The sequence below is a fragment of the Brucella pseudintermedia genome, assembly GCF_008932435.1.
Taxonomy (GTDB): domain Bacteria; phylum Pseudomonadota; class Alphaproteobacteria; order Rhizobiales; family Rhizobiaceae; genus Brucella; species Brucella pseudintermedia.
In genome coordinates this window covers 1-221,188 of sequence record NZ_WBWE01000008.1, presented here as the reverse complement: position 1 = coordinate 221,188, position 221,188 = coordinate 1, and the positions used below count along the sequence as shown (strand labels likewise).

Genomic DNA, 221,188 nt, shown 5'->3' with positions numbered 1-221,188 from the left:
CCAAAACCGGTCAGCGCATGAGCCGGATACACCCTTCTCAATCTGCGTCAAAACTCTGCCGCCCAAAACAGCATACTTCCCAGAACAAAACCCGTCGAAAATATCGATGGGTTTGTCAGCGGTCTGAGGCCGGTTCAACCGGCCTTTTTGCTGCCTCAGAAGACGAGCTTTGCCGCCAGAGCCGCAAGATAAAGCCCAGCTCCGAACCATAAATGCATCACGACACTCCAGCCTCTGGCAACCCATGGCTGCGGCGTCTTTCGCGCGGCGATCCCCGCGCCCATCGCCGGCTGCATGATGAAAAACGGGGCGGCGACGGTCAGCAATCCGAAGGCAAGTGCTGGCAGGAACTGCGGCGACTGCATCCACTCAACCCCACTAACGGCAACCAGAATAGCTGCAAACAGCACACCGATCACATAATGAAGGCCCCAGCCGAGAAGCTTCTCTGCGTGAAGTGGTGCGCTGGCAATGATGCGTTCATGCACGAAGCGCCCCTGCAGCATATGGCCGAACCAGCGCCCCACCAGCCCATAATCCAGGCTCGCAAGACCGAATAGCCGTTCTCTCGTCATTGCCCATATATCGGTTACGAGTGTCGCTCCCACCCCGATGAAAACGATCTGAAAAACAAGCATTTACCTTTCCTTTCCACTTGCGCGGATCATTGAAAAGGCGGACCATACAAGTTAAAGTCGACTTGAGGTCAATATGAAAGACATGGATATTGCAGAGGTTGCGAAAGTCACGGGCATTCCCGCCTCAACCCTGCGCTATTATGAAGAAAGGGGACTGATTGCGTCGCACAGCCGGCGGGGTTTGCGTCGCGTTTTTGATCCCGGCGTCGTAACCAAGCTGTCCCTGATCGCTCTCGGACAGGCGGCTGGTTTTTCGCTCGATGATATTGCGGGCATGTTCGGGCCAGACGGCCAGGTTTCTATAAGCCGTGAAACCCTGTCAGCGAAAGCGGATGATCTCGACCGTACGATAACGCATCTGGCAGCACTGCGAGACGGGTTGCGTCACGCAGCGACCTGTCCCGCTAAAAGCCATATGGAGTGCCCGACCTTCCAGCGTTTGATGAAGGTTGCAGCAAGCCGGAGTCCCCGTCCCCATTCAGCAGGGAAGCGATAAGCTCAAAGCTGCTCGATCCAGCGTACCAACCGCGATGCGGCTTCATCCACCTGCTGTGGATCGCGGCAGAAACAAAGGCGGAAGAAGCCCTCGCCGCCAAGGCCGAATGCGCCGCCCGGCGCCAGGCCCACCTCGGCATTGTCCACCATATCAATAGCTGCCTTGACGGAATCCCCGACCCCATCCACGCCGAAGAAAAGATAAAATGCTCCCTGTGGCGGGGTCAGGCGAACTTTTCCCGTAGACAATAGCGAAGCACACAAGCGATCACGTGTCGAACGCGCGCGTTCGACCTGCATCGAAATAAAGTCGTCCCCTTCATCAAGTGCGGCAACGGCGCCACGCTGCATGAATTGTGCGACGCCCGAATTCGAATATTGGATCAGGTTTTCAATAACCGGCCCCAAAGATGGGTGCACAGTCATCCAGCCGATACGCCATCCGGTCATAGCCCAATTCTTGGAGAAGGAATTGACGAAGATGATGCGGTCATCCGGCTCCATGATGTCCATGAAGGATGGAGCGCGACCGCCGCCATAATAAAAATGGGTATAAATCTCGTCAGCGATGATCCAGAGGCCCTGCTTGCGCGCCAGATCAAGAACGAATTGCAAGGTTTCCCGATCCGCGGTCCAACCGGTGGGGTTGGATGGGGTATTGATGAAAAGTGCTTTCGTGCGCGGCGTGATGGCCGCTGCGATCTTCTCCGGATCAAGCATCCAGCCATTGGCGCCGAATTCCAATTCAACCGGAACCGGCATAACGCCAGCCAGACCAGCCGCGCCAACAAAATTGGGCCAGGCGGGAGAAAGATAAATCGCTTCCTCACCCGGTCCAACGGTTGCTGTAAGCGCCATTTCGATGGCATGCATGCCGGAACCCGTGACATAGAAATTCTCTGGCTTTAAAGGCAGCGGAAAATGCCGCGCATGATAGCGCGCCAGTGCTTCCCGCAACTCCGGTATGCCTGCCTGCCAGGTATAGAAGGTTTCCCCGTCAGAAATCCCTTTTTGCGCCGCTGCGCGAATGAAATCGGGGGTAGAAAGATCGCCCTCACCCACCCAGAGCGGAATAAGTCCCTCCCGTCCGCGCCCGTGATTGGCAACGGCCACAATACCGCTTTCCGGTGAAAGAGCTGCTTCCCGACGAAGACTGGCGATGAGCGTCATGATTTCCCCGCGTTGGACTTTGATTTTGACTTCGTGCTTATCAAGGCCCGGTAGCGAAATCACGCGGCTTTTTGTGATGGTCCGATCAAACGCATTTATGGATCAAAAGAAAACGGGACCGAAAGGCCCCGCTTTTCATCAGTTCTTGATTGGTCAGGCTTTTTGCTTTGCCAGAAGATCGCGGATTTCAGTCAGCAGAACCTCTTCGCGCGGTGCTTCCGGTTCCGGCTTTGCTTCTTCCTTCTTCTTCAGGCGATTCATTCCTTTCACCACAAGGAACAATACCCATGCGATGATGAGGAAGTTGATGAGAAGCGTGATGAAGTTGCCATAGGCGACGGTCGCACCGGCTTCGCGGGCAGCTGCCAGCGTGGTCTTGGGTTCACCTGCCAGCTGTATGAACATGTTCGAAAAGTCCACGCCATTTGTCAAAAGACCGATGATTGGCATGATGATGTCGTTCACGATGGAGTTGACGAGGCCGCCGAACGCCCCGCCGATGATGACACCGATGGCCAGATCGACCATATTGCCCTTCAGGGCGAATTCCTTGAATTCCTTTAACATTGCTGTCTCCCTCACGAACGCGGGCCGCATGGGCCGTCCTGCGGCGGCGCTCGCCAAATCAACCTGGGCACCAGATAAACTGGCAGCGGATGCAAAGCCGTTTTCCAGAAGCGAAACCGAAAAGCGCCTTGTCATTTCAAAAGCGGTCCTGAAAAGGGCCCTGCACTTTCAGGATCACATTGTCAGTGTGTAGACGAAAATTACCAATGAAAAGATAAAGCGGTGAAAGCGCACTGTTTTTGATCAATAACCTTGCACGAGCGCACTGAAAGTGCTTGCGTCATTTCTGTTGAGGAGTGAGGGAACAAGCCGGCTATGCAGGGCTGGGGTATTATTGGCGTCGCCTTTTTGTATCTGCTGCTGCTCTTTGCAGTAGCCAGCATCGGCGACCGGCGCACGTCGCGCTGGAACAGTGCCCCGCGTCCATATATCTACGCGCTCAGCCTGGCGGTTTACTGCACCTCATGGACGTTTTTCGGTTCTGTCGGCTTATCGGCACAGCGCGGCCTCGAGTTCCTCGGAATCTATATCGGGCCGATTCTCGTCTTCACGCTCGGCAACCGTTTGCTGCGGCATATCGTTCGACTGGCGAAATCCGAACACATCACATCAATTGCCGATTTTCTGGCTGCCCGTTACGGTAAGAGCTTTGGCGTCGCATCGCTTGCGACCTGCATCGCAGCCGTCGGTTCGATCCCCTATATCGCGCTGCAACTCAAAGCCGTTTCCGGAAGCGTCGGGCTCGTCATGGAACATTACGGATCGGCCGTCGATCCGTCAGTATTCCTGTTCGGCGATATTTCCTTGCCCGTCGCAGCCGTGCTTGCCGTCTTTGCCATCCTCTTCGGCACGCGCCATACCGACGCCACCGAGCACCAGAACGGCCTCATTCTGGCGGTGGCTCTGGAATCCGTCATCAAGCTCTGCGCCTTCCTGACCGTTGGTTTTGCCTGCACTTTCTTTCTGTTCGGCGCTCCGTCGCAACTCATCAACCAGATATCCCGGTCGCCGGAGGCGCTGGAAGCGTTCCACTATCAAACGTCCATCGGCACATGGATCGTGCAAAGCGCCCTCAGTGCTGCCGCCATCATCATGCTGCCGCGCCAATTCCACGTAACCGTGGTGGAAAGCCGGAGTGAAAAGGAACTGCGAACCGCCTCGTGGCTCTTCCCGGTTTATCTGGTGCTCATCAATATCTTCGTGTTTCCCATCGCGCTGATCGGCGTGATGACACTCGGGGGCAATGTCAGCGGAGACCTGTATGTTCTGGCCCTGCCACTCGCGGCAGGAGCACACTGGCTCGCACTTGTGGCCTTTCTCGGCGGGTTGTCGGCAGCAACCGCAATGGTCATCGTCGCCTGCGTCGCGCTTTCGATCATGATTTCCAATCACCTGGTGCTGCCGCTTTTCATACGGCGGCTGGCGAAACAGCAGGCAGCAGAACAGCGCGACCTCACCAAAATCATTCTCAACACGCGCCGTCTCACCATTGTTGGCATTCTGGCGCTGGCATTCGCCTATTATCGCTTCACCTCCAACAATATCCATCTGGCTTCGATCGGCTTCGTTTCCTTTGCGGCGATCGCCCAATTCGTGCCAGCCTTCATCGGAGGTCTATTCTGGCGCAATGCCAATGGGCGCGGCGCCATGCTGGGTCTTTCGGCAGGGTTTCTGGTCTGGGCCTACACATTGCTGCTACCCACCATGGCGCCGGAAAATGCCGCCATTTTGCGCGAGGGCTTTCTGGGCTTTACCGCATTGCGCCCGGAAGCGCTTTTCGGAACCAATGCTCTTCCCCTCACCAACGGTGTGGTGTGGAGCCTTGCGGCCAATACGCTGTTCTACGTCCTTGGTTCGCTCTCGCGCGCCTCGACGCCGCTGGAGCGTATTCAGGCCAGCATCTTCCTGCCGCGCTATGTGATCGGTACACCGACGCTGAAACGCTTTCGCACGACCGTTACTGTCGCCGAGTTGAAAGCTACCATGGCCCGCTATCTCGGCGCTGAACGCGTGGAGCGCGCTTTTCTTCGCTTTGAAGGACGGGAACAGCGGCGGCTCGATCCCGGCATGACCGTCGATACGCCTTTGATCCGCCATGCCGAGCAATTGCTCGGCACGGCAGTCGGCTCTGCATCCGCGCGGCTTGTTCTGTCACTGCTGTTGCAAAAGGGCGATGCGTCCGGACGCGATGCGCGACAGCTCCTGGACGATGCTTCGACGGCCTTGCAGCAAAACCGTGACCTGCTGCAAACCGCGCTCGACCAGATGGAACAGGGCATCACCGTGTTCGACAAGGACTTGCGGCTCACCTGCTGGAACCGGCAATTCCGCAAGCTTTTCGACCTCCCCGATGAGGTGATGCAAGTTGGGATACCCGTTTCGGAAATCGTGGAACAGCTGCACCGCCGCGGCGATATATCGTTCAACGGCCAGAACAGCGCCATACGCTCGCTCGCGACCGTGCGCCAGCCATGGCGCATCAACATGAAATCGACCGGCAAGGTGCTGGAAATCCAGTCCAATCCCATGCCGGATGGCGGCATCGTCGCAACCTATACCGACATCACGGCTGCGGTCGAAGCGGATGTCACGCGCCAGAAGGCGGCTGAGATGCTGGAGCAGCGCGTGGCGGATCGCACGGCGGAACTGACCCGTGTCAACCAGCAGCTCGCCAAGGCGCAAGCCGCAGCGGAAGAAGCCAATCAGGGGAAGACACGGTTTCTTGCGGCTGCCGGTCACGACATTCTGCAACCGCTCAACGCGGCCAGACTGTACAGTACCGCACTTGCCGAAAGACTGGGGCGTTCCGAAACCAGCGAATTCGCCCGCAATATCGATTCCTCGCTGGAAGCCGTGGAAGCCATTCTCGGCATGGTGCTGGATATTTCACGGCTGGACACCGGATCGCTCAAACCCGAACTCTCGGTGTTTCGCCTCGACAAGCTGATGAGCCAGATTGCAACCGACTTCACGCCGCTTGCCGCCGCCAAGGGGCTGAAACTGCGCGTTGTGCCATCGAGCATTGTCGTCAGGACCGACCGCAACATGCTGCGGCGCCTTATCCAGAACCTCGTTTCCAATTCGATCAAGTATAGCCGCAAGGGCGGCATTTTGCTCGGCGTGCGCCGCCGGGGGGCCTTTGTGGAATTGCAAGTGCTCGATACCGGCATAGGCATCCCTCCGCAAAAGCTCAAACTCGTCTTCCGCGAGTTCACTCGGCTGGATGAGGGAATGCGGGAAGCCGAAGGTCTTGGTCTCGGCCTTTCCATCGTCGACCGCATCGCAAGGCTCCTGTCGCTGCCGCTCGCCCTGGCTTCAACGCCCGGCAAGGGCACAATGTTCACCCTGCGCATTCCTGTCTCGCAGGAAAAGGTGCCCGTTGACGAAGTGAAGAGTCGCCGCGGCTTGCAACGGACTCTGGAGCTGACGGGGCTCGATGTTCTGTGCATCGACAACGACGCGAGCATATTGTCGGGAATGGAAACGCTGCTTCGTGGCTGGGGATGCCGGGTCACGACGCTGCGCAGCGGCGCTGCATTGAAAAGCTATTGTGCGGGCCACTCCGTCCCGCCCGACGTGATTGTCGCCGATTATCACCTCTTGAACGAAAACGGTCTCGATATGATCGGTTTTGCCCGCGAAACGTTTCAGACGGAGATACCGGCCATCCTCCTGACAGCCGATCGCTCCAAGGAAGTGCGCCAGCGCGCCGAGGATGAAAACGTCACGGTCCTGCACAAGCCGCTTCGTCCCGCCGCGCTCCGTTCCCTGTTATCGCATTTTCATCATGCGCGGCAGGACAACGCATCGGCGCAGAACGCTGCCCAGTAGCAGGGCAATGTCTAATCCGTGCTCAGCGCATCATTGCCGATACGCGATAGAAGAATGACCGCCTGTGTGCGGCTGTCGACGCCGAGCTTCTGCAGCACCGCCGAAACATGTGCCTTGACGGTCGCTTCCGACACGCCAAGCTCATAGGCGATCTGCTTGTTCAACAGACCTTCCGCCAACATGGTCAGCACGCGCGTTTGCTGCGGCGTCAACGTGCGCAGCCGCGCAATGAGCGCCTCAATTTCGGGGTCGTGCGGATGATCCAGCTCAATATCGGCTGGCGTCCAGATATCACCAGCAAGAACGCTGCGCACGGCTTCGCCAATGGTTTCCATGCTGGCAGATTTAGAGATGAAGCCGGAAGCGCCAAGCTCAACCGCGTGACGGATCGTTGCCGCATCGTCAGTTGCCGAAACGATAATGATCGGGAGTGCAGGCTGCAAGGCCTTCAACGTCACCAAGCCTGACAGCCCGGTACCGCCCGGCATCGTCAGGTCCAACAACAGAAGATCGATATCCTCTCGCTCACCGACCAGCTTCTTGACGGCGTCGAAATCGCCGACTTCGATAATTTCCACGCTTTGTGACTGTCCTGAGAGAACCTGTCTCAGTGCTCCCCGGAAAAGCGGATGATCGTCAGCGATGATAAAATGCATGTGCCTCGCGCGCCATTGTTTCAGGTTTCCTCCCCTCGCGGTGCAGGCCAATCAGCCAATCATTCCGTTTTATGCCGTTTTTTGGCTCGGGCAACCAAAATTCACGTTGCTAATCCCTTTTCGCATGACTCATTGCCGCCATCTGGCCTCATTGTATGTTAGGTTGTGAGCGGAAAGTAACATAAGAGCGGCCCGACCAGCCAAATGGGAGGGAACCAAAAGGCATTTCATGACGCGCAATACGCTTTATCCCGAAATCCAACCGTTCAAGGAAGAGATGCTGCAGGTCTCTCCGCTGCATCGAATCCACGTGGAGCAATGCGGCAACCCGGACGGAAAGCCGGTCATCATGATCCACGGCGGCCCCGGCGGCGGAATCACGCCGACGATGCGTCGGCTGCATGACCCGGAGCGCTATCGCATCATCCTGTTCGACCAGCGCGGATGCGGCCGTTCGACCCCCCACGCGGAACTGCGCGAAAACACGACCTGGGATCTGGTGGCGGATATGGAGCACATTCGCGCGCATCTCGGCATCGACAAGTGGCAGGTGTTCGGCGGCTCGTGGGGATCGACCCTTGGCCTTGCCTATGCGCAATCGCATCCCGATCGCGTCGCAGAGCTTGTCCTGCGCGGCATCTTCATGGTGCGCCGTTTTGAAGTCGACTGGATGTATTCCAACGGCGCAAGCATTCTCTTTCCCGATCAATTCGAGGCCTATCAGGAGCATATTCCGGAAGCCGAGCGCGGCGACATGATCGCCGCCTATTACAAGCGCCTCACCGATCGTGACCCGCAGGTGCAGCTTGAAGCGGCACGGCGCTGGGCGCGATGGGAAGGCTCGGTCATTTCGCTTCTGCCCGATCCGGCTCGCGTCGATGCTTTCGGTGAAGACCAGTACGCCATCGCTTTTGCGCGTATCGAATGCCATTATTTCCAGAATCGCGGCTTCCTCGATTCCGACGATCAGCTTCTGCGCAATGTGGACCGCATCCGGCATATTCCGGGCGTGATCGTGCATGGCCGCTACGACGTCTGCACGCCGTTTATCAATGCCTGGCAGCTGAAAAAGATGTGGCCCGAAGCCGACCTCAAGATCGTTGAGGATGCGGGGCACGCCGTCACGGAACCCGGCATCACCCACGAACTGATCGAAGCGACAAAACGTTTCGCTCAATAGAGCGGAAAGCACTCACCTTCGTTCGTGCTTCCGCTCCATCTGGCTCGAAAATGCCCCAATGAAAAGGCGCCGCGTGGCGCCTTTTTGCTTGTCGTCACGTCCGACCGCCGGGAGGCGGTTCGTTGTTCGGCTTCTCCGGCTCACTGTCGAAACTTTTCGCTATGTCCATAAAGCGCCGCATGAACCGCTCCATATAACTCATGGATTGCTCAAACTCCTGCTCGGTGGGCAGGCCCGAAGCAGCGCTTCCGCCCTTTCCTTCAAGAGCGGCAACCTTGTCCTCAAGCTTCTTCACACGGTCCTGCAAGCTGGCAATATCGTTCTCATACGCCTCGCGATCTTCGGTCGCCATCTTGCAGACAAGTTGTCCCTGCTGCTCCGCACAGGTAGAGAGCGCGCCCGTTCGCGTGTCCAGCCGGACATAGCCGTTTTCCGTGCCTTCCAGCCGATAGCGCCCGTTTTCCTGCGCAAGCGCATTAACCGGGGCGAGCGCTGAACCAAGAAGGGCAACAGCAGCCAGATTACGAACCATCAGTGTCTTTCTGTTGAACATAACGCCATTCCCTTCAGCTTCTCTTTGAGGTGTCCCCATCATATGGGAGGTTTACGACGAAAATCGAACATGCGGGACTTTGATTTCCGAAGAAATTCGGTCTAGAGAGCAGCCATGACCAACGAGATCATCTATAAGATCGCTCCGCGCGAGCTTTGGGCTCAGGCAGAAGAGGCTGGCAGTTTTACCGGCGCTCCAGTTGATATTGCCGATGGCTATATCCATTTCTCTACTGCAACACAGGTGCGGGAAACGGCGGCCAAGCATTTTGCGGGCCAAGAGGATTTGCTTCTGATCAGCGTCAACGCCGCCGCGCTTGGCGCAGCATTGAAGTTTGAAGTTTCACGCGGCGGAGCCCTGTTTCCCCATCTGTATGGACAGCTGCCGCTTGCGGCTGTTTTGAAGGTTGAAACCCTGCCACTGGGCGATGATGGTCTTCACATTTTTCCGGAGCTGGAAGATTAATGAGCGGGATTTTTGAAACTCTCGGGCGACGCGCCCTTTTTGCCTTCGACGCGGAACAGGCGCATGGCCTTTCCATCGCGGGGCTGAAGACGGGCCTTGTGACCTGCGGCGCGCCAAACGATCCGGCTCTTTCCGTCAAGGTTGCGGGGCTGCAGTTTCCAAATCCGCTCGGTATGGCCGCGGGTTACGACAAGAATGCTGAAGTGCCCGATGCGCTGTTGAAGCTGGGCTTCGGCTTTACCGAAATCGGCACCATCACACCACGCCCGCAGAGCGGCAATCCGCGTCCGCGCATTTTCCGCCTCTTGGATGACAGAGCCGTCATCAATCGCCTCGGCTTCAACAATGAAGGTCATGATGCCGCATTCAAGCGCCTGTCGCAACGCGCAGGCAAAAGCGGCATTGTGGGCGTCAATATAGGCGCCAACAAGGATGCCGAAGATCGCGTCACCGATTATGTCGCCGGTATTCGGCGTTTCTACCAGCTGGCGCGCTATTTCACGGTTAACATCTCTTCGCCCAACACGCCGGGGCTGCGCAACCTTCAGGCTCGCGAAGCCTTGCATGAGTTGTTGAGCCGCGTGCTGGAAGCCCGCAACGAAGAAGGCAAGATGTGCACGCTGAAGCGTCCGGTATTTCTCAAGATCGCGCCCGATCTCGCGGATGAAGAGCTGGACGATATCGCTGCAGAGGCAACGGAACAGAAGCTGGACGGCATTATCGTATCCAATACGACCCTTTCACGCGCAGGACTGAAAAGTGCCGACAACCGCAATGAAGCGGGCGGACTTTCCGGCGCACCGCTTTTCGACCGTTCCACCATTGTCCTCGCCCGGATGCGCGAGCGCGTGGGTCCCGACATGCCGCTGATCGGGGTCGGCGGCGTGGATAGCGCTGAAACAGCGCTGGCAAAGATCAAGGCTGGCGCCGATCTGGTCCAGCTTTATACGGGCCTGATTTATCGCGGGCCGAACCTGCCTGCAGAGATCTTGCGCGGGCTGTCTGCTGCTGTGAAGCGCGAGGGCGTCGCCAACATCGCCGCACTGCGCGACCGGGACACCAGCGACTGGGCGAAGCGCGCACTGCCTGCCTGAGAGCCTGATCAAACAGTGAATTCTGTACGATAACGCCGCGGCAGGATCGCCAGAAGCAAAACTCCGCGAATTGACAGAAACAGGTTGAGAGCCAGCCAAAGCCCGTGATTACCAATTACGGGCTTTGCCGCATAGAGAACTGCCAGAAAGAAGCCGAGCGACAGGAACATCATGTTGCGCATGTCGCGCGACCATGTGGCGCCGATATATACCCCGTCCATATGGAAGGCCAGCAGCCCGGTCATGCCTGTCAGCGCCGCCCAGGGCAGATATTTCAAGGCTTCGGCGTGGACATCTTCCGCCTTGGATAGAAGCCCGATGATCGCATCGCCGAACACCAGCAGGAAAAAGGCGATGATACTCGCCATGACCAGCCCCCAGACGAAAGTGAGCTTGGCGCCGCGCACGAACGCAGGACTGTAGCGCGCCCCGATAGACCGACCCACGATCTGTTCAGCCGCCGCCGCCATACCGTCCAGGAAAAACCCGGCGATGAGGAAGAAGTTCATCAAGACGGCATTGGCCGCAAGTGTGACCGGTCCGAGATCGGACCCAGCTCGCGTGAAGAATGCGAAGGCCGTGAGAAGCAGGAAAGAGCGGATCATGATGTCGCGATTGATCGCGACCATGCGCAAGATTCCTTGCTTCTGGAATATCCGCGCCCGGTCTGGTCGCAGTGACGCATCCTTGCGGAAATGCCGCAGCACAATGAACATGCCGACGAGAGCCGCGACGGTCTCGCCGGTCACGGTCGCCCAAGCAACGCCGGTGACGCCCCAGCCCAATTCGAGCCCAAGGATAATACACAGCACGATATTGATGCCGTTGAGCAGCACCTGAAGGCCGAGGCCGACAATGCCCTGTCCGCGCCCGAGCACCAGCCCAAGGATAGAATAGTTGATGAGCGCAACCGGCGCCGACAGCATGCGGATCGACACATAGGTCGCCATCGCTTCCTGTGTGGCAGAAGTCGGGTGCATGAAGGTGGAAGAGACAGCGATGATAACCGGCAGGCACAGGATCATCAGGCCGCCGGCAACCACCGCGATGATGATTGCGCGCCAGAAAATAGCCTGCTCTTCCACCGCGTCTTCCGCACCCACGGCCTGCGCGACCAGTCCGGTCGTGCCTGAACGCAGGAAATTGAACATCGACAGCAGGAAATCGAAGACGAGCGCGCCAATCGCCAATCCGCCGATCAACTCGGCCTGCCCCATCTGGCCGACAACGCCCATATCGACAAGACCCAGAAGCGGCGTGGTGATGGCGGCAAGCGTCATGGGAATGGCGATCAGCATCACCATCCTGTGTGTGACCTCAAACGGCCTTGTTACGCCACCACGTTGCAGCGACTGATCCATAATGCTTGTCCCGAATATTCCCCTCAGATCAGAACGATCTACTCTGGAATCGATCGGAACGACAGATAATTCGGCCACCCTATTGTCGCAGTTCCTGACAGCCGACTGTCAGGAGAAATCAGGCATCAGAGCCCGAGCATCATGGCCCAATATATATAGGTTGGCTTGTTTTCCGGCGTTGCCCAGGCGAGGCCATAATGCTCGAAAGTCGGGTCGAGCATGTTCTTGCGATGGCCGGGCGATTTCATCCAGGCATCGAACACGGCTTGTGTACTGCGCTGCCCCGACGCCACATTCTCTGCTGCTGGCCCACGGATACCAGCTTGCCGCAACCGCGCGACGAAACCGTTACCCCAGCCGACGCTGTGACCGATCTTGCCATAACTCGCCATGCGCTTTGCCTGATAGAGCGCGGCTTGCTCGAGCTTGGAATCCGTCGCCATCAAAGGCAGTCCGTTTGCCTTGCGAATAGCATTGAAAATCGCGGTGGGATCGTCGTCACCTGCTGCCAACGCCGCCTTCCACGGCATTGCCGTCACCGCCAGCGCTCCTCCGGCAAGGACAAGAAAGCCACGCCGGTTAAGTATAAGTCCTTGTTTTTGCTGCATTGCCTGCCTGAACTATCCAATTATTGAATTGAGTTCATTTCCGGTAGCTGAGGATGCGGAGCAAAATAAAGGCAGGGATGACGACAGCCGCGCCAAGGACCAGATAGTCGACAAAACCTGAGATTGCCGAAAAGCCCATATTCCAGAGGCGGAGGAAGAAATCCCGGATGCCGTACAAGATGTCATAGGGCGTCCAGTGAAACGCGCTCATGACCACGCCAACCACCAGCGAAATCAGCACCAGCTTGATCAGAACGCGGGCCGGGGTATCGCCAAGAAAACGGTTTACACCATCCGACATGCAAATCTCCTGTAAGGTTATCGGCCAAAACGACAGATTCTTCGCGCAAGAAATAGGCTCTCCATGCAGCCCGCGCAAGTTCTGCCCTCGCTCACCGCTGCTTGCGGTACTCGCGCGGGGCTTTCTGCTTTTGCCGCGAGAACGAGCGGTTCATGCTGCGCGTATCGGTAAAGCCGCTGGCAACAGCCACTTCCAGCAGCGACAAGCTTGTCTCCGACAGGAGTTCCTTGGCCTTCTTAACCCGAAGCTCTTCACGAACCTCGAACGCCGTTCTCTCAAGTGCAAGCTTGAAGCCACGCTCCATCTGGCGGACGGAAATTCCCAGTCGCCGCGCGACGTCGATCATCGGCACCGGATCTTCCAGTGTTTCCTCAAAAATGCGGATTGCCTTGCGGATCATCGGCGAGCGCACTCCGTTGAAGCTTAGCGCCGGTTGTTCGGAACGGACAAGCTCATAGGGGATCATGAGGATGGACGCACTCTTGCGCGCCAGTTCCTCCGAAATCTCATTCTGAATGATTGAAAGCGCCAGCGATGCCGTGCCAAGTCCGCCGGCACAGGTAAAATGCCTTCCGCTACGATGAAACAGGCTCGTCGTATCGGCTGTATAACCGTCGAAAAGCTCCAGAAAATCGTCGCGATGGAACCAGCTGACACAGCAATTGCGGTCCGGCAGAAGGCCAGCTTCCGCCAGTAGAAAGGCGGCCGTGCAAAGGCCCACGACCGTCTTGCCGCGCCGGTCGGCACGCTTGATGAGATCCACCAGCGCCTGCTGTCTCGGCCGATATTGCGCCAGCAATCCTCCGACCACCGCCACATAATCGCAATCGTCGAGCTCGCCAATCGGAGCGGTCGGCTCGATCACCATGCCGGAACTGGAGGTAACAGGGTCTCCTGAAAGCGTGCAGATTTTCCACGCACAACGTATCTGGCGGCTCTTGTCGCGATCATCGGCAGCAAGGCGGAAGGGATCAAGGAAAAGACTGAGCGCACTCAGCGTAAAACCGGGCAAGGCAACAATGCCGACCGACAGCCTGCGTTGCGGGGCATCGGTTGCGGCTTGCAGCTTGTTGTCTCGATCGCGTTCAGTTCCGTTCGTCACGTCGATCTTGCTCCTCCACCAGAATTATATTTGCTTGGAGGAGGCTATTATAGTCAACGAAAATGCTTGGAAAGCTTCAACTGCTGCGCCTGATAGTTGGAGCCGAGATCAATCCCATAAAGCGCAGACGGGCGATGCAGCATATGTTCGTAAACCAGACGCCCGACAATTTGCCCGTGTTCCAGAATGAACGGAACCTCGTGGCTACGGACTTCCAGAACCGCGCGACTGCCGGTTCCGCCCGCGGCACTGTGCCCGAAGCCCGGATCGAAGAAGCCTGCGTAATGAACCCGGAACTCACCGACCAGCGGATCGAATGGCGTCATTTCGGCTGCATAAAGCGGTGGCACATGCACAGCCTCGCGCGAAACGAGGATATAGAATTCATCCGGATCGAGCACGAGTTCGCGCGCGCCCCGATCATAGATCGGCTCCCAGAAATCAAGGATGTCGTGCGCCGCACGCTTGTCCACATCCACCACAGCCGTATGGTGCTTTCCGCGATAGCCGATCAGCCGGTCAGGCCCGCCTGAAAGATCGACCGACAGCGCAATGCCACCGCCGGAGATATTCGGCATTTCCGATGCGACCAGCGTTTCAGCCTTATGCAATGCAGCAAGCTCAGCCTCGTCAAGCTGTGCACGGCCCTTGCGGAAACGTATCTGCGACAGGCGGGAACCTGTACGCACGACGATTGGGAACGTACGCGGGCTGACTTCCAGATAGAGCGGACCTTTATATCCGGCAGGCACTTTATCGAATTCCTGTGCTCCGTCGGCAATGACGCGGGTGAAGATGTCCAGACGACCCGTCGAACTCTTCGGATTTGCCGACGCGGAAAGGTCAGGCGACAGCGCCAGGCTTTCGAGAAGCGGAACGATGTAAACGCAGCCCGTTTCCAGAACGGCTCCTGCGGTCAGGTCGATCTCGTGCAATTTCAACCGTTCGAGCTTCTCGATGACCGGCGTCCCCGGCCCCGGCATGAAAGAGGCGCGAACGCGATAGGCTTTCGCGCCAAGCCTCAAATCAAGGCTCGCAGGCTGTATCTGGTCGGGATCAAGAGGGCGCGGCGACGCCAGCAAACCGCTTTCAAACAGCGCGGAGATATCCGCATCCGCCAGAATTCCAGCATCTTTCTGCATCATCAACCCGATACTCCGTAGCCTAAAACATGTCGTACTTTATCAAGCGACATGTTTTATTCTCTTGTTTCACGCACATCTATCCCGAAACCCGCGCCCCGGTTTCGAGAGACGTGCTCTAGGCATTGCTTGACAAAGACCATTGACCGCTCGGGGCCTCGATGCCAACCCTTCCAACCGCTAGAAACCGGGTTTTCCGCAGGAATCAGAGTATTTTCATGGCGCCCGGGATGCGCTTTTCGAGAAATGAGTTGGTTTCGGCATTGACGGCTTCACGCAACAGGCATAATGGAAAACTGTTCCGTGGTGATTTGGCCGGCCGGCTTGCAGCCACGTTAAAGAATTCGCTAAAAAAGGCCGCGGTTCGTTACCGGCCTTTTGCGTTTTCGCAAGGCCGGTTTTTTATTGGCCGCCGAGGCTCGTGCCCCGGCCGACCAGCTTTTCGACAGGTTGGAAAAATGACGACTGAGAATACCCGCAAGTTTCGCCCTGCAACCGAACTCGTGCATGCCGGATCGCTGCGCTCCGGATTCGCCGAAATGTCGGAAGCGATGTTTCTGACGCAGGGCTTCCTTTATCCTAATGCCGAAGCCGCCGAAGCGCGTTTCAAGGGTGAGGACCCGGGTTTCATCTATTCACGTTATGCCAACCCAACCACGGACATGTTTGAAAAACGCATGTGCGCGCTGGAAGGCGCTGAAGAAGCGCGCGCCACCGCATCCGGCATGGCTGCGGTGGCAGCCGCCATTCTTTGTCAGGTACAGGCTGGCGATCACGTGATCTCGGCTCGCGCCGTCTTCGGCTCCTGTCGCTACATCGTCGAGACGCTTCTGCCGAAATATGGCGTCGAAATCTCGATCATCGATGGTTCCGACATCGAAAACTGGAAAGCGGCCGTTCGCCCGAACACCAAGGTTATGTTCCTTGAAAGCCCGTCCAACCCGACGCTCGAAATTATCGATATCGCTGCCGTCGCGCAGGTCGCCAATGAAGCGGGCGCTAAGCTTATCGTCGACAATGTTTTCGCAACCCCGCTTTTCCAGAAGCCGCTGGAGCTCGGTGCGCATATCGTCGTTTATTCTGCGACAAAGCATATTGACGGTCAGGGGCGCTGCCTTGGTGGCGTGGTCCTCTCCGACCGCGAATGGATTGAAAACACCCTGCAGGATTACTTCCGCCACACCGGTCCGGGCCTCAGCCCCTTCAATGCGTGGATCATGCTGAAAGGTCTTGAAACATTGTCCGTGCGCGTGCGCCAGCAAACGCATTCGGCGGCTGCGGTGGCCGATTTCCTCGCGGGCAAGCCCGGCGTGAAGCGCGTGATCTATCCGGGGCGGGCTGACCATCCGCAGGCCGACATTATCGCGAAGCAGATGACCGGCGGCTCGACCCTCATCGCCCTTGAGCTGGAAGGCGGCAAGGAGGCAGCGTTCAGGTTCCAGAATGCCTTGCAGGTCTTCAGCATCTCCAACAATCTGGGTGACGCAAAAAGCCTTATCACCCACCCTGCGACCACGACGCACAAGAACCTTACCGACGAGGCGAAGGCCGAACTTGGTATCTCTGACGGACTGCTACGGATATCGGTCGGCCTTGAAGATACGGATGACCTCGTGGAAGACGTGGAAGCAGCATTGAAGGTCACTCGCTGAACAACTGTCCCGCATATTGTGGCTTTTAGGCTGCAAACCGAGGCCTAAACGATGCAATTGCCGGAGATTCCGGCGATTGCATCGTATTTGCTGCCCCGACATTGTTGACCTCTCCCGCAACTTTGGCGATAGGAGGGGCGAGCAGCGGTGTCCGTAAACCGAACCGGCGAACCGTGAGTAGACAAGCATTATTGCAATCCGGATTGCAGGATGTCAGGGCCGATGTGAATGTGGGGCGGTGCGCATGTATAGAGCGGTAACGCGGGGGATCGAGGTTTCTGTCGAGCCTTTCTATCTGGAAGAACAGTCGGACCCCGACGAAAACCGTTACGTCTGGGGCTACCGTATAACGATCGCCAACAATTCGACGGAAACCGTGCAACTTCGCTCCCGTTACTGGCAGATTACCGACGCAAACGGACACGTGGAGGAAGTGCGCGGCGCGGGCGTGGTCGGCGAACAGCCGACATTGGAGCCCGGCGATTCATTTCAGTATTCCTCGGGCTGCCCTCTAACCACTACCTCCGGGGTCATGGTAGGCAGGTACCAGATGCAGGGCAACGGCGGCAGCATGTTCGAAGTCGATATCCCCGCCTTCTCGCTTGATATGCCGGACCTGCGACGTACATTGAATTGATATTCAACAGGGCGCGCAATCCGGCGCCCGGTGAGAAGATTTTTAAAGGCGTTCGATCAGAAAATAAGTCGTTGGTCCGGGCGGGTTCGGCAGAACAGAAACATTGTTCCAAAGCTCGACATTCAGTCCATCCGATCCGTTACCCGTAATGGCCGGAGGCTGCACCACGCCATCCAGTCCGACCGGGGATATGCGCCAAGCCGTGTTGATCGGCATCTTGAACCAGACATGCCCAACTTTGATCTGCACCGGCAAGGTTCCAAAGCTGCTGACGGTCTTTTCTTCGCTATCGCTGAAGACCATGTCGGTATTGCGTGCATCCGTGGTGAAGATCAGCAATAGCTTACTGCTGTCCGCTACCGACTGGCCATCAAGCGAGGAAACCGCCAGCATACCCGCACCGGATGCCGAACCGACCCAAAGCTGCCCGAGTTGCACCGGCTGGGTGATCGATGAGAATGCCAGTGCTTCCGTATGCTGCGTGACGACCCGCATCTGTTTTGCCGCGCTATCAAGCCTGATCTCTCCGGTATCGCTGACATATATCCCCGACGCCGCATCGCTTGGATTTGTTGCAGCCAGAACTCCATTGCTGCGCAGGAATGTGACAGCATCCGCACGGGTTCCAATCTGGCGAGGAGAGCCGACCGGCACAGCGTCTGACGGGAGCGGGGCATCGCCTTGTGCGAAACGCGACATCAGTGACATGATCGTCACCGCATCCGGTTCCTGCATATCCAGTCCGACAAGATTTCCGACATCCTGTATCTGCGCCACCACCTGATGGAGCGCCTTCGCTACGTCTCCACGCCGGAACAGCAGCGCCGACAAGGTTTCACCGGCACGGGCAACAGGATCTAACGCCGTTCTGTACGGACGGATATACTGTTCGTTAAAATCGCTGCCGCCATAACCAAGGATAAGCGCTCCGTTGCTGTGGCGGCACAGAATATCCCAGTCTTGCAGGGAGGCATAAGCCGGCATTGCAAGCCCCGCCTCATAGCGATGCCTGTTCCAGAAAACATGATCGTATTCTGTCAAGACGAATGGCTTGCCCACCAGACGTGTCGCAGCCGCATCCCGCACATAGGCCACCGCACCGTCAAACGAACTGGTCTGGAATATCGGCCCTGTAATATTATCGTTGGGATCATGATAGGTATTCATCGCCACGGCCTGTTGAGTGCGGCGGGTCAGGATGGTCTGGATACCATATCCGTTGTTATATGGTGCGATGATGCCCTTGAAGCCCATCGCACGAATGCAGTCGCTCATTTTCTTTGCCGTCTCGGTTTCAACCGACACGCAAAGACGTGTAAAGTCGCGTAGCCGTCTGGACGCGACATAGCGGTCGGCAGGTGGCATGACAGCGGCGTTTTCAATTTGCTCGCTCACCAGCAACTCACCGCCCCAAGCAGCCTGCAAGGCAGCTGTGGTACCATATTGCTCCTTCAGCCAAGCATTGAACAGCCGCTTCAATTCCGGCAACGCCTGGAGGTCGCCGTTGGCATAAACCCACGAATTGAACGACAGTCCATTTTCGTTGAACGGCACGACAACCGCCATCGCCGGATCTTCGAAAGGCACAAGCCCGGTGTAGGGATTGACCGTCCCGAATATATCGACTTGAAAGCGCAGCCAGTGCCCGAAAGCCGCATTTTCAACATGCGTCTTGAGTTTCAGCCTGCCTTCCGTTCCCCAGCGGTCCGCTACACCGCCCAACGCACCGGCATTGGATGTGAGACCATCCACGATCCAGTAGATGCCGTTCTGCTTCAATGCAGCCATGTAGTAGCGAAACCGATCAAGAATATCCTGCCGGTAGTCGAAATCCTGAAGCTGCCCCTCCATCAAGGCAATGTCGAGAAAATGAAATCGTACGCAATTATAGCCATGGCGACGCAACTGGACAGCCATCTTGTCCGCTGTCGCATTGTCGGGAATGCTGCTGATGGCTCCGCACAGCAGCCGATATGGAACGGCCGGATTGCTCTGCAAGGCAATGTGACCGTCCGGATTGACGATGAGTCGTCGCTCCTCGGTAATGGCCGGATTTAATAGAAATGTCGAAAAATCGAGCGGACTGCCAGCCGCAATCTCGAGATTTTGCTGAGTAACCGGTAACCAAAGGTCAGGCATATCGTATTCTCCACTGTTGACCAGCGGAGAACTAACCGATAGTCCGCATGTGGGGATAAATTCCTACCAACTTTATATCTTGCGGTTCCGATAAAACGAAGTCACCGGAACCGTTCTATCCATTTGTCTTAAGGCGCATCCTGCTCCGAACACCGCTTCGCGTCAGTTCCCGAACTCCGCCGGATCAAACGCATAGATCTTCGAGCAAAATTCGCATGTTACGGAAATCTTGCCGTTTTCTGCGCTTTCTGCGATTTCCTCAGCGGTGAAGCCCGACAGCACGCCGGAAATTTTCTCTCGCGAGCATGAGCATTCGTCCAGCACGGGCACAGATTCGAACACACGCACACCGCGTTCATGGAACAGCCGGTAAAGAAGCCGCTCCGAACCAACTTGTGGGTCTGTCAGCTCCGAACTCTCAATCGTGCCCACCAGCGAGCGAGCCTCGTCCCATGCGTCATCTTCCGGATGGAACGCGGGCTCGTCGCCGCCCGGCAGGTCGGGGATGCGCGCGCGCAATTCAGATTCAGGCAGGAACTGAATAATCAGACCGCCAGCACGCCACTGTTCGACAGGTTTCCCGTCGGCACCACGTTCGACAAGCTTTGCGACGCTCAACTTGAGGTCGGTTGGAATCTGTTCCGACTGACGGAAATAGGTCGTGGCGATTTCCTCCAGCGTCGAACCATCAAGCGCAACGATGCCTTGATAACGCTGGGTGTAGGCGCCCTGATCGACCGTGAAGGCAAGCGTGCCCCGTCCCAGCAGTTCCTCAGGCTTGGTTCTGTTTGCGGCAATCGCGTCCTTCAGGCGTTCCGCGTCGTAACGCGCATAGGCGCGAACCGAACGCGGCGTGCGGAAATCGACCACCAGCATATCCACAGGACCGTCGGACTGCGTCTGGAAGATAAACTTGCCTTCGAATTTGAGCGAAGTGCCAAGCAATACGGTCAGCACCGTTGCTTCCCCCAGCAAGCGGGCCACTTCTTCGGGATAGTTGTGGCGCTTCAGAATGCCGTCGATGCTCGGGCCAAGCTGAACCGCGCGACCGCGCACGTCGAGCCCTTCCACCTGGAAGGGCACAACGGCGTCATCGCCTGCGAAGTCGAAATCGCCCAGATTGACGCGGATGTTCTCGACTTCGATATGCTCGTTGCTGGTCTTGTCAGCCAAATTATGCTCCTTGCAGGCACCACGCCAGAATGGCTTTCTGAGCATGGAGCCTGTTTTCCGCTTCGTCGAATACGACCGATTGCGGTCCATCGATCACTTCATCCGTCACTTCCTCGCCGCGGTGGGCGGGCAGGCAGTGCATGAAAAGCGCCTCAGGATCAGCTTTTGCCATCAGTCGCGCATTGACCTGATAGGGCATGAAAACGTTGTGGCCGCGGGCATGATCTTCCTGCCCCATCGAAACCCAGGTATCGGTCACGATGCAATCCGCACCGGTCGCCGCCCTATCCGGATCTGTGGTGGACATGATGCTCGCGCCGTTCGCTTTCGCCCAATCGATATATTGCGACTTGGGTTCGCTGCCTTCCGGCGTTGCGATATTGACGTTGAAATCAAAACGCGCCGCGGCTTCGACCAGCGAGTGGAGGACATTGTTGCCATCCCCCATCCAGGCAAAGGTCTTGCCTTTGATCGGGCCGCGATGTTCCTCATATGTAAGAACGTCGGCCATGATTTGACAAGGGTGCGTGTCGTCCGTCAGTGCGTTGATGACCGGAACGGTCGCATATTCGGCAAGTTCCAGCATACGGTCATGGGATGTGGTACGGATCATGATTGCATCGACGTAGCGCGACAAAACCTTTGCCGTGTCGGCAATGGTTTCGCTGCGTCCGAGCTGCATTTCCGAGCCGGTGAGCATGATCGTCTCGCCGCCGAGCTGGCGCATGCCGACATCGAAGGATACGCGCGTACGGGTTGAAGGCTTTTCGAAGATCATCGCAAGCACCTTGCCTGCGAATGGCTTCTCCATTTCTCCGGCCTTCAGGCGCGCCTTGCGCGCCTTGGCATCTTCCATAATCGCACGAAGCTCCGAAGCCGGCACAGCGGAGAGGTCGATAAAGTGTTTGATTCCGTTATCGTTGGCCATGATATCACGCTGTCTTGCTGGTCGGATTTGCAGTTGCGAGCCGTTCGACCGCCGTTTCGATGCGCTTCAATGCTTCGCGCGCTTCTTCAGGCGTCGTGATCAGCGGCGGAAGCAGGCGGACGACACTGTCACCGGCCCCGACGCTCAAGAAATGCTCATCGCGAAGAGCCTGGATGAGACTGGTATTCGGCACAACGCACTTGATACCGATCAGCAGGCCGCGGCCACGGACTTCCGAAACAACGTCGGGGTAACGGTCAATGATGGAGGCGAGGCCCTGTTTCATGACCAGAGCGGTAGCCTGGACATTTTCAAGGAAGCCATCGGCCAGAACAACATCAAGAACCGCATTCCCCACGGCCATGGCCAGCGGATTGCCGCCATAGGTCGTGCCGTGAACACCCGCCGTCATGCCTTTGGCAGCTTCGGCGGTTGCAAGGCAGGCACCCATCGGGAAGCCGCCGCCGATACCCTTGGCGACCGCCATGATGTCCGGTTTGATACCGGCCCATTCATGCGCGAACAGCTTGCCGGTGCGGCCAACGCCGGTCTGCACTTCATCAAGGATCAGCAGAAGGCCCTTTTCATCGCAAAGCTGGCGCAGCATGCGCAGGAATTCTTCCGGGAACCCGCGCAGGCCGCCTTCACCCTGAACGGGTTCAAGCAGGATGCCAGCGGTCTCATCGGTAATGGCGGCGCGCAATGCCGCCTCGTCACCGAACGGCACCTGATCGAAACCATCGACCTTTGGTCCAAAACCTTCGAGATATTTCGCCTGACCGCCAGCGGCAATTGTGGCCAGCGTGCGGCCATGAAAGGCGCCTTCAAATGTCACAATGCGGAAGCGTTCCGGATGGCCATTTACATAATGATAGCGGCGCGCGGTCTTGATCGCGCACTCAAGCGCCTCAGCGCCGGAATTGGTGAAAAAGACCTTATCGGCGAACGTGTTCTCGACAAGACGCCGCCCCAGCTTTTCCTGCGCCGGAATTTCGTAAACGTTGGACAGATGCCAGAGCTTGTCCGCCTGCGTCTTCAGCGTTTCCACCAGATGCGGATGCGAATGACCAAGCGAGTTCACAGCAATGCCAGCCGCGAAATCGAGATAGCGTTCACCGCTTTCGGTAATAAGCCAGATGCCCTCACCTCGCTCGAAGCGCAAAGCCGCACGATTATAGGTGTCGTAAAGCGGTTGCACGGTCGTAGCGTCGGTCATAGCGTCAGGCCTCCAAAGCCTATATTGGCAGCTTGCCCGGCTGCACCGGCAAAGCTGTGTTTTCCCATAAACAGTCCTCAGGCACCCGACACGGTTCCCGCTTTTCGACGAGCGCCCGACACCCATTCCAAACCGTCACGAAACTGCGATGAGACACGAGAGGAACGGGCCTGATGACTCATGCTTCTCGCACGAGCCTTCGACAGAAATAAAAAACCGCCCTCCGGGCGGCATATTTATCTCGCGCGTATATTGGCGTTCACAGAAAAAATGTCAATCAAAGCCAGCGAGGTTTGAAGGCCATCTTTCAGCATGAGTTCATGCATTTTCGCACTCCTGTAACATCCAGACATCGAAGGTGGCTTTACGCGGACAGCGACACTATATAGAGAATGACCTTTCCTCGACTGAGACAGCCAGACGACGTGCTCGTTAGTCCGCGATGTTCCAACCTGAAACAATCCGGGTTTTCAGTTCAGAAGCAATTGCGTGCAAAATTTCGGGCGGATCAAATAAAAACCGTCTTTGGCACCCAAGTTGGGGAAAACCGTAAAAATGGAATCCGCCTGACAAGGCTATCTCTTGTCATGGAGTCGTTGGATATTGTAGTTTCATTTTAGAGATTAAAGCTACATTTCGTGCGGCGGACCTAGTCACCCGGATAGATATGGTGTTTTTGCTCGGAGCGATCCGAGAACACTGCCGGATTCCGGATAACGAAAATGATTGGAGCCCAGGGCGATGAACTGGACAGACGAACGCGTCGAACTACTGAAGAAACTGTGGAGCGAGGGCTTGAGCGCAAGCCAGATCGCCGCGCAGCTTGGCGGCGTCAGCCGTAATGCAGTGATCGGCAAAGTGCACCGTTTGAAGCTTTCGGGTCGTGGCAAGACCACGACCGCTGCCCCGCGCAGCAAGAAAGTCAATACGGTTGCCGCAGCGCCACGTCCTGCAGCACAACATTCAACCGGCGTGCATACGACGACGATGCGCACCGCCACAGTCACCAAGACGGTCGGTGCCACCGCCCTCCAGGTAGACTATGCCGTAGATGTCGTGGCGGAGACCGTGGTCAAGCCCGCTTCGGACGTGGTTGTGCCTATTTCACGCCGTCTTTCGCTATTGCAGTTGAGCGAACGCACCTGCAAATGGCCGATCGGCGATCCGTTGAACGAAGACTTCCATTTCTGCGGTCATGAATCCGGTGAATCGAGCCCATATTGCAGCTACCATTCGCGGCTGGCCTTCCAGCCGACGGCAGAGCGTCGCCGGGCACGCTGATCTAAGGGAATAGGTGAATAAGGGAGTATGTCGAACATGTTCGGCAGCTCCCTTTTTATTTTCGCATTTCCTCAGGGCCTGAACCCAGAAGCGGCACACGACACAGCGGGACTTTTGGAACAAGCGCTTCTGCCCATATTCCCTTACTCCCCTACTCCCCTACTCCCTTCCTCATAGACCATCAGCGTGCGGTCTGCGATCCCGCTCCAGCTATAATCCCGTGCGATCCAGTCGATCAATTGCTGCGACTGCTCGCTGGTTAGAGGCTTATCGACTTTTTGCCGCAAGGCATCCTTCAATGCATCCACATCGCCAAGTGAAAAGTAGCTGTCCTTCGAAAGCCCGACTTCCACATTTGCAGTGATATCGCTTGCAAGCACATTCAAGCCGTATCCCATCGCTTCGAGAAGCGCGATCGGCATGCCCTCATGGCTGGAAGGCAACACGAATAATGCCGCCTGACTGAACAAGGCCGAGAGTTCGTCCCCCTGAAGCGCGCCCGTCAGCACGACACCGGGTACAGCCAAAGCCCTCTTACGGACGGCTGCGGCATATTCAGCGGTATATTCCGCCGAACCGATCAGGGCCAGCTTGAGAGAAGGATCGGAAAGCTTCGCGAAGGCCTCGATGAGGTCAAGCTGACGTTTTTCCGGCACGATCCGCGCCACAAGCGCGATGTAGCGTTTCGGAGCAAGGCCGTGCTTTTCCAACCACGTCGTATCTGTGCAGGCCGGGCGAAGCGTGACGCCATTGGGGATAAAGGTGATCGGCACGTGATAATGCTGCTGCATGGTTTTAGCGATATCGTTGGACACCGCGATGCGCGCATTTGCAAAGCGCATGCCGCACCATTCGCCAAGCTTCAGCATTGCGCGCGCAAGCCGTCCCCACTTCTGGCGATTATAATCAAAACCGTGATGCGTCACGACCGTACGCAGTCCGAAAAGGCGTGCCAGCGGAACGGCAAGAGCCGGACCGATTGCGTGAATGTGCAAGATATCAGGACGGCTGAAACCGGCTCTCAGCACGCCCAACACCGTGTGCACAATTGCCTCGAACTTCATGGAGGTCGGCGCCCAGCTTGGCGTCACCTGGACACCCTCCCAGACATAAGGCTGCTTCTTTTCAAGATAAGGACGGCGTCCGACGACCTCGACATCCCAGCCTTTCGTCACATACAGCCGGGCGAGCTCTTCGACATGCTTTTCCACGCCTCCCTGCACATTCGGAACGCCGCGAAGTCCCAGCATCATGACGCGAGGCCGCTTGTCGTTTCGAACCATCAAAGTGCTCCCAACTGGGAATAGAGTTCCAGCGTGCGGTTTCTGTATGCCTGTGGCGAGAATTCATTACCCGCCCAGAGGCGGCCTGCCTCTCCCATCTTGCGCCGTGCCTGTGCGGTCAATCGCGCAAAAGCGCCCAAAACGCGGGCGAGATCGTCAATATCGCCCGTACGCGAAACCATCCCGGTCTCGCCTTCGATAATCATTTCGGGAATTCCGCCAATGTCCGCGCCGATCACCGGTACCCCAAGTGCATAAGCCTCCAGAATACTGATGGGGGCGTTCTCATACCATTCAGACGGCAGAACAAGCGCTTTCGCCTCACCGATCAGCCGATGCAGTCTTTCGCCCGAGACATAACCTGCAAAGGTGACATCGCCACCCGTCTCGGTCGCAAGCGCCTTCAGTGATTGTTCCTCCGGTCCCGTGCCAGCAATGACCAGTTTCTGTCCGGCAAGAGCCGCGGCGCGAATGAGCGTACCGATCCCCTTTTCCGGCGCCAGCCGTCCGACATAAGCGAAATAATCGCCCTCATCCGCATAGGGTTTCAGATTGTCCGTGTGGGCGAAGTTGGGAATATAGACCAGCTTTTCTTCCGGCCAGCCCCATACGGCGAGCTTTGCGATATAAAAGCGGCTCGGCACGACGATACGGTCGAGCGTGTTGCGGTAGAGGCCCAGCATGCGATGAATTGCCGTCTCAACGAGCACCAGACCGCTCAACGCCGTGGAATCCTTGATGCATTTGTGGAGGGCCACATTATAGATGCGCCCGCCCTTGCAGCGCTCGCAGATCTGGTTGTGTGAGAGCATCTTATAGGCCGGACACGCCAGTTTCAGGTCGTGGGCCGTCATGACTGTCGGAATACCAGCGGCTTTCAGAACGGGAAAAATCGATGGCGACAGATGATGATAGATATTATGTGCATGCGCGACATTGGGGCGAAATTGTTCGATCAGCGCCTTGATCCGGTCTCGCGCCTCCCATGAATAGATGATCTTGCCCGCCTGCACGACTTTGGTAAGCGGGCTGCTTTCCCGTCCATACTCTATTTCGGACACGAAATAGGAAGACCAATCCGAAGGAAAATTGTCCGGATGCTGCATGGCAAAGGGTGCCGTTTGCCAGCCGATTTCGGAAAAGAGTTTGATGTGATCGAGAAAAACTGTTTCGGCGCCACCGCGCCGATAAAAGTAATTGTTGATCGCCAGCAGGCGATATTCCCTGTCATTTACATGCGTCAAGCAGCACCTCGTTGTACGCCAAGGCGCGCCAGCGCCTCGCGGACGGAAAGAACAGCCGCTCCGCTCTTCGCCGCATGGGATACGAGGCGTTCAAAGGTCTCCGGCCTGCACCCGAATTCAGTCGGCGTATCGCTGATATCATGCGTATAAAAGACGAGCCAGCCAGGATTGGCACTAAGATCATCGATCCAGCGGGTCTGGCGCGCAGCCCCGTCGTCTGGCTGTCTTATTTCCACTGCCTGCAAAAAGGCAAGATCAATCATACCGCGATTGATGCGATTGCCGCCGCCGCGACAGGTTGCAAAACGATCGGCAAAAAGCTGCCGTGTCATCATGGAAGACGCGCAATAAGGATAAGCGAAATTGCGTGGAAGGACGCGATCGGGCTCGAACTCATCGAGATAGGCCGTGTTGCGATCAAGGTCAGCCGTTATTTCCCCGGCGCCGCAGTAAGGAATCTTGAGGTGGTTATAGGTATGGCAACCCAGCTCATGTCCGCGTGCAACCAGCTTCCGGCAACCTTCCTGCGTAATCAGATTCCTCTCACGTTCTTTCGTGCCGACCATGTTGCCAGCAATATAAAAGGTGCCGTGGACGCCGTACTTGTCAAGGATCGCAGCTCCGGCGCTTTCCGCCGTATCAGGTACATCATCAAACGTAAAAGTAATGATCCGTTCGTTCGCTGGCAAACAAAACGGGCGCAAGGGAAGCCGGCGACTGATGCTGTCGTTCAACCGAATGGCGTACCATTCCAGACGTCTGCGCGCCCTCTCGAGACTATCCATTTCCGCCATTGCCCAAGTTCCCCAAAGCTGTTTCAAGCCTTGCCTTGGCCTGCAAGCGCAATCCGAAAACAGCAACCATGATACAGAACCATAGTGCCCCACCGTTCTGAAAGAACGTACTTTCCATACAAGACATATATAATCCGTAAAGCCAAAGGCGAATGTAAAGCAGCGTTAATATAGGGTCATTATCTGTTCTTTCCGCTTCCCTAATATATCGAAGCGGCAAAATCATTATCCAGAAAAGTGTCAAGGCCAGACCGATCACGCCGGCATTGATCATCATATCCAGAAATGAATTATGCGCATTGAAGGCGGCGACAGCCCAGCTTGCACCGCCGCCGCCTGCATAGACCATTTCAGGCGTCTTCCAGAACGAGTCCAGTCCGTAGCCGAAAATCGGCTTGGCCGAGATCGCCGCGAATGCAAGTTTCCAGATATCTGAGCGATTGGTGAAGCTGGCGTCAACTCCCAAACTTTGTACAAGCTCGCGCAATGGATCGAATACAGCGGCACCGACGGCGATAATATTAAAGGCCGCGATTCCGCCAATCGCAATGAAAACACGCGTCCATTTCCACCGCACGAATACGAGCGACATCAGCACGATAAAGGGCAACATGGCCGTCGATGTCTTGCCGCCTGTATGCAGCACGAAATAAACGCAAAGGGCGACAATTAGAAGACCGGTTTTCGGCAAACCGCGTTTGCGAATGTAAAGCCCAAAAAAACTCATCAGCACAAGAGAGGCGGCGGCGGCATTCTTGTGCGGATAGTGACCGCGCCAAGCACCGGCGAGCATAGGCTCAATGATGTCAGTAGCCTGATGAATCGCGCGTTGCGGCATAAAAATTACGCCGAAATAGGCAAATGCCAGTGTTATTAGTGAGCCAATCGCCAGCAACCGCGTCATCTGGCGTTCTGATTGCGGCAACAGAAGAAAGATGCTCGCGTTCAGCGCGGTCAGGACAGACAACACGACTTTCTTGCTGGCGATCATAGGATGAGCTGACAGCAAGGCCGTCAGGAACAACCAGAAGAATACCAGCCCCATCAGAATGCGCGGTTGCATGATGGCACTGCGCATCGAGCTGTTCAGCCCGTACAGCAGAAAGCTGCCCGTCAGGAAGAGGGTGACGAGCTGATTGAACGAACTGGAATCGGCTGCTTTGGCTGTAATGCCGGTAACGGCACCAGTATCGGGATAGGGACTGGTACCTATCCACATAAACAGGAACATGCACAGAAAAAGGCCAGCTCCGACAGATGACGACACTCGGGGCTGAATTTCCTCACGGGAATGGACCGATAGCTCAGCCAAGTCAGATGACGCTTTCCCTGTTGCGGCGCCACGCACCAAGATAGCCGAGGCCGAGCGCCAGCACGATACCAAGGCCCATTCCGGCGATGCCGCCCCCGGCGCCGAGCACCAGCGTCTTGGGCGGCCAGCTCCGGCTGATCGGCGGGATGGCCGTCGAAATGATCCGGATATTGGTGGCGTCCAGTTGCTGGCGCTGGCTCGTCTCCGACGAGCGGGTCAGAAAAGTGTTGTAGATCGACACTTTCGCGGCCATGTCGCGCTCGAGGTCCGAAAGCTGGACTTGAGCGTCATTATCGAGCGCGACAGCTGAACGGGCAGAAGCAGCCTGGGCGTTAAGCAACGCGACAACGGCGTTTGCCTGATCCAGATCGACCTTCGCGGATTGCAGGATACGGGCCCGTTCCTGCACCATTTGCTGCTCCAGACCGGCAAGCTGCCGCTCCGTATTCATCAATTCGGGGTAACGTGGGCCATAGGTCATCGCGAGGGCGTCGTAGCGCTGTTTAAGCGATGCATATTGTCCGCGCAAATTTGTCATCGTAGGCGACTGCAATGTGCTTGCAGGGCTAATGGCGCTTCCAGTGTCCCTGGTCAGTTCCTCGTAGCGCGTGCTTGCATCGGCAGCTCGCGCCTTGGCGTCGACCAGCTTGGAGTTGATCTGCGTCATCGATTGGGTGCTGACAAGTTCGCCGCCTGCGGTCTGCAAGCCGTGTGCCCTGCGAAACGCGGCGACTTTTTCTTCCGCGTCCGTCGCCGCCTTCTGCAAGGAGGCGAGACGTTCGGACAGAGCCGCAGCAGCCCGACCCGCTCCATCGGCATCCGCTTGGGCAACTTCTTCCTGGAAGGCATTTGCGAGGGAATCCGCCACCTTTACCGATTTTTCCGGATTATCCGTCCAGACGGCAATGGTAACGAGATAGGACCGTTCAGGCCGTGTAACAGTAATGCGCTGCGAGAGGGCGCGAACCGCTGTCAGCGTGTCATCCGTCGGACCCGCCGGTTTGGCGAGGCCAAGCATGGCCCGGAGATCGAAGGCAGGTGGAGGAGGAACAAACTCCTCATCTTCATTCAGTTTCAAATCCGTTACGACCCGCCGGAGTACGTTTCCGGAAGTCAGGACGCGCATCTTGCTTTCAATGTCGAGAATCTGGCTATCTGCCTGCAGGCTCTGGGCGTAGACGTCGTTCGGCAGTAATTGAAGACCGGACGGCGGCACCAGCAAATCCGTATAGGCTGTATATCGAGGCTTTGCCGTCATGCCATAGGCAAGCCCCGCCAGGCCGCCGATGATCGCGAGCGCTGCTATCAAAATCCACCGAGCCCGCATCCAGGCGAGCGCATCCAACAGGTCGATTTCAGGCAACATCAGTCCCTTGGGAGCAGATGCGACCGTTTCCGTGATCTTTTCTTCTTCGCGGACAATATGCGCTTCGCGCCCGACTGCGCGCAACCGCTCATCCACGAGCACCGGGTTTTCACCAGCGGTCTCCGTTACTCGTGCTTTCGAAGCGAGGTCACGCAACGTATACATTAGTTGCCTCTAAAATCCATTCGACAGCGCAAAAATGCCGTCGTCGTCTTCCTTAGACTTAAAGATTAAAAAATTCGGTTAATGAAAGGCAATCATCCGCGATGGTGTCACCAAAATGCATATCAGGCCCATTTAGTCTTGCAGTTTCTGTCAAATTTTCGTTGACCTGCTTGGCACCTTGTATTTTTCGGGATTAAGAGAAAACGGAGCATATGCTGCATCGCCAGAAACTCTACAAAAAGCAATCCGCTTCACTACGGTCCGGACCGGCCCGAAAATTCGGTATAAAAATTTGAAACGCCATTGGTCGACATTCCTGTCCTACGCAGCTTCAAGCGGCAGCCTCTTTGCAGCAAACATCGCCCAGCTTTTAACATTTGCGCTGCTAGCGCGATATCTCGGTTCTCACGAGTTTGGCCTGTTCGTGACCATAATGGCTGTCACCAACATCGCTACCTTCATCTGCGGCCTGGGCGGAGCAGAATGCCTCGTGCGTCGCGTAGCGCAGGACCGCACGATCTACCCCGCGATGCTCGGCCACAATCTCATTCTCATTGCGATTACCGGTGTTGTCCTTGTCGCCGCCGGAATGATCATATTACCGTTTTGGCTGTACAATTCTCCTGAATTTGCAGGAAACCTGTTCGGGCTTTTCCTGCTGCTCGTTACCAACATTGTGCTTGTGCGCCTCATCCTGCTGGTTGAGCAGATTTATATCGCACATACCGACTTCCTGTCCGCCAATCTCTCTGTCGTGGGGTTTGCCGTTGCCCGGACCATTGCGGCAGCGACCGCCTGCCTTCTATTCGGCGTCTCCACCGTCGTCGGATGGGCCTATTGGCAGTTTGGTGTCCATGTCCTGGTTGCCGTGGTTTACGCCCTGTTTCTGCGCAGGCTGGGCCGACCGCAATACACGATCGTGCGTGACGAAATACGGCTCGGCGTGATGTTTGCTTCGCAATTCATCTTCAAGGCAGTGCGCCAGAATGCGGACCTCCTGCTCCTCGGCACATTGATGTCGCCAAGCGTCGTCGGCAGTTACGGCGTCACACGACGTATCATCGATAGCAGCACCCTGACTGTCGAAGCGATGAACCGTCTGGTTTATCCTCATCTGGCCCGCGCCAGCGCAAAAGGAATCCATCATGCCCTGCCGATCACGATGCGCCTGCTTGGTGCCGCATTTGCAATCGGCATATCAACCTCGCTGGCCGTGTTCATCATCGCGCCCTATCTGCCTTATCTGTTTGGCCACGAGTATGACATGCTGGTTTCCTTCTGCCGCACGCTTTGCTGGACCACCGTGTTTGTCGCCCTTTGGTCGATAGCCGTGGATCTGCTGGGTGCAGCCAGCCAGCACAGCTATCGCACCGCCGTCCTCAACACAGGCAATATTCTCGGCGCCCCCTTCCTGGCGCTGGCAACCTGGTACGCGCCGATCACAGGAACTTTCGCCGCCATTTACGCAATTGAAATCAGTATTGTGCTGGCATCATGGGGATGCGTTATCTACCTCGTTCGCCGGAGTCGTGACGCAGAAGTAAAGAAAGCGGTTTCAACAGTGGGGGCTTAGATGGCGGGGATCCCGATCTCGGCAAACGACGTCAAGTCGCGGCGCGTTCGCGCAATGAAGATTGATGATATCCCTGCCATTCGCACCCTCTTCCAGCGCGTTTTTCGTCCGCATTCAAAGTCGTGCCGCGAGACTTTTGATCAGTATTTTCAAAAGTTCTTTTTTGAGAACCCTTATTACGACCCGGCGATTGGCAGCGTGGTCCATGAGAACGAGCGCGGTGAGATTGACAGTGCGATCTCGGTCCTGCCCATTCCTTACAGGGTTAACGGCCAATCGGTCATGGGACGCTTGCTTTGCGCTTTCATGATGAAGCCGGAAATGTCGCCACGTGGTGCCGCCGAACTGACACTCACCTTGCGTCCGAGCGAAAAGATCCTCAACTTCACCGACAGTGCGGCCCCCGTAAGTCTCAAGCACTCCGAAGCGATCGGCGGGATAACACTCGGCACACACGGGCTCGGATGGACACGGGTATTCCAAGCCGCCAGCTATGTGGCCAATTACGTTGCCGAACGGCGTCCCGTTCTCGGCGGATGGGCAGCCAGTTCGGTGGGCAAAGTGCTCAACCCGCTCTTTCCAGTTCCCGCGATCAGGAGAGCAGCCAAATCCACGGCGGATGTGAGGGAAATTACGCAAGAAGAAGCCATATCTCTTGTTCCCGGCTATCTGCAAAGCTATTTGGCGCATCCAGCCTGGACAGAAAGCGACATTGGCTGGCTCTTCCAGATGGCGTCGGACAATCATGCTGCCGGTGCCTTGCGGTTCTGCGCGATCAATGACCGCGGCGGCAGCCCCGGCGGCTTCTTCTGTTACTATAGGCGCCCCAATGGCATCGCAGAAGTTCTGAACATCATCACGAAAGCCGGAATGGAAAAACATGCCGTCGATGCGATGCTGCTCCACCTGCAGGATGAAGGGCACATCGCGGCACAAGGAAGGGTTGACCCGCGTTATCTTAATGCGCTTTCACAGCAGTCGATCATGTTCTTCCGCCTGAAGGCCAATGTCTGCGTTGCTACGGCAAACGCCGACATGCTGAATGCAATTCAGCGCGGCGATATCTTTATCGGCGGACTTGCTGGCGAAAGCTGGAGCAGGTTGTCGACCGATTTCTATTGAACGGCGAGCTTCCTTTCCAAAAGAAAGAAAGTAGTCGGCCCCGCTTTGCCTGCACCATTATCCAGCCGGAAAGCGATCGGTCCAGATCCGGCAGCTATTTTTTCGTGGACCTTGCCGTCAAGACCGATCGGCGACAGCGTCCATGAAACGGCGTTTCCTGCCAGATTCACATCCACGCGGTTGCGCAGCAAAGTAACCGGCAGACGCCCCCAATCCTCGATAATCTTCTGCGCCTTGTCACGGAAACGCATGTCGGAATTCCGCGCATCGCTGGCGAAAATTACAAGCAGCCTTTCGCTGTCCTTCAGCCCTTTTCCGTCAATTGCCGAAACTGCAAACAGCCCCCTCGCCTCCGCATTGCCGAGGGACAATTCCTTCAAGGTCACGTGATCTCTCAGTTCGGCAAAGGCAATGGCCTCGGTCCGGGGCGTAACAACCTGCATCCGCTGTTTATTGCGGTCGAGCATGACCTGGCCCGTGGCGCTTTCAAACAAGCCTTGCGACGGGTCAGTGACGTTATCGTGCGATAGAAGTTCTGCGGCCTTCAAGCGCTGCAATACATTGTCGAGTGATGCACTCCGATAGCCGACCGCAACCGATTTCTGCAGGCCATGCGGCCACGCCTGCCCTTTCGTCGCAAGACCGATCCCACCGACAAGCGCCAATGGCTTCAGTCGCGCCGGTTCCCGGAACTCAAGCGATTCACCAAGGCTCGCCTCTCCCTGCATCATGAACGGTACATTGAAAGCCGCCGTTTCAACGTCGCCCCTGCGAAACAGCAGCGACGCCAGTGTTTCTCCGGCACGAGCAACGGGATCTGCAGCGAAGGTATACGGGACGATGCGCTGGCGGAACGGAGCCGCCTCGTCGAATGCAAGCGTCAAAGGCCCTTGCCCGTGGCGGCAGATACCATCCCAGCCCTGCAAGGCCGCATAGGCCGGCATCACTATTCCAGCTTCGTACCGATAACGGTTCCAGAACAGGTGCTCGTATTCTGTCGCGAGGAAAGGCCGTCCGAGCCAACGCCCGGCAGCGATTTCACTGACGTAGGACGCGGTATCGGCAATCGAACTCGTATCCTTGATTTCGGTGCCCGGACTGAGCGTTCCGATCCAGTCATGATAGGTATTGGCAACAACCGCTTGCTGGTTCTGTCGCGAAAGAGCCGTTTGGACCGTAAACCAGTTGTTATAGGGTGCGACGAGGCCACGATAACCGAGAACGCGCAGCGCCTGCTCAAGACGCTGGGTCAACAGGCGTTCTCTCTCAACGAGAAAAACCTGGAAATCCCGGAGCCGTCCACCGCCTCCGCTGCGGCTTTCCGGCAAGTGGATAGTTTGCTGCTCCAGATTTTCGCCGGGTGCCAAACCGCCCCAGGCTCGTGACAAGGCACGGGTATCGGCATAGCGCTTTTTCAGAAAAGCATTGAATGCCGGACGATAGCCGGTCCAAAATATTGTCCCGTCACCGGGCTCGTGCACAAAGCTCGTGAACTGGATGCCGTTTTCGTTGAACGGAATGACCAGCGCCAGCGCAGGGTCGCGCAAAGGTGCAAGTCCCGTATAGGGATTGACCGTGGCGTAGACTTCTTTCTGAAAACGCAGCCAGTGATCGAATGCCGCATCGTCCACATAGATCCGGCGTTTCAGATTGCCGTCCGGTCCCCATCGATCAGTGTCCTTGCCGCCCAAAGCGCCGCTTTCGGAAGTAAGTCCGTCGATAATCCAGTAGATACCCTCGCGCTTGAGCGCAGCCATCAGATAGCGCATCCGGTCGAGGGCTTCCGGGCGGAAATCGAAATCACGCGCCTGCCCGAGCATCAGGTCGGCATCAACGAAGTGAAACCGGGCTATATTGTAACCGTGCAGACGGAGCTGCCGCACATATCGATCAATAAAGGCGTGATCCACCGCCCGCGACGATGGCGGTCCCCAGGCAATCGACGCACATTGCAGCCGCAGTGCCTCGCTTGGCTTGTCAGCGCGGGCGAAATGCCCGTCGGCATTTGCGATCAGGCGATTTTTCTCTTCGATTGGCGTATTGGCCAGAAATCCCGAAAAGTCGAGAGGGCTGCCCGCGGAGATTTCGAGATTGTTTTCCTTGACCGGAAGCCATTCTTCGGCACCGGCACCAGACATTGCGAGGCCAATAAACCAAGCCGAGAGGACCAGTCGCCGGATGTCCATCAGGGCTCCCTTATAACCTTGCTCTCAATCCAGTCGGTCGGTTTGCGGCGCGGCTGAAAAAAGCCAAGGGGCAGTGCTGCTGCGTGAAATATCCACGCAACCACCGCGTAGACGCCAAGTTCGATATTGCGCGTGCGAATACACATTGCGACGAACGGAATTGCGGCAATGATGACAGCCACGACAATTGCGGGAAGCCATCTCGGCACGAAAACCAGAGCAGCTATAATGGCCAGCCACCAGATATAAACCGCGCCCCACAGCCGCAATTCCGGCAGTTCGCGGAACAGGTTTTTTTGATGCGGTTGTCCCATCGCCGCACGCAACACTTCTCCTGTGCCGCGCAGGTATTTGCTTTTCCAGCGGCGGACCAGAAGTTTGTAGGCATTCATCGTATAGCCAAAATGCTGCACGAACGGCCGGTCCAGACGATGGAGTTTCCATCCATGGCTGCGCAGGCGAACACCGGCATCAAACTCTTCGTGACCGTGCAGATTGCGATCGGAGAAATAACCGGCCTGCTCGATGGCGCTGCGCCTGTAAAGCCCGCCGCCGTTCATGCGATCGATATCGCCTATGCGTGCTTCGGGCGAATGCCGCTTTGAACGGCGCTGAAATTCCAGGCTTTCCAAGATCTGATCCACGACATGGCCGGTCACGCCGCCAACATCCGGGTGGCTGTCGAGATAAGCAAGGGCGGCGGGAAGAAAATCCGGCTCGAGTATCATATCGCCATCGATCAGGCAGATAAAAGGCTGTGTCGAATATTGAAAACCGAGCTGTGGACCCAGCCCGCAACTGGCCTGAGCGGGCGGCTCGATCTGCACGATCCTGATCGGATATGCCCGAGCGATCTCGATTGTACGGTCGGTCGATCCACTATCCGCCACGATGACTTCGACTTTACCGCCGGGCAAGGCTTTCAAGGCGCTTTCAATGGCTCCGGCGATACGCTTTTCCTCGTTCAAAGTCTTGATGATAATCGAAACAGACATCTTTGCCCTATTTGTGAAAAGCACATGCGAAGCAGTTTGCCGGTTCGCACCAGCCGAGCCGCTATTCATGATTTTCTTTGGTTTCAAATCTATTAGAATCTTGCAACTAGAAAATGAGATTCGACGCGCAAACCGTGAAAGAGATTTATGCTCACCAATGATTTTGACATCCAAGTCTACAAGAATACGGAACGGTTATCCAGTGACTGGCCGGATGCCGACGACAAGACCGGCAGCGCATTTTTTGTTTTCCAGTCCAAATCCTTCATCCGAGCATGGGAAGCGAGCTATGGACAGAAATCCGGCACGGAACTGTGCCTGACCGAAGTTCGCCAGAGCAATGGAACCCCTCTTCTTTTTCTGCCGCTTTTCATCAAGCTGACCTATGGAACGTGCGTGCTTTCATTTATCGACGACGGTGTTAGCGATTATAACGGTCCCATTATATTTCCGGCCGCAGCGCAGCTTTCGCAGGAGGCTGCCGCGCGCCTTTTTGAAGCTGTCTTGGCGGCGGTTCCCCCTCACGACGTGATTGCGCTTTGCAAGATGCCGCAGCACGTCGAAGGCATCGCAAATCCTTTGTGGCCGTTGACAAATCTGTTCTCCGAAGCGTCAACGCACGCAATTTCCCTGACACGTCGGCTGGAAGAGATCGAGCAGTCCATACAGGGCATAAAGACTGTCAAAAAGCGGGACCGGGCACTTCAAAAACTGGACGGTTTCCGTTTTTACGTGCCACAGACGGAACCCCAGCGGCGGGCTCTGCTCGAAACCATGTTGCGCCAGAAACAGCGCCGTTTCGAGGAAACAATGGTTCCCGGTTTCGATGTCCATCCCGAAAAGCGACGCTTTTTTGAAGAGGCGACCGAACGGCTCGCCCGACGCGATGCTCTCCATTTTTCCGCGCTTGCGGTGGGTGAGACGATATTGGCCACGATGTGGAGTGTCGTCCGCAATGGCCATTACTGCGCGATGATTACGACTTTTGAAGACGGCGAATGGAGTAAATTCTCCCCCGGCAAGGTGATAATTCTGCATCTTCTGCACACGCTCAAAGCGGAGGGATACCAATGTTTCGATCTGGGCTATGGCGACGAGCCGTGGAAGCAGGGCTTGCGTGACCGGACTGTCCCCATGCGTGACCTTGTCAGGGCGGTCACTCTTCGGGGAAGTATATCATTGGCTCTCGACCGGTCGCTGGAACGGATACGCGCCACAGCGCTTTATCAGAAGTTACGTCCGTTGAAATGGCGATTGCTGCGCAAGCTTCGATAGAAATCATGCTGCCCGCTTCGGCAACCGCACCGTGAATGTCGACCCTTCGCCCAACTGCGAGCGAACGACCAGACGTCCGCGATGACGGGCGAGAATGTGTTTGACAATGGCAAGGCCAAGCCCTGTGCCCTTTTGGGCGCGGCTGGTTTCCACGTTGATCCGATAGAAGCGTTCGGTGAGACGCGGCAAATGCTCGGCGGCAATGCCCGGACCAAAATCCTGAACGGACGCGACGACCTCCGGCGAACTGCCGCTATCGTCTTCATCCAGTTTGACAATCACCCGCTTTCCAGCCTGTCCGTATTTGCAGGCATTCTCCACGAGATTCTGGAAAACCTGGATAAGCTCGTCGCGCGCGCCGGTAACCATCACGGAATGATCGGGCAGTAGCCGCTCGATATTGATGTCGAGACCGGCTGCCAGCGGCGCCAGCGTATCGGCAACGTGATTGAGAACGGAAGTCATGTCGACGCATTCATTGACGGTCAGATGTGCCCGCATTTCAAGTCGCGACAGGGACAAAAGATCATCAATCAGGCGCGACATGCGTTCAGCCTGTTTCTGCATGATATCCAGAAACCGATCGCGGGCGGCCGCATCGTTTCGCGCCGGTCCTTGCAGCGTTTCGATGAATCCGCGCAGCGAAGCGAGCGGCGTGCGCAACTCATGGCTTGCGTTGGCGATGAAATCCGAACGCATCCGATCAATGCGGCGCGTTTCGCTCTGATCACGAAAAAGCAGGACAAAAAGTTCCGGCCTGCCGTCATTGCCCGGCAATGCCTTGACCATGGCCTTGAACCAGCGATCAATCGGCACACGTTCGAAATATTCTATGCTTCGTGCTTCGCCATCCGCGATCACTCCCTGAATCAAGGCGTGCATTTCCGGCGCGCGGAAACGCAGATAAAGCGCCGTGCCCGTTTCCAGCGACTGGAACGCTTCGACAGCCGCCGAATTGGTGAACAGCACCGTGCCACCGTGATCGAAGACAATCATCGGATCGGTCAGAAGGTCAGCGAGGCGCTCGCCGGACACGCCGGCCATATCGTTGGGCGCTATGCTTTTCACTGGAATTTCATCCGGTTCGCTGCCCGCAACCTCGCTCGCAAGCCAGACGGCGCCAAGAACAACCAAGGCCAGCAGGCCAGCGCGAAACCAAAATGGGAGATCCAGAGCCAGAACACAAACCGCCAGAACAATGCTGGCGAGCACAACGCCCTTGACCCGCAGAAGAGGCTCGAAAATCGACTTCGCGGCTGCTGGATCTGGATCGGTGCGGTTGCCTGCCTCGCTCATACTGCTTCCTTCTGCGGTTGTGGCCTCGGCTCTATCCGAAAATGCCGGAACACCTTTACGCGGCTTCCAAACAGCCCATATCATGCCTTGATATAAACGAAAGGGAATTGCCGTGGGTGACAGTTCGAAGACAGCTAACAAAAAGAAAGACAAAAAAGACGAGGCAAAGTCGGGCGACAAGCCAATCAAGCTGAAAATTGGAGGTGAGACGCGGACGTTCGACATAAGCGATCCGAAGCTGCCGAAATGGATTGACGACAATGCGTTGCGCTCAGGCGGATATCCCTATCCATCCAAGATGAAGTCGGAGGAATATGAAGAAACGCTCGAGCGGCTTCAGATCGAACTCGTCAAACTTCAATACTGGCTTCAGGACACCGGGGGCCGCGTCATCAGCGTCTTTGAAGGCCGGGACGCTGCCGGGAAGGGCGGCACCATCTTTACGATCCGCGAGTTCATGAACCCCCGAACGGCTCGCAATGTCGCCTTGCCGAAACCAACCGAAACCGAACAGGGTCAATGGTATTTCCAGCGCTACGTCGCGCATTTTCCAACGGCGGGAGAGTTCGTCACATTTGACCGTTCATGGTACAACCGGGCGGGCGTCGAGCGCGTCATGGGTTTCTGCACGCCCGCGCAGCTTGAAACATTCCTGACCGAAACGCCCGATTTCGAGCGCATGATCGTGACGGATGGCATCCACCTTTTCAAATTCTGGCTGGATATCGGGCAGGAAATGCAGCTCAAGCGCTTTCATGAGCGCCGCCACAGCCCGCTCAAGAACTGGAAATTCTCCCCGGTGGACGTGGCCGGCATTTCGCGCTGGAATGATTATTCCGATGCATTGCACACCATGCTCGAAAGGACAGATACGGGCTACGCTCCCTGGACAATCATTCGTTCAAACGACAAGAGGCGCGCCAGACTGGCTGCAATCCGGCGCATCCTTTTGACCCTGCCTTATGAAGGAAGAGACCTTCAGGCAATTGGCGCCGAGGATCAATCGATCATCGGACGCGGCTCCACATTCCTCACCTCGTCACCGGCGGAGATGTAAAACAGGCTTGGCTGGTGCGGTGTCTTTTCCCACAGATGCGGGACATGCACCAGCTGCCATAATGCGCGCCAGGCGGCAATTGAAATCAATACCCAATATACCGGGATCGAGAAGAGGTACGCATATCCTCCCAGTTCCGTTGGTTCCATCGTTCTCGCACCGAGAAGATAGAAACTGAGATAGGCCAGCAGGATGTTCGTCACATCGATCCCCAACAGCCAGACACCGTGCGTTGTCAGTGGCCCGAAAAGCATGCTGATCAAAAGGAGGGCGAACATGACGAGCATCAGGGGATGCAGAAGCGCCGAACCGATTATTCCCAAGGTATAAATCTGATTGACCAAAAACCTGAACCAGCCCAGCTCGCGCCAGGTATTGTGCGGCTGGCGCCCATGCACGAGCCATGTCTGCATCCAGCCCTTGAGCCAGCGTGTCCGCTGCTTGCGCCAGATATCGTAATTGATGGGCGCATCTTCAATCGTGCCTCGCGTGATCACGCCGATGCGGTAACCGAAACGAGCAAGCCTGACGCCAAGATCGGCATCTTCCGTGACGTTGTAGGCGTCCCAGCCGCCAACCTCTTCCAGGCAGGATCGCCGAAAATGGTTGGAAGTTCCTCCAAGCGGAATGACAAGCCCTTGGGAAGCAAGCCAGGGCAGCAGTCCGCGGAAAAGCGCGGCATATTCGAACGCGAACATGCGCGTCAGCAAATTATGGCGAAAGTTCCCGATTATCAGCGGTGCCTGCACGCAGGCCAGCCTGTCGCCCTCGACCTGAAAGGTCTGCCATGCTTCAAGCAACTGGTCAGGATGCGGACGGTCTTCGGCATCGAAGACCGCGACAATCTCACCCCGGGCAAACTGCAATGCGTAATTCAACGCCTTGGGTTTCGTCTTGGGTCCGCCAGAGGGCACGAGAACCAGTTCAAAATTCGACGGCAGCCGCACACGGCGTATCGCCGTTATCGTATCGAAGTCGTCCTTCTCGCAGACAAGCTTGATATCGAGCTTGCTGGCAGGCCAGTTCAGACGTTTCAAGCTCGTAACAAGCTGGCCTATAACTTCCTGTTCCCGATATAGCGGCACCAGCACGGAATAGACCGGGAGATCGCGCGGCCTGCCTTTCCTGATTTCCGTGAATTTCAGCCGCCTGCCAGCGACCGCTGCGAACAAGCGGATGATCACGCAGCCGAAGAAGAATAATGACAGCGCGACGTGGAGAACAAGGAGAGTGGCCGCGGGCCAATTGAACATGCAGGCGAACAACGCATAAACCGCCATGGCAATGACAAATGCCTGGGGCGTATCGAGAACGCGCGAGGCGGACAGCGATTCCGGCGTCATTTCATAGGCTCTGGCGATCAGGTCCTTTTGATGCCGTTGCCGCATGACCTGCTTCAAGAGCGTCGGCGTGCATATCCGTATTCGATTTTTCAATTGCGGTGTCGCAAGGATATAATCCCGAAGCGTTCTGATGCGATTTTCCGCGGGCGCTATATAGAGATAGCTGCTTCCGTCCGCGCCGAGCACCATGACCTGCCCGACATCGATGAATGCCGACGGCTTTTCTTCACCCGATACGAAAATACGCGACGGCAAGGCTTCGTTTGTGAACTCCAAGGTCAAAAGATCAGCGATAGCTGCATAAAGGACCGATTCCGCAACGTCGCCTCGCTGAACCAGTTCCACGCAAAATGATGTTCCGTGGCGAGTAGCCGCGCTATATGCCCCCAGCAACGCTTCTCTTGACACGCCGCATTGTTCCAATCTGGCTGATATGGCGCTGCATATCTCCAGATCGAACGCAGTCGATACACTACTCATAGTACCCCCGCACTACTGAATATTTGTGTTTTTATTTTATATATATGCTTATATACTAATTTTACCGAAGGCTTTATTAGTTACTTATTTCGGTAAAATTACAATCAAAACGTAATATACTCAAAAAGAATTGCAACCTTTATTTTCTTCAAACCTTCAGTGAATATGGAAGGGCAATCGATGCGCAGTTAACGCGAAATTATAATAAGGAGAGCAGAAAGGGGTCATGAAACGCCACCTTCCAAGACTGCTGATCGCGCTGGCATCCGCATGTGGTATTCATAGCGCGCAGGCTTCAGACACAGAGCCCCAGGCTCCGTCCTTCATCAACCAGAAGGAGCGTCTGCCGTTGCCGTCCTTGCAAGCACTGACACGGTTGAGATTCATTACAACCGTCGACTTTCCCCCGTTTAATATGCTCGGCGATCAGGGACAGCTTTCCGGCTATAATGTCGATCTTGCCAAGGCTCTTTGCCGCCAATTGGGTGTCGACGATATATGCCAGATCGAAGCTGTGCCATGGAATGAACTGGAAGAACGTCTGCTCGGCGGCCAGGCTGAAGCCATTCTGGCGGGATGGAAGCCGACCGAAGCAAATCGCGAACAATTTGCCTATTCGCGGTCCTATATGCGGCTGCCTGCGCGTTTTGCGACAACCATTGCCGGCGCCTTTAATGACGATCCGGTCACAGCCACGAAGGGCAAGAACGTGGGCGTGATTGCAGGCACGGCCCATGAACAATTGTTGAAAAGCTATTTTCCCCAGGCCGTTGCAAAGACTTACCCCGATGAAGCACTCATGCTTGCCGATCTCAAAAGCGGCAAGATTGGCACCGTCTTTCACGACGGCATGTCGCTTTCCGTGTGGCTTAACAGTCCCGAAGGCCACGCGTGCTGCACTTTTGCAGGAGGCCCTTATCTTGCGCCGCAATATCTGGGCTCCGGCCTTAGCATTGCCGTTGCACAGAAAAACACGCCCCTTGTCAGCGCCTTCGACAACGCACTGCAAGCCTTGCAGCAGAAGGGGACACTGACGGAGCTTTACCTGCGCTACTTCCCCAACAGCTTCTATTGATCCGGACATCAGGCGGGGGACCGTTCAATCCGGTCGTCCATTGCGTGCCATTTTGACGCAGGACGAGGTCGCCGCCAACCGCGTTTTCAGATATTTTTGAAATTTCCGATATATCGATACTTACAGTACAAAAGTAAAGTTGTTTTCTATCAAATAAATAACGCGAAAAATACGTTTTAATATCGACATAAAAGCTGGCAAATCAGGGTAAGTTGCGCAGCTTTTAGCATAAAAGGACCGACAAATACATCCATTTATTTTGACTTGAACAATTCCGCCTTCGAACAATAATCAAAGGAAGGGAGAAGGAGGAGATATACAATGTTCGATGGCGTACCTGCTCAATGGCACAAGGTTCCGGAACAAACAAAACGCTCGCCGAATGAAGCCGCCTACGTGTTTCTGGGCATCATGCTCGCAGCACTCAGCGTACCGGCGACATTTCTGGGCTGGGCAATCGTTCAAAGTATCGCATCGCTTTTCTAGAACCGGGCGGTTTTTCGGAAGGCCCGTCACAGGCTATTTTCCGGCCTTGGCAGGAAGTGTGGCACAGGATGCAAAAAGCCCCGCCTTTCGACGGGGCTTTTGTTTGCAGTTTGAACCTGACTAGATCTGATTATCAGCCTGCGTGTTCGGGCTGGAAGTCTCATTCAGGTCTTCATCCTCCGGCCTCTTCGGAGGCTTGCGTGCGATCAGGCTGTAGAACATCGGAATGAAGAATGTGGCGATGAACGTTGCAGCCAACATGCCGCCGATAACGCCCGTACCGATCGAGTGACGGCTTGCCGAACCGGCACCCGTGCTGATGGCCAGCGGCACCACGCCGAGAATGAAGGCCAGCGAGGTCATCACGATCGGACGGAAGCGCAGGCGGGCTGCCGACGCTGCCGCCTCGATGGCGGATTTGCCGGTCTCCCGTTCAAGCACCGCGAATTCCACGATCAGGATCGCGTTCTTCGCCGCCAGACCTATGAGCGTCACCAGACCAATCTGGAAATAGACGTCATTGGTCAGCCCGCGCAGATCGGTCGCCAGCAACGCACCGAAGATTGCGAACGGTACTGCCGTGATGACGGCGAGCGGCAGGCTCCAGCGTTCATACTGCGCGGCAAGGATCAGGAACACCATGACAAGACCGAAGATCATGGCCTGCGTGCCCGTGCCGCTGGTGGTCACTTCCTGATAGGCCGAGCCTGTCCATGCGATCTGGTAGCCTTGCGGGAGGACTTCCGCAGCGACTTCCTGCATCGCCTTGATCGCATCACCGGAAGTGAAACCCGGCGCCGGATTACCGGTGATCTTGGCCGCGTTGAAGGCATTGAAGCGTTCGAGCTGATCCGGACCAACGATACGCTTGACGGTCACGAGAGCATCGAGCGGGATCATGCTGCCGGAATTGGCCCGTACGAAGACATGCTTGAGATCGCTTGGATCGCGGCGGAACTCGGCTTCCGACTGGAGGTTGACCTGGTAGTTGCGGCCAAACAGCGTGAAGTCGTTGACGTAGAGGCTGCCGAAGGTTGCCTGCATTGCGGTGAATACAGAATCGATCGGCACACCCATGGCCTTCGCCTTTTCGCGATCAAGCTGGATGTCGTACTGCGGAACGTTCGGATCGAACGTCGTGCGCACGCCCTGCAACTCGGGCCGCTTGACTGCAGCCTCGGTAATGAGCTGGGTCGCCCGCGTCAGCGAATCCACACCGCCGCCCGTACGATCCTGAACGTAGAGTTCAAAGCCGCCGGTCGTGCTGAGACCCATGATCGGAGGCGGGTTGAACGCAAGAACAAGGCCGTCCTTGATCCCCGCATTCATCCCCATGATGGCGCCGGGGAGATTGCGCGCGTCGGTTTCAGGCGTCGTGCGTTCCTTCCAGTCCTTGAGCATGATGAACATCGTGCCCGCACTGGTTTTCAGACCGCCCGACAGAAGGTCAAAGCCGGATACCGCAAAGACGCTCTCGACAGCAGGGTTTTTCCGGATATTCGCGCTCGCCTGATCCAGAACCGCCGTTGTGCGCTCCAGAGAGGCGGCGGGAGGAAGCACCGCAACGCTGAACAGGAAGCCCTGATCCTCATCCGGCAACAGCGATCCCGGCACCCTTTCGAAAAGATAATAGGTGGCGCCCAGAAGACCCGCAAAAATGACCAGTCCGATTGCAGCGCGCTTCAGGAAGAAGCGAACGCCGCGGGAATAGCCGTCCGTCACCCGCTCGAAGAAGCGGTTGAAGATGCGGAACGGCAGCATCGGCTCATGATGGCCCGGCTTCAGGATCAGCGCGCAGAGCGCGGGCGTCAGTGTCAGAGCCACGAGACCTGACAGCGTCACCGAGATCGCGATGGTCACGGCGAACTGCTTGTACATTTCGCCAACGAGACCGCCCATGAAGGCGACCGGAATGAACACCGCGCACAGCACGAGAACAATCGCGACCACCGGCCCTGTCACCTCGCCCATGGCCTTGATGGCGGCCTTGCGCGGCGACAGTTTTTCCGTGGTCATGATACGTTCGACGTTTTCCAGCACCACGATAGCGTCGTCGACCACGATACCGATTGCCAGCACCAGACCGAAGAGCGTCAGGAGGTTGATGGAGAAGCCCAGCACATACATGCCAGCGAAAGTACCGATAATCGAGATCGGCACCGCGATGATGGGGATAAGCGTCGCCCGCCAGTTCTGCAGAAAGATGAACACCACCAGCACGACGAGAATGATCGCCTCGATGAAGGTGTGAACCACTTCCTCGATGGAAACCTTGATGAACTTCGTCGTATCGAACGGGATCGAATAATCGATACCCGCCGGGAAGCTTGCCTTCAGCTCATTCATTCGGTTCTGAATGAGTTCCATCGTGTTGAGCGCGTTGGCGCCCGGCTGCAGATAGATCGCAATCGGGACGGCTGACGTGCCGTTCAGATTACTGTCGACGAGATAGCTTTCCGTACCGAGTTCGACACGCGCGACGTCCTTGAGACGGAGCGTTGCCGCATTGGAGCTCGAACGGAGGATAATGTTCTCGAATGCCGCGGCGTCAGGCAGGCGTCCCTGCGTGGTCGCCGTATAGGTGAACGGCCCGGCTTGCGGATCTGGCTGGTCGCCGAAGCGGCCTGCCGCAAACTGCGCGTTCTGCTCCTGGATAGCCGCCGAGACGTCGCTTGGCGTCAGATTATACTGCGCCAGCTTGTCAGGCCGCAGCCAGATGCGCATCGAATAATCGATGTTGCCGAGCAGCTGCACGTCACCGACGCCCTGCAGACGCTTGAGATCGTCGACCACATTGAGGAGCGCATAGTTACCGACATAGGTGCGGTCGTAGCGATCGCTGTCGGAGAACATGGCGACCATGCCCAGAATTGTGGTGGAACGCTTGTCCACAGTCACGCCAAGGCGCTGCACTTCCTGCGGAAGCGAGGAAGTCGCACGCTGCACGCGGTTATTGACGTTGATGGTGGCCTGATCCGGGTCAGTGCCCAGGGCAAAGGTCACGGTCAGCTGCATCGTGCCGCTGCCGAGGCTCGAGGACTGCATATAGAGCATGTTCTCGACGCCGTTGATCTGCTGTTCCAACGGCGCGGCAACGGTCTGCGCCACTGTTTCGGCACTTGCACCGGGATAGGTTGCACTGACGACGACCTGCGGCGGCGTCAGTTCGGGATACTGGGCAATCGGCAAAATCCGGATACAGATCAGGCCGGCCAGCACGAGCACAATGGAGATGACCGCCGCGAAAACGGGGCGGTCGACGAAAAATCTGTTCATTGCTTGCCTGCCGCCTGTTCTTTGCCAGCTTCAGCACCCGCCGCCTTGTCCGGCGAGGTGCGATTGCCTGCTTCAGTCGCTGCGTCGACCGGATTAACGGGCTTGCCGGGCGCTGCCTTGACAAGTCCTTCGGAAATCACCCGGTCGCCTGCATTGAGGCCCTCGGAAACCAGCCATGCGTCGCTCAACTCGCGCGCGACGGTGATCGGCCGGACTTCGACAATATTGTCCTTGTTGACCACATAGACGAACTGCGTTTGCGGCCCCTGAAGCAATGCAGCCTTCGGGATCGTGATGGCGTTCTTCACCTGAATGCCAAGAATGACAGCGCGGACGAACTGGCCGGGGATCAGGCGTCGATTGGGATTCTCAACCACCGCGCGGGCGCCAAGCGTACCTGTTTCCGTATCGAGCGACGAAGAGGTGAAATCGATCGTTCCCTCGTGATCGTAAACCTGTCCGTCACCGAACAGAACCTTGATCTTCAGGCGGTCCGCATCCTCACCCGTCGCGCCGCGCTCAGCGCGCAAACGGTCGATTTCAGCCGCTTCCGTGTCCGTAAACGAGAAGTTCACATAGACCGGATCGAGCTGCGTGATCGAAGTCAGGAGACTGGAAGATGCATCGGTGCCGATAAGGCTGCCCTCATTGACCTGTTCGAGGCTGGTGATGCCGCTGATCGGTGCAGTCACCTTGGTGTAGCTCAGATTAAGCTCAGCCGTGCGAAGCTGCGCCTTGGCCGCCGCAACCGAAGCCTTGTTCAGGTCTCGCGTCGCGAAAGCCGAATCACGAACGGCTGTGCTCTGCACCTTCTGCTGGACGAGTTGTTCGGCGCGTTCAGCATCGCGGATGGACTGCTGATACTGCGCTTCGGCCTGGGCCACTTGTGCCTGAGCCTTTTCAAGCTCGGCCTGATAAGGCGCCGGATCAATCTCGAACAACACGTCGCCGGCCTTGACTTCCGTGCCTTCGATGAAATTGCGGTGAAGCAATATTCCGCCCACACGCGCACGCACCTGCACGTCGCGATAGGCGCTGATACGCGCCGCATATTCGTAGGTAACAGGCACATCATGCGGCTCTACCACGGTAACGGATACCTGTGGCGGCGGCGGCGTTGCCCCGCCGGGTGCCTGTGCCAGAACGGGTTGCCCCGCAAAGACAAGAAAAGCGGCCCCTGCCGCAAAAAGCCGAATGGAACGGTTCAAAGTCATGGTGGGAGTGCCCTTGCTGTCGCGCGGTGCTGCCAATTTAACATACACGAGTGTTTGTAAATACGAACTACCGTGTTATAGTCAATCACTCAATATTACAGATCACGAATGAGTTACCCAATTCAATGGCGAATTGAGCCCACAAGCCTGCCTGCATTCACCCGAGAGAAGTCATGCGAAGAACGAAAGCCGAGGCAGCCGAAACCCGGGAAGCGATTCTGATAGCTGCCGAGCAGGTTTTCCTCGAGCGTGGTGTAAATCAGTCTACACTGATGGAAATCGCCTGTCATGCCGGAGTGACGCGGGGGGCGATTTATTTCCACTTCCGCGACAAGGTGGAGATTCTTCGCACCATCATCGGCAATGTCCGGTTTCCGCAAGAAGAAATCATGCTGCAGGCAGCGGCTGTCAACCATCCCAATCCGATGCATGTGCTGGAACAATCGATTATCCAGGCACTGCAGCTTTTCTCCAAGGATGAGCGTCAGCAGAATATCTTCATCATTATCAACCAGCGATGCGAGTTCGTCGGCGAGATGGCCCCGCTTGAAGAGCGCCTTAGGGAAGCGCGCGCCAATGTTCTCTCCCTTTTCGCCGGATTGCTGGACGTGGCCGCAAGACGCGGGGAGCTTTCAAAGGAATGGACCGCTGACACCGCAGCACCGATCCTGCTTTCCATGCTAAGCGGGCTTCTCAACGAATGGTTGCGAGGCGACAGGAACTATGATCTTGTCATTTACGGCGGCAGGGCAATCTCGATACTCGTTCAATCTCTTAGAAATCAGGCATTAGAAGCCCAATAAAACGGTCGCCGGGCACAGTTCCGATATTCTCGACCCGCCGGACAGGCTATTTTGCCCGTGGCGGGTTTCAACCGATCGTGAATGCCAGACTTCAAAATTGGGAGAGACACTCGACTCTTTTTTAATTTACGCTTACGTCAATGTAACTCTTGCGAAGAGAGCAAAACTCGACCACATTTATCAATGAGGGAGCCGTCCGTGGGGCGGATGGCTTGGGAGACGGCGGGCGCACAGGCTGCCCAATACAGGACGGAGCAATCCGGGGAGAAGAAATGGCAAAAAAAGCGACTGGGCAAAGTGCATCCGTAGTCGAATCCATCACCGCAGGATCGCCAGCCAATGGCGCGCCAGTGCCGGAAAAGATCTGGTTCAAGTCTTATCCCGCTGGCGTTCCGCACGAGATCGACCTGAGCAAGGCAACTTCCATCGGCGATATGATTCTGGCATCGTGCCGACAATTCGCCTCCAGCCCTGCCTTCACCTGTATGGGCAAGGATCTGTCCTACAAGGAACTCGATGAACATTCGCGCGCGCTTGCTGCTTTTCTACAGTCGCGGGGCCTCGTAAAAGGCGACCGTGTCGCGGTGATGATGCCGAATATCCTGCATTATCCGATTGCCTTCACGGCGATCCTCCGCGCAGGTTTCGTTGTCGTGAATGTCAATCCGCTATATACGCCGCGAGAGCTGGAGCACCAGTTGAAGGATTCCGGCGCCAAAGCGTTGATTGTTCTGGAGAACTTTGCCGCGACGGTAGAAAAGACCCTTAGCTCTGTCGACGTTCCCAATATCATCGTCGCCTCGATGGGCGACATGCACGGCCTAAAGGGCCATATCATCAATCTCGTTGTGCGCCGCGTGAAAAAAATGGTGCCGGCTTGGAACATTCCGGGGCATACCTCCTTCAAGGATGCACTGGCTCAAGGCCGCGCCCAATCCTTCAACCCAATTCCCGTACAGGGTTCCGACCTTGCTTTCCTGCAATATACCGGAGGCACGACCGGCATATCGAAAGGTGCCATGCTGACCCACAGCAATATTCTTGCGAATGTGGAGCAGATGCGTATCTGGATGGAGGTTGCGTTCCGCAACAAGGGCAAGCCCAAGGCCCTGAATTTTGTGTGCGCCCTGCCGCTTTACCACATTTTCGCGCTTACCGTGAATGCGATGATCGGCGTTAAACTCGGGGCGCGCAATGTCCTCATCCCCAATCCACGCGATATTCCCGGTTTCGTGAAAGAATTGAAGAAATATCCGTTCCATATCTTCCCGGGCCTCAATACGCTGTTCAATGGCCTCATGAACAATCCCGATTTCCAGGCGCTGGATTTCAAACCCCTGATCCTCACTCTCGGCGGCGGCATGGCCGTGCAGCGCCCGGTTGCCGAGCGCTGGCAGAAAATGACCGGCTGCCATATCACGGAAGGCTACGGCCTTTCGGAAACCTCGCCGGTCGCCTGCGCCAATGCACTTGACGCAACGGAGTTTTCCGGCACCATCGGCTTGCCGATGCCGTCAACCGACGTCGCAATCCGTGATGATGACGGAACAGACCTCGCGCTCGGTGAAGTCGGCGAAATCTGCGTGCGCGGGCCGCAGGTGATGGCCGGATACTGGAACCGTCCCGACGAAACCAAGCGTGCGATCATGCCCGACGGTTTTTTCCGCACCGGCGACATGGGCTTCATGGATGAACGAGGCTACACCAAGATCGTTGACCGCAAGAAGGACATGATTCTTGTTTCCGGCTTCAATGTTTATCCGAACGAGATCGAGGAAGTAGCCGCGGGTCATCCGGGGATCGTGGAATCGGCTGCCATCGGCATACCGAACGAACATTCCGGCGAGGTCGTGAAACTGTTCGTCGTGCGCAGCGACCTCAACCTGACCGCAGATGACGTCAAAGCCTATTGCGCTGAACGGCTCACCAATTACAAGCGCCCGCGCGAAGTCGAGTTTCGCGAGAGTCTACCGAAAAGCAATGTCGGCAAGATTTTGCGGCGAGAACTGCGCGACTAGAGCATTTCCAGCAAAAGTGTGAAACGGTTTTGCGTTCGGAAATGCGGCAAAAACAAATAGATAGAGCGGTTCCAACGATTCCGTCAAAACAGGAACCGCTCTAGGGCATCGGCCCGAAAATCGGAATCGATTTTCTAAAAGCACGACGCTTGGATTCAATAGGTTAGAGTATTGAACAGGATGTGATTGCGGTCGGATATCTTATCCGGCCGCAATTGTTTCAGAGCGTTTTCATACAGAGGGCGGCGCCAGCAGTTCAGGCAATCCGGCAACGCTGTCCAGCACCACATCGGCATGTGGCTCGAGCGCCTCGCGCGGACTGTTGCCCGACAGGACGCCCACTGCCAGCCCTGCCCCCGCCGCGTGGGCTGTTTCAAGATCATGAAGATTATCGCCAACCATGGCGATCTCGTGCGGAGCCAGCCCCAGCTTTTCAGCAAAATAAAGCAGCGGATCGGGATAGGGTTTCGGGCGTGCCGCCGTGTTGTAGCCGATCACTACGTCGAAAAACCCGTCGATGCCCAGCGCCTTGGCCGTGGCATGGGCACCCGCCTCGGAATCGTTGGTGGCAATGCCCAGCCGGAAGCCCATTGCACGAAGCGCATCAAGGGTTTCATGCAAGGCTTCTATGGCAACTGCCGAGCGTGCGCCTTCAGTGACGCAGTAAGCGTCATATTCTTCGACAAGCTCGCGCAATTGCCTGGGCATCACATCCGGGTGCCAAAGCGAAACGATGTCTTCGACCGTACCGGCAGCGATAACCGAATTGGCGCGGAAGCGCTCGGTCAGCCAGTCATAACCGCCGGCATCGAGCAAGGCGCGCGCCCGCAGCTCGTCGCCTTTCGCGGCGCGCTGCGCAAGATGCCATGAGATCGAAAACCAGGTGCGGTCGAAATCGATCAAGGTGCCGTCCTTGTCGAAGAGGACGGCACGGATTGATTTGATGCGTTCTGTGGAAAGCTTTTCGCTCATGCTTCCAACGCGCCGGCACGCTTCTTGACTGCTGAAGGCTTCAGCCCAAGCAATTTGAGGAGATCATCGCCGCGACGCACATAGCGCAGCGAACGACGGGTCAGGATGCGCCCGTCCTGCGGCGCGGTCAGCGTAATGTCGCCTTCCGGTTCACCCGGTCTGGTTACGACTGTGACGAGCTTCGCGCCCGCTTTTACTTCATCGCCGGGTGCTACATGATAGAGCACCATGCCGCCTTCCGGCGCTCGCAGCATCTCGACATGCGAAAGCGGCGTGACAAGCCCCTTATATTCGGTTGCGAGCCGCACATCGTCGTCGCGAACGACACCGCGATGCACGAGGAATTTATACAAGCCTTCGGCGTCGCCCTTGCCCATATCGGCATAAACATCGCTCAAGCCGCGAAATTCGACTGTCGTAACCGCCCGGCGCTTCATGTTGCGCTTGTCCGCTGGCAGTTGCAAAACAGGATGCGCGCAGGCTTCCTCAAAAGCCGCATCGGCGGTCGTATCCCATGCGAGGATCGCCGTCGAATTGAGCGCGATGGCCAAATCTTTCATGTCCTCGGCAAATTCTTCAGCGATATAGACGTAGTTTTCGCTCTCGTCGTCGCAATGCAGATCGAGAACGATGTCATTCGGCAGGGCCAGCTTTAAAAGCGTCGCCTTGAGGCGCTGTGCCAAAGCGACTGGCGCATCCGGCTCCGGAAGCTCCGACGTGTCGAAATCCGGCAGCAGCGGGAAAGCGCGGTTGAAATTGGTCAGCGAGAAGGTCTCGAAACGACCGAGATGCTGATGGGCCTGCCACTGATTGGAGCCGATCGGGTTGGCTTGCGGAACAACGGTAATATTGCCAAGAACGCGGCCTTCCTCCGCCGCCTTCTTCAACATCGGAACCAGAAAATGAAGAGCCGCTTGCCCCGGAAGTTCGGCACCGTGAAGCGACGATTGCAAATAGGCGGAAGGCGCATCGCTGTCCTTGCCGGCAAAGCGCAGCACACGCAGCTCGATGGCATTTCCCGGTACATCGCCGGCAAATTTTACAATCTCGGTTTTCATTTCATGCCCCATTTTCATTCCTCATGAAGAGAGCCGGGTTACGAACCCGGCTCTCCTTTATTTCTAGCTGTGCAGAGAATGCCGTCAAGCTTTCCTTCGCGCATGCAGATGGGCGACAAGCCCTTGCGTGGATGCGTCGCGGCCGTCGCTCGCTTCCTGCCCCGACACCACCGGCAGAAGTTCGGTGGCCAACTCCTTGCCAAGCTCGACGCCCCACTGATCAAATGCATTGATGCCGAAAATCTGCGCCTCGACGAAAACACGATGCTCGTAGAGCGCGACCAGACGCCCGAACGCGAACGGATCGAGCTTGTCGTGTATGAGGGTCAGTGACGGGCGATTGCCGGAGAAGACCCGATGCGGCGCAATGCGTTCGACTTCGCTTTCCGGGAGATTCTTCGCCTGCAACTGCGCGCGCGCTTCGTCCAGCGTGCGCCCCTTCATCAAGGCTTCCGACTGCGCGAGGCAATTTGCGAGCAGCATTTCATGCTGGTGATCGAGGTGCTTTTCATGGCCCTTTGCCGCAACGATGAATTCCAGCGGGATGGTGTCGGTGCCCTGATGCAGAAGCTGGAAGAAGGCGTGCTGGCCGTTCGTGCCGGGCTCGCCCCAGACGACCGGGCCGGTGGGGCCGGAAACCGGCTTGCCGTCGATCGTGACGCTCTTTCCGTTCGATTCCATGTCCAGCTGCTGCAGATAGGCCGGGAGACGGGCAAGGCGCTGATCATAGGGAATGATCGCACGGCTGCCATAGCCGCAGATCGCGCGGTGCCAGTAACCGATGAGGCCGAGCCAGATGGGCAGGTTCTTTTCCAGCGGCGCGTCGCGGAAATGCACATCCATCGAATGTGCGCCTGCGAGGAACTTGCGGAAGTTATCGGGTCCAATCGCGATCATCACCGGCAGGCCGATGGCTGACCAGACTGAATAGCGTCCGCCGACCCAATCCCAGAAGCCGAAGACGCGTTCTTCGCCGATCCCGAAAGCGGCGACCTTGTCGAGCGCGGTGGAGACGGCGGCGAAATGGGCGCCAACGGCTGCTTCGCCCAGCGCCTCTGCAACCCATTTGCGCGCGGTCTGCGCATTGGTCATGGTTTCGATGGTCGTGAACGTCTTGGATGCGATGATGACAAGCGTCGTCGCGGGATCGAGAACGCCAAGCGTATCGGCAATATGAGCGCCGTCGATATTGGACACGAAATGCGCGCGCGGGCCGTCATGATAAGGAGAAAGAGCCAGCGTTGCCATGACGGGTCCGAGGTCGGAGCCGCCAATGCCGATATTGACGATATCGGTGATTTTCTTGCCCGTCGCGCCTTTTATGGCACCAGACCGGATGCCGTCCGAAAATGCCGCCATACGGTCGAGCACTTCCTTCACATCCGGCAGAACATTGTGTCCGTCGACGAGTACTTCCTTCGAGGAGGTGTCACGCAGCGCGACATGGAGAACGGCGCGGTCCTCGGTATTGTTGATATGCTCGCCCGCAAACATCGCGGCGCGACGGCCTTCAACATCGGCAGCAACCGCCAGTTCCTTGAGAAGCGCGATCGTTTCGTCGTTGACCCGGCATTTCGACCAGTCAAACAAAAGGTCATCCAGAGATAACGAATACCGCTCGAACCGGCCCGGATCCGATTTGAACGCTGCCCGCATGTCCTGCGGAGCCGAATCTGCCCAATGCCTTTTCAGCTTTGCGACCGTTGCTTCAAGCTTCGTCGCGTCTCTTGCCATGATGCTACTCCCGAATCAAATCGATTTAATTGCGGACATTAAGCGCTTTAGAGAGGATTTGCGGCAAATAAATTACCGAACTTCCAATTTGGACAGAGTGTCATATACACCATATTGATCAATTTAGGGTGATCCATCCAGAGCGCGTTTCGATCCGGCCCATTCAGATCGGCGCATTTCTGCTAGTTGTTTTGGCGCATTTGATCCGAAAACGGTTTCACTTTTCGGAATGCGCTCCAGGAGTGAAGCATGGACCTGACCGGAGAAGAGCGGATTGCCGCACCAAGACAAGCCGTCTGGGACGCGCTGAACGACATTGAAACGCTGAAATCCTGCATTCCCGGCTGTGAAGATATTGAGCGAATTTCAGAAACGGAAATACGCGCCGCGCTCAAGGTGAGTTTCGGAATCCTGAAGGTTCGCTTTCATGGCATTCTGGAATTGTCGAACATGAGACCGCCGGTCTCCTACACAATTTCGGGCCACGGCGAAGGCTCCATAGCGGGATTTGCCCATGGGGCGACTGATGTGCGTCTGGATGAAGATGGCGACGACACGATATTGTCCTACGCCATCCGCGGCGATGCGGGCGGCAAGGTAGCGCAGATCGGTACGAAACTGCTGGGCTCGGTCGCGCGGAAGATCGCCGACCGGTTCTTCGCCAATATCGCAGAAGCGGCGTCGAACGCCGCCGCAAAAACGACCTGATCAGGCTTCAATCTTGTAAAGCTGCAACGTGTTCCCTAACAATTCAGTATTCGACGTTTCGAAATACTTCCTGAAAGCCCGCTGGCATGAAACCCAGAGATATCGCGACCTATGTTTTTCTTGCCGTAGCATGGGGATTATCGTTCCTCGTAGTTTTGCGCGTCGTCGAAGCCTTTGGCTGGGTTGGCGCGGTGGCGTTCCGCTCCTTCATTGCGGCGGGGACGCTCTTTGCAATTGCGAAACTCTCCGGACGCAAGCTTGATTTTCATGCTGGCTGGAAACCTTTTGCCGTTGTTGGCGCAACCACCGTTGCGGGCCAGTTGATCGGCCTTTCCTACGGCACGCCGCTGATCGGGACAGCGATGGCCGCAATCTGCGTTGCATCCATTCCGCTGTTCTCGATGATCATCAGCCAGTTATGGGGGCTTGAGCGCATCACCTCGCGCGGTCTTGTCGGCCTGCTGCTCGGCGTCACCGGCATCGTGCTGCTGGTCGGCTTTCCGGCTGTTGCCGTTACGCCCGCCTTCGTCATGGGCTGTGTTGCCGTGCTTTTCTCCTGCTTTTCAGCAGCTTTTGGCAGCAACTATGCCAGCCGTCGCCTTTCCGGCACCGGCTCGTGGGAAACCACCATCGGCGCATTCGTTTTTGGCGGCATCCTCACCTTGCCGCTCATCTTCGCGGTACCCGTGCCAGCCATGCCGGGACTGGTCGATTTTCTTTATCTGCTTATCTCGGCCTGCGTGATGAGCGCCCTCACCTATGTGCTTTATTTCAGGCTGGTCGGAAATGTCGGACCGACAAAAGCCATCAGCGTCGAATTTGTCGTGACTGTCATCGCGGTTCTCGTGGGTGCTGTCTTCCTGAAAGAACAGCTTTCCCTCATCCAGTTCGTCGGCGCCGCCGTCATTATCGGCGGGTGCGCTCTGGTGCTGAGCTCCCGCCCCGCGCTGCCGGAGGAAGCTGAAACTTTCTCGAATACAGAAGCGACAGCACAATCCGCCCCGCATAAGCTCAAGTCCGATCCGCTCTAACTCTTTCTGATAGATGCATATCAATACCGGATATCAGGACCTGCGCTGCCCAAGCCGGGTCCTTTCGGCATTTGTGGTGGCCGATTGTCATAAATTGACCAGATGATAAAAAATTTGACCTTCCGAGAAAATCTGTCATCCTGTCCTTAACGGGCATCATGCGGCGGTAAAGATCGCAGCCCGGGACATAGTTGCGGCGCGCAAAGGGAACCCGCGCCGAACGCAAGCAAAAATGGGAGATGCGATCCATGAATCTTTTGAATCAGGGAGCAGCAGAGAATCCACCTGTTGATGCAGTCGACAATCCGGGGCACGCAAACGGGCCGGACATCCGCGGTGCGCGGCTTCCGAAGGCCGATTATGCGCATGTTTTCGATGATCTGCATCCACCGCTTACCAGGCATGAAGCCTTGGTTGAGTCCGATCGCTGCTATTTCTGCTACGACGCTCCGTGCATGAATGCCTGCCCGACAGGCATCGACATTCCGATGTTCATTCGGCAGATCAATGCTGGCAATCCTGTTGGGGCTGCGAAGACCATCCTTTCGGAAAACATTCTCGGCGGCATGTGCGCTCGTGTTTGCCCGACAGAAACGCTCTGCGAAGAAGTGTGCGTTCGCGAGATTTCGGAAGGCAAGCCGGTCAAGATCGGTGAATTGCAGCGCTACGCCACCGACGTTCTGATGGAAACCGGCAATCATCCATTCAAGCGCGCGCCTGAAACCGGCAAACACATTGCCGTGGTGGGCGCGGGTCCAGCCGGTATCTCGGCTGCTCACCGCCTTGCGATGCATGGCCATAAGGTGACTGTCTTCGAAGCCCGGCCCAAGGGCGGCGGACTTAATGAATATGGTATCGCCGCCTACAAGACGGTCAATAATTTCGCGCAGCGCGAACTGGAATTCGTGCTCAAGATCGGTGCGATCAATATCGAATATAACCAGACGCTCGGTCAGGATATCACCATCGAAGCGCTGAAAGCCGGCTATGATGCTGTTTTTCTCGGCATGGGCATGCCGGGCGTCAACGGCCTGGGTCTTGCTGGCGAGGATGCGCCTAACGTTATCGATGCGGTCGACTACATCGCCAATCTGCGCCAGACAAAGGATCTTTCATCCCTGCCCGTAGGCCGCAATATCGTGGTTATCGGCGGCGGCATGACCGCAGTGGACGTTGCCATCCAGACCAAGAAGCTCGGCGCTGAAAACGTGACCATCGTTTATCGCCGCGGGCAGGAAAACATGAATGCCAGCGCCTATGAGCAGGAACTGGCACAGATCCACGGCGTGGTCATCCGCCACTGGCTGCAGCCGCACGCCCTTGAACGGAACCAAGACGGCACCGTCAATGCCGTGGTCTTTGAATATACCGCTGTCGAAGGCGGCAAGCTTTCCGGCACCGGGGAATATCTCGTTCTGAAATCCGATCAGGTCTTCAAGGCTATCGGCCAGACGTTCGAGCCGGAACCGCTGGCCGGTTCAGGCATTGGGCTCTCCAAGGGCCGCATCAGCGTCGATGACGAACGCCGCACATCGGTCGAGGGCATATGGGCAGGCGGCGATTGCGTCGCGGGCGGCAAGGACCTGACCGTCGCATCGGTGGAAGACGGCAAGATTGCCGCTGAATCGATCCATGCAACTTTGATGAAACGTCCAGAAGCGATCGAGGGCTTTGCGGATGCGGTGCTTTCAGGGAGCGCGCTCCATGCCCCGGCTCCGGCTTTGCGGGACCGCGGCGTTCATCTGGGCCAGGAACAGGGCTGAGGAGATAGAGAAATGGCTGATCTTTCAACGAATTTCCTCGGTATCAAGTCTCCAAATCCGTTCTGGCTGGCTTCGGCTCCGCCGACCGACAAAGCTTACAATGTCGAGCGGGCCTTCAAGGCTGGCTGGGGCGGCGTGGTCTGGAAGACGCTTGGCGCGGAAGGCCCGCCGGTGGTCAACGTCAACGGGCCGCGCTATGGCGCGATCCATGGCGCCGACCGCCGCCTGCTTGGCCTCAACAATATCGAGCTGATCACCGACAGGCCGCTCGAAGTGAATCTGCGTGAAATGAAGGAAGTGAAGATGCGCTGGCCTGACCGCGCATTGATCGCCTCGATCATGGTGCCATGCGAAGAAGAGGCCTGGAAAGCCATCCTGCCTCTGGTGGAAGAAACCGGCGCTGACGGCATTGAGCTGAACTTCGGCTGTCCGCATGGCATGAGCGAACGCGGCATGGGCGCGGCTGTCGGCCAGGTGCCGGAATATGTCGCCATGGTCGTCAAATGGTGCAAGCAATATAGCCGTATGCCGGTGATCACCAAGCTGACGCCCAATATCACCGATATCCGCAAGCCCGCTCGTGGCGCGCACGCGGCGGGCACGGATGCCGTATCGCTTATCAACACGATCAATTCCATCATCTCAGTCGATCTCGACAGCATGTCGCCGGTTCCCTCCATTGACGGGCGCGGCAGTCACGGAGGCTATTGCGGTCCGGCAGTGAAGCCGATTGCGCTCAACATGGTCGCGGAAATCGCCCGCGATCCTGAAACGCACGGCCTGCCGATTTCAGGCATAGGCGGCATCACTACGTGGCGGGATGCGGCAGAGTTTATCGCGCTTGGCTGCGGCACGGTGCAGGTCTGCACGGCTGCGATGACCTATGGCTTCAAGGTCGTTCAGGAAATGATCGACGGTCTTTCCGACTGGATGGACAGCAAAGGCTATCAGACGCTGGATGACTTCCGTGGCATGGCCGTGGGCCACGTCAGCGACTGGCAATATCTCAACCTCAATTATGTCACCAAGGCGCGGATCAATCAGGACCTCTGCATCAAGTGCGGACGTTGCCATATTGCCTGCGAGGACACGTCGCATCAGGCGATCACCAATCTGGTCAATGGCGCGCGCCACTTCGAGGTGATCGACGAGGAATGCGTTGGCTGCAATCTCTGCGTCAATGTCTGCCCGGTCGAGGACTGCATCACCATGGAGCAGATCGGCGGTTTCGATCCGCGCACCAGGGAACCGATCCCGGCGCAATATGCCAACTGGACGACCCATCCCAATAACCCGATGGCCGTCAAGGAAGCCGCCGAATAAAACATAGACGCCGGGCAATGCCCGGCGTTTTTTATGCGCTGATGCGGGTGCCCTTTTCCGGCTCGAACACGTGGCTGGTTGCCGGATCGATCGCAATGGTCAGCACATCGCCGGGGCGCACGGTCAGGCGCTCGCGGAACAGGCACGTAACCGGCTGGTCGCCGAGCCTGCCCATGACCATGATTTCCGAGCCGGTCGGCTCAACGATCTCCACCGTAACCGGCACACCGCTATCGGCAATCTTCATATGCTCAGGGCGCATGCCATATACGGCCTTGCCTGACAGGCTTGCATAATCGCCCTGAGGAAGCGGCATACGGAAGCCGCCTTCGGCCACGAACGAGCCTTCTTCGATCTTGCCGTTGATGAAGTTCATCGATGGAGACCCGATGAAGCCCGCGACGAATATATTGGCCGGACGGTCATAAAGATCGAGCGGCGCACCGATCTGTTCCACCAGACCATCCCGCATGACGACGATCTTGTCGGCCATGGTCATGGCCTCGATCTGATCGTGGGTCACGTAGATCGTGGTGGTCTTCAGGCGCTGATGCAGCCCCTTGATTTCGCCGCGCATCTGCACACGCAGCTTGGCGTCGAGATTGGACAGCGGCTCATCGAACAGGAACACTTGCGGATCGCGGACAATCGCACGGCCCATGGCCACACGCTGGCGCTGGCCGCCGGAAAGCTGGCGCGGAAAACGGTCGAGCAGCTTGTTGAGGCCGAGGATTTCAGCGGCGCGCGCCACACGGCTGTCGCGCTCTTCCTTCGGGGCATTTTTCAGCATGAGCGCAAAGCCCATATTGTCGGCCACAGTCATATGCGGGTAGAGCGCATAATTCTGGAACACCATGGCGATATCGCGTTCCTTGGCGCGCAGGTCGTTGACCACGCGCGGCCCGATGGCAATTTCGCCGTCGCTGATTTCCTCAAGTCCTGCGATCATGCGCAGAAGCGTCGACTTTCCGCAGCCCGACGGGCCGACCAGCACGACAAATTCACCGTCCTGAATATCCACGGACACGCCATGCAACACGCCGACATTGCCATATTTCTTGATTGCATTTCGGATGGATACAGATGCCATCTTGACCTCAATTCCTATTTGACGGCGCCTGCGGTCAGACCGGCAACGATCTGGCGCTGTGCGAATACGGTTAGCAGCAGGACCGGCAATGTGACCACGAGGGCTGCGGCTGCAAGCGGACCCCAGCTGACCTGCTCGAAGGACAGCATGTTGTAGACCGCGACCGGCAAGGTTCGCGTCTCGCGGCTTGCAAGCACGATGCCGAATACGAAATTGTTCCACGAGAAGATCACCGCAAGGATGAGCGAAACGACGATGCCGGGCTTGGCAATCGGCAGAGCGACTTTCATGAACACCTGCCACGAGGAGGCACCGTCGATAATGGCGGCTTCTTCCAGTTCCAGCGGCGTTGTCTCGAAATAGCCGATCATGATCCAGATCACGATAGGAACGGTGACGACCAGATGGATGATGATCTGCGGCCAGAGCGTGCCGAGCAGGCCCAACGTCTGGAACAGAAGGAACAGCGGGATCAGGTAGGACAGGCCCGGCGTCATGCGGGCGATCATGATTACGATTGCCGACTTGTGCGCCTTGAGCCGCGCAATGCCATAGCCCGCCGGAACACCGACCAGCAGCGCAAGCAAGGTCGCCATGCCGGTCACAAGCAGGCTGTTCCAGAAGTAGAGCAGAAAGTCGTTGGCCGCGAAAATCTCGGTATAGTTCGACCAGGCGAAACGCTCCGGGATCAGGATTGGCGGGTAAGCGCCATTGTCGATTTCATATTTCAGCGAAAGCGACAGCATCCAGACGAAGAAGAAGATCGCAGGCGACACGATGATGAAGACCAGGAGTGCCGTGCCAAGCTTCGAAAGAATTGATTTGCGTGCCATGGTCGGTCCTCAGGCGTTCCACTTGGTCCGCTGACGAAGAGCCAGGAGAACCAGCGACATGGCGATAATGACAACGAAGAACACCACGGCAATCGCCGATGCATAGCCAATGTCGTAATAGGAAAACGCCACATTATAGAGATAGATATTGATGGTTTCCGATGCGGTTCCCGGCCCGCCCTGCGTCATCGCATAGATGATGTCGAAGCTTTTCAGCGCATCGATCGAACGAATAATGACGGCCACCATGATGAACGGCAGGATCATCGGCAACGTGATGTAGCGGAACTTCTGCCAGCCATTGGCGCCATCAATTTCCGCGCTTTCAAACGGATCGCGCGGCATGGAGGCAAGCCCGCCAAGCACGATCAGCATGACAAGCGGCGTCCACTGCCAGGTTTCCACAAGCACCAGCGACGGGATTACCGTGTTCTGGTTGAATATCCATTCCTGCGGCGGAATGCCGACCAGTGACAGAAGATAGTTCAGAACGCCGAGCTGCGGATGATACATCATCGTCCAGACCAGCGCGACAGCCACCGGCGTCGCCATCATCGGCATGACGAAGATGCCGCGCAGCAGTCCGCGCATCGGCAGCTTGCTGTCAAAGACCAGTGCTGCGACCGTCCCCAGAATCATCGGGGCCACGACCGACAGAACCGTATAGACAACCGTATGCCACATGGATTCCCAGAAGCGCATGTCGGCGGCAAGACGCAGATAATTGTCGAAGCCGACAAAGCTTTGCTCGCCGCCAAGCTGCCACTGGTTGGCACTCATCCAGAGCGTAAACACCCATGGGAAGACGATCACCGCCCCGACGGTGATCAAGGCTGGAAGAACAAACGGCCAGTAGCTTGGCCGCAAGCGGCTCTTGCCTGTCTTTGTGAAGGAAGCTGCGGCGGCAGCTTCCGTTTTTGCTCCAGTCGGGGCGGCAGATGTCATTTTCCTTCGCTCCGTGCGAGGACCGGACGGAATTCTTCCGTCGCGCGTTTCATTTCAGCTTCCGCGTCGGCGCCGTTCAGCAGATTGGTGAGGCCAACACCGATGATGTCGCGGAATTCCGTGACAGGCACGATGACCGGCAGGCAGAGCTGGCTGATCGGAGCCGACTTCGACAAGGCTTCCACCCAGCCTTCCGGCATGGTGACGCCCTTGCGCACAGCCTCGTCATCAATGACGGACTTGCGGAACGGAACGCCCGATCCCGACTGCAACAGGCGGGCGCCCATCTCCTTGGAAATGGCCCACTGGCAATAGAGGTAAGCAGCTTCCTTGTTCTTGGATGCTTCGGTCACGCCGATGCCGTCGCCTGTCGTCGGTGCTGCCTGTGCATTCGGGCCTGCCGGCATGACGCCATAACCGACCTTGCCGACGACGCGCGACTTGTTCGGGTCTTCGAGCGGCGGCGCAAAACCGATGCCGTCGAGCCACATGCCGACGCGGCCTTGCAGGAAGTTCGACTGGCATTCGGCCCAGTTGAAGCCCGCAACGCCGGGAGGCGCCGATTTGGTCATAAGGCGCTGGTAGAGCTTTGCGGCTTCAATGCCTTCCGGCGAATCCGTCTGGAGGTTGCCATCGGCATCAACCGACTGCTTGCCATAGCCGAGCAAGAGGCTGGTATAGACCGGCGCATTGGCATTCTTCATGCCGCGCGCGACGAAACCATAGGTGTTGGTCGACGGGTCGGTGAGCGCTTCGGCGGCAGCGACCAGTTCCTCAAAGGTCTTCGGGAATTCGATGCCCTTGGCGGCAAAGAGTTCCTTGTTCCAGTAGATGATCCAGTAATCGACCGAGAATGGCAGCGCGCCGAAACGGCCATTGGCGTCCTTGGCGAAGGTCAGGCCAGCGCTTGCGAAATCATCTTCCGTGAGCGATGCATCCGTCAGCGTCGGGTCTTTCAGGAACGGGTTCAGGTCGGCAAGCCAGCCGCCCTTCTCAAACTGGCGCTTCTGAACGTGATAGCTGATATGGATGACGTCGAAGCTCGGGCGGCCGGACGTCAGCTCGATCACCGCCTTCTGGCGCTGCTGCTGTTCCGGCATCTGCTCGGAATGCACCTTGATGCCGGTGAGTTCCTCGAATTCCTTCTGGTATTTCTGAAGGATTTCACCACGCGGGCTCTTGATGAGGTTTACTTCAAGCGTGGTTCCGGCAAATTTCTTCCAGTCGACTTTCGACTGGGCGAAAGACGGGCTGATGCCGGTCATGCCCGATGCGGCGATTGCCGCCGATCCAGCCAGGAATTGCCGGCGTGTTGGACGTAATAGGTTCATTGCTTACTCCTCCCCAAATATTCCGTCGGTCCGGCAACTCCTCTTGCCGGGCCTTGGTTGTCAAATCTGCAAAGCCAGTTTCCGCGCATTGTTGATGTGAACGGCGATCGCATCCATGGCGGTTTGCGGATCGCGTGTCTCGATTGCAGCGAGGACGGCCAGATGTTCCTGCATGACCGGTATAACGCGGCCAGTGATGCGGAAACGCTCCTGATTGATCAGGCGCATCTTGATCGTGTTCGTCTGATAGGCGCGCCAGATGATCTCATTATCGAGCGAGCCGACAATCGTATCGTGCAGGCTCCAGTCGATAGTCTGCGCCCGCGCTTCGAGTTCCGGCGTCTCACCTTCCGCCATCGCGCGTTCCAGAGTTTCCTCATGTTCCGCGCGCAATGCGCGCAGCAATTCGTCGGAGGCCGATTGGCAAAAGATCGCAACCGATTCTTTCTCGATGAAAAGGCGGAACTGAAACGCTTCGCGGATCAGATTGAGGTCGATATGGGCGATCTGGAGCCCCCGCTGCGGCACGGTCTTGATAAGGCCTTCCGCTTCAAGGCGGGGGATGAGTTCGCGGATCGCGCCGAGCGGCAAGCCCGTCATGGTGACGAGCTGGCGCTGCGAAACGAACTGGCCCGGATGAAAATCACGCGCCAGCAAATGCTGGGTGAAGCTCTGGTAAGCCTTATCCCGCAGTTTCACCGGCTCGTTGTGATCTTCCGCCAAATCCGTTCCCCCTCTATCCTTTCCGGCTTATGCCGCCTTCAGGCCGCTTTTGCCATATGCAAACGGTCGAATACACTGCCAATTGCATCGAAGTCCGCATCATTGAGTGAAATCAGGGGCGCGCGCACACGGCGCCATTCCTTGTCGCCCGTATGGCGCGCCACCATGGCCTTCACCGCTGGCGTCACCGGATAGTTCAGCAATTGCCGTACCGCGGCCACCAGTTCGGCATCGTCCTTCCCCTCATTGATCATGCGCAGAAGACGGTCGGGGAACAGGTTGGCCATGCCGGAAATCGCGCCCTGCCCGCCGAGACGAACACCTGCGGCCAGATCACGCTCGTCGCCGATCAGGATCGCGATGTCCTTGTGCGCCGCGAGCAGTTTTTCGGTATAGGCCCAGTTGCCAGAAGAGTCCTTCACGCCAATGATGACGTCGCCAAGGGCTGCGCGCAAGCGGCTGATCAGATCGACCGAAAGCTCGACCGCTGTAACCGAGGGAATATTGTAGAGAATGATGCCGCGAGCATCTTCACCCAAGCCTTTGAAGACAGACGAGAACCAGTTGAACAGGCCTTCATCGGACAGGTTCTTGAAATAGGAAGGGGGCGCCAGAAGAATGGCCTTGCAGCCGCGGCGCAGCCCATCGCCAGCTTGAAGAACGGCGTCGGCAACCGAATTTTCCATCACACCGACGACGATGCTGGACGCCGGAAAACCGTCTGCAACAAATGCATCGAGCAGAGCGGCGCGTTCGGCATCGGCAATCGACGAACCTTCGCCCGTGGTGCCGAACAGGGTTACGCTCGAGCAGCCATTATCGAGCCGCGCATGTGCGTGCTTCAGCGCACGGCTGACATCGATCTTGCCATCCGCATCGAATGGCGTGGTGAGCGCTGCAGAGAGACCGAAACGCTCCTGCCCCGAATGATCATGTGCCAAAACTGGCTCCTCCCATATTTGAACTTTAAGCTCGCACATACTAACATGTTAGTAAAGAGTCAATTCGAGTTCAGTGGGTAACTACATGATTTTCGGAGAATGGAGAGGAAGAAAATTACCTGAAATGCGAGCCAGTTCAGCGCGCTGACAATCTCCCTCTCCCATCCTGAGGAGCTGTTGAAAAAGCGCCTCGAAGGACGAGGGGGGCAAAGTCTGGAGACAATCAGCTTATCGGTTTGGTACAATACCTGTTTCGATGAAGGAAAGAACTTCCGCCCGGCTTGGCGAACCGGCCCGCCCGCCGAAGCGGGCGCATTTGATGGCGGCTGCGGCACTGGCAAAGCGGATCATGTCGGCGATATCCTTGCCTTCCACCAGACCATGCGCGAAAGCGCCATGGAAGACGTCGCCCGCCGCCAGCGTGTCCACAGCATCCACCTTGAAACCGGGCATATGCGAAACCGGCTCGCCAGCGCCTTCCGCCCAGTAGCAGCCTTCCGCCCCAGCGGTGACCGCTGTGAACACATCATAGCGACGGCTCAGGATCCGGACGCACTCGCGCAAATCCGTCGCGCCCGCGACGCTGCTTGCGGCGGGTTCCGATGCGACGATATGGGTTGCAAGCGGAAGCAGCGTCTCGAGCAGTTTGACGGGCGCGGTATCGGCATCCAATATGGCCGGAATGCCCGCTTCGCGGGCAGCACGCAGCGCGGTTTCAGCCGCCCACGGCCAGCGAACATCGACCATTACGGCAGCATAGGCTCCCGCTGCAATCGGCGGCGCCACATCGGACGGGCTTGCAAGCCTGCGATCATAAAAAGGCACGATGATACGCTCGCCGCCCGCATCAACGAGGATCGACGAAAACGCCGTGCGTACACCTTGCAGCCGCCGGATATAGGCACAATCGATGCCTTCGGCTTGAAGCTCCGCGACGGCGCGATCACCCACCGGGTCAATTCCCGCGGAAGCCCATAGCGCCACATCGCCGCCCAGCCGGGCAATCGCCGCGGCTGCGCTCGAAGCCATGCCTGCCGCGATTTCCACGGCCTCGCGCGGCAGATATTTGCCCGCCGCGTGAGGGAGCGCGTCAAGGCGCAAGATGGTGTCCATGGTGAGGGCACCGACGCAGAGGATTCTGGAGGCCATGGTTACGAAATAAGGCCTTCGGAACGCAATTTCGCCCAGAATTCATCCGGGATCGATTGCTCGAACCAGACCACATTCTGCCTGATCTGTTCCGGCGAGCGGACACCGATCAGAATGGAGCTGACGGCCTCATGCCTCATCGGGAACTGCATGGCTGCAGCGGCAAGCGGAACATGATACTCGTCGCAAATATCATGCAAGCGATTGGTGCGCGCAACGATTTCAGCAGGCGCGTCGGCATAGTCGAACTTCTGTTCGCCGCCGCGCGGCGCAGCCAGAATCCCCGAATTGAACACACCCGCGATGACCAGCGCCATGCCGCGCTTTTGCGCCAATGGCAGGAATTCCTTTTCCGACACCTGATCAAGCAGCGAATAGCGGCCAGCCAGAAGCGAGCAATCAAGATCAGCTTCTTCCAGCGCATCGCGAATGACCTGCCATTCGTTCACGCCGAGACCGAAACCCTTGATATTTCCGGCCTCGCGCAATTCGGCCAGCGCCCGAAATCCGCCGCCCCTGGTCAGCGCGTTCCAGTGATGCTCGTGCCTTTCGGCATGGGTCACGCGGCCAATGTCGTGGACATAAAGCAGGTCGATTTCAGGAAAGCCGAGACGCTGCTGGCTGTCATCGAAACTGCGCATGATGCCGTCATAGCTGTAATCAAAAACCTCGCGAAAATTGAGGCCATTGTGCCAGCCGGAATCGAACGGGTTTTTCGGCAGCGGCGGCGGCAAGGTCCGGCCTGCACGCTCATTGGCCATCAGGCGCCCGACCTTGGTTGAAACAACGGCGCGCTCGCTCTTTTCACGCAGCATATCGCCGAGAAGATGCTCGCTGCGGCCATAGCCATACATCGGTGCACTGTCGTAATACCGGATACCGCTGGCCCAAGCAGCTTCCAGCAAAGCATCGGCGTCGGCGCGGGAAACAGGCGCATAAAGCCCGCCCAAAGGCGCGGTTCCCAGACCAAGCGCGGTGACGGTCAAGCCGGTACGGCCAAGCGTTCGCTTTTCGGATGCCTTCAAATGCATGGATATCTCCTCAACAACGGCGATCGCCGCACTCCTCATTTGGCGATTGATAGAAGCCGGACCGTCGAAGCGCAATTGAAATATATGCACATGCGAACAGATTATTCATGCGCGAATAAAATTACCGCAACAACGGCTATTTTTCTGCAAAACGCGCCTGGATGCTCTGCGACAGCAGGGCGACCGGGCGCGTCGTATCGCCCGGCGGGTTCCAGAGAAGTTCCTCGATCTCGCTGGAGGCAACGGGAACCTGACCGTCCTTCAAAGTCAGGTGAAACAATTCCGCCTCGACCGTCGCATCGGCTTCATTGGCGGCAGGCGCTGCCATTTTCGCGGCATAGCGGAGCTGGCTCTCGTCAATGAGAATGCCGAGCTCTTCCTCGATCTCGCGGATGAGCGCCACTTCAGGCTGCTCCCCCGCATCGATCTTGCCGCCCGGCTGGAAGAAAATCTCGCTGCCGCGCTTGCGCACGAGAAGGAAACGGCCCGCTTCATCGCGGACAATGGCTGCCGAAATTCGAATCGTCTTCATGAGGCCGGACTTTCGTCCCGCGGGCGAATGCCGTCAAGAATGATGGCGCTCACCGCCCGGGCCGTTTCGTCATAAAATCCGGCCTCCTCCGAACGGCGGCCGAGAACGGCTGCGACCTGAACGGAAAAATCCGAATAGTGCTGCGTTACCGCCCATATGGTGAAAATCAGGTGATAAGGATCGACCGGGGCCAGGCGCTTTTCAGCGATCCATCGATGAATGACCGCCGCCTTTTCATCGACCAGTTGCTTCAGATGCCCCTTCAGGAAATCGGAAATCGCCGGTGCGCCGTGCAATATCTCATTGGCAAAGAGGCGCGAAGCCTCCGGTTTCTTCGCCGACATTTCGAGCTTCAACCGGATATAGCGACGCAATTCCTCCAGCGGATCGCCGTCCGGGTCGATATGCTCGAAAGGCTCCAGCCAGCTGGCGAGCGTGTCTTCCAGCACGGTCACATAGATATTCTGCTTGCGCGGGAAATAATAAAGCAGGTTTGGCTTCGACATGCCCGCCTTCTCGGCGATCTGGTCGATGGTCGACCCGCGAAAACCGTAAGCGGAAAAAACCTCCAGCGCTGCATCGAGGATAAGCCTGCGATTGATGCCCTGAATGCGTGTCGCACCTTCCGACCTGTCATTCGACGTCCTGTCGCTTTCGACCGTCTCGGTCCGTGAGTCTGAAGGAGCTGTGGCCATTTGACACCTTTCAGCAGCATAGAATTTTTCAAAAGCGCTTGACCATGTTCAAAGGCTCTTCTAGCCTGCAATTTGACCAACTAGTCAAGTTTTTGCGCAAGGCAAGAATATTGTGGCCAAAGAGCCGGGTCACGGGAACATATATTGGCGGGTGAATGTGGGCCAGAAATATAATGGCCCGGATTTGAACGCCCATACAGAATGCGGAGGCAGAGCGCATGGTGCTCACCAGCAATCTTAGAGTCAACGGCGATCGTCTGTGGGACAGTCTGATGGACATGGCCCGCATCGGCCCCGGTTTGCGCGGTGGCAACAATCGCCAGACCCTGACCAATGAGGATGGCGATGGCCGCAAGCTGTTTCAAAGCTGGTGTGAAAAAGCCGGGCTTTCGATGGGCGTGGACACGATGGGGAACATGTTCTTCACCCGCCCCGGCGAAGATGCGGATGCCGATCCGGTCTATATGGGCAGCCATCTGGACACGCAGCCGACCGGCGGAAAATTCGATGGCGTGCTGGGCGTGCTCGGCGGCCTCGAAGTCATGCGCACGCTCAACGACTTGAACATCAAGACAAAGCGCCCCATCGTCGTCGTCAACTGGACGAATGAGGAAGGCACGCGCTTTGCGCCCGCCATGCTTTCATCGGGTGTTTTTGCCGGTGTCCACGAACAGGAATGGGCTTATCAGCGCACCGACGCCAAGGGCAAGAAATTCGGCGATGAGCTGAAGCGCATCGGCTGGAAAGGTGATGAGCCGGTCGGGCAGCGCAAGATCCATGCGATGTTCGAGCTTCACATCGAACAGGGACCAATCCTCGAAGCGGAACACAAGGATATTGGCGTCGTCACCCACGGCCAGGGGCTGTGGTGGCTGCAAGTGACCCTGACCGGCAAGGAAGCGCATACCGGCTCCACGCCGATGAAGATGCGCAAGAATGCAAGCCTTGGCCTTGGCCGCATGCTGCAGCTTGTCAACGAGATCGCCATGGCGCACCAGCCGGACGCGGTGGGCGGGGTCGGCCATATCGACGTATCGCCCAATTCGCGCAATGTGCTTCCCGGCCAGATCGTTTTTACCGTCGATTTCCGTTCGCCCAACCAGGCTGTGCTGGACGATATGAAAGCGCGTTTTGAAAAGGAAGCGCCGAAGATCGCCGCGGAACTTGGCATCGGCATCGAGATCGAAGTGGCGGGTCATTTCGACCCGGTGACTTTCGATAATGGCTGCGTGGAGGCGATCCGCAATGCGGCGGAACGGCTCGGCTACAGCCACCGCAATATCGTTTCGGGCGCTGGCCATGATGCCTGCTGGATCAACCGCGTCGCGCCGACGGCCATGGTCATGTGTCCTTGCGTGGACGGCCTTAGCCATAATGAAGACGAGGACATTTCGAAAGAATGGGCGTCGGCGGGAACCGACGTGCTTCTGCATGCAGTATTGGAGACCGCTGAAATTGTGAGTTGATTTCGGACCTCTCCGATACTGCTACTGTTCGCAACAAAACCAAAAGGGGAACGACGAACAATGGCAAAGGTCATCAAAGGCGGAACCGTCATCACGGCTGACCGCACCTTTAAAGCCGATGTTCTCATCGAAGGCGAGAAGATCGTTGCCGTCGGCGACAATCTCTCCGGCGATGAAGTGATCGATGCATCCGGCTGCTATATCATGCCCGGCGGCATCGACCCGCACACCCATTTGCAGATGCCCTTCATGGGCACCTATTCCTCCGACGATTTCGATACGGGGACTTCTGCCGCGCTTGCGGGCGGCACGACGATGGTGGTCGATTTCGTCCTCCCCGGCTCGGAAGGCAATCTTCTGGAAGCCTTGCAGGAATGGTTTCAGAAAGCGGGCAAGGCGCGCACCGACTATTCGTTCCACATGGCCATCACCGGCTGGAACGAGCGAACCTTCAATGAAATGGCCGAAGTGGTGAAGCGCGGCATCAATACCTTCAAGCATTTCATGGCCTATAAGGGCGCGCTGATGGTGAATGATGACGAGATGTTCGCCTCGTTCCAGCGCTGCGCGGAACTAGGCGCCATGCCGCTCGTCCATGCCGAAAACGGCGATATCGTCGCGCAGTTGCAGGCGAAACTGCTGGCGGAAGGCAATGACGGGCCGGAGGCGCATGCCTATTCCCGTCCGCCGGAAGTGGAAGGCGAAGCCACCAACCGCGCCATCATGATCGCCGATCAGGCGGGCGTGCCGCTTTATGTCGTGCATGTTTCCTGCGAGCAGAGCCATGAGGCGATCCGCCGTGCCCGCCAGAAGGGGATGCGTGTTTTCGGCGAACCGCTGATCCAGCATCTGACGCTCGATGAGAGCGAATATCACAATCGGGATTGGGACTATGCGGCGCGCCGCGTGATGTCGCCGCCATTCCGCGACAAGGTCAATCAGGACAGTCTGTGGGCCGGCCTTGCAGCGGGAAGCCTGCAATGCGTGGCCACCGACCATTGCGCCTTCACCACCGAACAGAAGCGCTACGGCATCGGCAATTTCACCAAGATTCCCAACGGTACGGGTGGGCTGGAAGAACGCATGCCGGTGCTGTGGACACGCGGCGTGCGCACCGGGCGCCTCACGCCAAATGAATTTGTGGCTGTCACTTCGACCAACATTGCCAAGATCTTGAACATCTATCCGCAGAAAGGCGCGGTGCTGCCGGGTGCGGATGCCGATCTTGTCATCTGGGACCCGGAGGCGACCCGGAAGGTCTCTGCAAAGACCCAGCATTCCTCCATCGACTACAACGTGTTTGAAGGCTTCGAGCTCAAGGGCCTGCCGAAGATGACGCTTTCCCGCGGGCGCATTGCTTTCGACAAGGGCCATGTCACGGCACAGCCGGGCGACGGGCGCTTCATCGAGCGCGAGCCGAATGGCGCCGCCAATCGGGCGCTGTCGCAATGGAAGGAAATCGTCGCGCCGCGCAAGGTGGAGCGCAGCGCCGAACATATGCCGATAGGGGTCTGATACATGGCCATCGTCCAGCTTCGGGAACCGCGCATGAGTTTGAATGACAGCATGGCCCCGGAGAGGGGCGAGGCAAATGCGCAGACCGTGATCGACATCAAAGACCTGTCGCTTGTCTTCGAGACCAATGACGGGCCGGTCCACGCGCTTTCCAATATAGACCTCGCCGTCAAGCGCGGCGAGTTCGTCTCCTTCATCGGGCCTTCGGGATGCGGCAAGACCACGCTGATGCGCGTGGTCGCCGATCTGGAACAGCCCACTTCCGGCTCCGTAACCGTGAACGGAAAAACACCGGAACAGGCCCGCCTCGACCGGTCCTACGGTTATGTCTTTCAGGCGGCGGCGCTGTTTCCCTGGCGCACCATCGAAGACAATATCAGCCTACCGCTGGAGATCATGGGGTTCTCCAAGGCAGACCGGCGCGAGCGGATCGAAAAGAACCTCGCGCTCGTCAATCTTTCGGGCTTCGGCAAGAAATATCCATGGCAGCTTTCAGGCGGCATGCAGCAGCGCGCATCGATTGCCCGTGCGCTGTCCTTCGACCCGGACATGCTGCTGATGGACGAACCTTTCGGCGCGCTGGACGAGATCGTGCGCGACCATCTCAACGAACAGCTCCTCAAGCTATGGGCAGCGACCCGCAAGACCGTGATTTTCGTCACGCATTCGATCCCGGAAGCCGTGTTTCTCTCGACCAAGATTGTCGTCATGAGCCCGCGTCCGGGCCGGATTCATGAAATCATCGATTGCGACCTTGGCCCCGACAGGCCGCTGGAAATCCGGGAATCGGAAGCCTTTCTCAAGATCGCCCATCGCGTTCGCGAAGGGCTTCGGCTGGGGCATATCCATGACTGAGGCCCCCTTCCAGCGCGACAAGCTGATCCCGGTTACGACGATCCTCATCGTCATCATCGCGCTCTGGTATGGGCTTGCGGCGTTTCTCAATGCGCCGTTCGAGCGTGATCAGGCTGCGCGCGCGGGGAGGGAAATCACCTTCTCCACGCTCGTCGCCAACACGATGCATCAGGAGCGGCCGGTGCTGCCTGCGCCGCATCAGGTGGCCGAAGAAATCTGGAAGACCGTCTTCGGGGTCAAGCCCAGCTCCAAGCGCAGCCTCGTCTATCACGGCTGGGTGACGTTATCCTCCACCTTGCTGGGTTTCGTGCTTGGATCGGCGCTCGGCGTTCTCCTTGCTGTCGGCATCGTGCACTCCCGCACGCTCGACAAAAGCCTGATGCCGTGGATCATCACATCGCAGACGATCCCGATCCTCGCCATCGCGCCAATGATTATCGTGGTGCTGAACGCCATCGGCATATCGGGCCTGCTGCCCAAGGCGATCATTTCGACCTATCTCTCCTTCTTCCCGGTCGCTGTCGGCATGGTGAAGGGGCTGAGGTCGCCTGACGTCATGCATCTCGACCTTATGCGCACCTATAATGCATCGAGATCGCAGATATTCTGGAAATTGCGCTGGCCTGCGGCCATGCCGTTTCTCTTCACCTCCATGCAGATCGCGGTCGCTATCAGCCTCGTCGGCGCGATTGTGGGCGAGTTGCCAACCGGCGCGGTCGCCGGTCTCGGCGCGCGCCTGCTTGCAGGTTCTTACTACGGACAGACCGTGCAGATATGGGCGGCACTCGTTGCAGCCGCATTGATGGCCGCTGTTCTCGTGGCCCTGATCGGCATTGCCGCAGGGATCGTCAACCGGCGCATGGGCGCGAAGCCGGAAAGGGCAGCCGCATGATGACAGGCATTCTTTCCGTCGTAGCGCTGATCGCCCTCTCATGGCTGGTCGTGGGTTGGGTGGCAAGCCTGAAGACCCGCAATCCACTCGGCCAGAAGATGCTGGATATCGCGGTGCCCGCGCTGTTCGGCATCGCAATGCTGTTGCTGTGGGAGGTAACGGTCCGGCTCTTCGCCATTCCGCAGGTTCTCCTGCCAGCGCCTTCGGCAATCTGGGCGCGTATCGCGGCGTCCGTGCCGATCCTCTGGGCGGATTTCAGGCAGACATTTCTCAAGGCCGTCATCATCGGCTATGTCGCCGGGTGCGGCCTTGGCTTCATCACCGCCATTATCGCAGACCGTATTCCTTTCCTGCGCAAAGGGCTGCTGCCGCTCGGCAATCTGGCCGCAGCGCTTCCCATTGTCGGCGTCGCGCCGATCATGGTGATGTGGTTCGGCTTCGACTGGCAGTCAAAGGCGGCGGTCGTCATCATCATGACCTTCTTCCCGATGCTGGTGAACACGGTTGCGGGCCTTGCCAGCACCGGGGCGATGGAACGGGACATGATGGAAACCTACGGCTCGAACTACTGGCAGACATTGTTCAAGCTGCGTCTGCCAGCCGCCATGCCCTTCATCTTCAACGCTCTCAAGATCAATTCCACCCTGGCGCTGATCGGCGCGATCGTGGCGGAATTTTTCGGCACGCCGATTGTCGGCATGGGCTTCCGCATCTCCGCCGAAATCGGGCGGATGAATGTGGATATGGTCTGGGCGGAAATCTTTGTGGCTGCGCTTGCCGGATCGCTTTCTTACGGGCTGATCGCGCTGATCGAGCGCAAAGTGACATTCTGGCACCCTTCATACAGGAGGGCATAAGCCTGAATATTTGGCATCCGCAAAAATAAGGTGGACCAAAGTGCATTCCGAAAAGTGGGAACCGGTTTTCGGGCCAAATGCACGTAATAAAAAAAGAACCAGAGGAGAACTGAAAATGAAAAAGGCAATTTCCTTATGCCTTGGCACTGCGGGGCTGGCGCTCGCTCTGATGAGCAGTTCGGCAATGGCTGCCGACAAGCTGACCTTGCAGCTCAAATGGGTGACGCAGGGGCAGTTCGCCGGCTACTACGTGGCCAAGGACAAGGGCTTCTACGAGGAAGAAAATCTGGACGTCGATATCAAGCCGGGCGGGCCTGACGTGGCGCCGCCGCAGGTTATCGCAGGCGGCGGGGCGGATGTCGTGGTCGACTGGATGCCGTCGGCGCTCGCCACCCGCGAAAAAGGCGTCCCGCTCGTCAACATCGCCCAGCCCTTCAAGAAGTCCGGCATGATGCTGACCTGCCGCAAGGACACCAACATCACCAAGCCGGAAGATTTTCGGGGCCGCACGCTTGGCGTGTGGTTTGGCGGCAATGAATATCCTTTCCTGTCCTGGATGAACCACCTGAAAATCCCGACCGAGGGCGGCAAGGACGGCGTGACCGTGCTGAAGCAGGGCTTCAATGTCGACCCGCTGATCCAGAAGCAGGCCGATTGCATTTCCACCATGACCTATAATGAATATTGGCAGGTGATCGATGCAGGCATTCCGGCAGATCAGCTTGTCGTCTTCCCGTATGAGGAACAGGGCGTAGCCACGCTGGAAGACGGGCTTTACGTGCTGGAAAAGAGCCTTGACGATCCGGCAATGGTCGACAAGCTGGCCCGTTTTGTCCGCGCCTCGATGAAGGGCTGGAAATACGCTTCTGAAAATCCGGGCGAGGCAGCGGATATCGTGCTCGACAATGATGCTTCCGGCGCGCAAACCAAGGAGGTTCAGGAGCGTATGGTCAAGGAAATCGGCAAGCTGGTCGACGGTTCCGATGGCACCCTTGACGTGGCAGCCGCTGACCGCACGGTGGAAACCCTTCTCGGCGGCGGTTCCGATCCTGTCATCACCAAGAAACCGGAAGGCGCGTGGACCGCGAAGATCACCGACGCCATGAAGAAGTGATCAAGCTCAAAATGAAAAGAAACCGGCCCAAAAGGCCGGTTTCTTCTTCCAAGTTTACTCCGCGGGTTCAGCAGCGCCGCCGCCTCGCGGCCTTTCCTTGAGCGCCTGGTCGAGTTCCCGCTCAAGCCGCGCTTCTTCCTCTGCCTTGGGCTGCGTGAAGCGCCCGAGCAGGAGGTAGGCGACCGGCGTCACATAGAGCGTCGCGATGGTTGCCAGACCAAGGCCGCCAACGATGACCCAGCCCAGAGCCACGCGGGCTTCCGCACCGGCGCCGCTCGCCAGAATCAGCGGCACGCCGCCAAGAACAGCGCAGATCATCGTCATGCAGACGGGGCGAAGACGAATGTTGGATGCTTCCTCGATTGCCTCGCGCACGCTCAAGCCCTTGTCACGCAATTGATCCGCGAACTCGACGATCAGGATACCGTTCTTGGCCATGATGCCGACCAGAAGCACAAGGCCGATCTGGCTATAGACGTTGAGGCTGGTGCCGGTCAGCAGCATGGCGAAAACCGCGCAACCGAGCCCCAAGGGAACTGTCGCCATCACGATCAGCGCACTGACAAAGCTTTCAAACTGCGCTGCCAGCACCAGAAGAATGATGACGATGGCAAAGCCGAACACCATGGCGAGACCGCTTGACGTTTCGCTGAGCGTTGAAGCTTCCGCCAGCGGAATGATGTGGCTTCCCGGCGGCAACAGGGGCGCTGCGATTTCCTGCGCGGCCTTATAGGCATCGCCCAGGGCGAAATCGTTGCGCAGGTTTGTGGTGATCGAGACCGAACGCTGGCGCGTTTCGCGATCAAGCTGCGGCGGAACCGCTTTTTCGACGACCGAGGCGATGGATGACATCGGCACATAACGGCCGTCCGACGTCTTCATGAAGATGTTTTCAAGATCGGTCGGATCGTTGATCGGATTGGTGGTGGCAACGAGTTTCACATCGAAGCTGCGATCCCCGACATAAACCGATCCGATCTTGCGGCCATCGAGCACCGATTGCACCGCATTGGCGAGGCCGGTGATGTCGATGCCGAGATCAGAGGCCCGCTCGCGATTGATCTCAACGGACAATTGCGGCTGGGTCGCTTCCACGGAAAGGCGCGGCTGCACGAAGCGCGGGTCCTTTTCCAGCGCGGCGACGACCGCCTGCGCCGCAGGCTGCAGCTTGGCATAGTCGCTGCCGACGATGGCAAATTGCAAGCCGTTGCCCGCGCCGCGAATACCAAGGCTGTTGGGCTGGGTGGTAAAGATACGCACCGCCGTTATGCCCTTAATACGCTGGGTGATGTCAGCCATGATTTCCTGCTGGCTGCGCGCGCGTTCCTTCCACGGCGCCAGCGTCAGGACCACAAAGCCGTTATTGGAGGCTCCACCCGAACCCGCAATGGCATAGGTGGTGGTGATTTCACCACTGTCGCGCAGGGGCTGGATCGCCTCCTCGATCTTGTCGAGCTGCGACTGAAGGAACTCGACGCTGATGCCCTGGGGTCCGTTGACCCGCAGCAGCGCAACGGCGCGGTCTTCCGATGGCGTCAGTTCCTGACGGATCAGGCCATAGCCGACATAGGATGCGCCCGCGAAAAGCAAAGCGACGAGCACGACGACAAAAGGCGCTGAAAGACAGATATGCAGCGTCTTTCGGTAAAAGGCAGCAAGTCCCCCGCCGATCCGGCGCAGGAAAAGCGGACCATGGCCGCTGTCCTCGCCATTGCCTTCCTTGAGAAAGCGGGAGGCGAGCATCGGGCAGAGCGTCAGCGCAACCACGGACGACAGGAGGACGGCAATCGCCAGAACGAAACCGAACTCGCGAAACAGGCCGCCTGCCTGACCCGGCAAGAATGAAATCGGCACAAAGACGGCGGCCAATGTGAGCGTGGTGGCGATAACGGCGAAGAAGACTTCCTGCGTGCCGAGCACGGCAGCGGCGCGCGGCCCCATGCCCTGATTGCGGCGCCGGACAACGTTTTCCAGCACCACAATGGCATCGTCCACCACCAGACCCGTGGCGAGCACCAGCGCCAGAAGGGTAAGAATATTGACCGAGAAGCCCGCCAGATAGATGGCTGCAATTGTGCCGATCAGGGCAACGGGCATGGACAGGGCCGGAATGAGCGTGGCGCGTATGTCCCACAGGAACATGAAGATGATGGCAACGACGATGATCACCGACGCGATCAGCGCGATTTCCACCTCGTGGATAGCGCCATTGATGAAGTTCGCGTCGTCACTGGTGACAGCAATATTGACGCCCGCGGGCAAGGTCGTTTGCAGATTGGCGACCGCTGCGCGAATGCCTTGCGAAATGTCGAGCGTATTCGACTGCGCCTGACGGACGATGCCGAGACCGATCGCGGTCTTGCCGTTGGAGCGGACGGCCGAACTTTCGATATCCGGCCCCAGCGTGACGGTCGCGACATCGCGGATCTGCGTGTGTCCGTTGATGTAGACGTTCTCGAAATCCTCCGGCTTTTCCAGATTGGCCGTCGCCCGGACCACGATGGACTGATCGGCGCTGCGCAGCGAGCCCGCCGGCGCATCCAGCCCCATGGAAGATAGCGCGCTGGTTATATCGGCAATGGTCAGACCGTAGCTTGCAAGGCGCGCCTGATTGATGTCGATGCGAAAAATCTTGTCGCGGTCACCATTGACCTGAACGTCCGCAACGCCCGGCACGGCTGACAGGATATCCTGTATCTGGTCTTCCACCAGCACCGTCATGTCGTCGACGGACATGGTGTCCGAGGTCACCGCCAGACGCATCACCGCATCGGCATTGGAGTCTGCCTTGATGATGCGTGAAGGGTCCGCCTCCTCCGGCACGTCATTGGCAACGCGGGAGATCGCATCCCGCATGTCGGCGGCTGCGACATTGAGGTCCACGCCGTCATTGAACTCCACCGTGACGCGGCTTCGTTCAAAGGACGAGGTGGAGGAAATGGATTTCACGCCGGAGACGCGCGCCACGGCGTTTTCGAGAACCTGCGTCAGCTGGCGGTCGATGGTTTCGGCGGACGCGCCCTTGAAGTCCGTGCTGATCGTCACGACGGGCCGGTCGACGTCCGGCAGTTCGCGGATATCGACGCCCGTGAAGGCCGCCAGACCCGCGACAACGATCAGAACGTTGATAACGAATGCAAAGACCGGACGGCGAATGAACAGCGCCGTTGACCCGCCCTTGTCGGATGAAGAATTGTGACCGGTCACGTTGGCATCCTCATCCTGCGGTCCGCTTTGCCGACGCAGGGTCAGCCAATGCCGTGCCCTGTTCGTCCTTCACGCGAACAGGCGCGTCGTCCCGCACGGTCTGGACGCCCTGCGTGACGATCATGTCGCCCTGCTTCACCGGGCCGTCTATGAGGATGTTGGTGGAATTGCGCTGAACGATACGGGCCTCGATTTTCTTGGCCACGCCGTTTTCAACCCGCCAGACATAGGAACCGTCGGCGCCCCACTGAATGGCCAGCGGATCGACCGAAGGATAGCGGTCGCCCGGGAAAAGAACCGTGACGGAGAACGACATGCCTGCACGCAGGCGATCCTCCGTGTTGGGGACTTCTGCGCGCACGTGCAATGTCCGGCTGGCTTCATCCAGCATATTGTCAACAGCGTTGATTTCTCCGCTATAGGTCTCGCCGGGGAAAGCGGTCGATTCCGCGGTCAAAGGCTGGCCTGCCCTGATCTGCGGCGCGAACCGTTCCGGCACCCAGATATCGATCAGAACTTTCGACCGGTCGTCGATGCGGCCGATGGCAGTCTGCGCGGTAATATAGTTGCCCACATTGACGGGAAGGATGCCGACGATGCCGGAAATCGGCGCGCGGACCGTGCGGCGGCTCAAGGCGAGCTGCGCGTCCTGCAAGGCAAGCTGCGCATTGGCAACCGCCAGTTCCGCTTCGACCACCTGGACTTCCGTCGCGGTGTTCGTCGCCCGCAATTTTGCGATGCGCTGGCGGGTCGTCTGCGCATCCTTGAGCGCGGTCTCTGCCTTGGCGACCGCGATCTTCTCGGTCTCGGCATCCAGTTCGGCAATCGGATCGCCTTCGTTCACCATGTCGCCAGCCTTGACGTAAAGCTTCGTCATGTAGCCGCTGGAATATGGCGTTATCGATACGGTGCTGAGAGCCCGTGCCGAACCGATAGCCGTCAACCGGTTGTTGATGGTCTCTTCGCCCGCTGCCTCAACGACGACCAGCGGCGCAGACCGCGCTCCGCCGTTTCTGGGCGCTTCTCCGCCGGTTGCGGCGGCTCCCACAACATCGGACTGGTTCTTGTATGCATACCAGCCACCGGCGGCGGCAGCGGCGATGAGCAGGCACAGGGCAATCTGCTTCCAGGATTTCATTCAGCTCTCCGGCGAGGTTTGCCGTCGCCCTGACGGACCTCGTATTCGAAACCATTATGTCGGGCGCGGAAAATGCCAGCAAATAGTATCAGAATGATGATTGCCTTCACATTGCGCAAATCATGCATCCTCTGGCCGGCGACCTGAGGACACCCAGATTTTTCCTCCCAAGATTTCGCACAGAGCCCCCGGGCCGTCGAGTTAAATTTCGGTAATGCAACGCATGAAGTTCGCGGAAAACGGGTGCGTTTTTAACCGTTTAAACAAAGGTTGTTGGATTTATCGGCCCGCTCCATGTATAGGAGGCTACTTTTATGAATTGCGTTTCGACGGCAGACCGGTTTAGGCACCGCGGCAATTGGGCCGGTTCGCCTTGAATTGGAAGCAGGCTATGGCGGTTGTTGAAAAGACCTCAGACACGGGCGCGCCTTCCCCTGAAGCGGCCTCGCAGACTGCGACCGTCGAGCGGCTCTCTCCAACCCAGTTCACGCGGCTGCCCTGGCGCAACCGGCTTTCAAACAAGCTGCTGCTCCTCACCGCACTCGCCGTGCTGATCACCGAAGTTCTGATTTTCGTCCCCTCCGTGGCCAGCATGCGCGTGCGCTGGATGAGTTCCCGGCTCGACACGGTGGGCGCCGTCAGCGAGGTGCTGGCTGCCAGCGGCAATATGGACGTGCCGCGCGAAATCCAGAACAAGGTGCTTCTGGCCACCGGCACCAAGGCCATTGCCATGCGGGAAGCGGGCGCATCGCGCCTGCTCGCCATGTCAGAAGTTCCCGGCAAGATCGATCAGGTCATCGATCTCAACAATATCAGCGAAGCGGCGGCCATATGGGACGCATTCGGCACATTGTTCAATGGCGGGGACAGAACGCTGCGAATCTTCGGTTCGGTTTCGTCCGGTTCTCCCGACCGCATCATTGAAATTGTAACCTCCGATGCGCCGCTTCGTCATGCCATGCTCGTCTATGCGCGCAACGTGACTTTCATATCCCTCATCATTTCCGTGATAGCGGCCAGCCTGATCTACCTGATCATTCATGAAATGCTGTTGCGGCCGGTGCGCATCATGCATCGCAACATGATCGACTTCGCGTCGTCACCCGACAACCCCGCGCTCATTCTCGTTCCGGAAAACCGCAAGGATGAATTCGGCATCGCCCAGCGCCAGATATCCCATATCCAGAGCGACCTTCAACGCACGCTGAAGGAACAGAAGCATCTGGCCGACCTCGGCCTCGCCGTTTCCAAGATCAACCACGACATGCGCAATATCCTGGCGTCGGCGCAGTTGATGTCGGACAGGCTTGCCGACACCGAAGACCCGATGGTGCAGCGGTTCGCGCCCAAGCTCATTCGCACGCTCAGCCGCGCGATCAGCTATTCCGAAAGCGTGATGGCCTATGGCCGCTCGCAGGAAGCGCCCCCGCGTCCGCGCCGCGTTCTGCTGCACGCAATCATCGCGGATGTGCAGGAAACGCTCAGCCTCCGCTCGGAAAGCAACATAGAGTTCGAAAACCTTGTCCCCGAAGATTTCGAGCTGAATGTCGATTCGGAGCAGCTATTTCGCGTCCTGAGCAATCTGTGCCGAAATTCCGTTCAGGCAATGGAGCGTGACCAGACGAGCGATGTCGCCACGGTCAAGCGACTCACGATTTCCGCGGGAAGAATCGGCACAACGACCATTATCGGCGTCGAGGATACCGGCCCCGGTCTGCCGCAAAAGGCGCGCGACAACCTTTTCACGGCGTTCCGCGGCTCGACGCGCAGCGACGGCACCGGCCTGGGGCTTGCCATCGCGCAGGAACTGGTCCGCGCCCATGGCGGCACGATCGAGCTTCGGGAAGACCGGCCCGTTGGCGCGCATTTCGAGATTCGCATCCCTGATTTGCAGATGCGCTACGAAGACCGCAGCAACCAGCGCACCGAAGAGAATGCCTAGACGCCCGCCGTGGTGCCGGCTCTGGCCGAAAAGCCCGGAAATGCAAGGCCTGACAAGAAATCTTCACAGAACCACATTTTTTTCTAAGAAGACGCTTGCATTTAGCGATTTGTCCGATTATCAACCGCCCATCGCCGCAGCGAGCGGCACCAAGGCAAGCACCCGTAGCTCAGCTGGATAGAGCACCAGACTACGAATCTGGGGGTCAGAGGTTCGAATCCTTTCGGGTGCGCCATTCTTTTCTCCATAAGTATTTGAATTATTTGGCTATTTCCGACAAGGAAGTTTGCCCCCTTCCATTGTTACTCTGGCAACGTGCCCCTTCCCGACTCGACATAGTGTCGTATTTTCCTCATAGTTATGAATGTGGGTTGGGGAGAACAATATGATTTCAAGACGTGCTTTATTCATCGGACTTTTAGGAACGCTAGCGACCAGAACGGCTGAAGCAACCCCCGGAGCAGTCAACAGGCAGGGATGCCATGGCCGGCCGCGCCATTGTCATGCGCCGTCCGAGATCAGAAAATCACGCAAACGTCGGTTCGTTCCGGGAAACTTTTTCAAACCAGCCAAACGGAAGCGGCGCTCAAAGCGTTAGCCTCGCATATGCGACCGTCTTTCGATAAAGATGCCATGTTGCATGTCCAAGGATGGGCAGCACCACCGCCAGTCCGGCAAACATGGTGGCAAAGCCCACGACCAGCATGACGGTTACAATTGCCGCCCAAAGCAGCGACTCCGCCGGGTTGCGCCAGACCACGCGCAACGATGTCGCGATGGCCGCCGCCGCACCGCAATCCTGATCAAGCAGCATCGGGAAGGTGACGATCGTCAGGCACAGGACAGCGATTGCAAAAAGCAAGCCGATGCCGCAGCCAGCGAAAATCAGACTGCGTCCCTCTTCCGTTGACAATACCTGGTTCATCAGCACCGAGAAGCTTTCGGGCGGCATGGGGCCGAAATAGTGAACATAGAGATTTTGGGCGACCAACAGCCACGCAATGAATATTGCGAAAAGGAAGGAACCGACGGCCACAATAGACGGCAATGCCGGGGAATGGCTGACATCGAAAGCCCGCCTCCAGCTCGCATCCAGTTTTTCCTCGCGGCGCCTGCTCATTTCATAAAGCGGCAAGGCCGCAACCGGCCCGATCAAGGCGAAGCCGGACATCAGCGGAAACAGAAGCGGCAGCGCATTTGCGTTCGTGCTCCAATAGGTGATGAACAACCCCGCCAGCGGATATATGAGACAAAGAAAAACGTAATGCGACGGCTTCGCCCAGAAGTCGTCGAATCCCATACGCAGGGCATCGAATACATCCGCCATCTGGATGCGTTTGACGTCCGGGTAAAAGTCTGACTGGTCTCGACCTGCAATAACATGAAACTGTGCCATGACGCTCCTCCTGCGGGTTGGGCAGTCCTGACGGCAAGGGCGGCGGTCAGGACATGGCCTGCACCCAATTTCGGGCTTTCACATGATCAGCGGATAATCCGCGTGAAGCCCTGACAATCAGGCAACCAGTATACATCGAAAAGACCGGCTGCGAAAGAAAAGCCGCGTGACAGCCGGATGCTCGTCCAACTGAGCAAATGGACGGTTTCACCCGGATCAACCAAATATGATCTGTTCATTGAGCCACACTGTGCTAGTGCCATTCACGGGAAATAGCAGCGCGGGAATGCGATTAAATGGAATGGATTCCTATAGGCTTGATGGCCTTCAAGGTTATCGTGTTGGGCGTGGCCATGTTCTTCGCCATCAAGTTTCATTATGACGAGGGCAAGAAGAAGAAAAACAAGGAAGGCGGGACGTAAGAGCCCGTATCGATCCCCTTCGATTTGATCGACAGGCTGGAGCAAACCGGCATTTCAGAACGGGATAAGAAAAGGCAGTGCCAGATTTGTGCCGCACCCGTGTAAGCCGGTGCGCATCTGTTCTTCATCCCTCGACAGGGTGGAACCAAATTTGCCTTGAATGTCCGGGGAATAATGGTGCTGCGAGAGAGGATTGAACTCTCGACCTCTCCCTTACCAAGGGAGTGCTCTACCACTGAGCTACCGCAGCAATCTCTTGAGTGCGGCGGACTTCTGCCACATCATTACGCAAATCGCAAGCAAGCAATTGCATTTCTTTTCACATAATGTGGAAATCTGCAGGACACGCATCTGAAAGCCGCTTTTCCGGCCCTTTTTCACGTAGTAGAAGACCGTCATGAGCGAAAATACGACCAACAAAGAGAAACAAATCCAGTCCGACCAGCGCAAAAAGCGCCGTGCCGAGGAGCTGCGTGCGAATCTGATGCGCCGGAAAGCGCAGTTGAGATCGCGGCGCGCCGGCGAAGCCGACGAACGAAACGACGGCATTACCGCCGCCTCCGGCGATACTGAGTGAGAATCACAGCAGCAAAGCCTTCCTTGAAGATAGGGAGGCTCTGCGGTAAAAGCTCATTTCTGTTCCTGGCCGCTATATCGTCCTCTCGTGATTCGTAATCGACGTAATTTGGCCGCAAGACTCGTAATTTCATGATGCAACGCCTCCGCGCCGCGACGGCCGCCGGATTTGGTGCAAATATATCGGGCAAGGTATCGGCCCAGAAGGTGACACAGCATGGATCGCATCAAAATCGTCGGTGGCAACAAGCTCAACGGCATCATTCCGATCTCCGGCGCAAAAAATGCCGCTCTCCCCTTGATGATCGCCTCGCTTCTGACCGACGATACGCTGACGCTTGAGAATGTGCCGCATCTGGCCGACGTCGAGCAGTTGATCCGCATCCTCAGCAATCACGGTGTCGACTATTCGGTGAACGGACGCCGCGAGCACCAGAACGGCGCCTATTCGCGCACCATCCACTTCACCGCCCGCAACATCGTCGACACGACCGCGCCTTATGAACTGGTGTCGAAAATGCGGGCGAGCTTCTGGGTCATCGGCCCGCTTCTGGCGCGCACCGGCGAGGCAACCGTGTCGCTGCCGGGCGGCTGCGCCATCGGCACCCGCCCCGTGGATTTGCTGCTGGAATCGCTCCAGGCGCTGGGCGCGGAAATCGACATTGAAAACGGCTACGCCAAGGCGCGCGCGCCGAAGGGCGGCCTTGTCGGCGCACGCTACCGCTTTCCGAAAGTCTCCGTCGGCGCAACCCATGTCATGCTGATGGCTGCGGCTCTCGCCAAGGGTGAGACCATCATCGAAAATGCGGCCCGCGAGCCGGAAGTCGTCAATCTTGCCGACTGCCTCAATGCGATGGGCGCAAAGATCAGCGGCGCGGGCACCAGCACCATCCATGTGGAAGGCGTGACCAGCCTTTCGGGCGCACGCGTTCGCGTCATTCCCGACCGTATCGAAACCGGCACCTATGCAATGGCAGTCGCCATGACGGGCGGCGACGTGCTTCTGGAAGGCGCGCAGGAAAGCCTGCTGTCGTCGGCGCTGGACACGCTGCGTCAGGCGGGTGCCGAGATCACCGAGACCAATAGCGGCCTGCGCGTGGTGCGCAACGGCCACGGCATCCAGCCGGTCGATGTCACCACCGACCCCTTCCCCGGCTTCCCGACCGATTTGCAGGCGCAGTTCATGGGCCTGATGACCAAGGCGAAGGGAACGTCGCGCATCACGGAAACGATTTTTGAAAATCGCTTCATGCACGTGCAGGAGCTGGCGCGTCTCGGCGCAAAAATCTCCCTGTCCGGGCAGACGGCAACCGTCGAAGGCGTGGAGCGCCTGAAGGGTGCGCAGGTGATGGCGACGGATCTGCGCGCATCGGTTTCTCTGGTGATCGCGGGCCTCGCCGCCGAGGGCGAAACCATGGTCAATCGCGTCTATCATCTGGATCGCGGCTTCGAGCGACTGGAAGAAAAGCTGTCGCGCTGCGGCGCGTCGGTCGAACGCATCAGCGGTTGATGTGAGCAGCCGGAGCGACATTCGTTGCTCCGGCTTTTTTCTGGCTGGCGTTATCGGAACAGCGACAGGCTTGAAAAGCCTGTCGATTTTTTTGTTTCGGCGTGCCAAGTTGATAATCGACCGGGTGGGTGCAGGACCTGTGGCAGACAGATGGTTGATTTCCCTGCTGCCGGGAACAGTTATTATAACCGATAACGGGAAAGTGGTGTTGGAGTATGGATATGCTGAAGCTCGTGGCGCTGGATGAGGAGGATTTACAGGTCCTGTCGGCTCATCTTCAGGACGCGGTTTTGAAAGTATCCGACCTTCAATATCTCGCCAAAGAAAAGCGCTTCGTCCTGACGGCAAACCGTTTCGTCTGGGAAGAAAGCAAACCGAGGTTCCTGCGCAAGCCGCAATATCAGCGCCGCCGCACCGCCTTGCACTTCAACCGCGTCATTGCAGCCAAGGCAACCGGGATAGACCGCCAGAAGCCCGAAGACGTGCTTTCCCTGATGGCCGTTCAGTTCGCTGCCGGCGAAACGCCCGCGGGTACAATAGAACTGACTTTTTCGGCAAATGCGGCTATCCGTCTTGAAGTGGAATGCATTGAGGCGCAAATGACGGACCTTGGCGCGGCATGGGAAACGGAATCGCTTCCCCGCCATAACGTCTGAGAGCAGGTTCTGCACAACCGTCATTCGTCAGCCGGACACCAGGTCCGGCAAGCAGATTTGGCAGATTTGAAGGAATAGAAGCGTGGTCAAGACGCTCAGACAAACCGATCCCGATTTCGAGAACAATTTCGCGACATTTCTGGCAGGCAAGCGCGAAGCCTCCGAAGATGTTGATCGGGCGGCGCGGGAAATTGTCGACCGCGTGCGCCGCGAAGGCGACAGCGCCCTCATTGATTATTCCCGCCGCTTCGACCGGATCGATCTTGAAAAAACCGGCATTGCTGTCACCGAAGCCGAAATAGATGCAGCTTTCGAGACCGCGCCTGCCTCCACAATCGAGGCGCTGAAACTTGCGCATGAGCGCATCGAAAAGCACCATGCGCGGCAATTGCCGAAAGATGACCGTTATACCGATGCGCTGGGCGTCGAGCTCGGCTCGCGCTGGACGGCTATCGAGGCCGTTGGGCTTTATGTTCCGGGCGGCACGGCGAGCTATCCAAGTTCCGTGCTGATGAACGCCGTTCCCGCCAAGGTGGCGGGCGTGGAGCGCATCGTCATGGTGGTTCCCGCCCCCGATGGCATTCTCAACCCGCTGGTTCTGGTGGCAGCACGTCTGGCTGGCGTTTCCGAGATCTATCGTGTCGGCGGGGCGCAGGCTGTCGCTGCCCTTGCCTATGGCACCGAAACGATCAAGCCCGTCGCCAAGATCGTCGGCCCCGGCAATGCCTATGTTGCCGCCGCCAAGCGCATCGTCTTCGGCACGGTCGGCATCGACATGATCGCAGGCCCGTCCGAGGTTCTGGTCATTGCCGACAAGGACAACAATCCAGACTGGATCGCCGCTGACCTGCTCGCCCAGGCGGAGCACGATACCGCCGCGCAGTCGATCCTCATGACCAATGACGAAGCGCTGGCGATAGCGGTGGAGGAGGCCGTCGAACGCCAGCTCCGCAACCTGCCGCGCGCAGAAACCGCCGCCGCAAGCTGGCGCGATTTCGGCGCTGTCATCCTGTTCGAGGATTTCGAGGCAGCCATTCCGCTTGCCAATCGCATTGCAGCCGAGCATCTGGAAATCGCGACAGCCGACCCGGAAGCCTTGCTGCCAAAAATCCGCAATGCCGGATCGATCTTCATCGGCGGCTATACGCCGGAAGTGATCGGCGATTATGTCGGCGGCTGCAACCACGTTCTGCCGACGGCACGTTCGGCGCGTTTTTCTTCGGGCCTGTCCGTTCTCGACTACATGAAGCGCACATCGCTTCTCAAACTCGGCCCCGATCAGCTGCGCGTGCTTGGGCCTGCGGCAATCGAAATTGCGCGCGCCGAAGGCCTTGATGCCCATGCGCAGTCCGTCGCCATCCGGCTGAACCTATGAGGTGACATGACCGCCGGTGTTCCAAATGCGCGCCTTATTGACGTCGAGCTCGATGAATCCATCGGGCGTTCGACGCCTGACGTCGAGCATGAACGCGCGGTCGCCATTTTTGACCTCATCGAGGAAAACTCCTTCCACCCGATCGGAGACGATACGGGCGGGCCTTATCGCCTGAAACTTTCGCTGATGGAATCACGGCTGATTTTCGCCATCGCACGGGAAACCGGCGAGGATGTCGCGACCCATATTCTCTCGCTCACGCCGCTGCGCCGCGTGGTGCGCGATTATTTCATGATTTGCGAAAGCTATTATCAGGCGATCCGCTCGGCCACGCCAAGCAAGATCGAGGCAATCGACATGGGGCGGCGCGGCCTGCACAATGAGGGATCGCAAACGCTGCAAGCGCGGCTAAAGGGCAAGATCGAGGTTGATTTCAACACGGCCCGACGGCTTTTCACCCTTGTCTGCGTTTTGCACTGGAGGGGCTGATCATCGATGATCGTCACCGATGTACCTCCCGTAACGCTTAGCGAAACAGACAGGGAAGATCATAAACGACGCCTGCCCACGTCGCTGCTTTTCGTCTGCGGCAAGAATGCAATCCGCTCGCCGATTGCGGAATTGCTTGCAAGAAAGGCCTTGCCACCCAATATTTATGTGGCGTCCGCAGGCGTGAAGCGGGGCGAGCGCGATCCGTTTGTCGATGCCGTGCTTCAGGAAGAGGGTCTCTCGCTCGACAACCGGCAGCCACGTGGCCTCGAGGAACTCGCGGATGGCTATTTCGACCTGATCGTAACGCTGACGCCCCTTGCCCACCATACCGTTCTGGAACGCATGCGCGGCTTCTCGGTTGACGTGGAATATTGGCCGACGCCGGACCCGACATTGGTAACCGGCAGCAGAAGCCAGATCATGGCGGCCTATCGCGATGTGCGCGACCGCCTGAAGCGCCAGATCATGCTGCGTTTTGGCGAGCAATAAGTTCGCCGAATTCCGTTGTTCACAAATGCCGCCTAATCATATAGGTTCCGCGCAAATTCAGACCGAAAGACCGCTCGAGAGCGGCATTTTACCGAAGAAAGAAACAGGTATCGCATGGCGAAAGAAGAAGTCCTAGAATTTCCGGGTGTTGTTACGGAACTGCTGCCCAATGCTATGTTCCGCGTAAAGCTCGAGAACGAACATGAAATCATCGCCCATACGGCTGGCCGTATGCGCAAGAATCGCATTCGCGTTCTGGCCGGTGACAAGGTGCTGGTTGAAATGACCCCTTACGACCTGACCAAGGGCCGCATCACCTACCGCTTCAAGTAAGCAATCCGTTCCGGGACATGTCTATTCGATGAGCGCGCAACACAAGCTGGTTCTTGCCTCCGGTTCTCCACGCAGGATCGAGCTTCTGGGGCAGGCAGGCATCGAACCGGATCATATTTATCCGGCCGATATAGATGAGACGCCGCAGCGCGCGGAACACCCGCGCTCGCTGGCGCGACGTCTGTCGCGGGAAAAGGCGCGCAAGGCACAGGAATTGTTGAAGGACGATGCGAATTTCGCACATGCCTTCATTCTTGCAGCCGACACGGTTGTGGCGGTTGGCCGGCGCATTCTGCCCAAGGCCGAGATCGCCGACGAAGCGCGGGAATGCCTGCGCCTGCTTTCGGGCCGCACGCACAAGGTATTCACCGGCGTGAGCCTCGTCTTGCCAAACGGCAATCTGCGCCACACACTGGTTGAAACGCGGCTTCGCTTCCAGCGCCTTTCCCGCCAGCAGATGGATGCCTATCTTTCATCGGGCGAATGGCGCGGGAAAGCGGGCGGCTACGCTATCCAGGGACTGGCTGGCAGCTTCGTCGTGAAACTGGTTGGGTCCTATACGAATGTGGTGGGTTTGCCGCTTCAGGAAACCGTAGGCCTGCTGAACGATGTCGATTATCCGGTTTACGCCAACTGGGGCAGCGGGAAAGTCTGAGAACGGACACGGGTGACAAGGACACGGTGACAAGGACATGGGTGACAAGAAGGACATATCGGCAGCAGCAGGCGCACGGGTGACGCCCTTGCGTCCGACGCGCCCCTGCCCGGAATGCGGAAAACCTTCAACGCGCGAATCCTATCCCTTCTGTTCGCCGCGGTGCAAAAGCATCGACCTCAATCGCTGGCTGTCGGGCAGCTATGTGCTGCCGGGAAAGCCAATCGACGAAGAGGAAGAAGAAGGGAACTAAACCTCTTCCAAACGATCTTACTCCAATAAAATCAGCTATTTATCGAAACTGTGAGAAAAGCTGATAAAAATTGCGATACGGTGCTGGACAGCGCGAAATTTAATGCTATAACCCACCCACTTCCGGCGGGAACCAACACCGCCCTGAACGAGCAAATCGCTTGTTACGTATGCCCGGATAGCTCAGTTGGTAGAGCAGCGGATTGAAAATCCGCGTGTCGGTGGTTCGAATCCGCCTCCGGGCACCACTCCAAAATCAAATAAATTTAAAGAGCTATTCCAGATCAAGGCTCATATTTGCCCGGAATATAGGTTGCAACATTGTCCATGCGACATCGTGCAACACGTTGGCAGGTGATTCCTGCCGTGCGTCAGGTAACCTACAAATCACGTTTATATTGACCAGATTAGCGATGTGATCTATAGATTACGCATGATCGAAGTCCGCCAAACCACCTCTTTCGCCAAGTGGCTTGATGAGCTTCGTGATACCAATGCACGATTGCGGATTGTCGCTCGGATCCGCCGCATGGAACTGGGCAATCCCGGCGATGTGAAATCTGTCGGCGAAGGCGTGAGCGAAATGCGCATTACGTACGGCCCGGCTATCGGGTTTATTTCGTATCTATGGGAACAACTATCGTTGTTCTGCTGTGTGGCGGCGACAAGTCATCACAGGGCCGGGATATTGCGCTGGCGAAACAAATGGCGAAGGAGATTTAGAATGGTCCTTGAAACCACCCGTTTTGATGTTCTCGATCACCTCAAGACGCCGGAAGAGCGTGTTGCCTATCTGGAAGCGGCCTTTGAAGATGGCGACCCTTCCCTTGTTGCGCATGCTCTTGGTGACGTAGCCCGTTCCATCGGCATGACTACTGTCGCTAAAGAAGCCGGAATTACCCGTGAAGCCCTTTACCGCTCCCTAAGCGAGAACGGCGATCCAAAGCTATCGACCTTGCTCGGCGTCATGAAGGCCCTTGGCCTGCACCTGTCTGTCACAGCAACTGATAAACGCGCCGCTTGACACTACGGTTGCAAAGTCGTCACGCCGTGGCGAAAAGAGTGATTTTCACACACCAGAAGCTTTGCGTAATCCCGAAAAGTTGCAGGCTTTTCAGGATTATGCGAATGCAAATTGCTCTTTGCAGTCCTGCATCACGAAGAATGCAACTGTAGTGCCAAGTTTCAGCCGGTTCTCCATATAAGGAAATTTCCATGCTCTGGACGTTGTTCGGCATCCTTTCCGGTGCCTGTATTGCCATTCAGGCACCCATCAATGCAGCCTTGGCGCGCGGTCTGGGCTCACCGGTAACGGCTGCCGCGATTTCATTTCTGGCGGGTGCCGTCATACTTGCCATCATCGCGGGCATTACCGCGCGCGCGACAGGCACCATGCCCGCCTTCAACGTGCCTGCGGGCTGGCTGTTCGTGGCGGGCGGTGCGCTTGGCTGCATCTATGTGACCGCATCGGTGCTGCTCACGCCGCGCATTGGGGCCGCCGCCGTGATGGGTCTCGCGGTCGCCGGACAGTTGATGGCCGGGCTTGCTGCCGACCGCATCGGCTTCATGGGCGTTGCCGTGCGCGAAATCACCGCCGGGCGCATTGCCGGCGCCCTCCTGCTTCTGACCGGCGCGCTGATGATCCGCTTTCTATAAGCGAAAAAGCCGCGCTTTCCGGCGCGGCTTTTCTGCATTCAAGAATGATGGCGTTCAGCCCTTGAACGTATATTCCGCAATCGATTGCGGCTTCATCTCGATGGAGAAACCCGGCAGCGACGGCGGCATATAGGCCGCGTTCCTGATGACGCACGGATCGATGAAGTGTTCGTGCAGATGATCGACATATTCGATCACGCGGCCTTCCTTTGTGCCTGAAACGGCCACATAGTCGATCATCGACAGGTGCTGCACATATTCGCACAAGCCGACGCCGCCCGCATGCGGCCAGACCGGCTTGCCAAACTTGGCGGCAATCAGCAACACCGCCAGAACTTCGTTCAGGCCACCCATGCGGCACGAATCGATCTGCACGATGTCGATGGCGCCTTCCGCGATGAACTGCTTGAACATGATGCGGTTCTGGCACATTTCGCCGGTCGCGACCTTCACGTCGCCAATGGCTTCGCGAATCTTGCGGTGGCCAGCAACATCATCCGGGCTGGTCGGCTCTTCGATGAAGAACGGCTTGGAGAAGGCCAGCTTGTTGACCCACTCGATTGCCTGATCGACTTCCCACACCTGATTGGCGTCGATCATCAGGTAACGGTCGGGGCCGATCACTTCGCGGGCAATGGTGAGGCGGCGAATATCGTCCTCGAGATCGCGGCCGACCTTCATCTTGACGTGGTTGAAGCCCTCATCGATGGCTTCCTGGCACAGACGGCGCAGCTTGTCGTCGTCATAGCCGAGCCAGCCAGCCGAGGTCGTGTAACAGGCATAGCCTTCCGCCTCCAGCGTGGCGATACGTTCTGCCTTGCCGCTCTGCGCTTTACGCAGAATTTCGACAGCCTCGTCGCGCGTCAGCGCATCGGTGAGGTAGCGATAGTCGACGATGTCGGCGATTTCTTCCGGCGACATGTCGGCCACAAGCCGCCATACGGGCTTGCCCGCCTGCTTGGCCAGCAGATCCCAGAACGCATTGACGACCGCGCCGGTGGCCAGATGCATCGCGCCCTTGTCCGGGCCGATCCAGCGCAGCTGGCTGTCGCCGGTCAGATAGCGCCAGAACTTGCCGGGGGCCGCGCGGAAGTCTTCCAGCGAGGCGCCGACCACCAGATGCCGCATGGCGAGAATCGCCTGGCAGCAAATATCGTTGCCGCGACCGATGGTGAAAGTGAGGCCGTGCCCCTTCAGCGCCTCGTCATCCGTATCGAGAATGACATAGGCCGCGGAGTAATCCGGGTCCGGGTTCATCGCGTCGGAACCGTCCAGACTTTGCGAAGTCGGGAAGCGCAGATCGAAGACACGCAGGTCAGTGATTTTCGTCATGATTTATCCGTGATCAGGGCATGATCCCAAAACATCGGAACAGTTTCGGGACCATGCTTCAACAAAAGCCTAGATGTCAGCGCGCACGTTCTGCTTCTGCGAGCCGAGGCCTTCGATGCCGAGTTCCACGACATCGCCAGCCTTGAGATAGCGAGGCGGCTTCATGCCCATGCCGACGCCGGGAGGCGTGCCGGTGGAGATGATATCGCCCGGCTGCAAGGACATGAACTGCGACAGGTAGGAAACGAGGTGGCGAATGCCGTAGATCATCGTCTTCGACGAACCGTTCTGCATGGTCTCGCCATTGACCTTCAGCCACATGCCGAGGTTTTCCGGGTCTTCGATCTCATCCTTCGTCACCAGCCACGGACCGGTCGGGCCGAACGTGTCGCAGGACTTGCCCTTCGTCCACTGGCCCTGGCGCTCGATCTGGAAGGCGCGTTCCGACACATCATGGATGGTGCAATAGCCAGCCACGTAGTCGAGGGCGTCTTCTTCCGAGACATATTTCGCGGTCTTGCCGATGACGATGCCAAGTTCGACTTCCCAGTCGGTCTTTTCCGAACCGCGCGGGATGACGAGATCGTCATTCGGGCCGACGATTGCGGAAGTGGCCTTCATGAAGATGATCGGTTCGGACGGAACCGCCGCTCCGGTTTCGGCGGCATGGTCGGAATAGTTGAGGCCGATGCAGATGAATTTGCCGGTGCCAGCGACACAGGGACCAAGGCGCGGATTGCCTTCGACCTTCGGCAGCGAATTGACGTCGATCGCGCCGAGCTTGGCCAGTGCGTCCGGGGCAAGCGCCGCGCCGGAGAGGTCGCCTACATGGGCGGAGAGATCGCGGATCGCGCCATCGGCATCGAGAATGCCCGGCTTTTCCTGACCGGCTTCACCGTAACGAAGAAATTTCATGAGGTTACTCCTTTGAGGGGATGAAAGAGAGGGCGTCAGGGTGGTCGACGCTCTGGCTGCGCCATTTGCAGGCCGCCAGAGACTGAATATCGGCCGCCCTAGATCGTCCAGCCTCCGTCAATGTTGTAGGCTTGGCCGGTGGTGTAGGTCGCGCCAGCGAGATAAACGGCAAGATCAGCGATTTCTTCCGGCTGGCCGATGCGGCCAATCGGCTGGCGGGCGATGAAGGCGGCACGCTGCTCTTCATAATCGCCTTGCGCGCGCAGGCGCTCCTGCAAGGATGGGCTTTCCACCGTGCCGGGGCAGATGGCGTTGCAGCGGATGCCCTTGGCAACGTAGTCAGCCGCGACCGCCTTGGTGAGGCCGATAACGGCCGCCTTGGTGACGCCATAGGCAAAGCGGTTCGGCACGCCCTTCACGCTCGACGCGACAGAAGCCATGTTGACGATGGCGCCGTCCTTGCGTTCCAGCATGCCCGGCAGCACGGCGCGGATGGTGCGGATCATCGAACGGATGTTGAGATTGACCGCAAAATCGAGGTCTTCGTCCTTCATTTCGAGGATCGAGCCGCCATGGACGACACCGGCGCAGTTGAACAGGATATCCACCTGCCCGATTTCGGCGACAAGCGCCTTCACCTGCTCATCGTCAAGCACGTTGAGCTTGCGTGTGATGATGCCGTTGACGCCTTCGATTTCCTTGAGGGCATCGGTGTTGATGTCGGTCGCGTAAACCTTCGCGCCTGCCTCCGCAAAGGCCAGCGCGCTTGCACGGCCGATCCCTTGCGCTGCGGCTGTTACCAGCGCGGTTTTTCCATCAAAACGTATCGTCATTTTCAAGCCTTCCGTTCGACAAGCAGAATGTGGTCATCCCGCTGATTAAGCGTATTCCGATATGAATCGCAGACGATCATAACCGTGGGAAAAAGCAACCGGGTTGATTGGCATGATGCTGATTGCAAGGATCGTAGGCGCCCTCAAACTCGCCCTGAAACTCGTCTTGCACCTTCTTCCTCCCGGCGGGCGGCTCCCGGACCGCCCCCAATTGTAAATTGATTATTTATATGCAAACATATTATGCAAATCTGGTCAAGGCTCTCTCTGCCTGTTTGCACCTTTCGAATCCGCGGCTCTTCGTATATGAAGAATGATATTCACAAGGGGAGTTCACTTGGAAACAGAGGATCGCTATCGCGCCCCGGCGCTGGACAAGGGGCTGGATATTCTGGAACTGCTTGCAAGCGTGGATGGCGGGCTGACGCAGGCGGAAATCGCCAAGCATCTCGACCGCAGCCCCAATGAATTTTACCGGATGCTGGACCGGCTGGTGAAGCGCGGATACGTGACCAAGCTGGAAGGCGACCGCTATTCGCTGACGCTCAAGCTGTTCGGTCTGGCGCATCTCCATGCCCCGGTGCGCAGGCTCGCTTCCTTTGCCACGCCCTTCATGCGCGAACTGGCGGACCGCTCGAGACAGGCCAACCAGCTTGCCGTGTTCGACCGCGGGTCTGTCGTGGTCATCGCACAGCAGGAAGCTCCGGATTACTGGGGCATTTCTATCCGCGTCGGCTCGCATATCAGCCTGTTCGACACCGGTTCCGGCCATGTGCTTCTCGCCTTCCGTTCTCCCGAAGAACGCCGGATGATGATTGCCGAATATGCAAAGGACGTCGAAAGCGTAAAGCTCGATCAAGACTTCTACGAGCGCCTCGACCAGATCCGCGAGCGCGGTTATGAAATGATGCCGAGCGCGCAGGTGGCAGGCGTCTATAACCTTTCCGCGCCCATTCTCGGCCCGGACGGCACCTGCATAGCCTCGCTGACCTGCCCCTATGTGACGCTCGTCAACTCGGCTTCCGCCCCCGACATTACGCAGACCATCGGCCTGCTGCAAAAGACGGTCAAGGACCTGTCAAAACTGGTCGGCTCCGATATCGGAGCCATGGAGTAGCGGATTGCCAGTAATTCTTATTTGAAAACTCTCTTCTTTTTTGAAACTATGCGGGAGGAGGACGTTTTTCATGATTATCGATACCCATCTGCATCTGATCGACAAAGGCGCGTTGAATTATCCATGGCTGGACGGCGTTCCGGCGCTCAACCGCGACTTTCTGTTCGAGACCTATCGGATGCAGGCAGAGCGCTGCGGCATCGCGGCGGCGCTGCATATGGAAGTGGATGTGGCAGCCGACGCCATTCAGTCTGAAACGGACCATATTCAGGAGATTTCCGGACACTCGGGCGGCTTCATCAAGGGCGCAATCGCCTCCTGCCGCCCGGAAGCACCGGGCTTTGCCGAATATCTCGAACAGAGCCGCGGCAATCCCTTCATCAAGGGCTTTCGCCGCGTGCTGCATGTGGTGCCGGACGATGTTTCCGAGGGCGCCCTTTTCCGCGAGAATATCAAGCGGCTGGAAGGCACCGGCCTGACCTTCGATCTCTGCACATTGCCGCATCAGATCGACAAGGTGCTGGCGCTCGCCGACCTCGCGCCCGGCGTGCAATTCGTGCTCGATCACTGCGGCGTGCCGGACATCAAATCAGGCGCGCTGGAAAGCTGGCAGAAGGGCATTGCCACGATTTCGCAACGCGAAAATGTGGTCGCCAAGATTTCCGGCGTGGTCGCCTATGCAGACGCGGCAAACTGGACCGTCGATACCGTCCGCCCCTATGTCGAACATGTTATCCAGTCGTTCGGCTGGGACCGTGTTGTCTGGGGAAGCGACTGGCCGGTCTGTACACTAGCGAGCAATGTCGATGCCGGGCTTTCGACATGGGTTGCCACCACCCACGCGCTTCTCGAAGGATGCAGCAATGACGAAAAAGCCCGCCTCTTGTCCGGGAATGCAACGCGTCTCTGGAAGCTTTAGGGCCCTCATGGTGAGGGAAGGAGAAGTCGCATAACGCAAAAACGCCGCCCGGTCGGGCGGCGTTTTTTCGATCAGATTGCGAGTTCGACCTCGTTGCTGGCCAGTTCCAGCAAGGTCCAGACATGATCGGCGAATGAGTTCCACACTTCGATACGGTAATGATCCGCATCCCATTTCAGCAGGATGATCTGGGCATGGTCGAAGATGGTGCGGGCCGCGCCCGGCGCCTGCATTTCAGCCAGATTGAGCGGCGATGCGGCATTGAGCAGCCATTCGGCCTTGGGGCCTGTAATGTCGATGCCCGTCTCGCGATGGCTCACTTCCGTCAGGCTGTGCGGCTCACTTTCATAAAGCTTGGCGAAAGCCGCAACAATGGCCGTCCCCTTGCTCTCATCCGCCCAGATATACCATTCGTCCGGTCCGATACAGGCAACGGCGATATCGCCGGTGCGGACAAGATCGCCGATCTTGGCGGGGATTTTTGCACCCAGCGCCTTTTCAGCCAGCGGCAGTTTTGCCGGGGCAATGCGCAGGATAAAGCGAGCCGCATCATCGGCTGCGTGGATTTCCAGACGGCCGGGAATGACCACCTTGCGGTTCGAATAAGGTTTGGTTTCAACGAGCATGGTTCGATCCTTATCCGTTGCCATTCAACTTCTTGCCTTCGGGATCATAGAAGACCATGCCCGACACGGTGGCTTCATGCACGCTGCCATCCGGCATCGGCATATAGAGCGTTTCACCCATGCGATCCTTGCCGCCTGACACCAGCGCCATGGCGATGGAGCGGCCAAGCGTTTCGCTCCAATAGGACGAGGTGACATGACCGAGCATGGTCATGGGCAGCGGCTGTTTCGGATCGGCGACAATCTGCGCGCCTTCTTCCAGAACCAGCTTCGGGTCTCTGGTCAGCAGGCCAACCAGATGCTTGCGGTCCTTTTTCAGCATGTCGGGGCGCGACAGCGAGCGCTTGCCGACGAAATCGGGCTTCTGCTTGCCGATGGCCCAGCCAAGGCTTGCATCATCCGGCGTCACGGTGCCATCCGTATCCTGACCGACAATGATATAGCCTTTTTCGGCACGCAGAACGTGCATGGTTTCGGTGCCGTAAGGCGTGATGTCATATTGCTGGCCGGCCTCATAAAGCGCCTTCCACAGCGACAGGCCGTAACGGGCAGGCACGTTGATTTCATAGCCCAGCTCGCCCGTGAAGCTCATGCGGAACAGACGCGCAGGCACACCGAGGAATGTGCATTCGGCGACCGACATATGCGGGAAGGCTTCGTCCGAAATGTCCAGGCCCTCGACCATCGGCTCGATGAGCTTGCGCGCATTCGGACCGTTGATCGCCACCACGGCCCACTGTTCGGTGGTGGAGGTGAGCGAGACTTTCAGCTCCGGCCATTCGGTCTGGAGATAGTCTTCCATCATGTTGAGAACGCGTGCGGCACCGCCGGTCGTGGTCGTCACATGGAAGCGATCCTGCGTCAGACGCCCGACAACACCGTCATCGCGGATGAAGCCGTCCTCACCGAGCAGCAGGCCATAGCGGCAGCGCCCCACGCCAAGCTTGGTCCATGGATTGGTGTACATGCGGTTCATGAATTCCGCTGCATCCGGGCCAACCACTTCGATCTTGCCAAGGGTGGAAGCGTCGAACATGCCGAGCGACTGGCGGGTCGCCTTGCATTCGCGCGCCACGGCCTGATGCATGTCTTCACCCGCTTTCGGGAAGTACCATGCGCGCCGCCACAGCGAGACCGGCTCGAAAGCCGCGCCATGCTGTTCGGCCCAGCTATCGATTGGCGTCTTGCGCGTCACATCGAACAGTTTTCCGCGATTATAGCCGCAGAACGCACCGAAGGTCGTCGGCGTATAAGGCGGGCGGAAGGTGGTGAGGCCAACCTGCGGCGTCGGGCGCTTGAGCGCATCGGCGGCAACAGCCAGACCGTTGATGTTGGACGTCTTGCCCTGATCGGTCGCCATGCCGTTGGTGGTATAGCGCTTGACGTGCTCGATGGAGTGGAAGCCCTCACGCACGGCCAGACGAATATCCTTGGCGGTCACATCGTTCTGGAAATCGATGAAAGCCTTGGCCTTGCCCGGATCGCGATCCGTCGGCAGTTCGCGGCAGCTTATGCCATCGCAGATGAAATCACCGGCCACGGCATAATCGGCGGCCTTCGCCTTGTGGCCCGCATCGCGGGCGGCGGCGGCACCCGCTTCCGCGCCTTCGCGAAGCGCGGAAGCAAGGTCGAAATTGCCATTGCCCGCACCGGCACAGCGGCTTTCCTCGGTGCGTTCGCCCGGCAGATAAATCTGGCGAGTCTCATCCCAGACCAGCGAGCCTTTCGTGTGCGAGAACAGATGCACGCTCGGATTCCAGCCGCCGGACATCAGCAATACGTCGCAGGCAATCGTGCGCGCGGCACCAACTTTGCCATTGGAAACCGGATTGGCGCGCACGGACGAAACGCGATGGCGTCCGCCTGTGTCCGTCACAGTCCAGCCGGTGAGTATCTCGATGCCGAGCATTTTTGCGCGGTTGAGGAGGCTGTCGGCAACGCTTGAACGCACATCGATGATGGCCGGAACCTTGACGCCTGCGACCGCGAGATCGAAAGCGGCAAGCCATGCGCTGTCATGCGAGGTGACGACGACAGCCTGATTGCCGACCTTGACCCCATAGCGGTTGAGATAGGTTCGCGCGGCGGAGGCCAGCATCACGCCCGGACGGTCATTGCCTGCAAAGACCAGCGGCTTTTCAATCGCGCCCTGCGCCAACACCACCTGCTTGGCGCGCACGCGCCACATGCGTTCACGCGGCGCGTTGGAGGCGGGCTTGGCCTGATGGTCGGTCAGGCGCTCGCAAAGGCCGACCATGTTCTGATGGTAATAGCCGATGGCCGTGGTGCGCGGCAAAAGCGTGACGTTCGGATTGGCCTTGAGCGCAGCAACGGTTTCGCTGAGCCAGTCCCAGCTTGCGCGACCATTGATGACCGGCTCCGGCTCGGAGAGAAGCGAGCCGCCCATTTCCGCCTGCTCGTCGCAGATGATCACTTTCGCACCGCTTTTCGCGGCCTCAAGTGCTGCGGCAAGACCGGCAGGCCCGCCACCGGCAACCAGCACGTCGCAATAGGCATAGCGGCTGGCATAAGTGTCCGGATCGGGCTCGGAGGGCGATTTGCCAAGACCGGCAGCACCCCGGATGAAAGGCTCATAGACCTTGTTCCAGAAGCTCTTCGGCCACATGAATGTCTTGTAGTAAAAGCCTGCCGAGAAGAACATGTAGAACGCATCATTGATCGCGCCGACATCGTGCTTCAGCGACGGCCAGTGGTTCTGGGTTTCGGCTTTCAGGCCGTCATAGAGTTCCAGCACCGTGGCGCGGGTGTTCGGCTCGAAACGGCCCGGCCCGCGTGAAACGCCCATCAGCGCATTCGGCTCTTCGGAACCGGCGGAAAGAATGCCGCGCGGACGGTGATATTTGAACGAACGACCGGCCAGATGCTCGCCGTTGGCCAGAAGCGCGGAAGCGAGCGTATCGCCTTCAAAGCCGGAATAGGCCTTGCCGTTGAAGGTGAACCGCACGGACTTGGCCTTGTTGACGCGGCCTTTGTTGTGAATGCGCATATCGGTCATTATTTCGTCTCCGCAGCCGGAGTTTCTGCCAAAGCAGGACGGGGTTCACCGGCCTTGTAGGTCATCGCGAACTTGTCGCTCACCGTGTCGCGCACCGCATTGAAGAAGCGGCCGCAGCCATTGATATGCCGCCAGCGCTCAAAATGGGTGCCGCGTGGATTGGAGCGCGTGAACAGGAAATCGCGCCATTCATCATCGGAAAGCTGTGACGGGTCGGCAGGGCGCGCAATATGCGCTTCGCCCGCATAGGCAAATTCCAGCTCCGGGCGTTCCATCTCGCAATAAGGGCAACGGATAAGAAGCATGTGTGTGGTTCCCTTACTCTTTAATGCGCAACCGCCGCGGCGGCGGCTTCATCGATCAGGCGACCGGTGGTGAAGCGTTCCAGCGTGAAGGGTGCATTGATCCAGTGCGGCTCATCGCGGGCAATCGTGTGGGCGAAGACATGCGCCGAACCCGGCGTCGCCTTGAAGCCGCCCGTGCCCCAGCCGCAATTGACATAAAGCCCCGGCACCGGCGTCTTGCCGATGATCGGCGAACGATCCGGCGTGACATCGACGATGCCGCCCCATTTGCGCAGCATCCTCATGCGGGTGAAGATCGGGAAGACTTCGCAGATGGCGGCAAGCGTATGCTCGATCAGCGGCAGGCCGCCGCGCTGGCTGTAGGACACATATTGGTCGGTGCCAGAGCCGATCACCAGCTCGCCCTTGTCGGACTGGCTGATATAGGCGTGCACCGTGTTGGACATGACCACGCAGGGGAAGATCGGCTTGACCGGCTCGGACACCAGCGCCTGCAGCGGGAAGCTTTCAAGCGGCATGCGAACGCCTGCCGTGTCCATGACAATCGACGTGCTGCCCGCAGCCGATACCGCCACTTTCTTGGCCTTGATGAAACCGCGTGGCGTATCGACGCCGGTGACGCGGCCCGACGCGTCGCGGCGGATGGCCGTGACCGGGCAGTTCTGGATGATATCGACGCCGCGCTCGGTCGCGCCGCGCGCATAGCCCCAGGCAACCGCGTCATGACGGGCGACGCCGCCGCGCCGCTGCAGGGTGGCGCCCACCACCGGATAGCGGGCATTGGGCGAAATATCGAGCGGCGGGCAATATTCCTTCGCCTGCTCCTTGGTCAGCCATTCATTGTCGATGCCGTTGAGGCGGTTGGCGTGAATATGGCGCTTGAAGCTCTGCACGTCATGCACCGTATGCGCCAGCATCATGACGCCGCGCTGCGAGAACATGACGTTATAGTTCAGGTCCTGGCTCAGACCCTCCCACAGCTTCATCGCATGTTCGTAGAGATGCGCGCTCTCGTCATAGAGATAGTTGGAGCGGATAATGGTGGTGTTGCGGCCCGTATTGCCGCCGCCGAGCCAGCCTTTTTCGATGACCGCGACATTGGTGATGCCGTGTTCCTTGGCCAGATAATAGGCGGCCCCCAGACCATGCCCGCCAGCGCCGACAATGATCACATCATATTCGGCCTTGGGTTCGGCATTCGGCCATTGCGGCTTCCAGTTCTTGTTGCCGGAAAGCGCATTCTTGATAATCGAAGCTGCAGAAAAACGGGACATGGACACCAACCAGTTTCGCGGGCCGCAAGCACCCTTCCGGCACAAGCGAAGCCTTTGATGATATTTCTATTGTGTCCGTTTCCAACCCGACAGCAGGCTTGCGTCAAAAGACGCCACAAATACGACATGGCCACCATTTCGCGACATCATCCCGCGCCTGATCCGGAGCCTGCGGCGCCAGCCGGGTTCTGTGACGCCGCGGCAAAGCAGTTTCAAAAATGCCCCCTGTAAAATAGGACAACATTATTGTCCTTTTTCCTTTTCTTTTGTTGCGCAAAGGTCTACGCATTCTTTCGTAAAATCGCGTCCAAAATAAAAGAAACGCAAGAAAGGTGATTCCGTGACTAAGGAGAATCTACTCGAAAGTGCACTCGTCCGTCTGGATGAGGCGGCAAGCCACATCAACATCGATGCGGATGTTATCGAGAAGCTGAAATATGCACGTGAGACCATGAAAGTGCGACTGATGATTCGCATGGATGACGGCTCGCGAAAATCCTTTCTTGCGTGGCGCTGCCGCTATGACGACACGCGCGGACCGACCAAGGGCGGCATCCGCTACCATCCCGAATCAACCGCCGAAGAAGTCGAGACGCTGGCCTTCTGGATGACCTTCAAATGCGCCGTGATGAACCTGCCTTATGGCGGCGGCAAGGGCGCTATCCAGGTCGACCCGCGCCAGCTTTCCAAGGCCGAGCTGGAGCGCCTTTCGCGCGCCTATATCCAGGCTTTCTCCGGCATTATCGGCCCGGACCGCGACATTCCGGCACCGGACGTCTACACCAATTCCATGATCATGGGCTGGATGGCGGATGAATATTCGCAGATCGTCGGCCAGTCCTCGCCCGCCGTCATCACCGGCAAGCCGCTGGCGCTCGGCGGCTCGCTCGGCCGCAACGATGCGACGGCGCGCGGCGGCTTCTATCTCGTGCGTCACCTGTCGCAGGATCTGGGCCTTGCCGCGCAGCTTCGCGTCACGGTTCAGGGTTTCGGCAATGCCGGCCAGTTCATTGCCAAGCTGATGGCGAGCGACGGTCACAAGATCGTCGCCGTGTCGGATTCGGCTGGCGCGGTTTACTGCGCAAACGGCCTCGATCTCGACGCGCTTCTGGAAGCGAAGGCACAGAACAAGTCGGTCGTTTCGACCGCCGGCGCCAACGGCCATGAAGCGATCACCGCCGATGAGCTGCTTGCCGCCGAATGCGATGTTCTGGTGCCGAGCGCCATGGAAAACATGATCCATGCGGACAATGCGGCATCCATCAAGGCCAAGCTGATTGTCGAGCTTGCAAACGGTCCCGTTACGCCGGAAGCCGACAAGATACTGGAAGAAAAGGGCATCGTCGTTCTGCCGGATATTCTGGCCAATGCCGGCGGCGTGACGGTTTCCTATTTCGAATGGGTGCAGAACCGTCAGGGCTATTACTGGACGCTTGAGGAAATCCATGAGCGCCTCAAGACCATCATGGAACGCGAAGGCCGCGCCATCTGGAACCATGCGAGAGAGCACAAGGTGACGGTCCGCTCGGCGGCCTATGTCCATGCGCTGCAGCGCCTCGCGCAGGCCATTGAAGCACACGGCACGCAGAGCGATTTCATCGCCTGATCCGGCCCTTTGACATAACCCCTCCTGCCAGCCTGCTGTCAGGAGGGGTGACGGGCGGCGGTTTCCTTTTGCCGCCCGCGCTATAGTTTACCGTCACAAGGCAAAACCAGCGTGACGGGATGAAGAGCATGTCGTACAGGAACTTGTTCAAGGGAGGTGCCGTCGCACTTGCCCTTCTTGCAGGCGCAACCCAGTTTTCCAGCGTCGCCCAGGCACAGGTGGTCGTTTCTTCCAAGATCGACACCGAGGGCGGCGTCCTTGGCAATATCATTCTGGCCGTTCTCAATGCGAATGGCATCCAGACCACGGACCGCATCCAGCTTGGTGCGACGCCAGTGGTGCGCAAGGCGATCACCGCCGGCGAGATCGACATTTATCCCGAATATACCGGCAATGCGGCCTTCTTCTTCAACAAGGCGGATGACCCGCTGTGGAAAGACGCGGCCAAGGCGTTCGAGACAGCAAAACAGCTTGATTACGATGCCAACAAGATCGTGTGGCTCGCCCCCTCTCCCGCCAACAACACATGGGGCATCGCGGTGCGCAAGGACGTGGCCGACGAAAGCAAGCTCGCGAGCCTCAGCGATTTCGGCAAATATGTTGCAGGCGGCGGCAAGGTGGTTCTGGCGGCTTCGTCCGAATTCGTGAATTCTGCCGCGGCCCTGCCCGCCTTCCAGACCGCCTATGGCTTCACCCTGAAACCCGACCAGCTCATCACGCTTTCAGGCGGCGATACGGCGGCGACAATTGCTGCCGCCGCCAACCAGACCAACGGCGCCAATGCAGCCATGGTCTACGGCACCGATGGCGGCATCGCGCCCTCCGGGCTTGTCGTGCTTGAGGACGACAAGCATGTGCAGCCGGTCTACCAGCCCGCCCCGATCATCCGTGAGGAAGTCCTGAAGAAGAACCCGAAAATCGAGGAATTGCTGAAGCCGGTTTTCGCCAGGCTCGACCTCACCACCTTGCAGGAACTCAATGGCCGCGTGCAGCTCGGCGGCGAACCGGCAAAAGCGGTCGCCGAGGATTTTCTTAAAGCCAACGGCTTTCTGCAATAGGTTTTTGCCGGGCATGGGCGCAGCACACGAGACGATGCGGGCAAATGGCGCGAAGGGCCTGTTTGCCTATATCGACAAGCTTGGACTGGTCGTTGCGGCAATCGGCTTATCGGGATTGTTCCTGCCTTTTGCGAATTTTCGGGCAAACCGCATCGTTCAGGGCGAGCCTCGTTCCCTGTTCGATGCCCTGCCCGGCGAACCGGCTCTGGTGCTTGCAGCAATCGTGGCCGGAGGGCTGCTGATCGGCCTTGTCCGCAGCAACAACCTGTTGCGGCTTGGGGCTGCTCTGGCCTGCCTCGCATCCGTCATGGTGGCGATCGGCGTGGCCGCGTCATTCCTGTCGCCAGAGGGAAACAATTATGCGCGTGTCTCCCCAGCGTCCGGCTTCTGGCTCCTGTTCTTCGCGAGCGCCCTTTATGTCGCCGATGGGCTGGTCCGATTGCAGGCCGGTCCGCTCTTGCGCATCGGCCTGCTGGTCATGGCAGGCGTGCTGCTCGCCGTGCTGCTTTCCTCCGGCCTCTGGGACGATATTTCCTTCATGAAGGAATATCAAAGCCGGGCCGAAAGCTTCTGGAATGAAGCAGAACGGCATATAGCGCTGGCCCTGGGCTCGCTCCTGGCGGCCACGGCGGCGGGCATTCCGCTCGGGCTTGTCTGCCATCGCTTGGCCGGGTTGCGCGCCTTCGTGCTGAACAGCCTCAACATCGTGCAGACCATTCCGTCCATGGCGCTGTTCGGCCTGTTGATCGCGCCGCTCGGCTGGCTTGCGGCGCAATTTCCGTGGGCGGCGAGCCTCGGCATACGCGGCATCGGCGCGGCGCCTGCCTTCGTTGCGCTGTTTCTCTATTCGCTGCTGCCAATCGTCGCCAACACCGTGGCCGGGCTGGCGCAGGTGCCCGAACCCGTGACCGACGCCGCGCGCGGCATGGGCATGACGCGGCTGCAACGGCTTTTCAGGACCGAGTTTCCGCTGGCCTTTCCGGTCATTCTCACCGGCATACGCATCGTCATGGTGCAGAATATCGGCCTGACGACCATCGCCGCGCTGATCGGCGGCGGCGGGTTTGGAACATTCGTCTTTCAGGGCATCGGCCAGACGGCGATGGACCTCGTGCTGCTTGGCGCGCTGCCGACCGTGCTTCTGGCCTTTGCCGCCGCCGTCATCCTCGATGGGGCAATCGAAATCGCCGAAGGAAGGAGAACCGCATGATCGAGTTCGACCGGATCACCAAGCGCTACAACGGGCGGGCGGCGGTCGATGCGGTAAGCTTCACGGTCGAGCCGCACAGCATCGCGGCAATCGTCGGCACGTCCGGTTCGGGCAAGACGACGCTGCTGCGGATGGTGAACCGCCTTGTCGAACCGACGGAAGGCGAAATCCGCATCGATGGGCGCAGCATCATGGACGAACCCGGCCATGTTCTGCGGCGACGGATCGGCTATGTCATCCAGCAGAACGGCCTGTTCCCGCATCGAACCGTCGCGGAGAATATCGCGACGGTTCCGCTTCTGCTTGGCTGGGATAAACAGCGCATCGATACGCGCGTCGATGAACTGCTCGACCTTTTCCAGCTCGAACCCGCTCACTATCGCGACCGCTATCCGCACGAACTTTCCGGCGGGCAGCAGCAGCGCGTCGGCGTGGCGCGGGCGCTTGCCGCCGGGCCGAACATCCTTTTGATGGATGAGCCGTTCGGGGCGCTCGATCCGGTGATCCGCGCCAAGGCGCAGGAAGACCTGAAGGCGATTCAGAAGCGGCTCGGCACGACCATAATCCTTGTCACGCACGACATGGAGGAAGCGATCTCGCTCGGCGACCGCATCGCCGTGATGGATGACGGCAAGCTTTTGCAATATGGCCCGCCCGCCGAAATCCTCGCCCGACCGGCAACCGATTTCGTCGAACGGCTGGTGGGAACCGGGGAAAGGCCGTTCCGTCTTCTGTCGCTCACCGATCTGAAAACCGTGCTGCAACCGGGGGATGCCAGCGGCGAGGCGCTGCCCGTCACCGCCTCGCAGCGCGATGCGCTCGCCGCACTTTTATGGTCGGGGCGCAAGGCGCTTCCCGTGCTTGACGGCGAAGGAAGGCCGCTTGGCCGGGTGACGCTGGAAAAGCTGCTTCATCAGGCAGAGCGCCCGGCATGAAATTGCTCATGTCCCTCGTGCCCCGCGCTGTGCTTCTGGCGGTGCTGCTCCTGTTTCTGGCGCGGCCCCATCTTTTCGAGCCGCTGTTTCGTCCGCTCGTCAATGAAGGCGCGCCCGCCATCTACGATCGCGCCAGCTTCGTGACGCTGACCTTGCAGCATCTGGGTCTCGTGGCGCTCGCAACGCTGGCCGCGACTATCATGGCTGTCTCGATGGCGATTTTCGTCACCAGAAAGCAGGGCGCGGAATTCCTGCCGCTCTCGCGCAGCCTCGTGAATATAGGCCAGACATTTCCTCCCGTCGCGGTGCTGGCGCTGGCCGTTCCCATCTTTGGTTTCGGGGACAAGCCGACGCTGATCGCCCTCTTCCTCTATGGCCTGCTTCCAATTTTCGAGAACACGCTGACGGGACTGACGACATTGCCGCCGCCGGTTGTCGAAGCCGCGCGCGGCATGGGGATGACCGGCGCGCAAAGGCTTGTGAAAATCGAGGTTCCGCTGGCCATGCCGGTCATTCTGGCAGGCATCAGGCTTTCCGCCGTGATCAGCCTTGCCACTGCCACCATCGGTTCGACCGTCGCGGCCAGAACGCTCGGCGAAGTCATCATAGCCGGACTGATCTCCAACAATCTTGCCTTCGTCTTGCAAGGCGGTCTCGTCGTCGCCGCGCTCGCCATCCTCATCTTCGACGGGTTTCAGGCCATCGAGCATTATCTCCTGAAACGTTCCGGACGAGCCGTCTGAAAGCATAAATCCTCTTTGAAAGGTGCTCCGGCATTCCTATATCCTTGCTGGAACCAGTCAGCGAGGAACGGGATGAATATCGGGCAGGCCGCCGCAGCATCGGGCATATCGGCGAAGATGATCCGCCATTATGAAACCATCGGGCTCATCGAAGCTGCCGAAAGAACCGGCTCGGGCTATCGCGTCTATACGCAGAAAGACGTCGAGACCTTGCGCTTCATCCGCCGCAGCCGCGATCTCGGTTTTCAGGTCGATCAGATCAAGGAACTGCTGGCGCTCTGGCGCGATCGCAACCGCGCTTCGGCCGATGTCAAGAAGGTGGCGCTCGGCCATGTCGAGGAGCTGGAAGCCAAGATGCGCCAGTTGCAGGAAATGGCCGATACGCTGCGCCATCTCGCCAAAAACTGCCACGGCGACAACCGGCCCGATTGCCCCATCATCCATCAGCTTGCCGAAAGCGGCACGGAGAGCCGCAAACGCCCGGCACCGCGCAAAGGCGAATTGCTGCACGGCAAAGTCTGAGACCGTCAAATGAAAAACGCCGGGATTGCTCCCGGCGTTTTTCATTCATATCAGTGCCTCAGCCCTTCGGCAGCGTATAGGCGATCACATAATCGCCGGGCTTGGTGCCGACCGAGCCGTGGCCGCCCGCAACCATCAACACGAATTGCTGGTCGCCGACCGTATAGGTCATCGGCGTCGACTGGCCGCCAGCCGGAAGCCGGGCCTCCCAGAGCTGCTTGCCCGAAGTCAGGTCATAGGCGCGCAGATAGTCGTCCACCGCCGCACCCAGGAAGACGACGCCGCCAGCCGTGATCATCGGCCCGCCGATGCCTGGAACGCCGACTTTCAGCGGAAGCGGAACCGGCGACATGTCGCGGATCGTTCCGTTGCGATGCTTGTAGGCGATCTTGCCGGTGCGCAGGTCCACGCCCGCCACATAGCCCCATGGCGGCGTCTGGCAAGGAATGCCGAGCGGACCGAGGAACGGACCCATGAAGACGCCGTAGGGCGCGCCGTCATTGCGGTTGAGCCCCTGTTCGCTGCCCTTTTCATCCTGTCCCTTCGGCGGAATATCGGCACGCGGCACGAGGCGGGACGTGAAGGCGAGATAGGTCGGCATGCCGAACATGACCTGCCGCACCGGATCGACCGCCACGCTGCCCCAGTTGAACACACCGAAATTGCCCGGATAGACAATGGTTCCGCGCAGCGAGGGCGGCGTGTAGCGGCCTTCGTAAAACAACTGGTGGAACTTGATGCGGCAGGCAAGCTGATCGAACATCGTCACGCCCCACATGTCGCTTTCGCGCAAGGGCGGCGGGCTGAAGGTCAGATCGGAGATCGGCTGCGTCGGAGCCGTATGATCTTCCGGGATCGCGCCGGTCGGCGCCGGGATTTCCTTGACCGGAATGATCGGCTCGCCGGTGCGCCGGTCGAGAACATAGAGATCGCCCTGTTTGGTCGGGCCAACCAGCGCCGGAGCGCCATTGATATCCAGCAGGACCGGCTGGGCCGGAACGTCCATGTCCCACAGGTCGTGGTGCACCGTCTGGCGCACCCAGCGAACCTGTCCGGTGTTCACATCGAGGGCAACGATGGATGAGGAATATTTCTCCACATTCTCGCTGCGATCCATGCCGAGCTGGTCCGGCACCTTGTTGCCGAGCGGCACGAAAATCAGGCCCAGTTTTTCGTCGATGCTGGAAACCGACCAGCTATTGGGCGAGTTGGTCGTATAGAACTGGCCTTCCGGCAGCGGCGTGGTCACGTCCGGATTGCCGGAATCCCAGTTCCACAACAATTGCCCGGTGCGGATATCGAAGGCGCGGATGACGCCCGACTGTTCTTCGGTCGAGTAATTGTCGTTGACGGCACCGCCGACGATGATCTTGTCGCCGACCACCGCCGGGGGCGAGGTCGAGTAATAATAGCCAGCGGGGTTGTATTTCATGCCGTGGCTGAGGTCGAGCGTGCCGCCATTGGCGAAATCCGTGCAGATTTCCCCGGTCGCCGTGTCGAGCGCGATCAGGCGCGCATCGGATGTCGGCAGATAGACGCGCTCGGCGCATTTCGCGCCCGCCGTGGCGGTCGCATCCTTCCAGTAGCTGACGCCGCGGCAAGTCTGGTGCTGGCGGTCGGTGTTGAAGCCGACCTTGGGGTCGAACTTCCACTTTTCCTTGCCGGTCGCCGCATCGAGCGCAATCGCCCAGTTATGCGGCGTGCACAGATAGAGCGAATCGCCGATCTTGAGCGGCGTCACCTGATAGGTGGTTTCGCCCACATCCTGCGGCTGCTTCACATCGCCTGTCTGATATTGCCAGGCGACTTGCAGTTTGGCGACGTTTTCCGGCGTGACCTGCGTCAGCGGCGAATAGCGCTGGCCGTAGGGCGTGCGACCATATTGATGCCATTCGCCATCCGGTACATTGCCGCCGAGATCGGGCGTTGCGGCCATTTTTTCCGTCGGCAGGTCGCCTGCGATATTGTAGGGGTCCTGCGTCATGGAATAGCCCGCGACCACAAGCGCGACCAGCGATGCCACGCCCAGCGGCAAGCCCCCTCCGCCAGCGCCGCCATTGAGCGGCTTCCTGATCCATGGCGTCAGCAGCCAGAACCCGAGCAGCACTATGAGACCGCCGCGCGCGCCAAGCTGCCACCAGTCGAAGCCGACTTCATAAACGGCCCAGCCAAGCGAGCCGAGAATGACCAGAGCGTAAACCCACAGCGCGGCGGCGTTGCGCCGGAAAAGCAAAACGGCGGTGAGCAGAAAGCCAATCGCCGCGAGTATATAATACCAGCTGCCGCCCAGCGCGGCGAGCCAGATGCCGCCTGCGCCGAGCGCAAACCCGATCAAAAGAAGTACGAGAGAAGTTAACCAGATAAACAAGACATTACCCCCTTCCAGTACAACCGGCCTCCCGCTCCCTGCGGGAAAAACCGCGCGGACCAACCGCTCAACAATTTCGAAGGCATTCCTGATTTGGCCCGATATGGCCTGATATGGTCGCAAGTCTCGCAGCATTCCGTTTGCCGCACAACTCCATGCTGCCTGCCTATCCACATAGGCGAGCATGGAAAAAATCCAGAGAGCGGAAAGCTGTTTCTTTCGGCACGAAGGCTCGACGGCGGTGCGCTGCCCCTAAATTAAGGCAAAGCGAACGCAGAAGCGGTTTCAGCGCCTAAACGGCGCAAAACGCTGCGCGAATATGCAAATTTTCGCCAGTCAATTGCGGCGAACGTATGGCAAATTTGTGTATATTGTGGCTTTTTGCGGTCTTTTTTAAGATTTCAGGCGGAGCCGCGCATGATGAGATGGCTATCCAGACGGCGGATTTCCTTCTCGACTGCTGCCCCGCTTTCCTGCGCATTGATCCGCGAGAAAAGCATGTCGAGACCCAGTTGGGCGATTTGCCGATAGTCCTGCGCGACCGTCGTCAGCGGCGGACAGGTGAAGCGGCTGAGCGGATGGTCGTCGTGACCGGCGACGCGAAGATCACAGCCTTCCTCGCGCCCGACATGCCGCCGCCGTTCGAAAGCCGCGGAGATAACGCCGAAGGCCAGACGATCATTGGCGCAAAGAACCGTGCGCGTCGGAAACCCGCCGCGATCCAGAATCCGGCCTGCCTCCTGATAGCCCAGTTCCTCGAAATTCCAGTTCTTTGCAGCGATGGGAAGCACGATGGGTTCGACCCCCAGCCGCTCCATGGTTTCGATATAGGCCGAGCGCCGTTCCAGCGCATTCTGGTTGACAGCCGGCATTTCGAGGAAGCACGGGTGTTCGCCCGTTCGATAAAGATATTCGGTAATGTTGCCAATGCTTTGGCGATTATCGGTGCCGACAAAAGGCTGATCGTCGCCGATACGGCTGTCGAGGAAAACCGCAGGCGTCGAATCCGACAGGCTGGAAAGCAGCTTCGCATCCGTCTCGAAACCGAGCGGAGCCATCAGGACGCCAGCGATCTTGAGAGACATGAGCGTGCGCATCGCCCGCGCCTCGAGTTTCCTCTCGCCGTGCGATGACAGAACGATCGGCCAGTAGCCTTCCGCCAGACAGCGCATTTCGATCTGGCGGATGATTTCCGCATAGAACGGATCGGAGATATGGGGGACGATGACGCCGATATTCTTCGGCTTTTTGCGGTTGAGGCTGACCGCGAAGATGTTGGGCTGATAATTGTAATCCTTCAGCGCCTTCTCGATACGAAGGCGCGTCGAGGGCTTTACGCTTTCAGGATTGTCGAAATATTTCGAGACCGTGGGACGGGACAATCCGCTTGCGGATGCGAACTCTTCCATCGTCCTGATCTTCTGTTCGGTCATGCCCTCGTTTTCCCTCGGGTATCATAGCGGTTTTGCAGCGCCATTCACTTTTCTTTCCATGCGTAAATTTTTTTCCGCCCCAACGCAACAAATTTCAATGCGTTGCCAGTGGACGTTCCACGCTTTCCTGCTTCCATGGCGTCCCATCCGGGCGCATCATGCCCAAATTCAATCGTTATAATTTTTACACGTGAAAAATTTTATGTTGACACATTGAACAAGCTCTAGCATGTCTAGGGAAGCTCGATCAGAGCTGAAGGCCCTGCCCTTCGGGAGGTTTGAAGTTGGCGACAACGGATGAACCTGCAGGAAAAACCATTGTTCATGTCCCTATAGAAGGACGCCCCGGCGAGCGCCGGTCATTCGGAGGAAATCATGTTTCGCAAATCGCTCAGCCGCATTCTCTTTTCCGGCGTTGCGCTCGCCATGATGGCAGGCGCGGCATCTGCCGAAGGCATCGGCGCATCGCTTCTCACCCAGCAGCATCCGTTCTACATCTCGCTCGCAGACGCGATGAAGAAGGAAGCGCAGGCGGAGAATGTGCCGCTGGAAATCGCCATCGCCAATCAGGACCTGAGCAAGCAGCTCGCCGATGTGGAAGATTTCATTACCAAGGGCGTCGACGTCATCGTCATCTCGCCGGTTGACAGCAAGGGCGTTCGCTCGGCCATCAACAAGGCCCAGAAGGCAGGCATCAAGGTCATCACCGTCGATGTTCCGGCCAACAATGTCGATGTGACCTCCTTCGTCGGCACGGACAATTTCGCGGGCGGCGAAAAGGCCGCCGAACTGATGGCGAAGTCCATCGGTGAAAAGGGCAATGTCGCCGTTATCGATTACCCGACGGTTCAGTCGGTCGTGGATCGCATCGAAGGCTTCAAGAAGGGCATTGCAAAATATCCGGATATCAAGATCGTGGCGATCCAGCCGGGCATCACCCGTCCGGAAGCGCTTTCGGCTGCACAGAACATCCTGCAGGCCAACCCGGATATCGTCGGCATTTTTGGCTTCGGCGACGACGCCGCGCTGGCCGCGGCCTCGGCGGTTAAGTCGGCCAAGCTTGAAAACCAGGTCAAGGTGATCGGTTTCGACGGCATGGAAGAAGCCCGCAACGCCGTGAAGAACGATCCGGTCATGGTCGGCGTTATCGCCCAGTATCCGGACCAGATGGGCAAGGTTGCGGTTGAAACCGCGGCCAAGGTCATCAAGGGCGAGGAAGTCCCGGCCAAGCAGCCGATCGTTCCGGGCGTCGTCACCAAGGACGGCGAAACCAAGTAAGACCGCGTGAAACAGCGACACTCCTCCCAGTCGCTGTTTCCTTTCTGCGTGCGGCGGCCCGGCGAACACCACGCGCCTGCCGCCGCCGCATCCCTTTTGATCGCGGATTTCGTTCGGGCGAAGTCCTGCCGATAGTCTGAACAACGGAGAATGGAGGCCCCAAGAGTGACAGATACTGTGACAGCCGCCAAATCCGAACGAAAAGCCGTTTCGGACACCGTTCTCGAGATTCGCGATGTGGCAAAATCCTTCGGCCCGGTGGTCGCGCTGAAGCGCATGAACCTGACCGTGCGTCGCGGCCGGGTGCATACGCTGCTTGGCGAAAACGGCGCTGGCAAATCCACGCTGATGAAGATCCTGGCTGGCGTTTTCAAGCCGACCTCCGGCACCATCCTGCTGAAAGGCGCGACCTATACGCCGAAAGATCCGCGCGATGCACGCGCCAACGGCATTGCCATCGTCTTTCAGGAACTGAGCCTGTCGCGCAATCTCAGCGTTGCCGAAAACATCTTCGCCAATCATGAGCCGAGCCGTTTCGGTTTTATCCGGGAGCGCGAACTGAACGCCGCTGCCGAAAAGCTGATCGGCGAGCTTGGCCTGCCGGTCGATGCGCGCGCCAAGGTCGGCGACCTGTCGATTGCCCAGCGCCAGCTCGTCGAAATCGCCAAGGGCCTGAGCCAGCCTGCCGACGTGGTTATTCTGGACGAGCCGACCTCATCGCTTTCCGACAGCGAAGCGGAAATCCTGTTCTCGATCATCGAGCGCCTGAAAGCACGCGGCACGGCAGTCATCTACATCTCGCATCGCATGGAAGAAATCATGCGGCTTTCCGACGACATTACGGTCGTGCGGGACGGCGAATATGTCACCACCACGGAAAAGGGCGAGACCACCATCGAACGGCTGATCGCCCTGATGGTTGGCCGCGAGATGAACGACATCTATCCGCCGCGCGAAGCACCGCGCCCTGCGGACACAGTTGCGCCAATTCTCGAAACGAAGAACCTGTCCGTTCCGGGCAAATTTCACGAGGTTTCCATCGGCGTGAAGCCCGGTGAGGTTCTGGGCCTTTTCGGGCTGGTCGGGTCTGGCCGTTCGGACGTCATGAAGGCGCTGTTCGGGATGCTGCGGCCAACGGGTGAAATCCGCCTCGACGGAAAGCCTGTCACGCTCTCCTCACCGACCGACGCCATTCGCAACGGCATCGCCTTCGTGACAGAAAACCGCAAGGAAGAGGGCCTCGTTCTTCCGCACAGCGTGGAACGCAACATCAATATGGTCGGGCTCGGCCAGCTCGCAGGCCCGCTCGGGCTCATGCGGTCGAGGGCGGAGCGTTCCGCCGCCAAGGCGGAAGTGCTGCGGCTTGCCATCAAGACAGCTTCGCTCGACACGGTTGCCGGATCGCTCAGCGGCGGCAACCAGCAGAAGATCGTGCTGGCAAAGTGGCTGCAGACAAAGCCGCGCATCCTCATTCTCGATGAGCCGACACGCGGCGTCGATGTGGGCGCGAAATTCGAAATCTACCGCATCATCCGTGAACTTGCCGCCAATGGCGCGGCGATCCTGATGGTTTCCTCCGAACTGCCGGAAGTGCTGGGCCTCAGCGACCGCGTGGCAATCATGCATAACAAGCATGTCGCCGCCATTGTCGATGCCGATGGCCTCACGCCGGAAACCGTCATGAGCTACGCAGCAGGAATGCATCAATGAGCAACGCAGACATTCAGAAGAAAGCCGTGGACGCCGAAGTCCGCCGTTCGCTTTTCTCCTCCCCGCTGGTACGCCAATATGGCGGCATCATCATTTCGCTGGCCGTGCTCTGCGTGGTCTTCGCGGTGCTGAACCCGCGCTTTCTCGCCTTCAACAACTTCATGAACATCATGCAGCAGGTGGCGGTGATTGCCGTTGCCGCCTATGGCATGACCTATGTGATCCTGCTCGGCGAAATCGATCTTTCCATCGGCTCCATCATCGCCGTTTCCGGCATGGTGGCGGCGCAAGCCTTCGCCATGGGGTTCGGCTTCGTGCCAACCATAGTCTTCACGCTTGCGGCGGGCGCGATCATGGGCGGGCTGAACGGCGTGCTTTCGGCAAAACTGATGCTGCCCTCCTTCATCGTCACGGTCGCGACCATGGGCATCTATCGCGGCATGGTCAGCCTGCCGACCAATGGCGCGCCCGAGATCATTGAGAACGATGCATGGCTTGCCATCGGTTCTGAAAGCTGGCTCGGCCTGCCGATCATCATCTGGATCGTCGGCGTCCTGTTCATCTTCAACTATATCCTTCTGTCGAAGACGGTCTTCGGCCGCCGCATCTATCTGTCGGGCGGCAACAAGGAAGCAGCGATCTATTCCGGCATCCGCGTGGACCGCATCAAGATCATCGTCTTCATGCTCTCCGGCGTGATGGCGGCGATCAGCGGCATCCTGCTTTCCTCGCGCCTGTCCTCCGCGCAGACCAATGCGGGCATGGGCTATGAACTCGACGCCATTGCGGCGGTGGTGCTTGGCGGCACCTCGCTTGCCGGCGGCGTCGGCACTATGGTCGGCACCATTCTGGGCGCGCTCATCATCGGCGTCATCAACAACGGCATGAACATGCTGTCTGTGCCCTATTTCTACCAGCTCATCGTCAAGGGCGTGGTCATTCTGGTCGCCGTCTGGCTCGACGTGCGCTCGAAATCCATGCGCACGTAATCGCGGTACCACACATGAAAAAGATCATCACCATCGGCGAGATCGTCGTCGAAATCATGGCCGTGGAAACCGGCAACGGCTTCAAGTCCGCCATTCCGTTGATCGGTCCGTTCGCTTCCGGCGCGCCTGCGATCTTTATCGATCAGGTAGCCAAGATGGACCAGCCCTGCGGCATGGTCAGCGCCGTCGGCAATGACGATTTCGGCGCGCTCAATGTCGAGCGCCTGCAAAGAGACGGCGTGGACGTATCGGCCATCGGCGTGCATCCGACAGCCGCCACCGGCAGCGCCTTCGTGCGCTATCGCCCGGACGGCAACCGCGATTTCATCTTCAACATCAAGCACAGCGCATGCAGCGCCATCGGCCTGACGCCGGAAGCCGAAAAGCTGATCGAGACCGCCGATCACCTGCATATCATGGGTTCGGCGCTGTTCTCCGACGGCATTGTTTCGGCAATCCACGAGGCGACGATCCGCATCAAGGCGAAGGGCGGCACCGTGTCCTTCGACCCGAATATCCGCAAGGAAATGCTGGAACTGCCGGGCATGCGCCAGGCATTGGCCCATGCGCTGGAGAACACTGACCTGTTCATGCCGAGCGGCCCGGAAATCTTTCTCTTCACCAAGGCGACCGAGGAAAAGGCAGCGGTGGAAGAACTTCTGGCGCGCGGCATCAAGGCCGTGGTGGTCAAGCGCGGCGCGGAAGGCGCCAGCTATTTCGACAAGTCCGGCGAAGTTTTCGCGCCTGCCTTCAAGGTGGAGGAAATCGACCCGACCGGCGCAGGCGACAGTTTTGGCGCGGCATTCGTCACCTGCTGGCTGCGCGGCATGGCGCCGAAGGACGCTCTCGTCATCGCCAATGCCACCGGCGCGCGCGCCGTCGGCGTCAAGGGACCGATGGAGGGCACCTCGACCATGGCTGAAATCGATGCCTTCCTTCAGAAATACGGAGTTCCAGCATGAGCAGCACGAAAGTCTTGAGCGCACTTCCCGCACGTTACGCCAGCGGCGTTCGCGGCGGCATCACCTCGATCTGCTCCGCGCATCCTCTGGTCATTGAAGCCGCCCTTCTGGAAGGCGTTGCGACCAATACGGACGTCCTGATCGAGGCCACCTGCAATCAGGTCAATCAGGATGGCGGCTATACGGGCATGACGCCTGCCGATTTCCGCCATTTCGTGGAAGAAATCGCGGCCCGCGTCGGCTTCGACACCAAGCGGCTCATTCTGGGCGGCGACCATCTTGGCCCCAACCCGTGGAAGCACCTGCCCGCCGAGGAAGCCCTTGCGAAATCGGACGTGATGATCGACGCATTCGTGCGCGCAGGCTTCACCAAGATCCATCTCGACACGTCGATGGGTTGCGCCGGCGAGCCGGTCGCGCTGCCGGATGCCGTGACCGCCGAGCGCGCGGCGCGTCTTGCCAAGGTTGCCGAAGCAGCGGCCCGTGAAGCCGGATATGACCTGCCGGTCTACATCATCGGCACCGAAGTACCGATCCCCGGCGGCGCGATGGAAGAAATCGAGGAGCTGGAACTGACCAAGCCGGATGCGGCGGTTGAAACCGTCTCCATTCACCGCAAGGCTTTCGCGGCGCTGGGACTGGAAGACGCCTTTGCCCGCGCCATCGGCGTCGTGGTGCAGCCAGGCGTCGAGTTCGGCAACGAGAACGTGGTCTTCTACAACAGCGACAAGGCAACCGCGTTGAGCGGCGTTCTCGGCGAAATGCCGCAATTCGTGTTCGAGGCGCATTCGACCGACTACCAGCCGGTGGAAGCGCTTTCCGATCTCGTGCACGATGGTTTTGCTATTTTGAAAGTCGGTCCCGGCCTGACTTTCGCGCTGCGCGAGGCGCTCTATGGTCTCGACCAGATTGCCGCCTTCCTCGACAAGCTGCCGGAAGAGGAAACCCTGCGCGGCAAGATGGAAGCGCTGCTTCTGGCCGAGCCGAAGAACTGGGAAAAATACTACCATGGCGACGCGGAAGAACTGCGGCTGCAACGCCATTTTTCCTATAGCGACCGCATTCGCTATTACTGGCCGCATCCGGTCGCAACGGCTGCTGTCAATGCGCTTTTGAAGCGTCTCGAAGGCCGCAAGATACCGGAAACGCTGATCAGCCAGTATCTCGGCACGCTCTATCCGGCTGTGGCCTCAGGTGCGGTGGAAGCAACGCCCCACGCCTTGATGGTAGAGGCCGTGCGCAATGTTGTGCGGACTTACGGCAAGGCTGTCGGCACTCATTGATCATTGTTTGTATGCATTATCCGACGCAAAACCGCTTCGCACTTTTGCTGGAAATGCCCTGAAACAGAAAGGCGCGGTCAAAACCCCAGCCGCTCACGTAAATGTGGAATCGGGTCAGCAGTAGTCCTTAAGTAGTCCTTCAAACGGAGGTTGGTGGGGTTGTTGCTTATGGCGCACTTTTCTTCGGGGGGGCGAAAAGGCAAACAAGCTCGCCCCTTCTATTATTCGTTCAAATCGCGGATAATAGAAGGGGCGATCTTATGGGACAAATCGGTGCACATGAAGCGATTTGAAATCTATGCAAATGACGTTTTGGTCGGCAGCAGTTCTCTTGAGAGCGGCGATCCGCCTATGGGCGTTGCCTTTGGCAACCTGCTGACGACACCCTCCTTCCATACTGATCTGATCGATAGGGGCGTTCTGACTGTCATGCTCGATGGAGTATCGATTCCGTCAAGCGGAGGCGTTGTTATCGAAGACTATTCCAAGGAAGCGAATGAAATTCTCGTCGCTATCCTCGGAATAGATCATCAGCTTTATGAAGAATTGTTCCCGGAGCATGTAGCGGCCTACCAGGCACAATTCTAGTTGAAAAGGCGTAACCATCGTTTCCCGCGCGAACAGTGCTCAGCTGGATCTTCTTTGCGGCGAATATTCGAAATTGACGCAATCTTATCGATTCCAGATTTACGCAAGTGGCTGGGGTTAAAAGCGCGCCTTTCTTTTGCTCAGACCTCTATCGGGCTTTTAAAAGCCTTGAGCCGCAAGGCATTGCTCAGAACAAAAATGCTTGAGAATGCCATGGCGCCCGCCGCCAGAACCGGCGACAACAGCGTGCCGGTGAAGGGATAGAGGACACCGGCTGCGACCGGGATCAGCGCCACGTTATAGGCGAAGGCCCAGAACAGGTTTTCACCGATATTGCGGATCGTCGCCTTGGATATGGCGATGGCATTGACCACGCCGCGCAGGTCGCCAGACATCAGCACCACATCCGCACTTTCAATCGCAATATCCGTTCCGGTGCCAATGGCGATACCGACATCGGCGGCAGCGAGAGCAGGCGCATCGTTGATGCCGTCGCCGACAAAGGCAATCCGCTTGCCGCCCGCCGAAAGACGCTTCAGCGCCTCGACCTTGCCGTCCGGCAGCACTTCCGCAACCACTTCATCGATGCCCAGACGTTTTGCGATGGCCTCAGCCGTGCGGCGATTATCGCCGGTAATCATCGCGACCTTCAGCCCCTGCTCGTGAAGGGCCGCAATCGCCGCTGGCGTGGTTTCCTTCATCGGGTCGGCGACCGTCAGGATTGCCGCCAACTTGCCATCAATGGCCGCATAAAGCGGAGACTGTCCTTCATCGCCAAGACGCTTCGCATCATGGGCAAACGCAGCCACATCGTGTCCAAGCTTTGCCATGTAACGGTCAGCACCGATGGCGACCTCATGGCCGGAAACCTGCGCCTTCAAGCCGAAACCGGGCACGGCCTCGAAAGCGGAAACCTCCGCGAGCTTCAATCCCTTGGCCTTTGCCGCTTCCACGATCGCGTCGGCAATCGGGTGTTCGGAACGGGCTTCCACAGCGGCGACCAGCGCCAGAAGCTCGTCCTTGTCGAAGCCCTCGACGGTTGCAAAGTGCGCCAGTGCAGGCTTGCCCTGTGTCAGCGTTCCGGTCTTGTCGACGGCAATGACGGAAGCATCGCGCAAGGTTTGCAAGGCGTCACCGCGGCGGAACAGGACGCCGAACTCGGCTGCGCGACCGGTGCCGACCATGATCGAGGTCGGCGTGGCCAAGCCCATGGCGCACGGGCAGGCGATGATGAGAACCGCGATGGCGTTCACCAGCGCGTAGCCCAGCATGGCCGTGCCGCCAATCGCCAGCCACAGGGCGAAGGTCAGGGCGGCGGCGGCCATCACCGCAGGCACGAACCAGCCGGTCACCTTGTCGACCATGGCCTGAATGGGCAGCTTGTCGGCCTGCGCATCCTCCACCATGCGGATGATCTGCGAGATCACCATGTCGCGGCCAACGTTGGTGGCGCGGAAGGTGAAGGCGCCGGTCTTGTTGATCGTGCCGCCGACCACTTCCGCGCCTTTTTCCTTGGCGACGGGCACGGGTTCGCCGGTGATCATCGATTCATCGACATAAGAGGAACCTTCGGTCACTTCGCCGTCGACCGGCACTTTTTCGCCGGGACGCACCTGCACGATATCGCCTGCGCGAACATCTTCGAGCGGCACATCGACCGTTTCGCCATCACGCACGACCCGCGCCGACTTCGCCTGCAAGCCGACGAGACGGCTGATCGCCGCGCTGGTGCGCCCCTTGGCGCGCGCTTCCAGATAGCGGCCTATCAGGATGAGCGTCACGATCACCGCCGCCGCCTCGAAATAGACATTGACGGTTCCTTCCGGCAGGAGGCCGGGGAAGAAGGTGGCGACGATGGAAAAGCCCCAGGCGGCCAGCGTGCCGACAACGACAAGCGAATTCATGTCCGGCGTGCCGCGCAACAGGGTCGGGACGCCCTTTTTGAAAAAGCGCAGGCCCGGCCCGAACAGGACGAGCGTGGTCAGCACGAATTGCAGATACCAGCTGTTCTGCATCCCGATGCGGTCGGCGACGAACATGTGAATGGCCGGAATGAGGTGTGACCCCATTTCCATGATAAACACCGGCAGGGTCAGCACGGCGGCAAGGATGACGCTTTTCTTCAGCTCCGCCGCTTCCGCATCCCGCTTTTCGGCCTGTGTCTCGGGCCTTGCATCGGATACGTCCTCGGCCAGCGAGCGGGCTTCATAGCCCGCCTGCTCAACCGCCTTGACGAGATCGGAAGTCTGGACCGGACCCGCCAGTTCCACATGGGCGCGTTCGGTCGCGAGGTTGACGCTGGCGCGCGTCACGCCCGGCACGGCGTTGAGGGCTTTTTCCACCTTGCTGACGCAAGACGCGCAGCTCATACCTTCGATGGCAAGATCGACGCTGCCCGCCGGCACATCGTAGCCCGCCTTGCGGATGGCCTCGACCACCGATGGCAAATCCGGCGCGCCCTTGAACGTCACGTCGGCGCGCTCCGTGGCGAGATTGACGGAAACCTTGTCGACACCCGGAACTTTCGCCACGGCCTTTTCCACGGACGACACGCATGATGCGCAGGTCATCCCCTCGACCGGCACGGGAAAACTGATGGTTTCGTGATTAACTGGCTTGTTCATGGCAATCCCTTTCACTGCCCCGGGAAGGGCAAAATTCGAGAATTGCTCTTTAAATAGTCCTTCCAACCGTTGGAAGGTCAAGCCCTTTTGAAACAAGGTCCGCTATATATTACGGCATCCGCTCACGCAGGTTGGGCAGAGGGCTCTAAATCGGCAATGTGTTATGCGCCGCGACCAGCCCCAGCCCTGCATTGCTGCGATTCTGGATGAAGGACTGCACGTCGCCAGCGGGCATCGGACGGCCTGTGAGGAAACCCTGCACCTCACCGAAACGTTCGGTCTTCAGACGCTCGAGCTGTTGCGCGGTTTCCACGCCTTCTGCCGTGGTGACAATGTTGAAGCCCGCACCGAGCGTCGCGACCGCCTGAATGATGGCCAGATCGCGCGTATCGACCTCGATCCCCGAAACGAAACTGCGATCGATCTTGATCTTGTCGAAGGGGAATGAACGCAGATAGCTCAGCGACGAATAACCGGTTCCAAAATCATCCATCGCAATACGAACACCCAGCCGCCGCAGCTCGAACAGCAGCTCGATATTGTTCTTGGAGTTGGAGAGAAAGACCGATTCCGTGATTTCAAGCTCAAGCCTGTCTGGCGAAAGCCGCGCCGCTTCCAGCGCGTCCTTGACCGATTGCAGGAGCGTCGTCTGGCTGAACTGGACCGGCGAAAGATTGACGGAGACCTTGATGTCCTCCGGCCACAGTGCCGCTTCCCGACATGCCGCCCGCAAGACCCAGTCGCCAATCGGCCCGATCAGCCCGGTTTCTTCCGCCAGGGGGATGAATTCGGCAGGTGAAACCATGCCGCGATCCGGATGACGCCAGCGGATCAGCGCCTCGAAGCCGGAAATCCTGCCGCTTTCGAGGTTGAATATCGGCTGGTAGTGAAGCTCGAACTGCTCGTCCAGAAGCGCCTGCCGAAGCTCGCCGGTCATGACGTGACGCTTCTCGGCTGCCAGACGCAAGGAGTGCTGATAGAAACGGAATGTGCGGCGTCCGCCGGATTTCGACGCGTAAAGCGCGAGATCGGCGTTGCGCATCAACGCATCGGGATTGTCGCCGTGCAGCGGCGCTTGGGCAATGCCCATGCTGCAGGTGACAAATTCCGAATTGCCGACCAGTTTGAACGCGTCCTGAAAAGCGGAAAGCACGCGGTCGGCAAACATCGCGATCTGCCCCAGCGTTCCGCTGCGATAAACGATTGCGAACTCGTCGCCGCCCAGCCGCGCAATGAATTCGTCCGGCGTCGTAATCTGTTTCAGCCGACGCGCCACTTCCTGCAAAAGCTGATCGCCCGCCTGATGCCCGATACTGTCGTTGATGTTCTTGAAATGATCGATGTCGAGATAGAACAATGCGAAAGGCTCGCAATCCCCGCCCTTCTTCAGCAGGCTCTCGACATGGTGGGCAAAATAGGCCCGGTTCGGCAGTCCGGTCAGGCTGTCATGCATGGCGATATGCGCCATGCGTTCCTCGATTTCGCGCCGCTCGGTAATGTCCTCGAGAAGCCCGATCAAATAACGAGGCTCGCCACCTTCGACCGGCGGAATGGAGCATCTTATGATCCGCATCGTGCGTGACGTGCCGTCCTTGCGCTCGACCTTGCGTTCGACGCTCAGCACATCCCGGCGTCGCATCGCCATGCGGTCCTGCTCGATGATGACGGCTGCCTCGCCCTTTGGGAAAAGATCGAGGTCGGTCGCGCCGATGGCTTCTTCTACCGGCTGCCCGCTCGCGACCGACGCGGCCTGATTGAACAGCACGTAACGGCCATCATCCTGCATGTCCTTGACGAACACGCCAAGCGGCAGGTTATTGACGAGGCTGTCCAGCAAGGTCTGCGCGTGACTTGCCTGACGATTGGCCTCCGTCAGTTCGGTCCTGTCCTGAACAATGGCGAGAATCGCCTCCTTGCCGTCGAACAGCACCTGGCGTCCGTAGGTCAGAACGTCGATGATTTCACCATTGGCGCGCAGATGCTGCCACCGCTCCGGGCGCTCAAGGTCGCTGCGATCGCGAATGGCGGCCAGCATCCGGTCCCGCTCGGTTTGCGGGCGAATATCGAGCACGGTCATGGCCGGGATTTCGTCGGCTGTATATCCGTACAGCCGGTACGCGGCATCATTCATCACGATAAAGCGCAGCGTCTCCGGGTCATAGACCCACATGGGTGTCGGATGTGTCGTGAAAAGGATGCGGAAGTCCTGTTCGGACGTGCGCGCCATCGTACCTTCCGCCGAAGCCGAAGCGCCCCCCCGCTTCTTCATCGCATTCCCCTCATCCTACTGATCCTACAGGATTATACAGATCCGCTCCCCGAGCAGACCGTCTCGTTTGTTGGCACTATGAGCAACCCGATTCAGATGCACCCCGAGCATAGATTAAAACCGATAATTTTAATAAACCATATACAAATTGGGGATCGGTTTAAGGAATTTCTTTAAAATCGGACTTTTTCCATCGCTTGACCGCCTTCAACTTCCGGCCTATGCCTATAGGCGCAAAATTCGTTGGGGTGCCTTCGAAGCAATATCCGGAAAAGCGCTCGGCGGTTTTCCGTTCCATATTGCGACACAAGAGGCTGAGAGGCGCGTTCTCGCGTCAACCCATTGAACCTGATCCGGGTAATACCTGCGTAGGGAACGGAGTTTGGCGCGTCGCGGACGGGGCAATAGCCCCAATGGGGTCTCGGCTCCGACAAGGTTCATGACGTCTCATCTTCCGTTCGGAATGAGAGACGGCATGATGGACCAAAAGAACAGTTTCTCCCGAACCAATTCAACGAGCGACCCGTCGCGGTCCGTGCCCATATGCGTGACCATTGCCGGTTCCGACAGCGGCGGCGGCGCGGGCATACAGGCCGACCTCAAGACATTTTCCGCACTTGGCGTTTATGGCGCGAGCGTCATTGCCGCCGTTACCGTGCAGAACACCTGCACGGTAAGCGCCGTGCACGATATACCGCCCGCCATCGTCGCCGGGCAGATCGACGCCGTTTTCAGCGATCTCGACGTGGCGGCTGTGAAGATCGGCATGGTTTCCGTGCCCGAAACAATCGAGGCCATCGCGCGCGGCCTCGCGCATTTTTCCGGTCCGGTCGTTGTCGATCCGGTGATGGTGGCAAAATCCGGCGACCGGCTTTTGAGCGAAAACGCCATTGCGCTTCTGCGCCGGAAACTCATCCCGCTGGCGACGCTTTTGACGCCCAACCGGCCGGAAGCGGCGTGCCTCCTCGGCTGCGGTCTGGCAGCGGACGATACGGGCGCCGAGGAACAAGGACGCGCCTTGCTCGACCTCGGCGCGAAGGCCGTTCTGATGAAAGGCGGCCATGCGGAAGGCGACACCTGCGTCGATCTGCTGGTGCGCCGCGACTTGCCGACGCTGCGCCTTGAGGCCCCCCGTATCCTGACCGCCAATACCCATGGAACAGGCTGCACGCTTTCTTCGGCCATTGCCGCAGAACTGGCCCGGAACCTGCCGCTGGAAAAGGCTGTGCTTTCCGCCCATGCCTATCTGCAAGGGGCGATCCGCGCAGCCGACCGCCTGAAGGTCGGGCACGGCCATGGCCCGGTGCATCATTTTCATGACCTCTGGAAAACCCGAACCGGGGAGATTGCGTGATGCGCGTCACCATCATCGGAGCGGGTGTGGCCGGTCTTGCCACTGCCGCCGAGTTTACAGATCAGGGCCATGCCGTCACCGTCATCGCCAAAAGTGCCGAGATCGGCTCCGACAGCTGCTCGTGGTTTGCGGGCGGAATGCTGGCTCCCTGGTGCGAGGGCGAAAGCGCCGAAGAACCCGTGGTGCGCCTCGGGCAGGATGCCATCGGCTGGTGGGAGCGCCACGTCTCGACCGTCAGGCGCAAGGGAACGCTCGTGCTCTCCCACACGCGGGACATGAGCGAGTTGCGCCGCTTCGCCCGCCGGACGGAAGCCTTCGATACAATCGATCAGGACAGCATCGATGCGCTGGAACCCGATCTCGCCGGGCGGTTCAGGCAGGGCCTGTTCTTTGCCGGCGAAGGCCATCTCGATCCGCGCAAGACGCTGATCGAACTGGCCGAAAGGCTGCGGCAACAGGGCGTGGTCTTTCATCTTGGCGTCGACGCCAAAGACATATCCATCGCGGCGGATATCACCGTCGATGCGCGCGGCCTTGCCGCCCGCGACACCTTGCAGGACCTGCGCGGCGTCAAAGGCGAGATGCTGATCGTGCGCTCGCGCGACATCAATCTTTCGCGGCCCGTGCGCCTCCTGCATCCGCGCATCCCGCTTTACATCGTGCCGCGCGGCGACGGCATTCACATGATCGGCGCCACCATGATCGAAAGCGACGACCGCCACGGCATCAGCGTGCGCTCCACGCTGGAACTCCTGAGTGCGGCCTACGCGCTGCACCCGGCCTTCGGCGAGGCGGAAATACTGGAAGTGGGCGTCGATGCGCGTCCCGCCTTTGCCGACAACCTGCCGCGCGTGCGCAGGCGCGGCGACACCGTCTATGTCAACGGCCTTTACCGGCACGGTTTCCTGCTTTCGCCCGCGGTCGCCCGCATGGCGGTCGCGGTTGCAACCGACGCCGAGGCTGAGCCCGACTTCGTGGAGGACTATGCATGACTATCGTTTTGAACGGCGAGGCGCACGAAACCGCCTCGGCCACGCTCGCCGCCCTTCTCAAGGAAATCGCGCTTGATGAAGCCGTGGTCGCAACCGCGCTCAACGGCGAATTCATACCCGCCGACGCGCGGGAAGACGCAAACATTTCCGAAGGTGACCGCATCGAAGTGCTCGCTCCGATGCAGGGAGGCTAAGATGCTGGAATTTTACGGAAAACAATTCGAAAGCCGCCTGCTGCTCGGCACGGCGCAATATCCCTCGCCCGCTATTCTTGCCGATGCGGTGCGCGCCTCCGGGGCCGGTATCGTTACCGTGTCACTGCGCCGCGAAAGCGGCAACATGCGTGCCGGTCAGGACTTCTGGACGCTGATCCGGGAACTGGGCGTGCAGGTTCTGCCCAATACGGCTGGCTGTCATACGGCCCGTGAAGCAGTCACCACGGCAAAAATGGCGCGGGAAATCTTCGGCACCAACTGGATCAAGCTGGAAGTCATCGGCGACCATGACACATTGCAGCCCGACCCGTTCGGTCTTGTGGAAGCGGCAGGCACGCTCTGCGACGATGGTTTCGAGGTCTTTCCCTATATGAATGACGATCTGGTCGTCGCGGAAAAACTCCTTGAAGCCGGTTGCAAGGTGCTGATGCCGTGGGGGGCACCCATCGGCTCGGGCCGCGGCCTCAATAATCCTTACGCGCTGAAAACCATGCGCGCGCATTTCCCCGATGTTCCGCTGGTAGTCGATGCAGGCATCGGCGTGCCATCCCATGCGGCGGCGGCGATGGAGCTGGGCTATGACGCCGTGCTCATCAACACTGCCGTCGCCAAGGCTGGCGATCCGGTCGCCATGGCGCGCGGCTTCGCACTGGCGGTCGAGGCCGGACGGCTCGCTTTTGAGGCGGACGCCATCGAAGCACGCGATATGGCCGCCCCCTCCACTCCCCTTATCGGAAAGGCGTTTTTGTGATGGCCCTCGATCCGTTCTACCCGATCTTCGACAGCGCAAAATGGCTGGAGCGCATGGTGCCGCTCGGCGTCAGGCTGGTGCAGTTGCGCATCAAGGACAAGAGCGAGCCGGAACTGCGCGCTGAAATCCGTGCGGCTCGCGACATATGCATTGGCCATGACTGCCAGCTGATCGTCAACGACTATTGGAAACTGGCGCTCGAGGAAGGCTGCGATTTCATCCATCTGGGTCAAGAAGATCTTGATGAAGCCGATCTCGATGCCATTCGCGCCGGTGGCCTGAAGCTCGGCGTTTCAAGCCATGACAAGGCGGAACTTGGCCGCGCCCTGTCGGTAAAGCCTGACTATATCGCGCTCGGCCCCGTCTATCCCACCATTCTCAAGAAAATGAAATGGCACGAACAGGGACTGGATCGCGTGCGCGAGTGGAAAGCGGCGCTTGGCGATATTCCGCTTGTCGGCATCGGCGGCATGAATGTGGACCGCGCGCCCGGCGTTTTTGATGCCGGAGCCGATATCGTGTCCGTCGTCACCGACATTACCCTCAATGCCGATCCGGAGGCCCGCCTGCGGCAATGGATCGAAATTACACGGCCTCATGTAATGTAGTTTCTGGAGGAAACATTGAAAAAACTGGTTTTTGCAGCGCTCTTCAGCGCCACGGCTTCGTTCGCCCTGATTTCGGCTCAGGCCGCGCAGGCGAACGATAAATTCAAGCTCATCCTTGACTGGTATGTGAACCCCGATCACGGCCCGATCATCGTTGCCGACAAGCTCGGCTACTTCAAGGATGCGGGGCTGGACGTCGAAATCGTCGCGCCTGCCGATGCCTCGACGCCGACCAAGATGGTGGCGGCAGGTCAGGCCGATCTTGCGATTTCCTATCAGCAGCAGGTGCACCTTCAGGTGCATGAGGGCCTGCCGCTCATTCGCGTCGGCACATTGATCGACTCGCCGCTCAACTGCCTGATGACCCGCGACGACGGATCGGTGAATGCAATCGCCGACCTCAAGGGCAAGAAGATCGGCTATTCGGTTGCAGGCGTAGAGGAGACCCTGCTCGGCACCATTCTCGGCCAGCACGGCGTCAAGCTTTCCGATGTCGAGCTTATCAATGTGAATTTCTCCCTCGCGCCGTCGCTGATGTCGAAGCAGGTCGATGCGGTGATGGGCGCCTATCGCAATGTCGAACTGAACCAGATGGCCGTCGAAGGCGTGCCGGGTAAATGCTTCTTCGTCGAGGAAGAGGGCGTGCCGGTCTATGACGAGCTGGTCTATGTCGCCAATTCCGCCAGGCTCGACGCCGCCGAAAAAGAACGGATTTCGCGCTTCCTCGCCGCAACCGAGAAGGCCGCGCAATATATCGTCAACCACCCGGACAAGGGTTATGAGGCATTTTCCGCCTACAGCACCGAACTCAAGGACGACCTGAACCAGCGCGCATGGAAAGACACCGTCGCCCGTTTTTCGCGCGCTCCTGCCAGCCTCGATCATGGCCGCTGGAGCCGTTACGAAGCCTATCTCAAGGAACACGGCCTCGTGCCTTCCATCTTGCCGGTCGAAAAATTCGCCATTGATGTCAATGCCCAAGGGAGCAAGTCATGAGCCAGCCACAGCCGCATTATTCTTCCGAACTTTTCACACGCCTGCGCGCGGAAACGCTCGATGACTGGAAGCCCTATATCGACCACCCGTTCGTGCGCAGGCTTGGCGACGGAACGTTGCCGAAATCGGCTTTTCTGCACTATCTCCGGCAGGATTATGTCTATCTGCATCACTATGCCCGCGCCTTCGCGCTCGGCGTCGTGAAGGCCAATACATTGCAGGAAACCCGGCTCTGCGCCGATATCATGCACGGTCTTGCCCATATGGAACTGCCTTTGCATGTCAGCATCTGCGCGCGGGAAGGCATCAGCGAGGACGAGCTTTACGCAACGAAGGAAGAGCCGGAAAACCTCGCCTATACGCGCTATGTACTCGACTGCGGACAAGCGGGCGATTTCCTCGATCTCTTGACCGCGCTGGTGCCCTGCGCGCACGGCTATGGCGAGATCGGCCTCAATCTTGCCGCCACGGCCACGGCGGGAACACCCTATCAGGAGTGGATCGATACCTATGCCGGGCGCGAATATCAGGAGATGTGCCACACGGTCGGCAAGCTGTTCGATCAGGCAGCGAAGGACCGCATCGGTGACGATTTCGAGAAAAGCCCGCGCTGGCCAAAACTCTGCCAGATCTTTGCGACGGCAAGCAGGCTCGAAGCCGATTTCTGGTCGATGGGCCTGAAGGCTGGATCGTGAACGAAACGCTTTTGAACCGAAGCCGAAAAAAGCGCGCTGCCGATGGCCTCCTGTCGGCGGCTGCGGCGCTCGCCATCTGGCAGACGGTGGTGAGCATCGGCCAGATGCCGCGCTTCATCCTGCCGGGACCGCTCGATGTCATGCAGGCGCTCGTGACGAATGCGTGGCTGATCGCGGAAAACGCGGCGGCCACCATTGGCGAGGTGCTGGGAGGGCTGGTGCTGGGCTGCGCGGTCGGGATCGCGACCGCAATCGGACTGATGATGTCGCCGCTGGCGCAGCGCCTTGTCATGCCCGCCATGGTGTTCAGTCAGGCAATCCCCATCTTCGCGCTCGCCCCCATTTTGACATTGTGGCTCGGCTACGGCCCCGCATCGAAGATCGCGGTCACGGTGCTGATGATCTTCTTTCCCGTCGTTTCCACCTTCCTCGATGGAATGCAGCGCACCGAAACGAGCCTGATCGACGCGGCGGAAATTCTGGGGGCGGGGCGGATGGCCATCCTGTTTCGCATCCGTGTCCCTTCCGCCTTTCCGTCGCTGGCGTCGGGCCTCAGCCTTGCCGCCGTCTATGCCCCGATCGGGGTCGTGGTCGGCGAATGGGTCGGCGCATCGAAAGGGCTCGGCTATCTGATGCTGCTCGCCAATGGCCGCGCCAAGGTGGACCTCATGTTCGCAAGCCTTTTCGTGCTCGCGGCCTTCACCATGCTCTTACATGCGACGGTTTCCTATTTTGCGCGCAAGCTCGCCGCATGGCCGCGCAAAGCCGCATGAAAAAACCGGCGGTCGCCCGCCGGTTTTCGCATTCATCGCGGTCTTCAGGCCAGAATCATCAGGCCAGCGTATAGGCCGTCTTGACCGTGGTGTAGAACTCGGCTGCGTAGCGGCCCTGCTCGCGCGGACCGTAGCTCGAACCCTTGCGCCCGCCGAACGGCACGTGGAAATCGACACCAGCCGTCGGCAGATTGACCATCACCATGCCCGCTTCCGAATTGCGCTTGAAGTGGGTCGCATATTTCAGGCTCGTCGTGCAGATGCCCGACGACAGGCCGAAATTCGTATCATTGGCAGTGGCAAGCGCTTCTTCGTAATCCTTGACGCGGATGACCGAGGCGACAGGGCCGAAGATTTCCTCGCGGCTGATGCGCATCTGGTTGGTGGCTTCCGTGAACAGCGCCGGCTGGAGGTAGAAGCCCGGCGTTTCACGGTTGAGGCGCTCCCCGCCAAAGGCAAGCTTCGCGCCTTCCTTGCGGCCGATCTCGATATAATCCATGTCCTGCTTGAGCTGGCTCTCATCGACCACCGGGCCGATATGGGTGCCCTGCTTCAGCGCATTGTCGACCGTCACGGTCTTCAGCTTTTCGATTGCCGCGGCGACGAACTTGTCGTGGATGCCTTCCGTCACGATGATGCGCGAAGACGCCGTGCAGCGCTGGCCGGTGGAGAAGAAAGCCGAATTGACGACGGATTCCACAGCCACATTGAGATCGGCGTCATCCAGAACCACGACCGGGTTCTTGCCGCCCATTTCGAGCTGGAAGCGACGATTGTGCTCGATGGAAGCCGCCGCAACACGCTTGCCCGTCCCGGTCGAGCCGGTGAAGGTCACGGCATTGACGTCAGCGCTGTCGAGGATGGTCTGGCCGACCACCGAACCCTTGCCCATGACGAGATTGAGAACGCCCTTCGGAAGACCGGCGCGATGCAGGATATCGACAATCGCCCAAGAGCAGCCCGGTACGAGGTCAGCCGGCTTGAAGACGATGGTGTTGCCATAGCAGAGCGCTGGCGCGATTTTCCAGGCCGGGATGGCGATCGGGAAATTCCATGGCGTGATGATGCCGACGACGCCGACAGGCTCGCGGGTGATTTCCACGCCGATGCCCGGACGCGCAGAAGGCAGAACCTCGCCCGCCAGACGCAGGGCCTCGCCAGCAAAGAAATCGAAAATCTGGCTGGCGCGGATGGTTTCGCCGATGCCTTCGGCTAGCGTCTTGCCTTCCTCGCGCGACAAAAGACGGCCAAGCTCGTCCTTGCGGGCAAGGATTTCATCGGCGGTTTTACGCAGGATCGCATGGCGTTCCAGAATGCCGGAACGCGACCATGCCGGAAAAGTTTCCTTCGCGGCGGCAATCGCGGCCTTGGTGTCCTCAACCGTTGCCCGCGCATAGGTTCCCACAACATCATTGGTGTCCGAAGGATTGATGTTGGCGATTCCGTCACCGCCGACCCATTCGCCCGCAATCAGATTTTGATGTACTGTCATGGAACTCTCCCTGTGCGCCGCAAGGCTCTGATATATCTCAGAACGACCCTTCACCCATGAGCGGCGGAATTGCAAGACCGGAGCCGTCCTGTAACGAAAAAAGTGAAAATAAGTCTCGCGACCCGGCCCGGAAAGGCGCATCTTGCAAAATTGTCACAGTCAACGACCAGTTGGCAAAATCGTCATTTTGCGGCTTGGCAAATATTTTTGCTCATTTATTGTGCACCCATCTGCAACACTGGCAAGAGGTATGAGATGCGTGTCCATTACCCATTCCCGATGGTGCCCAGTGTTCGCGCGGGCGCTTCCAAGCTTTAAGTCCTTGGTCCGCGATGCAGGCTAAGGCCTGAACGCCCTCCCTAAAGGGGCACATTCCAAAACTTCCAGATTTGCCGCAGCCATCACCGGCTGCTTGTTTCATCTTGTTTTCACGCATTGTCCGGGGCCAAGCCGCTTCGCACTTTTGCTGAAAATGCTTTTAAAGGAACCAGAATCCGCTCAAACGCGGCCTGGTATTGTAGATATGACTCGGTTTCGCATAGATTTCCGGGGACCTGCCTTCCGCAACGTCCTCGGCTACACATTCGGCCACTGGCGAAGTCAGCCCTTGCGGCTGACGCTGATGTTAATCGGCATGCTGCTCGCAACAGCCGCAGATGTCTTGACCCCGCTCTATTCGGGCCGGCTGGTCGATGCGCTCTCATTGGGTAGTGACGGCGCATGGGATGCAGCCATTCACGCGCTGATTGTCCTGCTTGCGCTGGGTGCGCTGGCGCTGATCACGCGGCAACTGACCTTCTATGTCATCACGGACTTCACCTTGAAGATCATGAGCGACATGGCGGCAAGCTCGTTCCGCAAGCTGCAACGGTTTTCGACCGACTGGCACGCCAATGCCTTTGCCGGATCGACGGTCCGCAAGGTTTCGCGCGCCATGTGGGCGCTCGACCTGCTCAACGATACGCTGATCGTGGCCTTGCTGCCATCGATCCTGATGCTGCTCGGCTCGGTCGCGCTTCTGTCGTGGTACTGGCCGCTGATGGGCTTGCTGGTCGCTATCGGCTCGGTGCTGTTCATCGTCTGCACCATCGTGATCTCGCTCGGCTTCGTCGCGCCTGCCGCGACGCTCGCCAATAGCTGGGACACGCGGATGGGCGGCGCTTTGGCCGATGCGATTTCGTGCAATGCCGTCGTCAAGGCATTCGGCGCGGAAGCCCGCGAGGATGTGCGTCTTGCCAAGGTCGTGACCAAGTGGCGCGGCCGCACGCGCCGCACATGGCTGATCGGTACGCTGAACGGCTTCATTCAGGGGGCGAACCTTCTGGTGATGCGCGGCGTGGTCATTGCCTTTGCGCTCTATCTGTGGAGCCAGGGCAAGGCGACGGCGGGCGATATCACCTTCGTCCTGACCGCCTTCTTCATGCTGCAAGGCTATCTGCGCGATGTGGGCATGCATATCCGCAACCTGCAGCGCTCCGTCAACGACATGGAGGAACTGGTCGATATCGAAGCACAGCCTTACGGCATCGCCGACAAGCCGAATGCACCGGCGATAAAGATCGGAAATGGCGAGATCACTTTCGATCACATCACCTTCCATTACGGCAAGCACGATGCGGCTCTCTATCGCGACTTCTCGGTCAAGATCGAGGCTGGCGAGCGTGTAGGTCTGGTCGGTCATTCGGGTTCGGGCAAGACGACATTCGTCAAGCTGATCCAGCGGCTTTACGATGTCAGCGGCGGCGCGATCCGGATTGACGGGCAGAACATCGCCGATGTCACGCAGGCCTCGCTCAGATCGCAGATCGCCATCGTGCAGCAGGAGCCGATCCTGTTTCACCGGACGCTGGCCGAGAACATCGCCTATGCCCGCCCCGGCGCGACACAGGCGGAGATCGAGGAGGCCGCAAAGCTCGCAAGCGCGCACGACTTCATCAGCCGTCTGCCGAAGGGCTATGCAACGCTTGTCGGCGAACGCGGCGTGAAGCTGTCGGGTGGCGAGCGCCAGCGTGTGGCGATAGCGCGCGCATTTCTGGCGGACGCCCCGATCCTCATTCTGGATGAGGCCACATCGAGCCTTGATTCAGAATCGGAAGTGCTGATCCAGCAGGCGATGGAAAGGCTGATGGTTGGCCGCACGACGCTTGTCATCGCACACCGGCTTTCGACGGTTCGCGCGCTCGACCGGCTGCTGGTTTTCGACAAGGGCAAGATCCTTGAAGAAGGCGATCACGACGCGCTTATCCGCAAGCCGGGCGGCATCTATCGCCGCCTGTTTGAACGGCAGGCGCTGGAACTGACCAAGGGACTGGAAGACGTCATTTCGTAATCCAGTCTCCCATATCGCCACGCACAGGGCCGGACGATTCCGGCCCTGTCTTCATTTCATATTCCCTATCTCTTTGTTTTTCCTCATATCTTCGATCCGAAACCGCTTTCCGCTTTCGGGCGACATGCTCCATTCATCATCCGTTCAGATCACGGTGCGTATCACTCGCAGCCCAAGCGTGGCTTGACATTTCCATGACAGAAATGTGACAGGCTTTTTGTGAAATATTGGGAGTGAGTGAGTAGAACATGCCGGGTGTGATGGAAAATGCTGCTGCGCGCCGTTCGAGCGATGCCGCGATTTTCGGGGCTGCCCCTATTGCCTGGCCGCTGCGTCTGGCTGCCATCGCGCTTGCTTCCGTTGTGCTGTCGACGCTGCTCGTTTTCGCCATCGAATGGATCGTGCGCGGCTCGTTCACCGAAACGATGCAGTTCTTCCGCACGCCGCACAAGCCTGCATGGACGACCGTGGCGCTTTTCGTCGTGGTGCTCACCGCGAGCGACGCCATTTTCGGGCGCATCCATTACGGCTTTTTCGTCATCGGCCCGCTGGCGCTGATTGCGGCCACGACCGCCCGTGAAAAAAGCCTTTATCTGGGCGACCCGCTCTATCCGAGCGATTTTCTCTATGCCCGCCAGATCGTCGACCTGCTGCCGCTTCTGGTGCGCGACCGTCCATGGAGCGCTCTGGGCATAGCGCTACTTCTCATCGCTTCCGCAGCCTTGATGATTGGCGTGACGCTGTTCTGGTGGCGGCGGTTCGATCCGATCCCGTGGAAGGGGCGGATGCTGCGCCTTGCCTTCGCGCTGCCGCTGCTTGCCTGGTTCGCGGTGATTTCCGACTATGCGAGTTTTTCGCTGGCGCGCGACCGCCTGCGCATCCTGCCCATCATGTGGGACCAGAAGGAAAATTACGCGCATAACGGCTTTACCATGGCCTTCATCCTCAACGTGCCGATGGCAACCGTCTTCGCCCCTGACGGCTATTCCCCGGAGGCGATTGCCGCCATCGAGCCGCCCGCGCAGCTGATCCCTGCCGCCTTCGACAGCAGCAAGCCCGACGTCATCATGGTGATGAGTGAATCCTTCTGGGACCCGACGCGCCTTCCGGGCGTGGCTTTCAGCGCCGACCCGATCCCGACAGTGCGCGCGGAACAGTCGGGGCATGTTTTCTCGCCGGAATTTGGCGGCATGACCGCCAATGTCGAGTTCGAGGCCCTGACCGGATTTTCCAAGGCGTTCCTGCCTTCGGGCAGCATTCCCTATCAGCAATATATTCGCCGCCCGCTTCCCTCCCTTGCAAACTTTTTCAAGGATCAGGGTTATGCGACGCGCGCCATCCACCCCTATCGCCAGTGGTTCTGGAATCGCGGTTCCGTTTATGAAAGCATGGGCTTCGACAAGTTCATGTCGGAAGAAAACATGCCGCCGCTGGAAAAGCGCGGCGCGCTCGCTTCCGACGCGGCCTTGACCGACGAAATCATCCGGGAGGCTGACGCCACCGACGCGCCATTCTTCTTCTTCGCCGTTTCCCTGCAAGGACATGGCCCATACGAGGCCAACCGTTATCCGGATTCCGAACTTGAGGTTCAGACCGACGCCAGCGAGCCCACGCGCCAGTCGATCCGCTCCTATTCGCAAGGCGCCATGGATGCCGATGCGAGCCTTGCGCGGCTGATGGAATGGGCGTCCAAGCGTGAGCGCGAAACCATTCTGGTCTTCTTCGGCGACCATCTGCCGCCACTTGGCCCCGTTTATGTCGAGACCGGGTTCATGGCAAACCGCGTCGCAAGCCGCACGGCGCCCGCCGCCGACTTGATGCTGCAGCATGAAACCCCGCTGGTCCTATGGTCAAACAAGCGTGGGGCCGAGCGGGGAACGGGCACGATCAGCCCCGCCTTCCTGCCGCTGCACATTCTGGACATGGCCGGGATGCAGCATCCCTATTACACCGGCTTCCTGCGCCAGTTGCACGAGCAATACCGGGTTGTCGATAATCATGCGGTTTTCGACCGGTCGGAAAACGCCGAGGAAGGCTGGCAGCAACGGCCGCCCTTCCCGCCGCTGCTCCGCGATTATCAGATGCTGCAATATGACATGATCTTCGGCAGCAATTATGCGCGGGAACGGTTCTTCCCCGCGCAGCCCGCACAGAGCTAATCCGGCGCCTTGCCGGATGACTGGCGGATGACAAGCTTATAATCAATCTGTCGCGAAGCCGATATGCGACCGGTTTCGATCTGGTTCAAAAGCATGTCCGCGGCGTCGCGGGTCATCTCGAAAATCGGCTGGCGAACGGTGGTGATCTGCGGCGAGACCATGCTGGCAATGGCGCTGTCATCGAAGCCGACCACGGTGAGTTGATCCGGTATTGCAATGTCATGATCGTAGGCCACCTGCATGACAGCAGCCGCCATATCGTCGTTTGACGCAAATATCGCGGTCGGCGGCTCATCGAGCGAGAGCAGCTTCTTGCCCGCAGCAAGGCCACTCGCGAAACTGAAGCCGCCCTGTACTTCATAAGCCGGATTGCGCTCGATCCCCGCCTGTTCCAGCGCGCGCCGATAGCCGGCAAGGCGCAATTCAGCCGAACGGTGCGTCGGATCACCGATGACGATGGCGATCCGGCGGTGGCCGAGTTTGAGAAGATATTCCATGAGATCGAATGCAGCCGCCTCGTCATCGATGGTTACGCTGTCGGTCGGGTGGACATTGACATCGCCCGCAACCCGGGCAAACGGCATTGCCGAGGCGCTCAATTCGGCAAGAATTTCGGGATCGTCCGACATGGGCGGGGTCACGATAATGCCGTCGAGACCGGAAGCATGCGCCGTTTCGATCAGCGCGCCGCGAATATCGTCACGATTTTCGACCGGGAAGATCAGCAGGCGGTATCGTGTATCGCGCAGCCGTTCCAGCGCACCCATCTGCAATTCGGTGACATAGCTGGCGCTCGGATTTTCAAAGAAAAGCCCGATCAGGTGAGAACGACGTTCGACAAGGTTGCGGGCAGCGGCATTGGGGCGGTAACGCAGCTCGCTTCCCGCCTGGCGAACCTTTTCGCGAATGGCCTCGCGCACATTCGGTTCGTCATTATAGACACGCGAAACTGTCTTGATCGACACGCCGGCAAGGCGCGCCACATCATGAATGGTTGCTCGTTTTCCTGCAGCGGCCATATTGGATCGTCTCCCTCCCCTCCGATCTAACTAACCGCTTCGCCACGAAACGAAAAGAGAAATCAGGGAATTGAGCAAACCCGCGAGCGCGTCAGAAACCGGACTTCGCGCCCATTGTCGAGGGAAAACATGCCGCCGCGTCCGGGAACGACATCGATGATGAGTTCGGTATGTTTCCAGGCTTCATATTGCGGACCGCTGATATAGACCGGAGCACCACCGATTTCTCCGAGTTTCACGTCCGTATCGCCCACGATGAATTCGCCTTGCGGATAACACATCGGCGATGACCCGTCGCAGCAACCGCCCGACTGGTGGAACATGATCGGCCCATATTCGGCCTGCAACGCGCGGATCAGATCAAGCGCCGCCTGCGTGGCGCTCACCTGTCCCTTGCCGTCGCCGGAAGCTGCCTCACCCATATCCTCCTCCATGGTACGAAGCGGCGGAAATTCACCGCCCCGTCGCATATTAGCGCAACTTGCCTATTGAGTCAGATCCATGACCACGCGGCCTTCGATATTGCCCTGCCGCATATCGTCAAAGATGGAGTTGATATCTTCCAGCTTTTCCGTGCGGATGGTGGCTCGCACCTTACCGTCACCGGCAAAATCGAGCGACTCCTGCAAATCAAGCCGCGTCCCGACAATCGATCCGCGCACGGTGACGCCGTTCAGCACCATGTTGAAGATGGAGAGGGGGAAGTCACCGGGCGGCAGGCCGTTCAGCGAGACAGTGCCGCCGCGCGACACCATGCCCAGCGCCTGTTCAAAGGCAATCGGCGAAACCGCCGTAACCAGCACGCCCTGCGCGCCGCCATCGGTTTCCTTTTTGATGTAAGCTGCCGGATCGTTATGCGTCTTGGCATTGACGGTTACAGTGGCGCCGAGCTTGCGCGCCAGATCAAGCTTCCTGTCGTCGATGTCGACCGCAGCAACGTTGAGCCCCATCGCCTTGGCATACTGCACCGCCATATGGCCGAGCCCGCCCACGCCGGAGATCACCACCCAGTCGCCCGGCTTGGTGTCGGTAACCTTCAGCCCCTTATAGACCGTTACGCCCGCACAAAGGACCGGCGCGATTTCGTTGAAATCGATGTTCTTCGGCAGATGACCGACAAAATTGGGGTCGGCAAGCACATATTCGGCAAAGCCGCCATTGACCGAATAGCCTGTATTCTCCTGTTCCTCGCAGAGGGTTTCCCAGCCGCCCAGGCAATGACGGCAGTGTCCGCATGCCGTGTAAAGCCAGGGCACGCCGACCCGGTCGCCTTCCTTCACGTGTTTGACGCCGCTACCCACGGCAGACACATAACCGACGCCCTCATGGCCCGGAATGAATGGCGGGTTGGGCTTAACCGGCCAATCGCCTTCGGCTGCATGCAGATCGGTATGGCAAACACCGGACGCCTGAATAGCGACCTGTATCTGGCCGGGGCCGGGTTCGGGGACCGGCACTTCTTCAATCGTCAGCGGTTTGCCGAAGGCACGCACGACTGCGGCTTTCATCGTCTTTGCCATGAATTTCTCCTTCGTTGTCGAACTTCGTCGGGGAATCCGAAAGAACATGCATGAGGGACACGAAGATCGCCCGGGCGTCTCCGCCCAGGCACCCTTGGGAGGGTAATCGAAACCATTACGTCTGCACGCATAATGGCAGAGGTAATTCATCCCTTCCTTGATTAGGCGCAATGCGGAGACAAGATTTTCCGCATTGCGTTTGCAGGTTTCAGTTTTAGAAGAAACCCAGCTTCTTCGGGCTGTAGCTCACCAGCATGTTCTTGGTGTTCTGATAGTGGTCCAGCATCTTCAGATGATTTTCGCGTCCGATACCCGACTGCTTGTAACCGCCGAAAGCCGCATGGGCCGGATAGGCATGGTAGCAGTTGGTCCAGACGCGGCCCGCCTGAATGGCACGCCCGAAGCGATAGGCGCGCGTTCCGTCACGGGTCCATATGCCGGCGCCCAGCCCGTAAAGCGTGTCGTTGGCAATCGACAGCGCTTCCGCATCATCCTTGAAGGTGGCGACCGACACGACCGGCCCGAAGATTTCCTCCTGGAAAATGCGCATCTTGTTGTTGCCCTTGAACACGGTCGGCTTGACGTAATAGCCGCCGGCGAGATCGCCCGACAGGATGTTGCGCTCGCCGCCCGCCAGCACTTCGGCGCCTTCCTGACGGCCTATATCGAGATAGCTCAGGATTTTTTCGAGCTGCTCGCTGGAGGCCTGCGCGCCGATCATCGTGGCCGGGTCGAGCGGATCGCCCTGCACGATGGCCTCGACACGCTTCAGCGCCTTTTCCATGAACCTGTCATAGATCGACTCATGAATGAGAGCGCGGCTCGGGCAGGTGCACACCTCGCCCTGATTGAGCGCGAACATCACAAAGCCTTCAATGGCCTTGTCGAGGAAATCGTCATCTTCCGCGGCGACATCCTTGAAGAAGATATTCGGCGATTTGCCGCCCAGTTCCAGCGTGACGGGAATGAGGTTCTGGCTGGCATATTGCATGATCAGGCGACCCGTCGTGGTTTCGCCGGTGAAGGCGATTTTCGCGATGCGCGGGCTCGACGCGAGCGGTTTGCCTGCCTCAAGGCCGAAGCCGTTGACGACATTGACCACGCCCGGCGGCAGCAGATCGCCGATCAGTTCCATCAGAACTAGGATGGAAGCCGGTGTCTGTTCGGCCGGTTTCAAAACCACGCAATTGCCTGCGGCAAGCGCGGGCGCAAGCTTCCACGTCGCCATGAGAATCGGGAAATTCCACGGGATGATCTGGCCGACGACGCCAAGCGGTTCATGAAAATGATAGGCAACCGTGTCGTGATCGATTTCCGAAATGCCGCCTTCCTGAGCGCGAATGACGCCTGCGAAATAGCGGAAGTGATCGACCGCCAGCGGCAGGTCGGCATTGGTGGTTTCGCGGATCGGCTTGCCGTTGTCCCACGTTTCGGCAGCCGCCAGCGCAGGCAGGTTTTCCTCAATCCGGTCGGCTATGCGATTGAGAATGAGCGCGCGTTCAGCCGCGCTCGTCCTGCCCCATGCATCCTTGGCGGCATGCGCTGCGTCGAGCGCCGCTTCAATGTCAGCGGCATCCGAACGGGCTATTTCGCAAAGCACCTGTCCATTGACCGGCGATGTGTTGTCGAAATAGCGCCCTGATTTGGGCTCGACCCATTTGCCGCCGATGAAGTTTCCATAACGCTTTGCAAAAGCCGGCTTCACGGTCCGGCTGAATTCAACCTTGTTCATGACATCCTCCCAGAAACAACGCTGCTCCTACAGCGCTTCATGGTTGAGGATCGCGCGGCAGAGGGGAAGAGTCATCCCACGCATTCACGCTCGCAACATCATGTGTCGCAATATTGAGACAGTTTCGCCCGCCTATTTCAGCCTAGTCCGTCAGTGCGAGCGGATGATCTTCAGGCGGTTCAGCTTGCGATGCAGCGTCGCCCGGCTGATGCCCAAAAGCTGTGCCGCGGAGGAAATGTTGCCTTCCGCACGGGCAAGCGCCCGCAGGATCACGCCGCGCTCCGATTCCGCCATATCCTCGCGCGGATCGGCGGGCGTTCCCAGAAGATCGGCGGCAGGCAGCGGACCTGCCAGCGCGTCATCGTCAAGTTCCAGCGCAAGACGCGCCGCGCGCGTTGCGCCGATAACGAGGTCGTCCTTGTCGACGGCAATCAGCGCGCCGCCGGTACGATCGGGGCTTGGAGCCAGCATGATGCGGGCGTCTGGAAATGCCTGACGGAAATTTTCAGCCTCGATGCGCCGCGCAGCATCAATGACAGCCACCGATATGAGCTGCGCGAAACCCTCTGTCAGATCGGCGCGGCATGAGGAGACATCGAGTGCCGCCATCAAGCGCCCCTGATGGTCATGGATCGGAGCGACCGTGCAGGAAAGCCCGATATTGCGCGTATGAAAATGCTGGTCGCGATGGATCGTCAGCGGGCGCTGTTCGACGATGCAGGTGCCGATGCCGTTCGTCCCTTCGCTCTGTTCGCTCCAGACAGCGCCCGTCCAGAGCCCCCAGCGATAGAAAGTATCGTCATCGCCCGGTGCGCCGCGCCGTTCGACCGGCACGCCCTCGCTATCGGCCAGCAGCACACAGCAGCCAACGCCACCGACAGCCAGATAAAGGCGGTCCATACTGGCTTGCGCTATGCGGACAAGGCGTTCGATACGCTGATGAGCGGTTCGGAATTCCCCGTCGGAGAGCGTGCGCACCGATCCCGGCTCGGCAGGGTCGAGCCCGTGCAGTTCCGCCGAGCGACGCCACGAGGCGACCAGAGCGGACCGCGCGGCCCCGCCCGCCGTCATGATCGCGGACTGGATTCGGTCAGCATGTGTTCGGTCTTGCGGTGTGCCCATCTTTTCCTCCCAGGAAGGCTGGAACCCGCTTTATGGAAGGATAATGACCGCTCAGAACACAACTGGCAAGTGCGGCTAAAGATTGAGAGGGATCAGGCGACGCGTGCCGGCTTCAGATACTCCTCAAGCGAGGAAACATCCGCCGCATTGAGGCGAAGACCAAGCTTGGTACGCCGCCACAGGATATCCTCGGCGCTGACGGCCCACTCGTTTTCCTGAAGATACCGCACTTCGGCTTCATAAAGATCGGCCCCGAAATGCTGCCCGAGATCGGCGAGCGAAGCGGCATCTCCAAGCAGGACATGAATACGCGTTCCATATTGCCGGAACAGCCGCCGCCCATGAGCAGGCGTCACGAAGGAATAGGCGGCATTCACCTTTTGCAGCTCGTGCTCGAACTCGACATCCGCGAAATCCCCGCCGGGCAGCGGTGCGGCATGGGTCCATGGCGCTCCCTTTTGCCCCAGCCGCTCCTCGATCTTTTCCAGCATATGTTCGGCAAGCCGGCGCGCCGTGGTCAGCTTGCCGCCGAACACGTTGATCAGGGGAGCAAGCCCATCGGGCGCATCCTCTTTCAGCACGTAATCGCGGGTCGCTTCCTGCGCCTTGCTCGCGCCGTCATCATAAAGCGGCCGCACACCGGAATAGGTCCAGACGATATCCCCGCGACTGACGGGTTCCTTGAAATATTCGCTGGCTGCCGCGCAAAGATAATCGGTCTCGCCATCGGTGATCGCGACCTTGGCCGGATCGCCCTCATAGTCCTGATCGGTCGTGCCGATCAGGGTAAAATCGTCTTCATAAGGAATGGCGAATATGATGCGCCCGTCATTATTCTGGAAAAAATAGGAGCGAGGATCGGAGAATTTCTTGCGCACCACGATATGGCTGCCCTGGACAAGCCGGACATTGTGAAGCTGGCGGTCTCCCTCGACACCTTGCAGAACCCTGTCGGCCCATGGTCCGGCAGCATTGACCAGCAGGCGGGCGCGAACGTCCTCGCGCTCACGCGTGCCAGTATCTTCCAGTGTGATCGTCCAGCATTCGCGATCACGGCGGGCTGCCACGACCTTGGTCCGGGTGCGGATCATCGCGCCGCGATCCGCAGCATCGCGGGCGGTCAAGGCAACGAAACGCGCATCGTCAACCCAGCAGTCCGAATATTCAAATGCCTTGGCGAAAAGCGGCTTCAAGGGTTCAGCCGCCGGATCGGTGCGCATGTCGAGCGTGCGCGTGGGTGGAAGCTTTTTGCGCCCGCCAAGGTGGTCATAAAGGAACAGCCCCAGCCGCAGCAGCCAGGCAGGGCGCACCCCGCCCTTGTGATAAGGCAGCACGAACCGCATCGGATGAATGATGTGCGGTGCATTGGCCCACAGCACCTCGCGCTCCATGAGCGCCTCGCGCACCAGACGAAATTCATAATGCTCAAGATAGCGCAAACCGCCGTGAATGAGCTTGGTTGCCCGCGAGGAGGTGCCGCTTGCCAGATCGTTCATCTCGGCAAGGCCAACCGAAAATCCCCGGCCAGTCGCATCACGCGCAATGCCGCATCCGTTGATGCCGCCGCCGATTACAAAAATGTCGAATAATTTCTCTTGCGCCATGGCGAACCCCGAAGACCGCTCTCCGAAAACCAAAGCGAATATAATTCATTTAATACGAAAGCAAATCGAAAACAAACGAAACTAAGACTCTTTTTCCGCCGCAGGGCTTTCGCCAAGGGTTTCAATCAATTCGACGTCATTGTCCCGGCACAGGCTTCGCAACTGCTCCGACGGGCAGCGATCGGTAATGAAGGTGTCGATCTGCGATATATGGCCGATGCGCACCGGGGCTGTTCGCTCCAGCTTTGTGGCGTCGGTCACGAGAATGACGTGCCGGGCATTGGCGATGATTGCCTGCGCCACCTTCACTTCGCGGAAATCGAAATCGAGAAGCGCCCCGTCTTCGTCCATGGCGGAAGCACCGATGATTGCATAGTCGACCTTGAACTGCCGGATGAAATCGACGGCGGCTTCGCCGACGATCCCCCCGTCCGAAGGACGCACGACGCCGCCTGCGACCACGACCTCAATCGAGGCGTGAACACGCAATGTATTGGCGACATTGATGTTGTTGGTGATGACCATCAGATTATTGTGATCGACCAGCGCTTGGGCGACCGCTTCGGTGGTGGTGCCGATATTGATGAACAATGAAGCGCCGTCGGGAATGATTTCTGCGGCGGCGCGCCCGATCGCTTCCTTTTCATGCGCCGCGATGCGGCGCCGGGCCTCGTATTCCATGTTCTCGACGCCGGATGGATAAAGCGCCCCGCCATGGATACGGCGCAGCATTCGGGCGCGGCAGAGGTCGTTCAGATCCTTGCGCACCGTTTGCGGCGTCACCTCGAAAGCCGCGGCAAGATCGTCCACCAAAACCTGCCCCTGTTTGCGAGCGAGCTCTAGAATTGCATTGTGACGGGGAGTGAGCTGCATTGTTATCCTGAGGCTGGTTTCATTCCGTTGCTCTCGGATAATTTCGCGGTTTTTCAATAGAAAGCAACCACTTCTGGCGGAACAATTGTCAACATCCGCCGCCTTTTCTCAACAGGCGAAGCAGGATGGCTGTTTTGCCCGGGTCGAAAAGGCAATCTAGTCGAGGTTGAATTTTTCGCCATACATCCGGTGCAGCTTGCAGGCTACTTCCGTACGGTTGGCGGCTCCGATCTTCTTCATGATGTTATGGACGTGAGCCTTCACGGTACCTTCGCTCATGCCAAGCTCAAAAGCGATAATCTTGTTCGATTTGCCCAGCCGGATCGCATGGACAACCTCGATCTCGCGTGCGGTGAGCAATTCTCCCAGAACGTCGTCGTCAATATCTGCGGGCGCGGTCTGAAAAACCATGGAAGCGGGCACGTACATGCCGCCCGCGGTAGCAAGATGAATAGCCTCGACACAGACTTTTATATCGACCGAGGTAGGAATATAGCCGCGAGCGCCGATTTCCATGGCGCGCACGACCTGCGCCCACTCCTCGCGTTCAGCGAGGAAAACCACCGGCACCGGACGCCAAAGCTCGATCACAGCCTGCAATTTTTCCGAGAAAAAAGGGTCCGCCAGCCGTTTGGACCCAATATTGATGAGAACAACGGCAATATCCTCCGTTGGATCTGCGAGTTCAATCGCCGCCTGTGTCTCCACGGGAAGCTTGAGCCCGTTCAGCACAAGCCCGTTATAAAGACACTGCCGCTCAAGGTTGCTCTTGCATATGAGCAACATGCGCCGTTCCTTTGCGGCTTCAATACCCGGAGCATGTCCCCTGTCCCCCTGCTCCGAAGCAGTCCAAATGCTATCCCCTCTTGTTTCCAACATGTGATGCTCCCGGCATACTCATCTTGCTCTATGTTTATGCATCCTACTATTACTTTCGTCAGAGACGTGTTTTTTCCAATGCTTGCATGGATAGAGCTCTAACCATGACCAGCGCGAATATTGCTATCGGGAAATAATCGTGTCATTAACTTATGTTAGCAATGCATAAAATTTATGACCAATTGTAAGAAAGACTTGAACGGCAGGAGATATAGCCTCTACATCTTTCGTTTAGTTGACTTCCGCCTTTACTGAAAGTCGAAAACATAAAGGCGGCGTTCGCTTAATTCTTTCTGCAAATAATCAGGCTCCCGACGGAAACATCCGATCGATTGGTCATAGGTTTTTCAAGGCGGAATACGCCATTTGATTGCTCCTGACATGCTTAGAGCGCATTTCGATTTGCTTGGATGAATCAGCGCCCTAACTGTTCGCCTTAATGCGCATTCTTGCCGAAAGGCTGCTTTACACATATCGAAATACGCTCCAACGGGTTCAAAATGCACAGTGGCAGGCAGACCACAGACCCAACGACTGAAGCGCTCATTGGTTTATTGGAGGCCTCTCCAATTTACGCCAAGCTCGGAGCGCGGGAAACAGACGCGCTTTCTTCCCTCACGATTATCGAAAACGACTTTGCCGCCGACGCCGCGATCATCCGGCAGGGCGAACAAATCAGAAGCCTCCATCTCGTGCGTTCCGGCTGGGGATGCGTCTATCGCGATCTGGAAAGCGGCGAGAGGCAGATTATCGACTTCCCCATGCGGAGCGATTTTCTCGGGTTTCGAACCGCCAATGGCTATAGCTACAATACGATCACGGCAGTCACGCCCATGTCGGTGTTCGAAATTCCGCTTGTCTCGCTTGAAGCCTCGCTTGAGCACGCACCGCGCCTCAGCCTGATCTTCATAGAGCTTCTCGCCCGCCAGCGATCCATGCTCATCGAGCATCTTACCAATATCGGATGCCGCGCTGCCTTCGTCCGCACCGCGCATCTGTTTCTCGAACTTTCCGACCGCGTGCAATCCTCCGGAATGGGCGACGCAAATTCCTTCCATTGCCCGCTGACACAATATCAGCTTGCCGATGCGCTGGGGCTGACGCCGATCCATCTCAACCGGATGCTGCGCGACTTGCGGGAAGAAGGGCTGATCCTGTTCCGTTCAAACAGGGTGGAGATCCTGGACCGCAAGCGCGTGGCAGCCCTCGCCCAGTACGACGGAGAATTCATGCGCATGTCGGTTTTCGGGAAAGATTAAGCGGTCGATTCCAATCCCGACTGCTGTCAGGGCGACCGGCATATAAGAGACTTGCGAGATACAAATGGTCGGAGTGAGAGGATTCGAACCTCCGACCCCCTCGTCCCGAACGAGGTGCGCTACCAGGCTGCGCTACACTCCGTGACCATGTGGCCGTGACCATTGAGGCGGCTTATAACGCTCCAGATTTCAAGCCGCAAGAGCATCTTGTCGTTTTTTTGAATGCCGAACCCGAAAAGCTCGAAAGAGCTTCAAACGGCTTGGAAAACAGGCAGCGTCCCGCCTCCGAAAGCCACAAAATTGGGGTTGGCAAAACCGGCGACGCCCTGGCTGGCGCGCTGTCCATAGGAGAGCGGTATCCCGTCGAAAGTGGTGGTCATACCGCCTGCGGCGCGCAAAACAGCATCGCCCGCCGCCGTATCCCATTCCATCGTCGGGCCAAAGCGCGGATAGATGTCGGCCTCTCCGCTGGCAATCAGGCAAAACTTCAGCGACGAGCCGATGGAAACGCAGTCGCTGATCCTGTTGTCGCTCAGGAATTTTTCCGTTTCGGAGTTGCTGTGCGAGCGGCTGCAGACAGCGACCCGCTCCGGCCCGTGGACACGCACCGCTATTTTACGCCGTGATCCGATCGCGTGATCGCCGGTCGTCGTTATTTCTTCGGCACCGCTGCCGGTTCCGATGAACAAGCGATTGCGAACCGGGGCATAAACGAGGCCCAGAACCGGAGCACCATCTTCGATCAGGCCGATGTTCACCGTGAAATCGCCGTTGCGCAGCAGGAATTCCCGCGTTCCGTCAAGGGGATCGACCAGCAGAAATTGCCGTCCCAGTTGCGCAGGCAGGCGACCCGCCGCCACTTCCTCTTCGGCCACAACAGGAATATCGGGGGCGACCGAAGCCAATGCTGAAAGGATGACAGCCTCCGCATCGCGGTCTGCTTCCGTGACCGGGGAGGAATCCTTCTTGCTGTGAACCGCGCAGCCATTAGCATAGTGCTTCATGATGACGCGACCTGCCTCCAGTGCGGCTTCCTGCAGCACGGCAAGCATTGCTTCGCCGTTCGGATCGGCTTTCGGGGAGGCGGAAATCTTCATTCTTCAGATCGACCAGGAATCGCTGCCATAACTGCCGATGATACCACGTTCGGCAAGATACTTTTCCACTTCCGCGACGAGTTCGTCAACGTCCCGGCCCGTCGTGTCCAGACGAAGCTCCGGCGATACCGGCGGTTCATACGGAGAATCGATCCCGGTAAAGGCCTTTATCTCGCCGCGCAGGGCCTGCGCGTAAAGCCCTTTCGGATCGCGGGCGATGCATTCCTCTATCGGCGTATCCACGAATATCTCGACAAACTCCCCTTCAGGGAGGCGGGAACGAATGCGATCTCGCTCAGCCCGAAACGGCGAGATGAAGGAAACCAGCACCACGAGGCCCGCATCGGTCATCAAACGGGCGACTTCACCGACGCGGCGGATATTTTCCGCCCTGTCCTCCTCGGAAAAACCGAGATCGCTGTTGAGGCCATGACGGACATTGTCACCGTCCAGCAGGTAGGTGTGCTTGCCCAGCGCATGGAGCCGCTGCTCCAGCCTGTTTGCAATGGTGGATTTGCCGGAGCCGGACAGGCCCGTAAACCAAAGTACCGCCGGTTTCTGGAACTTCTGTGCCGCGCGAGCATGCTTGTCGAGATCGAAGGATTGCAGATGCACATTCGTCGCCTGACGAAGCGCGCCGTCGATCATGCCAGCCCCAACTGTCGCGTTGGTCAGCCGGTCGATCAATATGAACGCACCCGTTACGCGGTTGTCGGCGTAAGGATCGAATGCGATCTGGTCCACGGTCTGAAGATGGCAAAGGCCGATCTCGTTGAGGTCGAGGCGGGATGCTTCCTGACGGGTGAAACTGTCGACATCGGTCCTGTAGACGATCTCGCTGATCGTTACCGGCGTCTGGTCCGTCTCCGTGCGCAGCAGATAGGACCGGCCGGGATGCAAGGCCTCCTCACCGAACCAGACGATATTGGCGGAGAAGCGATCCGCCACTTCAGGCCGGGCTTCCGTTCCCACCAGCATGTTGCCGCGTGAGACCTCGACTTCATCCTCCAGCACCAATGTGACAGCTTGGCCTTCGGAAGCGCGCGGCAGGTCGCCGTCATAGGTGGCAATGCGCTTCACGCGGGAAGTCTTGCCGGATTTGGCAACTACGATCGCATCACCGGCGCTGATCGAACCTGACGCCACAGTGCCGGAGAAACCGCGAAAATCGAGATTGGGCCGGTTCACATATTGCACCGGGAACCGAAAGGGCTTTGCCACCGCATCTGTATCGATGCGCACGGTTTCGAGATGTTCGAGCAAATGCGGCCCGTCATACCAGCCCATGCGGGGAGACGGCAGGGTCACGTTGTCGCCGAAACGCGCCGAGAGTGGGATCGGCTGGATGCTGGCAAAGCCAAGCTCCTTGGCGAAGCTCATATAGTCGGCAACGATCCGCTCAAAGGCTTCTTGCGAAAAATCGACCAGATCGATCTTGTTCACGGCCAGAACGATGTGGCGGATACCGAGCGTCGACGCAATGAAGGAATGGCGGCGGGTCTGGGTCAAGATGCCCTGCCGGGCGTCGACCAGCACAATGGCAAGATCGGCAGTCGAAGCGCCGGTCGCCATATTGCGCGTATATTGCGCATGACCCGGCGTGTCCGCGACGATGAACTTGCGGCGGGGCGTGGAAAAAAAGCGATAGGCGACATCGATGGTGATGCCCTGCTCCCGCTCGGCTTCGAGACCATCAACCAGCAATGCGAAGTCGAAATCGTCATCGGTCGTTCCGAACTTGCGGCTGTCGTTCTTCAACGAAGCAAGCTGGTCCTCGAAGATCAGTTTGGTGTCATAAAGCAGGCGCCCGATGAGCGTCGATTTGCCATCATCCACCGAGCCGCACGTAAGAAAGCGCAGCAGCGTCTTGCGCTCCTGGTCGGCCAGAAAATCGCTGACTGCGGCATTGGTCGCAACAGGCTTGGTTATCGCATTCATCAGAAATAGCCCTCGCGCTTCTTCTTCTCCATCGACCCGGCCTCGTCGCGATCAATGGCGCGGCCTTGCCGCTCGGATGTTCGGGCGATCAACATCTCCTCGACAATCGCAGGGAGGTCGGCCGCACTGGATTCAATTGCGCCGGTCAACGGATAGCAGCCGAGGGTACGGAACCGCACCAGCCGGTTTTCCACCCTTTCGCCCGGACGCAGTTTCATGCGGTCGTCATCAACCATGATCAACATGCCGTCGCGTTCGACCACCGGACGATGCGCTGCAAAATAAAGCGGGACGATGGGGATATTTTCTTGCAGGATATATTGCCAGATATCGAGCTCGGTCCAGTTCGACAGCGGGAAGACGCGGATCGATTCCCCGGCGGAAACGCGCGTATTGTAGATCTTCCACATTTCCGGGCGCTGGTTCTTCGGGTCCCATCCGTGCTGCGCATTGCGGAAGGAGAAAATGCGCTCCTTGGCGCGTGATTTTTCTTCGTCGCGTCGGGCGCCTCCGAACGCAGCATCGAACTTGTACTTGTCGAGCGCCTGCCGCAAGGCTACCGTTTTCATCACATGGGTGTGGACATTCGACCCATGACTAAAGGGCCCGATGCCCTCGCGCACACCATCCTCATTGATATGCACGAGCAGCTCGAAACCCTTTTCACGGGCCTGCGCATCGCGAAATTCGATCATCTCGCGGAACTTCCATGTCGTATCGACATGCAGAAAGGGAAAGGGCGGCGGCGCCGGATAGAATGCCTTCATCGCCAGATGCAGCATCACCGACGAATCCTTGCCGACCGAGTAGAGCATCACCGGATTGGAAAAGGTGGCCGCAACCTCTCGAAAAATATGGATGGCTTCCGCTTCAAGGCGCTGCAGATGCGTCAGGTTCTTGATCAGGGATGCATGATGCACGACTACTTACTCCCGGCAACCGGATGGATCTTGATGCTGGCGGGGGGACGGCCCAAGGACAGGGGACAGGCCTTCATCCGGCGCAGATGCGGCAAAAGCCACAGTGCGCGCATTGTCGTGAAATGATGCGGAAAAGGGAAAGAAACCTATCGCGTATTGCAACTGGCTTGCGCGAAAAACTTACCGTATTTGAAAGCCGGGCAGGAACAAACTTGCGCGCACTAAGAAAACCCGATTTTCCGTCAAGATACGGAAAATCCTACAATTTTTGTGATATTAAACAGGTTTTCCGATCCGGAGCTGCCCGTCATTCGGACAGCTCCGGAGCAAATTATTACTCGGTGAGTATTACTTGGCGAGTACTGCTTGGGCGAGGCTCGCCTGAACATCGTTGAGCGCCGCTTCCAGTGCCGACACCATCGTATCGATCTGCTGATCGTCGATGATGAGCGGCGGGCAGAAGGCCAGCGTGTCGCCCATTGCGCGGGAAATCACGCCGCGTTCCTGAAGCGCCGCGTTTGCCTGCGCGCCCAGCGCACCAGCTTGTTCAAGGCCTGTCTTTGCCTGTTTGTCTGTGACAAGCTCGACACCGGCAATGAGACCCACGCCGCGCACTTCGCCGACCAGCGGGTGATCCTGCAACGCACGCAGACGCTTCTGCATATAGGCGCCGCGCTCGCGTGCGTTGGCAACCAGATCGCGCTCTTCGATGATCGCGAGATTTTCCAACGCCACAGCCGCCGCCACCGGATGTCCGGATGCCGTAAAGCCCGTGCCAAGCGTGCCGATCTTGTGGCTTTCCTCGGCAATCGGCGCGTAGACGCGCTCGTTGATCAGAAACGCCGAGATTGGCAGATAGGATGACGAAAGCTGCTTGGACATGACCAGAATGTCCGGCTTGATGTCGAATGTCTGACTGCCGAACAGGTTGCCTGTCCGTCCGAAACCGCAGATGACTTCGTCGGCGACCAGCAGAATATTGTAGCGATTGAGAACGGCTTGCACCTTTTCCCAATAGGTTTTGGGCGGAACGACCACGCCGCCGGCACCCATCACCGGCTCGCCGATGAACGCGGCAATGGTATGCGGACCTTCTGCGAGAATCAGTTGTTCCAGCTCGTCCGCCAGCCGCGTCGCGAACTGCTCCTCGGTCTCTCCCGGCAGCGCATCGCGATAATGGTGCGGGCAACCCGTATGCAGGATGCGATCGATCGGCAGGTCGAAGGAACGGTGATTGTTGGGCAGGCCCGTCAGGCTGGCGGAGGCAATCGTGACGCCGTGGTAGCCGCGCTTGCGCGAAATGATTTTCTTGCGCTCCGGCTCGCCCAGCGCGTTGGAGCGATACCAGATCAGCTTGATGACCGTATCGTTGGCTTCGGAGCCTGAATTGGTGAAATAGGCCTTGCTCATCGGCACAGGCGCCATCGAAACGAGCTTTTCAGCGAGATCGATGACGGGACCATGCGAGCGATAGGAGAACGTATGGTAGAAAGGCAGCTTTTTCATCTGCCGCGCGGCTGCTTCGGCCAGGCGCGGCTCGGAAAAACCGACACCGACGCTCCAAAGTCCCGACATCGCCTCAATGTAGCGCTTGCCCGTTACATCCTCGACGTAAATGCCGTCGCCGCGCTCGATGACAAGCGGACCTTCCGCCTCGAGGCGGACAGCATCGGTATAGGAATGGAGATGATAACGGATATCGCGGGCTTCAAGAGAGTTTGGCTGAGCAGTCATTCATTGATCCTCCGGAAAGATAATGAATTTGTAGCCCGTTTCGGAAAAAGCGCAAACCGGAAGCTGCTGAAAAATGCCCTTCGGAACAAACCGCCGAGGGACCTTGGAAATATCTAGAGAAGTCCGAACGTACGGGCTTTGGCGACCGCTTGAACCTTGTTGACGGCAACCAGCTTTGTAAGCACGTTGCTGATGTGAAAATTCACCGTGCGCGTGGAAATATTGAGGATCGTGCCGATGATTTCGGCAGTCTTTCCTTCACTCGTCCAGCGCAGGATCTCCCGCTCACGCATCGTCAGGTTCACTTCCGACACGCAATTCATGGTCGGAACATCGAGATGTTCATACATGGCGAGATGCAGCAGGTTGGATGTGATCTGCAACTGACGCCGCAACATGGAAATCTCGCCGGAAGACAGGGCCGGGCCGCTTCTCAGAAAAGACAGCATTCCAAAAACGCCTTGCGCCGCCCAGCACGGTTGCGAAATGCCGACCCTGAGGCCGAAGCGCTGGGCATCCGCCCATATCTGCGGAGCCTCGGCAAACAGCTTCGATGACCAGACCAACGGCTCGACGCTGTTCAACGCCTTGCGAACCAATGGGTCTATATCCGCGTATTTTTTGTCGGCATAAAGATCGGTCCATTCCTGCGGCAATGTGCCAAAACTCAGCCATTTAACCACGCCGTTCAGCAATGGAATGCGCATGATATAAGCCGTATGTGCAAAGCCGCACTGTTTGGCATAGGTGTTTATGTATTCAAGGAGCTGTCCGGCATCGTCAGCAGATTGCATGGATTCATAAATTTGTTCCCATTTCATTGCAGACATCCCAATCAAAGTCTAATTTTGAATTTATTAAAATGTGGCGCCCTTACATAAAACAGTTGCGCAATTAATTCGTAACACAACCATCAGTTTTTGACTATATAGCAAAATGCTTTCATCTGAATACAAATCGATAATTTGTGAATATTTTTGCTAACAGCAACTAATTACTAAATTAGTCTTTAGTAAAACATAAAAAAGCTAATGCTTTAGCTTTCCATTCCAGAAACGGGCGTCGCAAGCTCCCGCTACCGGAACGGCCAAAAACCTCTCCAACTGTTTTATTGCAAGCACTTCCGAATGGAACCCGTTTCATACTTCGCTGGAAATGCTCATGCACCGCCGAACCTGAAACCGATTTGCATCCATGAACACTAAAGCCCTCTGACAGGTTCGGCAAACCTGTCAGAATGACGAGTATTTCAGATATGATTAATAAACGCTGGCAAGCGCGGGTACGCAGCGACCGGTCAGGCCGCTGCGTCTTCGTCTATTTCGGCACCCGGCAGATAATTGAGGATAGGCCCCAGCCAGCGTTCCACTTCCTCGACCGGCATGCCCTTGCGCGCCGCATAATCCTCGACCTGATCGCGCTCCACCTTGGCCACGCCGAAATAATAGCTTTCCGGATGGCCGATATAGAGACCCGAGACGGAGGAGCCGGGCCACATGGCGTAGCTTTCGGTCAGTTCCACGCCCGTCTTCGCGGTCGCGTCCAGAAGACGGAAAAGCGTCGTCTTTTCGGTATGATCGGGCTGCGCGGGATAGCCGGGAGCCGGACGAATGCCCTTGTAAGGCTCGCCGATCAGTTCTTCCGGCGTAAAGGCCTCGTCGGGAGCATAGGCCCAGAACTCCTTGCGCACCCGCTCGTGCATCAATTCGGCAAAGGCTTCCGCGAAGCGGTCGGCCAGTGCTTTGACAAGAATGGCCGAGTAATCGTCGTTGGCGCGTTCGAAACGTTCGGCTATCGCCACTTCGCCAATACCCGCCGTCACGACAAAGCCGCCAACATAGTCCTGCTTTCCGCTCTCGGCAGGCGCCACGAAATCGGACATGGCCACGTTCGGACGGCCATCGCGCTTGCTCAATTGCTGGCGCAGCGTGAAGAAAGTTGCCAGTTCTTGCTTCCGGCTTTCATCGGTGAAAAGACGGATATCGTCCCCTACCGCATTCGCCGGCCAGAAGCCGACGACAGCCTTGGGCGCGAACCATTTTTCGTCGATGATCTTTTTCAGCATCGCCTGCGCATCGGCCCAGAGCTGGCGAGCCGCCTCGCCCTGCTTTTCATCCTCAAGGATGGCCGGATAACGCCCCTTCAATTCCCACGTCTGGAAGAACGGCGTCCAGTCGATGTAGCGAGCGATCTCCGTCAGATCGTAATCATCGAAGGTTCTGGTGCCGGTGAAGGTGGGCTTTACCGGCACAAAATTATCCCAGTCGAGCTTATGCGCGTTGGCGCGGGCGCGAGCGAGCGGCAGGCGCTGCTTTTCCGCTTCGTTGCGCGCATGGGCTGCCGCCACCTTGGCATATTCGCCGCGCAGGCCATCGATATAGGCCTGCTTGCCTTCCGGCGACAGCAGGCTGGATACCACGCCGACGGCGCGGCTGGCGTCGATAACATAAACGGCCTGCCCGCGTTCATAGCGCGGATGAATTTTTACAGCCGTATGAACGCGGCTTGTCGTTGCGCCGCCAATGAGAAGCGGGATGTCGAAACCTTCACGCTCCATTTCCGCGGCCACATGCACCATTTCATCCAGTGACGGCGTGATGAGACCGGAAAGGCCGATGACATCCACCTTCTCGTCGCGCGCCACCTGCAAAATCTTTTGCGTCGGCACCATCACGCCCAGATCGATGATTTCGTAATTGTTGCAGGCCAGCACGACGCCGACGATATTCTTGCCGATATCGTGCACATCGCCTTTCACGGTTGCCATCAACACCTTGCCGGCGCTCTGGCGTTCACCGCCTCCGATACCGTTTTCGGCATTCAGGCGCTTTTCCTCTTCCATGTAGGGCAGAAGAACAGCCACAGCCTGTTTCATGACGCGGGCGGACTTGACTACCTGCGGCAGGAACATCTTGCCCGCGCCGAACAGATCGCCAACCACATTCATGCCCGCCATCAGCGGGCCTTCAATGACGTGCAGGGGGCGCTCGGCAGCCTGACGCGCTTCTTCCGTATCGGCTTCGATATATTCGGTAATGCCGTTGACCAGCGCATGTTCGAGACGCTTTTCAACCGGCCATTCGCGCCATGTCAGATCCTGTGCCTTGGCTTCCTTCGAGCCGGAGTCGCGGAAACGCTCGGCGATTTCCAGCAGGCGTTCGGTCGCATCGGAGCGGCGATTGAGCACCACATCCTCGCAAGCCTCGCGCAGTTCCGGATCGATCGTGTCGTAAACAGCGAGCTGCCCGGCATTGACGATGCCCATATCCATGCCCGCCTGGATGGCATGGTAGAGGAACACGGCATGCATCGCCTCGCGCACCGGCTCATTGCCGCGGAACGAGAAGGAGAGGTTCGACACGCCGCCCGACACATGGACATGCGGCAGCGTGGCAATGATCTGCCGCGTGGCTTCGATGAAGTCGACACCGTAATTATTGTGTTCCTCGATACCTGTCGCCACCGCAAAGATGTTCGGATCGAAGATAATGTCTTCCGGCGCAAAACCGACCTGCTCGGTCAGGATCTTGTAGGCGCGGGTACAGATTTCGATCTTGCGAGCTTCCGTGTCGGCCTGCCCGGTTTCATCGAAAGCCATGACCACCACAGCCGCGCCATAGGCGCGAACAAGCTTCGCATGATGGATAAAGGCTTCCTCGCCTTCCTTCATAGAAATCGAATTGACCACCGCCTTGCCCTGAACGCATTTCAGGCCAGCCTCGATCACCTCCCATTTGGAGCTGTCGATCATGATCGGCACCCGGGCGATATCCGGCTCGGCGGCGATCAGATTGAGGAACTCGACCATCGCCTTTTGCGAATCGATCAGGCCCTCATCCATGTTGATGTCGATGATCTGAGCGCCGTTGGCGACCTGATCGCGCGCCACATCAAGGGCGGCGGCGAAATCGCCGGCCTTGATCAGCTTGCGGAACCGGGCGGAACCCGTGACATTGGTGCGCTCGCCGACATTGACGAAGGGAATGTCCTCGGTCAGCGTGAAGGGCTCAAGACCCGACAGGCGCATCAGCGGCGCAACCTTGGCAGGCTTGCGCGGCGGATGTTTGGCGACCGCCTCGGCAATGGCGCGGATATGTTCCGGCGTAGAGCCGCAGCAGCCGCCCACCACATTGACCAGACCGTCACGGGCAAAGCCTTCAATCTGGGCGGCCATTGCTTCCGGTGTCTCGTCATACTGGCCAAACTCGTTCGGCAGGCCCGCATTCGGATAGGCACAGACGAATGTGTCGGCAATCGACGACAATTCATCCAGATGCGCGCGCATGGCATTGGCGCCGAGCGCGCAATTGAGGCCGATGGTGAACGGCTTGGCGTGACGCAGCGAATGCCAGAAAGCCGTCGGCGTCTGGCCGGACAAGGTGCGTCCGGAAAGATCGGTGATCGTGCCGGAAATCATCACCGGCAGGCGGACGCCCTTTTCCGCGAACACTTCTTCCGAGGCAAAGACCGCCGCCTTCGCATTGAGCGTATCGAAGATGGTCTCGATGAGGATAATGTCAGAGCCGCCGTCTATCAGCCCCCTGATCTGCTCGGCATAGGCAATGCGCAGATCGTCGAAGGTAACGGCACGAAAACCGGGATTGTTGACATCCGGCGACAGCGAAGCGGTGCGGTTGGTCGGCCCGAGAGCGCCCGCCACGAAGCGGCGGCGACCGTCCTTCTGCTCGGCACGCAAGGCGGCGCGGCGGGCAAGACGCGCGCCATCGCGGTTCAGTTCATAGACCTGATCCTCCATGCCGTAATCGGCCTGTGCAATGCTGGTGGAGGAGAAGGTGTTGGTTTCAAGAATATCCGCGCCCGCAATGGCGTAGGCGTAGTGGATTTCCTCAATAGCCTTGGGCTGGGTCAGCGTGAGCAGGTCGTTATTGCCCTGAAGCTGGCAGTCGCAACCGCCGAAGCGTTCGCCACGAAAATGCTCTTCGTGGAAGCCAAGCCCCTGAATCTGGGTTCCCATCGCGCCATCGAGGATCAGGATGCGCTCACGCGCTGCCCTGGTGAGAGCTGCCAGCACTTCGGAGCCATCCGGCTGCGCTGCCGTTGCACCGAAAAGACCATCGAGGGGAGAGGCCATAAAACACCGCCTGTATTCTATCTGTTATCAGGCAGCAAGTCTGTTCGCGACGCACAAACCTCAATTGCCTGCCATACGCATACCGTGAAACTCGCTTAATGACATAAACATATCTTTATGTCAATTCGAGCCTTCTGTTTTCCGTGCCTCATCCGGCATCACCCGTCTATTGCCCGAGGGAAGAAATCGTGACTGCGCCGGGCCACCGCCCCGCCACAATGTGCGGGCAAAAATGGCCGCAGGGACAATATGTGTTGTTTGTTTTTGCGCGCATTTTTCCGAAGCGGTTCAGACTTTGGGATGCGCTGTGAGGAGAGACCAATGAAAAGGTTTGCTTATTCCCTGTTTGCCGCATTTCTGTCACTGGGCATGGGGCTATCCGCAGCCGCCGGGACCGCGAACGCGGCACCGCCGTCTCTGATGACGACACCATCCGCCCAGACCTCGGCACCGACCCTGCACCCGGTTCAGTATTACGATTATCGCGACGACCGGCGCTATTGGCGGGAACATCGCCGTCACTGGCGGCATGACTACCCGCGTTATCGTCCGCACTATCGCTATGACCGCCGTTACTGGGGACCGCCGCCCGCTTATCGCTACCGTGCGGCGCCGGTCTATCGCGGCGGCAATCCGCATGTGCGCTGGTGCTACAATCGTTATCGCTCCTATCGAGCTTATGACAACACGTTCCAGCCCAATTACGGGCCTCGCCGCCAGTGCTATTCGCCATATCTCTGAAACGACAAAGCCCCGCTCACACGGGGCTTTTTCCATGACCGAGCGATCTGCCGATCAGGTGACATAGGCACCGATCGAAGCCGCGACCAGCCCGATGGCAACCGCAATCATCACGCCATAGACGCGCGGCTTGTCAAACAGGACGGCAAAAGCCGCAAACCAGCTGACAACCGCGGCACCCAGCGCGAATAAAAAGCCCGGCTTGTCGCCGTGATACAGGTTGGCCGCCATAAGACCGCCGATAATCAGCGCGCCAAAAACGATCATCAACCCTGTGGCATATCGCTCGTAATCGTCCATTTAAATTCCTCGGTTCCGCGCCCGCAGTGACGGGTGCCGGAAACTTTCGTCAATCCATTTGGCCATTTAAGGGCATTGGCCGGTCGCCTTCACACAATCATTATTCGTGTCGTTCTTCAACCATTTCGCTGTGCCATTTTCGGCAATTGTTGCGACTTTTCACGCGAACGTTCCTGTAGCCATCCGATAACCGGCATTTTTCGCGATCGAAACCGTGCTAACATCACCCATATGGAATCGTCAGGCGTCACCCTATTCGAAACAGAAATTGGACCGTGCGGCATTGCCTGGCGCGGCCAGAAGATCGTTGGCGTCGAAATTGGAGAGGCAGACGAAAAGGAAACCCGGTATCGTCTGCGCGAGCGGTTTCCCGGAGCCGACGATACCGAGGTGCCGGCTTTTGTTATCCGGGCAGTCGAAGGCGTGCGTGCGCTTCTGACCGGAGCCGATGTCGATTTTTCGGGCACGCCGCTGGCGCTCGATACCCAGCCCGATCTCAACCGGCAGGTTTATGAAATCATCCTCCAATTGAAAGCTGGCGAGACCACGACCTATGGCGCAATCGCCAGACGGCTGGGAGATGTCAGCCTTTCGCAGGCTGTCGGCTATGCGCTGGGTAAAAACCCGTTTCCTATCATCGTGCCATGCCACCGGGTTCTCGGTTCCAACGGCAAGGTCGGCGGTTTTTCCGCCGCCGGCGGAACGGCGACAAAGCTCAAGCTTCTCAATATCGAACGGGCGAAAACGTCGAGCGAGCCCGATCTGTTTGGCGGTCTGCCATTGCAGGAGCGACCGCAGGCGGACTGGTGATCACCCCTTGTCCGTCACCACATCGGCGGAAAAGCGCAGTTCGCGCATGGGACGCACAAGCTGTGTCGTGGCGTCGTAAGTCGGATGCTTCTTGAAGGCAAAGAGCGCTTCCTCATCCTTGAATTCGGCATAAACCACCAGGTCGATGCGATCGCACATCGGGTCGACCTTGGAATTGGGCAGAACTTCAAAAAGGTCAGCGTGGGGAATGGTGCCAAGCTGTTCCAGTCCCTTTTTGACGGTTTCGATATCCTGATCTTGCCTGACGCTGAAGAAAACAATGTGCCGGATCACGCCGCAACTCCCTGAAATTGGTGAGGCGTGTCTAGCGCATCGCGGCGCGCAGAAAAACGGCAAATATGAGCGATGCGCCTAACTTGCCTTGACGCGACGCCAGGCGAACCCACCCTCATCTGGAACGGAACCGCGACCGGGCTGATAATAGCCGGGCGTATCGACCAGCCGGTTTTCGCCAAGACGGCTCTGGGCAACCTTGTTCGTCACCTGCAAGGTGTCAAAGCCGGTGCGCAGCATCAGGGCGGCCTGATCGATCAGCACGTCGCCAACGGCGCGCAATTCGCCTGTAAAACCTTCACGACGCAGGATCTCGGCCTTGGAATAGGAGCGACCGTCATTGAAAGCGGGGAATTGCAGCGCAATCAGCGATACGCTGCCCAGTTCGTTCAAAAGCGGTTCGATCGCTTCGCCGGGCGCTACCGAAACACCGATGCGGCGATTGGAGGCGCGGCGGCGCTCTTCATCCAGCCCAAGCCAGACGGCCAGCGGAATGATGATCGCCGGGGCATCGCCCGCAGCTTCAAGATCGTCGGCAAAGATATAATCATCCTCGCGAAAGCCATCGGCAGACCAGAGTTTTGTTTCGTTGATATCGCTCATTTCCGGTCTACGGCTCCCAATGTTTTCAGGCTGTCGGCAAGGCCAGTCAGATGGATGCCGCATTCTGTCTTTTCCGATCCAGCCCACCGGCCTGCCCGCTGGTCTTCGCCATCGCTCACGGGGCGCGTGCAGGGCATGCAGCCGATGGAGCGATAGCCCTGCGAGACCAGAGGATGCGGCGGCAGATCGTGCTTCTCGGCGTAAGCCTTCAAATCCGCCGCCTGCCAGCGCGCCAGCGGATTGATGCGGATGCGCGGCCCCACGGCCTCAAAAACCGGCAGGCTCTCGCGGGTCGAAGCCTGAAACTGCTTGCGGCCCGTCATCCACGCGCGATAGGGCGCAACGGCGCGCGCCATCGGCTCGACCTTGCGGATGAAGCAGCAGCGGTCCTTGTCGGTCATCGACAGGGCGCCGAACGGGTCTTCGCTTTTAAGGCTTTCCTCGACGGGTAGAATATCGTGCACATCGGTCAGGCCAAGCCGGTCGGCCAGTTCGTGACGATAATCGAGCGTCGCCCGAAAATGCTTGCCCGTATCGAGGAAAAGAACCGGGGTCGCGGGATCGATTTGCGAAATCATGTGCAGAAGCACCGCCGATTCCGCCCCGAAGGAAGACACGACCGCGATCTGCCCCCCATAGAGTTCCTGCGTGGCAAGCGCGATCACTTCCTGCGGGGAAGATGCGCCGTGGCTAGCCTCCAGAAGGCGGGCTTCGGCGGCAGCACTTTCTTCTGCATCAAGCTGCACGGCTGATTTCTCCATATAGCGCGCGTTTGAACGGCTCCATGCCGACGCGGCGATAGGCGGCGAGGAAGGTCTCGTCCGGGCTTTCGCGCAAGGCGAGATAGGTATCGACCACCGTTTCAATGGCGTCCACCACATCTTCCGAAGAGAAGCCGCGACCGGTGATTTCGCCAATAGCCGACTGTTCATCCGCCGAACCGCCAAGCGTGATCTGATAAAGTTCCTCCCCCTTCTTCTCGACGCCCAGAATGCCGATATGGCCGACATGATGGTGGCCGCAGGCATTGATGCAGCCGGAAATCTTGATCTTGAGATCGCCGATTTCAAGCTGGCGCTGCTGATCGCCAAAGCGCTCGGAAATGCGCTGCGCCACCGGGATGGAGCGCGCATTGGCAAGGGCGCAATAGTCGAGGCCGGGGCAAGCGATGATGTCGGTGATGAGACCGGCATTGGGCGTCGCCAGACCATCCGATTGCAAGAGATCGTAGACGGCTGCGAGATCGGCCTTGGCCACATGCGGCAGAACCAGATTCTGCTCGTGGCTGACGCGGATTTCATCGAAGGAATAGGTTGCCGCAATATCGGCCACCAGCTCCATCTGTTCCGCGCTCGCATCGCCCGGAATGCCGCCAATGGGTTTGAGCGAAATGGTGACGACGGCATAATCGGGATGCTTGTGCGGCGTGACGTTGCGCGCCACCCAGCTTGCAAATTCCGCATCGGCCTTTTGCGTCACCGCCAGCACTTCCCAGCCTTCCGGCCTTTGCGGCAGGTTCGGCATCCGGAAATAGCTTTCGATGGCGTCGATATCGCGCTGCGGCAGCTTCAGCTCGCCATGGCGGATTTCTTCCCACTCGGCATCGATCTCGCGGGTCAGTTCCTCGACACCGGTTTCATGGACGAGGATCTTGATGCGTGCCTTATACTTGTTGTCGCGACGGCCATGCAGATTATAGACGCGGACAATCGCCGTCACATAGGTCAGCATGTCCTCGATAGGCAGGAAGTCGCGGATTTTCTTGGCCACCATCGGCGTGCGGCCCTGACCGCCGCCAATATAGACGGCGAGACCCAGATCGCCCGCCTCGTTCTTCTTCAACTGCAAGCCGATGTCATGCACCTGAATGGCGGCGCGGTCATGCTCCGAGCCGACAATGGCGATCTTGAACTTGCGCGGCAGATAGGAAAATTCCGGATGCAGCGACGACCACTGGCGCAGGATTTCGGCGAAGGGGCGCGGGTCGGCCACTTCGTCGGCGGCTGCGCCTGCGAAATGATCGGCGGTCACGTTGCGAATGCAATTGCCGGAGGTCTGGATGGCATGCATTTCGACTTCCGCCAGCTCTTCCAGAATGCGCGGCACGTCCTTCAGCGCAGGCCAGTTATACTGGATGTTCTGGCGGGTGGTGAAATGGCCAAAGCCGCGATCATAGACGCGCGCAATGTGGCCGAGCTTGCGCAGCTGGCGGCTCGACAGCGTGCCATAGGGAATAGCCACGCGCAGCATATAGGCGTGCAATTGAAGGTAAAGACCATTCATCAGGCGCAACGGACGGAACTGTTCTTCCGTCAGCTCTCCAGTCAGGCGGCGCTCGACCTGATCCTTGAACTGGGCAACGCGGGCCGCAACAAAATCGCGGTCGAATTCATCGTAACGGTACATGGTTTAATCCAAATTCAGGAAGCGCGCTTCAATTCAGGCTTGTCGAGGGGCAGATCGCCGAAGGTGACGATGGTGGGGCCGGAAAGGCGGATACGTTCACGCAGGCGGATGGGGTAAAGTCCCTCGGCGCGTTCCTCCACATCGATCACATTCACATCGACGACCAGATTGGCTTTCGCAGCAACCTTGCCAGCATCTTCAAGCGCTTCGACGGCCTCCGCGTGACGGGCCACCAGCGCGCCGTCGATGGTCTCCTGCCACGAACCGTCGGCACCGAGCCACACAGCCTGTCCGTCGATCAGCCGGTTTGCAGTGAGAACTTTTACAACCATTTCCAAACTCCAAACTTTTGTTGCCCGCATCGACGGGTTCAGGCTGCGACGGAAACCGGCTTGAGGGCCAGCGCTTCGGCTTTGTCGATTGCGGCACCGGCGACCGCGTCGCCAATGATCACCATGACCGGGCCGGAAAGCTCCTTGCGGCTTTCCAGATCCGGCAAATCCTTGAGCGTGCCGTGAAACAGGCGCTTGTCTTGACGGCTTGCGTTTTCCACCACCGCCACGGCAGTATCTTCATGCAAGCCCGCCGCAATCAGGCGCGCGGCAACCGATGCAGCAACCGTCGAGCCCATATAGACGGCGATAGTCGCGCCGGAGACGGCAAGCTTTGCCCAGCCCGGCAGCACGTCGCCCGTCATGTCATGGCCGGTCGTGAACACAAGCGACGACGCGACACCGCGCAGCGTCAGCGGCAGTTCCATATCGGCGGCGGCAGCAAAGGCAGACGTAATGCCCGGCACGATCTCAAAACCGATACCGGCGGAACGCAATGCCGCCATTTCCTCGCCTGCGCGTCCGAACACCAGCGGATCGCCGGATTTCAACCGAACGACGCGCTTGCCTTCCCGCCCCAGCGAGACCAGCAGGCGGTTGATCTCTTCCTGGCTCTTGGAGTGGCAGCCCTTGCGCTTGCCAACGGCAAGACGCTCGGCATCGCGTCGTCCCATGGCAATGACGCCTTCCGGCACCAGCGCATCGTGCACGATGACATCGGCTTCCATCAAAGCGCGGTGCGCGCGAAGCGTCAGCAGGTCTTCCGCGCCCGGCCCGGCACCGACCAGCCAGACATAACCGGCGGCATTGTCGCGCTGTTCGATCAGGTCGCTCGCGGCCCGGGATGCTTGCGCGTGGTCGCCATTTTCGATGGCCTTGGCAACGCGGCCCGAAAAGAACCCGCGCCAGAAACTGCGGCGCGCCAGACCTTTCGGCAGCGCACGCTCGACCCGTGGTCGCCAGCTTTCGGCAAAATGCGCAAGCTCGCCAAGGCGCGGCGAAAAGGCGGCGTCGATACGTGCGCGAACCATCTGCGCCAGCACCGGAGCGCTTCCTTCCGAACCGATGGCAATCGTAAGCGGCGCACGGTTGACGATGGCAGGCGTCAGGAAATCGCAAAGTGCCGGACGGTCAACGACATTGACCGGGACCTTTTGTGCCTTGACCACAGCGGCAACGGCGCGATCCTGCGCTTCATCGCCGGTTGCCACGAAAACAAGCTTTGCGCCTTCAACATGTTCCGATGCGAAAGGTGCTGCTATATGCTCCACATCATGGCTTGCGATGAACTCGGCCAGATGATCTTCCGTTTCCTCGGCCACGATGCGAAGGCGTGCGGACGTCTGCGCCACAAGGCGCGCCTTGTTGAGTGCTTCCTCGCCGCCGCCGACGACGACAACCACCTCTTCCGACACCCGGAAGAAGGCAGGAAAATCAGCCAGCAGACGCTTCTGCGAAAAAGACATGAGCACCATCCTTTTAAGATGGCGCCATTATCCTTTGAGCGGCGCAATTTTATAAGAAACGGGCTTGCGTGCGAAAATCTCGCCGCGCATCACTTTTTCTCAAATCAGGCAATTGCAGGATTTTCATTCCCGGAAGCAGGGCAAATATACCCCACAATTTTTATAGGATTTACATAAGCTTATAAGTAATTGCCGCTCGTGAAAAATGCAGGGACATGCTTCGGCCACCGCCCCGGCAAGACGGCGATCAGATCGAAACGCAGCGAGAGGCGAGCATGATCGGGCTGGCGTTGCAGCCAGAGATCGGCGGCGGCTTCGATGCGGTGCATGGCCTCAGGCGTGACCGCCAGTTGCGCCGCTTCCAGACTGTCCCGGGCCTTGACCTCGACGATGAGCACCAGATCGCCGCGCCGGGCAATCAGATCGATTTCGCCGAGCCGCGTGCGATAGCGCCGCGCGACAATGCGAAAGCCTTTGAGAAGAAGCGCCACCGAAGCAAAACGTTCGGCGCTGTGTCCGCGAAAGAAAGCCGTTCGCTTTTTCTCGCGGAAGTCCGTCATCGCTGGTCCGATTTCAGCTGCATGAGACGCTGATAGAGAACCGATTTCTGTCCGCCGGTCATGCGCGCCGCCTCGCCTGCGGCCTTCGATGGCGGCAGTTCAGCGGCAAGCGACAGAAGCAGCCTGTCGATATCTTCCTCACTTTGCGGAACAGCATCGCCAGCGGGCGGGCCGACCAGCAGCACGACCTCACCGCGAATACGATCCTCACCGTCAAATCGTGCCGCAAGTTCACCCAGCGATGCCGTGACAACGGTTTCATAGGCTTTGGTCAATTCACGGCAGAGCGCACCCGCCCGTTCCGCTCCGAAAGCAGCAGCCATGTCGGCCAGTGTTGCAGCGGTGCGGTTGGGCGACTCGTAGAATACCAGCGTTGCATCGATGTTTTTGAGGCTTTCAAGTTTCGACAATCGCTGTCCATGCTTGGATGGCAGGAAGCCGCAGAACATGAAGGCGTCTGTTGGGAGGCCTGAAGCAGCAAGGGCGGCGAGAACGGCGGAAGCGCCCGGCACCGGCACGACCTTTATGCCTGCTTCACGCGCCTCGCCAACCAGCCGAAAACCGGGATCGGACACGAGGGGCGTCCCCGCGTCGGACACCAGCGCAACGCTTTTGCCCGCCATCAGCGCCGCAATCAGCTTTTCTCCGGCTTCAGCGGCATTGTGTTCGTGATAGCTGATGGGGCGACGCGCAATACCATAGCGATCAAGCAGAACGCGGGTCACGCGTGTATCCTCGCAGGCCAGAACATCGACCGAAGCCAGCGTTTCGATGCCGCGCAGCGTCATGTCGCCCAGATTTCCGATCGGCGTGGAGACGATGTAAAGCGCGGGCTCCAGCGGCCGGGCGCGCATCGTTGTGCCGCCCACCACATATTCGCGCCGCCCCTCGCCCGTATCATCAGTCATTGCTTATCCTTTATGCCGCGAGATCAGCGACCAGCGCATCCAGCACCAGCGCACCGTCCGGCGTGGCGCGGATGAAGCTGCCGCTCATCGGCTCGATCATGCCTTCGGCAATCAGTTTCGCCAATCGCTTCTCATCGACCGCATGGCCCGACAGCCGCCTGTAACGGTCCAGATCAATGCCTTCGCGCAAGCGCAGGCCCATCATCAAAAACTCGTCACCTTCCTGCTCGCCGTCGAGATATTCTTCCTCGACAATGCCGTGACCACTGCGTTCCACCTTGTCCAGCCAGGTCTCCGGGTGTTTTTCGGTCATGGTTACCGTGCGCACATCGTTTTCCACGAAACGCCCGTGCGCGCCCGGACCGATGCCGACATATTGCCCATAGCGCCAATAGACCAGATTGTGCTGCGACTCGCGCCCCGGCACGGCATGATTGGAAATTTCATAGGCGGGAAGACCGTGCTCCGCCGTCACCCTTTGCGTTTCCTCATAAAGGGCTGCGGCGTGATCCGGCTCCGGCGTCGTCAGCTTGCCAGCCTTCCACAGATTGTAGAACTGCGTGCCTTCCTCGATGGTCAGCTGATAGAGCGACAGATGATCGGCGGCAAGCCCGATAGCTTCCTTCAACTCCTCGCGCCAGGCCTCAATGGTCTGGTTCGGGCGCGCATAAATCAGATCGAAGGACAGGCGCGGGAAAATCTCGCGCGCCAGACGGATGGCGGCCTTCGCTTCCTCGACCGAATGCATGCGCCCCAAGCGGCGCAGATCGGGATCGTTGAGCGCCTGAATGCCGAGCGACACGCGGTTGACGCCTGCCGCGCGATAGCTACGAAAACGATCAGCCTCGACGCTGGTGGGGTTTGCTTCCAGCGTCACCTCAATATCTGGCGCAACGGACCAATGCGACGCGATCCCGTCGAGAAGCGCGCCAACCGTTTCAGGCTGCATCAGCGACGGCGTGCCGCCGCCGAGGAATATGCTGGTGATCGTGCGCGGGCCGGTGCGTGCGCGCAGCGTTTCCATCTCGCGAAGAAACGCCTCGGAAAAACGCGCCTGATCGACCGGCTTGTGGCGAACATGGCTGTTGAAGTCGCAATAAGGGCATTTGGCCAGACAGAACGGCCAGTGCAAATATACGCCAAACGCATTTTCCCCGTTTGCGCGCGTGATCGGGATCGCGCTGGCAGCATTTTTCTCCTGCAAAGGGGGAAACAGCTTGTTCATTTCGCGGGGGCCGCTTCCACATCGAGCGCTTTTTCGGCGAAAAGCTTGAAGGCGCGCGCACGGTGCGACAGGGCCGAAGCGTCGCCCGGTTTCCAGCCATGCTTTTCATCGGCGGTCATTTCGCCAAAGGTCTTTTCATAGCCATCGGGCAGGAAAATCGGATCGAAGCCGAAGCCGGTCGTGCCGCGCGGCGGCCAGACTATCGTTCCTTCGACCTCGCCACGGAAATATTCCGCCTCGCCATCCGGCCAGGCAAGGCAAATGACCGATACGAAGCGTGCCTTGCGCTGCTGCGGTTCAACGGCGCCCTTTTCCTGCAGCAGGTTCTCCACCTTCTGCATCGCCATGTCGAAATCGCGCGTACCGTCCTCGGTCTCGGCCCAGTTTGCGGTGTAGACGCCGGGATCGCCGTCAAGCGCATCGACCATCATGCCGGAATCGTCGGACAATGCGGGCAGGCCGGTGGCTTCTGCCGCAGCGAGCGCCTTGATATAGGCGTTTTCCTCAAATGTGGTGCCCGTTTCATCGGGTTCAGGAAGACCGAGAGCGGCAACCGAAGTGACCTCAAAACCGAACGGGCCGATCAGTCCATCAAATTCCTTCAGCTTGCCCGCATTGTGCGAAGCGACGATCAGCTTGCCCTTTTCCAGCTTTCTCATTGTCAGTTCCATAGTTGGGGTTCGGCGATCTCCAGCGAATTGCCGGATGGATCGCGAAAGTAAATCGAATGCGCACCATTGGGCCAATCGAACTCGGCCTCTATTGTCACGCCGTGTTTTGCCAGATGGCTGCGCCAGCCTTCCATCTCCTCACGGCTTGCGGCAAAACAGACATGACCGGGCCCGCTGGTGCCATGGGCCGGTACCGGCAAATGTCCGGGAAGCGGCGGCTTCAATGTTTCTTCCGCCTTGAAGAGAAGCAATATGCCCTCTCCACAGCGGAAAAATGCATTGCGGTCACTGACTTTCCCAACCGGCTCCAGTCCCATCGTTCCCTGATAGAACTCTATCGCCTCGGCGACATCGCGGACATAAAGAGCGGTTTCAAGAATGCGTGCTGCGCGCATGGATGAGGTCTCCTCGATATATGGAGCAGACCTCGTTCCTATCAGGCGACAGCCATTTTCTGCAAGGACACAAGACGATCAATGCCGCCGCGCGCAAGCTTCATCAGGCTGGCGAATTCTTCTTCCGAGAAAGGCGCGCCTTCCGCCGTTCCCTGAATTTCAACGATGCCGCCCTTGCCGGTCATCACGAAATTGCTGTCGGTCTCGGCGACGGAATCTTCGGCATAGTCGAGATCGAGCACCGGCTCGCCCTCGTAGATACCGCAGGAAATCGCGGCGATATGGTCTTTCAGGACCTTCTCGACGCGCACCATCTGGCGCGCTTCCATCCAGCGCAGGCATTCATGAAGCGCCACCCAGCCGCCGGTGATAGCCGCCGTGCGGGTGCCGCCATCGGCCTGAATGACGTCGCAGTCGACCGTGATCTGCACTTCGCCGAGCGCCTGCATGTCGACAACCGCGCGCAACGAGCGTCCGATCAGGCGCTGGATTTCCTGCGTGCGCCCGCCCTGCTTGCCAGCGGCAGCTTCGCGGCGCATGCGGTCGCCGGTCGAGCGCGGCAGCATGCCGTATTCCGCCGTGACCCAGCCCTTGCCCGTATTGCGCATCCAGCCAGGCACCTTTTCCTCAAGGCTTGCGGTGCACAGCACATGCGTATCGCCAAATTTGACGAGGCAGGAGCCCTCGGCATGTTTGGAGATGCCGCGTTCGAAAGAGACGGCGCGCATTTCGTCAGCCGCACGCTTGGATGGACGCATGAAGAATTCCTCGATTCAGTTTCCTGTGCGGCTTTTTAGGCTTCCCACACGCAAATAGAAAGGCGCTCCGTCCGAAAAACCGACAGAGATGTTGAGAGGACTGTCAGGGCAGTACTAAACCCTTTGACGCTTTGACTGGCGACCTTATATTCGGCCTATGCCATTCGTAAAGTTTGCGACCATAATATGATGAAAACGCCGGAACACCAGCTTCTGAGTTCGCTCGACCAGCGTTCGCGTGATATTTTTCGGTTGATCGTGGAAACCTATCTGAACGATGGCGATCCACTCGGCTCGCGCAACCTGTCGCGCTTGCTGCCACAGGCGCTTTCGCCTGCGACCATTCGCAATGTCATGAGCGACCTGGAGCATCTGGGCCTCATCTATGCGCCGCATGTTTCGGCCGGGCGCCTGCCGACGCAGATCGGACTGCGTTTCTTTGTCGATGCATTTCTGGAAGTGGGCGATCTGCCGCCGGAGGAACGCTCCTCCATTGAAGCGCAGGTTCGTTCCGCCGGCACAAACAATTCGGTCGAAAGCGTCCTTACCGAAGCAAGCCAGGTTCTGTCCGGCCTGTCGCGCGGCGCGGGCCTCGTGCTTGCCACCAAGGCCGAAGGCGCGCTGAAACATATCGAATTTGTTCGCCTTGAACCGACCCGGGCGCTTGCGGTGCTGGTCATGCAGAATGGCGATGTCGAAAACCGCGTCGTCAACCTTCCTGCCGGCATCAGCAATTCGCAACTGGTCGAGGCATCGAATTTTCTCAACGCGCATATTCACGGCCACACGCTCTCCGAAGCCAAGGCGGAACTGAAAAAGCTGACGGAAGAAACGCGGCAGGAACTCGACCAGCTGTCGCAGGAACTGGTTGCCCAGGGGCTGGCCGTCTGGAGCGGAGCCGGAACGGATCAACCGGCGCGATTGATTGTGCGCGGGCGCGCCAATCTTCTGGAAAATATCCATGCACAGGAAGACATAGAGCGCCTGCGCCATCTGTTCGATGATCTCGAGACCAAGGACGGCATGGTCCAGCTTCTCGATCTTGCCGAGGCCGGGTCGGGCGTGCGAATCTTCATCGGCTCGGAAAACAAGCTTTTCTCCCTTTCCGGCTCTTCACTGGTGGTGGCGCCCTATCGCGACAGCGAGCAAAGGGTTATCGGTGCCTTGGGGGTAATCGGGCCGACACGGCTCAATTATGCACGGATTGTCCCGATGGTGGACTATACCGCCCAGATCGTGTCCCGGCTTCTGCGGTAGCTGTCAGACTTTCCGGGAGGCGGTCGCGGCTCGGAAATTAGACCTTGATTTTATTGGCCTGAAACTCGATATCCGCCCCAAAGATAGAACGGTTCCCACTTTGACAAAAGCGTTGGCCCCACTCTATCTATCTATTTGTTCTTCGCATTATCCTCTGCAAAAGGCGAACGCGCTTTTGCTGGAAATGCCCTATTCAAGACGGAAGTAGCATCATGGCTGACGAAAAAGACAAATCCCAGAACCCCGATCTTGAGCAGCGCGATATCAACAATCCCCGGGATCGTGAGGCGCTCAACCGTGCTGCCGACGAATTTCTGAAGGCGCGCAAGGCAGAAGCCCGTGCGGAAGCAGCCGAGGACGAAGCCGAAGCGGCGGTGGATGAAACGGCGAACCGGATTGCCATGCTCGAAGCGGATAATGGCGAGCTGAAAGACCAGCTGCTGCGTGCAGCCGCCGAAATGGAAAACCTGCGCAAGCGCACCCAGCGCGACGTGCAGGACGCGCGCGCCTATGCCGTGACCAACTTCGCCCGCGACATGCTTTCGGTTTCCGACAATCTGGGCCGCGCACTCGAGGCTATCCCTGCCGACGCCCTGGAAACCGATGCCAGCCTGAAGTCGCTCGCCGACGGCGTGGAAATGACCAAACGCGCCATGCTGCACGCTCTGGAACGCCACGGCGTCAAGAAGCTGGAACCGGAAGGCCAGAAGTTCGACCCGAATTTCCATCAGGCCATGTTCGAAGTACCGAACGCGGACCTGCCGAACAATACCGTTGTGCAGGTCGTGCAGGATGGTTACGCCATCGGCGACCGCGTACTGCGCCCGGCCATGGTCGGCGTGTCAAAGGGCGGTCCAAAGGCAACCGCCGATAACGGCGCTGCCGCTCCCGAAGGCAATGCCTGATTCGATAGATAGCGGATGCGATTTGGAGCGGCGGCTTTGTCTGCCGCTCTTTTCTTATCTGCGCTTCGGTTTGCCATAACATGCATATTGCTATTGGGGCGCACCGATGAAAAGTTGTTCCAGAATGTGTGGAGGAGAGCCGCGGCGTGACGATTCCTGAGTTTTTGAACTTCGCGGGCGTTTTCGTTTTCGCCGCGACCGGCGCTCTTGCCGCCTCGCGCCGGCAGCTCGACATTATCGGTTTTCTGTTCCTTGCCAACATTACCGGGATTGGCGGCGGCACCTTTCGCGATCTCGTGCTCGGCGCCCCTGTCTTCTGGGTCGTGGAGCCGAGCTATCTGTTGGCTGGCACGCTGGCGGCAATTGTCGTCTATTTTACCGCGCACATGGTTGAGTCGCGCTATCGCGCCTTGCTCTGGCTCGATGCGATCGGCATGGCGGCCTATACGGTGCTGGGCGCCGCCAAGGGGCTGGCGCTTGGTTTCGGGCCGTCCGTCGCCATTGTGACCGGCATTTCCACGGCCACGCTCGGCGGAATATTGCGCGACATGGTGGCTGGCGAGCCTTCCGTGCTGATGCGGCGGGAAATCTATGTCACGGCTTCGCTTGCCGGTGCGTGCCTCTATGTCCTGCTGGCCTGGCTGCGGGTTGAGCCAGCCATATGCGCAGTTGCAGCGGCCGTGACCGCCTTTGTCATTCGTGGCGGCGCACTTTATTTCGGCTGGACGTTGCCCGTCTATAAAAGCCGTCCCGGACGCACCGAAGAAGAGCTTCAGCGCGACCGGATCATCAGGCCTGAATAGTTTTATACAAGCCCTGCCTGGCTTGCAGCCGCCTGCAGGCTGACCTGCGGACGCGGACCCATCTGCTGGATGATCATGCCTGCCGCCAGCGAGCCGAGGCGGGCGCAATCTTCAAGCGAGCGGTCGTTCGTATAACCATAAAGGAAACCGGCGGCATAAAGGTCGCCTGCCCCGGTCGTGTCGACCAGCGCATCGATTTCGATGGCAGGAACCGTCAGGGTCTGGTCCGGCGTAACCACGACGGCACCTTTTTCCGAACGGGTGATGATTGAAAGCGCGCAATCCATGCGCATGCAGGCAATCGCCGTTTCAAGCGACTTTGTCTTATAGAGCGACTTGGCCTCGTCCTCGTTGGCGAAAACGATATCGACGGTGCGCGAGCGCATAAGCTCCAGAAACTCCCCGCGATACCGGTCGACACAGAACGGATCGGAAAGCGTCATCGCCATCTGGCGATTTTTCTCATGCGCGATCTTCGACGCCATCACGATGGCTTCCTTGGCGCGCGGCGGGTCCCACAGATAGCCTTCGAAATAAGTCACTTTCGCATCGGACACCTTGGAGGTTTCAACATCCTCCGGGCCAAGTTCCACGCAGGCACCGAGAAAGGTGTTCATTGAACGTTCGCCGTCCGGCGTCACGAAAATCATCGAGCGGGCGGTCGGCGATCCATTTTCCAGCGGGCGCGTGTCGAACGCAACGCCCTGTGCGCGGATATCGTGCGCGAAAACACGGCCCAGATGATCGGCCGCGACCTTGCCGAAATAGGCCGAGCGTCCGCCGAGGCTCGCCACGCCAGCCGCCGTATTTCCGGCACTGCCGCCGGACATTTCCGTCGCCGGGCCTGCTATCCGGCTATAGAGCAATTCGGCGCGATCCGCATCGATCAGGTTCATCGCGCCTTTGACAATACCGTTTGTTTCCAGAAAAGAGTCGTCGGTGCGGGAAAGAATATCGACAATGGCATTGCCGATGCAAAGGACGTCGAATGTGGCCATGAGCGCGAGAAGCTCCCCTTTAGATTAGTCTCCTGCCCGCCAGAAGCAGACCGGTCACGTGCGTGCCGGTTTAGCCGTTTGCAGTCCCTTTGGCTACCCTGCAGGCTTCCGTACCGTGATCGCGCGGGTTGCTAGGGAAGAGCGGCATACCTATTTCCATCCTTGTCCACAGTCGAAATCGGGGCGAAAATGATCCTGGATGCTGCATTGAAGGCTCTGAAACGCCTGACCACACCGGAACTGCGTGCAGTTTTCTGGAAAACGCTGGGCTTGACGCTTCTTCTGCTGGCTGGCCTGTGGGCCGCCGTTCGTCAAATCTTTTTTACTTTCGCCTGGCCTTGGATGGAGCAGATATTGCCCGGCATGCCGGAATGGGCAGGCTGGCTCGGCATCGTCGCCGCCATTGTCGCAGGCCTTGGCCTGGCGCTTGTGCTGGCATTGATGATCGCGCCCGTCACGGCGCTCGTGGCTGGCCTGTTTCTCGACGATGTGGCCGAAGTGGTCGAGCGCGAAGACTATCCGAACGATCCCCCAGGCTCAGCCTTGCCAACCGGGCGTTCCATCGTCGTTTCGCTGAAATTTCTGGGCATTGTCATCATCGGCAATATCGCAGCCCTGCTGATGCTGTTCATACCCGGCATCAACCTGATCGCCTTCTTCGTCATCAACGCTTATCTGCTCGGACGGGAATTTTTCGAGTTTGCGGCCATGCGCTATCGTTCGGAAGCCGAAGCCAAGGCGCTAAGATCGCATTATGGCGTGACGGTCTTTCTGGCCGGACTGCTGATTGCGGGCTTCATGGCGGTCCCCATCGTCAACCTTCTGACGCCGCTTTTTGCTGCAACCATGATGGTGCATCTGCATAAAGCCATCTCGAAGCGTGAGGCCCGGCTTACACCTGCGGCGGCAAAGGGATAAGCGGCGCCGGCACGTCGCAGGTTTTCGCCGGATATTTGCAGATATCGGCAATCACGCACTTCTCGCATTCCGGCTTGCGCGCCTTGCAGACGTAACGGCCATGCAGGATGAGCCAGTGATGCGCGTGCAGCATGTACTCCGCCGGAATGACCCGCACCAGAATGGCTTCGACAGCTTCCGGAGTCTTGCCGGGCGCAAGACCGATCCGGTTGCCGATGCGCAGAATATGCGTGTCCACCGCCATGGTCGGCTGGCCGAAAGCCATGTTCAGCACCACATTGGCCGTCTTGCGGCCAACGCCCGGCAATTTCACCAGTTCGTCGCGGTCGCCCGGCACTTCTCCGCCATAATCGCGGATCAGGGCTTCGGACAGGAGAATGACGTTTTTCGCCTTGTTGCGCCAAAGGCCGATGGTGCGGATGTAGTCGCCGACTTTTTCCTCGCCAAGCGCCAGCATTTTCTGCGGCGTATCGGCAACGGCAAAGAGGCCGCGTGTCGCCTTGTTGACGCCTGCGTCGGTGGCCTGCGCCGACAGGACGACGGCGACGAGAAGGGTAAAAGCATTCACATGCTCAAGCTCGCCCTTCGGCTCGGGTCTCTGGATGGAGAAACGGCGGAATATTTCGTGAATTTCATCCGCCGTATAAAGCGTACCCCGCACCCGGCGTTGGGAACGGGTGGGAGATGCATTCACGGGCGATTTGATTTTGGCCTTTTCCATTCCGCCTCTATAATGGGTTCTTGATCGACAAAACAATCAGCAGCTTGACGCAGGCCCAATGCGGCGTTGCGAGATGATCTGAAAACGATGCACCATCCAGACGGCGCGGAACCCGACCGGTTCGAGAAACCCATTTTCGAGGCCCTGCTCACGCCCTATCGTTCGCTGGGGCGCACGGGCTTTGCCGTATTGATGGGGGCGCTGATCGGTTGCTGGATGTTTGTGGGCATTCTTTTCTGGTCCATCGGGGCTTGGCCGATCTTCGGGTTTTTCGGCCTTGATGTTCTGCTTATCTATCTGGCTTTCCGCTGGAATTATCGTGCAGCTCGCGCGCGCGAAGAAATTTCCGTGTCCCGCTCTGCCTTGCATATTCGCAAATATGCTTCATCCGGCAAGATGACCGCCCATCGCTTCAATCCATTCTGGACACGGTTCAAGGTAGCGCGAAAACCGGACATAGGGATCACCGGCATGAGCGTCGAGAGCCGCGAAAAGAGCGTCGCCATCGGCAAGTTCCTCAATCCCGACGATCGTGAAAGCTTCGCAACGGCTTTTGGCGCGGCGCTCGCGGAAGCGCGCCGATAACACCACTCCTAATGTTTCCGGGTATATTGCGCCTGAGCTTCATCCTAGGATGGAGTGAAGGAATACGGATTGGCCCTTGAAGTCAGGCTTTTCACAAGCCATATCAGTTACCGAGGAGATACGCCGCAAGGGTTCTCTTCGTAACGGTCGCTTCTCATCAAGGACTGATGCAATGACAAGAATGACACCGTTTTCGAGCCCTCTGCTGCTCGGATTCGACACGATGGAAAAGACGCTGGAACGGATCGCGAAATCCGGCGACGGTTATCCGCCCTATAATATTGAACGCCTGCGAGGCGAAACGGGTTCCGAACGTCTGCGAATTACTCTGGCGGTGGCCGGATTTTCCAGTGACGACCTCGAGGTCATGACGGAAGACAATCAACTCGTCATCCGCGGACGCCAGACCGACGATACCGAACGGGAATTTCTGCATCGCGGCATCGCTGCCCGGCAGTTCCAGCGCGTTTTCGTCCTGGCAGACGGCATGCGGGTTCTCGGTTGTGATCTGAAAAACGGCCTTTTGGCCATTGATCTTGATCGCCCGGAACCGGAGCGGCTGATCAAGCGAATCAACATAGCGGTGAAAGACTGAAACTGTTCAGTTTTTATTCAGCACAACCCCGCTATATTGAAAAATGCGAAGCTCTGAAGCGGCATGGTCGCAAATGACGTGCCGACGAAATGGAGGCTACGACCATGAACAGACAGATATTCACCGACAATGAATTCGCCCATCTCGGCGAAGGTGAAATTGCCTATGTGCGCAAGATCCGTTCCGATGATCTTGCCCGCAGCTTCCCTGCCCTTCCACCGATTGAGCCGGGCCTGGAACTCTGGGCGCTTTTTGGCGCGAGCGGCGAGCCGATCGTGCTCTCCGATGTTCGCGCGACCGCGTTGCAGGGCGCACAGGAACACGAACTGCGCACGGTGATGCTGCATTAGAGCAGTTCCTGTTTTGACGGAATCGTTGGAACCGCTCTATCTATTTGTTTTGCCGCATTTCCGAACGCAAAACCGTTTCGCACTTTTGCTGGAAATGCTCCAGGAATGGGACACCGGCCCTCGCGGGTTTCATATTCCGCACGGGTTATTGTCGGAAACTTTCGGCGCAAGAACGCCGTCCCCCCTTGGGCCGATATTTCTTCTGCCCGCATTGTTTCCCTTCACTTGCCAGTCATTGCGAGCAGACAAATAAAACCGCCGTTCAGACTGAACGGCGGCTTTATTTACGAGAAACTATTTGAACTCAGGCCGCGTTGGAAGCGGGCTGTGTCGTCAGGAATGAATAAAGCGCCTGCGCGTCATGTGTGCCGCGCAATTTGGCAACAGTATCGGCGTCGCGCAGCATACGGGCGATGCGCGAGAGAGCCTTCAGATGATCCGCGCCGGCATTTTCCGGCGCGAGAAGCAGAAAAACAAGATCGACAGGCTGATCGTCCAGCGCCTCGAAATCGACCGGGGTTTCCAGACGAGCGAAGATTCCGGCTATTTTGTTGATGTTCGCCAGCTTGCCGTGCGGAATGGCAACGCCATTGCCCACCCCGGTGGAACCGAGGCGTTCACGCTGGAGAATTGTTTCGAAAACTTCGCGCTCAGGGAGACCGGTCAGTTCCGCAGCCTTTTCAGACAAAATCTGCAAAAGCTGCTTTTTGGAGCTGGCTTTCAGCGCAGGGATAATCGCCCCTGGCTGAATCAGATCACTAAGATCCATTCTCTCCGTTCCTTCTTCAATCAGGCTTTTCAAGCCCGGTTTGGGGAAGCGCACGCGGCCGCCGATCGCGGTCCGCTGCGTGCGCTTCAGGTTTGCCGTCAGGCGCGGGGCGCGGCCTGGCGGGTGACCATTGATGGATCGACCCAGCCGATATTGCCGTCCGCCCGACGGTAGACGATATTAACTTCATCATTGCCGGCGTTGCGGAATACCAGAACCGGATTCTCAATCAGATCCAGTTCCACGACCGCCGACGCCACCGACATGGTGCGCAGGGCGACGGACGATTCCGCAACAATTGTCGGCGCGTAATCCGCCGGAAGATCCTCCTCTTCCTCCGGCAGGGGTGCCATAACACGATATGCAACGTCATCATAGATCGCATCCGGCTGCGTGGCAGGACGCGATTTCAGACGGCGCTTGTAGCGGCGAAGGCGGGTTTCGATCTTGTCCGCAGCCGCTTCGAAAGCCAGTTGCGGATCCTGCGCCTCGCCAGTGCTTTGCAGGGTCGCACCGCTATCGAGGTGCAGAGTGCAATCCGCACTGAAACGCGAACCGGACTTGGTGACCGTAACCTGTCCGGAAAAGCCATGATCGAAATATTTGCCGACCGCTTCGTTAACCCGATCGATGATCCGGGTCGTGAAAGCTTCACCGACGTCCATATGCTTTCCAGATACACGCAGAGTCATTTGGCACACCTCATTTGCGTTACACCACAGAAGCCAGTCTAATCACAAGGCGAGCGAAGCGCAAAGCGAACCAGCATCAAAGATGCTTTTCATCCAGTGCGTTTTCCATCCAGATCCACGGTGCCGACAAGCTTCCGAGGCGCACTCTCCGCACAGGTGTTGAAACACCTTCCGAAAAGCCTTTGAAGTCCTGACTGTTCCAAGACAAAGCCCGTGACAGGATGGTTGCAAACGTTTCTCTTACGTAACGCCCGGTAAACCGCCACCCTGTCGGGAAACATGTCCCGGAACGCCGCATTGTCCTTCCTTTGAACATATGAACAATCGTAATTTCTTCCAGAAATTACGCATTCCGGACGCTTCCCGCAGAAACGATGCGGGATACGTCCATCTCATGTTTTCTCCCGAAAAACGGCCAGTCCGGGAAAAATACTTCAATTCTGTCCTGACGCGGCTTCGTATAGACAGCGCGTCGATCCCGCTGAAGACTTGCCGTGAAAGCCCGAAAACCGGGCTTCAATTACCGTCCGCAGCGCGAGCCGGGCTTCTATTGGTTGAATTGGCGCTTGTCAATTGGCCCTCTTGCCAGCTGGTCATCCTGCGATGTGGATTCTTTCCACAGGTCGTGATCGAATTTTTCTGAAAGAACGGCTCGGCCAATCCAAAATTTTAGAGCATTCCCTGCCCGCATAAGCGAATGAAACCCGCAATACGTTTCTGAAAACAGTCCGGTTCGGCAATCAGGAAGCAGACAGTCGCGCCTTCTTTTCGCGTCTGCGTTGTACCGATGAGGCAATATTCATCGATTCCCGGTATTTTGCGACCGTTCTTCGCGCAATATCCACACCGTCCTTCTTCAGAGCATCCACGATGGCGTCATCGGAAAGCACCTCGTCAGGCTTTTCGGCATCAATCATCTGGCGGATACGATGGCGCACGCTCTCCGATGAATGCGCATCGCCGCCTTCTGACGACGCAATGGAAGCATTGAAGAAATAACGCAATTCAAACACGCCGCGTGGCGTCGCCATGAACTTGTTCGCGGTCACCCTGCTGATGGTGGATTCATGCATGCCGACCGCATCGGCGACGGTGCGCAGGTTGAGCGGCTTCAAATGGGTCACTCCGTGGCGCAGAAAACCGTCCTGCTGCCGGACTATTTCCTGCGTGACCTTGAGGATGGTGCGCGCGCGCTGGTCAAGGCTGCGCACAAGCCAGCTCGCGGTCTGCATGCAGTCCGAGAGAAACGCCTTTTCCTCCACTTTTACGGAGGCGCTGACCTCGGCATAATATTCATTATTGACGATGAGGCGCGGCATGGCCGCAGCGTTCAGTTCAATAGCCCATCCCCCATCGCGCGATGGCGTCACCAGCACATCCGGCACGATGGCGTCGGCGACAGGGACGTCAAACGACGCGCCCGGCTTTGGATCGAGCATGCGGATTTCAGTCAGCATATCGAGAATATCGGCCTGATCGACACCGCACAGTTTCTTGAGCGCCGCGAAATCACGCCGCGCCAGTAGATCGAGATTATCGATCAATGCTTCCATCGCCGGATCGAACCGATCCTTGAGGCGCAACTGTATCGCCAGGCACTCCCGCAGGTCGCGAGCGAAAAGGCCATGGGGATCAAAGCTTTGCATCATGCCCAGCACGCGCTCGATTTCGGCCGTTTCCACGCCCAGATTCTGGGCGAGACCGACGATATCGACCCGTAGATAGCCGCTCTCATCCAGCGCATCAGCAAGCGCTGTCGCGATGAACCGGTCCATCGTTCCAGAAAAAGTCAGCGCGATCTGTTCCGCCACATGCTCGCCGAGCGAAACCCGGCTTGCCGTCACCTGATCGATGTCATAAGCGCTGGCTGAAACATATCCGTCCGCGACCGACGATTTCCACTGCGCGGCAAGATCAGGCCCGATTTCATCGGATCGCCCCGGATCGTCGGGAAAGATGTTCTCAAGCGAACTGTCGAAGGCAGAAGAAAGTGTCTCCGCATCACCGGAGTCTTCCGTCTTGAACCAGTCGTCCTCCGACGTATGGGACTCTATCTCCCGCTCACCGGCTTCTCCATCGTCGCGCAGGGAATCCGAGCCCGCAAAATCATCATTCGCTGCCTCGATTCGATCCAGCAGCGGATTTTTTTCGATTTCAGCGTCAAGAAATTGTTCCAGCTCTACATGCGTCATCTGCAGCAGTCTTATCGACTGCATCAACTGGGGGGTCATTACCAGCGACTGCGACTGACGGAAATCGAGCTTGGGCGACAAAGCCATGCGACGCGTAATTCTCCCCGGTTTACCCCTGCCGATCTCCACGGACCGCATGTTCAGGCCGAGCAGAATGAAAACTGGTATGAACCTTGCTTGTCAATTCAGAATGCGCGTTTTTCAAGCAAAAGGGAAATTAGTCGCGGCAGAAGCGGGGCGAATCTCGGCACGCACGCCCATTTCGCGCCCGCCAATGATGCTTACAACGGGAGAATCTGGACCGCGGATCTGAGTTCATTCAGATCAATGGCGCGCTAAAGAGTGAACTGATCGCCGAGATAAAGCCTGCGCACATCTGGATTGGCAACGATTTCCGCAGGGCGTCCATGCGTCAGCACCTGACCTGCGTGAATAATATAGGCGCGGTCGATAAGGCCGAGCGTTTCGCGCACATTATGGTCAGTTATCAAAACGCCAATGCCGCGGCTCGTCAGATGGCGGACAAGCTGCTGGATATCCGAAACGGCAATCGGATCGACGCCCGCGAAAGGTTCGTCGAGCAGCATGAAATTCGGACGCGAGGCAAGCGCGCGCGCAATTTCGAGACGGCGACGCTCACCGCCGGAAAGCGAAATGGCGGGCGCCTTGCGCAAATGTGCGATGTGAAACTCTTCCAGAAGCGCATCCAGCTCGGAGGCGCGCTTGGTGCGATCCTTCTCCACCACTTCCAGCACGGCCTTGATATTGTTTTCCACTGAGAGGCCGCGAAAAATGGAGGCTTCCTGCGGCAGATAGCCAATACCGAGACGAGAACGGCGATACATCGGCATCGATGTGACATCAAAACCGTCGATCTCGATGGAGCCGGCATCAGCGGGGACAAGACCGGTCACCATATAGAAACAGGTGGTCTTGCCGGCACCGTTTGGCCCCAGAATACCGACGGCTTCGCCAGCACGCACACCGAACGACACGCCGTTGACGACCTGTCGGCCGCGATAGCTCTTGCAGAGCCCGCGCGCCACGAGCGTGCCTTTAAGACGCGCCGACTTACCCGGCTGGCCGGGCATGGCTCCCGCGACATCAGATGGTACGTTCACATTTTGCGATGCGTCTTGCGACCCGTCATCGGCCTTCTTGTTCCAGAACAATCCCACGCCTGCTCCGGTCAGTTCTGCTTGGGCGCAGCACCGCCCTGCTGTTGATCTTTCGGAGCCATGATGATCGATACACGACCCTTGGACTGCCCCTTGCAGCTCTCGACATTGGCGCGTCCCGTATCGAGATGCGCGGTCAGCTTGCAACCGGTCACGACATTGTCGCCATCGGTCAGCACCACTTTCTGCCCCTGGAGAACCATCACCTGGTTCTTGGCATCATAACGGCCCGTATCGCCGGTCGCGACCTGCGTGCCAGACTTGAGATAGACTTTTCCCGAAATGTCGATGTGATCGATGCTCGACGAATCAAGACCGCCGACGCCCGCACTTGCCGGTTCAGGCGCCTGCGCCTCGCCGTCCTTCTTGGCCTTGTTGTAATAGACCGTCATCTGGCCGGCCTTCAGGAAGGCATCGCCCTGCGAAACGGCAACATTGCCGGTGAAGACGGCAACGCCTTCCTTGTCACGCATTTCCAGCTTGTCGGCATCGATTTTTACGGGCGCCTTGCTGTTGGAAAGCTTCAGGCCGTTCACAGCCGCGCCTTCCTGCGCCAGCGAGGCCGTTGGAGCCGCGACAAGCCCAAGCGCCAGAACCGCAAATCCCATCCGCAAAGTGCGGGCCATCGTACCCTTGTTCATCTTGCCCGTCTCGCGTTCCATATATCACCAGCTCCCCGAAGCACTCGACCATTCCCGGGCCGACATGCGGTCAGACGCAACATTAAGCACTTTGCGTCCAAATGGGAACATTCGGCATCGCAAAATGCGATCAAAAAAGCGGTTTAGAGCTGTAGCATTCCGACAGCATCGGAATCACGCTCTAACAATTTGTTTCGAGCACGTTTCAACCCGAAAACCGGCCTGCAACGTACTCAGGCGCCCGCACAGATATGACTCAGTCCGAACGCTTCGCCTGTCCTCAAATCAGGCTGCCTTCTCAAGGAGCCTTGTTGGGCGAAACAACGCTGCCGTCAACGGTCATCTGAACCTTGTTCTCGAAAATCAGAACCTTGCCGTTGTCCTTGACCTGCATGCTGTTCGCCAGAATATGCGTGCTGCCGCTGCGGATGTCGACGGGCTTGTCGGTCGTGATTTGCCCGCTCTTGAGATTTACGTCCGCAGAATGCATCACTGCACGCAAACCATCATCCGTGGTAACAATAAAGTCCTTATCAAGTTGCAAACGCCCATTGGCATTGTCATAGATACCGGATGTGGCCTCGACCTTGGCCATCCCCTTTTCCCCAACCGGCAATTCGGCAAGGATGCCTTCCAGCGAAATCGCGCCGCTGTTCTTCGCATCCTGCGTCGCCTTGGAAGCGGTCATCGAATACGGACGGTTGTCCTTTGTATATCCGTTGAGATGCGGGCTCGTCATGACAAGCTTGCCGCTTTCGCCGCCATTATTCACTTCCACCTTTATGGGCGTGTTCGGCGTTGCGAGAAATGTATACCATGAGAAGACAGCCGCCACGATAATCGCAGCCACCGGCAGCGCGGTCTTCAGGACACGAACGCGGACGGAATGGCGCTGCGCCGCGTGGAAGAGCGCCTCGGCCTTCTCCGACGCCCCAAAACGCATGCCACCCTTGCCGCGACCTTGGGCGGTCACGTTCTGCGGCGCATGGCTGGGTGTCGTGTCGGCGGTCATGTAGCGTTCAATTCCTCAATGGCTTTTCGTAGAATTCGGTAAGCGGCGCGCCTATCTCGCGCTTTTTCATTTCAATAAGGTTTATTTGGGGTGAAATAGACGGTCGCTCAATAGCTTCATACCGCACAAAACACCGCACCCGCCTCCCAACAGGGCAGCAGGAACGGCTTATGTCTTTGATAATTCATCCCAATTCGCACTTTACCCAATTTGGTAGAATGCTAATCAACTCTTTGATATCACAAAACCTGTCCAATTTACAGCCATGCTTGATGCTGCTCTTTCACGGAACCGAATTGCCGAAGAGACTTGCCGCATGCCGCCATTCGAGGCAAAAGATGGATTGCCGATGCGCGAACAGCGCCACCAACAAACGGATGGACGGGAATGGCTCAAGACGCCGAAGCAATCATCGAACGCCGGAAATTGCGCAGAAAGCTGACCGTCTGGCGCGGTGCGTTCCTTCTCCTGATCGCGGCCCTGATTGCCGTCTTCGCTTCCTGGTCGATGCGCGGCGCGAATTTCAGCCAGCCGCATATCGCCAAGGTTCGCATCGAGGGCACCATCTTCGAGAATGAGGAATTGCTCAAACGCCTCGACAAAATCGCCAGGGACGATGCCGTCAAAGGCGTGATTCTGGTCCTCGATTCGCCCGGGGGAACGACAGTCGGCGGCGAAGCCATTTTTGAAGCCGTGCGAAAGATTGCCGAGAAAAAGCCGGTCGTGACCCAGGTGGGCACGCTCGCCGCCTCCGCCGGCTATATGATTGCCAGCGCATCCGATCACATCATCGCGCGACAGACATCCATCGTCGGCTCCATCGGGGTCCTGTTTCAATATCCGGATGTCTCGAAGCTGCTCGACACGATCGGCGTGAAGGTCGAAACCATCAAGTCCTCGCCGCTCAAGGCGGAGCCCAATTATTTCAGCCCGGCCAGCGAAGAAGCCAAGGGCATGATCAGCAATATGATCATGGATTCCTATGCGTGGTTCGTGGATATTGTCGAAAAGCGCCGTTCTTTCACGCATGAACAGGCACTGGCGCTTGCCAATGGTGCGGTTTTTACCGGACGGCAGGCACTGGACAAAAAGCTGATCGACGGGCTTGGCGGTGAAGAAGAAGCGGTTGCCTGGCTTGCAGGCAAGGGGCTTTCCAAGGATCTGCCCCGCCTCGAATGGAAGCCGGTCAGCAGTGAAACGGGTTTTTCGCTGCGCGATCTGATCATCCATGCCGGTGCGCGCCTTATCGGCGTGCCGCAGGAAGCCGATGGCGTGCTGAAGCAGATTGCCAGGGAGCGCATCTTCCTTGACGGACTTCTTTCGGTTTGGCACGTTGACGGTACGCCTGAAGCGAATTGACGCCATCCGGGCAAATGAACACAATATCCGGCAGATACCGGACGAAACGAACAGAAGAACAGGGGTTTAAAGCCGTGATCAAATCGGAACTCGTTCAGATTATCGCCAGCCGCAATCCGCATCTTTTCCAGCGCGATGTCGAAAACATCGTCGGCGCGGTATTCGACGAGATCACAAACGCCCTTGCAGAAGGCAATCGCGTTGAGCTGCGCGGCTTCGGCGCGTTTTCCGTCAAAAATCGCCCTGCCCGCAGCGGCCGCAATCCGCGTACCGGCGAAACGGTGGACGTGGAAGAAAAGTGGGTTCCTTTCTTCAAGACCGGCAAGGAACTGCGCGACCGTCTCAACGGCGCAGTCTGATAGACGCTATGGCGGCAAAACGCATCATCGCCATCATCGTTCTTGTGCCGCTCGCCGTGGTTCTGATTGCGTTGTCGGTTGCCAATCGCGCGTCGGTGCAATTTACGATCGATCCGTTCAATCCGGGCAATCCTGCGCTATCCTATAATGCGCCGCTGTTCCTTTGGCTGTTCGGAGCGCTTCTCCTTGGCGTCGTCATAGGCTCCCTGGTGACCTGGTTCACGCAGGGCAAGCATCGGCGCAAGGAGCGTATGTACAAGCAGGAGGCGGCTCGCCTGCTTGAACGCAGCACAGCCGCCGAAAAGCGCAATATACCGGTCGTGAATTCCTGAAACGGTCTTTATTCTGGAACCCGGAAGCAAACTTCCGGGTTTTGGAGCGCTGAAATATCCTTTGTGCGCGGTTGAACGTCGTTTTCCCCTTCCACACCGGCGCTGTTTATCCTACCTAGACCCCAATCATGATGATTGGAGTTTCGGGTGAAAGCGCCAAAGGGAAAAGGCAAAAAGCCGTCGGGCGGCAAGCAGGACCGTGGTTTCGAGCGCGCGAGACATGATGCGCCGCGTCCTGAAGGTAAACTTGATCATAAAGGTTCGTCCTTCAAAAAGCCTCGTCCCCAGTTCGCCAAGGCTTCGCCGAAGCCGGCCGATGACAAGCCCGCCGCACCCGTTCGCGAAATCAAGCCCTATGCCGGCGCCCGCCCCGCAGAAAGATTACCGCTTATCCTCGAAACGGAACCGTCACCCGATTATGCGCTTCTCGACAGCGGTAACGGCTTGAAGCTCGAGCAATATGGCCCCTATCGCATCGTCCGCCCGGAAGGTCAGGCTATCTGGCTGCCGAGCCTGCCGCAAAAAGAGTGGGATCAGGCGGATGCCGTCTTCACCGGTAACACCGACGAGGAAGGCATGGGACGCTGGGCCTTCCCGAAAGTGCCGCTCGGGGAAACCTGGCCGATGCAGCATGACGGCATTTCCTTTCATGGCCGGTTCACCTCATTCCGCCATGTCGGCGTATTCCCCGAACAGGCCGCGCACTGGTCATATATGGATGGGCTTATCCGGGACGGCGTAAAGTCCGGTCGCAGCGTGAAAGTGCTCAATCTTTTTGGCTATACGGGCCTCGCCTCGCTGGTGGCGGCACGGGCCGGCGCGGAAGTGACCCATGTGGACGCATCCAAGAAAGCCATCTTATGGGCGCGTGAGAACCAGGAAATGGCCGGGCTTTCCGACAAGCCGATCCGCTGGATTTGCGAAGACGCGATGAAATTCGTGCAGCGCGAGGAGCGGCGCGGCAGCTTCTATGACATCATCCTGCTTGACCCGCCTGCCTATGGGCGCGGCCCGAGCGGCGAGGTCTGGCAATTGTTCGAGCATCTGCCTGCCATGGTCGACACATGCCGGTCGATCCTGACGCCGAAGCCGCTTGCCGTCATCCTGACAGCCTATTCAATCCGCGCATCCTTCTTCGCTATTCACGAGCTGATGCGCGACCGTTTCACCGGCCTTGGCGGTACGGTCGAATCGGGAGAACTTATTTTGCGTGAACGGGCGGCGGGACGCGCACTTTCCACATCCATGTTCAGCCGCTGGGTAGCCAAATGAGCCGTGACGACGATTTTTCCAAAAGCCCCCGCGTGGGTCAGGTCAAGGAAGTTACCAGCCTTACCAATCCCATTGTGAAGGACCTTCGCTCGCTGGCGCTGAAAAAATTCCGTGACCAGCAGAGCGTGTTCCTGGCCGAAGGGCTGAAACTTGTCATCGACGCGCTGGAACAGGATTGGCGCATCAAGACGCTGGTTTTCGCCAAATCCGGCAAGGGCAACAAAATGGTCGAGCAGGTTGCCGCCCGCACATTCGCCAAGGGCGGACTGGTGCTGGAAGTGACCGAAAAGATCATGGCCGCCGTTACGCGGCGTGATAATCCGCAAATGGTGGTCGGTGTCTTCGAGCAGCAATATCGCCCGCTTGCAAGCCTGAAGCCGAGAGGCAACGACGTTTATATCGCGCTCGACCGCGTGCGCGACCCCGGCAATCTGGGCACTGTCATCCGCACCGCCGATGCGGTCGGCGCCAAGGGCGTTATTCTGATCGGCGACACCACCGATCCCTATTCGCTGGAAACCGTGCGCGCCACCATGGGCTCGGTCTTTTCCATGCCGCTCTACAAGGTGAGCGAAGCCGATTTTCTCAGCTGGCGCAAAGGCGTTTCCGGCCTTGTCGTCGGCACTCATCTGAAAGGTGCCGTCGACTATCGCACCATTCCCTATGCCAACAAACCCGTGGTCTTGATGATGGGCAACGAGCAGCAGGGCCTGCCGGACAGTCTTGCCGATACGTGCGACAAGCTAGCCCGCATTCCGCAGGCGGGGCGTGCCGATTCCCTCAATCTCGCCATCGCCACCGGCGTGATGCTCTACGAAATCCGGCGCGACGCGCTCACGCTTGATGAAAGGGCTTAGGGATGAAGCGGCATGCCGTCTGGTCCTCACTTTTTGTCGTCATTCTCACCATACTGATCGATCAGGGCGTCAAGCATCTGGTGGAAACACGGATGGGCTACGGCCAGCAGATCGATCTCCTGCCATTTCTTGCATTGTTCCGCACGCATAATGAAGGCATCGCCTTTTCCATGCTGGCCTGGCTGCACGACTGGGGGCTGGTCGCGATCACGGCCGCAGTTATCCTGTTCGTGCTTTATCTGTGGTGGACCAACGCACCGGACCGCATTTTCGCACGTTACGGTTTTGCGCTTGTTGTCGGCGGTGCCATCGGCAACCTGATCGACCGTGTGATGCATGGCTACGTCGTGGACTATATTCTGTTTCACCTGCCGACATGGTCATTCGCCGTGTTCAATCTCGCCGACACGTTCATAACCATCGGCGCTGGGCTCATCATTCTGGAAGAGTTTCTCGGCTGGCGGCGCGAGCGGGCCCCCCGCTGACGAGGCAGCTTGAACGGTTTCAGCCTTTCGCATAATTTAATCTCGTGAAATTGTAAGCTTTTTGAAGAGGATGCGGTCCAGCCATCTGAATTGACACATTGGTGACATGCTTCTGTCATCCTCGCGTAGCACTGAATCTGTAATGCTTCGGCCAACTGGACGTCGTGTCCACGCAATCTGTCCGAACGCGGATTGAACCGGCTCTTGCTGAAATATCAGTGGGAAAGCCGTTCAGGAATACGTGAATAGACAAATCAGGAGCCATCATCATGACAGTACTGCTTGGAATGGACCAGCAAATCATTGATGATACCGTCATGTCAGGCTTAGAAGCACAACAGGCGCTGTTTGCATCCGGCGGCGATCCCATTGTTCTGGGACGCATCGGATCGCTGGAAGTACGGCTCGCCAATTCACCTGAGGCCGTGGAAGCTGCACAGGAATTGCGCTTTCGTGTCTTCTTCGACGAAATGGGTGCGCGCCGTGAAAGCATCGAGGCTGTGGAGCTTCGTGACGCCGACCGCTTCGACGCTATTTGTGACCATCTGCTGGTTTACGATACCGCGCTGCCCGTGCCGGAACACCAGCAGATTGTCGGCACCTACCGTCTGATGCGCAGCGATCAGGCGGACAAGGCGCTCGGGTTTTACTCCGCCGATGAATATGACGTGCAGCGTCTGGCCCTTTCCCGCCCCAACCTTCGTCTGCTTGAACTGGGCCGCTCCTGCGTGAAAGCGGAATATCGTTCCAAGCGCACCGTCGAGCTCCTATGGCAGGGGGCCTGGGCCTATTGCCGCCGCCACTCCATCGATGTGATGTTCGGCTGTGCCTCGTTCCATGGGGCTGTGCCTGCCGCGCACGCGCTCGGCCTGTCGTTCCTCCATCACAATTGCCGGGCAACGCCGGATTGGGACGTTCGCGCCCTACCGCACCGCTATCAGGCCATGGACCTGATGCCGAAGGAAGCCATCAACAACAAGGTTGCGCTTTTCTCCATGCCGCCGCTGGTGAAGGGATATCTGCGCCTCGGTGCGATGATCGGGGATGGCGCCGTGATCGACGAAGCATTCGGCACCACCGATGTCTTCATCATCCTTCCCATCGAACGCATTTCCAGCCGTTACATTACCTATTACGGCGCGGATGCAAATCGCTTCGTGTAAAGGAAAAGGCGAAGCACCAGCTTCGCCTTTTCACTTTCACGCCCTGCCTGCCAGTTCCTTCAATTTGTAGATCAGGTCCAGCGCTTCGCGCGGGGTCAGTTCGTCTGGGCTGATGGCGGCGACAGCCTTCGCCAGTTCGCTATCCTTGGCCTGAACCTGCGGCTTCGGCTTTTCCTGCTGCAGGACGACGGAGAACAGCGGCAGATCATCGATCAGCTTGTCCGCCTTGCCGGACGTTTCACCAGCTTCGAGCTGATGCAGCACGTCACGCGCACGGTTGACGACCGCTTCCGGCAGCCCGGCCAGACGCGCCACCTGCACGCCGTAGGAACGGTCGGCAGCACCCTTCGCCACTTCGTGTAGGAAGACCACATCATTATCCCATTCCTTGACCCGCATGGTGACATTGGAAAGCCGCTCCAGCTTTTCCGAAAGCGCCGTCATTTCATGGAAGTGCGTGGCAAACAGCGCGCGGCAGCGGTTCTTCTCGTGCAGATATTCGACCGTGGCCCAGGCAATGGAAAGGCCGTCGAAAGTCGCGGTACCGCGCCCGATTTCATCGAGGATCACCAGCGAGCGCTCGCCCGCCTGATTGAGGATCGCCGCCGTTTCCACCATTTCGACCATGAAGGTCGAGCGCCCGCGCGCCAGATCGTCGGAGGCCCCGACGCGGCTGAACAGCCGGTCCACGACGCCTATCCGCGCAGAACCGGCAGGGACGAACGAACCCATCTGCGCGAGGATAGCGATCAGCGCGTTCTGGCGCAGGAAGGTCGACTTACCGCCCATGTTCGGGCCGGTGAGAAGCCAGATCGCGCCGTTGCCGCCATCCTTTTGCGGAGAGAGATCGCAGTCATTGGCAACAAACGGATTGGCTGCCTGCCGCCGCAAAGCCTGCTCAACAACCGGGTGACGACCGGCGACAATGTTGAAGGAGAGGCTGTCATCAACCTGCGGGCGGCAATAGCCCTGCTCCTCTGCCAGCACCGCAAGCGCCGCCGAAACGTCGAAAACCGCGAGCGCCGATGCCGCCGCGCGGATGCTGTCGGCATGGGAGACGGCTTCCGCCGTCAGTTCCTCGAACACGGCAAGCTCGATGGACAAGGCGCGGTCAGCGGCATTGGCGATCTTGCTTTCCAATTCCGCCAGTTCGGTCGTGGTAAAGCGCATGGCATTTGCCATGGTCTGGCGATGGATGAAACGGCCCTTGGCCTCATCCGTATCCGTCATTGCCCCGGCATTGTTGGCCGTCACCTCGATGAAATAGCCAAGCACATTGTTGTGCTTGATCTTCAACGACTTGATGCCGGTCTCTTCGATATAGTCGGCTTGCAGTCCGGCGATCACCCGGCGTGACTGGTCGCGCAAGGCCCGCATTTCATCGAGTTCGGCATTATAGCCTGCGCGCACGAAACCGCCGTCACGTTTCAGGAGCGGCAATTCATCAGCCAAAGCCCGGTCGAGATGCGCCGTAAAAATGGCAGGCATGGCGCTGACCGCATCGCGGGCATGGGCCAGCTCGTCGGGCAACAAAGCGCCTTCCAGCAAGCTTGCAATGGTGTGCGCAGCCTCAAAGCCGCGCGCAAGCGCACCCAGATCGCGCGGCCCGCCGCGCCCAACCGCAAGGCGCGAGAGCGCGCGCGGCATATCCGGCACGCCTTTCAGTTCGGCCCTCATGGCTTCGCACAGGCCCGGTTCGCTCAGGAACCAGGAAACGGAATCGAGCCGCAACGCGATTTCCTTCGGATTGGTGAGCGGCGCGGTCAGGCGCTCGGCGAGAAGCCGCGCGCCGCCTCCGGTCACGGTGCGGTCAATGGACTTGAGCAGGCTGCCGTCGCGATTCCCCGACATGGTGCGCACCAGTTCCAGGCTGGCGCGCGTAGCCGGATCGATGAAAATCGTACCGCCCTCATGCTCGCGCTCGGGCCGCATCAGTGGCGGGCGCTCGGAAATCTGGGTCTTTTCGATATAGGCAATCGCGCCGGAAATCGCCGACAGCTCGGAGCGGCTGAACTGGCCGAAACCATCGAGCGTCGCAACGTTGAAATAACGCTGGATGCGCGCTTCCGCGGCGGCACTATCGAAGAGGGTTGCCGGTTGCGGCGTCACCGCCTTGCCCACCAGATCGAAGACGGGGCGCAATTCCTCATCGTGGAAGGCGCTGTCGGCCACCACCAGTTCACGCGGGTCCACCCGCATTACATCGGCGAAAAGCCGGTCCGGCGTGGTTTCCGCCACGCGAAAAGTTCCCGTCGAAATATCGATCCAGGCGAGCGCCAGCGCACCGTCGCCGCGCGTGCGCCCCATGGCCATCAGGAAATTGGCTTCGGATGGGTCCAGCAGCTTTTCTTCTGTCAGCGTTCCGGGCGTGACGAGACGGATCACGTCGCGCTTCACCACGGATTTGGAGCCGCGCTTCTTCGCCTCCGCCGGATCTTCCACCTGTTCGCAGACCGCGACGCGGTAGCCTTTGGCGATCAGCTTTTGCAGATAATCGTCGGCGGCATGGACCGGCACGCCGCACATGGGAATATCCTCGCCCAGATGCTTGCCGCGCTTGGTAAGCGTGATGCCCAGCGCCGCAGATGCCTCCACCGCGTCATCGAAGAACAGCTCGTAGAAATCGCCCATGCGATAGAAGAGCAGCGAATCGACATTCGCCGCCTTGATCTCGATATATTGCTCCATCATGGGCGTCAGGCGAACGGGCGCTGCCTCGGCGGTGTTTTCTTCCGCTTCCAACATATTTTCGCTCGCCGTCGCTTCCATCGGTAAACCTTCATTTATTGCCTGGCAAACGATGCCAAAGTCATAAAATTTCGTATTCCATCGTTTTTGGATGAATATCTATTCCCGTAAGCGCTGTTTACACAATGCGTGACTGGCGCTATCGAGGTTCTCCCGCAGATGAAACCGGAGGGAACATGCCAGCCTCGACGCCGAAGGGCAACACATCAGAACGCGCACCCACAGCCAGTGAGAAGGAAGCGCTCGACTTTCACGCGCAGGGTCGCCCGGGCAAGCTGGAGATCAACCCCACCAAGCCCATGACGACGCAGCGCGATCTGTCGCTGGCCTATTCGCCGGGCGTTGCCGTGCCGGTGAAGGCAATTGCGGAAGACGCCGCCCGCGCCTATGATTACACGGCCAAGGGCAATCTGGTCGCCGTCATCTCGAACGGCACCGCCATTCTGGGCCTCGGCAATCTGGGCGCGCTCGCATCCAAGCCGGTCATGGAAGGCAAGGCCGTGCTGTTCAAGCGCTTTGCCGATGTCGACTCAATCGATCTTGAAGTCGATACCACCGATATCGACGCCTTCATCAATGCGGTGCGCTATCTCGGCCCATCGTTTGGCGGCATCAATCTGGAAGATATCAAGGCGCCCGACTGCTTCATCATCGAACAGCGCCTGCGCGAATTGATGGACATTCCGGTTTTCCACGATGACCAGCACGGAACGGCAATCATCGCCGCCGCGGGCCTCATCAATGCGCTGCACCTGACCGGTCGCGACATGAAGACGACGAAGCTCGTCTGCAATGGCGCGGGTTCGGCGGGCATCGCCTGTATCGAGCTTATCAAGGCGATGGGTTTTGCCCCGGAAAACGTCATCCTGTGCGACACCAAGGGGGTCGTCTATCAGGGCCGCGAAGAGGGCATGAACCAGTGGAAATCGGCGCACGCGGTGAAGACCGACAAGCGATCGCTCGCAGATGCCATGAATGGCGCGGATGTCGTGTTCGGCCTTTCGGCCAAGGGCGCCTTCACGGAAGACATGGTGCGCTCCATGGCGCCGAACCCGATCATCTTCGCCATGGCCAATCCGGACCCGGAAGTGACGCCGGAAGAAGTGGCGCGCATCCGTGACGACGCCATCGTTGCTACCGGCCGTTCGGATTATCCGAACCAGGTCAACAATGTGCTTGGCTTCCCCTACATCTTCCGCGGCGCGCTCGACGTGCGCGCGACGACCATCAACGACGCGATGAAAATCGCCGCCGTCAACGCGCTGGCCGAACTTGCCCGTGAGGACGTGCCGGACGATGTGGTTGCCGCCTATCAGGGGAGCCGCCCGCGCTTCGGCCCGAACTACATCATTCCGGTGCCGTTCGATCCGCGCCTGCTTGCATCCGTCTCGGCTGCCGTTGCCAAGGCTGCGATGGAAACCGGCGTTGCCGGACGCGCAATCGCCGACATTGAAGGCTACAAGCGCGAACTGTCGGCGCGCCGCGATCCGATCGCCTCGACCCTTCGCGGCATCTACGAGCGCGTGCGCCGCCAGCCGAAGCGCATCGTCTTCGCCGAAGGCGAAGAAGAACAGGTGATGCGTGCGGCCGTTTCCTACGTCAATCAGGGTCTCGGCACCGCTATCCTCGTAGGACGCGAGGAACGGGTGCAGGACACGGCCAAGGCTGCCGGTCTTGATCTCGACCGCCCCGGCATTGAAATCATCAATGCGCGCCTGTCGAGCCGCAATGCCGCCTATGCCGACTATCTCTACGAGAAACTTCAGCGCAAGGGCTATCTGACGCGCGATTGCCACCGCCTCATCAACAATGACCGCAATCATTTTGCGGCCTGCATGGTGGCGCTTGGCGATGCCGATGGCATGGTGACGGGCGTGACCCGCAATTATGCGACGGGTCTGGACGACGTGCGCCGCGTGATCGATTCCAAGCCCGGCCACCGCGTGGTTGGCGTTTCCATCGCGCTTTGCCGCGGGCGCACCGTGTTCATCGCCGATACCGCCGTCCATGAAATGCCGACCGCAGCCGAGCTTGCCGATATTGCGGTCGAGGCTGCGGGCATGGCGCGCCGCATGGGTTATGTGCCGCGCGTGGCGCTAACCGCCTTCTCGACTTTCGGCCATATGGGCGGTGAACGCTCCGCCCGTATCCAGGAAGCCGTCCGCATTCTGGCGACACGCCATGTCGATTTCGAATTTGACGGCGAAATGAGTGCCGATGTGGCGCTGAACCCGAAGCTGATGGAACAATATCCGTTCATCCGCCTGTCGGGTCCGGCCAATGTGATCGTCACGCCTGATAATCACTCGGCCTCGATCGCAGCCGACATGCTGCAGGAACTGGGCGGCGCGACGATCATCGGCCCACTGCTCGTCGGCCTCGACAAGCCCGCGCAGATCGTCACCATCGGTGCGAAGGATTCCGACATCGTCAACATGGCGGCAATCACCGCCTATAACGCGACGAACTGAAAAATCAGCAAATAGCGATGCAAAGGCCGGGGAAACCCGGCCTTTGCTTTTGGATATTCATCGTCAATAAAAGCGGCTATAGGATAGGTTGCCCGCTGTCCTTTCTCCGCAAACCGGATCTACATGCCGCATGAGCTCACACGACCTTAAGCTGGAAGAGATCGTCAATCCCGAAACGCTGCGCCGCAAGCTCAACGAACTGGCGGATTCCACGGACGAAAACTATACCAGCCCGACCGTGCGCAAAGTGGTGCTTCAGGCCCTGAAGGATGCTCTGGTGCGCGGGCGCGCCCATGCGGAGGGCATGTTGATGAAAGATGGCGGCGGCACGCTCTGCGCCAAACGCCTTTCTTTCCTTATGGACACGCTGATCGAGGCGCTGTTCGAATTCGCCACCACCAAGGCCTATCCAATGGTCAATCCGTCGAAGGCGGAAAACATGGCCATCGTCGCAGTCGGCGGATACGGACGCGGCGGATTGGCACCGGGATCGGATATCGATCTCCTGTTTCTGCTGCCCTACAAGCAGACCCCTTGGGGCGAGCAGGTGGTCGAATACATGCTCTATATGCTGTGGGACATGGGGCTTAAAGTCGGCCATTCCACGCGCAATATCGACGAGTGCATTCGCCTGTCGCGCGAAGACATGACGATCCGCACGGCAATTCTCGATGCCCGGTTTCTTACCGGCAATCGCGAGCTTTTCAAGACGCTTGTCGCCCGCTTCGATGACGAAATCGTCAAGGATACCGGCCCGGAATTCATTCAGGCCAAGCTTGCCGAGCGCGACCAGCGCCACCGCAAGGCCGGCGAAACCCGCTATCTGGTCGAGCCGAACGTCAAGGAAGGCAAGGGCGGGCAGCGCGATCTGCACACGCTGTTCTGGATCACCAAGTATTTTTACCGCGTCAAAACGAAAGAAGAGCTGGTCAAGCTCGGTGTTTTGTCGCGGGCCGAGCTGAAGCTGTTCAACAAGGCCGAGGATTTTCTCTGGGCAGTGCGGTGCCACATGCACTTCGCGACGCTGAAGGCAGAAGAGCGGCTCTCCTTCGACATCCAGCCGGAAATTGCGGAGCGCCTTGGCTATACGGCGCATCCCGGCCAGAACTATGTCGAACGCTTCATGAAGCATTACTTTCTCGTGGCGAAGGATGTGGGCGACCTCACCCGCATCATCTGTGCCGCGCTGGAGGAACAGCAGGCCAAGCATGTGCCGGGCTTCAACCGCATTTTCCTCACCTTCTCGCGACGCAAGCGCAAGCTTTCCGCAGACGGCGATTTCGTTTCGGAAAATCACCGCATCAACATCGCGCGGCCGGAGGTTTTCAAGGAAGATCCGGTCAATATCATCCGCCTCTTCCATCTGGCGGACAAGCACGGGCTGGAATTTCATCCCGAAGCCATGCAGAGCCTCACCCGCTCGCTGAAGCTCATCAATGCCGACCTGCGTGAAAATCCCGAAGCTAACAGGCTTTTTCTCGAGATTTTGACTTCGCCACGCAATCCCGAACTCATTTTGCGCCGCATGAACGAATCCGGCGTGCTTGGGAAATTCATTCCGGATTTCGGCAAGATCGTCTCGATGATGCAGTTCAACATGTATCACCATTACACCGTGGACGAGCATCTGTTGCGTTGTATCGCCGTGCTGTCGGAAATCGAGCATGGCGAGCTTGAAAACGAACATCCGCTTTCAAACCACCTCATCACCACCGTCAAGCGTGACCGCAACCTGCTTTATGTGGCGCTGCTCCTGCACGATATCGCCAAGGGACGCCCGGAGGACCACTCGGTTGCCGGTGCGCGCATTGCCCGCAAGCTGGGGCCCCGCTTCGGTCTTAGCCCCGCCGAAACCGAAACCGTCGAATGGCTTGTGCGTGAACATTTGACCATGAGCATGGTGGCGCAATCGCGCGACCTCAATGATCGCAAGACCATTATCGATTTCGCCGATACCGTGCAGACGATGGAGCGGTTGAAGCTTCTCCTGATCCTGACCGTCTGCGACATCAAGGCGGTGGGACCCGGTGTATGGAACGGCTGGAAGGGTCAACTTCTGCGCACGCTCTTCTACGAAACGGAACTGGTTCTGACCGGCGGCTTTTCGGAACTGTCCCGCGCCGACCGTGACTATCAGGCGCGAGAGGCGCTGGCAGAACGGCTTTCGGACTGGCCGAAGGACAAGCGCGATGCCTATCTGGCCCTCCACTACACCAACTATTTCCTGACCGTCAGCCTTGAGGATCAGGTCCGGCACGCCCATTTCATCCGCGAAGCCGACCGCAACGAGCGAGCGCTGGCCACCATGGCGAAACCGCACAGTTTCGAGGCCGTGACTGAAATTACCGTGCTTGCGCCAGACCATCCGCGCTTGTTGTCGATCATCACCGGCGCCTGCGCGGCGGCGGGCGCCAACATTGTCGACGCGCAGATTTTCACGACCGGCGATGGACGGGCGCTGGACACTATTCTCATCAGCCGCGAATTCGATACCGATGATGACGAGCGCCGCCGTGCTGAACGCGTCGGCAAGGTCATTGAGGATGTCCTGTCCGGCAAGGCGCATCTGCCCGACGTGCTGGCCAAGCGCACCAAGCCGAAAAAGGCCGCAAAGGCTTTCAAGGTGGAGCCGCGCGTCGAGATCAACAACACGCTCTCCAACAAGTTCACCGTCATCGAGGTGGAAGGACTCGACCGACCCGGCCTGCTTTCGGAACTGACCGGCCTTATTTCCGACCTTTCACTGGATATTGCATCCGCTCATATCACCACGTTTGGCGAGAAGGTGATTGACAGTTTTTACGTAACCGACCTAGTGGGCCACAAGATTTCAAACGCCACCCGCCAGGGCAATATCAGGCGCAAGCTGCTTGGTGTTCTTAGCGGAGAAAACGGCAGCAAGTCACAAGGCCGCTCGTCGCAGGCCGCAGCATAGGTTTTTCAGTTATATGAGTTTGGTCAAAAAGTTCGCCACGGTCGCGTCCGGCACGCTGATGAGCCGCATTTTCGGCTTCACGCGCGAGATGTTCATGGCGGCGGCACTTGGCACCGGCCCGGTAGCCGATGCCTTCAATGCCGCCTTCCGCTTTCCGAACACCTTTCGTCGTCTCTTTGCCGAAGGCGCGTTCAATTCCGCCTTCGTGCCGCTTTTTGCCAAGGAGATCGAAAAAAACGGCATGGACGGCGCACGCCGTTTTTCCGAAGAAGTGTTTGGCGTGCTCTTCACCGTGCTTCTGTTCCTGACCATTGCGATGGAACTTTCGATGCCCTTCATCGTGCGCACGGTCATTGCGCCGGGCTTCACCGATGATCCGGTAAAATTCGACAATACGGTGCGTCTCGCCGTCATCATGTTCCCCTATCTCGCCTGCATGTCGCTTGCCGCGATGATGGGTGGAATGCTCAATTCGCTGCACCGCTATTTCGCTGCGGCCATTGCACCGGTGTTTCTCAACATCATCCTGATTGGTGTCCTGGCCGTGGCCTGGTGGCGTGGCTATGATGCGTTGGCCGTTGGCTACGGCCTTTCCTGGGGCGTCATGGCTGCGGGCCTGGTGCAGCTTGCCATCGTCTGGATCGCCGTGCGCAATGCAGGCATCAAGATCGGCTTCCGCCGCCCGCGCCTTACACCCAATGTCAGGCGGCTTCTGGTGCTGGCGCTTCCGGCGGCAATCACCGGCGGGATCACGCAGATCAACCTGCTCATCAACACCAATATCGCATCCGGCATGGAAGGCGCGGTTTCCTCGCTCGTTTATGCGGACCGCATCTATCAGCTTCCACTCGGTGTCGTCGGCATCGCCGTGGCGACCGTGCTTCTGCCGGAACTGTCGCGTGCGCTGCGCGGCGGTCACATGAAGGAAGCGTCGAACCTCCAGAACCGCTCGGTCGAGTTCACATTGTTTCTGACGCTGCCTGCCGCCGCCGCCCTTCTCGTCATGTCGGAGCCAATCGTGCGGCTCCTGTTCGAACGGGGCAAGTTCAGCCCCGATTCAACGCTGGTCGTCTCCAATATCCTGGCGATCTATGGTCTCGGTCTTCCTGCTTTTGTGCTGATCAAGGCGTTCATTCCGGGCTTCTTTGCCCGTGAAGACACCCGCACGCCGATGATCTTCGCCGCAATTTCAGTAGCAGTAAACGTCTCGCTTGCCATCACGCTTTTCCCGCATTTTGGACCGACCGGCATTGCCACGGCTGAAATCGTCGCGGGCTGGGTCAACGCCGTATTGCTTTTCGCGACACTGGTGAAGCGCGGCCATTGGGGGCAGGATATTCCACTCCTCACCCGCATCCCGCGTCTTCTTGCGGCTGCCGCGATCATGGCCATCGGCATCCATCTTGCCATTGGCTACTTTGCCCAGGAGCTTTCCTCGGCAGCGCCGCTTGTTGTACGGGCGGGAACCGTGACCGCAATCGTGGTCGCCGCAATGGTGATTTATTTCGGTTTTGCCTTCGGTCTTGGCGGGGCCAATACCGGCATGATCCGCCGCAACATCAGGCGCGGCGCAGCAAAAAAAGTCCCTGAAAGCGAGCAATAATTCAAGCTTGAAAGGCGGCTGCGTCTCTGCGAAAAGACCAGCATTCAAATCCCCGCTCTCCACCGGCGGGGCTAACTTTTTTAGGAAACGATCATGAGCACGTTCAAACCGCTTGTTTTCTCCGGCGTCCAGCCGACCGGAAACCTTCACCTCGGCAATTACCTCGGGGCGATCAAGCGGTGGGTGGACATGCAGGACACCAATGACTGCATTTATTGCGTCGTGGACATGCACGCCCTGACCGTCTCGCCCGATCCGGCTGAACTGATTCAGTCGACCCGTGAAGTCACGGCAGCTTTCCTCGCCGCCGGCATCGATCCCCAGAAGAGCATCGTCTTCAACCAGAGCCGCGTCATGCAGCATGCGGAACTTGCATGGGTGTTCAACTGCGTCGCGCGCATCGGCTGGATGAGCCGCATGACCCAGTTCAAGGACAAGGCAGGCAAGGATCGCGAAAATGCTTCGCTCGGGCTGTTCGCCTATCCGAGCCTGATGGCCGCCGACATCCTGCTTTATCGCGCCACCGCAGTACCGGTCGGCGAGGACCAGAAGCAGCATCTGGAACTGACCCGCGATATCGCCCAGAAGTTCAACAATGACTATTCCGACCGTATCGCCTCGCTCGGCATCGGTGTGGATATGCAGGTTGGTGACGAGCAGGTATCGGGCTTCTTCCCGATCACCGAGCCGGTTATTTCCGGCCCGGCCATGCGGATCATGTCATTGCGCGACGGTACCAAGAAGATGTCGAAGTCCGATCCGTCGGACCTGTCGCGCATCAATCTGATCGATGATGAAGAGACCATCACCAAGAAAATCCGCAAGGCAAAGACCGACTCCGACGGCCTGCCCACGGAACTCGATGGCCTTGCCGGTCGTCCGGAAGCCGATAATCTGGTTGGCATCTATGCAGCGCTTTCCTCCCAGTCGAAGGAAGATGTGCTGAAGGAATTCGGCGGACGCCAGTTCTCCGAATTCAAGGCATCGCTTGCCGAACTGGCGGTCGCCAAGCTTTCGCCGATCACCCATGAGATGCGCCGGCTGGTGGCCGATCCGGCTTACATCGACAGCGTTCTGCGCGAGGGCGGCGAGCGGGCTGGCGTGATCGCCGAACAGACCATGCGCCATGTCCGCGACATCGTCGGCTGGTTGCAGAACTGATTTTCTCGTTCAGCAGGGCGCGTTTCGATCATCGCGCCCTGCCAAATGTCAGCTTGCAGACGAACAATCCCGATGGCAAATTGCGGCCATGGTATCAAAACGACTTAGCCGGGAAGCCGGTCACCGCCGCAAGTTTCTTGCCGTCATTGACGAAACGCCCGAATGCGGGCGCGCCGTCGCCTATGCCGCGCGCCGTGCAAAAAATACCAGCGGATCACTTGTCCTGCTTTTCGTGATCGATGATTCCGATTTCCAGCAAATTCTGGGCGTCGGCGAAATCATGCGTTCCGAAGCGCAGGATCGCGCTCAGGCCGCGCTTGAGAAATTCGCGGCAGCGGTGCGTGCAGATCAGGGGATCGAGCCGGAAATCAGCATCCGCGAGGGCGAAACCGCCGCGGAGCTTATCAGCCTCATCGAGGAGGATCAGGATATCGCCATTCTGGTTCTGGCCGCCGGTTCAGGCAAGGAAGGCCCCGGTCCCCTCGTGCAATCGCTGGCCGGTCGCGCGCAGTTCCCGATCCCGGTGACTGTCATTCCGGCAGGTATGAGCGACGACGACATTGATGCGGTGACCTGATCACCCTATATTGATGTCAACTGATACGCGCAGCATCAGGACGGCACTTGCGTCCATGGCAATCTGCGCCTACGAAAATCGTTCCAAAATCTGAAAGCGGGACAACTGGCATGTTCATCCAGACTGAAACCACGCCCAACCCGGCGACCCTGAAGTTTCTTCCCGGCAAGGTCGTGATGCCGGAAGGCACCGCCGATTTCCGCGATGCTTCCACCGCTGGCAACACGTCGCCGCTCGCAGCCAAGCTCTTTTCGGTTCCGGGCGTGACGGGTGTTTTCTTCGGCTACGACTTTATAACCGTCACCAAGGACGATGGCGAATGGCAGCATCTGAAGCCTGCTATCCTTGGCACGATCATGGAACATTTCATGTCCGGTGCGCCTGCAATGGCCGGCAACAGCAATGCCGATGCCGCTGCCGCACATGGCGATGAAGAATTTTTCGATGAAGCCGATGCGGAAACCGTCGAGATCATCAAGGAATTGATCGAAACCCGTGTTCGTCCAGCCGTTGCCCAAGACGGCGGCGACATCACGTTCCGCGGCTTTGAAAACGGCACCGTGTTCCTGAACATGAAGGGCGCATGCTCGGGCTGCCCGTCATCGACGGCAACGCTGAAGCACGGCATTCAGAACCTTCTGCGCCATTTCGTGCCGGAAGTGCAGCAGGTCGAACAAATCTGAGTTGCATTTGATTGTCATGAAAAAGGCCGCTCGAAGCGGCCTTTTTCATGTCGTTATTGCTTCACGATGACTTTCGCGCCCTGTTCGGTGCGGTCGTAAAGATCCATAATGTCCTGATTCATGAGGCGGATGCAGCCCGAAGACATTGCCTTGCCGATGGACCACCATTCCGGCGTTCCATGCAGACGATAGCCCGTGTCACCACCCTTGTTATACAGATACAGGGCGCGCGCGCCGAGCGGGTTACGCAGGCCGGGGTCCATGCCATTGCGATATTTTGCAAGTTCCGGCTGGCGCCTGATCATGGCCGAAGGCGGTGTCCAGGTCGGCCATTCGCGCTTCATGGCGACGCGCGCCGTACCGGACCATTCAAAACCTTCGCGGCCGACGCCAATGCCGTATCGCATGGCCTTGCCTTCCGGCATGATGAAATAAAGGAACTTTTCGCGCGTATCGACAATGATCGTGCCCGGCTTTTCGTCTGTTGGATATTTGACGATCTGGCGACGATATTGCGGTTGAATCTTTTCGCTCGGGATCGCCGGGACAACATAGCCGGCATCGGTGACCGAAGAATAGGAAGCGGTATAGAATGTGCCGCCTGCTGTCGAGCAGCCTGCGACGACACTGCCCAGAAAAAGAGCCGCCGCCAGATTTAGGACGCGAGACTTCATGCATTCCCCCAGATTGGTTCATTCCGTCAATGGGACCGCGATGGGCCGGAGATAGATGCGAATCGTTCGTTGTCGTTGAAGATGCGGCAGTATTGTTAACCAGACGTTAACCGTAAATTGAAAATTCCTTGATTAGGCCATTTTTTGGCCATGTTTCAGCGCCTTGCGGCGGTTTTTTGCACCGCACACGCTTGATTTCCGATTGTTTCACCGTGAAACCACGCACAAAATGCGCCATGCCCATTGTGATTCCCAACCAGACCCATCCTCTTTCCGACGGCAGGCAGTCAGAGAACGCCATGCTTGTGCGGCGCGGCGTCCAGCGCCTTTTTCTGCAAATGGGGCTTGCCACATTGCCCGAATTGCCGCTGGCATCAGGCCGGCGCGCCGATCTGATCGCGGTCAACCGCAAGGGCGAAATCTGGATCGTGGAGATAAAATCATCCATTGAGGACTGGAAGGCGGACCGTAAATGGCCCGAATATCGTGCCTATTGCGACCGGCTGTTCTTCGCCACCCATCCGGCTGTTCCAAGCGAAATCTTTCCGCAAGAATGCGGCTTCATTCTCTCAGACGGATATGGAGCAGAAATCATGCGCGATGCCCCGGAACATAAATTGCCCGGTGCAACGCGAAAAGCGCTGATGCTGCGCTTTGCACGGGCAGGCGCGGCCCGGCTGACAATCGCCGAACTCGCCGGTCTCGATGTGCCCGAAACCGAAATTGATTGACCTGATTTAACGCGGCGCGCGTTTGGCCAGAATGCGCTGCAATGTGCGGCGGTGCATGTTGAGACGGCGTGCGGTCTCTGAGACATTGCGCTCGCACATTTCATAAACCCGCTGAATGTGCTCCCAGCGAACCCGGTCGGCGGACATCGGATTTTCCGGCGGCGCGACCTTTTCGCCGGGACGGCGGGTCAATGCTGCGAAGACCTCATCAGCATCGGCAGGCTTCGACAGATAATCGATGGCGCCGAGCTTCACGGCATTCACAGCGGTTGCGATATTTCCGTAGCCGGTAAGAACGATTGCGCGCGTATCGGCACGGCGCGAGCGAATCGCTTCGATGATGTCGAGACCATTGCCATCGCCGAGCCGCATATCCACGACCGCATAGGCCGGCGCAGCAGCCTTGACGGCGGCGATGCCTTCCTCAACCGATTCCGCGGTTGTCACCTGAAAACCCCGGCTCTCCATGGCGCGGGCAAGGCGCTGCAAGAAAGGCTTGTCGTCATCAACCAGAAGGAGGGTCGGATCGTTGCCTATGGCTTCGGTGTCTTCCTGCTTCAAGTCATCCATCGGGTGCTTTCCTGCCTGTATTTTTCTTTCCTTATTGATACCCCTGCGTCAAAAAGTCAAATAGCCACTGAATTGTTGAAGCAATTTCAGCGCTCCTCCTCACGTCGCAGAAATGCAACTCTTTGTAATATCACACTATTTTGAAAGCCGGACACAAGGATGTGATAGAAGATCCTTAGGCCCGCCTGAAAAATACGCTTCAGACGGACGTAAATGCAGAACGCGGCCAGATCACCTTCACCTCCGCGCCCTGCCCCGGATTGCTCCGATTGCGGAAGGTGATATGCGCGCCCGAACGTTCCAGCAGCGTTTTCGCGATGAACAGGCCCAGACCCAAACCGCCGCCATTCCGGGTATTGTCGCGGCTTGTCATATAGGGCTCGCCGATCCGGTCGAGGATTTCCGGTTTGAAGCCCTCGCCGTCATCCTGAATGATCACGCTCACATTGCCGTCAGTCCAGCCCCACGTGACATTGACCGTTCCGCGCGCGAAATCGACGGCATTCTCGACCAGATTGCCCAGGCCATAGAGCAGGCCGGGATTACGCCGGGTGACCGGTTCCGGCTTCGGACCTTCCGTCTTTTGCACGTCGATGGTGATGCCGAAGTTGCGGTGCGGCGCGATTACTTCTTCAATCAACGAGGAAAGCGGCAGGCGCGACATATGTTCTTCGCCTTCGGACGATAGGCTGGTCAGCCGCTGGAGAATTTCCCGGCAGCGCTGGGTCTGGGAGTGAAGCAGGGCAATGTCTTCGGCAAGGCCCGGATCGGTGGTGCGGGCGCGCTGCATTTCCTTCACCACCAATGCAATGGTTGCAAGCGGGGTGCCCAGTTCGTGGGCGGCTGCAGCAGCCAGTCCATCCAGTGCCGACAGATGCTGTTCACGCTGGAGAATAAGTTCGGCGGCGCTCAATGCGTCGCCCAACTGGCGCGCTTCCTCGGCGATGCGGTAGGCATAGACGGCAGTGAAACCGAGCGCTGAAATGATGGCGCACCAGATGCCGATCACAAACAGGAATGGCAAATTCAGCGTTTCGCCGGGATACCAGGGCAGCGGTTCGTGCCTGATGGTGAGCACCGATGTACAGGCAACCACCAGCAAGCCGAGCACAAGCGTATGGCGGGCAGAAAGCGACGTCGCCGAGATGATGACCGGCACGATCATCAGGATAACGAAGGGGTTTTGCAGCCCGCCGGTCAGATAAAGAAGTCCTGCCAGCTGCAGAATGTCGAATGCCAGCACCAGACTTGCCGCCGCCGGATTGAGCCGATGGTTGGTTGGAAAGCGGAAGGCCAGATAAAGATTGAGCCACGCCGAACAGGCGATCAGCGCAAAGCAAACGCCGACGGCAAAAGGAAACTGCAGATAAAGCGCCACGAACATGACTGCGGCGGTTTGTCCGGCAATGGCTAGCCAGCGGACACGTACCAGCGTGGTCAGGCGCGGGCGGCGCGAAAGATTGGAAGCGCGATTCTCGAATTCTGCGTGCATTGACGTCCCTCGTCAGGCCCTTATGAGGCAAGCCCGGACCAGAAAGCAAGCGAAACTGCGTTATCCGGTCGCAGGCCGGGATTAGGTCCGGACCCTAGGTACCACGCGGCTTGGCGCGGCGCGTTGCTTCAGCGTTGGCGGGGTCTTCCGGCCAGACGTGCTTCGGATAACGGCCGCGCATATCGGAACGCACATCCGCCCATGAGCCTTTCCAGAAGCCGGGAAGATCGCGGGTTATCTGGATCGGACGGTGGGCCGGAGAAAGAAGCTCCAGCAAGAGCGGCACCTTGCCATTGGCGATGGCCGGATGCATGCCGAGGCCGAACAGTTCCTGCACACGCACCGCGATAACCGGCTCCTCCGCATCGTAACGGATCGGAATATTCGATCCGGTCGGCACTTCGAAATGTGTCGGTGCAAGCTGGTCGACACTGCGCTGGAGGTCGAACGGCACAAGGCTCAACAGGCCGTTTTTCAGCACATGCGCTGGAATGCGGTCGAGCTGGGCTTCCCCCGTCAGGAAGGGCAGCAGCCAGTCCTCAAGCCTTTCCAGAAGCGCTTCGTCATCCATCGACGGCCAGGGATCGCCCAGGCCGCGATGAAGCCAGCCAAGCCGTCGGCGCAGGATGTCCGTCTCCTTGCCCCAAGGCAGAATATCAAGACCGTGTTCACGCACGGCGGCAATCACGCCTTCGTCGGCAGCGCTTCCCGAAGGAGCGGCGAGCGGCTTTTCAGAGAGAGCGATAGCGCCGATACGCACGGCTTCGCGCGTCCGCAGGGCGTTCTTTTCCGGGTCATAGACAACTTGTCGTCCACTCTCGATTTTGTCGCCCAAGGCAGCGCGGATTTCTGTTTCGCTGACTTCCGCAGCAGAAAGAATACGCGCCCGTCCCGCCTTGCCCGTCATATCGGCAACCACCAGCCACGATGCGCGGCTCAAACTGATGGCAGGATCGACCTCGCCGCCGCGCCCGTTGGCGAGCAGGAATTGTCCCGTTGCCCCACGCGCTTTGGCGATACGGTCTGGATAGGCGTCCATCAGCATACGGCCAACGCCTGAACCGGCTGGTTCGCCTTTGTTGGGCACATTTGCAGCCAACCGTTTCGCCAAACCTTTGGCACGCTGGGCACGATCAGAACGATCATTGCGGAACCGCGCCATGCGGGTATCGAGATCGGTCTCATTGCCGCCAAGACCGCGCTCGGTCAGAAGAACAGCAAGCTCTGCCGCCCGCAGGGCCTCGCCGCGTTTACCAGCTTCCGCCACCATATGCGCAAGGCGTGCAGGCAGGGCAAGCGAGCGCATAGCCTCCCCATCTGCGGTCAAGCGTCCAGCATCATCAAGCGCACCAAGCCGGCTAAGCAGTGCCTTGGCCTCTTTGAGAGCAGGCAATGGCGGCTTGTCGAGCAGCGACAAGGTTGCTGGATCAGTCACACCCCACGCGGCAGCGTCAAGCACGAGACCGGAAAGATCGGCTTCCAGAATTTCCGGGGGCGAGAAAGCGGGAAGCGATGCCGTTTGCCCCTGATGCCAGAGGCGAATGGCAACGCCCGGCTCGGTACGACCGGCACGCCCCGCCCGCTGATCGGCACTCGCGCGCGAGGTCCGCACGGTTTCAAGGCGGGTCAGGCCCGTAGCGGGTTCATATTTCGGCAGGCGGGCAAGGCCGCTATCGATGACCACGCGCACACCGTCAATCGTGATGGAGGTTTCGGCAATCGAGGTCGCCAGAACGACCTTGCGATGACCCGCCGGTGCAGGCTTGATCGCCGCATCCTGATCGCGACCTTCCATCGCGCCATAGAGCGGGGCGAGCAGCACATTCGGCGGCAGACGACCTTCAAGAAGCCGCGCTATGCGTTCAATCTCGCCCTGCCCCGGCAGGAAAGCCAGAATGCTGCCCGTTTCGTCCGCCAATGCGTCGCGGATCGCCCGCGCCATCGCATCCTCAATCCGTTCATCGGCCTTGCGGTCGCGATAGCGGATATCGGCAGGAAAAGCGCGTCCCTCGCTTTCGATCACCGGTGCATCACCGAGTAGCGATGCCACACGAGCGCCATCAAGCGTTGCCGACATGACGAGTATCTTGAGATCGTCACGCAATGCAGCCTGCACATCGAGCGCCAGCGCCAGACCAAAATCCGCATCGAGGCTGCGTTCGTGAAATTCATCAAACAGAACTGCGGCAACGCCCTTCAAATCTGGATCGTCGAGGATCATGCGTGCAAAAACGCCCTCGGTGACGACGAGGATTCGAGTTTTCCCTGACACCTTGCTTTCAAGGCGCATCCGGTAGCCGACGGTTTCACCCGGCTCCTCGCCCAGAAGCTGCGCCATGCGGCGGGCGGCAGCGCGTGCCGCCAGACGGCGGGGCTCAAGCAGCACGATCATACCGTCCTTGCGCCATGAGGCATTCAGTAGATGGATCGGCACCAGTGTCGTCTTGCCTGCACCGGGCGGGGCGACGAGGACTGCGCTCGCATGATGCGTCAATGCCTCGTCCAGCCGAGGCAGAATTCGTGTCACAGGAAGATCGGGCAGGCTCGTCAAAGCAGTTTCCGTCAGATAAGGCCTTCGCTTTGGTGCTTATCACACAAGGAGCGCACATGATCCATATTCGAAAATCGAGCAAGGCGGATGCGCCCGCTCTGACCGAAATCTGGCGCGCCAGCGTTCTCGCCACGCATGATTTCCTCAGCCGCAACGATTTTCTGGAAATCGAAAAGCTGGTGGCCGAGCAATATCTGCCCAATGTCGAAGTCTGGCTTATTGAAGACGCCGGCAAGGCGGTCGGCTTCATGGGCATGAGCGATCATCATATCGACAGCCTGTTCATCGCCCCCGACCAGCGCGGCAAAGGCATTGGCAAACTGATGATAGCCCATGCAAAGGCTGTCGGCAGTCCTCTCACCGTCGATGTAAACGAGCAGAACCTGCAAGGCGTCGGCTTTTACCGGCATATGGGATTTATCGAAACCGGACGTTCGGAAACAGACGACCAGGGACGCCCCTATCCACTTCTGCACCTGCGGCTGGCGTTCGGCGATTGACGTACTCCCCCGGAGTATATAGATTTCATTGAAATCGGGAGATTCCATGCCACATTCGCCGGAAGACAAGAAGCGCGCCCTGACGCGCCTGCGCCGCATTCGCGGTCAGGCCGAAGCGCTGGAGCGCGCGGTGGAGGCTGGCACGGAATGCGCGGCACTGCTGCAGCAGATCGCGGCGTTGCGAGGCGCGGCCAACGGGCTGATGGCGGAAGTGCTGGAAAGTCATTTCCGCGAGACGTTTGCGCAGGAAGCCAGAGGCGGTCAGGAAGCCAAGGCGGACTCCGATACGCAAATTGACGAAATCATGCGGATTTTGCGCACCTATCTGAAATAGGCGCGCAACACACAACTGGAAGGGAAACATCGCCATGAAGTCACGCGCAGCCGTCGCCTGGGAAGCAAAGAAGCCGCTCACCATCGAAACCGTCGAGATCGGCGGTCCGAAGGCTGGCGAAGTACTGGTCGAAATCATGGCGACAGGCGTTTGCCATACCGATGCCTACACGCTGTCGGGCCTCGATTCGGAAGGAAAATTCCCGGCCATTCTTGGTCATGAAGGGGCGGGCATCGTGCGCGAAGTGGGCGCAGGCGTGACCTCAGTCAAACCGGGCGATCATGTCATTCCGCTCTACACGCCGGAATGCCGCCAGTGCAAAACCTGCCTGTCGCAGCGCTCGAACCTCTGCACCTCGATCCGCGCCACACAAGGCCAGGGCCTGATGCCCGACCGCACCACGCGCTTTTCCTGCGATGGCGGCGAAGTCTTCCACTATATGGGCTGCTCGACCTTCTCCAACTTCACGGTTCTGCCGGAAATCGCGGTGGCGAAAGTGCGCGAAGACGCGCCTTTCGACAAGATCTGCTATATCGGCTGCGGCGTCACCACCGGCATTGGCGCGGTGATTTATACGGCAAAGGTTCGTCCGGGCTCAAATGTCGTGGTGTTCGGTCTCGGCGGCATCGGCCTCAATGTCATTCAGGGTGCCCGCATGGTGGGCGCGGACAAGATCATCGGCGTGGACATCAATCCGGCCAAGGTCGAAATGGCGAAAAAGTTCGGCATGACCGACTTCATCAACCCGCGCGAGATCGGCAATGACAAGGTGGTGCAGGCCATTCAGGACCTGACCGACGGCGGCGCGGACTATTCCTTCGATGCCACCGGCAATACCGATGTCATGCGGCAGGCGCTGGAATGCTGCCATCGCGGATGGGGCGAATCAATCATCATTGGCGTTGCGGAAGCCGGCAAGGAAATCGCCACGCGTCCGTTCCAGCTGGTTACTGGCCGCGTCTGGAAAGGAACTGCCTTTGGCGGAGCGCGCGGTCGCACCGACGTGCCGAAGATCGTGGACTGGTACATGGAGGGCAAGATCAATATCGATGATCTTATCACCCACACCATGCCGCTTGATGAAATCAATACTGCATTCGACCTCATGCATGAAGGCAAGTCCATCCGTTCGGTGGTTGTTTACTGATGGCTGAAAAGCTTCTCGTCTCCCGGTGGGATGAAATCGACAATCTGACCCCGCGCGCGCTTTATGCGATGCTGAAACTGCGCGTGGACGTCTTCGTGGTCGAGCAGAAATGTCCCTATCCGGAGATTGACGGCAAAGATTTCGAGGCTTTTCACCTGCGCATTCTCGACGGGGAAGAGCTTGCAGCATCGCTGCGGGTTCTGCCGCCGGAACAGGATGGGAAGCCGGTGAAAATCGGGCGCGTCGTTGTGGCGCCGGATTATCGCGGCTACAAGCTCGGCCAGCGTCTGATGACAGAGGCCATCGAATTTGCGCAGGCCCGCTTTCCCGTTACGGCCATCGAACTAGGCGGACAAAGCCATTTGCAGAAATTCTATGGCTCGTTCGGCTTCGAGGCGATTTCCGACGAATATCTCGAAGACGGCATTCCGCATGTCGATATGCGATTGGAACCAAGGGAAACCATTGCCTGATGTTTTTGCTGCGCCGCCATATGTCGTTCTATCTCGGCGCTCTTGGCGGCGTTGCAGCTTTCGTCATTGCGTGGCTTGTCGACAGGGAACTCGCTCCCGTCATCGGAGCCAACTGCTTCTTCGTGCTCTATCTCGCGCTGACGCTCTTTGCGTTGCCCAAGCTTACCGTAGCGCACCTGAAAAAACACGCCGCAAGCGCCGATGAACCCGTCTGGATCATTTTTCTCGTAACCTTCGCAGCGGTGCTTGTGGCGGTCGTCTCGCTATTTATCCTGATCAACCGGCAACCGCAGGCTGATGCCTTCGCACTGGTGATGACGCTGGCATCGGTGCCGCTCGGATGGTTTACCATTCACATGATGGCTGCGCTGCATTATGCACATGCTTACTGGCAACCAGGCCAACCTGCCGGCGACGACAGCAGCCATGCCAGCCGCCGTCGCGGTGGCTTCGAGTTTCCCGGCACGCCGGAACCTTCGGGCTGGGATTTTGCCTATTTCGCCTATGTCATCGGCATGACGGCGCAAACCTCCGACACCGGCGTGACAACGCCTGACATGCGCAAGATCACGCTGCTGCACAGCATCGTGTCCTTCTTCTTCAACACCGTGCTGGTCGCCGCTTCCGTCAATGTCGCGGTTGCGCTCGGAAGCTGAATAAAACCGGGAATTTCTTGATGGAAACCATTTCAACCGCAAAGAGCTTTGATGGAACGCAGGGCGTTTATCGTCACAAGAGCGCGGCGAACCAGTGCGACATGACCTTTGCCGTCTTCCTGCCGCCACAGGCCAAGGATGGGCCGGTGCCTGTCCTGTGGTATCTGTCGGGCCTCACATGTACACATCAGAATGTGATGGACAAGGGTGAATATCGGCAAATGGCCGCAGAATTGGGAATTGCCGTTATTTGCCCCGATACAAGCCCGCGCGGGGACGACATCCCCGATGAACCGGACAACTGGCAGTTTGGCAAGGGAGCCGGTTTTTACGTCGATGCGACGCAGGACCCCTTTGCCAAGAACTATCGGATGTATAGCTACTTCACGGAAGAGCTGACTGATCTGGTTGCGCAGAACTTTCCGCTCGACATGTCGCGTCAGGCTATCACAGGCCATTCCATGGGCGGGCACGGCGCGCTGACCATCGCGCTTAAAAACCCGGACCGCTTCAAATCAGCCTCGGCTTTCGCTCCCATCGTGCAGCCGTCGACGGCTGGCTGGTCCAGACCAGCGCTCGAAAAATATCTCGGGCCTGAAGAGCGCGCATGGCGCGCCTATGATGCCACGCTCCTGATCGAGGACGGCTACCGGTTCCCGGAATTTCTGGTCGATCAGGGCACTGCTGACGGCTTTCTCGATGAAGGCCTGCGCCCATGGCTTCTGGAAGACGCCTGCAAGAAGGCTGGCATTCCGCTCACGCTCCATATGCGCGACGGTTATGACCATTCCTATTTCTTCATCTCGACCTTCATGGGCGACCATCTGCGCTGGCATGCGGAGCGCCTCAAGCGCTGATCAGCGCTTCAAAACCTTCATCGGCAGACCGCCTTGCGGCTGGGTGGTGAGCTTCTGCACCGGCCACGGTCTGGTCGTTTCCAGCACCTCGAAACGACGGCCATCCAGCAAGATTGCCAGCGCAATGACCGCCTCCTGCAAGGCGAAGCTTGCGCCGATGCAGACGCGCGGTCCCGCACCGAAGGGCAGATATTGAAAGCGGTCGAGCTTGTCCCGGTTTTTGGGCCAGAAGCGTTCCGGCATGAAAGCATCCGGCTGATCCCAGTATAGCCTGTGGCGATGAATGACCCACGGCATGACCAGCACGGTCGCACCCTTCGGGATTTTCAGATCGTCATATGTATCGTCGGTCGCAGCCTCCCGATTGATTGAGGGAGCGGGCGGATAAAGTCGCATCGCCTCCTCGAAGGCTGCACGCGTGAAAGGCAGCGAGGCCAGCCAGTCCTGCGGCGGCAGATCGCGCCCGCCCCGTGCAAAAAAGCCGTCGATTTCCGTTTCGATACGTTCCCGCTCGCGCGGCGCCTTGGCAAGCAGATAGAGCGTCCAGCCAAGGGCGCGGGCGGTTGTCTCATGCCCCGCGCCGATGAAGGTGATGATGTTGTCCTCGATCTCGGAGCGGCTCAGGCCGTCCGGCCCTTCGGCGCGCAAAAGCAGGGTGAGGAAGTCGCTCGGCACGTCTTCACCCTTGTCCATGCGGGCTTTGCGCAGCGCGATGGTGTTTGAAACCAGTTCGCGGAAGAAACCGAGCGATTGCTGTCCACGCAGGCGCGTGAAGCGCGGAAACCAGTCGGGCAGTCCCAGAAGATCGAACGGATCGACCCGGCCCATGGTTTCGAACAGCCTGTCGATCTGATGGGCAAAATCGTTTGGATCGCCCGCGATCTCGCCCGAAAACAAGGTTTCGGCGAGAATATCGTAGGTCAGGAGCGTCATGTCATGAGCAACATCGGTGATCGTGCCGGGGGTCTTGTATCGCTCGGCGAAGCGAAGCGACCGGTCGCGCATGGTTTCGGCAAAACCGCCGATATGGCGCGGCGTGAAAACCGGAGCCATGGCCTTTCGCGACCGCTTCCACACCGGACCTTCAGCCGTCAGCAGGCCGTCGCGCAATAACGGACGCAACACCCTCTGGCGAATGGCGGACATGGGATAATTGGCGGCATTGTCGACCAGCACATGGCGGATCAGCCCCGGATCGTTGGCAATGATGGTTTTCATGCCGAACCAGCTGACGGAAATCCAGCGCTCGTTATAGGAAGGCTCGCCCCAAAGCTCGAGCGGGTTCCTGTAGACAACCCGCATCATCTCGAAACGACCGACCGGCTTTTCGCGGGGACGCGGTGCAGGCGGCACGAATGGATCCGGTCGTTCGCTCATGACGTTCGCAGTTTCCATCAAGCGTTCCTTTCGTCACAAAACAGGTCAAGAACGCCCCCGTCAAACCGGATATAAGCGTCAATTATGGCGGTTCCAGAAGCCGTGCGGCGCCGCGATCGCCGTCACACCGGCCACCAACCGGAATCCCCGGTAAAATTACCGCCAAAATTTGGAAAAATGGGCGTTAGCACCTATATTAAAGCCATGTTTGTCGCGTGATTCGACATATCTTTGAAGCTGCATTCGCAGCGCGTTTTTCGAAAGATTTTCATGAGCGAGATGCCCGAGATGAATTCCGAAGCCCCCGCCGAATATGGCGCGGATTCCATTCGTGTTCTGAAAGGCCTGGATGCCGTTCGCAAGCGTCCCGGCATGTATATCGGTGACACGGATGACGGCTCCGGCCTGCATCATATGGTCTACGAGGTCGTGGACAATGCAATCGACGAAGCGCTGGCGGGACACGCCACGCTTGTGACCGTCACCCTCAACCCGGACGGGTCGTGCACCGTGACCGACAATGGCCGCGGCATTCCGACCGATATTCACAAGGAAGAAGGCGTTTCGGCCGCCGAGGTCATCATGACCCAGCTCCACGCTGGCGGCAAGTTCGACCAGAATTCCTACAAGGTTTCCGGCGGTTTGCACGGCGTCGGCGTATCGGTGGTGAACGCGCTGTCGATCTGGCTGAGGCTGAAGATCCGCCGCGCCGGCAAGATCCATGAGATGAGCTTTACGCATGGCGTGGCCGATGCTCCGCTCGCGGTAACGGGTGATGCAGGCGATGAAACCGGTACGGAAGTAAGCTTCCTGCCTTCGCCTGAGACTTTCTCCATGGTCGAGTTCGACTTCGACACGCTGGAACGCCGCCTGCGCGAGCTCGCCTTCCTCAATTCGGGCGTTCGCATCAAGCTTGCCGACCGCCGTCATGCGGATGTGGTGGAGCATGAGCTGCACTATGACGGCGGGCTGGTCGAATTCGTGAAATATATCGACCAGAGCAAGAAGTCGCTTCTGGAAGAACCGATCTATATCCGCAGCGAAAAAGACGGCATGACGGTGGAAGTCGCCATGTGGTGGAACGATTCCTACCACGAGAAAGTGCTGTGCTTCACCAACAACATTCCGCAACGCGATGGCGGCACGCATCTGGCCGGATTCCGCGGCGCGCTGACGCGCCAGGTGACGGGCTATGCCGATGCTTCGGGCATGACCAAGAAGGAAAAAGTCACCTTTACCGGCGATGACTGCCGCGAAGGGCTGACTGCCGTTCTTTCGGTCAAGGTTCCCGATCCGAAATTCTCGTCGCAGACAAAGGACAAGCTGGTTTCCTCGGAAGTGCGTCCCGTGGTGGAAAGCCTCGTCAACGAGGCGCTTTCGACATGGCTGGAAGAACATCCGGCAGGCGGCAAGGCTGTTGTCGAGAAGGTCATTCAGGCAGCCGCAGCGCGTGAAGCCGCCCGCAAGGCCCGTGACATTACCCGCAAGAGCAATCTGAGCGTGACGTCCCTGCCCGGCAAGCTTGCCGACTGTCAGGAACGCGATCCGGCCAAGTCCGAAATCTTCATCGTCGAGGGTGACTCGGCAGGCGGCTCCGCCAAGAGCGGCCGTTCGCGCCAGAACCAGGCCATCCTGCCGCTGCGCGGCAAGATCCTCAATGTGGAACGCGTGCGTTTCGACCGGATGATCTCTTCCGATCAGGTCGGCACGCTGATTACCGCGCTCGGCACATCGATCGGCAAGGATGAAACGCACGGCTTCAACCCGGACAAGCTGCGCTATCACAAGATCATCATCATGACCGACGCCGACGTCGACGGCGCGCATATCCGCACATTGCTGCTGACCTTCTTCTTCCGCCAGATGCCGGAACTGATCGAGCGCGGCCATATCTATATTGCGCAGCCGCCGCTCTATAAGGTGTCGCGCGGGAAGTCCTCGCAATACATCAAGAACGAAGCCGCTTTCGAGGACTTCCTCATTGAGACAGGTCTTGAGGAAGCGACGCTGGAAATGGCCAGCGGCGAAGTTCGCGCCGGGCCGGACCTGCGTTCGGTGGTGGAAGATGCGCGCACCATGCGTCAGCTTCTGGGCGGGCTTCACACGCGCTATGACCGCCGCGTGGTGGAACAGGCCGCCATTGCCGGGCTGCTCAATCCGGATGCCTCGAAAGACAATGCCACTGCACAGCAGTCCGCCGACATTGTCGCAAAGCGTCTCGACATGATCTCGGAAGAAACGGAGCGCGGCTGGACGGCCCATGTGACGGAAGACGGCGGCTATCGTTTCGAGCGCATGGTGCGTGGCGTGAAGGACATTGCCATACTCGACATGGCCTTGCTCGGTTCTGCCGATGCCCGCCAGATCGACCGTGTAGCTGCACGCCTGTCGGAAGTCTTTGCCGAGCCGCCGGTGCTGCGCCGCAAGGACAAGGCGGATACGCTTTCCGGTCCGGTAGCCCTGCTCGATGCGATCTTTGCGACAGGCCGCAAGGGCCTGACCCTGCAGCGCTACAAAGGTCTGGGCGAGATGAACGCCGAACAGCTTTGGGAAACCACGCTCGATCCGAACGTGCGTTCGCTGCTGCAAGTCAAGGTGACGGATGCAACCGATGCCGATTCGCTCTTCACTCGCCTGATGGGTGATGAGGTGGAACCGCGCCGCGAATTCATCCAGGAAAACGCGCTGAGCGTTGCCAATCTGGACGTTTGATACGCAAAAGCCCCGGAAATCCGGGGCTTTTCATTATTCTACGTAGGAAGTTTACTCGCCGCGGCGCTTCTTGCTGTAACCGCCGCCTTCGGGCTTTTTGCCGCCCTTTTTGAAGCCGTCTTTCTTGAAGTCGTCTCCGCGGGAGAAGTCGCGCGGCTTGTCCCACTTGTCGCCCTTCGAGCGGTCGCCTTTATAACCGTCGCTCTTGTATCCGTCGCGGAAGCCGCCTTCCTTCTTGTCGCCGCGCGGCTTGAAACCACCCCGGCCTTCGCGCGGAGCAGCGTCGCCGCCTGCACCCGCAACAGCGGTGCGGATCACGAGACCCTTTTCGCCAGTGCCGCGTTCTTCGACCGAACGGCGGAACTCGTCAGCCTTCGAGGCTGTGATTTCGAAGCGGGTTTCGTTGTCGAAAATCTTGATCGAACCGACATCGCGCTTCGACACATCACCCGCCTTGCAGATGAGCGGCAGCAGCCATTTCGGATCGGCGCGATGCTTGCGGCCAGCGGAGACCGAGAACCACACGCCGTCAAACGATGCATTACGGTCGAAACGCTCGCCCGGTTCGCCACGATCACGACGCTCGAAGCGATCACCCCGGTCAGAACGCTCGCCTTTTTCAAAACGATCTCTGGGTTTCTTGCCGCCAACCGGATGCACCGGCGCGTCGGAAACTTCTTCCGCTGCCGGGTAAGAGGCCACTTCGCGGTTCAGGAATGCAGCCGCGATCTGTTCCGGCGTGTAACGCTCGGTCAGCGCCTTCAGGAGATCCTGATATTCTTCTTCAACCGGCTGGTTGAAGACTTCGGCATTCAGGATGCGCTCATTGGTCTTGGCCTGAACGGCTGCAATGCTCGGTGCCGGAACCGTCTGCGCGTCGAGCTTGGCCATGTGCAAAAGGCGCTCGGCGGTGCGGCGGCGCGAGAACGGCACGACCAGAACACAGGTGCCCTTGCGACCGGCGCGACCAGTACGGCCCGAACGGTGCAGCATTGTTTCCGGATTGTTCGGCAGATCGGCGTGAATAACCAGATCGAGATTGGGCAGGTCGATGCCGCGCGCGGCAACGTCGGTCGCGACGCAGACGCGGGCGCGGCCATCGCGCATGGCCTGAAGCGCATTGTTGCGTTCTGCCTGGCTGAGTTCGCCTGACAGGGCAACCACGGCAAAACCGCGATTGGAAAGCCGGCTTGCCATATGCTTCACCGCTTCACGGGTCGAGCAGAAAATGATCGAGTTCTGGCTATCGTAATAGAGCAGCGTGTTGATGATCGCGTGGTCGCGCTCATGCGGCGGCACCGGCATGGCGACATAATCGATGTCGGCGTGCTGGCTGGTTTCGCTCTGCACTGTGATGCGCAGCGCATCGTTCTGGAAGCGCTTGGCAAGCTGGGCAATCGGCTTCGGCACGGTCGCCGAGAACATCAGCGTGCGGCGGTCTTCCGGCGCTTCGCCGAGGATGAATTCGAGGTCCTCGCGAAAGCCCATGTCGAGCATTTCGTCGGCCTCATCGAGCACGACGGCACGCAGTTCCGACATATCGAGGGCATCGCGGGTGATATGGTCGCGCAGGCGTCCGGGCGTGCCGACAACGATATGGGCGCCACGTTCCAGCGCGCGGCGCTCGGTACGGATATCCATGCCGCCAACGCAGGATGCGATGCGCGCGCCGGTATCGGCATAGAGCCATTCCAGCTCGCGACGAACCTGCAGCGCCAGTTCGCGCGTCGGGGCGATGATCATGGCAAGCGGAGCAGCCGCATCGCCAAAACGCAGTTCGTCTTCGAGGATGGTGTTGGCCATGGCAAGGCCGAATGCGACCGTCTTGCCCGATCCGGTCTGTGCGGAAACGAGAAGGTCGGCATCGAGCGTTTCGGGAGCCAGAACAGCGTTCTGAACGGCGGTGAGCGTATTATAACCGCGAGCGGCTAATGCTCCGGACAGAGCCGGAGCGATGGTTTCGGGCAAAGACATGAACCACTTTCACGAAAAAAGCTTCTCAAGCCGTATACCCATTGGTCGCGGACCCACTTGTCCACGACTCCCCTGACGACCACCGAAGCAACAGAATTGATGCTTCCCTATAGGGTTGGGCCCAACACGTCAACCATTTAAGGCTTTAGGGTCAGGACCTAGTGAGCCTCATCCCAGTTATGCGCTGCACGCGCATCGACATGCAGCGGCACCGCAAGCGAGACGGCAGGCATTGCCGCATTTTCCATCACATGACGCACGACCGGAATTGTCTTTTCGACTTCGTTATCAGGCACTTCGAAAATCAGTTCGTCGTGCACTTGCAGCAACATGCGGGCTGCGAGCTTTTCCTGCGACAATGCATCTTCCATGCGGATCATGGCGCGACGGATGATATCGGCAGCAGAACCCTGGATAGGCGCATTGATGGCGGCGCGCTCGTTAAAGGCGCGTATCTGCGGATTGGATGCCCTGATATCGGGATAATGGGCGCGACGGCCAAAAATGGTTTCGACATAGCCATGCTCGCGCGCGAAAGCCTTGGTCGCCTCCATATAATCCTTGATGCCGGGGAAGCGCTCGAAATAGGTGCGGATATATTGCCCGGCTTCCTCACGCGGGATGGAAAGCTGGTTCGCGAGACCGAAAGCGGAAATGCCGTAGATGATGCCGAAATTGATCGCCTTGGCGCGGCGGCGCACTTCGGAAGGCATGCCCTCCACCGGCACGCCGAACATTTCCGACGCCGTCATGGCGTGAATGTCGATGCCGTCTGCAAATGCCTGTTTCAGTTGCGGAATATCGGCAACATGGGCGAGGACCCGCAGCTCGATCTGGCTGTAGTCGGCCGAAATCAGCTTGTTGCCGGGTTCGGCGATGAAAGCCGTCCTGATCTTGCGGCCCTCGGCTGTGCGCACCGGAATATTCTGCAAATTCGGGTCGGATGACGAGAGGCGCCCGGTCGATGTGGACGCCATCGCATAGCATGTATGAACGCGCTTCGTTTCAGGATTGATGAAACCGGGCAGCGCATCCGTATAGGTGGATTTGAGCTTGGTGAGCTGGCGCCAGTCCACGATCTTGCGCGGCAGTGGATGGCCTTCGGCGGCAAGGTCTTCCAGCACCTGCGCGGAGGTGGACCACTGACCGGTCTTGGTCTTGGAGGCACCGGGCAGCCCCATCTTGCCGAAGAGAATGTCGCCTAGCTGCTTGGGCGAACCAATGGTGAATTTCTCGCCAGCAAGCTCGTAAATTTCGTCTTCATAGGCAGCGGCAGCTTGCGCCAGATCACCGGAAAGGCGCGAAAGCACCTGCCGGTCGACGGAAATGCCCCGCTCTTCCATGCGCGCCAGCACATCGATCAGCGGACGTTCCAGACGTTCATAGACCGACATCAGCCCTTCCGCCGCAAGGCGCGGCTTCAACACCTGCCAGAGACGCAGCGTGACATCGGCGTCCTCGGCGGCATAGGCCGTCGCCCGGTCGATATCGACCATATCGAACGTGACCGCACTCTTGCCGCTGCCCGCCACGTCCTTATAGGCAATCGGCGTGTGACCGAGCCAGCGTTCGGACAGCGGGTCCATGCCGTGGCTGCCGGTGCCTGCGTCCAGCACATAGGAGATCAGCATCGTATCGTCGAACGACACGGTGTTGATCCCATAGCGCCGCATGACCAGCCAATCATATTTCATGTTCTGCGCGATCTTGAGGACCGAAGCGTCTTCAAGCACCACTTTCAAGGCAGCCAGCGCTTCACCCAGCGGAATCTGTCCTTCGACCATGCCGCCGCCCAGAAGATCACCCGCACCGGATTTGTGCTGGAGCGGAATGTAAGCGGCCCTGCCCGGTGCCAGCGCCAGCGAAAACCCGACCAGTTCCGCCTGCATCGGATCGACCGAAGTGGTTTCCGTGTCGAAGGCCAGGAGGCCGGTTTCCACGGCTTCAGCAAGCCAGAGCTTCAATGTCGCGATATCGCGAATGCAGGTATAGGCGCTCGTATCGATCTTTTGCGTACGGGCCGCTTCGGCACGTTTTTCGGCAAGTTCTGCCGGCCTGTACCCGGCTTCTGTCGTGGAAACGGTGACCGTAGCCGTCACGGCAACGACTGTAACTTCGCCGTCCACCTTGGACGGAACATCCATGTCCGGCCCGTGAAGATCGGCGGTGGATGCGTCAGCGCCCCAGCTTGTTTCGACATGGCACGGCTCGACGGCTGAAGCGTCCGTGTCGGTCGCCTCGGCAACACGGCGCGTGAGCGAGGTGAATTCCATCGCCTTGAGGAAGCCGATCAGTTTCGGCCCGTTCTGCGGCTCCAGCACGAGCCCGTCCAGATCAACGTCCAGCGGCACGTCGTTCTTGAGCGTCACGAGCTGGCGCGCGATCTTTGTCTGGTCAGCAAAGGCCAGAATATTCTCGCGGCGCTTGTTCTGCTTGATTTCGGAGGCTCGGGCCAGAAGCGTGTCGAGATCGCCGAATTCCTCCAGCAATTGCGCCGCCGTCTTCGGCCCGATACCGGGAATGCCCGGCACATTGTCGGTGCTGTCGCCGGTCAGCGATTGAAGGTCGATCATCTTTTCCGGCGGGACGCCCCATTTCTCGATCACTTCAGGGATCGAAATCTGCTTGTCCTTCATGCTGTCATACATGGACACGCTTGGCGTCACGAGCTGCATTAGGTCCTTGTCAGACGAGACGATGGTGACGTCGCCGCCCGCTTCTTCCGCCAGCCGCGCATAGGTGGCGATCAGGTCGTCGGCCTCGAAACCTTCCTTCTCGATGCAGGGCAGGTTGAAGGCGCGCGTTGCCTGACGGATGAGGCCGAACTGCGGAATCAGGTCTTCCGGCGGGGCGGTGCGGTTGGCCTTGTAATCAGGATAAAGCTCGTTGCGGAAGGTCTTCGACGAATAGTCGAAAATGACCGCAAAATGGGTCGGCACCACGCCGACATCCGTGTTGCGCGCATCCTTCAGGAGCTTCCACAGCATGTTGCAGAAGCCCGAAACGGCGCCGACCGGCAGACCATCCGTCTTGCGGGTCAGCGGTGGCAGGGCATGGTAGGCGCGGAAGATATAACCCGAGCCGTCAACGAGAAAGAGATGATCGCCTTTTTTCATAAGATAGAATTAGAGGAAAGCCGCAATAAAGGAAACCGCTCCCGTGTCAGGAGAAACAACCGTCCACGTGAAAGAAACCCATCACGTCGCGATAACAGGTTTGTTACAGATTTGTAATCTTCCGTGCCCTTGAATAGCCACAGTTGAAAGGCCAAATCCAGGTCATCGACAGTTCGTCGGTCGCCGGTCTTCTGACCCGTCCCCCGTTGGATACCGGATGTTAGCGGCAGCCTCATTTCCCCTCTCCGGGCTGCCGCTTTGAGTGTAGTGATATGGCCGTTACGGTAACCCCCTCACCGTAACGGCCAATTCATTTTTGGGAGAGCGGCTTTCCTTCAAATTGGGTTTCCTCTTGACGATGCTGGTTGTAGTGTGCCGCCAGTTTACGTTACGACTCGTCAGGAAGTTTCCATGTCCCAGCAATCGTCTGCGCCATCGCTCGACAAAGTCCTCACCCATCTCGACAACAATCTCGACAAGAGCCTCGATCGCCTGTTCGATCTCCTGCGGATCAAGTCGATTTCAACCGATCCGGCCTACAAGGCCGATTGCCGCAAAGCCGCCGAATGGCTGGTGGAGGACTTGAAGACGATCGGCTTCGATGCAAGCGTGCGCGATACGCCCGGCCACCCGATGGTGGTTGCCCATCACGAAGGCGCTACACCCGATGCGCCGCATGTTCTTTTCTATGGGCATTATGACGTGCAGCCGGTCGATCCGCTCAATCTGTGGGAAAACGATCCGTTCGAACCCGCGATCAAGGATGTGGGGAACGGCCGCAAGATCCTGACCGGACGCGGCACATCCGACGACAAGGGCCAGCTCATGACCTTTGTGGAAGCCTGCCGGGCCTATAAAGCGGTGAATGGCAATCTGCCGGTCAAGGTGACGCTGCTGTTCGAAGGCGAGGAAGAATCCGGTTCGCCATCGTTGAAGCCTTTCCTGGATGCCAACAAGGAAGAACTCAAGGCCGATGTGGCGCTTGTTTGCGACACGGCCATGTGGGACGCGGAAACGCCTGCCATCAGCGTCGGCCTGCGCGGTCTCGTCGGTGAGGAAATCGTCATCAAGGCAGCCGACCGCGACCTGCATTCGGGTTTCTTCGGCGGCGCTGCGGCAAACCCGATCCATATCCTGACCAAGATTCTGGCAGACCTGCACGACGAAACCGGGCGCGTGACTGTGCCTGACTTCTATGAAGGCGTGGAGGAAACCCCGACGCAGATATTGAAATCCTGGGAGAGCCTTGGCCGCACGGCGGAAAACTTCCTCGGTCCGATCGGCCTTTCCATCCCCTCCGGTGAAAAAGGCCGCAGCGTGCTGGAACTGACATGGGCGCGCCCGACGGCGGAAGTCAACGGCATCACCGGCGGCTATACCGGCGAAGGCTTCAAGACCGTCATCGCCGCAGAAGCTTCCGCCAAGGTTTCGTTCCGCCTCGTCCACAAACAGGACCCGGTCAAAATCCGCGAAGCCTTCCGCGCTTTCGTCAAGGAACGCGTTCCCGCCGACTGCTCGGTCGAGTTCCATCCGCATGGCGGCTCGCCCGCCATCCAGCTGCCCTATGATTCCCCGCTTGTTTCCAAGGCCAAGGATGCGCTTTCCGACGAATGGCCCAAGCCAGCCGTGCTGATCGCCATGGGCGGCTCGATCCCGATTGTCGGCGATTTCGACAAGTTCCTCGGCATGGAATCGCTGCTGGTCGGCTTCGGCCTTGAAGATGACCGCATCCATTCGCCCAACGAGAAATACGAGCTGAACTCCTTCCACAAGGGACAGCGCTCGTGGGCAAGAATCATGGCAGCTATTGCCGCCAAGTAGGGCAAGAATCATAGCGGCTATTGCCGCGAAGCAAGGACAACTGAATGACAATCCGTTTTCACAAAAACGATCTGCCGAACCTCGATCACTATCAGGTGAACGCGGTCGCCATAGACACCGAGACGCTGGGCCTGAACCCGCATCGCGACCGGCTTTGCGTGGTGCAGATTTCGCCCGGCGACGGTACGGCGGACGTGATCCAGATCGAAGCCGGACAGAAGAAGGCGCCAAATCTGGTCAAGCTTCTGAAAGATCGGTCCATCACCAAGATCTTTCATTTCGGTCGTTTCGACCTGGCGGTGCTGGCGCATACGTTCGGCACCATGCCGCAGCCGGTGTTCTGCACCAAGATTGCCTCGAAGCTGACACGGACCTATACGGACCGTCACGGCCTGAAAGAGCTTTGCAACGAGCTTCTCGACGTTTCGATTTCCAAGCAGCAGCAATCGTCGGACTGGGCAGCGGACACGCTCTCAGCCGCGCAGCTTGAATATGCGGCTTCCGACGTGCTCTACCTGCATCGCCTGAAAGCCGTGCTTGAGCAGCGGCTGGAGCGCGATGGCCGTGCTAAACAGGCCGAAGCCTGCTTCAAATTCCTGCCGACACGCTCCGAACTTGATCTCATGGGCTGGCCGGAAGACGATATTTTCGCGCATAGCTGAGGCTGCACGAAAGCTCTCCAACCATCAAACGGCGGCAGCAGCCGCCGTCAGACCGCTGACAAACCCATCGATATTTTCGACGGGTTTTGTTCTGGGAAGTATGCTGTTTTGGGCGGCAGAGTTTTGACGCAGATTGAGAAGGGTGTATCCGGCTCATGCGCTGACCGGTTTTGG

General features: G+C 58.5%; 193 protein-coding genes, 4 tRNA genes, 1 pseudogene and 2 riboswitches. Of the genes and pseudogenes, 100 read left to right on the top strand and 98 right to left on the bottom strand.

What is annotated here, in order from left to right; genetic code table 11:
* Positions 1-155 precede the first annotated feature (155 nt).
* The gene (locus F9K78_RS12510) at positions 156-638 is read right to left on the bottom strand and encodes a DUF2938 domain-containing protein (RefSeq protein ID WP_122066575.1); all 483 of its coding nucleotides are present in this window, start codon (positions 636-638) and stop codon (positions 156-158) included.
* A 73-nt stretch (positions 639-711) separates the two neighbouring features.
* Here F9K78_RS12510 and F9K78_RS12505 point away from each other — a divergent pair, with 73 nt between their 5' ends.
* Entirely contained in the window at positions 712-1,134 is a 423-nt protein-coding gene (locus F9K78_RS12505; RefSeq protein WP_121985638.1) for a helix-turn-helix domain-containing protein, read from the top strand.
* Positions 1,135-1,136: 2 nt separating this feature from the next.
* Here the strand turns inward: F9K78_RS12505 and F9K78_RS12500 are convergent, their stop codons facing one another.
* Both F9K78_RS12500 and mscL read right to left on the bottom strand, forming a co-directional pair.
* The gene (locus tag F9K78_RS12500; RefSeq protein WP_122066576.1) at positions 1,137-2,303 is read right to left on the bottom strand and encodes a pyridoxal phosphate-dependent aminotransferase; all 1,167 of its coding nucleotides are present in this window, start codon (positions 2,301-2,303) and stop codon (positions 1,137-1,139) included.
* A 153-nt stretch (positions 2,304-2,456) separates the two neighbouring features.
* Complete coding sequence (mscL, locus tag F9K78_RS12495) at positions 2,457-2,870, bottom strand: large conductance mechanosensitive channel protein MscL (protein WP_121982916.1); 414 nt, start codon at positions 2,868-2,870, stop codon at positions 2,457-2,459.
* A 315-nt stretch (positions 2,871-3,185) separates the two neighbouring features.
* Here mscL and F9K78_RS12490 point away from each other — a divergent pair, with 315 nt between their 5' ends.
* On the top strand, positions 3,186-6,701 hold the full coding sequence (locus tag F9K78_RS12490; protein WP_121985639.1) for a PAS domain-containing hybrid sensor histidine kinase/response regulator: 3,516 nt from the start codon (positions 3,186-3,188) through the stop codon (positions 6,699-6,701).
* A gap of 11 nt (positions 6,702-6,712) precedes the next feature.
* Here F9K78_RS12490 and F9K78_RS12485 read toward each other — a convergent pair whose 3' ends face one another.
* Positions 6,713-7,357 (bottom strand): response regulator transcription factor, encoded by a 645-nt coding sequence (locus tag F9K78_RS12485; protein ID WP_121985640.1) that lies wholly within the window; start codon positions 7,355-7,357, stop codon positions 6,713-6,715.
* 229 nt (positions 7,358-7,586) lie between these two features.
* Between F9K78_RS12485 and pip the strand changes: the two genes are divergently transcribed.
* Positions 7,587-8,537, top strand: a complete 951-nt coding sequence (gene pip, locus F9K78_RS12480) for a prolyl aminopeptidase (RefSeq protein ID WP_121982913.1) — start codon at positions 7,587-7,589, stop codon at positions 8,535-8,537.
* A 94-nt stretch (positions 8,538-8,631) separates the two neighbouring features.
* Here pip and F9K78_RS12475 read toward each other — a convergent pair whose 3' ends face one another.
* A complete protein-coding gene (locus F9K78_RS12475) occupies positions 8,632-9,090 on the bottom strand; it encodes a hypothetical protein (RefSeq protein WP_174813440.1) in 459 nt (152 codons plus the stop codon).
* 114 nt (positions 9,091-9,204) lie between these two features.
* On the opposite strand from F9K78_RS12475, the gene F9K78_RS12470 reads away from it, so the two are divergent.
* Together F9K78_RS12470 and F9K78_RS12465 are read left to right on the top strand one after the other, a co-directional pair.
* The gene (locus tag F9K78_RS12470; protein ID WP_121985641.1) at positions 9,205-9,555 is read left to right on the top strand and encodes a DUF952 domain-containing protein; all 351 of its coding nucleotides are present in this window, start codon (positions 9,205-9,207) and stop codon (positions 9,553-9,555) included.
* Entirely contained in the window at positions 9,555-10,649 is a 1,095-nt protein-coding gene (locus tag F9K78_RS12465; RefSeq protein ID WP_121985642.1) for a quinone-dependent dihydroorotate dehydrogenase, read from the top strand. The genes F9K78_RS12470 and F9K78_RS12465 overlap by 1 nt, the downstream gene beginning before the upstream one ends.
* Positions 10,650-10,657: 8 nt before the next feature.
* On the opposite strand, the gene F9K78_RS12460 is transcribed toward F9K78_RS12465, so the two are convergent.
* The 5 genes from F9K78_RS12460 to F9K78_RS12440 form a co-directional block, all read right to left on the bottom strand.
* Positions 10,658-12,010, bottom strand: a complete 1,353-nt coding sequence (locus F9K78_RS12460) for an MATE family efflux transporter (protein WP_121985643.1) — start codon at positions 12,008-12,010, stop codon at positions 10,658-10,660.
* Between the two features lie 125 nt (positions 12,011-12,135).
* The gene (locus F9K78_RS12455; RefSeq protein ID WP_121982909.1) at positions 12,136-12,618 is read right to left on the bottom strand and encodes a CAP domain-containing protein; all 483 of its coding nucleotides are present in this window, start codon (positions 12,616-12,618) and stop codon (positions 12,136-12,138) included.
* Between the two features lie 34 nt (positions 12,619-12,652).
* Positions 12,653-12,919 carry a DUF6460 domain-containing protein gene (locus F9K78_RS12450; protein ID WP_121982908.1) on the bottom strand — a complete coding sequence of 89 codons (267 nt, stop codon included), beginning with the start codon at positions 12,917-12,919 and terminating at the stop codon, positions 12,653-12,655.
* Positions 12,920-13,010: 91 nt separating this feature from the next.
* Positions 13,011-14,027 (bottom strand): GlxA family transcriptional regulator, encoded by a 1,017-nt coding sequence (locus tag F9K78_RS12445; RefSeq protein WP_376903273.1) that lies wholly within the window; start codon positions 14,025-14,027, stop codon positions 13,011-13,013.
* A 47-nt stretch (positions 14,028-14,074) separates the two neighbouring features.
* Positions 14,075-15,166 (bottom strand): 2'-deoxycytidine 5'-triphosphate deaminase, encoded by a 1,092-nt coding sequence (locus tag F9K78_RS12440; protein WP_121985645.1) that lies wholly within the window; start codon positions 15,164-15,166, stop codon positions 14,075-14,077.
* A gap of 290 nt (positions 15,167-15,456) precedes the next feature.
* A riboswitch (SAM riboswitch) is annotated at positions 15,457-15,536 on the top strand.
* A gap of 85 nt (positions 15,537-15,621) precedes the next feature.
* Between F9K78_RS12440 and F9K78_RS12435 the strand changes: the two genes are divergently transcribed.
* Positions 15,622-16,815: an O-succinylhomoserine sulfhydrylase gene (locus F9K78_RS12435; RefSeq protein WP_121985646.1), complete on the top strand. Its 1,194-nt coding sequence runs from the start codon at positions 15,622-15,624 to the stop codon at positions 16,813-16,815.
* 244 nt (positions 16,816-17,059) lie between these two features.
* Positions 17,060-17,452: a Co2+/Mg2+ efflux protein ApaG gene (gene apaG, locus F9K78_RS12430; RefSeq protein WP_121982904.1), complete on the top strand. Its 393-nt coding sequence runs from the start codon at positions 17,060-17,062 to the stop codon at positions 17,450-17,452.
* A gap of 42 nt (positions 17,453-17,494) precedes the next feature.
* On the opposite strand, the gene F9K78_RS12425 is transcribed toward apaG, so the two are convergent.
* The 4 genes from F9K78_RS12425 to F9K78_RS12410 form a co-directional block, all read right to left on the bottom strand.
* Positions 17,495-19,591: a glycoside hydrolase gene (locus tag F9K78_RS12425; protein WP_121985647.1), complete on the bottom strand. Its 2,097-nt coding sequence runs from the start codon at positions 19,589-19,591 to the stop codon at positions 17,495-17,497.
* Positions 19,592-19,753: 162 nt separating this feature from the next.
* Positions 19,754-20,764, bottom strand: coding sequence for an Hsp33 family molecular chaperone (locus tag F9K78_RS12420; protein ID WP_121985648.1), 1,011 nt, complete (start codon positions 20,762-20,764; stop codon positions 19,754-19,756).
* Between the two features lies 1 nt (position 20,765).
* Positions 20,766-21,692, bottom strand: coding sequence for an ornithine carbamoyltransferase (argF, locus tag F9K78_RS12415; protein WP_121982901.1), 927 nt, complete (start codon positions 21,690-21,692; stop codon positions 20,766-20,768).
* Positions 21,693-21,696: 4 nt separating this feature from the next.
* Positions 21,697-22,908 (bottom strand): aspartate aminotransferase family protein, encoded by a 1,212-nt coding sequence (locus F9K78_RS12410; protein ID WP_121985649.1) that lies wholly within the window; start codon positions 22,906-22,908, stop codon positions 21,697-21,699.
* Positions 22,909-23,649: 741 nt separating this feature from the next.
* Here F9K78_RS12410 and F9K78_RS12405 point away from each other — a divergent pair.
* The gene (locus F9K78_RS12405; RefSeq protein ID WP_006471065.1) at positions 23,650-24,189 is read left to right on the top strand and encodes a GcrA family cell cycle regulator; all 540 of its coding nucleotides are present in this window, start codon (positions 23,650-23,652) and stop codon (positions 24,187-24,189) included.
* A 143-nt stretch (positions 24,190-24,332) separates the two neighbouring features.
* Here the strand turns inward: F9K78_RS12405 and F9K78_RS12400 are convergent, their stop codons facing one another.
* The 5 genes from F9K78_RS12400 to F9K78_RS12380 are packed head-to-tail and all read right to left on the bottom strand — an operon-like array spanning position 24,333 to position 30,353.
* A complete protein-coding gene (locus tag F9K78_RS12400) occupies positions 24,333-25,472 on the bottom strand; it encodes a glycosyltransferase family 4 protein (RefSeq protein WP_121985650.1) in 1,140 nt (379 codons plus the stop codon).
* Positions 25,472-26,716 (bottom strand): glycosyltransferase family 4 protein, encoded by a 1,245-nt coding sequence (locus F9K78_RS12395; protein ID WP_151682224.1) that lies wholly within the window; start codon positions 26,714-26,716, stop codon positions 25,472-25,474. The genes F9K78_RS12400 and F9K78_RS12395 overlap by 1 nt, the downstream gene beginning before the upstream one ends.
* Positions 26,713-27,510, bottom strand: a complete 798-nt coding sequence (locus F9K78_RS12390; RefSeq protein WP_121985652.1) for a polysaccharide deacetylase family protein — start codon at positions 27,508-27,510, stop codon at positions 26,713-26,715. The genes F9K78_RS12395 and F9K78_RS12390 overlap by 4 nt, the downstream gene beginning before the upstream one ends.
* The gene (locus F9K78_RS12385) at positions 27,494-28,777 is read right to left on the bottom strand and encodes an O-antigen ligase family protein (RefSeq protein WP_235925418.1); all 1,284 of its coding nucleotides are present in this window, start codon (positions 28,775-28,777) and stop codon (positions 27,494-27,496) included. The genes F9K78_RS12390 and F9K78_RS12385 overlap by 17 nt, the downstream gene beginning before the upstream one ends.
* 46 nt (positions 28,778-28,823) lie before the next feature.
* Positions 28,824-30,353: a GumC family protein gene (locus F9K78_RS12380; RefSeq protein WP_121985653.1), complete on the bottom strand. Its 1,530-nt coding sequence runs from the start codon at positions 30,351-30,353 to the stop codon at positions 28,824-28,826.
* Between the two features lie 292 nt (positions 30,354-30,645).
* On the opposite strand from F9K78_RS12380, the gene F9K78_RS12375 reads away from it, so the two are divergent.
* Complete coding sequence (locus F9K78_RS12375; protein WP_121985654.1) at positions 30,646-31,926, top strand: oligosaccharide flippase family protein; 1,281 nt, start codon at positions 30,646-30,648, stop codon at positions 31,924-31,926.
* Positions 31,927-33,048 carry a hypothetical protein gene (locus tag F9K78_RS12370; RefSeq protein ID WP_121985655.1) on the top strand — a complete coding sequence of 374 codons (1,122 nt, stop codon included), beginning with the start codon at positions 31,927-31,929 and terminating at the stop codon, positions 33,046-33,048. It begins immediately after the preceding gene.
* Here F9K78_RS12370 and F9K78_RS12365 read toward each other — a convergent pair.
* Complete coding sequence (locus tag F9K78_RS12365; protein ID WP_121985656.1) at positions 33,042-35,234, bottom strand: glycoside hydrolase; 2,193 nt, start codon at positions 35,232-35,234, stop codon at positions 33,042-33,044. The two genes, F9K78_RS12370 and F9K78_RS12365, sit on opposite strands and share 7 nt — an antisense overlap.
* Complete coding sequence (locus tag F9K78_RS12360; RefSeq protein WP_121985801.1) at positions 35,234-36,229, bottom strand: glycosyltransferase family 2 protein; 996 nt, start codon at positions 36,227-36,229, stop codon at positions 35,234-35,236. The genes F9K78_RS12365 and F9K78_RS12360 overlap by 1 nt, the downstream gene beginning before the upstream one ends.
* A gap of 147 nt (positions 36,230-36,376) precedes the next feature.
* Here F9K78_RS12360 and F9K78_RS12355 point away from each other — a divergent pair, with 147 nt between their 5' ends.
* The gene (locus tag F9K78_RS12355; protein WP_121985657.1) at positions 36,377-37,504 is read left to right on the top strand and encodes a GNAT family N-acetyltransferase; all 1,128 of its coding nucleotides are present in this window, start codon (positions 36,377-36,379) and stop codon (positions 37,502-37,504) included.
* A 3-nt stretch (positions 37,505-37,507) separates the two neighbouring features.
* Here F9K78_RS12355 and F9K78_RS12350 read toward each other — a convergent pair whose 3' ends face one another.
* Positions 37,508-38,800 (bottom strand): ATP-binding protein, encoded by a 1,293-nt coding sequence (locus F9K78_RS12350; protein WP_121985658.1) that lies wholly within the window; start codon positions 38,798-38,800, stop codon positions 37,508-37,510.
* A 112-nt stretch (positions 38,801-38,912) separates the two neighbouring features.
* On the opposite strand from F9K78_RS12350, the gene ppk2 reads away from it, so the two are divergent.
* Positions 38,913-39,857 carry a polyphosphate kinase 2 gene (gene ppk2 / locus F9K78_RS12345; RefSeq protein WP_121985659.1) on the top strand — a complete coding sequence of 315 codons (945 nt, stop codon included), beginning with the start codon at positions 38,913-38,915 and terminating at the stop codon, positions 39,855-39,857.
* Here the strand turns inward: ppk2 and F9K78_RS12340 are convergent.
* Entirely contained in the window at positions 39,800-41,680 is a 1,881-nt protein-coding gene (locus F9K78_RS12340; protein WP_174813441.1) for a glycosyltransferase family 2 protein, read from the bottom strand. The genes ppk2 and F9K78_RS12340 overlap by 58 nt on opposite strands.
* Before the next feature lie 226 nt (positions 41,681-41,906).
* On the opposite strand from F9K78_RS12340, the gene F9K78_RS12335 reads away from it, so the two are divergent.
* Both F9K78_RS12335 and F9K78_RS21895 read left to right on the top strand, forming a co-directional pair.
* On the top strand, positions 41,907-42,755 hold the full coding sequence (locus F9K78_RS12335; RefSeq protein WP_121985661.1) for a transporter substrate-binding domain-containing protein: 849 nt from the start codon (positions 41,907-41,909) through the stop codon (positions 42,753-42,755).
* Positions 42,756-43,076: 321 nt separating this feature from the next.
* Complete coding sequence (locus F9K78_RS21895) at positions 43,077-43,241, top strand: hypothetical protein (RefSeq protein ID WP_162929785.1); 165 nt, start codon at positions 43,077-43,079, stop codon at positions 43,239-43,241.
* A gap of 120 nt (positions 43,242-43,361) precedes the next feature.
* Here F9K78_RS21895 and bepE read toward each other — a convergent pair whose 3' ends face one another.
* Together bepE and F9K78_RS12325 are read right to left on the bottom strand one after the other, a co-directional pair.
* A complete protein-coding gene (gene bepE / locus F9K78_RS12330; protein ID WP_121985662.1) occupies positions 43,362-46,517 on the bottom strand; it encodes a multidrug efflux RND transporter permease subunit BepE in 3,156 nt (1,051 codons plus the stop codon).
* Entirely contained in the window at positions 46,514-47,731 is a 1,218-nt protein-coding gene (locus F9K78_RS12325) for an efflux RND transporter periplasmic adaptor subunit (protein ID WP_121982885.1), read from the bottom strand. Before F9K78_RS12325 ends, bepE begins: the two co-directional genes overlap by 4 nt.
* Before the next feature lie 173 nt (positions 47,732-47,904).
* Here F9K78_RS12325 and F9K78_RS12320 point away from each other — a divergent pair, with 173 nt between their 5' ends.
* Positions 47,905-48,534, top strand: coding sequence for a TetR family transcriptional regulator (locus tag F9K78_RS12320; RefSeq protein ID WP_121985663.1), 630 nt, complete (start codon positions 47,905-47,907; stop codon positions 48,532-48,534).
* Between the two features lie 272 nt (positions 48,535-48,806).
* A complete protein-coding gene (locus F9K78_RS12315) occupies positions 48,807-50,552 on the top strand; it encodes a long-chain fatty acid--CoA ligase (RefSeq protein WP_121985664.1) in 1,746 nt (581 codons plus the stop codon).
* Positions 50,553-50,783: 231 nt separating this feature from the next.
* Here F9K78_RS12315 and F9K78_RS12310 read toward each other — a convergent pair whose 3' ends face one another.
* The 3 genes from F9K78_RS12310 to pgi all read right to left on the bottom strand — a co-directional run bounded on the left by F9K78_RS12310 (position 50,784) and on the right by pgi (position 54,316).
* Positions 50,784-51,524: an HAD family hydrolase gene (locus F9K78_RS12310; RefSeq protein ID WP_121985665.1), complete on the bottom strand. Its 741-nt coding sequence runs from the start codon at positions 51,522-51,524 to the stop codon at positions 50,784-50,786.
* On the bottom strand, positions 51,521-52,582 hold the full coding sequence (locus F9K78_RS12305) for a succinylglutamate desuccinylase/aspartoacylase family protein (RefSeq protein ID WP_121985802.1): 1,062 nt from the start codon (positions 52,580-52,582) through the stop codon (positions 51,521-51,523). Before F9K78_RS12305 ends, F9K78_RS12310 begins: the two co-directional genes overlap by 4 nt.
* Before the next feature lie 84 nt (positions 52,583-52,666).
* The gene (gene pgi, locus F9K78_RS12300) at positions 52,667-54,316 is read right to left on the bottom strand and encodes a glucose-6-phosphate isomerase (RefSeq protein WP_121985666.1); all 1,650 of its coding nucleotides are present in this window, start codon (positions 54,314-54,316) and stop codon (positions 52,667-52,669) included.
* 249 nt (positions 54,317-54,565) lie between these two features.
* Between pgi and F9K78_RS12295 the strand changes: the two genes are divergently transcribed.
* The 4 genes from F9K78_RS12295 (at position 54,566) to preA (ending at position 59,141) form a co-directional block, all read left to right on the top strand.
* A complete protein-coding gene (locus F9K78_RS12295) occupies positions 54,566-55,024 on the top strand; it encodes an SRPBCC family protein (RefSeq protein WP_121985667.1) in 459 nt (152 codons plus the stop codon).
* An 86-nt stretch (positions 55,025-55,110) separates the two neighbouring features.
* A complete protein-coding gene (locus F9K78_RS12290) occupies positions 55,111-56,055 on the top strand; it encodes a DMT family transporter (RefSeq protein WP_121985668.1) in 945 nt (314 codons plus the stop codon).
* A gap of 239 nt (positions 56,056-56,294) precedes the next feature.
* Complete coding sequence (locus F9K78_RS12285; RefSeq protein ID WP_122066580.1) at positions 56,295-57,818, top strand: NAD(P)-dependent oxidoreductase; 1,524 nt, start codon at positions 56,295-56,297, stop codon at positions 57,816-57,818.
* A 12-nt stretch (positions 57,819-57,830) separates the two neighbouring features.
* Positions 57,831-59,141, top strand: coding sequence for an NAD-dependent dihydropyrimidine dehydrogenase subunit PreA (preA, locus tag F9K78_RS12280; protein WP_121982878.1), 1,311 nt, complete (start codon positions 57,831-57,833; stop codon positions 59,139-59,141).
* Positions 59,142-59,172: 31 nt separating this feature from the next.
* On the opposite strand, the gene F9K78_RS12275 is transcribed toward preA, so the two are convergent.
* The 10 genes from F9K78_RS12275 to rutR form a co-directional block, all read right to left on the bottom strand.
* Positions 59,173-60,231 (bottom strand): ABC transporter ATP-binding protein, encoded by a 1,059-nt coding sequence (locus F9K78_RS12275; protein WP_121985669.1) that lies wholly within the window; start codon positions 60,229-60,231, stop codon positions 59,173-59,175.
* Positions 60,232-60,245: 14 nt separating this feature from the next.
* A complete protein-coding gene (locus F9K78_RS12270) occupies positions 60,246-61,064 on the bottom strand; it encodes a carbohydrate ABC transporter permease (RefSeq protein WP_121982876.1) in 819 nt (272 codons plus the stop codon).
* Positions 61,065-61,073: 9 nt separating this feature from the next.
* On the bottom strand, positions 61,074-62,009 hold the full coding sequence (locus F9K78_RS12265) for a carbohydrate ABC transporter permease (RefSeq protein WP_121985670.1): 936 nt from the start codon (positions 62,007-62,009) through the stop codon (positions 61,074-61,076).
* The gene (locus F9K78_RS12260) at positions 62,006-63,340 is read right to left on the bottom strand and encodes an ABC transporter substrate-binding protein (RefSeq protein ID WP_121985671.1); all 1,335 of its coding nucleotides are present in this window, start codon (positions 63,338-63,340) and stop codon (positions 62,006-62,008) included. Before F9K78_RS12260 ends, F9K78_RS12265 begins: the two co-directional genes overlap by 4 nt.
* Positions 63,341-63,400: 60 nt before the next feature.
* Positions 63,401-64,063, bottom strand: a complete 663-nt coding sequence (locus F9K78_RS12255; RefSeq protein WP_006466008.1) for a GntR family transcriptional regulator — start codon at positions 64,061-64,063, stop codon at positions 63,401-63,403.
* A gap of 38 nt (positions 64,064-64,101) precedes the next feature.
* On the bottom strand, positions 64,102-65,004 hold the full coding sequence (locus F9K78_RS12250) for a dihydrodipicolinate synthase family protein (RefSeq protein ID WP_121985672.1): 903 nt from the start codon (positions 65,002-65,004) through the stop codon (positions 64,102-64,104).
* A gap of 228 nt (positions 65,005-65,232) precedes the next feature.
* On the bottom strand, positions 65,233-66,153 hold the full coding sequence (locus tag F9K78_RS12245; protein ID WP_121985673.1) for a PfkB family carbohydrate kinase: 921 nt from the start codon (positions 66,151-66,153) through the stop codon (positions 65,233-65,235).
* Between the two features lie 2 nt (positions 66,154-66,155).
* On the bottom strand, positions 66,156-67,184 hold the full coding sequence (locus F9K78_RS12240) for an aldo/keto reductase (RefSeq protein ID WP_121982871.1): 1,029 nt from the start codon (positions 67,182-67,184) through the stop codon (positions 66,156-66,158).
* A 136-nt stretch (positions 67,185-67,320) separates the two neighbouring features.
* The gene (locus tag F9K78_RS12235) at positions 67,321-67,716 is read right to left on the bottom strand and encodes an NUDIX hydrolase (protein ID WP_121985674.1); all 396 of its coding nucleotides are present in this window, start codon (positions 67,714-67,716) and stop codon (positions 67,321-67,323) included.
* Positions 67,713-68,411, bottom strand: coding sequence for an HTH-type transcriptional regulator RutR (rutR, locus tag F9K78_RS12230; RefSeq protein ID WP_121985675.1), 699 nt, complete (start codon positions 68,409-68,411; stop codon positions 67,713-67,715). Before rutR ends, F9K78_RS12235 begins: the two co-directional genes overlap by 4 nt.
* A 218-nt stretch (positions 68,412-68,629) precedes the next feature.
* Here rutR and F9K78_RS12225 point away from each other — a divergent pair, with 218 nt between their 5' ends.
* The 6 genes from F9K78_RS12225 to F9K78_RS12200 all read left to right on the top strand — a co-directional run bounded on the left by F9K78_RS12225 (position 68,630) and on the right by F9K78_RS12200 (position 75,110).
* The gene (locus tag F9K78_RS12225; RefSeq protein ID WP_121985676.1) at positions 68,630-69,877 is read left to right on the top strand and encodes a Zn-dependent hydrolase; all 1,248 of its coding nucleotides are present in this window, start codon (positions 68,630-68,632) and stop codon (positions 69,875-69,877) included.
* 60 nt (positions 69,878-69,937) lie between these two features.
* Positions 69,938-71,392 (top strand): dihydropyrimidinase, encoded by a 1,455-nt coding sequence (gene hydA, locus F9K78_RS12220; RefSeq protein ID WP_121982867.1) that lies wholly within the window; start codon positions 69,938-69,940, stop codon positions 71,390-71,392.
* A gap of 51 nt (positions 71,393-71,443) precedes the next feature.
* The gene (locus F9K78_RS12215; protein WP_376903272.1) at positions 71,444-72,247 is read left to right on the top strand and encodes an ABC transporter ATP-binding protein; all 804 of its coding nucleotides are present in this window, start codon (positions 71,444-71,446) and stop codon (positions 72,245-72,247) included.
* A complete protein-coding gene (locus tag F9K78_RS12210; RefSeq protein ID WP_151682223.1) occupies positions 72,240-73,139 on the top strand; it encodes an ABC transporter permease in 900 nt (299 codons plus the stop codon). The genes F9K78_RS12215 and F9K78_RS12210 overlap by 8 nt, the downstream gene beginning before the upstream one ends.
* The gene (locus tag F9K78_RS12205) at positions 73,136-73,996 is read left to right on the top strand and encodes an ABC transporter permease (RefSeq protein WP_121985678.1); all 861 of its coding nucleotides are present in this window, start codon (positions 73,136-73,138) and stop codon (positions 73,994-73,996) included. The genes F9K78_RS12210 and F9K78_RS12205 overlap by 4 nt, the downstream gene beginning before the upstream one ends.
* A gap of 115 nt (positions 73,997-74,111) precedes the next feature.
* Positions 74,112-75,110, top strand: a complete 999-nt coding sequence (locus F9K78_RS12200; RefSeq protein WP_121985679.1) for an ABC transporter substrate-binding protein — start codon at positions 74,112-74,114, stop codon at positions 75,108-75,110.
* 54 nt (positions 75,111-75,164) lie between these two features.
* Here the strand turns inward: F9K78_RS12200 and F9K78_RS12195 are convergent, their stop codons facing one another.
* Positions 75,165-78,317: an efflux RND transporter permease subunit gene (locus tag F9K78_RS12195; protein ID WP_121985680.1), complete on the bottom strand. Its 3,153-nt coding sequence runs from the start codon at positions 78,315-78,317 to the stop codon at positions 75,165-75,167.
* A gap of 10 nt (positions 78,318-78,327) precedes the next feature.
* Entirely contained in the window at positions 78,328-79,455 is a 1,128-nt protein-coding gene (locus tag F9K78_RS12190) for an efflux RND transporter periplasmic adaptor subunit (protein WP_121985681.1), read from the bottom strand.
* A 391-nt stretch (positions 79,456-79,846) separates the two neighbouring features.
* Between F9K78_RS12190 and F9K78_RS12185 the strand changes: the two genes are divergently transcribed.
* Together F9K78_RS12185 and F9K78_RS12180 are read left to right on the top strand one after the other, a co-directional pair.
* The gene (locus F9K78_RS12185) at positions 79,847-81,397 is read left to right on the top strand and encodes a sensor histidine kinase (RefSeq protein WP_151682222.1); all 1,551 of its coding nucleotides are present in this window, start codon (positions 79,847-79,849) and stop codon (positions 81,395-81,397) included.
* A 158-nt stretch (positions 81,398-81,555) separates the two neighbouring features.
* Positions 81,556-81,632: transfer RNA gene (locus F9K78_RS12180), tRNA-Arg, on the top strand.
* A 351-nt stretch (positions 81,633-81,983) separates the two neighbouring features.
* Here F9K78_RS12180 and F9K78_RS12175 read toward each other — a convergent pair.
* On the bottom strand, positions 81,984-82,793 hold the full coding sequence (locus F9K78_RS12175) for a DUF2189 domain-containing protein (protein ID WP_121985682.1): 810 nt from the start codon (positions 82,791-82,793) through the stop codon (positions 81,984-81,986).
* A 296-nt stretch (positions 82,794-83,089) separates the two neighbouring features.
* Here F9K78_RS12175 and F9K78_RS22235 point away from each other — a divergent pair, with 296 nt between their 5' ends.
* On the top strand, positions 83,090-83,215 hold the full coding sequence (locus F9K78_RS22235) for a hypothetical protein (RefSeq protein ID WP_006465979.1): 126 nt from the start codon (positions 83,090-83,092) through the stop codon (positions 83,213-83,215).
* A 175-nt stretch (positions 83,216-83,390) separates the two neighbouring features.
* Here F9K78_RS22235 and F9K78_RS12170 read toward each other — a convergent pair.
* A tRNA-Thr gene (locus tag F9K78_RS12170) sits at positions 83,391-83,465 on the bottom strand.
* Between the two features lie 147 nt (positions 83,466-83,612).
* Between F9K78_RS12170 and F9K78_RS12165 the strand changes: the two genes are divergently transcribed.
* The 13 genes and pseudogenes from F9K78_RS12165 (at position 83,613) to F9K78_RS12105 (ending at position 91,209) form a co-directional block, all read left to right on the top strand.
* Positions 83,613-83,792 carry a hypothetical protein gene (locus tag F9K78_RS12165; protein ID WP_121985683.1) on the top strand — a complete coding sequence of 60 codons (180 nt, stop codon included), beginning with the start codon at positions 83,613-83,615 and terminating at the stop codon, positions 83,790-83,792.
* Between the two features lie 216 nt (positions 83,793-84,008).
* Positions 84,009-85,301: a UDP-N-acetylglucosamine 1-carboxyvinyltransferase gene (gene murA / locus F9K78_RS12160; RefSeq protein WP_121982858.1), complete on the top strand. Its 1,293-nt coding sequence runs from the start codon at positions 84,009-84,011 to the stop codon at positions 85,299-85,301.
* Positions 85,302-85,516: 215 nt separating this feature from the next.
* Positions 85,517-85,957, top strand: a complete 441-nt coding sequence (locus tag F9K78_RS12155; RefSeq protein ID WP_121985684.1) for a DUF2948 family protein — start codon at positions 85,517-85,519, stop codon at positions 85,955-85,957.
* Positions 85,958-86,039: 82 nt separating this feature from the next.
* Entirely contained in the window at positions 86,040-87,332 is a 1,293-nt protein-coding gene (gene hisD / locus F9K78_RS12150) for a histidinol dehydrogenase (RefSeq protein ID WP_121985685.1), read from the top strand.
* A gap of 6 nt (positions 87,333-87,338) precedes the next feature.
* Positions 87,339-87,821 carry a UPF0262 family protein gene (locus F9K78_RS12145; protein ID WP_006465974.1) on the top strand — a complete coding sequence of 161 codons (483 nt, stop codon included), beginning with the start codon at positions 87,339-87,341 and terminating at the stop codon, positions 87,819-87,821.
* A gap of 6 nt (positions 87,822-87,827) precedes the next feature.
* Positions 87,828-88,313 (top strand): arsenate-mycothiol transferase ArsC, encoded by a 486-nt coding sequence (locus F9K78_RS12140; RefSeq protein WP_235925417.1) that lies wholly within the window; start codon positions 87,828-87,830, stop codon positions 88,311-88,313.
* A 114-nt stretch (positions 88,314-88,427) separates the two neighbouring features.
* Positions 88,428-88,646, top strand: a complete 219-nt coding sequence (gene infA, locus F9K78_RS12135) for a translation initiation factor IF-1 (RefSeq protein ID WP_002965531.1) — start codon at positions 88,428-88,430, stop codon at positions 88,644-88,646.
* Positions 88,647-88,674: 28 nt separating this feature from the next.
* Positions 88,675-89,301: a Maf-like protein gene (locus tag F9K78_RS12130; RefSeq protein ID WP_121985686.1), complete on the top strand. Its 627-nt coding sequence runs from the start codon at positions 88,675-88,677 to the stop codon at positions 89,299-89,301.
* A 37-nt stretch (positions 89,302-89,338) separates the two neighbouring features.
* Positions 89,339-89,554, top strand: coding sequence for a DNA gyrase inhibitor YacG (gene yacG / locus F9K78_RS12125; protein ID WP_121982853.1), 216 nt, complete (start codon positions 89,339-89,341; stop codon positions 89,552-89,554).
* A gap of 171 nt (positions 89,555-89,725) precedes the next feature.
* A tRNA-Phe gene (locus tag F9K78_RS12120) sits at positions 89,726-89,801 on the top strand.
* Between the two features lie 185 nt (positions 89,802-89,986).
* Positions 89,987-90,276: pseudogene (locus tag F9K78_RS12115) on the top strand (type II toxin-antitoxin system RelE/ParE family toxin).
* A gap of 1 nt (position 90,277) precedes the next feature.
* Complete coding sequence (locus F9K78_RS12110; RefSeq protein WP_121985687.1) at positions 90,278-90,577, top strand: addiction module antidote protein; 300 nt, start codon at positions 90,278-90,280, stop codon at positions 90,575-90,577.
* A gap of 191 nt (positions 90,578-90,768) precedes the next feature.
* Positions 90,769-91,209: a DMT family transporter gene (locus F9K78_RS12105; protein WP_121985688.1), complete on the top strand. Its 441-nt coding sequence runs from the start codon at positions 90,769-90,771 to the stop codon at positions 91,207-91,209.
* Between the two features lie 54 nt (positions 91,210-91,263).
* Here F9K78_RS12105 and F9K78_RS12100 read toward each other — a convergent pair whose 3' ends face one another.
* The 3 genes from F9K78_RS12100 to F9K78_RS12090 form a co-directional block, all read right to left on the bottom strand.
* The gene (locus tag F9K78_RS12100; protein ID WP_121985689.1) at positions 91,264-92,541 is read right to left on the bottom strand and encodes an L-fuconate dehydratase; all 1,278 of its coding nucleotides are present in this window, start codon (positions 92,539-92,541) and stop codon (positions 91,264-91,266) included.
* A 69-nt stretch (positions 92,542-92,610) separates the two neighbouring features.
* The gene (locus F9K78_RS12095) at positions 92,611-93,456 is read right to left on the bottom strand and encodes a fumarylacetoacetate hydrolase family protein (protein ID WP_121985690.1); all 846 of its coding nucleotides are present in this window, start codon (positions 93,454-93,456) and stop codon (positions 92,611-92,613) included.
* A gap of 98 nt (positions 93,457-93,554) precedes the next feature.
* The gene (locus F9K78_RS12090) at positions 93,555-94,289 is read right to left on the bottom strand and encodes an SDR family oxidoreductase (protein ID WP_121985691.1); all 735 of its coding nucleotides are present in this window, start codon (positions 94,287-94,289) and stop codon (positions 93,555-93,557) included.
* A gap of 313 nt (positions 94,290-94,602) precedes the next feature.
* Here F9K78_RS12090 and F9K78_RS12085 point away from each other — a divergent pair, with 313 nt between their 5' ends.
* Positions 94,603-95,406: an IclR family transcriptional regulator gene (locus F9K78_RS12085; protein ID WP_174813442.1), complete on the top strand. Its 804-nt coding sequence runs from the start codon at positions 94,603-94,605 to the stop codon at positions 95,404-95,406.
* 70 nt (positions 95,407-95,476) lie between these two features.
* Positions 95,477-96,325 carry an amidohydrolase family protein gene (locus F9K78_RS12080; protein WP_121985693.1) on the top strand — a complete coding sequence of 283 codons (849 nt, stop codon included), beginning with the start codon at positions 95,477-95,479 and terminating at the stop codon, positions 96,323-96,325.
* Positions 96,326-96,396: 71 nt separating this feature from the next.
* Here F9K78_RS12080 and F9K78_RS12075 read toward each other — a convergent pair whose 3' ends face one another.
* Genes F9K78_RS12075 through F9K78_RS12060 form a run of 4 tightly spaced genes read right to left on the bottom strand, consistent with a single transcriptional unit; the run spans position 96,397 to position 101,546 of the window.
* Entirely contained in the window at positions 96,397-96,951 is a 555-nt protein-coding gene (locus F9K78_RS12075; RefSeq protein WP_121985805.1) for a sarcosine oxidase subunit gamma, read from the bottom strand.
* A gap of 10 nt (positions 96,952-96,961) precedes the next feature.
* A complete protein-coding gene (locus F9K78_RS12070; protein ID WP_121985694.1) occupies positions 96,962-99,967 on the bottom strand; it encodes a sarcosine oxidase subunit alpha in 3,006 nt (1,001 codons plus the stop codon).
* Positions 99,967-100,272, bottom strand: coding sequence for a sarcosine oxidase subunit delta (locus F9K78_RS12065; protein WP_100647958.1), 306 nt, complete (start codon positions 100,270-100,272; stop codon positions 99,967-99,969). The genes F9K78_RS12070 and F9K78_RS12065 overlap by 1 nt, the downstream gene beginning before the upstream one ends.
* 20 nt (positions 100,273-100,292) lie before the next feature.
* Positions 100,293-101,546, bottom strand: a complete 1,254-nt coding sequence (locus tag F9K78_RS12060; protein WP_006465958.1) for a sarcosine oxidase subunit beta family protein — start codon at positions 101,544-101,546, stop codon at positions 100,293-100,295.
* A gap of 340 nt (positions 101,547-101,886) precedes the next feature.
* Here F9K78_RS12060 and F9K78_RS12055 point away from each other — a divergent pair, with 340 nt between their 5' ends.
* The 6 genes from F9K78_RS12055 to cueR all read left to right on the top strand — a co-directional run bounded on the left by F9K78_RS12055 (position 101,887) and on the right by cueR (position 107,620).
* Positions 101,887-103,152, top strand: a complete 1,266-nt coding sequence (locus F9K78_RS12055) for a Glu/Leu/Phe/Val family dehydrogenase (protein ID WP_121985695.1) — start codon at positions 101,887-101,889, stop codon at positions 103,150-103,152.
* Between the two features lie 128 nt (positions 103,153-103,280).
* Complete coding sequence (gene osmF, locus F9K78_RS12050) at positions 103,281-104,210, top strand: glycine betaine ABC transporter substrate-binding protein OsmF (RefSeq protein ID WP_121985806.1); 930 nt, start codon at positions 103,281-103,283, stop codon at positions 104,208-104,210.
* 13 nt (positions 104,211-104,223) lie between these two features.
* Positions 104,224-105,420 carry an ABC transporter permease gene (locus F9K78_RS12045; RefSeq protein WP_121985696.1) on the top strand — a complete coding sequence of 399 codons (1,197 nt, stop codon included), beginning with the start codon at positions 104,224-104,226 and terminating at the stop codon, positions 105,418-105,420.
* On the top strand, positions 105,417-106,355 hold the full coding sequence (locus tag F9K78_RS12040; protein ID WP_121985697.1) for an ABC transporter ATP-binding protein: 939 nt from the start codon (positions 105,417-105,419) through the stop codon (positions 106,353-106,355). Before F9K78_RS12045 ends, F9K78_RS12040 begins: the two co-directional genes overlap by 4 nt.
* The gene (locus tag F9K78_RS12035) at positions 106,352-107,098 is read left to right on the top strand and encodes an ABC transporter permease (RefSeq protein WP_121985698.1); all 747 of its coding nucleotides are present in this window, start codon (positions 106,352-106,354) and stop codon (positions 107,096-107,098) included. The genes F9K78_RS12040 and F9K78_RS12035 overlap by 4 nt, the downstream gene beginning before the upstream one ends.
* A 72-nt stretch (positions 107,099-107,170) precedes the next feature.
* Positions 107,171-107,620 carry a Cu(I)-responsive transcriptional regulator gene (gene cueR / locus F9K78_RS12030; RefSeq protein ID WP_121985699.1) on the top strand — a complete coding sequence of 150 codons (450 nt, stop codon included), beginning with the start codon at positions 107,171-107,173 and terminating at the stop codon, positions 107,618-107,620.
* Positions 107,621-107,678: 58 nt separating this feature from the next.
* Here the strand turns inward: cueR and F9K78_RS12025 are convergent, their stop codons facing one another.
* Both F9K78_RS12025 and F9K78_RS12020 read right to left on the bottom strand, forming a co-directional pair.
* Entirely contained in the window at positions 107,679-109,988 is a 2,310-nt protein-coding gene (locus tag F9K78_RS12025; RefSeq protein ID WP_121985700.1) for a glucose/quinate/shikimate family membrane-bound PQQ-dependent dehydrogenase, read from the bottom strand.
* A gap of 401 nt (positions 109,989-110,389) precedes the next feature.
* Entirely contained in the window at positions 110,390-111,421 is a 1,032-nt protein-coding gene (locus F9K78_RS12020) for a LacI family DNA-binding transcriptional regulator (protein ID WP_121985701.1), read from the bottom strand.
* A 375-nt stretch (positions 111,422-111,796) separates the two neighbouring features.
* Here F9K78_RS12020 and F9K78_RS12015 point away from each other — a divergent pair, with 375 nt between their 5' ends.
* The 6 genes from F9K78_RS12015 to F9K78_RS11990 all read left to right on the top strand — a co-directional run bounded on the left by F9K78_RS12015 (position 111,797) and on the right by F9K78_RS11990 (position 118,231).
* Positions 111,797-112,699, top strand: a complete 903-nt coding sequence (locus F9K78_RS12015) for a substrate-binding domain-containing protein (protein WP_121980778.1) — start codon at positions 111,797-111,799, stop codon at positions 112,697-112,699.
* A gap of 150 nt (positions 112,700-112,849) precedes the next feature.
* Positions 112,850-114,409: a sugar ABC transporter ATP-binding protein gene (locus tag F9K78_RS12010; protein ID WP_174813443.1), complete on the top strand. Its 1,560-nt coding sequence runs from the start codon at positions 112,850-112,852 to the stop codon at positions 114,407-114,409.
* Positions 114,406-115,398: an ABC transporter permease gene (locus F9K78_RS12005; RefSeq protein WP_162929741.1), complete on the top strand. Its 993-nt coding sequence runs from the start codon at positions 114,406-114,408 to the stop codon at positions 115,396-115,398. Before F9K78_RS12010 ends, F9K78_RS12005 begins: the two co-directional genes overlap by 4 nt.
* Positions 115,399-115,412: 14 nt before the next feature.
* Entirely contained in the window at positions 115,413-116,360 is a 948-nt protein-coding gene (locus F9K78_RS12000) for a tagatose kinase (RefSeq protein WP_121985703.1), read from the top strand.
* Complete coding sequence (locus tag F9K78_RS11995) at positions 116,357-117,643, top strand: D-tagatose-bisphosphate aldolase, class II, non-catalytic subunit (RefSeq protein WP_121985704.1); 1,287 nt, start codon at positions 116,357-116,359, stop codon at positions 117,641-117,643. The genes F9K78_RS12000 and F9K78_RS11995 overlap by 4 nt, the downstream gene beginning before the upstream one ends.
* A gap of 153 nt (positions 117,644-117,796) precedes the next feature.
* Positions 117,797-118,231: a hypothetical protein gene (locus F9K78_RS11990; protein WP_167518114.1), complete on the top strand. Its 435-nt coding sequence runs from the start codon at positions 117,797-117,799 to the stop codon at positions 118,229-118,231.
* Positions 118,232-118,371: 140 nt separating this feature from the next.
* On the opposite strand, the gene F9K78_RS11985 is transcribed toward F9K78_RS11990, so the two are convergent.
* Together F9K78_RS11985 and F9K78_RS11980 are read right to left on the bottom strand one after the other, a co-directional pair.
* Complete coding sequence (locus F9K78_RS11985) at positions 118,372-120,855, bottom strand: heavy metal translocating P-type ATPase (protein ID WP_121985706.1); 2,484 nt, start codon at positions 120,853-120,855, stop codon at positions 118,372-118,374.
* 145 nt (positions 120,856-121,000) lie between these two features.
* Entirely contained in the window at positions 121,001-123,124 is a 2,124-nt protein-coding gene (locus F9K78_RS11980; RefSeq protein WP_121985707.1) for a putative bifunctional diguanylate cyclase/phosphodiesterase, read from the bottom strand.
* 234 nt (positions 123,125-123,358) lie between these two features.
* Positions 123,359-123,516, top strand: a riboswitch (TPP riboswitch).
* Positions 123,517-123,602: 86 nt separating this feature from the next.
* Between F9K78_RS11980 and thiD the strand changes: the two genes are divergently transcribed.
* From thiD to F9K78_RS11940, 8 genes are read left to right on the top strand one after another with little or no spacing between them, the layout of a single operon-like run.
* A complete protein-coding gene (gene thiD / locus F9K78_RS11975) occupies positions 123,603-124,478 on the top strand; it encodes a bifunctional hydroxymethylpyrimidine kinase/phosphomethylpyrimidine kinase (RefSeq protein ID WP_121985807.1) in 876 nt (291 codons plus the stop codon).
* Positions 124,478-125,470: an FAD-dependent oxidoreductase gene (locus F9K78_RS11970; RefSeq protein WP_121985708.1), complete on the top strand. Its 993-nt coding sequence runs from the start codon at positions 124,478-124,480 to the stop codon at positions 125,468-125,470. The genes thiD and F9K78_RS11970 overlap by 1 nt, the downstream gene beginning before the upstream one ends.
* A complete protein-coding gene (gene thiS / locus F9K78_RS11965) occupies positions 125,467-125,664 on the top strand; it encodes a sulfur carrier protein ThiS (RefSeq protein ID WP_121980771.1) in 198 nt (65 codons plus the stop codon). Before F9K78_RS11970 ends, thiS begins: the two co-directional genes overlap by 4 nt.
* Before the next feature lies 1 nt (position 125,665).
* Complete coding sequence (locus F9K78_RS11960; RefSeq protein ID WP_121985709.1) at positions 125,666-126,436, top strand: thiazole synthase; 771 nt, start codon at positions 125,666-125,668, stop codon at positions 126,434-126,436.
* Positions 126,433-127,044 carry a thiamine phosphate synthase gene (locus F9K78_RS11955; protein ID WP_208851919.1) on the top strand — a complete coding sequence of 204 codons (612 nt, stop codon included), beginning with the start codon at positions 126,433-126,435 and terminating at the stop codon, positions 127,042-127,044. Before F9K78_RS11960 ends, F9K78_RS11955 begins: the two co-directional genes overlap by 4 nt.
* Positions 127,045-127,059: 15 nt before the next feature.
* Positions 127,060-128,040: an ABC transporter substrate-binding protein gene (locus F9K78_RS11950; RefSeq protein ID WP_121985711.1), complete on the top strand. Its 981-nt coding sequence runs from the start codon at positions 127,060-127,062 to the stop codon at positions 128,038-128,040.
* On the top strand, positions 128,037-128,735 hold the full coding sequence (gene tenA, locus F9K78_RS11945) for a thiaminase II (protein ID WP_121985712.1): 699 nt from the start codon (positions 128,037-128,039) through the stop codon (positions 128,733-128,735). The genes F9K78_RS11950 and tenA overlap by 4 nt, the downstream gene beginning before the upstream one ends.
* The gene (locus F9K78_RS11940) at positions 128,732-129,508 is read left to right on the top strand and encodes an ABC transporter permease (protein ID WP_121985713.1); all 777 of its coding nucleotides are present in this window, start codon (positions 128,732-128,734) and stop codon (positions 129,506-129,508) included. Before tenA ends, F9K78_RS11940 begins: the two co-directional genes overlap by 4 nt.
* Before the next feature lie 58 nt (positions 129,509-129,566).
* Here F9K78_RS11940 and F9K78_RS11935 read toward each other — a convergent pair whose 3' ends face one another.
* Positions 129,567-131,000, bottom strand: coding sequence for an aldehyde dehydrogenase family protein (locus F9K78_RS11935; protein WP_121985714.1), 1,434 nt, complete (start codon positions 130,998-131,000; stop codon positions 129,567-129,569).
* Positions 131,001-131,523: 523 nt separating this feature from the next.
* Here F9K78_RS11935 and F9K78_RS11930 point away from each other — a divergent pair.
* Positions 131,524-133,329, top strand: a complete 1,806-nt coding sequence (locus F9K78_RS11930; protein WP_121985715.1) for an ABC transporter ATP-binding protein — start codon at positions 131,524-131,526, stop codon at positions 133,327-133,329.
* 248 nt (positions 133,330-133,577) lie between these two features.
* Positions 133,578-135,488 (top strand): LTA synthase family protein, encoded by a 1,911-nt coding sequence (locus tag F9K78_RS11925; RefSeq protein WP_121985716.1) that lies wholly within the window; start codon positions 133,578-133,580, stop codon positions 135,486-135,488.
* Here F9K78_RS11925 and F9K78_RS11920 read toward each other — a convergent pair.
* From F9K78_RS11920 to F9K78_RS11885, 8 genes are all read right to left on the bottom strand, one after another.
* Positions 135,485-136,507 carry a LacI family DNA-binding transcriptional regulator gene (locus F9K78_RS11920; RefSeq protein ID WP_121985717.1) on the bottom strand — a complete coding sequence of 341 codons (1,023 nt, stop codon included), beginning with the start codon at positions 136,505-136,507 and terminating at the stop codon, positions 135,485-135,487. The genes F9K78_RS11925 and F9K78_RS11920 overlap by 4 nt on opposite strands.
* Positions 136,508-136,569: 62 nt before the next feature.
* A complete protein-coding gene (locus tag F9K78_RS11915) occupies positions 136,570-136,929 on the bottom strand; it encodes a DUF779 domain-containing protein (protein WP_121985808.1) in 360 nt (119 codons plus the stop codon).
* 63 nt (positions 136,930-136,992) lie between these two features.
* Entirely contained in the window at positions 136,993-138,027 is a 1,035-nt protein-coding gene (adhP, locus tag F9K78_RS11910; RefSeq protein ID WP_121980760.1) for an alcohol dehydrogenase AdhP, read from the bottom strand.
* A gap of 214 nt (positions 138,028-138,241) precedes the next feature.
* Positions 138,242-139,759, bottom strand: a complete 1,518-nt coding sequence (gene adh / locus F9K78_RS11905) for an aldehyde dehydrogenase (RefSeq protein WP_121985718.1) — start codon at positions 139,757-139,759, stop codon at positions 138,242-138,244.
* A 150-nt stretch (positions 139,760-139,909) separates the two neighbouring features.
* On the bottom strand, positions 139,910-140,881 hold the full coding sequence (locus tag F9K78_RS11900; protein WP_121980758.1) for a GAF domain-containing protein: 972 nt from the start codon (positions 140,879-140,881) through the stop codon (positions 139,910-139,912).
* Positions 140,882-140,973: 92 nt separating this feature from the next.
* Positions 140,974-142,485, bottom strand: coding sequence for a glycerol-3-phosphate dehydrogenase (gene glpD, locus F9K78_RS11895; RefSeq protein WP_121985719.1), 1,512 nt, complete (start codon positions 142,483-142,485; stop codon positions 140,974-140,976).
* 81 nt (positions 142,486-142,566) lie between these two features.
* Entirely contained in the window at positions 142,567-143,358 is a 792-nt protein-coding gene (locus tag F9K78_RS11890) for a DeoR/GlpR family DNA-binding transcription regulator (protein WP_121980756.1), read from the bottom strand.
* Positions 143,359-143,514: 156 nt separating this feature from the next.
* Complete coding sequence (locus tag F9K78_RS11885) at positions 143,515-144,237, bottom strand: response regulator transcription factor (protein WP_121985720.1); 723 nt, start codon at positions 144,235-144,237, stop codon at positions 143,515-143,517.
* Between the two features lie 500 nt (positions 144,238-144,737).
* On the opposite strand from F9K78_RS11885, the gene F9K78_RS11880 reads away from it, so the two are divergent.
* A complete protein-coding gene (locus F9K78_RS11880) occupies positions 144,738-145,496 on the top strand; it encodes a Crp/Fnr family transcriptional regulator (RefSeq protein ID WP_121985721.1) in 759 nt (252 codons plus the stop codon).
* Positions 145,497-145,561: 65 nt separating this feature from the next.
* On the opposite strand, the gene F9K78_RS11875 is transcribed toward F9K78_RS11880, so the two are convergent.
* From F9K78_RS11875 to metH, 7 genes are all read right to left on the bottom strand, one after another.
* Positions 145,562-145,638 (bottom strand) — tRNA-Pro (locus F9K78_RS11875).
* A 109-nt stretch (positions 145,639-145,747) separates the two neighbouring features.
* Positions 145,748-146,593: a 3'(2'),5'-bisphosphate nucleotidase CysQ gene (gene cysQ / locus F9K78_RS11870; RefSeq protein WP_121985722.1), complete on the bottom strand. Its 846-nt coding sequence runs from the start codon at positions 146,591-146,593 to the stop codon at positions 145,748-145,750.
* Positions 146,594-146,596: 3 nt separating this feature from the next.
* Complete coding sequence (gene cysN / locus F9K78_RS11865) at positions 146,597-148,531, bottom strand: sulfate adenylyltransferase subunit CysN (RefSeq protein ID WP_121985723.1); 1,935 nt, start codon at positions 148,529-148,531, stop codon at positions 146,597-146,599.
* On the bottom strand, positions 148,531-149,451 hold the full coding sequence (gene cysD / locus F9K78_RS11860; RefSeq protein ID WP_121985724.1) for a sulfate adenylyltransferase subunit CysD: 921 nt from the start codon (positions 149,449-149,451) through the stop codon (positions 148,531-148,533). The genes cysN and cysD overlap by 1 nt, the downstream gene beginning before the upstream one ends.
* Before the next feature lie 348 nt (positions 149,452-149,799).
* A complete protein-coding gene (locus F9K78_RS11855; RefSeq protein ID WP_121985725.1) occupies positions 149,800-151,185 on the bottom strand; it encodes an aspartate aminotransferase family protein in 1,386 nt (461 codons plus the stop codon).
* A 113-nt stretch (positions 151,186-151,298) separates the two neighbouring features.
* The gene (locus tag F9K78_RS11850) at positions 151,299-152,006 is read right to left on the bottom strand and encodes a LuxR family transcriptional regulator (RefSeq protein ID WP_121985726.1); all 708 of its coding nucleotides are present in this window, start codon (positions 152,004-152,006) and stop codon (positions 151,299-151,301) included.
* A gap of 476 nt (positions 152,007-152,482) precedes the next feature.
* Entirely contained in the window at positions 152,483-156,277 is a 3,795-nt protein-coding gene (gene metH, locus F9K78_RS11845; RefSeq protein ID WP_121985727.1) for a methionine synthase, read from the bottom strand.
* A 321-nt stretch (positions 156,278-156,598) separates the two neighbouring features.
* Between metH and F9K78_RS11840 the strand changes: the two genes are divergently transcribed.
* A complete protein-coding gene (locus tag F9K78_RS11840) occupies positions 156,599-157,018 on the top strand; it encodes a BA14K family protein (protein ID WP_121985728.1) in 420 nt (139 codons plus the stop codon).
* 54 nt (positions 157,019-157,072) lie between these two features.
* Here the strand turns inward: F9K78_RS11840 and F9K78_RS11835 are convergent, their stop codons facing one another.
* Positions 157,073-157,318, bottom strand: coding sequence for a hypothetical protein (locus F9K78_RS11835; RefSeq protein ID WP_010658028.1), 246 nt, complete (start codon positions 157,316-157,318; stop codon positions 157,073-157,075).
* A gap of 231 nt (positions 157,319-157,549) precedes the next feature.
* Here F9K78_RS11835 and F9K78_RS11830 point away from each other — a divergent pair, with 231 nt between their 5' ends.
* On the top strand, positions 157,550-158,128 hold the full coding sequence (locus F9K78_RS11830; RefSeq protein ID WP_121985809.1) for a methylated-DNA--[protein]-cysteine S-methyltransferase: 579 nt from the start codon (positions 157,550-157,552) through the stop codon (positions 158,126-158,128).
* Here the strand turns inward: F9K78_RS11830 and F9K78_RS11825 are convergent, their stop codons facing one another.
* The 12 genes from F9K78_RS11825 to rph form a co-directional block, all read right to left on the bottom strand.
* On the bottom strand, positions 158,129-158,422 hold the full coding sequence (locus tag F9K78_RS11825; RefSeq protein ID WP_121985729.1) for a Dabb family protein: 294 nt from the start codon (positions 158,420-158,422) through the stop codon (positions 158,129-158,131).
* 78 nt (positions 158,423-158,500) lie between these two features.
* Positions 158,501-159,025, bottom strand: a complete 525-nt coding sequence (locus F9K78_RS11820) for a DUF934 domain-containing protein (protein ID WP_121985730.1) — start codon at positions 159,023-159,025, stop codon at positions 158,501-158,503.
* Entirely contained in the window at positions 159,022-159,786 is a 765-nt protein-coding gene (locus tag F9K78_RS11815) for a phosphoadenylyl-sulfate reductase (RefSeq protein ID WP_121985731.1), read from the bottom strand. The genes F9K78_RS11820 and F9K78_RS11815 overlap by 4 nt, the downstream gene beginning before the upstream one ends.
* A complete protein-coding gene (locus F9K78_RS11810) occupies positions 159,761-161,431 on the bottom strand; it encodes a nitrite/sulfite reductase (RefSeq protein WP_121985732.1) in 1,671 nt (556 codons plus the stop codon). Before F9K78_RS11810 ends, F9K78_RS11815 begins: the two co-directional genes overlap by 26 nt.
* A gap of 14 nt (positions 161,432-161,445) precedes the next feature.
* Complete coding sequence (locus tag F9K78_RS11805; protein ID WP_121985733.1) at positions 161,446-161,763, bottom strand: DUF2849 domain-containing protein; 318 nt, start codon at positions 161,761-161,763, stop codon at positions 161,446-161,448.
* A 38-nt stretch (positions 161,764-161,801) separates the two neighbouring features.
* Entirely contained in the window at positions 161,802-163,238 is a 1,437-nt protein-coding gene (cysG, locus tag F9K78_RS11800) for a siroheme synthase CysG (protein ID WP_121985734.1), read from the bottom strand.
* A gap of 170 nt (positions 163,239-163,408) precedes the next feature.
* Positions 163,409-163,789, bottom strand: a complete 381-nt coding sequence (locus tag F9K78_RS11795) for a YraN family protein (protein WP_121985735.1) — start codon at positions 163,787-163,789, stop codon at positions 163,409-163,411.
* On the bottom strand, positions 163,786-164,697 hold the full coding sequence (gene rsmI, locus F9K78_RS11790) for a 16S rRNA (cytidine(1402)-2'-O)-methyltransferase (protein WP_121985736.1): 912 nt from the start codon (positions 164,695-164,697) through the stop codon (positions 163,786-163,788). Before rsmI ends, F9K78_RS11795 begins: the two co-directional genes overlap by 4 nt.
* A gap of 10 nt (positions 164,698-164,707) precedes the next feature.
* Entirely contained in the window at positions 164,708-165,922 is a 1,215-nt protein-coding gene (gene hemW / locus F9K78_RS11785; RefSeq protein WP_121985737.1) for a radical SAM family heme chaperone HemW, read from the bottom strand.
* On the bottom strand, positions 165,919-166,581 hold the full coding sequence (rdgB, locus tag F9K78_RS11780) for an RdgB/HAM1 family non-canonical purine NTP pyrophosphatase (RefSeq protein WP_121985810.1): 663 nt from the start codon (positions 166,579-166,581) through the stop codon (positions 165,919-165,921). The genes hemW and rdgB overlap by 4 nt, the downstream gene beginning before the upstream one ends.
* A gap of 2 nt (positions 166,582-166,583) precedes the next feature.
* Complete coding sequence (locus tag F9K78_RS11775; RefSeq protein ID WP_121985738.1) at positions 166,584-166,988, bottom strand: VOC family protein; 405 nt, start codon at positions 166,986-166,988, stop codon at positions 166,584-166,586.
* A gap of 41 nt (positions 166,989-167,029) precedes the next feature.
* Positions 167,030-167,746: a ribonuclease PH gene (gene rph / locus F9K78_RS11770; protein ID WP_006465898.1), complete on the bottom strand. Its 717-nt coding sequence runs from the start codon at positions 167,744-167,746 to the stop codon at positions 167,030-167,032.
* Positions 167,747-167,932: 186 nt separating this feature from the next.
* Between rph and hrcA the strand changes: the two genes are divergently transcribed.
* The 3 genes from hrcA to F9K78_RS11750 all read left to right on the top strand — a co-directional run bounded on the left by hrcA (position 167,933) and on the right by F9K78_RS11750 (position 170,711).
* Entirely contained in the window at positions 167,933-169,003 is a 1,071-nt protein-coding gene (gene hrcA, locus F9K78_RS11765) for a heat-inducible transcriptional repressor HrcA (protein ID WP_121980735.1), read from the top strand.
* A gap of 212 nt (positions 169,004-169,215) precedes the next feature.
* Positions 169,216-169,908 (top strand): nucleotide exchange factor GrpE, encoded by a 693-nt coding sequence (gene grpE / locus F9K78_RS11755; RefSeq protein WP_121985740.1) that lies wholly within the window; start codon positions 169,216-169,218, stop codon positions 169,906-169,908.
* 146 nt (positions 169,909-170,054) lie between these two features.
* Positions 170,055-170,711 carry a trimeric intracellular cation channel family protein gene (locus F9K78_RS11750; protein ID WP_121985811.1) on the top strand — a complete coding sequence of 219 codons (657 nt, stop codon included), beginning with the start codon at positions 170,055-170,057 and terminating at the stop codon, positions 170,709-170,711.
* 2 nt (positions 170,712-170,713) lie between these two features.
* On the opposite strand, the gene F9K78_RS11745 is transcribed toward F9K78_RS11750, so the two are convergent.
* Positions 170,714-171,709 carry an adenosine kinase gene (locus F9K78_RS11745; RefSeq protein ID WP_121980732.1) on the bottom strand — a complete coding sequence of 332 codons (996 nt, stop codon included), beginning with the start codon at positions 171,707-171,709 and terminating at the stop codon, positions 170,714-170,716.
* 189 nt (positions 171,710-171,898) lie between these two features.
* On the opposite strand from F9K78_RS11745, the gene F9K78_RS11740 reads away from it, so the two are divergent.
* On the top strand, positions 171,899-172,627 hold the full coding sequence (locus tag F9K78_RS11740) for a sulfate transporter family protein (RefSeq protein WP_121985812.1): 729 nt from the start codon (positions 171,899-171,901) through the stop codon (positions 172,625-172,627).
* Here F9K78_RS11740 and nth read toward each other — a convergent pair.
* Entirely contained in the window at positions 172,602-173,348 is a 747-nt protein-coding gene (gene nth / locus F9K78_RS11735) for an endonuclease III (RefSeq protein WP_121980731.1), read from the bottom strand. The two genes, F9K78_RS11740 and nth, sit on opposite strands and share 26 nt — an antisense overlap.
* 87 nt (positions 173,349-173,435) lie before the next feature.
* Between nth and F9K78_RS11730 the strand changes: the two genes are divergently transcribed.
* From F9K78_RS11730 to F9K78_RS11720, 3 genes are all read left to right on the top strand, one after another.
* Complete coding sequence (locus F9K78_RS11730; protein ID WP_121980730.1) at positions 173,436-173,933, top strand: DUF2244 domain-containing protein; 498 nt, start codon at positions 173,436-173,438, stop codon at positions 173,931-173,933.
* A 172-nt stretch (positions 173,934-174,105) separates the two neighbouring features.
* A complete protein-coding gene (locus F9K78_RS11725) occupies positions 174,106-174,528 on the top strand; it encodes an Hsp20 family protein (RefSeq protein WP_006470903.1) in 423 nt (140 codons plus the stop codon).
* A gap of 104 nt (positions 174,529-174,632) precedes the next feature.
* Positions 174,633-174,878 carry a BQ00720 family protein gene (locus F9K78_RS11720; RefSeq protein WP_121980729.1) on the top strand — a complete coding sequence of 82 codons (246 nt, stop codon included), beginning with the start codon at positions 174,633-174,635 and terminating at the stop codon, positions 174,876-174,878.
* 304 nt (positions 174,879-175,182) lie between these two features.
* Here F9K78_RS11720 and ptsN read toward each other — a convergent pair whose 3' ends face one another.
* Together ptsN and hpf are read right to left on the bottom strand one after the other, a co-directional pair.
* Positions 175,183-175,647 (bottom strand): PTS IIA-like nitrogen regulatory protein PtsN, encoded by a 465-nt coding sequence (gene ptsN / locus F9K78_RS11715; RefSeq protein ID WP_105540903.1) that lies wholly within the window; start codon positions 175,645-175,647, stop codon positions 175,183-175,185.
* 98 nt (positions 175,648-175,745) lie between these two features.
* Positions 175,746-176,339 (bottom strand): ribosome hibernation-promoting factor, HPF/YfiA family, encoded by a 594-nt coding sequence (gene hpf / locus F9K78_RS11710; protein ID WP_006470905.1) that lies wholly within the window; start codon positions 176,337-176,339, stop codon positions 175,746-175,748.
* A 316-nt stretch (positions 176,340-176,655) separates the two neighbouring features.
* Here hpf and F9K78_RS11705 point away from each other — a divergent pair, with 316 nt between their 5' ends.
* Positions 176,656-176,982: a hypothetical protein gene (locus F9K78_RS11705; RefSeq protein ID WP_151682221.1), complete on the top strand. Its 327-nt coding sequence runs from the start codon at positions 176,656-176,658 to the stop codon at positions 176,980-176,982.
* 97 nt (positions 176,983-177,079) lie between these two features.
* Here the strand turns inward: F9K78_RS11705 and rpoN are convergent, their stop codons facing one another.
* The 4 genes from rpoN to lptC all read right to left on the bottom strand — a co-directional run bounded on the left by rpoN (position 177,080) and on the right by lptC (position 181,362).
* The gene (rpoN, locus tag F9K78_RS11700; protein WP_121985742.1) at positions 177,080-178,618 is read right to left on the bottom strand and encodes an RNA polymerase factor sigma-54; all 1,539 of its coding nucleotides are present in this window, start codon (positions 178,616-178,618) and stop codon (positions 177,080-177,082) included.
* Between the two features lie 248 nt (positions 178,619-178,866).
* Entirely contained in the window at positions 178,867-179,709 is an 843-nt protein-coding gene (lptB, locus tag F9K78_RS11695; protein ID WP_121980725.1) for an LPS export ABC transporter ATP-binding protein, read from the bottom strand.
* An 11-nt stretch (positions 179,710-179,720) separates the two neighbouring features.
* Positions 179,721-180,371: an LptA/OstA family protein gene (locus F9K78_RS11690; protein WP_151682220.1), complete on the bottom strand. Its 651-nt coding sequence runs from the start codon at positions 180,369-180,371 to the stop codon at positions 179,721-179,723.
* A 277-nt stretch (positions 180,372-180,648) separates the two neighbouring features.
* Entirely contained in the window at positions 180,649-181,362 is a 714-nt protein-coding gene (gene lptC, locus F9K78_RS11685) for an LPS export ABC transporter periplasmic protein LptC (protein ID WP_121985743.1), read from the bottom strand.
* Between the two features lie 387 nt (positions 181,363-181,749).
* Between lptC and sppA the strand changes: the two genes are divergently transcribed.
* The 7 genes from sppA to olsB all read left to right on the top strand — a co-directional run bounded on the left by sppA (position 181,750) and on the right by olsB (position 187,189).
* Complete coding sequence (sppA, locus tag F9K78_RS11680) at positions 181,750-182,721, top strand: signal peptide peptidase SppA (protein WP_121985744.1); 972 nt, start codon at positions 181,750-181,752, stop codon at positions 182,719-182,721.
* Positions 182,722-182,795: 74 nt separating this feature from the next.
* The gene (locus tag F9K78_RS11675) at positions 182,796-183,080 is read left to right on the top strand and encodes an integration host factor subunit beta (protein ID WP_004687882.1); all 285 of its coding nucleotides are present in this window, start codon (positions 182,796-182,798) and stop codon (positions 183,078-183,080) included.
* Between the two features lie 8 nt (positions 183,081-183,088).
* Entirely contained in the window at positions 183,089-183,412 is a 324-nt protein-coding gene (locus F9K78_RS11670) for a lipopolysaccharide assembly protein LapA domain-containing protein (protein WP_114214293.1), read from the top strand.
* A gap of 147 nt (positions 183,413-183,559) precedes the next feature.
* The gene (locus F9K78_RS11665; protein ID WP_121985745.1) at positions 183,560-184,684 is read left to right on the top strand and encodes a class I SAM-dependent rRNA methyltransferase; all 1,125 of its coding nucleotides are present in this window, start codon (positions 183,560-183,562) and stop codon (positions 184,682-184,684) included.
* Positions 184,681-185,541, top strand: coding sequence for a TrmH family RNA methyltransferase (locus F9K78_RS11660; protein ID WP_151682219.1), 861 nt, complete (start codon positions 184,681-184,683; stop codon positions 185,539-185,541). Before F9K78_RS11665 ends, F9K78_RS11660 begins: the two co-directional genes overlap by 4 nt.
* A 2-nt stretch (positions 185,542-185,543) precedes the next feature.
* Positions 185,544-186,026: a signal peptidase II gene (lspA, locus tag F9K78_RS11655; protein WP_121985747.1), complete on the top strand. Its 483-nt coding sequence runs from the start codon at positions 185,544-185,546 to the stop codon at positions 186,024-186,026.
* A gap of 269 nt (positions 186,027-186,295) precedes the next feature.
* A complete protein-coding gene (gene olsB / locus F9K78_RS11650) occupies positions 186,296-187,189 on the top strand; it encodes a l-ornithine N(alpha)-acyltransferase (RefSeq protein WP_162929742.1) in 894 nt (297 codons plus the stop codon).
* A 36-nt stretch (positions 187,190-187,225) separates the two neighbouring features.
* Here olsB and mutS read toward each other — a convergent pair whose 3' ends face one another.
* The gene (gene mutS / locus F9K78_RS11645) at positions 187,226-189,958 is read right to left on the bottom strand and encodes a DNA mismatch repair protein MutS (protein ID WP_121985748.1); all 2,733 of its coding nucleotides are present in this window, start codon (positions 189,956-189,958) and stop codon (positions 187,226-187,228) included.
* Between the two features lie 155 nt (positions 189,959-190,113).
* On the opposite strand from mutS, the gene F9K78_RS11640 reads away from it, so the two are divergent.
* From F9K78_RS11640 to F9K78_RS11615, 6 genes are all read left to right on the top strand, one after another.
* On the top strand, positions 190,114-192,408 hold the full coding sequence (locus tag F9K78_RS11640) for an NADP-dependent malic enzyme (RefSeq protein ID WP_121980718.1): 2,295 nt from the start codon (positions 190,114-190,116) through the stop codon (positions 192,406-192,408).
* Between the two features lie 130 nt (positions 192,409-192,538).
* Complete coding sequence (locus F9K78_RS11635) at positions 192,539-195,343, top strand: [protein-PII] uridylyltransferase (RefSeq protein WP_121985749.1); 2,805 nt, start codon at positions 192,539-192,541, stop codon at positions 195,341-195,343.
* A 13-nt stretch (positions 195,344-195,356) separates the two neighbouring features.
* Complete coding sequence (murJ, locus tag F9K78_RS11630; protein ID WP_121985750.1) at positions 195,357-196,946, top strand: murein biosynthesis integral membrane protein MurJ; 1,590 nt, start codon at positions 195,357-195,359, stop codon at positions 196,944-196,946.
* A 93-nt stretch (positions 196,947-197,039) separates the two neighbouring features.
* Positions 197,040-198,107, top strand: coding sequence for a tryptophan--tRNA ligase (gene trpS / locus F9K78_RS11625; protein WP_122066360.1), 1,068 nt, complete (start codon positions 197,040-197,042; stop codon positions 198,105-198,107).
* 88 nt (positions 198,108-198,195) lie between these two features.
* The gene (locus F9K78_RS11620; protein WP_121980714.1) at positions 198,196-198,684 is read left to right on the top strand and encodes a universal stress protein; all 489 of its coding nucleotides are present in this window, start codon (positions 198,196-198,198) and stop codon (positions 198,682-198,684) included.
* 110 nt (positions 198,685-198,794) lie between these two features.
* The gene (locus tag F9K78_RS11615) at positions 198,795-199,367 is read left to right on the top strand and encodes a NifU family protein (RefSeq protein WP_061344826.1); all 573 of its coding nucleotides are present in this window, start codon (positions 198,795-198,797) and stop codon (positions 199,365-199,367) included.
* 53 nt (positions 199,368-199,420) lie between these two features.
* Here the strand turns inward: F9K78_RS11615 and F9K78_RS11610 are convergent, their stop codons facing one another.
* Positions 199,421-200,041: a L,D-transpeptidase gene (locus F9K78_RS11610; RefSeq protein ID WP_121985752.1), complete on the bottom strand. Its 621-nt coding sequence runs from the start codon at positions 200,039-200,041 to the stop codon at positions 199,421-199,423.
* A 236-nt stretch (positions 200,042-200,277) separates the two neighbouring features.
* On the opposite strand from F9K78_RS11610, the gene F9K78_RS11605 reads away from it, so the two are divergent.
* Positions 200,278-200,772: an MmcB family DNA repair protein gene (locus F9K78_RS11605; RefSeq protein WP_121980712.1), complete on the top strand. Its 495-nt coding sequence runs from the start codon at positions 200,278-200,280 to the stop codon at positions 200,770-200,772.
* A gap of 6 nt (positions 200,773-200,778) precedes the next feature.
* Here F9K78_RS11605 and regA read toward each other — a convergent pair whose 3' ends face one another.
* The 3 genes from regA to hrpB form a co-directional block, all read right to left on the bottom strand.
* Positions 200,779-201,342 carry a global response regulator transcription factor RegA gene (gene regA, locus F9K78_RS11600; RefSeq protein ID WP_121980711.1) on the bottom strand — a complete coding sequence of 188 codons (564 nt, stop codon included), beginning with the start codon at positions 201,340-201,342 and terminating at the stop codon, positions 200,779-200,781.
* 199 nt (positions 201,343-201,541) lie between these two features.
* Positions 201,542-202,834: an ActS/PrrB/RegB family redox-sensitive histidine kinase gene (locus F9K78_RS11590; RefSeq protein ID WP_121980710.1), complete on the bottom strand. Its 1,293-nt coding sequence runs from the start codon at positions 202,832-202,834 to the stop codon at positions 201,542-201,544.
* Between the two features lie 94 nt (positions 202,835-202,928).
* The gene (gene hrpB / locus F9K78_RS11585; protein ID WP_121985753.1) at positions 202,929-205,385 is read right to left on the bottom strand and encodes an ATP-dependent helicase HrpB; all 2,457 of its coding nucleotides are present in this window, start codon (positions 205,383-205,385) and stop codon (positions 202,929-202,931) included.
* Positions 205,386-205,441: 56 nt separating this feature from the next.
* On the opposite strand from hrpB, the gene F9K78_RS11580 reads away from it, so the two are divergent.
* Genes F9K78_RS11580 through fghA form a run of 6 tightly spaced genes read left to right on the top strand, consistent with a single transcriptional unit; the run spans position 205,442 to position 209,352 of the window.
* Positions 205,442-205,885, top strand: coding sequence for an acetyltransferase (locus F9K78_RS11580; RefSeq protein WP_121980708.1), 444 nt, complete (start codon positions 205,442-205,444; stop codon positions 205,883-205,885).
* A gap of 46 nt (positions 205,886-205,931) precedes the next feature.
* Entirely contained in the window at positions 205,932-206,219 is a 288-nt protein-coding gene (locus tag F9K78_RS11575; RefSeq protein ID WP_121980707.1) for a metal/formaldehyde-sensitive transcriptional repressor, read from the top strand.
* Between the two features lie 34 nt (positions 206,220-206,253).
* The gene (locus tag F9K78_RS11570; protein ID WP_121980706.1) at positions 206,254-207,366 is read left to right on the top strand and encodes an S-(hydroxymethyl)glutathione dehydrogenase/class III alcohol dehydrogenase; all 1,113 of its coding nucleotides are present in this window, start codon (positions 206,254-206,256) and stop codon (positions 207,364-207,366) included.
* Positions 207,366-207,839 carry a GNAT family N-acetyltransferase gene (locus F9K78_RS11565; protein ID WP_121980705.1) on the top strand — a complete coding sequence of 158 codons (474 nt, stop codon included), beginning with the start codon at positions 207,366-207,368 and terminating at the stop codon, positions 207,837-207,839. Before F9K78_RS11570 ends, F9K78_RS11565 begins: the two co-directional genes overlap by 1 nt.
* Positions 207,839-208,495, top strand: coding sequence for a DUF1345 domain-containing protein (locus F9K78_RS11560; protein ID WP_121985754.1), 657 nt, complete (start codon positions 207,839-207,841; stop codon positions 208,493-208,495). The genes F9K78_RS11565 and F9K78_RS11560 overlap by 1 nt, the downstream gene beginning before the upstream one ends.
* A 20-nt stretch (positions 208,496-208,515) precedes the next feature.
* Positions 208,516-209,352: an S-formylglutathione hydrolase gene (fghA, locus tag F9K78_RS11555; protein ID WP_121985755.1), complete on the top strand. Its 837-nt coding sequence runs from the start codon at positions 208,516-208,518 to the stop codon at positions 209,350-209,352.
* Here the strand turns inward: fghA and F9K78_RS11550 are convergent, their stop codons facing one another.
* Positions 209,353-210,729 carry a cytochrome P450 gene (locus F9K78_RS11550; RefSeq protein WP_235925416.1) on the bottom strand — a complete coding sequence of 459 codons (1,377 nt, stop codon included), beginning with the start codon at positions 210,727-210,729 and terminating at the stop codon, positions 209,353-209,355.
* Between the two features lie 270 nt (positions 210,730-210,999).
* Here F9K78_RS11550 and gyrB point away from each other — a divergent pair, with 270 nt between their 5' ends.
* On the top strand, positions 211,000-213,441 hold the full coding sequence (gyrB, locus tag F9K78_RS11545; RefSeq protein ID WP_151682218.1) for a DNA topoisomerase (ATP-hydrolyzing) subunit B: 2,442 nt from the start codon (positions 211,000-211,002) through the stop codon (positions 213,439-213,441).
* Positions 213,442-213,492: 51 nt separating this feature from the next.
* Here gyrB and F9K78_RS11540 read toward each other — a convergent pair whose 3' ends face one another.
* Together F9K78_RS11540 and polA are read right to left on the bottom strand one after the other, a co-directional pair.
* On the bottom strand, positions 213,493-215,415 hold the full coding sequence (locus F9K78_RS11540) for a DEAD/DEAH box helicase (RefSeq protein WP_121985757.1): 1,923 nt from the start codon (positions 215,413-215,415) through the stop codon (positions 213,493-213,495).
* Between the two features lie 158 nt (positions 215,416-215,573).
* Positions 215,574-218,531 carry a DNA polymerase I gene (gene polA / locus F9K78_RS11535; protein WP_121985758.1) on the bottom strand — a complete coding sequence of 986 codons (2,958 nt, stop codon included), beginning with the start codon at positions 218,529-218,531 and terminating at the stop codon, positions 215,574-215,576.
* Between the two features lie 411 nt (positions 218,532-218,942).
* Between polA and F9K78_RS11525 the strand changes: the two genes are divergently transcribed.
* Both F9K78_RS11525 and F9K78_RS11520 read left to right on the top strand, forming a co-directional pair.
* Positions 218,943-220,352, top strand: a complete 1,410-nt coding sequence (locus tag F9K78_RS11525; RefSeq protein WP_121985759.1) for a dipeptidase — start codon at positions 218,943-218,945, stop codon at positions 220,350-220,352.
* Positions 220,353-220,396: 44 nt separating this feature from the next.
* On the top strand, positions 220,397-221,014 hold the full coding sequence (locus F9K78_RS11520; protein ID WP_121985760.1) for a ribonuclease D: 618 nt from the start codon (positions 220,397-220,399) through the stop codon (positions 221,012-221,014).
* Positions 221,015-221,188 lie beyond the last annotated feature (174 nt).

Bases quoted from the DNA above. Each gene is read 5' to 3' on its own strand.
- F9K78_RS12340 (WP_174813441.1), bottom strand. From the start codon at position 41,680: ATGAGTAGTGTATCGACTGCGTTCGATCTGGAGATATGCAGCGCCATA.
- F9K78_RS11670 (WP_114214293.1), top strand. From the start codon at position 183,089: ATGGCGGCAAAACGCATCATCGCCATCATCGTTCTTGTGCCGCTCGCC.
- F9K78_RS12275 (WP_121985669.1), bottom strand. From the start codon at position 60,231: ATGGCATCTGTATCCATCCGAAATGCAATCAAGAAATATGGCAATGTC.
- F9K78_RS12130 (WP_121985686.1), top strand. From the start codon at position 88,675: ATGAGCGCGCAACACAAGCTGGTTCTTGCCTCCGGTTCTCCACGCAGG.
- F9K78_RS11980 (WP_121985707.1), bottom strand. From the start codon at position 123,124: ATGAAGAAGCGGGGGGGCGCTTCGGCTTCGGCGGAAGGTACGATGGCG.
- cysQ (WP_121985722.1), bottom strand. From the start codon at position 146,593: ATGAAGATTTCCGCCTCCCCGAAAGCCGATCCGAACGGCGAAGCAATG.
- F9K78_RS12390 (WP_121985652.1), bottom strand. From the start codon at position 27,510: ATGGCGGAAATGGATAGTCTCGAGAGGGCGCGCAGACGTCTGGAATGG.
- rph (WP_006465898.1), bottom strand. From the start codon at position 167,746: ATGCGTCCATCCAAGCGTGCGGCTGACGAAATGCGCGCCGTCTCTTTC.
- F9K78_RS12235 (WP_121985674.1), bottom strand. From the start codon at position 67,716: ATGAAGACGATTCGAATTTCGGCAGCCATTGTCCGCGATGAAGCGGGC.
- F9K78_RS12510 (WP_122066575.1), bottom strand. From the start codon at position 638: ATGCTTGTTTTTCAGATCGTTTTCATCGGGGTGGGAGCGACACTCGTA.
- F9K78_RS12325 (WP_121982885.1), bottom strand. From the start codon at position 47,731: ATGACTTTGAACCGTTCCATTCGGCTTTTTGCGGCAGGGGCCGCTTTT.
- F9K78_RS11855 (WP_121985725.1), bottom strand. From the start codon at position 151,185: ATGACTGCTCAGCCAAACTCTCTTGAAGCCCGCGATATCCGTTATCAT.
- F9K78_RS11725 (WP_006470903.1), top strand. From the start codon at position 174,106: ATGACAAGAATGACACCGTTTTCGAGCCCTCTGCTGCTCGGATTCGAC.
- F9K78_RS12260 (WP_121985671.1), bottom strand. From the start codon at position 63,340: ATGAACCTATTACGTCCAACACGCCGGCAATTCCTGGCTGGATCGGCG.
- F9K78_RS11985 (WP_121985706.1), bottom strand. From the start codon at position 120,855: ATGAACAAGCCAGTTAATCACGAAACCATCAGTTTTCCCGTGCCGGTC.
- polA (WP_121985758.1), bottom strand. From the start codon at position 218,531: ATGAAAAAAGGCGATCATCTCTTTCTCGTTGACGGCTCGGGTTATATC.
- sppA (WP_121985744.1), top strand. From the start codon at position 181,750: ATGGCTCAAGACGCCGAAGCAATCATCGAACGCCGGAAATTGCGCAGA.
- F9K78_RS11810 (WP_121985732.1), bottom strand. From the start codon at position 161,431: ATGTACCGTTACGATGAATTCGACCGCGATTTTGTTGCGGCCCGCGTT.
- F9K78_RS12285 (WP_122066580.1), top strand. From the start codon at position 56,295: ATGCGATCCATGAATCTTTTGAATCAGGGAGCAGCAGAGAATCCACCT.
- F9K78_RS12355 (WP_121985657.1), top strand. From the start codon at position 36,377: ATGCTCACCAATGATTTTGACATCCAAGTCTACAAGAATACGGAACGG.
- lptC (WP_121985743.1), bottom strand. From the start codon at position 181,362: ATGACCGCCGACACGACACCCAGCCATGCGCCGCAGAACGTGACCGCC.
- F9K78_RS12225 (WP_121985676.1), top strand. From the start codon at position 68,630: ATGGTGCTCACCAGCAATCTTAGAGTCAACGGCGATCGTCTGTGGGAC.
- F9K78_RS11590 (WP_121980710.1), bottom strand. From the start codon at position 202,834: ATGCACGCAGAATTCGAGAATCGCGCTTCCAATCTTTCGCGCCGCCCG.
- F9K78_RS12060 (WP_006465958.1), bottom strand. From the start codon at position 101,546: ATGTCCCGTTTTTCTGCAGCTTCGATTATCAAGAATGCGCTTTCCGGC.
- F9K78_RS11815 (WP_121985731.1), bottom strand. From the start codon at position 159,786: ATGGAGAAATCAGCCGTGCAGCTTGATGCAGAAGAAAGTGCTGCCGCC.
- F9K78_RS12490 (WP_121985639.1), top strand. From the start codon at position 3,186: ATGCAGGGCTGGGGTATTATTGGCGTCGCCTTTTTGTATCTGCTGCTG.
- F9K78_RS11795 (WP_121985735.1), bottom strand. From the start codon at position 163,789: ATGACGGACTTCCGCGAGAAAAAGCGAACGGCTTTCTTTCGCGGACAC.
- F9K78_RS12085 (WP_174813442.1), top strand. From the start codon at position 94,603: ATGATATTCACAAGGGGAGTTCACTTGGAAACAGAGGATCGCTATCGC.
- F9K78_RS12455 (WP_121982909.1), bottom strand. From the start codon at position 12,618: ATGCAGCAAAAACAAGGACTTATACTTAACCGGCGTGGCTTTCTTGTC.
- cueR (WP_121985699.1), top strand. From the start codon at position 107,171: ATGAATATCGGGCAGGCCGCCGCAGCATCGGGCATATCGGCGAAGATG.
- F9K78_RS12245 (WP_121985673.1), bottom strand. From the start codon at position 66,153: ATGGCCTCCAGAATCCTCTGCGTCGGTGCCCTCACCATGGACACCATC.
- thiS (WP_121980771.1), top strand. From the start codon at position 125,467: ATGACTATCGTTTTGAACGGCGAGGCGCACGAAACCGCCTCGGCCACG.
- glpD (WP_121985719.1), bottom strand. From the start codon at position 142,485: ATGGCGCAAGAGAAATTATTCGACATTTTTGTAATCGGCGGCGGCATC.
- F9K78_RS12090 (WP_121985691.1), bottom strand. From the start codon at position 94,289: ATGACGATACGTTTTGATGGAAAAACCGCGCTGGTAACAGCCGCAGCG.
- F9K78_RS12145 (WP_006465974.1), top strand. From the start codon at position 87,339: ATGACCGCCGGTGTTCCAAATGCGCGCCTTATTGACGTCGAGCTCGAT.
- F9K78_RS12360 (WP_121985801.1), bottom strand. From the start codon at position 36,229: ATGTCTGTTTCGATTATCATCAAGACTTTGAACGAGGAAAAGCGTATC.
- F9K78_RS12460 (WP_121985643.1), bottom strand. From the start codon at position 12,010: ATGGATCAGTCGCTGCAACGTGGTGGCGTAACAAGGCCGTTTGAGGTC.
- F9K78_RS12500 (WP_122066576.1), bottom strand. From the start codon at position 2,303: ATGACGCTCATCGCCAGTCTTCGTCGGGAAGCAGCTCTTTCACCGGAA.
- F9K78_RS12215 (WP_376903272.1), top strand. From the start codon at position 71,444: ATGGCCCCGGAGAGGGGCGAGGCAAATGCGCAGACCGTGATCGACATC.
- F9K78_RS12080 (WP_121985693.1), top strand. From the start codon at position 95,477: ATGATTATCGATACCCATCTGCATCTGATCGACAAAGGCGCGTTGAAT.
- F9K78_RS12400 (WP_121985650.1), bottom strand. From the start codon at position 25,472: ATGGTTCGAAACGACAAGCGGCCTCGCGTCATGATGCTGGGACTTCGC.
- pgi (WP_121985666.1), bottom strand. From the start codon at position 54,316: ATGGCAAGAGACGCGACGAAGCTTGAAGCAACGGTCGCAAAGCTGAAA.
- F9K78_RS12100 (WP_121985689.1), bottom strand. From the start codon at position 92,541: ATGACGAAAATCACTGACCTGCGTGTCTTCGATCTGCGCTTCCCGACT.
- mutS (WP_121985748.1), bottom strand. From the start codon at position 189,958: ATGGAAGCGACGGCGAGCGAAAATATGTTGGAAGCGGAAGAAAACACC.
- F9K78_RS11560 (WP_121985754.1), top strand. From the start codon at position 207,839: ATGTTTTTGCTGCGCCGCCATATGTCGTTCTATCTCGGCGCTCTTGGC.
- F9K78_RS12075 (WP_121985805.1), bottom strand. From the start codon at position 96,951: ATGCTCGTTGAAACCAAACCTTATTCGAACCGCAAGGTGGTCATTCCC.
- F9K78_RS12035 (WP_121985698.1), top strand. From the start codon at position 106,352: ATGAAATTGCTCATGTCCCTCGTGCCCCGCGCTGTGCTTCTGGCGGTG.
- argF (WP_121982901.1), bottom strand. From the start codon at position 21,692: ATGGCCAACGATAACGGAATCAAACACTTTATCGACCTCTCCGCTGTG.
- F9K78_RS11605 (WP_121980712.1), top strand. From the start codon at position 200,278: ATGCCCATTGTGATTCCCAACCAGACCCATCCTCTTTCCGACGGCAGG.
- tenA (WP_121985712.1), top strand. From the start codon at position 128,037: ATGAGCCAGCCACAGCCGCATTATTCTTCCGAACTTTTCACACGCCTG.
- F9K78_RS12470 (WP_121985641.1), top strand. From the start codon at position 9,205: ATGACCAACGAGATCATCTATAAGATCGCTCCGCGCGAGCTTTGGGCT.
- fghA (WP_121985755.1), top strand. From the start codon at position 208,516: ATGGAAACCATTTCAACCGCAAAGAGCTTTGATGGAACGCAGGGCGTT.
- F9K78_RS11580 (WP_121980708.1), top strand. From the start codon at position 205,442: ATGATCCATATTCGAAAATCGAGCAAGGCGGATGCGCCCGCTCTGACC.
- F9K78_RS11960 (WP_121985709.1), top strand. From the start codon at position 125,666: ATGCTGGAATTTTACGGAAAACAATTCGAAAGCCGCCTGCTGCTCGGC.
- F9K78_RS12210 (WP_151682223.1), top strand. From the start codon at position 72,240: ATGACTGAGGCCCCCTTCCAGCGCGACAAGCTGATCCCGGTTACGACG.
- F9K78_RS11805 (WP_121985733.1), bottom strand. From the start codon at position 161,763: ATGGTTGTAAAAGTTCTCACTGCAAACCGGCTGATCGACGGACAGGCT.
- F9K78_RS12425 (WP_121985647.1), bottom strand. From the start codon at position 19,591: ATGCCTGACCTTTGGTTACCGGTTACTCAGCAAAATCTCGAGATTGCG.
- olsB (WP_162929742.1), top strand. From the start codon at position 186,296: ATGACAGTACTGCTTGGAATGGACCAGCAAATCATTGATGATACCGTC.
- F9K78_RS21895 (WP_162929785.1), top strand. From the start codon at position 43,077: ATGTTCGATGGCGTACCTGCTCAATGGCACAAGGTTCCGGAACAAACA.
- trpS (WP_122066360.1), top strand. From the start codon at position 197,040: ATGAGCACGTTCAAACCGCTTGTTTTCTCCGGCGTCCAGCCGACCGGA.
- adhP (WP_121980760.1), bottom strand. From the start codon at position 138,027: ATGGCAAAGACGATGAAAGCCGCAGTCGTGCGTGCCTTCGGCAAACCG.
- F9K78_RS12315 (WP_121985664.1), top strand. From the start codon at position 48,807: ATGGCAAAAAAAGCGACTGGGCAAAGTGCATCCGTAGTCGAATCCATC.
- F9K78_RS11995 (WP_121985704.1), top strand. From the start codon at position 116,357: ATGAGCAGCACGAAAGTCTTGAGCGCACTTCCCGCACGTTACGCCAGC.
- F9K78_RS12270 (WP_121982876.1), bottom strand. From the start codon at position 61,064: ATGGCACGCAAATCAATTCTTTCGAAGCTTGGCACGGCACTCCTGGTC.
- F9K78_RS12070 (WP_121985694.1), bottom strand. From the start codon at position 99,967: ATGACCGATATGCGCATTCACAACAAAGGCCGCGTCAACAAGGCCAAG.
- F9K78_RS11925 (WP_121985716.1), top strand. From the start codon at position 133,578: ATGCCGGGTGTGATGGAAAATGCTGCTGCGCGCCGTTCGAGCGATGCC.
- rdgB (WP_121985810.1), bottom strand. From the start codon at position 166,581: ATGAGAAAGCTGGAAAAGGGCAAGCTGATCGTCGCTTCGCACAATGCG.
- F9K78_RS12240 (WP_121982871.1), bottom strand. From the start codon at position 67,184: ATGCATTTGAAGGCATCCGAAAAGCGAACGCTTGGCCGTACCGGCTTG.
- F9K78_RS11520 (WP_121985760.1), top strand. From the start codon at position 220,397: ATGACAATCCGTTTTCACAAAAACGATCTGCCGAACCTCGATCACTAT.
- adh (WP_121985718.1), bottom strand. From the start codon at position 139,759: ATGAACAAGGTTGAATTCAGCCGGACCGTGAAGCCGGCTTTTGCAAAG.
- F9K78_RS12005 (WP_162929741.1), top strand. From the start codon at position 114,406: ATGAGCAACGCAGACATTCAGAAGAAAGCCGTGGACGCCGAAGTCCGC.
- F9K78_RS11525 (WP_121985759.1), top strand. From the start codon at position 218,943: ATGTCCCAGCAATCGTCTGCGCCATCGCTCGACAAAGTCCTCACCCAT.
- rutR (WP_121985675.1), bottom strand. From the start codon at position 68,411: ATGGCCACAGCTCCTTCAGACTCACGGACCGAGACGGTCGAAAGCGAC.
- F9K78_RS12475 (WP_174813440.1), bottom strand. From the start codon at position 9,090: ATGTTCAACAGAAAGACACTGATGGTTCGTAATCTGGCTGCTGTTGCC.
- F9K78_RS11920 (WP_121985717.1), bottom strand. From the start codon at position 136,507: ATGGCCGCTGCAGGAAAACGAGCAACCATTCATGATGTGGCGCGCCTT.
- F9K78_RS12045 (WP_121985696.1), top strand. From the start codon at position 104,224: ATGGGCGCAGCACACGAGACGATGCGGGCAAATGGCGCGAAGGGCCTG.
- metH (WP_121985727.1), bottom strand. From the start codon at position 156,277: ATGGCCTCTCCCCTCGATGGTCTTTTCGGTGCAACGGCAGCGCAGCCG.
- F9K78_RS11620 (WP_121980714.1), top strand. From the start codon at position 198,196: ATGGTATCAAAACGACTTAGCCGGGAAGCCGGTCACCGCCGCAAGTTT.
- F9K78_RS12175 (WP_121985682.1), bottom strand. From the start codon at position 82,793: ATGGCACAGTTTCATGTTATTGCAGGTCGAGACCAGTCAGACTTTTAC.
- F9K78_RS11575 (WP_121980707.1), top strand. From the start codon at position 205,932: ATGCCACATTCGCCGGAAGACAAGAAGCGCGCCCTGACGCGCCTGCGC.
- F9K78_RS12010 (WP_174813443.1), top strand. From the start codon at position 112,850: ATGGAGGCCCCAAGAGTGACAGATACTGTGACAGCCGCCAAATCCGAA.
- F9K78_RS12310 (WP_121985665.1), bottom strand. From the start codon at position 51,524: ATGAGCGAAAAGCTTTCCACAGAACGCATCAAATCAATCCGTGCCGTC.
- F9K78_RS11570 (WP_121980706.1), top strand. From the start codon at position 206,254: ATGAAGTCACGCGCAGCCGTCGCCTGGGAAGCAAAGAAGCCGCTCACC.
- F9K78_RS12000 (WP_121985703.1), top strand. From the start codon at position 115,413: ATGAAAAAGATCATCACCATCGGCGAGATCGTCGTCGAAATCATGGCC.
- F9K78_RS11540 (WP_121985757.1), bottom strand. From the start codon at position 215,415: ATGTCTTTGCCCGAAACCATCGCTCCGGCTCTGTCCGGAGCATTAGCC.
- nth (WP_121980731.1), bottom strand. From the start codon at position 173,348: ATGGAAAAGGCCAAAATCAAATCGCCCGTGAATGCATCTCCCACCCGT.
- preA (WP_121982878.1), top strand. From the start codon at position 57,831: ATGGCTGATCTTTCAACGAATTTCCTCGGTATCAAGTCTCCAAATCCG.
- F9K78_RS11565 (WP_121980705.1), top strand. From the start codon at position 207,366: ATGGCTGAAAAGCTTCTCGTCTCCCGGTGGGATGAAATCGACAATCTG.
- hydA (WP_121982867.1), top strand. From the start codon at position 69,938: ATGGCAAAGGTCATCAAAGGCGGAACCGTCATCACGGCTGACCGCACC.
- F9K78_RS12305 (WP_121985802.1), bottom strand. From the start codon at position 52,582: ATGAAAACCGAGATTGTAAAATTTGCCGGCGATGTACCGGGAAATGCC.
- F9K78_RS12105 (WP_121985688.1), top strand. From the start codon at position 90,769: ATGCTCTGGACGTTGTTCGGCATCCTTTCCGGTGCCTGTATTGCCATT.
- F9K78_RS11820 (WP_121985730.1), bottom strand. From the start codon at position 159,025: ATGAGCGATATCAACGAAACAAAACTCTGGTCTGCCGATGGCTTTCGC.
- F9K78_RS11890 (WP_121980756.1), bottom strand. From the start codon at position 143,358: ATGCAGCTCACTCCCCGTCACAATGCAATTCTAGAGCTCGCTCGCAAA.
- ptsN (WP_105540903.1), bottom strand. From the start codon at position 175,647: ATGGATCTTAGTGATCTGATTCAGCCAGGGGCGATTATCCCTGCGCTG.
- F9K78_RS11930 (WP_121985715.1), top strand. From the start codon at position 131,524: ATGACTCGGTTTCGCATAGATTTCCGGGGACCTGCCTTCCGCAACGTC.
- F9K78_RS11730 (WP_121980730.1), top strand. From the start codon at position 173,436: ATGCACCATCCAGACGGCGCGGAACCCGACCGGTTCGAGAAACCCATT.
- F9K78_RS12020 (WP_121985701.1), bottom strand. From the start codon at position 111,421: ATGACCGAACAGAAGATCAGGACGATGGAAGAGTTCGCATCCGCAAGC.
- F9K78_RS11885 (WP_121985720.1), bottom strand. From the start codon at position 144,237: ATGTTGGAAACAAGAGGGGATAGCATTTGGACTGCTTCGGAGCAGGGG.
- infA (WP_002965531.1), top strand. From the start codon at position 88,428: ATGGCGAAAGAAGAAGTCCTAGAATTTCCGGGTGTTGTTACGGAACTG.
- cysG (WP_121985734.1), bottom strand. From the start codon at position 163,238: ATGGTGCTCATGTCTTTTTCGCAGAAGCGTCTGCTGGCTGATTTTCCT.
- F9K78_RS12405 (WP_006471065.1), top strand. From the start codon at position 23,650: ATGAACTGGACAGACGAACGCGTCGAACTACTGAAGAAACTGTGGAGC.
- F9K78_RS12410 (WP_121985649.1), bottom strand. From the start codon at position 22,908: ATGACCGACGCTACGACCGTGCAACCGCTTTACGACACCTATAATCGT.
- F9K78_RS11850 (WP_121985726.1), bottom strand. From the start codon at position 152,006: ATGAAATGGGAACAAATTTATGAATCCATGCAATCTGCTGACGATGCC.
- murJ (WP_121985750.1), top strand. From the start codon at position 195,357: ATGAGTTTGGTCAAAAAGTTCGCCACGGTCGCGTCCGGCACGCTGATG.
- F9K78_RS12190 (WP_121985681.1), bottom strand. From the start codon at position 79,455: ATGAAATCCTGGAAGCAGATTGCCCTGTGCCTGCTCATCGCCGCTGCC.
- rpoN (WP_121985742.1), bottom strand. From the start codon at position 178,618: ATGGCTTTGTCGCCCAAGCTCGATTTCCGTCAGTCGCAGTCGCTGGTA.
- mscL (WP_121982916.1), bottom strand. From the start codon at position 2,870: ATGTTAAAGGAATTCAAGGAATTCGCCCTGAAGGGCAATATGGTCGAT.
- F9K78_RS11840 (WP_121985728.1), top strand. From the start codon at position 156,599: ATGAAAAGGTTTGCTTATTCCCTGTTTGCCGCATTTCTGTCACTGGGC.
- F9K78_RS12380 (WP_121985653.1), bottom strand. From the start codon at position 30,353: ATGTATACGTTGCGTGACCTCGCTTCGAAAGCACGAGTAACGGAGACC.
- F9K78_RS11640 (WP_121980718.1), top strand. From the start codon at position 190,114: ATGCCAGCCTCGACGCCGAAGGGCAACACATCAGAACGCGCACCCACA.
- F9K78_RS11635 (WP_121985749.1), top strand. From the start codon at position 192,539: ATGAGCTCACACGACCTTAAGCTGGAAGAGATCGTCAATCCCGAAACG.
- F9K78_RS12110 (WP_121985687.1), top strand. From the start codon at position 90,278: ATGGTCCTTGAAACCACCCGTTTTGATGTTCTCGATCACCTCAAGACG.
- F9K78_RS11705 (WP_151682221.1), top strand. From the start codon at position 176,656: ATGAACAATCGTAATTTCTTCCAGAAATTACGCATTCCGGACGCTTCC.
- murA (WP_121982858.1), top strand. From the start codon at position 84,009: ATGGATCGCATCAAAATCGTCGGTGGCAACAAGCTCAACGGCATCATT.
- F9K78_RS12320 (WP_121985663.1), top strand. From the start codon at position 47,905: ATGCGAAGAACGAAAGCCGAGGCAGCCGAAACCCGGGAAGCGATTCTG.
- F9K78_RS11835 (WP_010658028.1), bottom strand. From the start codon at position 157,318: ATGGACGATTACGAGCGATATGCCACAGGGTTGATGATCGTTTTTGGC.
- F9K78_RS11740 (WP_121985812.1), top strand. From the start codon at position 171,899: ATGATCCTGGATGCTGCATTGAAGGCTCTGAAACGCCTGACCACACCG.
- hrcA (WP_121980735.1), top strand. From the start codon at position 167,933: ATGATGAAAACGCCGGAACACCAGCTTCTGAGTTCGCTCGACCAGCGT.
- F9K78_RS11550 (WP_235925416.1), bottom strand. From the start codon at position 210,729: ATGAGCGAACGACCGGATCCATTCGTGCCGCCTGCACCGCGTCCCCGC.
- F9K78_RS11830 (WP_121985809.1), top strand. From the start codon at position 157,550: ATGGAATCGTCAGGCGTCACCCTATTCGAAACAGAAATTGGACCGTGC.
- F9K78_RS12040 (WP_121985697.1), top strand. From the start codon at position 105,417: ATGATCGAGTTCGACCGGATCACCAAGCGCTACAACGGGCGGGCGGCG.
- bepE (WP_121985662.1), bottom strand. From the start codon at position 46,517: ATGAACAGATTTTTCGTCGACCGCCCCGTTTTCGCGGCGGTCATCTCC.
- F9K78_RS11880 (WP_121985721.1), top strand. From the start codon at position 144,738: ATGCACAGTGGCAGGCAGACCACAGACCCAACGACTGAAGCGCTCATT.
- gyrB (WP_151682218.1), top strand. From the start codon at position 211,000: ATGAGCGAGATGCCCGAGATGAATTCCGAAGCCCCCGCCGAATATGGC.
- F9K78_RS11745 (WP_121980732.1), bottom strand. From the start codon at position 171,709: ATGGCCACATTCGACGTCCTTTGCATCGGCAATGCCATTGTCGATATT.
- F9K78_RS12200 (WP_121985679.1), top strand. From the start codon at position 74,112: ATGAAAAAGGCAATTTCCTTATGCCTTGGCACTGCGGGGCTGGCGCTC.
- pip (WP_121982913.1), top strand. From the start codon at position 7,587: ATGACGCGCAATACGCTTTATCCCGAAATCCAACCGTTCAAGGAAGAG.
- F9K78_RS12185 (WP_151682222.1), top strand. From the start codon at position 79,847: ATGGCGGTTGTTGAAAAGACCTCAGACACGGGCGCGCCTTCCCCTGAA.
- F9K78_RS11615 (WP_061344826.1), top strand. From the start codon at position 198,795: ATGTTCATCCAGACTGAAACCACGCCCAACCCGGCGACCCTGAAGTTT.
- F9K78_RS12155 (WP_121985684.1), top strand. From the start codon at position 85,517: ATGGATATGCTGAAGCTCGTGGCGCTGGATGAGGAGGATTTACAGGTC.
- F9K78_RS12440 (WP_121985645.1), bottom strand. From the start codon at position 15,166: ATGATGCAGAAAGATGCTGGAATTCTGGCGGATGCGGATATCTCCGCG.
- F9K78_RS11915 (WP_121985808.1), bottom strand. From the start codon at position 136,929: ATGGGTGAGGCAGCTTCCGGCGACGGCAAGGGACAGGTGAGCGCCACG.
- F9K78_RS11610 (WP_121985752.1), bottom strand. From the start codon at position 200,041: ATGAAGTCTCGCGTCCTAAATCTGGCGGCGGCTCTTTTTCTGGGCAGT.
- F9K78_RS12095 (WP_121985690.1), bottom strand. From the start codon at position 93,456: ATGAAATTTCTTCGTTACGGTGAAGCCGGTCAGGAAAAGCCGGGCATT.
- F9K78_RS12265 (WP_121985670.1), bottom strand. From the start codon at position 62,009: ATGACATCTGCCGCCCCGACTGGAGCAAAAACGGAAGCTGCCGCCGCA.
- F9K78_RS12290 (WP_121985668.1), top strand. From the start codon at position 55,111: ATGAAACCCAGAGATATCGCGACCTATGTTTTTCTTGCCGTAGCATGG.
- hemW (WP_121985737.1), bottom strand. From the start codon at position 165,922: ATGAACAAGCTGTTTCCCCCTTTGCAGGAGAAAAATGCTGCCAGCGCG.
- apaG (WP_121982904.1), top strand. From the start codon at position 17,060: ATGTATAGAGCGGTAACGCGGGGGATCGAGGTTTCTGTCGAGCCTTTC.
- F9K78_RS12015 (WP_121980778.1), top strand. From the start codon at position 111,797: ATGTTTCGCAAATCGCTCAGCCGCATTCTCTTTTCCGGCGTTGCGCTC.
- F9K78_RS11660 (WP_151682219.1), top strand. From the start codon at position 184,681: ATGAGCCGTGACGACGATTTTTCCAAAAGCCCCCGCGTGGGTCAGGTC.
- F9K78_RS12365 (WP_121985656.1), bottom strand. From the start codon at position 35,234: ATGGACATCCGGCGACTGGTCCTCTCGGCTTGGTTTATTGGCCTCGCA.
- F9K78_RS11690 (WP_151682220.1), bottom strand. From the start codon at position 180,371: ATGGAACGCGAGACGGGCAAGATGAACAAGGGTACGATGGCCCGCACT.
- F9K78_RS12485 (WP_121985640.1), bottom strand. From the start codon at position 7,357: ATGCATTTTATCATCGCTGACGATCATCCGCTTTTCCGGGGAGCACTG.
- rsmI (WP_121985736.1), bottom strand. From the start codon at position 164,697: ATGACTGATGATACGGGCGAGGGGCGGCGCGAATATGTGGTGGGCGGC.
- F9K78_RS12295 (WP_121985667.1), top strand. From the start codon at position 54,566: ATGGACCTGACCGGAGAAGAGCGGATTGCCGCACCAAGACAAGCCGTC.
- hpf (WP_006470905.1), bottom strand. From the start codon at position 176,339: ATGACTCTGCGTGTATCTGGAAAGCATATGGACGTCGGTGAAGCTTTC.
- F9K78_RS12370 (WP_121985655.1), top strand. From the start codon at position 31,927: ATGGCGGGGATCCCGATCTCGGCAAACGACGTCAAGTCGCGGCGCGTT.
- yacG (WP_121982853.1), top strand. From the start codon at position 89,339: ATGGGTGACAAGAAGGACATATCGGCAGCAGCAGGCGCACGGGTGACG.
- F9K78_RS12505 (WP_121985638.1), top strand. From the start codon at position 712: ATGAAAGACATGGATATTGCAGAGGTTGCGAAAGTCACGGGCATTCCC.
- F9K78_RS12450 (WP_121982908.1), bottom strand. From the start codon at position 12,919: ATGTCGGATGGTGTAAACCGTTTTCTTGGCGATACCCCGGCCCGCGTT.
- F9K78_RS12350 (WP_121985658.1), bottom strand. From the start codon at position 38,800: ATGAGCGAGGCAGGCAACCGCACCGATCCAGATCCAGCAGCCGCGAAG.
- regA (WP_121980711.1), bottom strand. From the start codon at position 201,342: ATGGATGACTTGAAGCAGGAAGACACCGAAGCCATAGGCAACGATCCG.
- grpE (WP_121985740.1), top strand. From the start codon at position 169,216: ATGGCTGACGAAAAAGACAAATCCCAGAACCCCGATCTTGAGCAGCGC.
- lspA (WP_121985747.1), top strand. From the start codon at position 185,544: ATGAAGCGGCATGCCGTCTGGTCCTCACTTTTTGTCGTCATTCTCACC.
- F9K78_RS11935 (WP_121985714.1), bottom strand. From the start codon at position 131,000: ATGACAGTACATCAAAATCTGATTGCGGGCGAATGGGTCGGCGGTGAC.
- F9K78_RS22235 (WP_006465979.1), top strand. From the start codon at position 83,090: ATGGAATGGATTCCTATAGGCTTGATGGCCTTCAAGGTTATCGTGTTG.
- F9K78_RS11900 (WP_121980758.1), bottom strand. From the start codon at position 140,881: ATGGGCACACCGCAAGACCGAACACATGCTGACCGAATCCAGTCCGCG.
- F9K78_RS11970 (WP_121985708.1), top strand. From the start codon at position 124,478: ATGCGCGTCACCATCATCGGAGCGGGTGTGGCCGGTCTTGCCACTGCC.
- thiD (WP_121985807.1), top strand. From the start codon at position 123,603: ATGGACCAAAAGAACAGTTTCTCCCGAACCAATTCAACGAGCGACCCG.
- F9K78_RS12140 (WP_235925417.1), top strand. From the start codon at position 87,828: ATGATCGTCACCGATGTACCTCCCGTAACGCTTAGCGAAACAGACAGG.
- F9K78_RS12435 (WP_121985646.1), top strand. From the start codon at position 15,622: ATGACGACTGAGAATACCCGCAAGTTTCGCCCTGCAACCGAACTCGTG.
- F9K78_RS12205 (WP_121985678.1), top strand. From the start codon at position 73,136: ATGATGACAGGCATTCTTTCCGTCGTAGCGCTGATCGCCCTCTCATGG.
- cysN (WP_121985723.1), bottom strand. From the start codon at position 148,531: ATGAATGCGATAACCAAGCCTGTTGCGACCAATGCCGCAGTCAGCGAT.
- F9K78_RS12335 (WP_121985661.1), top strand. From the start codon at position 41,907: ATGAAACGCCACCTTCCAAGACTGCTGATCGCGCTGGCATCCGCATGT.
- F9K78_RS11775 (WP_121985738.1), bottom strand. From the start codon at position 166,988: ATGCGCGCAGCACGCATTCTTGAAACCGCTCTTTATGTCCGCGATGTC.
- F9K78_RS12465 (WP_121985642.1), top strand. From the start codon at position 9,555: ATGAGCGGGATTTTTGAAACTCTCGGGCGACGCGCCCTTTTTGCCTTC.
- F9K78_RS11720 (WP_121980729.1), top strand. From the start codon at position 174,633: ATGAACAGACAGATATTCACCGACAATGAATTCGCCCATCTCGGCGAA.
- F9K78_RS12065 (WP_100647958.1), bottom strand. From the start codon at position 100,272: ATGCTTCTTATCCGTTGCCCTTATTGCGAGATGGAACGCCCGGAGCTG.
- F9K78_RS12165 (WP_121985683.1), top strand. From the start codon at position 83,613: ATGAGCGAAAATACGACCAACAAAGAGAAACAAATCCAGTCCGACCAG.
- osmF (WP_121985806.1), top strand. From the start codon at position 103,281: ATGTCGTACAGGAACTTGTTCAAGGGAGGTGCCGTCGCACTTGCCCTT.